The organism is Streptomyces sp. NPDC094032, assembly GCF_040303965.1.
GTDB lineage: Bacteria > Actinomycetota > Actinomycetes > Streptomycetales > Streptomycetaceae > Streptomyces.
This window is the reverse complement of record NZ_JBEOUE010000014.1, coordinates 1-199,011: the sequence shown is the minus strand read 5'-3', so window position 1 is coordinate 199,011 and position 199,011 is coordinate 1. Positions and strand designations below refer to the sequence as shown.

At 72.3% G+C, this 199,011-nt stretch carries 181 protein-coding genes, 3 tRNA genes and 1 riboswitch; of the genes, 75 read left to right on the top strand and 109 right to left on the bottom strand.

The window, feature by feature from the left end; all coding sequences use genetic code 11:
• The coding region (locus ABTZ54_RS21365; protein WP_351665473.1) for an acyl-CoA dehydrogenase family protein at positions 1–536 on the bottom strand (536 nt) is incomplete at its 3' end.
• Positions 537–667: 131 nt separating this feature from the next.
• Between ABTZ54_RS21365 and ABTZ54_RS21360 the strand changes: the two genes are divergently transcribed.
• A complete protein-coding gene (locus ABTZ54_RS21360; RefSeq protein WP_351665471.1) occupies positions 668–2,005 on the top strand; it encodes a UDP-glucose dehydrogenase family protein in 1,338 nt (445 codons plus the stop codon).
• Positions 2,006–2,169: 164 nt separating this feature from the next.
• Here the strand turns inward: ABTZ54_RS21360 and ABTZ54_RS21355 are convergent, their stop codons facing one another.
• The 4 genes from ABTZ54_RS21355 to ABTZ54_RS21340 all read right to left on the bottom strand — a co-directional run bounded on the left by ABTZ54_RS21355 (position 2,170) and on the right by ABTZ54_RS21340 (position 6,097).
• Positions 2,170–3,096, bottom strand: coding sequence for a membrane dipeptidase (locus ABTZ54_RS21355; protein ID WP_351665469.1), 927 nt, complete (start codon positions 3,094–3,096; stop codon positions 2,170–2,172).
• 154 nt (positions 3,097–3,250) lie between these two features.
• Positions 3,251–4,444 (bottom strand): dipeptidase, encoded by a 1,194-nt coding sequence (locus ABTZ54_RS21350; protein WP_351665467.1) that lies wholly within the window; start codon positions 4,442–4,444, stop codon positions 3,251–3,253.
• Positions 4,441–4,938 carry a 5-(carboxyamino)imidazole ribonucleotide mutase gene (gene purE / locus ABTZ54_RS21345; RefSeq protein WP_351665501.1) on the bottom strand — a complete coding sequence of 166 codons (498 nt, stop codon included), beginning with the start codon at positions 4,936–4,938 and terminating at the stop codon, positions 4,441–4,443. The genes ABTZ54_RS21350 and purE overlap by 4 nt, the downstream gene beginning before the upstream one ends.
• A gap of 19 nt (positions 4,939–4,957) precedes the next feature.
• Positions 4,958–6,097 (bottom strand): 5-(carboxyamino)imidazole ribonucleotide synthase, encoded by a 1,140-nt coding sequence (locus ABTZ54_RS21340; RefSeq protein ID WP_351665465.1) that lies wholly within the window; start codon positions 6,095–6,097, stop codon positions 4,958–4,960.
• Positions 6,098–6,285: 188 nt separating this feature from the next.
• Between ABTZ54_RS21340 and ABTZ54_RS21335 the strand changes: the two genes are divergently transcribed.
• Positions 6,286–6,801 carry a GtrA family protein gene (locus ABTZ54_RS21335; RefSeq protein ID WP_351665463.1) on the top strand — a complete coding sequence of 172 codons (516 nt, stop codon included), beginning with the start codon at positions 6,286–6,288 and terminating at the stop codon, positions 6,799–6,801.
• A 38-nt stretch (positions 6,802–6,839) separates the two neighbouring features.
• Here ABTZ54_RS21335 and ABTZ54_RS21330 read toward each other — a convergent pair whose 3' ends face one another.
• Positions 6,840–8,111, bottom strand: coding sequence for a sensor histidine kinase (locus ABTZ54_RS21330; RefSeq protein WP_351665461.1), 1,272 nt, complete (start codon positions 8,109–8,111; stop codon positions 6,840–6,842).
• Between the two features lie 38 nt (positions 8,112–8,149).
• A complete protein-coding gene (locus tag ABTZ54_RS21325) occupies positions 8,150–8,827 on the bottom strand; it encodes a response regulator transcription factor (RefSeq protein ID WP_046910107.1) in 678 nt (225 codons plus the stop codon).
• A gap of 425 nt (positions 8,828–9,252) precedes the next feature.
• Between ABTZ54_RS21325 and ABTZ54_RS21320 the strand changes: the two genes are divergently transcribed.
• A complete protein-coding gene (locus ABTZ54_RS21320; RefSeq protein ID WP_351665459.1) occupies positions 9,253–10,773 on the top strand; it encodes a peptide MFS transporter in 1,521 nt (506 codons plus the stop codon).
• 73 nt (positions 10,774–10,846) lie between these two features.
• On the opposite strand, the gene ABTZ54_RS21315 is transcribed toward ABTZ54_RS21320, so the two are convergent.
• From ABTZ54_RS21315 to ABTZ54_RS21290, 6 genes are all read right to left on the bottom strand, one after another.
• Entirely contained in the window at positions 10,847–12,184 is a 1,338-nt protein-coding gene (locus tag ABTZ54_RS21315; protein ID WP_351665499.1) for a hypothetical protein, read from the bottom strand.
• 47 nt (positions 12,185–12,231) lie between these two features.
• Positions 12,232–13,296, bottom strand: coding sequence for a hypothetical protein (locus ABTZ54_RS21310; protein ID WP_351665457.1), 1,065 nt, complete (start codon positions 13,294–13,296; stop codon positions 12,232–12,234).
• Complete coding sequence (locus ABTZ54_RS21305; RefSeq protein WP_351665455.1) at positions 13,293–14,069, bottom strand: COG1470 family protein; 777 nt, start codon at positions 14,067–14,069, stop codon at positions 13,293–13,295. Before ABTZ54_RS21305 ends, ABTZ54_RS21310 begins: the two co-directional genes overlap by 4 nt.
• Positions 14,069–14,764 carry a peptidase gene (locus ABTZ54_RS21300; RefSeq protein ID WP_351665453.1) on the bottom strand — a complete coding sequence of 232 codons (696 nt, stop codon included), beginning with the start codon at positions 14,762–14,764 and terminating at the stop codon, positions 14,069–14,071. The genes ABTZ54_RS21305 and ABTZ54_RS21300 overlap by 1 nt, the downstream gene beginning before the upstream one ends.
• Positions 14,765–14,861: 97 nt before the next feature.
• A complete protein-coding gene (locus ABTZ54_RS21295) occupies positions 14,862–15,293 on the bottom strand; it encodes an ATP-binding protein (protein ID WP_351665451.1) in 432 nt (143 codons plus the stop codon).
• Between the two features lie 65 nt (positions 15,294–15,358).
• Complete coding sequence (locus tag ABTZ54_RS21290) at positions 15,359–15,724, bottom strand: STAS domain-containing protein (protein WP_351665449.1); 366 nt, start codon at positions 15,722–15,724, stop codon at positions 15,359–15,361.
• Positions 15,725–15,894: 170 nt separating this feature from the next.
• On the opposite strand from ABTZ54_RS21290, the gene ABTZ54_RS21285 reads away from it, so the two are divergent.
• Both ABTZ54_RS21285 and ABTZ54_RS21280 read left to right on the top strand, forming a co-directional pair.
• A complete protein-coding gene (locus tag ABTZ54_RS21285) occupies positions 15,895–16,734 on the top strand; it encodes an RNA polymerase sigma factor SigF (protein WP_502997288.1) in 840 nt (279 codons plus the stop codon).
• A gap of 146 nt (positions 16,735–16,880) precedes the next feature.
• Positions 16,881–17,081: a hypothetical protein gene (locus tag ABTZ54_RS21280; RefSeq protein WP_351665445.1), complete on the top strand. Its 201-nt coding sequence runs from the start codon at positions 16,881–16,883 to the stop codon at positions 17,079–17,081.
• An 11-nt stretch (positions 17,082–17,092) separates the two neighbouring features.
• On the opposite strand, the gene hutI is transcribed toward ABTZ54_RS21280, so the two are convergent.
• From hutI to hutU, 4 genes are all read right to left on the bottom strand, one after another.
• Complete coding sequence (hutI, locus tag ABTZ54_RS21275) at positions 17,093–18,265, bottom strand: imidazolonepropionase (RefSeq protein WP_351665443.1); 1,173 nt, start codon at positions 18,263–18,265, stop codon at positions 17,093–17,095.
• Positions 18,266–18,400: 135 nt separating this feature from the next.
• Positions 18,401–19,741 carry a formimidoylglutamate deiminase gene (locus tag ABTZ54_RS21270; RefSeq protein ID WP_351665441.1) on the bottom strand — a complete coding sequence of 447 codons (1,341 nt, stop codon included), beginning with the start codon at positions 19,739–19,741 and terminating at the stop codon, positions 18,401–18,403.
• Positions 19,732–20,934, bottom strand: coding sequence for an allantoate amidohydrolase (locus tag ABTZ54_RS21265; RefSeq protein ID WP_351665497.1), 1,203 nt, complete (start codon positions 20,932–20,934; stop codon positions 19,732–19,734). Before ABTZ54_RS21265 ends, ABTZ54_RS21270 begins: the two co-directional genes overlap by 10 nt.
• Before the next feature lie 77 nt (positions 20,935–21,011).
• Complete coding sequence (hutU, locus tag ABTZ54_RS21260) at positions 21,012–22,676, bottom strand: urocanate hydratase (RefSeq protein ID WP_351665439.1); 1,665 nt, start codon at positions 22,674–22,676, stop codon at positions 21,012–21,014.
• 103 nt (positions 22,677–22,779) lie between these two features.
• On the opposite strand from hutU, the gene ABTZ54_RS21255 reads away from it, so the two are divergent.
• From ABTZ54_RS21255 to ABTZ54_RS21230, 6 genes are all read left to right on the top strand, one after another.
• Positions 22,780–24,126 (top strand): type III PLP-dependent enzyme domain-containing protein, encoded by a 1,347-nt coding sequence (locus tag ABTZ54_RS21255; RefSeq protein ID WP_351665437.1) that lies wholly within the window; start codon positions 22,780–22,782, stop codon positions 24,124–24,126.
• A complete protein-coding gene (locus tag ABTZ54_RS21250) occupies positions 24,123–24,602 on the top strand; it encodes an SRPBCC family protein (protein WP_351665435.1) in 480 nt (159 codons plus the stop codon). Before ABTZ54_RS21255 ends, ABTZ54_RS21250 begins: the two co-directional genes overlap by 4 nt.
• 150 nt (positions 24,603–24,752) lie before the next feature.
• On the top strand, positions 24,753–25,139 hold the full coding sequence (locus tag ABTZ54_RS21245; protein ID WP_351665434.1) for a hypothetical protein: 387 nt from the start codon (positions 24,753–24,755) through the stop codon (positions 25,137–25,139).
• Positions 25,136–25,894: a transcriptional regulator gene (locus ABTZ54_RS21240; RefSeq protein ID WP_351665433.1), complete on the top strand. Its 759-nt coding sequence runs from the start codon at positions 25,136–25,138 to the stop codon at positions 25,892–25,894. The genes ABTZ54_RS21245 and ABTZ54_RS21240 overlap by 4 nt, the downstream gene beginning before the upstream one ends.
• Positions 25,894–26,328: a roadblock/LC7 domain-containing protein gene (locus ABTZ54_RS21235; protein WP_502997287.1), complete on the top strand. Its 435-nt coding sequence runs from the start codon at positions 25,894–25,896 to the stop codon at positions 26,326–26,328. Before ABTZ54_RS21240 ends, ABTZ54_RS21235 begins: the two co-directional genes overlap by 1 nt.
• Before the next feature lie 58 nt (positions 26,329–26,386).
• Positions 26,387–26,758: a hypothetical protein gene (locus ABTZ54_RS21230; protein WP_351665431.1), complete on the top strand. Its 372-nt coding sequence runs from the start codon at positions 26,387–26,389 to the stop codon at positions 26,756–26,758.
• Between the two features lie 13 nt (positions 26,759–26,771).
• Here the strand turns inward: ABTZ54_RS21230 and ABTZ54_RS21225 are convergent, their stop codons facing one another.
• Positions 26,772–27,617 (bottom strand): MurR/RpiR family transcriptional regulator, encoded by an 846-nt coding sequence (locus ABTZ54_RS21225; protein WP_351665429.1) that lies wholly within the window; start codon positions 27,615–27,617, stop codon positions 26,772–26,774.
• Between the two features lie 328 nt (positions 27,618–27,945).
• Positions 27,946–29,340 (bottom strand): cystathionine beta-synthase, encoded by a 1,395-nt coding sequence (locus ABTZ54_RS21220; protein ID WP_351665427.1) that lies wholly within the window; start codon positions 29,338–29,340, stop codon positions 27,946–27,948.
• Between the two features lie 117 nt (positions 29,341–29,457).
• Between ABTZ54_RS21220 and ABTZ54_RS21215 the strand changes: the two genes are divergently transcribed.
• The 3 genes from ABTZ54_RS21215 to ABTZ54_RS21205 all read left to right on the top strand — a co-directional run bounded on the left by ABTZ54_RS21215 (position 29,458) and on the right by ABTZ54_RS21205 (position 32,968).
• A complete protein-coding gene (locus ABTZ54_RS21215; protein WP_351665425.1) occupies positions 29,458–30,525 on the top strand; it encodes an SGNH/GDSL hydrolase family protein in 1,068 nt (355 codons plus the stop codon).
• Positions 30,526–30,662: 137 nt separating this feature from the next.
• Complete coding sequence (locus ABTZ54_RS21210; RefSeq protein WP_351665423.1) at positions 30,663–31,883, top strand: acetyl-CoA C-acetyltransferase; 1,221 nt, start codon at positions 30,663–30,665, stop codon at positions 31,881–31,883.
• A 212-nt stretch (positions 31,884–32,095) separates the two neighbouring features.
• Positions 32,096–32,968: a hypothetical protein gene (locus ABTZ54_RS21205; RefSeq protein WP_351665421.1), complete on the top strand. Its 873-nt coding sequence runs from the start codon at positions 32,096–32,098 to the stop codon at positions 32,966–32,968.
• A gap of 61 nt (positions 32,969–33,029) precedes the next feature.
• On the opposite strand, the gene ABTZ54_RS21200 is transcribed toward ABTZ54_RS21205, so the two are convergent.
• Positions 33,030–33,359, bottom strand: a complete 330-nt coding sequence (locus tag ABTZ54_RS21200) for a hypothetical protein (protein ID WP_351665419.1) — start codon at positions 33,357–33,359, stop codon at positions 33,030–33,032.
• A 103-nt stretch (positions 33,360–33,462) separates the two neighbouring features.
• Between ABTZ54_RS21200 and ABTZ54_RS21195 the strand changes: the two genes are divergently transcribed.
• On the top strand, positions 33,463–33,693 hold the full coding sequence (locus ABTZ54_RS21195; RefSeq protein WP_351665417.1) for a DUF4287 domain-containing protein: 231 nt from the start codon (positions 33,463–33,465) through the stop codon (positions 33,691–33,693).
• An 18-nt stretch (positions 33,694–33,711) separates the two neighbouring features.
• Here ABTZ54_RS21195 and ABTZ54_RS21190 read toward each other — a convergent pair whose 3' ends face one another.
• Positions 33,712–34,587, bottom strand: coding sequence for an alpha/beta fold hydrolase (locus tag ABTZ54_RS21190; protein ID WP_351665415.1), 876 nt, complete (start codon positions 34,585–34,587; stop codon positions 33,712–33,714).
• 115 nt (positions 34,588–34,702) lie between these two features.
• Here ABTZ54_RS21190 and ABTZ54_RS21185 point away from each other — a divergent pair, with 115 nt between their 5' ends.
• Positions 34,703–35,263, top strand: a complete 561-nt coding sequence (locus ABTZ54_RS21185) for a TetR/AcrR family transcriptional regulator (protein ID WP_351665413.1) — start codon at positions 34,703–34,705, stop codon at positions 35,261–35,263.
• Between the two features lie 72 nt (positions 35,264–35,335).
• On the opposite strand, the gene ABTZ54_RS21180 is transcribed toward ABTZ54_RS21185, so the two are convergent.
• Positions 35,336–36,238 (bottom strand): Bax inhibitor-1/YccA family protein, encoded by a 903-nt coding sequence (locus ABTZ54_RS21180; RefSeq protein WP_351665411.1) that lies wholly within the window; start codon positions 36,236–36,238, stop codon positions 35,336–35,338.
• A 109-nt stretch (positions 36,239–36,347) separates the two neighbouring features.
• Positions 36,348–36,429 (bottom strand) — tRNA-Leu (locus tag ABTZ54_RS21175).
• A 368-nt stretch (positions 36,430–36,797) separates the two neighbouring features.
• On the opposite strand from ABTZ54_RS21175, the gene ABTZ54_RS21170 reads away from it, so the two are divergent.
• Both ABTZ54_RS21170 and ABTZ54_RS21165 read left to right on the top strand, forming a co-directional pair.
• Positions 36,798–37,568 carry an ABC transporter ATP-binding protein gene (locus ABTZ54_RS21170; RefSeq protein WP_351665409.1) on the top strand — a complete coding sequence of 257 codons (771 nt, stop codon included), beginning with the start codon at positions 36,798–36,800 and terminating at the stop codon, positions 37,566–37,568.
• Between the two features lie 86 nt (positions 37,569–37,654).
• Positions 37,655–40,183, top strand: coding sequence for an ABC transporter permease (locus ABTZ54_RS21165; protein ID WP_351665407.1), 2,529 nt, complete (start codon positions 37,655–37,657; stop codon positions 40,181–40,183).
• Positions 40,184–40,246: 63 nt separating this feature from the next.
• On the opposite strand, the gene ABTZ54_RS21160 is transcribed toward ABTZ54_RS21165, so the two are convergent.
• The 11 genes from ABTZ54_RS21160 to ABTZ54_RS21110 form a co-directional block, all read right to left on the bottom strand.
• A complete protein-coding gene (locus ABTZ54_RS21160) occupies positions 40,247–41,461 on the bottom strand; it encodes a phospholipase D-like domain-containing protein (protein ID WP_351665405.1) in 1,215 nt (404 codons plus the stop codon).
• Positions 41,462–41,572: 111 nt separating this feature from the next.
• Positions 41,573–42,916, bottom strand: a complete 1,344-nt coding sequence (locus ABTZ54_RS21155; protein ID WP_351665403.1) for a class I SAM-dependent methyltransferase — start codon at positions 42,914–42,916, stop codon at positions 41,573–41,575.
• Positions 42,917–43,099: 183 nt separating this feature from the next.
• The gene (locus tag ABTZ54_RS21150) at positions 43,100–44,485 is read right to left on the bottom strand and encodes an NAD(P)/FAD-dependent oxidoreductase (RefSeq protein ID WP_351665401.1); all 1,386 of its coding nucleotides are present in this window, start codon (positions 44,483–44,485) and stop codon (positions 43,100–43,102) included.
• Positions 44,486–44,865: 380 nt separating this feature from the next.
• Positions 44,866–45,786, bottom strand: a complete 921-nt coding sequence (locus ABTZ54_RS21145; RefSeq protein ID WP_351665399.1) for a Ppx/GppA phosphatase family protein — start codon at positions 45,784–45,786, stop codon at positions 44,866–44,868.
• The gene (locus tag ABTZ54_RS21140; protein WP_351665397.1) at positions 45,783–46,322 is read right to left on the bottom strand and encodes a DUF501 domain-containing protein; all 540 of its coding nucleotides are present in this window, start codon (positions 46,320–46,322) and stop codon (positions 45,783–45,785) included. The genes ABTZ54_RS21145 and ABTZ54_RS21140 overlap by 4 nt, the downstream gene beginning before the upstream one ends.
• Before the next feature lie 18 nt (positions 46,323–46,340).
• Positions 46,341–46,811 (bottom strand): FtsB family cell division protein, encoded by a 471-nt coding sequence (locus ABTZ54_RS21135; RefSeq protein WP_351665395.1) that lies wholly within the window; start codon positions 46,809–46,811, stop codon positions 46,341–46,343.
• Positions 46,812–46,908: 97 nt separating this feature from the next.
• Complete coding sequence (eno, locus tag ABTZ54_RS21130; RefSeq protein WP_351665393.1) at positions 46,909–48,195, bottom strand: phosphopyruvate hydratase; 1,287 nt, start codon at positions 48,193–48,195, stop codon at positions 46,909–46,911.
• Positions 48,196–48,456: 261 nt separating this feature from the next.
• Positions 48,457–49,185 (bottom strand): transglycosylase family protein, encoded by a 729-nt coding sequence (locus ABTZ54_RS21125; protein WP_351665392.1) that lies wholly within the window; start codon positions 49,183–49,185, stop codon positions 48,457–48,459.
• 3 nt (positions 49,186–49,188) lie between these two features.
• A riboswitch (cyclic di-AMP (ydaO/yuaA leader) is annotated at positions 49,189–49,363 on the bottom strand.
• A 258-nt stretch (positions 49,364–49,621) separates the two neighbouring features.
• On the bottom strand, positions 49,622–50,665 hold the full coding sequence (locus tag ABTZ54_RS21120; protein WP_351665390.1) for a transglycosylase family protein: 1,044 nt from the start codon (positions 50,663–50,665) through the stop codon (positions 49,622–49,624).
• 114 nt (positions 50,666–50,779) lie between these two features.
• Entirely contained in the window at positions 50,780–52,057 is a 1,278-nt protein-coding gene (locus tag ABTZ54_RS21115; protein WP_351665388.1) for a cytochrome P450 family protein, read from the bottom strand.
• 58 nt (positions 52,058–52,115) lie between these two features.
• Complete coding sequence (locus ABTZ54_RS21110; RefSeq protein WP_351665386.1) at positions 52,116–55,631, bottom strand: LamG-like jellyroll fold domain-containing protein; 3,516 nt, start codon at positions 55,629–55,631, stop codon at positions 52,116–52,118.
• A 215-nt stretch (positions 55,632–55,846) separates the two neighbouring features.
• Here ABTZ54_RS21110 and ABTZ54_RS21105 point away from each other — a divergent pair, with 215 nt between their 5' ends.
• Positions 55,847–57,058, top strand: a complete 1,212-nt coding sequence (locus ABTZ54_RS21105; RefSeq protein ID WP_351665384.1) for a globin domain-containing protein — start codon at positions 55,847–55,849, stop codon at positions 57,056–57,058.
• 184 nt (positions 57,059–57,242) lie between these two features.
• Here the strand turns inward: ABTZ54_RS21105 and ABTZ54_RS21100 are convergent, their stop codons facing one another.
• From ABTZ54_RS21100 to ABTZ54_RS21085, 4 genes are all read right to left on the bottom strand, one after another.
• Entirely contained in the window at positions 57,243–58,229 is a 987-nt protein-coding gene (locus tag ABTZ54_RS21100; protein WP_351665382.1) for a nucleoside triphosphate pyrophosphohydrolase, read from the bottom strand.
• 26 nt (positions 58,230–58,255) lie between these two features.
• On the bottom strand, positions 58,256–58,894 hold the full coding sequence (locus ABTZ54_RS21095) for a SurA N-terminal domain-containing protein (RefSeq protein ID WP_351665380.1): 639 nt from the start codon (positions 58,892–58,894) through the stop codon (positions 58,256–58,258).
• Between the two features lie 81 nt (positions 58,895–58,975).
• A complete protein-coding gene (locus tag ABTZ54_RS21090) occupies positions 58,976–59,392 on the bottom strand; it encodes a GtrA family protein (RefSeq protein ID WP_351665378.1) in 417 nt (138 codons plus the stop codon).
• Positions 59,389–60,357 (bottom strand): glycosyltransferase family 2 protein, encoded by a 969-nt coding sequence (locus tag ABTZ54_RS21085; protein ID WP_351665376.1) that lies wholly within the window; start codon positions 60,355–60,357, stop codon positions 59,389–59,391. The genes ABTZ54_RS21090 and ABTZ54_RS21085 overlap by 4 nt, the downstream gene beginning before the upstream one ends.
• A gap of 136 nt (positions 60,358–60,493) precedes the next feature.
• On the opposite strand from ABTZ54_RS21085, the gene ABTZ54_RS21080 reads away from it, so the two are divergent.
• A complete protein-coding gene (locus ABTZ54_RS21080) occupies positions 60,494–62,842 on the top strand; it encodes a YfhO family protein (protein WP_351665374.1) in 2,349 nt (782 codons plus the stop codon).
• Here ABTZ54_RS21080 and ABTZ54_RS21075 read toward each other — a convergent pair.
• Positions 62,754–63,026, bottom strand: coding sequence for a glutaredoxin domain-containing protein (locus ABTZ54_RS21075; protein ID WP_351665372.1), 273 nt, complete (start codon positions 63,024–63,026; stop codon positions 62,754–62,756). The genes ABTZ54_RS21080 and ABTZ54_RS21075 overlap by 89 nt on opposite strands.
• A 39-nt stretch (positions 63,027–63,065) precedes the next feature.
• On the bottom strand, positions 63,066–64,046 hold the full coding sequence (locus ABTZ54_RS21070; protein WP_351665370.1) for a Ppx/GppA phosphatase family protein: 981 nt from the start codon (positions 64,044–64,046) through the stop codon (positions 63,066–63,068).
• A 244-nt stretch (positions 64,047–64,290) separates the two neighbouring features.
• Between ABTZ54_RS21070 and ABTZ54_RS21065 the strand changes: the two genes are divergently transcribed.
• Together ABTZ54_RS21065 and ABTZ54_RS21060 are read left to right on the top strand one after the other, a co-directional pair.
• A complete protein-coding gene (locus ABTZ54_RS21065; protein WP_351665368.1) occupies positions 64,291–64,947 on the top strand; it encodes a DUF6232 family protein in 657 nt (218 codons plus the stop codon).
• Positions 64,944–65,294 carry a hypothetical protein gene (locus ABTZ54_RS21060; RefSeq protein ID WP_351665366.1) on the top strand — a complete coding sequence of 117 codons (351 nt, stop codon included), beginning with the start codon at positions 64,944–64,946 and terminating at the stop codon, positions 65,292–65,294. Before ABTZ54_RS21065 ends, ABTZ54_RS21060 begins: the two co-directional genes overlap by 4 nt.
• Positions 65,295–65,309: 15 nt before the next feature.
• On the opposite strand, the gene ABTZ54_RS21055 is transcribed toward ABTZ54_RS21060, so the two are convergent.
• Positions 65,310–65,942 (bottom strand): hypothetical protein, encoded by a 633-nt coding sequence (locus tag ABTZ54_RS21055; RefSeq protein ID WP_351665364.1) that lies wholly within the window; start codon positions 65,940–65,942, stop codon positions 65,310–65,312.
• Between the two features lie 278 nt (positions 65,943–66,220).
• Between ABTZ54_RS21055 and ABTZ54_RS21050 the strand changes: the two genes are divergently transcribed.
• From ABTZ54_RS21050 to ABTZ54_RS21040, 3 genes are all read left to right on the top strand, one after another.
• Positions 66,221–66,871 carry a dihydrofolate reductase family protein gene (locus ABTZ54_RS21050; protein WP_351665362.1) on the top strand — a complete coding sequence of 217 codons (651 nt, stop codon included), beginning with the start codon at positions 66,221–66,223 and terminating at the stop codon, positions 66,869–66,871.
• 97 nt (positions 66,872–66,968) lie between these two features.
• Positions 66,969–67,460, top strand: a complete 492-nt coding sequence (locus ABTZ54_RS21045; RefSeq protein ID WP_351665360.1) for a MarR family winged helix-turn-helix transcriptional regulator — start codon at positions 66,969–66,971, stop codon at positions 67,458–67,460.
• A complete protein-coding gene (locus tag ABTZ54_RS21040; protein ID WP_351665358.1) occupies positions 67,457–67,903 on the top strand; it encodes a winged helix DNA-binding protein in 447 nt (148 codons plus the stop codon). Before ABTZ54_RS21045 ends, ABTZ54_RS21040 begins: the two co-directional genes overlap by 4 nt.
• A gap of 15 nt (positions 67,904–67,918) precedes the next feature.
• Here ABTZ54_RS21040 and ABTZ54_RS21035 read toward each other — a convergent pair whose 3' ends face one another.
• Entirely contained in the window at positions 67,919–68,359 is a 441-nt protein-coding gene (locus tag ABTZ54_RS21035; RefSeq protein WP_351665356.1) for a hypothetical protein, read from the bottom strand.
• A 565-nt stretch (positions 68,360–68,924) separates the two neighbouring features.
• Here ABTZ54_RS21035 and ABTZ54_RS21025 point away from each other — a divergent pair.
• From ABTZ54_RS21025 to gcvH, 3 genes are all read left to right on the top strand, one after another.
• Positions 68,925–69,767, top strand: coding sequence for a helix-turn-helix domain-containing protein (locus ABTZ54_RS21025; RefSeq protein WP_351665495.1), 843 nt, complete (start codon positions 68,925–68,927; stop codon positions 69,765–69,767).
• Complete coding sequence (locus ABTZ54_RS21020) at positions 69,749–69,949, top strand: DUF397 domain-containing protein (RefSeq protein WP_351665354.1); 201 nt, start codon at positions 69,749–69,751, stop codon at positions 69,947–69,949. Before ABTZ54_RS21025 ends, ABTZ54_RS21020 begins: the two co-directional genes overlap by 19 nt.
• A 103-nt stretch (positions 69,950–70,052) precedes the next feature.
• Entirely contained in the window at positions 70,053–70,433 is a 381-nt protein-coding gene (gene gcvH, locus ABTZ54_RS21015) for a glycine cleavage system protein GcvH (RefSeq protein ID WP_351665352.1), read from the top strand.
• A gap of 51 nt (positions 70,434–70,484) precedes the next feature.
• On the opposite strand, the gene ABTZ54_RS21010 is transcribed toward gcvH, so the two are convergent.
• From ABTZ54_RS21010 to ABTZ54_RS20995, 4 genes are all read right to left on the bottom strand, one after another.
• Complete coding sequence (locus ABTZ54_RS21010; protein WP_351665350.1) at positions 70,485–70,784, bottom strand: DUF6342 family protein; 300 nt, start codon at positions 70,782–70,784, stop codon at positions 70,485–70,487.
• Positions 70,785–71,008: 224 nt separating this feature from the next.
• Entirely contained in the window at positions 71,009–71,938 is a 930-nt protein-coding gene (locus tag ABTZ54_RS21005) for a hypothetical protein (protein ID WP_351665348.1), read from the bottom strand.
• 871 nt (positions 71,939–72,809) lie between these two features.
• On the bottom strand, positions 72,810–73,454 hold the full coding sequence (locus ABTZ54_RS21000) for a TetR/AcrR family transcriptional regulator (RefSeq protein WP_351665346.1): 645 nt from the start codon (positions 73,452–73,454) through the stop codon (positions 72,810–72,812).
• Positions 73,351–74,829 (bottom strand): MFS transporter, encoded by a 1,479-nt coding sequence (locus ABTZ54_RS20995; protein ID WP_351665344.1) that lies wholly within the window; start codon positions 74,827–74,829, stop codon positions 73,351–73,353. Before ABTZ54_RS20995 ends, ABTZ54_RS21000 begins: the two co-directional genes overlap by 104 nt.
• Before the next feature lie 173 nt (positions 74,830–75,002).
• Here ABTZ54_RS20995 and ABTZ54_RS20990 point away from each other — a divergent pair, with 173 nt between their 5' ends.
• On the top strand, positions 75,003–76,733 hold the full coding sequence (locus ABTZ54_RS20990; protein WP_351665342.1) for an RICIN domain-containing protein: 1,731 nt from the start codon (positions 75,003–75,005) through the stop codon (positions 76,731–76,733).
• Positions 76,734–76,805: 72 nt separating this feature from the next.
• Here ABTZ54_RS20990 and ABTZ54_RS20985 read toward each other — a convergent pair whose 3' ends face one another.
• The 4 genes from ABTZ54_RS20985 to ABTZ54_RS20970 form a co-directional block, all read right to left on the bottom strand.
• Positions 76,806–77,201 (bottom strand): LppU/SCO3897 family protein, encoded by a 396-nt coding sequence (locus ABTZ54_RS20985; RefSeq protein ID WP_351665340.1) that lies wholly within the window; start codon positions 77,199–77,201, stop codon positions 76,806–76,808.
• A 128-nt stretch (positions 77,202–77,329) separates the two neighbouring features.
• Complete coding sequence (locus tag ABTZ54_RS20980) at positions 77,330–78,631, bottom strand: serine/threonine-protein kinase (RefSeq protein ID WP_502997286.1); 1,302 nt, start codon at positions 78,629–78,631, stop codon at positions 77,330–77,332.
• The gene (locus tag ABTZ54_RS20975) at positions 78,628–79,266 is read right to left on the bottom strand and encodes a hypothetical protein (protein ID WP_351665338.1); all 639 of its coding nucleotides are present in this window, start codon (positions 79,264–79,266) and stop codon (positions 78,628–78,630) included. Before ABTZ54_RS20975 ends, ABTZ54_RS20980 begins: the two co-directional genes overlap by 4 nt.
• Before the next feature lie 67 nt (positions 79,267–79,333).
• A complete protein-coding gene (locus ABTZ54_RS20970; RefSeq protein WP_351665336.1) occupies positions 79,334–81,460 on the bottom strand; it encodes an N-6 DNA methylase in 2,127 nt (708 codons plus the stop codon).
• Positions 81,461–81,638: 178 nt separating this feature from the next.
• On the opposite strand from ABTZ54_RS20970, the gene ABTZ54_RS20965 reads away from it, so the two are divergent.
• A complete protein-coding gene (locus ABTZ54_RS20965) occupies positions 81,639–82,445 on the top strand; it encodes a DUF4190 domain-containing protein (protein ID WP_351665334.1) in 807 nt (268 codons plus the stop codon).
• Positions 82,446–82,504: 59 nt separating this feature from the next.
• Positions 82,505–83,311: a hypothetical protein gene (locus tag ABTZ54_RS20960; RefSeq protein ID WP_351665332.1), complete on the top strand. Its 807-nt coding sequence runs from the start codon at positions 82,505–82,507 to the stop codon at positions 83,309–83,311.
• A 115-nt stretch (positions 83,312–83,426) separates the two neighbouring features.
• On the opposite strand, the gene ABTZ54_RS20955 is transcribed toward ABTZ54_RS20960, so the two are convergent.
• Genes ABTZ54_RS20955 through ABTZ54_RS20945 form a run of 3 tightly spaced genes read right to left on the bottom strand, consistent with a single transcriptional unit; the run spans position 83,427 to position 85,788 of the window.
• On the bottom strand, positions 83,427–84,170 hold the full coding sequence (locus ABTZ54_RS20955) for an N-acetyltransferase (RefSeq protein ID WP_351665330.1): 744 nt from the start codon (positions 84,168–84,170) through the stop codon (positions 83,427–83,429).
• 50 nt (positions 84,171–84,220) lie between these two features.
• Positions 84,221–84,910 carry an HNH endonuclease family protein gene (locus ABTZ54_RS20950; protein WP_351665328.1) on the bottom strand — a complete coding sequence of 230 codons (690 nt, stop codon included), beginning with the start codon at positions 84,908–84,910 and terminating at the stop codon, positions 84,221–84,223.
• Between the two features lie 38 nt (positions 84,911–84,948).
• Complete coding sequence (locus ABTZ54_RS20945) at positions 84,949–85,788, bottom strand: SCO6745 family protein (RefSeq protein ID WP_351665493.1); 840 nt, start codon at positions 85,786–85,788, stop codon at positions 84,949–84,951.
• A gap of 376 nt (positions 85,789–86,164) precedes the next feature.
• On the opposite strand from ABTZ54_RS20945, the gene ABTZ54_RS20940 reads away from it, so the two are divergent.
• Both ABTZ54_RS20940 and ABTZ54_RS20935 read left to right on the top strand, forming a co-directional pair.
• The gene (locus ABTZ54_RS20940) at positions 86,165–86,737 is read left to right on the top strand and encodes a TetR/AcrR family transcriptional regulator (RefSeq protein ID WP_351665326.1); all 573 of its coding nucleotides are present in this window, start codon (positions 86,165–86,167) and stop codon (positions 86,735–86,737) included.
• 82 nt (positions 86,738–86,819) lie between these two features.
• Positions 86,820–88,091, top strand: a complete 1,272-nt coding sequence (locus ABTZ54_RS20935; RefSeq protein ID WP_351665324.1) for an SGNH/GDSL hydrolase family protein — start codon at positions 86,820–86,822, stop codon at positions 88,089–88,091.
• A 24-nt stretch (positions 88,092–88,115) separates the two neighbouring features.
• Here ABTZ54_RS20935 and ABTZ54_RS20930 read toward each other — a convergent pair whose 3' ends face one another.
• A complete protein-coding gene (locus ABTZ54_RS20930) occupies positions 88,116–90,050 on the bottom strand; it encodes an NACHT domain-containing protein (RefSeq protein WP_351665322.1) in 1,935 nt (644 codons plus the stop codon).
• A gap of 61 nt (positions 90,051–90,111) precedes the next feature.
• A complete protein-coding gene (gene mfd / locus ABTZ54_RS20925; RefSeq protein ID WP_351665320.1) occupies positions 90,112–93,666 on the bottom strand; it encodes a transcription-repair coupling factor in 3,555 nt (1,184 codons plus the stop codon).
• 142 nt (positions 93,667–93,808) lie between these two features.
• Here mfd and ABTZ54_RS20920 point away from each other — a divergent pair, with 142 nt between their 5' ends.
• Together ABTZ54_RS20920 and ABTZ54_RS20915 are read left to right on the top strand one after the other, a co-directional pair.
• On the top strand, positions 93,809–94,084 hold the full coding sequence (locus tag ABTZ54_RS20920; protein WP_351665318.1) for a type II toxin-antitoxin system prevent-host-death family antitoxin: 276 nt from the start codon (positions 93,809–93,811) through the stop codon (positions 94,082–94,084).
• Positions 94,081–94,332 (top strand): type II toxin-antitoxin system RelE family toxin, encoded by a 252-nt coding sequence (locus ABTZ54_RS20915; RefSeq protein ID WP_351665316.1) that lies wholly within the window; start codon positions 94,081–94,083, stop codon positions 94,330–94,332. Before ABTZ54_RS20920 ends, ABTZ54_RS20915 begins: the two co-directional genes overlap by 4 nt.
• 118 nt (positions 94,333–94,450) lie before the next feature.
• Here the strand turns inward: ABTZ54_RS20915 and ABTZ54_RS20910 are convergent, their stop codons facing one another.
• Together ABTZ54_RS20910 and ABTZ54_RS20905 are read right to left on the bottom strand one after the other, a co-directional pair.
• Complete coding sequence (locus ABTZ54_RS20910) at positions 94,451–97,024, bottom strand: ABC transporter permease (protein WP_351665314.1); 2,574 nt, start codon at positions 97,022–97,024, stop codon at positions 94,451–94,453.
• Positions 97,021–97,839, bottom strand: a complete 819-nt coding sequence (locus ABTZ54_RS20905) for an ABC transporter ATP-binding protein (protein WP_351665312.1) — start codon at positions 97,837–97,839, stop codon at positions 97,021–97,023. The genes ABTZ54_RS20910 and ABTZ54_RS20905 overlap by 4 nt, the downstream gene beginning before the upstream one ends.
• A gap of 217 nt (positions 97,840–98,056) precedes the next feature.
• Here ABTZ54_RS20905 and ABTZ54_RS20900 point away from each other — a divergent pair, with 217 nt between their 5' ends.
• On the top strand, positions 98,057–99,778 hold the full coding sequence (locus ABTZ54_RS20900; RefSeq protein ID WP_502997285.1) for an MFS transporter: 1,722 nt from the start codon (positions 98,057–98,059) through the stop codon (positions 99,776–99,778).
• A 40-nt stretch (positions 99,779–99,818) separates the two neighbouring features.
• A complete protein-coding gene (locus ABTZ54_RS20895) occupies positions 99,819–100,700 on the top strand; it encodes a 2-phosphosulfolactate phosphatase (RefSeq protein WP_351665310.1) in 882 nt (293 codons plus the stop codon).
• Here the strand turns inward: ABTZ54_RS20895 and ABTZ54_RS20890 are convergent.
• From ABTZ54_RS20890 to ABTZ54_RS20880, 3 genes are all read right to left on the bottom strand, one after another.
• Positions 100,697–101,599: a cellulose-binding protein gene (locus tag ABTZ54_RS20890; protein ID WP_351665308.1), complete on the bottom strand. Its 903-nt coding sequence runs from the start codon at positions 101,597–101,599 to the stop codon at positions 100,697–100,699. The two genes, ABTZ54_RS20895 and ABTZ54_RS20890, sit on opposite strands and share 4 nt — an antisense overlap.
• 134 nt (positions 101,600–101,733) lie before the next feature.
• Positions 101,734–104,832: an SUKH-4 family immunity protein gene (locus ABTZ54_RS20885; RefSeq protein ID WP_351665306.1), complete on the bottom strand. Its 3,099-nt coding sequence runs from the start codon at positions 104,830–104,832 to the stop codon at positions 101,734–101,736.
• Positions 104,833–104,839: 7 nt separating this feature from the next.
• Entirely contained in the window at positions 104,840–105,838 is a 999-nt protein-coding gene (locus ABTZ54_RS20880) for an SMI1/KNR4 family protein (protein ID WP_351665289.1), read from the bottom strand.
• 262 nt (positions 105,839–106,100) lie between these two features.
• Between ABTZ54_RS20880 and ABTZ54_RS20875 the strand changes: the two genes are divergently transcribed.
• Both ABTZ54_RS20875 and ABTZ54_RS20870 read left to right on the top strand, forming a co-directional pair.
• Complete coding sequence (locus ABTZ54_RS20875; protein ID WP_351665287.1) at positions 106,101–106,613, top strand: YwqJ-related putative deaminase; 513 nt, start codon at positions 106,101–106,103, stop codon at positions 106,611–106,613.
• 46 nt (positions 106,614–106,659) lie between these two features.
• A complete protein-coding gene (locus tag ABTZ54_RS20870; RefSeq protein ID WP_351665285.1) occupies positions 106,660–107,151 on the top strand; it encodes an SUKH-3 domain-containing protein in 492 nt (163 codons plus the stop codon).
• A 41-nt stretch (positions 107,152–107,192) separates the two neighbouring features.
• Here ABTZ54_RS20870 and ABTZ54_RS20865 read toward each other — a convergent pair whose 3' ends face one another.
• Entirely contained in the window at positions 107,193–108,542 is a 1,350-nt protein-coding gene (locus ABTZ54_RS20865) for a sensor histidine kinase (protein WP_351665283.1), read from the bottom strand.
• A gap of 157 nt (positions 108,543–108,699) precedes the next feature.
• Between ABTZ54_RS20865 and ABTZ54_RS20860 the strand changes: the two genes are divergently transcribed.
• From ABTZ54_RS20860 to ABTZ54_RS20830, 7 genes are all read left to right on the top strand, one after another.
• Positions 108,700–108,771 (top strand) — tRNA-Gln (locus ABTZ54_RS20860).
• A gap of 111 nt (positions 108,772–108,882) precedes the next feature.
• Positions 108,883–110,343, top strand: coding sequence for a bifunctional UDP-N-acetylglucosamine diphosphorylase/glucosamine-1-phosphate N-acetyltransferase GlmU (gene glmU, locus ABTZ54_RS20855; protein ID WP_351665282.1), 1,461 nt, complete (start codon positions 108,883–108,885; stop codon positions 110,341–110,343).
• A 118-nt stretch (positions 110,344–110,461) separates the two neighbouring features.
• On the top strand, positions 110,462–111,436 hold the full coding sequence (locus tag ABTZ54_RS20850; RefSeq protein WP_351665269.1) for a ribose-phosphate diphosphokinase: 975 nt from the start codon (positions 110,462–110,464) through the stop codon (positions 111,434–111,436).
• Between the two features lie 257 nt (positions 111,437–111,693).
• Complete coding sequence (locus ABTZ54_RS20845; RefSeq protein WP_351665267.1) at positions 111,694–112,287, top strand: 50S ribosomal protein L25/general stress protein Ctc; 594 nt, start codon at positions 111,694–111,696, stop codon at positions 112,285–112,287.
• Positions 112,288–112,384: 97 nt separating this feature from the next.
• Positions 112,385–112,981 (top strand): aminoacyl-tRNA hydrolase, encoded by a 597-nt coding sequence (pth, locus tag ABTZ54_RS20840; RefSeq protein WP_351665489.1) that lies wholly within the window; start codon positions 112,385–112,387, stop codon positions 112,979–112,981.
• 64 nt (positions 112,982–113,045) lie between these two features.
• A complete protein-coding gene (locus ABTZ54_RS20835; protein ID WP_351665265.1) occupies positions 113,046–113,489 on the top strand; it encodes a hypothetical protein in 444 nt (147 codons plus the stop codon).
• A gap of 136 nt (positions 113,490–113,625) precedes the next feature.
• Positions 113,626–114,459, top strand: coding sequence for an LAVTG motif-containing sortase-dependent surface protein (locus tag ABTZ54_RS20830; RefSeq protein WP_351665263.1), 834 nt, complete (start codon positions 113,626–113,628; stop codon positions 114,457–114,459).
• Between the two features lie 82 nt (positions 114,460–114,541).
• On the opposite strand, the gene ppc is transcribed toward ABTZ54_RS20830, so the two are convergent.
• Positions 114,542–117,271 carry a phosphoenolpyruvate carboxylase gene (gene ppc, locus ABTZ54_RS20825; protein WP_351665261.1) on the bottom strand — a complete coding sequence of 910 codons (2,730 nt, stop codon included), beginning with the start codon at positions 117,269–117,271 and terminating at the stop codon, positions 114,542–114,544.
• A gap of 235 nt (positions 117,272–117,506) precedes the next feature.
• Between ppc and ABTZ54_RS20820 the strand changes: the two genes are divergently transcribed.
• Both ABTZ54_RS20820 and ABTZ54_RS20815 read left to right on the top strand, forming a co-directional pair.
• Positions 117,507–118,496, top strand: a complete 990-nt coding sequence (locus ABTZ54_RS20820; protein WP_351665259.1) for an acyl-CoA desaturase — start codon at positions 117,507–117,509, stop codon at positions 118,494–118,496.
• Positions 118,496–119,200, top strand: a complete 705-nt coding sequence (locus ABTZ54_RS20815; RefSeq protein ID WP_502997289.1) for a TetR family transcriptional regulator — start codon at positions 118,496–118,498, stop codon at positions 119,198–119,200. The genes ABTZ54_RS20820 and ABTZ54_RS20815 overlap by 1 nt, the downstream gene beginning before the upstream one ends.
• Positions 119,201–119,257: 57 nt before the next feature.
• Here the strand turns inward: ABTZ54_RS20815 and ABTZ54_RS20810 are convergent, their stop codons facing one another.
• Positions 119,258–120,091: a trans-aconitate 2-methyltransferase gene (locus tag ABTZ54_RS20810; RefSeq protein ID WP_351665255.1), complete on the bottom strand. Its 834-nt coding sequence runs from the start codon at positions 120,089–120,091 to the stop codon at positions 119,258–119,260.
• Between the two features lie 178 nt (positions 120,092–120,269).
• Between ABTZ54_RS20810 and ABTZ54_RS20805 the strand changes: the two genes are divergently transcribed.
• Positions 120,270–120,767: a MarR family winged helix-turn-helix transcriptional regulator gene (locus ABTZ54_RS20805; protein ID WP_046906954.1), complete on the top strand. Its 498-nt coding sequence runs from the start codon at positions 120,270–120,272 to the stop codon at positions 120,765–120,767.
• Here ABTZ54_RS20805 and ABTZ54_RS20800 read toward each other — a convergent pair.
• The 8 genes from ABTZ54_RS20800 to ABTZ54_RS20765 all read right to left on the bottom strand — a co-directional run bounded on the left by ABTZ54_RS20800 (position 120,726) and on the right by ABTZ54_RS20765 (position 131,491).
• Positions 120,726–121,448 (bottom strand): LuxR C-terminal-related transcriptional regulator, encoded by a 723-nt coding sequence (locus tag ABTZ54_RS20800; RefSeq protein WP_351665253.1) that lies wholly within the window; start codon positions 121,446–121,448, stop codon positions 120,726–120,728. The two genes, ABTZ54_RS20805 and ABTZ54_RS20800, sit on opposite strands and share 42 nt — an antisense overlap.
• Positions 121,449–121,746: 298 nt before the next feature.
• Positions 121,747–122,913 carry a galactokinase gene (gene galK, locus ABTZ54_RS20795; protein ID WP_351665251.1) on the bottom strand — a complete coding sequence of 389 codons (1,167 nt, stop codon included), beginning with the start codon at positions 122,911–122,913 and terminating at the stop codon, positions 121,747–121,749.
• Positions 122,910–123,893 carry a UDP-glucose 4-epimerase GalE gene (gene galE, locus ABTZ54_RS20790; RefSeq protein ID WP_351665249.1) on the bottom strand — a complete coding sequence of 328 codons (984 nt, stop codon included), beginning with the start codon at positions 123,891–123,893 and terminating at the stop codon, positions 122,910–122,912. Before galE ends, galK begins: the two co-directional genes overlap by 4 nt.
• Complete coding sequence (gene galT, locus ABTZ54_RS20785; RefSeq protein WP_351665487.1) at positions 123,890–124,930, bottom strand: galactose-1-phosphate uridylyltransferase; 1,041 nt, start codon at positions 124,928–124,930, stop codon at positions 123,890–123,892. The genes galE and galT overlap by 4 nt, the downstream gene beginning before the upstream one ends.
• A gap of 144 nt (positions 124,931–125,074) precedes the next feature.
• The gene (locus ABTZ54_RS20780; protein ID WP_351665247.1) at positions 125,075–125,752 is read right to left on the bottom strand and encodes a response regulator transcription factor; all 678 of its coding nucleotides are present in this window, start codon (positions 125,750–125,752) and stop codon (positions 125,075–125,077) included.
• 127 nt (positions 125,753–125,879) lie between these two features.
• Positions 125,880–127,703 carry an outer membrane protein assembly factor BamB family protein gene (locus ABTZ54_RS20775; protein WP_351665245.1) on the bottom strand — a complete coding sequence of 608 codons (1,824 nt, stop codon included), beginning with the start codon at positions 127,701–127,703 and terminating at the stop codon, positions 125,880–125,882.
• 52 nt (positions 127,704–127,755) lie between these two features.
• Positions 127,756–129,552: an outer membrane protein assembly factor BamB family protein gene (locus ABTZ54_RS20770; RefSeq protein ID WP_351665243.1), complete on the bottom strand. Its 1,797-nt coding sequence runs from the start codon at positions 129,550–129,552 to the stop codon at positions 127,756–127,758.
• 133 nt (positions 129,553–129,685) lie between these two features.
• Positions 129,686–131,491 carry an ABC-F family ATP-binding cassette domain-containing protein gene (locus ABTZ54_RS20765; protein WP_351665241.1) on the bottom strand — a complete coding sequence of 602 codons (1,806 nt, stop codon included), beginning with the start codon at positions 131,489–131,491 and terminating at the stop codon, positions 129,686–129,688.
• 108 nt (positions 131,492–131,599) lie between these two features.
• On the opposite strand from ABTZ54_RS20765, the gene ABTZ54_RS20760 reads away from it, so the two are divergent.
• From ABTZ54_RS20760 to ABTZ54_RS20745, 4 genes are all read left to right on the top strand, one after another.
• Positions 131,600–132,688 carry a hypothetical protein gene (locus ABTZ54_RS20760; RefSeq protein ID WP_351665239.1) on the top strand — a complete coding sequence of 363 codons (1,089 nt, stop codon included), beginning with the start codon at positions 131,600–131,602 and terminating at the stop codon, positions 132,686–132,688.
• Positions 132,685–133,794, top strand: coding sequence for a hypothetical protein (locus ABTZ54_RS20755; protein WP_351665237.1), 1,110 nt, complete (start codon positions 132,685–132,687; stop codon positions 133,792–133,794). The genes ABTZ54_RS20760 and ABTZ54_RS20755 overlap by 4 nt, the downstream gene beginning before the upstream one ends.
• Positions 133,795–133,887: 93 nt before the next feature.
• Positions 133,888–134,478 carry a Uma2 family endonuclease gene (locus ABTZ54_RS20750; protein ID WP_351665235.1) on the top strand — a complete coding sequence of 197 codons (591 nt, stop codon included), beginning with the start codon at positions 133,888–133,890 and terminating at the stop codon, positions 134,476–134,478.
• Positions 134,479–134,632: 154 nt separating this feature from the next.
• The gene (locus ABTZ54_RS20745; RefSeq protein WP_351665233.1) at positions 134,633–135,604 is read left to right on the top strand and encodes an SMP-30/gluconolactonase/LRE family protein; all 972 of its coding nucleotides are present in this window, start codon (positions 134,633–134,635) and stop codon (positions 135,602–135,604) included.
• 16 nt (positions 135,605–135,620) lie between these two features.
• Here the strand turns inward: ABTZ54_RS20745 and ABTZ54_RS20740 are convergent, their stop codons facing one another.
• From ABTZ54_RS20740 to rsmI, 6 genes are all read right to left on the bottom strand, one after another.
• Entirely contained in the window at positions 135,621–136,523 is a 903-nt protein-coding gene (locus tag ABTZ54_RS20740; protein WP_351665231.1) for a 4-(cytidine 5'-diphospho)-2-C-methyl-D-erythritol kinase, read from the bottom strand.
• Positions 136,520–137,401, bottom strand: a complete 882-nt coding sequence (gene rsmA / locus ABTZ54_RS20735) for a 16S rRNA (adenine(1518)-N(6)/adenine(1519)-N(6))-dimethyltransferase RsmA (RefSeq protein ID WP_351665229.1) — start codon at positions 137,399–137,401, stop codon at positions 136,520–136,522. Before rsmA ends, ABTZ54_RS20740 begins: the two co-directional genes overlap by 4 nt.
• Complete coding sequence (locus ABTZ54_RS20730) at positions 137,398–138,558, bottom strand: resuscitation-promoting factor (protein WP_351665227.1); 1,161 nt, start codon at positions 138,556–138,558, stop codon at positions 137,398–137,400. The genes rsmA and ABTZ54_RS20730 overlap by 4 nt, the downstream gene beginning before the upstream one ends.
• Positions 138,559–138,630: 72 nt before the next feature.
• Positions 138,631–139,500 (bottom strand): TatD family hydrolase, encoded by an 870-nt coding sequence (locus tag ABTZ54_RS20725; protein WP_351665225.1) that lies wholly within the window; start codon positions 139,498–139,500, stop codon positions 138,631–138,633.
• A gap of 51 nt (positions 139,501–139,551) precedes the next feature.
• Entirely contained in the window at positions 139,552–139,980 is a 429-nt protein-coding gene (locus ABTZ54_RS20720; protein ID WP_351665223.1) for a hypothetical protein, read from the bottom strand.
• A gap of 139 nt (positions 139,981–140,119) precedes the next feature.
• A complete protein-coding gene (gene rsmI / locus ABTZ54_RS20715; protein ID WP_351665221.1) occupies positions 140,120–141,007 on the bottom strand; it encodes a 16S rRNA (cytidine(1402)-2'-O)-methyltransferase in 888 nt (295 codons plus the stop codon).
• A 52-nt stretch (positions 141,008–141,059) separates the two neighbouring features.
• Here rsmI and ABTZ54_RS20710 point away from each other — a divergent pair, with 52 nt between their 5' ends.
• The 4 genes from ABTZ54_RS20710 to ABTZ54_RS20695 all read left to right on the top strand — a co-directional run bounded on the left by ABTZ54_RS20710 (position 141,060) and on the right by ABTZ54_RS20695 (position 146,107).
• Positions 141,060–142,817, top strand: coding sequence for a dolichyl-phosphate-mannose--protein mannosyltransferase (locus ABTZ54_RS20710; protein WP_351665219.1), 1,758 nt, complete (start codon positions 141,060–141,062; stop codon positions 142,815–142,817).
• 115 nt (positions 142,818–142,932) lie between these two features.
• Entirely contained in the window at positions 142,933–144,588 is a 1,656-nt protein-coding gene (locus ABTZ54_RS20705; protein ID WP_351665217.1) for a penicillin-binding transpeptidase domain-containing protein, read from the top strand.
• Between the two features lie 182 nt (positions 144,589–144,770).
• On the top strand, positions 144,771–145,259 hold the full coding sequence (locus tag ABTZ54_RS20700) for a YbaK/EbsC family protein (RefSeq protein ID WP_351665215.1): 489 nt from the start codon (positions 144,771–144,773) through the stop codon (positions 145,257–145,259).
• Complete coding sequence (locus tag ABTZ54_RS20695; protein WP_351665213.1) at positions 145,256–146,107, top strand: EamA family transporter; 852 nt, start codon at positions 145,256–145,258, stop codon at positions 146,105–146,107. The genes ABTZ54_RS20700 and ABTZ54_RS20695 overlap by 4 nt, the downstream gene beginning before the upstream one ends.
• A gap of 13 nt (positions 146,108–146,120) precedes the next feature.
• Here ABTZ54_RS20695 and ABTZ54_RS20690 read toward each other — a convergent pair whose 3' ends face one another.
• Positions 146,121–146,582, bottom strand: coding sequence for an ATP-binding protein (locus tag ABTZ54_RS20690; protein ID WP_351665211.1), 462 nt, complete (start codon positions 146,580–146,582; stop codon positions 146,121–146,123).
• A gap of 141 nt (positions 146,583–146,723) precedes the next feature.
• Here ABTZ54_RS20690 and ABTZ54_RS20685 point away from each other — a divergent pair, with 141 nt between their 5' ends.
• Both ABTZ54_RS20685 and ABTZ54_RS20680 read left to right on the top strand, forming a co-directional pair.
• Positions 146,724–147,419, top strand: coding sequence for a GntR family transcriptional regulator (locus ABTZ54_RS20685; RefSeq protein ID WP_351665209.1), 696 nt, complete (start codon positions 146,724–146,726; stop codon positions 147,417–147,419).
• Positions 147,416–148,066 (top strand): YdcF family protein, encoded by a 651-nt coding sequence (locus tag ABTZ54_RS20680; RefSeq protein WP_351665207.1) that lies wholly within the window; start codon positions 147,416–147,418, stop codon positions 148,064–148,066. The genes ABTZ54_RS20685 and ABTZ54_RS20680 overlap by 4 nt, the downstream gene beginning before the upstream one ends.
• Here ABTZ54_RS20680 and ABTZ54_RS20675 read toward each other — a convergent pair.
• Complete coding sequence (locus tag ABTZ54_RS20675) at positions 148,063–148,392, bottom strand: hypothetical protein (protein WP_351665205.1); 330 nt, start codon at positions 148,390–148,392, stop codon at positions 148,063–148,065. The genes ABTZ54_RS20680 and ABTZ54_RS20675 overlap by 4 nt on opposite strands.
• Positions 148,393–148,580: 188 nt before the next feature.
• Here ABTZ54_RS20675 and ABTZ54_RS20670 point away from each other — a divergent pair, with 188 nt between their 5' ends.
• A complete protein-coding gene (locus ABTZ54_RS20670) occupies positions 148,581–149,096 on the top strand; it encodes an RICIN domain-containing protein (RefSeq protein WP_351665203.1) in 516 nt (171 codons plus the stop codon).
• 4 nt (positions 149,097–149,100) lie between these two features.
• On the opposite strand, the gene ABTZ54_RS20665 is transcribed toward ABTZ54_RS20670, so the two are convergent.
• From ABTZ54_RS20665 to ABTZ54_RS20650, 4 genes are read right to left on the bottom strand one after another with little or no spacing between them, the layout of a single operon-like run.
• Positions 149,101–150,297, bottom strand: coding sequence for a serine hydrolase domain-containing protein (locus ABTZ54_RS20665; RefSeq protein ID WP_351665201.1), 1,197 nt, complete (start codon positions 150,295–150,297; stop codon positions 149,101–149,103).
• A gap of 36 nt (positions 150,298–150,333) precedes the next feature.
• A complete protein-coding gene (locus ABTZ54_RS20660; protein WP_351665199.1) occupies positions 150,334–151,080 on the bottom strand; it encodes an energy-coupling factor ABC transporter ATP-binding protein in 747 nt (248 codons plus the stop codon).
• Complete coding sequence (gene cbiQ / locus ABTZ54_RS20655) at positions 151,077–151,838, bottom strand: cobalt ECF transporter T component CbiQ (RefSeq protein ID WP_351665197.1); 762 nt, start codon at positions 151,836–151,838, stop codon at positions 151,077–151,079. Before cbiQ ends, ABTZ54_RS20660 begins: the two co-directional genes overlap by 4 nt.
• Entirely contained in the window at positions 151,838–152,893 is a 1,056-nt protein-coding gene (locus tag ABTZ54_RS20650) for an energy-coupling factor ABC transporter permease (RefSeq protein ID WP_351665195.1), read from the bottom strand. Before ABTZ54_RS20650 ends, cbiQ begins: the two co-directional genes overlap by 1 nt.
• Positions 152,894–153,037: 144 nt before the next feature.
• On the opposite strand from ABTZ54_RS20650, the gene ABTZ54_RS20645 reads away from it, so the two are divergent.
• Complete coding sequence (locus ABTZ54_RS20645; protein WP_351665193.1) at positions 153,038–153,400, top strand: SsgA family sporulation/cell division regulator; 363 nt, start codon at positions 153,038–153,040, stop codon at positions 153,398–153,400.
• A gap of 127 nt (positions 153,401–153,527) precedes the next feature.
• Here ABTZ54_RS20645 and ABTZ54_RS20640 read toward each other — a convergent pair whose 3' ends face one another.
• Both ABTZ54_RS20640 and ABTZ54_RS20635 read right to left on the bottom strand, forming a co-directional pair.
• Positions 153,528–155,732, bottom strand: a complete 2,205-nt coding sequence (locus ABTZ54_RS20640; protein WP_351665191.1) for an MMPL family transporter — start codon at positions 155,730–155,732, stop codon at positions 153,528–153,530.
• 116 nt (positions 155,733–155,848) lie between these two features.
• Positions 155,849–156,418, bottom strand: a complete 570-nt coding sequence (locus ABTZ54_RS20635) for a TetR/AcrR family transcriptional regulator (RefSeq protein ID WP_351665189.1) — start codon at positions 156,416–156,418, stop codon at positions 155,849–155,851.
• A 199-nt stretch (positions 156,419–156,617) separates the two neighbouring features.
• Between ABTZ54_RS20635 and ABTZ54_RS20630 the strand changes: the two genes are divergently transcribed.
• Positions 156,618–160,046, top strand: coding sequence for a S41 family peptidase (locus tag ABTZ54_RS20630; protein WP_351665187.1), 3,429 nt, complete (start codon positions 156,618–156,620; stop codon positions 160,044–160,046).
• Here the strand turns inward: ABTZ54_RS20630 and ABTZ54_RS20625 are convergent.
• The 5 genes from ABTZ54_RS20625 to ABTZ54_RS20605 all read right to left on the bottom strand — a co-directional run bounded on the left by ABTZ54_RS20625 (position 159,989) and on the right by ABTZ54_RS20605 (position 164,324).
• Positions 159,989–160,534 carry a GNAT family N-acetyltransferase gene (locus ABTZ54_RS20625; protein ID WP_351665185.1) on the bottom strand — a complete coding sequence of 182 codons (546 nt, stop codon included), beginning with the start codon at positions 160,532–160,534 and terminating at the stop codon, positions 159,989–159,991. The two genes, ABTZ54_RS20630 and ABTZ54_RS20625, sit on opposite strands and share 58 nt — an antisense overlap.
• A 124-nt stretch (positions 160,535–160,658) precedes the next feature.
• A complete protein-coding gene (locus ABTZ54_RS20620; protein WP_351665183.1) occupies positions 160,659–160,844 on the bottom strand; it encodes a hypothetical protein in 186 nt (61 codons plus the stop codon).
• A gap of 110 nt (positions 160,845–160,954) precedes the next feature.
• Complete coding sequence (locus ABTZ54_RS20615; protein ID WP_351665181.1) at positions 160,955–161,842, bottom strand: SDR family oxidoreductase; 888 nt, start codon at positions 161,840–161,842, stop codon at positions 160,955–160,957.
• Entirely contained in the window at positions 161,839–162,804 is a 966-nt protein-coding gene (locus ABTZ54_RS20610; protein ID WP_351665179.1) for an alpha/beta fold hydrolase, read from the bottom strand. The genes ABTZ54_RS20615 and ABTZ54_RS20610 overlap by 4 nt, the downstream gene beginning before the upstream one ends.
• Positions 162,801–164,324 (bottom strand): flavin-containing monooxygenase, encoded by a 1,524-nt coding sequence (locus ABTZ54_RS20605; protein WP_351665177.1) that lies wholly within the window; start codon positions 164,322–164,324, stop codon positions 162,801–162,803. Before ABTZ54_RS20605 ends, ABTZ54_RS20610 begins: the two co-directional genes overlap by 4 nt.
• A gap of 298 nt (positions 164,325–164,622) precedes the next feature.
• Between ABTZ54_RS20605 and ABTZ54_RS20600 the strand changes: the two genes are divergently transcribed.
• Complete coding sequence (locus ABTZ54_RS20600; protein WP_351665485.1) at positions 164,623–165,237, top strand: MerR family transcriptional regulator; 615 nt, start codon at positions 164,623–164,625, stop codon at positions 165,235–165,237.
• A gap of 58 nt (positions 165,238–165,295) precedes the next feature.
• On the opposite strand, the gene ABTZ54_RS20595 is transcribed toward ABTZ54_RS20600, so the two are convergent.
• Entirely contained in the window at positions 165,296–166,099 is an 804-nt protein-coding gene (locus ABTZ54_RS20595; RefSeq protein WP_351665175.1) for an exodeoxyribonuclease III, read from the bottom strand.
• 50 nt (positions 166,100–166,149) lie between these two features.
• Here ABTZ54_RS20595 and ABTZ54_RS20590 point away from each other — a divergent pair, with 50 nt between their 5' ends.
• From ABTZ54_RS20590 to ABTZ54_RS20575, 4 genes are all read left to right on the top strand, one after another.
• Entirely contained in the window at positions 166,150–166,641 is a 492-nt protein-coding gene (locus ABTZ54_RS20590) for a GNAT family N-acetyltransferase (RefSeq protein ID WP_351665173.1), read from the top strand.
• A 183-nt stretch (positions 166,642–166,824) separates the two neighbouring features.
• Positions 166,825–167,565 carry a class I SAM-dependent methyltransferase gene (locus tag ABTZ54_RS20585; protein WP_351665171.1) on the top strand — a complete coding sequence of 247 codons (741 nt, stop codon included), beginning with the start codon at positions 166,825–166,827 and terminating at the stop codon, positions 167,563–167,565.
• An 88-nt stretch (positions 167,566–167,653) separates the two neighbouring features.
• Positions 167,654–168,331: a hypothetical protein gene (locus tag ABTZ54_RS20580; protein WP_351665169.1), complete on the top strand. Its 678-nt coding sequence runs from the start codon at positions 167,654–167,656 to the stop codon at positions 168,329–168,331.
• Positions 168,328–168,984: a Fic family protein gene (locus tag ABTZ54_RS20575; protein ID WP_351665134.1), complete on the top strand. Its 657-nt coding sequence runs from the start codon at positions 168,328–168,330 to the stop codon at positions 168,982–168,984. The genes ABTZ54_RS20580 and ABTZ54_RS20575 overlap by 4 nt, the downstream gene beginning before the upstream one ends.
• Positions 168,985–169,087: 103 nt before the next feature.
• Here the strand turns inward: ABTZ54_RS20575 and ABTZ54_RS20570 are convergent.
• From ABTZ54_RS20570 to galU, 7 genes are all read right to left on the bottom strand, one after another.
• A tRNA-Ala gene (locus ABTZ54_RS20570) sits at positions 169,088–169,161 on the bottom strand.
• Between the two features lie 97 nt (positions 169,162–169,258).
• Positions 169,259–170,323 (bottom strand): divisome protein SepX/GlpR, encoded by a 1,065-nt coding sequence (sepX, locus tag ABTZ54_RS20565; protein WP_351665132.1) that lies wholly within the window; start codon positions 170,321–170,323, stop codon positions 169,259–169,261.
• Positions 170,324–170,492: 169 nt separating this feature from the next.
• Complete coding sequence (locus ABTZ54_RS20560) at positions 170,493–171,110, bottom strand: GNAT family N-acetyltransferase (protein ID WP_351665130.1); 618 nt, start codon at positions 171,108–171,110, stop codon at positions 170,493–170,495.
• Positions 171,107–171,631 carry a MogA/MoaB family molybdenum cofactor biosynthesis protein gene (locus ABTZ54_RS20555; protein ID WP_351665483.1) on the bottom strand — a complete coding sequence of 175 codons (525 nt, stop codon included), beginning with the start codon at positions 171,629–171,631 and terminating at the stop codon, positions 171,107–171,109. Before ABTZ54_RS20555 ends, ABTZ54_RS20560 begins: the two co-directional genes overlap by 4 nt.
• An 86-nt stretch (positions 171,632–171,717) precedes the next feature.
• Positions 171,718–172,203 carry a cyclic pyranopterin monophosphate synthase MoaC gene (gene moaC, locus ABTZ54_RS20550; protein WP_351665128.1) on the bottom strand — a complete coding sequence of 162 codons (486 nt, stop codon included), beginning with the start codon at positions 172,201–172,203 and terminating at the stop codon, positions 171,718–171,720.
• A 57-nt stretch (positions 172,204–172,260) separates the two neighbouring features.
• Complete coding sequence (gene glp / locus ABTZ54_RS20545; RefSeq protein ID WP_502997284.1) at positions 172,261–173,604, bottom strand: molybdotransferase-like divisome protein Glp; 1,344 nt, start codon at positions 173,602–173,604, stop codon at positions 172,261–172,263.
• A 4-nt stretch (positions 173,605–173,608) separates the two neighbouring features.
• Entirely contained in the window at positions 173,609–174,508 is a 900-nt protein-coding gene (gene galU / locus ABTZ54_RS20540; RefSeq protein ID WP_351665126.1) for a UTP--glucose-1-phosphate uridylyltransferase GalU, read from the bottom strand.
• A gap of 136 nt (positions 174,509–174,644) precedes the next feature.
• Between galU and ABTZ54_RS20535 the strand changes: the two genes are divergently transcribed.
• On the top strand, positions 174,645–175,226 hold the full coding sequence (locus ABTZ54_RS20535) for a 5-formyltetrahydrofolate cyclo-ligase (RefSeq protein ID WP_351665479.1): 582 nt from the start codon (positions 174,645–174,647) through the stop codon (positions 175,224–175,226).
• A 19-nt stretch (positions 175,227–175,245) separates the two neighbouring features.
• On the opposite strand, the gene ABTZ54_RS20530 is transcribed toward ABTZ54_RS20535, so the two are convergent.
• Positions 175,246–177,966, bottom strand: a complete 2,721-nt coding sequence (locus tag ABTZ54_RS20530; RefSeq protein WP_351665124.1) for a penicillin acylase family protein — start codon at positions 177,964–177,966, stop codon at positions 175,246–175,248.
• 223 nt (positions 177,967–178,189) lie between these two features.
• Here ABTZ54_RS20530 and ABTZ54_RS20525 point away from each other — a divergent pair, with 223 nt between their 5' ends.
• The 6 genes from ABTZ54_RS20525 to mscL all read left to right on the top strand — a co-directional run bounded on the left by ABTZ54_RS20525 (position 178,190) and on the right by mscL (position 183,958).
• Complete coding sequence (locus tag ABTZ54_RS20525) at positions 178,190–179,749, top strand: potassium/proton antiporter (protein ID WP_351665477.1); 1,560 nt, start codon at positions 178,190–178,192, stop codon at positions 179,747–179,749.
• A gap of 246 nt (positions 179,750–179,995) precedes the next feature.
• Entirely contained in the window at positions 179,996–181,273 is a 1,278-nt protein-coding gene (locus ABTZ54_RS20520) for an MFS transporter (RefSeq protein ID WP_351665122.1), read from the top strand.
• Between the two features lie 68 nt (positions 181,274–181,341).
• On the top strand, positions 181,342–181,671 hold the full coding sequence (locus tag ABTZ54_RS20515) for an FmdB family zinc ribbon protein (RefSeq protein WP_351665120.1): 330 nt from the start codon (positions 181,342–181,344) through the stop codon (positions 181,669–181,671).
• 77 nt (positions 181,672–181,748) lie between these two features.
• Positions 181,749–182,591: an S-methyl-5'-thioadenosine phosphorylase gene (locus ABTZ54_RS20510; protein ID WP_351665118.1), complete on the top strand. Its 843-nt coding sequence runs from the start codon at positions 181,749–181,751 to the stop codon at positions 182,589–182,591.
• Positions 182,592–182,809: 218 nt separating this feature from the next.
• Entirely contained in the window at positions 182,810–183,358 is a 549-nt protein-coding gene (locus ABTZ54_RS20505; RefSeq protein WP_351665116.1) for a CpaB family protein, read from the top strand.
• A 111-nt stretch (positions 183,359–183,469) separates the two neighbouring features.
• Positions 183,470–183,958 (top strand): large conductance mechanosensitive channel protein MscL, encoded by a 489-nt coding sequence (gene mscL, locus ABTZ54_RS20500; protein WP_351665114.1) that lies wholly within the window; start codon positions 183,470–183,472, stop codon positions 183,956–183,958.
• Between the two features lie 19 nt (positions 183,959–183,977).
• On the opposite strand, the gene ABTZ54_RS20495 is transcribed toward mscL, so the two are convergent.
• The 10 genes from ABTZ54_RS20495 to nirB all read right to left on the bottom strand — a co-directional run bounded on the left by ABTZ54_RS20495 (position 183,978) and on the right by nirB (position 197,368).
• Complete coding sequence (locus tag ABTZ54_RS20495) at positions 183,978–184,193, bottom strand: hypothetical protein (RefSeq protein WP_351665112.1); 216 nt, start codon at positions 184,191–184,193, stop codon at positions 183,978–183,980.
• 75 nt (positions 184,194–184,268) lie between these two features.
• Positions 184,269–184,688 carry a hypothetical protein gene (locus ABTZ54_RS20490; RefSeq protein ID WP_351665110.1) on the bottom strand — a complete coding sequence of 140 codons (420 nt, stop codon included), beginning with the start codon at positions 184,686–184,688 and terminating at the stop codon, positions 184,269–184,271.
• On the bottom strand, positions 184,685–185,371 hold the full coding sequence (locus tag ABTZ54_RS20485) for a QcrA and Rieske domain-containing protein (RefSeq protein ID WP_351665108.1): 687 nt from the start codon (positions 185,369–185,371) through the stop codon (positions 184,685–184,687). The genes ABTZ54_RS20490 and ABTZ54_RS20485 overlap by 4 nt, the downstream gene beginning before the upstream one ends.
• Positions 185,368–185,967, bottom strand: coding sequence for a 4Fe-4S dicluster domain-containing protein (locus ABTZ54_RS20480; protein ID WP_351665106.1), 600 nt, complete (start codon positions 185,965–185,967; stop codon positions 185,368–185,370). Before ABTZ54_RS20480 ends, ABTZ54_RS20485 begins: the two co-directional genes overlap by 4 nt.
• 8 nt (positions 185,968–185,975) lie before the next feature.
• Positions 185,976–188,288 carry a molybdopterin oxidoreductase family protein gene (locus tag ABTZ54_RS20475; protein WP_351665104.1) on the bottom strand — a complete coding sequence of 771 codons (2,313 nt, stop codon included), beginning with the start codon at positions 188,286–188,288 and terminating at the stop codon, positions 185,976–185,978.
• The gene (locus tag ABTZ54_RS20470; protein WP_502997283.1) at positions 188,285–189,502 is read right to left on the bottom strand and encodes an MFS transporter; all 1,218 of its coding nucleotides are present in this window, start codon (positions 189,500–189,502) and stop codon (positions 188,285–188,287) included. The genes ABTZ54_RS20475 and ABTZ54_RS20470 overlap by 4 nt, the downstream gene beginning before the upstream one ends.
• 109 nt (positions 189,503–189,611) lie before the next feature.
• On the bottom strand, positions 189,612–190,412 hold the full coding sequence (gene pflA, locus ABTZ54_RS20465) for a pyruvate formate-lyase-activating protein (RefSeq protein WP_351665102.1): 801 nt from the start codon (positions 190,410–190,412) through the stop codon (positions 189,612–189,614).
• Positions 190,413–190,579: 167 nt separating this feature from the next.
• On the bottom strand, positions 190,580–192,850 hold the full coding sequence (gene pflB / locus ABTZ54_RS20460; protein ID WP_351665100.1) for a formate C-acetyltransferase: 2,271 nt from the start codon (positions 192,848–192,850) through the stop codon (positions 190,580–190,582).
• A gap of 177 nt (positions 192,851–193,027) precedes the next feature.
• Positions 193,028–194,452: an MFS transporter gene (locus ABTZ54_RS20455; RefSeq protein WP_351665098.1), complete on the bottom strand. Its 1,425-nt coding sequence runs from the start codon at positions 194,450–194,452 to the stop codon at positions 193,028–193,030.
• A 105-nt stretch (positions 194,453–194,557) separates the two neighbouring features.
• A complete protein-coding gene (gene nirB, locus ABTZ54_RS20450) occupies positions 194,558–197,368 on the bottom strand; it encodes a nitrite reductase large subunit NirB (protein WP_351665096.1) in 2,811 nt (936 codons plus the stop codon).
• A 709-nt stretch (positions 197,369–198,077) separates the two neighbouring features.
• Between nirB and ABTZ54_RS20445 the strand changes: the two genes are divergently transcribed.
• Positions 198,078–198,812: a sirohydrochlorin chelatase gene (locus tag ABTZ54_RS20445; protein ID WP_351665094.1), complete on the top strand. Its 735-nt coding sequence runs from the start codon at positions 198,078–198,080 to the stop codon at positions 198,810–198,812.
• The last annotated feature ends 199 nt before the right edge of the window (positions 198,813–199,011 follow it).

Sequence of the window (199,011 nt, the reverse complement as noted above, 5' to 3'; positions counted from 1 at the left end):
TCGGTGACGGCCATGACGGTGTAGTACTCGGAGACGCCGGCGTTGGTGATCCAGCGCTTGACGCCGTTGAGGATCCAGAAGTCGCCGTCGCGTACAGCGCGGGTCTTCATGCCGGCGGCGTCGGAGCCCGCGTCCGGCTCCGAGAGTGCGTAGGAGAACATGGCGTCGCCCTTGGCCAGGGGGGCGAGGTACTTGGCCTTGAGCTCCTCGGAGCCGGAGAGGATGACCGGCAGCGAGCCCAGCTTGTTGACCGCCGGGATCAGCGAGGAGGAGCCGCAGGCGCGGGCGACCTCCTCGATCACGATGACCGTGGCGAGGGCGTCGGCGCCGGCGCCGCCGTAGCTCTCGGGGACGTGGACGGCGTGCAGGTCGGCCGCGACCAGCGCGTCCAGGGCCTCCTGCGGGAAGCGGCCCTCCTCGTCCACCGCCGCGGCGAACGGCGCGATCTTCGCCTCCGCCAGCGCACGGACCGACTCACGGAGCATGTCGTGCTCCTCCGCCGGGCGATACAGATCGAAGTCCTTGGAACCCGACATGCCCACTCACTTCCCTGCCGCTTGCTAACTACCGTTAAGTAACCCAAAGGGTAGGGCGTGACCGGGCCTCGATCCAGGCCCCGACTATGCTCGGGCAGGCATTTCCCGCCCGTACGCACAGGGAGTCCCGCATGGCCCTCAAGATCACCGTGATCGGCACCGGATACCTCGGCGCCACGCACGCCGCGGCCATGGCTGAGCTCGGCTTCGAGGTCCTCGGGCTCGATGTCGTGCCCGAGAAGATCGAGCTGCTCGCCTCCGGCCGGGTGCCGATGTACGAACCGGGGCTCGAAGAGCTGCTCGCGCGCCACGTGGAGGGGATCGAGGGGTCCAGCGGGCGGCTGCGGTTCACCACCTCCTGGGAGGAGGTCGGCGCGTTCGGCGACGTCCACTTCGTCTGCGTGAACACGCCGCAGAAGCACGGCGAGTACGCCTGCGACATGTCGTACGTCGACGCCGCCTTCTCCTCGCTGGCCGGCGTGGTGCGTGAGGGCGCGCTCGTCGTCGGCAAGTCGACCGTGCCGGTCGGCTCGGCGCAGCGGCTCGCCGGGCTGCTGCCCGAGGGCGTCGAGCTGGCCTGGAACCCGGAGTTCCTCCGCGAGGGCTTCGCCGTGCAGGACACCCTGCACCCGGACCGGGTCGTGGTCGGTGTCGCCGAGGGCGCGCGGGGCGAGCTCGCCGAGAAGCTGCTGCGCACGGTGTACGCGGTGCCGGTGGCGGAGGGGTCGCCGTTCGTGGTGACCGACTATCCGACCGCCGAGCTGGTGAAGACCTCCGCCAACTCCTTCCTCGCCACGAAGATCTCCTTCATCAACGCGATGGCCGAGGTCTGCGAGGCGGCCGGCGGCGATGTCGCCAAGCTGGCGGAGGCGATCGGGCACGACGAGCGGATCGGCGCGAAGTTCCTGCGGGCCGGGATCGGTTTCGGCGGCGGGTGCCTGCCCAAGGACATCCGGGCCTTCATGGCGCGGGCCGGGGAGCTGGGGGCGGACCAGGCGCTGACCTTCCTGCGCGAGATCGACTCCATCAACATGCGGCGGCGGGCGTCCATGGTGGAGATGGCGCGGGAGGCGCTGGGCGGGGGCTTCCTCGGCAAGCGGGTCGCCGTTCTCGGTGCGGCCTTCAAGCCGGACTCGGACGATGTGCGGGACTCGCCCGCGCTGAATGTGGCGGGGCAGATCCATCTTCAGGGCGGTCAGGTGACCGTCTACGACCCCAAGGGGATGGACAACGCTCGGCGGCTGTTTCCCACGCTGGGGTATGCGGAGTCGGTGGTCGAGGCGGTGCGGGGGGCGGATGTGGTGCTGCATCTGACCGAGTGGCGGGAGTTTCGGGATGGGGTGGATCCGGTGGAGTTGGCCGGTGTGGTCGCCTCCCCCGTGATCCTGGATGGGCGTAACGCGTTGGATCCTGAGCGGTGGCGCGAGGCCGGGTGGACGTATCGGGCGATGGGGCGGCCTCGGGCCTGAGGGGGTGCGGGTCTAGGCGCGGGGAGCGGAGGCGCCGCTAAGCGCGCCGTCCCGTGTGCCCACCCGTCCCGCCCCAGCGGGACGATTGCCCACACGGGCGGGGCGGCGCGGCCTACGGAACGGCGGGGCCCGGCCGCGGGTGCGGTCGGGCCCCTTGCCGTCGGTCACGCGGCCTTCAGTCGCGTAGTTCTCGCGTGGAACTCCGTCTCTCTCAGGGTGCGGGTGGTGTTGGCGTGGGAGAGGGCTATCAGGTCCTGGATGGGCCAGGCTCTGCGGAGGAGTTCCGCGAAGAGGGGGGTGTAGCCCTGGGTCGGGTCGGTGGTGTGGGAGAGGCCGGTCGCGCCGGGGCCCGCCAGGGTTCGCAGGCGGTCGAGGGTGTCGGCCGTGGCCGACGCGTCCGGTGTGACCGGCACCATGCAGACGCCGCCGTTCTCGCCCAGCAGGCGCAGCACGTCGTCCGGCATGCCGTCGGGTTCCGCGCGGGTGAGCAGGACCGGGGCCCGGCCCACCCTGAGGGTCTGACGGACGGTGTCGGGGTCGGCCCCCGCGAGGTCCACGGTGAGACCGAGGCGGTTCATCTCCCGTATCGCCTCACGGGCGAAGCGGTCGAAGCGGGTGAGGCCGACGGCCCGTACGCCGAGCGCGTGGTACGCCCGGAGCGCGGCGACCGAACCGCCGACCGCCTCCCAGCTCACCGGCCCGAGCAGCGCGGCCACCCGGCCGCAGTTGCGGGCGTGGGCCATCTCGGAGGTCGTGTACGCCAGGCGCAGCTCCTCGGGGAAGGCGGCCACCAGCGCGCGGATCGCGTCGATCCGGCGCAGGGTGCCGAGCACGCCCTCGTCCGCGCCCACGCGCAGCGACCAGAGCTGGGCTCCCGCCTCCGGCGCCCGGACCGGCGACAGGTCGTCCGGGTCGAGCACGCGGGGCGGTTCCGTGTGCCCCTCGACGACCGGCTGCGCCGCGAGCAGGGCGCGCGCACGGGTCGACTCGTCGAGGGGCCGGGGATGTTCGGGGGGATCCTGGTCGCCCGCGGACGCGGCGTGGGCGACGGTGAACGTCGTGGTGGTGGGATCGTCGAGCAGATCTGCCATGGGTGACTCAACTCCGTACTACTAGGCAGTACGGTCAACCGTGCCATCGGGCCGGGGGGCGGGCGCGCCGGGCTGAGCCGTTCGGGGGATGGGGACGGGGACGCCGAAGGGGCCCCGCCGTGGCGGGGCCCCTTCTGACGATCAGCCAGTTTTCTTACGCGTCCAGCGTCGCGATCGTCGCCACCGACGGGCCCCGCAGCGCGCGCCGCTCGCGGGCCACCGCCTCCGCGTCGCGCAGCACCCGGACCGCGTTGGACCAGGTCAGCTTGGCCAGGTCCTGGTGGGACCAGCCGCGGGTGAGGAGCTCCGCGACCAGGTTCGGGTAGCCCGCGACGTCGTCGAGGCCGGCCGGGGTGAAGGCGGTGCCGTCGTAGTCGCCGCCGATGCCGATGTGGTCGATGCCCGCGACCTGGCGCATGTGGTCGAGGTGGTCGGCGACCGTGGCGGCCGTCGCGACCGGGCGCGGGTGCTCCGCCTCGAAGGCGCGGTGCAGCTTCATCGCCTCGGCGGTCGTGTCGAGGTGGTCGAAGCCGTGCGCGCGCAGATTGGCGTCGGCGCGGGCCGTCCACTCCACCGCCGCGGGGAGGATGAACTTCGGCACGAAGGTCGCCATCGCGACACCGCCGTTGGCGGGCAGCCGCTCCAGGACGTCGTCCGGGATGTTGCGCGGGTGGTCGCAGACGGCGCGGGAGGACGAGTGCGAGAAGATCACCGGCGCGACGCTGGTGTCCAGCGCGTCGCGCATGGTGGTGGCGGCGACGTGCGAAAGGTCGACCAGCATGCCGGTCCGGTTCATCTCGCGGACGACCTCGCGGCCGAAGGCGGTCAGACCGCCGTGCCGGGGCGCGTCGGTGGCCGAGTCCGCCCAGTCGTTGTTGTCGTTGTGCGTGAGCGTCATGTACCGCACGCCCAGGGTGTGCAGGGCGCGCAGGGTGGCGAGGGAGTTGTTGATCGAGTGGCCGCCCTCGGCGCCCTTGAGGGAGGCGATCCGGCCGTCCTCGCGGGCCGCCTCCATGTCGTCCGCGGTGAGCGCGGGCGCGAGATCCGCCGCGTACCGCTCCAGGAGCTGGTCGACGACGTCGATCTGCTCCAGGGTGGCGCTGACCGCGTTGTCGCCGGTGAGCCGGCAGGGCACGTAGACCGACCAGAACTGGGCGCCGACGCCGCCGGCCCGCATCCGGGCCAGGTCGGTGTGGAGCGAGCCGCTCTGGTCGGTGGCGATGTCCAGCTTGTCGAGGTCGTAGCCGCAGTGCTCGCGCAGCGCCCAGGGCAGGTCGTTGTGCCCGTCGACGACCGGGGCGGAGGCGAGGAGTTCCCGCGCCTCCGCGAGGCGATCGGCCGCGCTCATCGGGCGAACCCGAAGGACTCCGCGCCCTCGACCTTGGCCCGCAGCCGCTTGCCCTTCTCGGTCGCCTGGTCGTTCAGCTCCTGCTGGAAGTCCCGCATGCGGGCGAGGAGTTCGGGGTCGTGCGTGGCGAGGATCCGGGCGGCGAGGAGGCCCGCGTTGCGGGCGCCGCCGACCGAGACGGTGGCGACCGGGACCCCGGCCGGCATCTGCACGATGGAGAGGAGCGAGTCCATGCCGTCGAGGTACTTCAGCGGCACGGGGACGCCGATCACGGGCAGCGGGGTGACCGAGGCCAGCATGCCCGGCAGGTGCGCCGCGCCGCCGGCGCCCGCGACGATCGCCTTCAGACCGCGCTCGGCGGCCTGCTCGCCGTACGCGATCATCTCGCGCGGCATGCGGTGCGCGGAGACGACGTCGACCTCGTACGCGATCTCGAACTCGTCGAGGGCCTGCGCGGCGGCCTCCATGACGGGCCAGTCCGAGTCGGACCCCATGACGATGCCAATGAGCGGATTACTCAACGATCGTTCCTCGCAGGTAGTCGGCGGCGTGGCGGGCGCGCTCCAGCACGTCGTCCAGGTCGTCGCCGTAGGTGTTGACGTGGCCCACCTTGCGGCCGGGCTTCACGTCCTTGCCGTACATGTGGATCTTCAGCTGCGGGTCCCTGGCCATGCAGTGCAGGTACGCGGAGTACATGTCCGGGAAGTCGCCACCGAGAACATTGCACATCACGGTCCACTTCGCGCGGGGGCGCGGGTCGCCCAGCGGAAGGTCGAGGACGGCCCGGACGTGGTTGGCGAACTGCGAGGTGACCGCGCCGTCCTGGGTCCAGTGGCCGGAGTTGTGCGGGCGCATGGCGAGCTCGTTGACGAGGATGCGGCCGTCGCGGGTCTCGAAGAGCTCGACCGCGAGGTGGCCGACGACGTCCAGCTCCTTGGCGATGCGGAGGGCCAGCTCCTGGGCCTGTCCCGCAAGCTCGGCGGAGAGGTCGGGGGCGGGCGCGATGACGGTGTCGCAGACGCCGTCGACCTGCCGCGACTCCACGACCGGGTAGGCGACGGCCTGCCCGTGCGGGGAGCGGACGATGTTCGCGGCGAGCTCGCGCGCGAAGTCGACCTTCTCCTCCGCGAGGACCGCCACGCCCGCCTTGAAGGCGTCGTGTGCGTCCGCCTCCGAGCGCACGAACCAGACGCCCTTGCCGTCGTAGCCGCCGCGCACGGTCTTCAGGATGATCGGGAAGCCCTCGCCCTCGGCGGCGAAGGCCGCCGCGTCGGCCGGGTCCGCGACCAGGCGGTGCCGCGGGCCGGGCGCGCCGATCGCGTCGAGCCTCGCCCGCATCACCCCCTTGTCCTGGGCGTGCGCGAGGGCCGCACGGCCGGGGCGGACGACGACGCCGTCCGCCTCCAGGGCCGCCAGGTGCTCCGCGGGCACGTGCTCGTGATCGAAAGTGATCACGTCGCAGCCGCGCGCGAAGTCACGCAGCGTGTCCAGGTCGCGATAGTCGCCGAGCACGACCTCGCTCACCACCTGGGCCGCCGAGTCCTGCGGGGTGTCACTGAGCAGCTTGAACTTGATGCCGAGGGGGATACCCGCCTCGTGGGTCATACGGGCGAGCTGACCGCCACCGACCATGCCGACTACCGGGAACGTCACCCTCTTAGGGTATCCGCACAAGTTCCGGACACTCGTCCGGCTGTGTTTTGTCACAGCCGGGAGTGGGTTCGCCCACGGATCGCGAGCAACACAGGCGGGTGACAGGAGCGCTGGTTAGCATGGTTTGGTTGACGCCGTCCGGGCGTCGGCCGGAACACCTCCGAAACGGACGGGACAGAGCCATCACGATGAGTGAACCCGGCGCCCTGCGCATGCGACTGGACCGCCTCGTCCGCGAGGTCGCCAAGTTCGGCGTGGTCGGCGGCCTTGGCGTGCTGGTGAACCTGGCCGTCTTCAACCTGGTCCGCCACCTCACCGACCTCCCCGTGGTCCGGGCGAGCATCATCGCCACGGCGGTGGCCATCGCCTTCAACTACGTGGGGTTCCGCTACTTCACGTACCGCGACCGCGACAAGTCCGGCCGGACCAAGGAACTGACCCTGTTCCTGCTGTTCAGCGCCGTCGGCATGGTGATCGAGAACGGCGTGCTCTACGCGGCGACGTACGGCTTCGGCTGGGACACCCCGCTGGCGAGCAACTTCTTCAAGTTCTTCGGCATCGGCGTCGCCACGCTGTTCCGCTTCTGGTCCTACCGGACCTGGGTCTTCAAGGCGCTGCCCGCGAAGGAGGCGGTGCAGACCGCCGAATCGTTCCTGGAGCAGGCGCCCCGCCAGAGCGGGCGCAAGCAGCCCGACCGGGTCTGATCCCGGCCGCACCGACAGACCGAGAACGCCCGGTCCGCTCAGCGGACCGGGCGTTCGCGTTCCGACTCCGTGCGGCTGCGGACCTCGCGGCCGAGGAAGAGGGCGAACACCGGCGGCTGCTGCTGGAGCAGCTCCAGACGCCCGCCGTCGGCCTCCGCGAGGTCCCGGGCGACCGCGAGGCCGATGCCCGTGGAGCTGCGCCCGCTGACCGCCCGCTCGAAGATCCGCGCCCCGAGGTCGGCGGGGACGCCGGGGCCCTCGTCGGTGACCTCGATCACGGACTGGTTGCCGGTGACCCGGGTGCGCAGCGCGACCGTGCCGCCGCCGTGCATGAGCGAGTTCTCGATGAGCGCCGCCAGGACCTGGGCGACCGCGCCCGGGGTGCCGACGGCCCGCATGCCCTGCTTGCCGGAGTGCACGATGGCCCGGCCCGCGCTGCGGTAGGCGGGGCGCCACTCCTCGATCTGCTGCTTGATGACCTCGTCCAGGTCGAAGGCGACGGCGGAGCCCGTACGGGGGTCGCGCGAGTTGGTGAGCAGCCGCTCGACCACGTCGGTCAGCCGCTCGACCTGGGTGAGCGCGATCGTCGCCTCCTCCCGGACCGTGTCGAGGTCGTCGGACATGGCGACCTCCTCCAGGCGCATGGAGAGGGCGGTGAGGGGCGTACGGAGCTGGTGGGAGGCGTCGGCGGCGAGCCGGCGCTCGGCGGTGAGCATCCGGGCGATCCGCTCGGCCGAGTTGTCCAGGACGTCCGCGACCCGGTCCAGCTCGGGCACCCCGTACCGCTTGTGCCGGGGGCGCGGGTCGCCGGAGCCGAGCCGCTCGGCGGTCTCGGCGAGGTCGGTGAGCGGCGAGGCCAGCTTGTTCGCCTGCCGTACGGCGAGGAGCACGGCCGCCACCACGCACAGCAGCGCCACGCCCGCGATGATCATCAGGGTGCGGGCGACCTCGTCGGTGACGACCGAGCGGGCCTCCTCGACGGTCACCGTCTCGCCGCGCTCGCCCTCGGCGAGGCCCCGGATGACCTGGCCGCTGGGGCGGGCGCCGATCTCGATGGCGTCGCGGCCGGGGATGGTGATCCGGGCGTACCGCTTGGCGCCGCTCTGCTCGGCCAGGATGTCGGGGTTGACCGGCTCCCCGCCGATGAGCCGGCTGTCGACGATGGAGACGATCCGCAGCGCCTCGGAGTCCACGCTCTCCTGGGCGCTGTTGGAGATGGTGCGGGACTCGACGATCACCAGGGAGACCCCGAAGACGGCGATGACGACGAGCACCACGGCGAGCGTGGAGTTGATCAGGCGGCGGCGCATGGCGGGGCGGACTCAGCTCTCTTCGGGCGGAGGGAGCGTCAGCTCTTCTCGAAGCGGAAGCCGACGCCCCGGACCGTGGCGATGTAGCGGGGGTTGGCCGCGTCGTCGCCCAGCTTCTTGCGCAGCCAGGAGATGTGCATGTCGAGGGTCTTGGTGGAGGACCACCAGGTGGTGTCCCAGACCTCGCGCATCAGCTGGTCGCGGGTGACCACCCGGCCCGCGTCGCGGACCAGCACCCGGAGCAGGTCGAACTCCTTGGCGGTGAGCTGGAGCTCCTCGTCGCCCATCCAGGCGCGGTGCGACTCGACGTCGATCCGTACGCCGTGGGTGGTGGGGGCGACGGCCGGCTCGGTGGCGCCGCGCCGGAGCAGGGCCCGGACGCGGGCCAGCAGCTCGGCGAGGCGGAAGGGCTTGGTGACGTAGTCGTCGGCGCCGGCGTCGAGTCCGACCACCGTGTCGACCTCGTCGGCGCGGGCGGTGAGGACCAGGATCGGCACGGTGTGGCCCTCGGCGCGCAGCCGGCGGGCGACCTCCAGGCCGTCCATGCCGGGCAGGCCGAGGTCGAGCACGACCAGGTCGACCCCGCCCTGGAGTCCGGCGTCGAGGGCGGTCGGACCGTCCTCCCGCACCTCGACCTCGTATCCCTCCCGCCGCAGGGCGCGGGCCAGCGGTTCCGAGATGGAGGCGTCGTCCTCGGCGAGCAGTACACGGGTCATGGGGTGATGGTAGTCCGCACGGCGGCGCTGCCGGGGCGTGATCCTTCGGCCGTGCGCAACGCCTCTGGATCTTGGCGCGTAACCTGCTGATGACCTTCGATTGAAGGAAGTTGGTTCCGTCGCTACCTGTGATCCATCTCTCAAGTCCTTCCATATCCGGCACTGTCGTGTCGTATGGTGTCGAGAGTTCTGTAGCGGTAATCGGGGACCTTTGGCCGTGTTCACACGCCAAGGGTCTCTTTTCTGCACAAGACGTGCCTCGGCAGTCTTGGGAACAGTGAATGACCTGTGGGCCGGGTCCCGAACGCGATGAAGCGTCGGGGCGTGGATCCCGGGGAGGTGCGACCGCGCTCCCCCGGTGCCGGCCTCCCCCACCGGGCGCACCCCGCTCACGAAGCGCGCGTCCCGACAGAGCAAGGATCGACATGGCGTCCAGCCTGACGAAGGCTTCCGACGGAACCTCCGGTTCCGAGAAGACCTTCCTCGGCCACCCCCGTGGTCTGGCCACCCTCTTCTTCACCGAGATGTGGGAGCGTTTCTCCTACTACGGCATGAGGGCCCTTCTCGTCCTGTACCTGGTCTCCGGCGGCACGGACGCGGCCACGGGCAGCCAGGGCGGCGGTCTCGCCATGACGGCGGCCACGGCCACGGCGATCTACTCCGTGTACGTGTCGATGGTCTACCTGATGGCCATGCCCGGTGGCTGGTTCGGCGACCGTGTCTGGGGTGCCCGCAAGACGGTCGCCATCGCCGGTTTCGTGATCATGGCGGGCCACGCCTCGCTGGCGATCCCCGGCCAAGCGGCGTTCTTCGCCGGTCTGGCGCTGGTCGCCGTCGGCTCCGGTCTGCTCAAGGCCAACATCTCGACGATGGTCGGCCACCTCTACAACGGCCCGGACGACCCGCGCCGTGACGGTGGCTTCACGCTCTTCTACATCGGCATCAACCTGGGCGCCTTCATCGCCCCGTTCGCCGTCGGCACGCTGGGCGAGAAGGTCAACTGGCACCTCGGCTTCGCGCTGGCCGCGGTCGGCATGGGTGTCGGCCTCGCCTGCTTCCTGGCCTTCACCAAGAGCCTGAGCCCGAAGAGCAACATCGTCCCGAACCCGCTCTCCCCGGCGGAGCGCAAGGGCATCCTGGTCAAGGTCGCCGTCGTCGTCGCCCTCGCCGCCGTCTTCTACGGCGCCATCGTCGCGCTCGGCATCTACACCCTGAACTGGGCGCTCGTCCCGATCACGCTCGCCGGCCTGATCATCCCGGTCGCCGTCCTGACGCGCATCAAGCGCGACAAGGACCTCGACAAGAGCGAGCAGTCGCGGATGACCGGCTACATCTGGTTCTTCGTCGCCGCCGCCGTCTTCTGGATGATCTACGACCAGGGCGGTTCGACGCTGGCCCTGTTCGCCGACGGCAAGACCGCGGACACCGTCTTCGGCTTCGGCTTCCCGGCCACCTGGTACCAGTCGCTGAACCCGCTCTTCGTCATGGCGCTGGCCCCGGTCTTCGCCTGGCTGTGGCTGTGGCTCTCCCGCAAGAACCAGGAGCCCAACACCGTCGTGAAGTTCGCGATGGGCCTGGTCCTGGTCGGCGCGTCCTTCTTCGTCTTCATCGTCCCGATGAACATGGCGGGCGACGGCACCAAGGTCTCCCCGATGTGGCTCGTCTCGATCTACATGATCCAGACCATCGGTGAGCTGTGCCTCTCCCCCGTCGGCCTCTCCGTCACCACGAAGATGGCCCCGCAGAAGTACGCCTCCCAGATGATGGGTGTCTGGTTCCTCGCCGTCACCGCCGGTGACTGCACCACGGGTCTGCTCTCGCTGGCCGGTGTGGACCTGAACGGCACAGGGATCATCGCGCTCCAGGCGACAGGCGCCGTCCTGGCCGGCTTCGCGGTCTTCATGTACCGCAAGAAGGTCCAGGCGCTCATGGGCAGCGTCCACTGACCGAGCCCGGTCCCGCAGTACGCACGGAGGGCCGCCGCACCGATTCGGTGCGGCGGCCCTCCGCCGTTTCCGCCTAGCGCCGCAGACGGGCCCACGGGGTGAAGGTGAACACGGCCCCGCCGAGCAGGATCACCGTGCCCGCCACCAGGGCGAGGGCGCGCAGGGCGCCGGTGTCGTCGGCGCCGGTGTGGGCGAGGTCGTCGCCCCCGCCGGAGCCCCCGTTGGCCCCGGAGTTCCCGGAGCCTCCGGCCGCGCCGCCGGCCTGCTTGGTGGTGTCGAGCTCCAGGGAGACCGGGGAGGCGCCCTGGACCTTGCAGGGGATGACGATCTTCGCGCCGCCGAGCGTGACGTTGATGGTCAGGTCACCGGGGCTGAGCGTGGCCTTGCCGGTCGCGCCCGGCTTGTACGTGCCGGTCATGTCGGTGAGGTCGACCGGCTTTCCGGCCTCCAGGGGGGCCGGGTTCGGGGTGCCGGTGACGGTCACGGTGCCGCTGTCGGCGCCACCGATCTTGATCACCATGGACGGTGTGAGGCCTCCCTTGGGGAGCGGGGCCGGGCTGTTCATGACGCCCTTCCCGGTCTTGACGGTGAGGGCGTAGGAGCCGCCGCTCTTCTTGGCGTCGATGGTCACCTTGGAGGCGATCGAGGCGGGGCCGGGCGACGTGCAGGCCATGTTCACCGAGACCTGCTTGCCGGGGAAGTCGGTCTGACCACCGCCCCCACCGGAAGTGCCGCCGCCGGAGGTGGTCGTGGACCCACCCGACGTGGTGGTGGTGCCGCCGCCGGACGTCGTCGTGGAGCCTCCCGACGTGGTCGTGGAGCCTCCCGACGTCGTCGTGGACCCGCCGGAGGTGGTCGTCGACCCGCCCGACGTCGTCGTCGACCCGCCGGAGCTCGTCGTGCCCCCGCCGTCCGTCACCTTGATCGTGGCCGCGGCCCCGACCGACTCCTTCGGCGAGCACTTCGTGTCCGTCGAGATCGGCTTGGACACGTTGATCGTGTACTTGTCGGGCGTCAGCGTGATGTCGCCCGCCTTGTCCAGCTTCAGCTTGCCCTTCATCTCCGGCAGGATCATCGGGCTGTTCTTCTTGATCGGCGGATTCTGCCGCGGCCCCTCCATGGACAGGGTCCCGCTCCCCGCGCCGCCCACCTTGATCGTGCCGGTCGGCTTGACGGTGTCCTTGTCCAGGTCGAGGACGTCGGGGTTCTTGGAGGCGGCCACGACCGTCTTCCAGACCACCTCGACCTCGTCGCCCACCTTGGCCTGCGCCGGTGCCGTGATCTGCACCGTGGTGGTGCCCTGCACCGGCGGGAGGCCGGAGATCGAGGGCGGGATGCACTCGGTCTTGTAGGAGACCTCGGCGGCCAGCGCGGGGCTCGCGGTCAGCAGGATTCCCGCGCCGCCGAGCATCAGCGCGACGCCCGCCGCGAGCGTCCTCCGGGTCGTGCGTGTCGTGCTCACGACTGTCCCTTCGTCGTCGGACTGTTCTCTGACGGTGCGGAATGGGGGGTGAACCACGGCAGGACCGCGGTCGGCTGTTCGTCACCGGCGGTCGCCGGCGGTACGGGCACGGGGGCGCGGTCCGGCACCCGGTGGGGGTGCGGCCGCTGCCGCTGCCGTCGGCGGCCCTGCGGGCGGGTCCGGTCGACGACCGCCATGCCGATCCGGAAGAGGGCCGCCGGGACGACCACCGCGAGCAGCAGCCAGAAGAGCGTGACGCCCCACGGGCGCCCGACGCCCCACGGCTGCTCGACCAGCACCTTGCCGCCGTACCGTACGGACACCTGGTAGTCGCCGTGGGCGCCCGCCGACAGCTCGACGGGCAGCCGGATCAGGGCCTTGCGGCCGGGCGCGAGGGTGCCGCGCCACTGCCGCTCCTCGTACTGCGGCGAGAAGACGCCGTGGCTGGAGCCGACCTCGAAGACCGGGTCCTTGACCGGGGTCTGGCCGAGGTTGCCGACGGTGAAGACCACCTCGCGGCGGGGCGGGGCGCCGAACCAGACGAGGACGCCGCTGGAGCCTTCGAGCCGTACGGTGGCGAGCACGGCGAGCCGGCCGCCGCCGGTCGGCTCGGGCAGCGGCGCCGTGGGGTGCCCGGCGACGGTGAACGCGACGTCCACGACGTCCTGCTGGCCGGTGACCCCGGCCACGTGCACCACGCAGGGGCAGGGCTTGGGCGGTTCGGCGACCGGCAGCTTCTGGCTGAAGGCGCCCTTGGCGTCGACGGTGGCGGCCCGGCCGTCGGCGTTGGCGCAGGAGTTGGTGCCGCCGATGACGCCCTTGCCGGGGGCGCCCTGGCCGCAGATCAGCAGCATGAGCAGGGCGCCCGGCTTCCAGCCTGAGCCGCTGACGGTGAGCTCGCCGCCCTTGCCGCCCTCGCTCTGCGAGAGCGCGACCTTGGGAGCCGCCTCGGCCGCCGCGGGGGCGGCGGGCAGCAGGGCGAACAGCAGCGCGGCGAGCAGGGCGGCGGCCGTGCCGGTACGCAGCGGCCTCGGCGGCCTGGTCGGCCTCGTGGAGCTCATCGGGTCCTCCGTATCGCGTACGCGGTCGCGCCGGACAGCCCGAGCAGGGCGGCGGCCGCGGCGCCGACGCCCGCCACGGAGGCGAAGACGGTGTCCGCGGCGGCCGTCGCGGGGGCCGCGCCGGGGGCGGTGGCCGTCACCCGGACGGTGACCGAGTCCAGGGCGGGCGGGTCGGGCCAGGCTTCGGTGCGGGCGGCCCGCTCGCCGGGGCGCAGGGTCAGCGGCAGCGGGCGTTCGGGCCGGTCGACGAGCCGGCGGCCGAGGACGCCGTCGGCGCGGACGGCCAGGCGCGGGGCGAGCAGGGTGTTGCCGCGGTTGACGAGCGTGTAGTGCAGGGTGCCGGCCCGGTCGACGCGGACGTCCTCGACGGTGAGCGCGGCGAGCCGGGGTCCGCTGACCCGCAGCAGGAGCGGGACGAGCGTTTCGCGTCCGTCGGCGCCGGCGCGGACGGTGCCGCGCAGGTCGCCGGGCGGGGTGTCGGCGGTGACGGTCACCGCGAAGGGCACGTCCGCGCGGGTCCTGGCGGGCACGGTGACGGTCCGGGCGGCGAAGGCGACGCGGGCGCCCTGGCCGGTGAGCCGGACGGTGAGCGGGCGGGCGCCCGGGTTGGTGACGGACAGGGTGTCCTGGAGCACGCTGCCGGCGGCGCCCTCCAGGTAGACGTACGGGCGTCCCGCGGCGGGCGCCGCCGTCCAGCCGGGTGCGGGGGCCGCGCCGACCGCCCCGAGGAGGGCGAGCGCGGCGGCCCCGGTGCCGGCCCACGCCGTCCGCATCAGTGTGCCGTGCGCCGGGTGAGCCAGAGCACCCCGGCCGCGCCGGTCAGCAGCACGGTGCCGCCGAGGGTGCCGAGGGCGACGGCCGAGTCGAGCGGGCCGGTCTTGGGCAGGGTGCCCGTGCCGCCGGAGCCGCCCGAGTCGCCGGAGCCGCCGGAGTCGCCTCCGCCTGAGCCGCCGGCCGCCGTGACGTCCAGTTCCAGGGCGGGCTTGGGGTTGTTCTTGGGGGTGCAGACGGCGGCGTCCATGCCGAGCGCGTGGACGGTGAGGACCCCGGCGGTGAAGGTGACCTTGCCGCTCTTCTTCGGGGTGTACGTGCCCGTCAACCGCCCGATGCTGATGGGGGTGTTCGGCGGGATGGCGGCCGTGTTGGGGACGCCCTTCACCTGGACCTTGCCGCTGTCCGCGCCGCCGACGACGATGTCGGCGCGCGGGGTCATGACGCCCTTCGGGAGTTCGATGGGGCTGTCGGAGACGCCCTTCTGGAAGGACATGGTGATCGTGTACGAACCGCCGCTCTTGACGGCGGTGATGTCGACGGGCGAGACCGCACCCTTGGGGCCGATCTTCGTCTCGCAGGCGTAGTTGACGTCGACGACCGCCGCGTGGGCGGCGGGGGCGGTGAGCAGGACCGTCGCGCCCGCCACCGTCATCGCCGCCGTCAGCGCACCGGCCGTTCTTTTCCGGTTCGGCACCTTGAGCACCCCTCACCGCGTAACTGACGATCTATCAGATTGGCCGTCAAGGTACGCCGGGGGTCTTGCGGAGGGAAGAGAGAGGGAAGTGAAAGTCCTATGCGGGCGCGGCGAGTTCGGCCCAGACCGTCTTGCCGGGGGCGCCCGGGGTGCGGTCGATGCCCCAGGCGCGGCAGAGCCGCTGCACGATGAACATGCCGTGTCCGCCGGGGCGTCCGGCGCGGTGCGGGGTGCGCGGGGCGGGCTGGCCGGCGCCCCGGTCGGCGACTTCGAGGCGCAGCACCTCGGCGAGCCGCAGCACGCGCAGGCTCTCCGGGCCCTCGGCGTGCAGGCAGGCGTTGGTGACGAGTTCGGAGACCACGAGCAGGACGTCCTCGGCGGCGGCCCTGCGGTCGGCGGTGGCGGCCGGGAGCCAGCCCCAGTCGAGGAGCGCCTGCCGGGTGAAGTCGCGGGCCAGCGGGACGGTGCCACTGGCCGCCCCGAGGGCGAGGGTGCGGACCTCGGGGTCGCCGGAGGCGGTCTCCTTCAACGCTTCACCTCACCGATTCAACCGATTGCGAGTTCAGGACAGGGAGTCGGGCCGGCCGGGCGGCCTCAGTCGGGAAGCGCGGCTTCGAGCGACTCGTGCACGGTGAAGACGGCGTCCGCCCCGGTGATCTCGAAGACCCGGGCCACCGCGGGCGGCATGCCCGCGAGATGGACCCCGCCGCCCGCGGCGTCCGCCCTCAGGCGGGCGCCGAGCAGCACGTTGAGCCCGGTGGAGTCGCAGAAGTCGAGCCGCGAGCAGTCGAGTACGAGGCGGGAGCGTCCCTCGTCGAGGGCCCGGTCGAGTGGCGCGCGCAACAGTGCGGCGGTGTGGTGATCGAGCTCACCCACCGGGGTGAGCACCTCGCTCGCCCCCACGGTGCGGACCTCGACCCGGAACCGCCCGGGTGCGCTGCCGATGTGCTGGCGGTACATGCCCCGAACCATACAAGCGCGCCCCGCCCCACCGCACCCAACCCCCTCCCATTCCCTACCAAATCAGACAATTGCCACTTGCAACCATCGGGTCGGAGCGGGTAGGGCTAGAAGGACACGTTCCACATGGCCGGCTTGGAGGCGCCGCACACCGCAGCGAGAGAACAACGATGGAGGAGACCATGCCACCCCGGCTGGACGTCCCGGAGCTCGCGGACCTCCCGCGGATCCCGCCCCTGGACGAGATCGCGCCGCACGACGCGCGCGCCCTGTCCAAGGACCTCTTCGCCCGCCTCGGCGAGCTGGAGGAGGGCACCCACGAGTACGCGTACGTCCGCAACACCCTGATCGAACTCAACCTGGCCCTGGTGAAGTTCGCCGCCTCACGGTTCCGCACCCGCAGCGAGCCGATGGAGGACATCGTCCAGGTCGGCACCATCGGCCTCATCAAGGCGATCGACCGCTTCGAACTGGCCCGGGGCGTCGAGTTCCCCACCTTCGCGATGCCGACCATCATCGGCGAGATCAAGCGCTTCTTCCGCGACACCTCGTGGTCGGTGCACGTCCCGCGCCGCCTCCAGGAACTCCGCATCGCCCTCGCCAGGACCGGCGACGAGCTGGCCCAGCGCCTCGACCGCTCCCCCACCGTCGACGAACTCGCCCGCGCCCTGGACATCACCCCCGACGAGGTCGTCGAGGGCATGGCCGCCGCCAACGCGTACACGGCGAGCTCCCTGGACGCCCCACCCGAGGAATCCGACACCGTCCCCCTCACCGACCGGCTCGGCTACGAGGACCACGCCATCGAGGGCATCGAATACATCGAGTCCCTCAAACCGATGATCGCCTCCCTCCCCCACCGCGACCGCCGCATCCTCTCCCTCCGCTTCACCGCGGGCCTCACCCAGTCCGAGATCGGCGAGGAACTCGGCATCTCCCAGATGCACGTGTCCCGGCTCCTCTCCCGGACCTTGGCGCGGCTGCGGAGGGGGTTGACGGCGGAGGAGTGAACGCGGCGATCCTTACCGACGGAGTCGCCATGTCGCGTACCGCCCATCACGTTCCGCCCTCGCACGGCCGGATCGCCGGGAAGCGTCGTCCCGGCGATCCTTGGCATGCCGTGGTGCTGTACGACCGCCGCCACGGGAGAAGAACCGTGGCCGTGTACTCCTTCCCCCGGCACAGCCGGGACCGCTCCGTCGCGCGCATGGCGGCGGTGGAGGAGCGCCGGGCCCGGCAGCGGCTCCGGGCGCGGCTGGGGGTCGTCGTGCGGCTGGCCAACTCCCCTGCCGGGGAGGTCGACGCCGTGGACGTGCCCCCGGCCCGGCACCGGCGCGCGGCGCTCTGGCTGGCCTGAGCCGCCCGCCGTCAGGCCACCCGCGCCCCCGCGCGCCAGACCTCCGACACCAGCGGGACGCCCGGGCGGTAGGCCAGGTGGACGTGGGACGGGGCGGACAGGAAGGTGAGGTCGGCTCGGGTGCCGGGGGTGAGGCGGCCGACGTCGGTGCGGCGGAGGGCGGCCGCGCCGCCGGCCGTGGCGGACCAGAGGGCCTCGTCGGGGGTCATGCGCATGTCGCGGACCGCGAGGGCGATGCAGAACGGGACCGAGGACGTGAAGGACGAGCCCGGGTTGCAGTCGGTGGACAGGGCGACCGTCACGCCCGCGTCCAGGAGGCGGCGGGCATCCGGCCACTGCGCCCTCGTCGAGAACTCCGCGCCGGGGAGCAGGGTCGCGACCGTGTTGCCGGAGGCGAGGGCGTCCACGTCCGCGTCCGTCAGGTGCGTGCAGTGGTCCGCGCTCGCCGCGTCCAGTTCGACCGCGAGCTGGACGCCGGGGCCGTACGACAGCTGGTTGGCGTGCACGCGCGGGAGGAGGCCCTTCGCCTTGCCCGCCGTCAGGATCGCCCGCGCCTGGTCGCCGTCGAAGGCGCCCTTCTCGCAGAAGACATCGACCCAACGGGCGTACGGGGCACAGGCGTCCAGCATCTCGCCCGTCACCAGGTCCACGTAGGCCGCCGGGTCGTCGGCGTAGTCCGGGGAGACGATGTGGGCGCCCAGGTAGGTGACCTCGTCCGTGTGCTCCGCCGCGATGCGGAGTGCGCGGGCCTCGTCCTCGACCGTCAGGCCGTAGCCGGACTTCGTCTCGAAAGTGGTCGTGCCCTGCTGGAGGGCCTCCCTCATGTAGCGGGCCACGTTCGCCGAGAGGTCCGCGTCCGTGGCGGCGCGGGTCGCCGCCACCGTCGTACGGATGCCGCCCGCCTTGTAGGGCTGGCCCGACATGCGCGCGTTGAACTCGGCGGTGCGGTCGCCCGCGAAGACGAGGTGCGAGTGGGAGTCGACGAAGCCGGGGATCACGGCGCGGCCGGTCGCGTCGACCTGGCGGTCGGCTGCGGGGGCCTGGGAGGCGGGGCCTGCCCAGGCCACCTGGGTGCCGTCCAGGACCAGGGCCGCGTCCGTCAGCAGGCCGAGGGGCGAACCGTCGCCCAGGGTCGGGTCGTTGGTGACCAGGCTGGCGATGTTCGTGATGAGCGTGGTGGTCATGAGTGCTCTCCGTGGGTGGGGCGGGTGCGGCCGGGTGGGTGGTTGTGCCCACCCTCCCCCAGACTTCGTCCGGGGGGACCCCCAGCCCTGCGGAACGATTGCCCACAACCGGGGGCGGCGTGGGCGGGCGGGCCGTCAGTCTCTGAGGGCCGCGATCGACTCCGCGAGGGCTCGGCCCGCGTCGGGGACGGACGCGTGTACCCCGTCGCGTACGACGTGGCGGCCGCCCACGACCGTGTGCCGGACGTCCGCTGCCGACGCTGCGAATACCGCCGTCTCGGCTGCCAGGCGCGGTACCGGGCCGGCCGTCCTGACCGAGTCCAGGGCGATCGTCGCGAAGTCGGCCAGGGAGCCCGTCTCCAGGGTGCCCGCGTCCGGCAGGCCCAGGGCCGCGTGGCCGTCGGCCGTCGCCGCGCGGAGGAGGGCGGCGGCCGTCCAGTGGCCTCGGGTGCGGGTGCGCAGGCGCTCGTTCAGTTCCATCGCGCGCGCCTCCTCCAGGAGGTCGACGACCGCGTGGCTGTCGCTGCCCAGGGAGAGGGGCGAGCCGGCGCGCTGGAGGGCGGCCGCCGGGCCGATGCCGTCGGCCAGGTCGCGTTCGGTGGTGGGGCACATGCAGGTGCCGGTCGAGGTCGAGCCGATCAACGACACGTCCCCGTCGGTGAGGTGCGTGTTGTGGACGCCCGTCGTGCGCGTGCCCAGGACGCCGTGCTCCGCCAGGAGCTGGGTGGGGGTCATGCCGTGGGCCGCCAGGCAGGCGTCGTTCTCCGCCGTCTGCTCGGAGAGGTGGACGTGCAGCGGGGCCCGGCGTCCCCGGGCCCAGTCGGCGACCGTCGCCAGCTGGTCGGCCGGGACGGCCCGTACGGAGTGGATCGCCGCGCCGATACGGACGCCCTCCCGCTCCTTCAGCGCCGAGACCCGCTCCGCCCACGCGTCCGCCGTGCCGTCGGTGAAGCGGAGCTGGTGCTGCTCGGGGGCCGCGCCGAAGCCCGAGGAGAGGTAGGCCGTGTCGAGGAGGGTGATGCGGATGCCCGCCTCGCCCGCCGCCGCGATCAGCGCCTCGCCCATCGCGTTGGGGTCGGCGTACGGGGTGCCGCCGGGCGCGTGGTGGAGGTAGTGGAACTCGCCGACGTTCGTGATGCCGGCCAGCGCCATCTCCGCGTACACCGCGCGGGCGAGCGCGAAGTAGCTGTCGGGGGTGAGGCGTTGGGCGACGGTGTACATCACCTCGCGCCAGGTCCAGAAGGTGCCGGAGCCCACCTGGACGGTGCCGCGCAGCGCGCGGTGGAAGGCGTGCGAGTGGGCGTTGGCCAGGCCGGGGATCGTCAGGCCGCGGAGGGCCACCGCGCCTGGGGGCGGGGTGGCGACGTCGGTGCGGACCGCGGCGATGCGGCCGTCCGGCGACACGTCCAGGGCCACGCCCGGCTCGACGTTCGTGTCGAGCCAGGCGTGCTCCAGCCAGTAGGTGGTCACCTGCACGCCAGGTCCTCCAGTACATCGGCGAGTGCGAGGACGCCCGCCACGCAGTCGTCCTCGGCCGCGAACTCGGCCGGGGAGTGCGAGACGCCCGTGGGGTTCCGTACGAACAGCATGGCGGTCGGGATCGACGCGGAGAGGATTCCGGCGTCGTGTCCCGCGCCCGTTCCGAGGACGGGGACCTTGTCGCCGGTCCGGTCCAGCAGGATCCGGCTCAGCTCGTCGCGCAGCGCGTGCGAGAAGTCCACGACCGGGGTGAAGGACTCGCGGACCACGGTGAGGTCGATGCCGGCCCGCTCGGCGTGCTCGCGCGCGGCCGTCTCGACGCCCGCGATGAGCGCGTCCAGGGAGCCCTGGTCGGCGGCGCGCGCGTCGAGCCAGCCGCGCACGAGGGACGGGATCGCGTTGACGCCGTTCGGCTCGACGGCGATCTTGCCGAAGGTGGCGACGGCGCCCGCGAGTTCGGCCTCGCGGCGGGCGGCCAGGACCGTCTCGGCGTACGTGAGCATCGGGTCGCGCCGGTCCACGAGCCGGGTGGTGCCCGCGTGGTTGGCCTCGCCCGCGAAGTCGTACCGCCAGCGGCCGTGCGGCCAGATGGCGGAGGCGATGCCCACGGCGTCGCCGGACAGGTCCAGGGCCCGGCCCTGCTCCACGTGGAGCTCGACGAAGGCGCCGATGCGGGCGAGCCGCTCCGGGTCCGCGCCGATGGCCTCGGGGTCGTATCCGGCGGCCTCCATCGCCTGCGGGAGGCTGATCCCGTCGGCGTCGCGCAGCTCGAAGGCCTTCTCCTTCGTCAGCTGCCCGGAGGTGAGCCGGGAGCCGACGCAGGCGAGCCCGAAGCGGGCGCCCTCCTCGTCGCCGAAGTTGACGATGGCGAGGGGCCGCCGGAACGAGACGCCGCGCCTGCGGAGTTCGTCGAGGGCGGCGAAGGAGGACACCACGCCGAGCGGGCCGTCGAAGGCGCCGCCGTCGGGGACGGAGTCCAGGTGCGAGCCGGTGACGACGGCGTCACCGGCGGCGGGGTCGCCGAGCCAGGCCCACTGGTTGCCGTTGCGGTCGGTCTCGACGTCGAGGCGGCGGGCCTCCGCCTGCATCCGGAACCAGAGCCGGCAGTCGGCGTCGGCCGCGGTCCAGGCGTGCCGGCGGTAGCCGCCGGAGGCCGCGTCGCGGCCGATCGGCGCGAGGCTGTTCCACATGGCGTGGAAGGTCGGGGAGGTGCCCGCCGAGGCACCCCGGGAGCCCCGGGGTGCCTCGGCGGCGCCGGAAGGCGAGGTCACGCGGAGTCACCCTCGCGCATCGGCACCCGTACGCCCTTCTCGTCCGCGACGCGCTCCGCGATGTCGTAGCCCGCGTCGACGTGGCGGATGACGCCCATGCCGGGGTCGTTGGTGAGCACGCGGCGGATCTTCTCGCCCGCCAGCTTGGTGCCGTCGGCGACCGAAACCTGGCCCGCGTGGATGGAGCGGCCCATGCCGACGCCGCCGCCGTGGTGGATGGAGACCCAGGACGCGCCGGAGGCGACGTTCACCATGGCGTTCAGGAGCGGCCAGTCCGCGATGGCGTCGGAGCCGTCGAGCATGGCCTCGGTCTCGCGGTACGGGGAGGCCACCGAGCCGCAGTCCAGGTGGTCGCGGCCGATGGCGAGGGGCGCGGCGAGGGTGCCGTTGCCGACCATGTCGTTGAACATGTCGCCGGCCTTGTCGCGCTCGCCCTGGCCGAGCCAGCAGATGCGGGCGGGCAGGCCCTGGAAGTGGACGCGCTCGCCGGCCATCTTGATCCAGCGGTGCAGCGACTCGTTCTCCGGGAAGAGGTCGAGGATCGCCTTGTCCGTCTTGTGGATGTCCGAGGCCTCGCCGGACAGGGCGGCCCAGCGGAACGGGCCCTTGCCCTCGCAGAACAGCGGGCGGATGTAGGCGGGGACGAAGCCGGGGAAGGCGAAGGCGCGGTCGTAGCCGGCCAGCTGGGCCTCGCCGCGGATGGAGTTGCCGTAGTCGAAGACCTCGGCGCCCGCGTCCATGAAGCCGACCATGGCCTCGACGTGCCGGGCCATCGACTCGCGGGCGCGGGTGGTGAAGCCGGCCGGGTCCTTGGCGGCGGCGTCGGCCATGTCGTCGAAGGCGACGCCGACCGGGAGGTAGGACAGCGGGTCGTGGGCCGAGGTCTGGTCGGTCACGATGTCGATCGGGGCGCCCTCGGCGAGCATCTGCGGGAGCAGTTCGGCGGCGTTGCCGAGCAGGCCGATGGAGAGCGGGCGACGGGCGTCGCGGGCCTCGGTCGCCAGCTGGAGCGCGTGGGCGAGGTTGTCGGCCTTGACGTCCAGGTAGCGGTGCTCGATGCGGCGCTCGATGGCGCGCGGGTCGACGTCGATACAGATGGCGACGCCGTCGTTCATCGTCACGGCGAGCGGCTGGGCGCCGCCCATGCCGCCGAGGCCGGCGGTGAGGGTGATGGTCCCGGCCAGGGTGCCGTTGAACTTCTTCGCGGCGACGGCGGCGAAGGTCTCGTAGGTGCCCTGGAGGATGCCCTGGGTGCCGATGTAGATCCAGGACCCGGCGGTCATCTGGCCGTACATGGTGAGGCCGAGGGCCTCCAGGCGGCGGAACTCCTCCCAGTTGGCCCAGTCGCCGACCAGGTTGGAGTTGGCGATGAGGACGCGCGGGGCCCACTCGTGGGTCTGCATGACGCCGACCGGGCGGCCGGACTGGACCAGCATGGTCTCGTCCTGCTTGAGGGTGCGCAGGGTGCGGACCATGGCGTCGAAGGAGCGCCAGTCGCGGGCGGCCTTGCCGGTGCCGCCGTAGACGACCAGCTTGTCGGGGTGCTCGGCGACCTCGGGGTCGAGGTTGTTCTGGAGCATCCGGAGGGCGGCTTCCTGCTGCCATCCCAGGGCGCTCAGTTCCGTACCGCGCGGGGCCCGTACGGGGCGGGGTCCTGACATGGCGGTGCCTCCTCGAATGTGGTTCAGATATTCACATCCTGACCGGCTGAATAGAAGTAGTCAACAGCTGCGCCGTCACCCCACCCGGTGGTGGGATGGGGAGATGGCTTCCTCACGTCGCGACCAGGCCGTCCGCGCCGCCGTAGAACAAGGACTCCTCACTCCCTCCGAACCCGTCGTCGCGCTCCTCGACACCGACGGCATCCGCGCCTCCGCCGCCGCCCTGACCAGCGCCTTCGCCGCCGTCACCGACGCCCCCGTGCTGCACGCCTTCGCCGTGAAGGCCGCCCCGCTCGTACCCGTGCTGCGCCTGCTGTACGAGGCGGGGCTCGGCGTCGAGGTGGCCAGCCCCGGCGAGCTCGCGCTGGCCCGCGCGGCCGGCGTGCCACCCGCCCGTACCGTCCTGGACTCCCCCGCCAAGACCCCCGCCGAACTGCGCCAGGCCCTCGCCCTGGGCATCGCCGTCAACGCCGACAACCTCCAGGAGCTGGCCAGGCTCGACGCGCTGGTCGCCTCCGCGCCCACCGCCTCGCCGCTCGGCCTGCGGGTGAACCCGCAGATCGGCGCCGGGTCCATCGGCGCCCTGTCGACCGCCACCGCCACCTCCAAGTTCGGCGTGGCGCTGCGCGACGACGGCGCCCGCGAGGCCGTCGTCCAGGCGTACCTCGACCGCCCCTGGCTCACCCGGCTGCACACCCACACCGGCTCCCAGGGCATCCCGCTCGCCCTGATGGCCGAGGGCGTCGGCACCGCCTACGCGCTCGCCGAGGAGATCAACGCCAAGGCCGGCCGGCAGCAGATCGACACCCTCGACATCGGCGGCGGGCTCCCGGTGAACTTCGCCTCCGACGAGGAGACCCCCAGCTACGCCGAGTACGCCGCCCTGCTCGCCGCCACCGTCCCCGGCCTGCTCGACGGGCGCTACGCCCTGGTCACCGAGTTCGGGCGCTCGCTGCTCGCCAAGCACGGCACGGTGCTGGCCCGCGTCGAGTACACCAAGGTCTCCGGCGGGCGCCCGATCGCCGTCACCCACGCCGGCGTCCAGGTCGCCACCCGCACGGTGTACGCGCCCGAGTCCTGGCCGCTGCGCGTCCTCGCGTACGACTCCCAGGGCCGCCCCCGGGTCGGCGAGGAGACCGTCCAGGACGTGGCGGGACCCGCCTGCTTCGCCGGGGACCTGCTGGCCACCGGGCGGTCGCTGCCGCTGCTGCGGCCGGACGACGTGGTGGCCGTGCCGGACACCGGCGCGTACTACTTCGCCCACCACTACGCGTACAACAGCCTGCCCCGGCCCGCCGTCCACGGATTCACCCCGACGGACGACGGCGGCATCGCCTTCAGCACCGTCCGCAGGGCCCAGAGCCTCGACGAGATCGTGGCCGAGGCGGGCGGCGACCGGCCCGGCGCGCTCCTGCGGGAAGGGCCCGGCGGTGGTCCCATGAAGCCATGACAGGAACCACCTCCGTGGTCGTCGAGCGCCGGGTCGCCGCCTCCCCCGGGCGGGTCTGGGAGTCGATCACCGACCTGCGGGACATGCCCCGGGTGCTCAGCGGCGTCGAGAAGGTCGAGGTGCTCACCCAGGGCGGTTTCGGGGTGGGCACCCGCTGGCGCGAGACCCGGCGGATGATGGGCAAGGCGGCCACGGAGGAGATGACCGTGACCGCCTGCGAGCCGCCCGAGCGCTATGTCACCGTCGCCGACTCGCACGGCATGCACTACGTCAACGAGATCGCCCTGCTCCCCGAGGGCCCGGCCGTCTCGGCCGAGGCGACCACCCTGCGCATGACCTTCAGCGCCCGCCCGGCCCACGACCGCAAGCCCGGCCTGGCCACCCGGCTGCTCAGCCGCTTCGGCGCGCGGGCGGTCGCCCGCGCCCTCGCCAAGGACCTCGCGGAGCTCGCGGCGGCGGTCGAGAGCCGGGCGTAGGGCGGGCCCGGGGGCGTCTTCCGGACGGACCTAGCACGCCTCTGACAAATTCCTCTGGAAAATGCCAGAACCCCTCCCCCGGGCCGCGACGTTGAGTAGCGTCACGATCACTGCCGTACGCCCGCACGCCGCATCGGGAGGGGATCTCGCGTGCCCGGAATCGACGAGTGCCTACTGGAGGCCATGGGCCTGCCGGGGGCGCGCGGCGCCTGGCTGGTCGACTGGACCAGTGGGCTGGCCCTCGGCTCGGCGGGCGAGTCCCCGGTCGGCGACCACGAGACGACGGCGGCCGAGACCGCCGAACTGGCCCGCGCGGCGGCCGAGTTCGAGTCGCCACCCGGCGGGACGGTGCCCGAGGCCGCCCCCGTCGAGGACCTGATCCTCACCACCCGCACCGGCTACCACCTGCTCCGCTTCGTCGAGACCGCCTTCGACAGCAGCGTCTTCCTGCACCTCTGGCTCGACCGCGACGCGGGGAACCTGGCCCTGGCCCGCATCCGGCTCGGCGACCTCGCCGAGAGGCTGGTCCTCGGATGACCGTCTCCCCGATGCTCACCCGCCTCGCCGCCGAGAAGGCGACCGGCGCCCTGCTCCGCGACCACGGCACGCTCTACCTCGTCGACGGCCGGGTCGTGCACGCCGAGAGCCCCTCCGCGCCCGGCCTCGACGTGCTGCTCACGACCGGCGGACGGCTGCCCCGCGAGCGCTGGGACGAGGCCGTGGACCGGGCCGGGGCGCACCGCGCCGTCGGCCGCTTCCTGGTCGACAGCGGCCGGCTGCACGACGGCGAGCTGGAGATCTGCCACCTCGGCGCCGTCTTCGACGCCGCCTTCTTCGCGCTCGCGCCCACCAGCCGCCCGAGCCGCTTCCGGTACGGGGTGGGGCACTGGTTCGGCGCGGTGCGGCCGGTCGACGCCGAGGCCGTCGAGCGTGAGACCGTCCGCCGCCGCGAGCTCCTCGACAGCGTCTGGCCCTACCCGGCCGTCGACACCGCGCCCGTCGTGCCCCGCCCGGCCGCCCCCGGTCAGCCGGTGGGCGCCCGGCAGCGGGCGCTGCTCGCGGCGGCCGACGGGGCGCGGACCCCGGCGGAGATCGCGCGGGCGCTCGGCAGGCCCGCCTTCCACACGCTGCTCGACGTGCGACGGCTCGCGGCGGCCGGGCTCGTCGAGACCCCGAGCGAACCGCCGCCGCCCGACCCGCCCGCCGTGCCCGCCTGGGTCGGCGAGGTCGCCACCGACCCGGACATCGCCCTGCTCCGCCGGCTCCGCGACGCCCTGGAGGCAGCACTGTGATGAGGCGTGCCCTGCGCCTGCGCGCCGAGAGGAGACAACTGATGACCGCAGAAGCCGAGGTCCTCGGCGAGCTGAGACGGCTGCGGGCCCGCCTGCCGCAGCTCACCGGGGCACTCGCGGCCAGCGCCGACGGTCTGGTGCTGGCCCGGGACACCGTGGACGGCGAGGCGGAGAGCGTGGCCGCGCTGACCGCGGCGGCCCTCGGCGTCGGCCGGCGGCTCACCGAGACGACCGGGCAGGGCGGCTTCCGCGAGCTCCTGGTCCGGGGCGAGCACGGCTATGTGGCGACGTACGCGGCGGGCGGCTCGGCCGTCCTGACCCTGCTCGCCGAGCCCCGGATCAACGTGGGGCGGCTCCATCTGGAGGCCCGCCGGTCGAGCGCCCGGATAGGGGAGCTCGTGGACGGCGCGCTGGAACGCAGAGAACTGAACTGAGACCTGAACCGACCGCACACCCCTCTGTCCCGAACTCACCCGAAGGAAGTACGTCAGCATGGCGAACACCGAGACCTCCCTCAAGGAAGCACTCCAGATCGACGGCGCGCTGGGCGCGGCCCTCGTCGACTACACGAGCGGCATGGCGCTGGGCACCATCGGCGGCGGCAAGGAGCTCGACCTGGGCATGGCCGCGGCGGGCAACACCGATGTGGTCCGGGCCAAGCTGCGCGCGATCGAGATGCTGGGCCTCCAGGAGGAGATCGAGGACATCCTGATCACGCTCGGCACGCAGTACCACCTGATCCGGCTGCTCAAGGCCCGTGGCAACACCGGCCTGTTCCTGTACCTCGCGCTCGACAAGGGCCGGGCCAACCTGGCGATGGCCCGCCACCAGCTGAAGAAGATCGAGTCGGAGCTGGAGGTCTGACGCCCCGGAGGACCTACTCCACGAACAGCCCGCGCGCGGCCGCCTTGGTGTCGAACTCCTCCAGGCGGGCCTGCGCGTCCGGCAGCCCGTCCGCCATCGCCTCCAGGAGCACCCGGCCGAGCAGCATCGGCGCGCAGGCGGTGTCGAAGGCGAGGCCGGTGCCGACGGCCGCCGGGATGAGCAGGTCGCTGTGGGCGGCGACGGGCGCGAACGCGGACTCGGCGACGGTCACCACGGTGAGCCCGGCCGAGCGCGCGTACTCCAGGGCCTCGACGACCTCGCGCGGATGCCGGGGCAGCGCGAAGCAGAGCAGCGCCGTGGCCCCGGCGCGTACGGCGGCGTCGACGCGGTCGGTGAGCATGGTGCCGCCCTCGTCGAGCAGCCGGACGTCCGGGTGCACCTTGGCGGCGAAGTAGGCGAAGCCCCGCGCCTGCGAGGACGCGGCCCGCAGACCGAGCACGAGCAGCGGCCGGGAGCCGGCGAGCAGCCGCCCGGCCCGCTCGACGGGCGCGGGGTCGGCGAGCAGGTCGGCGAGGTGCCGCAGATTCTCGATCTCGGCGAGGACGGCCTGCTGGTACTCGTTGTACCCGGCCTCCTCCCGCTCCTCCTTCACCGCCGCCGCGGGCACGCTCTCCCGCAGGTGCCTGCGCAGCGCGGGGTAGCCGTCGAAGCCGAGGGCGACGGCGAAGCGGGTGACGGAGGGCTGGCTGACCCCGGCCAGCTCGGCCAGCTCCACGCTGGACAGGAAGGGCACGTCGGCGGCGCGCCGGACCATGCAGTGCGCGATCCGTCGCTGGGTCGGTGTCAGCCGCTGCCCCTCGAAGAGCGTCTGCAGCCGTCCGGCCGGGCTGTCGCTCATGCCGTCCCCCTTCCGCCTATTCAGTCACCTGGAACTCTGCATGAGGATATGCAGGCAGGCAAGGGAGGCGGTGACGGGGACCGGGCGGAAGGCTTGCGCGGGGACCGCCGCACCCCCGTTTCCGGGGGGCGGGACGACGGCGGTCCCCGCGAGGGACACGGGCCCGGGTCAGGGCCGGTCCGCGTCCATGGCGTCGATGGAGGCCCGGGAGCCGCTCCGGAGGTCCGTGACGCCGACGAGTCCAATCTGCCGGACGCGTGTTAAGCGGGTGCTGCGGGTACGTGTCGCGCTCGTACCAGTTGCGCGAACGCACCCGCGGCCGGGTGGATCAGTGCTGCTTCGCGGTCCCGTTGGCGGCGAGGAAGGCGAGCAGGTCCTGGCGGCTGACCACGTCGGTCGGCTTGCCCTCGACCAGCACGATCGCCGCGTCCGCCTCACCGAGGACGGACATCAGGTCGGCGACCGGCTCGCCCGAGCCGACCTGCGGCAGCGGGGCGCACATGTGGTGCTCCAGCGGGTCCTCCAGGGCGGCCTTCTGGTTGAAGAGGGCGCTCAGGAGCTCGCGCTCGACGACCGAGCCGACGACCTCGGCGGCCATGACGTCGGGGTGACCGGCGCCGGGCTTGACGATCGGCATCTGGGAGACGCCGTACTCGCGCAGCACCTCGATGGCCTGGCCGACCGTCTCGTCCGGGTGCATGTGGACGAGCGAGGGCAGGCCGTGCGACTTGTGGCGCAGCACGTCGGCGACGGTGGCGGAGGTGGTGTCCTCCAGGAAGCCGTAGTCGGCCATCCACTCGTCGTTGAAGATCTTGGAGAGGTAGCCGCGGCCGGAGTCGGGCAGGATCACCACGACGACGTCGTCCGGGCCGAGCTCCTTGGCGACCTCCAGGGCGGCGACGACCGCCATGCCGCAGGAGCCGCCCACGAGCAGGCCCTCCTCCTTGGCGAGGCGGCGGGTCATCTGGAACGAGTCCTTGTCGGACACGGCGACGATGCGGTCGGTGCCGGTCCGGTCGTAGGCGGTCGGCCAGAAGTCCTCGCCGACACCCTCGACCAGGTACGGGCGGCCGGAGCCGCCGGAGTAGACCGAGCCCTCGGGGTCGGCGCCGACGATCTGGACCTTGCCGCCGCTGACCTCCTTCAGGTACTTGCCGGTGCCGGAGATGGTGCCGCCGGTGCCGATGCCGGCGACGAAGTGGGTGATCTTCCCGTCGGTCTGCTCCCAGAGCTCCGGGCCGGTGCTCTCGTAGTGGGAGCGCGGGTTGTTCGGGTTCGAGTACTGGTCCGGCTTCCAGGCGCCCGGGGTCTCACGGACGAGGCGGTCCGACACGTTGTAGTACGAGTCGGGGTGCTCGGGGTCGACGGCCGTGGGGCAGACGACGACCTCGGCGCCGTACGCCCGGAGGACGTTGATCTTGTCCGTGGACACCTTGTCGGGGCAGACGAAGATGCACTTGTAGCCCTTCTGCTGGGCCACGATCGCGAGGCCGACGCCGGTGTTGCCGGACGTGGGCTCGACGATGGTGCCGCCGGGCTTGAGCGCCCCGCTCTCCTCGGCCGCCTCGATCATGCGCAGCGCGATGCGGTCCTTGACCGACCCGCCGGGGTTGAAGTACTCCACCTTGGCCAGGACGGTGGCCTGGATGCCCGCAGTGACGTTGTTGAGCTTCACCAGCGGGGTGTTGCCGACGAGGCTGATCATCGAGTCGTGGTATTGCACCGTAATCTCCGGGGTCTCCGTAATGGTGTGGCCAGCGTATTGCGTGCGATGCGTAGACGGAGGCGCTTACGGGGCAGTGAGTAGTCACGAGGTGGCTCGAAGGAGGTGACGGCCCTGATGTCCAGCGCGAGGGTGGCACGGCGGATCGCGGCGGGTGCGGCGTACGGCGGCGGGAGCATCGGCCTGCTCGGGGTGGCGGCCGTCGGGGTGCTGCTCGCCGAGGTGCAGCTGGCCAAGCGGTCGGTGGGGGGCGGGGTGGCCCCGCTGCCGCCGGGCGCGGACGGCCGGTACGGACACGCGTACGGCACGGAGACCCCGCTCAGGCTGGCCCTTCTGGGTGATTCCACGGCGGCCGGACAGGGCGTGCGCCGCACGGGGCAGACCCCGGGGGCGCTGCTGGCCTCCGGGCTCGCGGCGGTGGCCGAGCGCCCGGTGGACCTCAGGAACGTGGCCCTGCCCGGGGCCCGCTCGGACGATCTGGAGCGGCAGGTCTCGCTGCTGCTCGCCGGGCCCGCCGGGGCGCCCGACGTGTGCGTGATCATGATTGGCGCGAATGACGTCACCCACCGGATGCCGGCGACCCAGTCGGTGCGCGCCATGGCGTCGGCGGTGCGCCGGCTGCGGACGGCGGGCGCGGAGGTGGTGGTCGGGACCTGCCCGGATCTGGGCACGATCGAGCCGGTCTACCAGCCGCTGCGCTGGCTGGCCCGGCGGGCCTCGCGGCAGCTGGCGGCGGCGCAGACGATCGTGGTGGTGGAGCAGGGCGGCCGGACGGTGTCGCTGGGCGACCTGCTGGGGCCCGAGTTCGCGGCGAACCCGCGCGAGATGTTCGGCGTGGACAACTTCCACCCGTCGGCGGAGGGGTACGCGACGGCGGCGATGGCCCTGCTCCCGACGGTCTGCGCGGCGCTGACCCTGTGGCCGGAGGCGGACCGGATCGACGTGGACCGGCACGAGGACATGCTGCCGGTGGCGAAGGCGGCGGCCGAGGCAGCGAAGGAGGCCGGCACGGAGGTCAGCGGCGCCCGCGCGCCATGGGCCCTGCTGAAGCACCGCAGGCGCCGGCGGCTGCCGGTGCCGGGGGCGCCCGCCGCGGAACCCGAGGGCGCGGACGGGTCACGGAAGGGCGGGGAGGCCGGGGAGGGCGGTCCGGGCTCCCGGAGCACCCCCGTACGACAGGACTGAGCGGAGGCCCGGAAAACAGGACTGAGCGTACGCTTAGAAAAGAGGTCCGCATCACATGCCGCGGCCGGTGACCCCATGCGGTACGTACGGGTAACTTCCCTTTCAGTCCGCCCACCCAGCACCCTCCTGGAGCCGTGATGCCCGAAGCCGTCATCGTCTCGACCGCCCGCTCCCCGATCGGCCGGGCCTTCAAGGGCTCCCTCAAGGACCTGCGGCCCGACGACCTCACCGCCACGATCATCCAGGCCGCCCTCGCCAAGGTCCCCGAGCTCGACCCGCGCGACATCGACGACCTGATGCTCGGCTGCGGTCTGCCCGGCGGCGAGCAGGGCAACAACCTGGGCCGGATCGTGGCCGTGCAGATGGGGATGGACCACCTCCCCGGCTGCACGATCACCCGCTACTGCTCCTCCTCGCTCCAGACCTCCCGTATGGCCATGCACGCGATCAAGGCGGGCGAGGGCGACGTCTTCATCTCGGCCGGCGTCGAGATGGTCTCGCGCTTCGCCAAGGGCAACTCGGACTCCTGGCCCGACACCCACAACCCGTTCTTCGCCGAGGCCGAGGCCCGCACCAAGGCCGTCGCCGAGTCCGAGGGCTCGACCTGGCACGACCCGCGCGAGGACGGCATCGTCCCCGACGCGTACATCGCCATGGGCCAGACCGCCGAGAACCTGGCCCGCTGGAAGGGCATCACCCGCCAGGAGATGGACGAGTTCGGCGTACGGTCGCAGAACCTCGCCGAGCAGGCCATCAAGAACGGCTTCTGGGAGCGCGAGATCACCCCGGTGACGACGCCGGACGGCACCGTCGTCGCCACCGACGACGGCCCGCGCGCGGGCGTCACCCTGGAGGGCGTCTCCGGCCTCAAGCCGGTCTTCCGCCCCGACGGCCTGGTCACCGCCGGCAACTGCTGCCCGCTGAACGACGGCGCCGCCGCGCTCGTGATCATGTCCGACACCAAGGCGCGCGAGCTGGGCCTGACCCCGCTGGCCCGGATCGTCTCCACCGGCGTCTCCGGCCTCTCCCCCGAGATCATGGGCCTCGGCCCGGTCGAGGCCTCGAAGCAGGCGATCCGCCGCGCCGGCCTGACCACGTCCGACATCGACCTGGTCGAGATCAACGAGGCCTTCGCCGCGCAGGTCATCCCGTCCTACCGCGAGCTGGGCTTCGACCTGGACAAGGTGAACGTCAACGGCGGCGCCATCGCCGTCGGCCACCCCTTCGGCATGACGGGCGCCCGCATCACCGGCACCCTGATCAACAGCCTCCAGTTCCACGACAAGCAGTTCGGTCTGGAGACCATGTGCGTGGGCGGCGGCCAGGGCATGGCCATGGTCATCGAGCGCCTCAGCTAACCGCCCCGCGTCCAAGCCGTGACCGAATCTCCCCCAGGATGTGACCTACGTCCCGGGGGAGCCTCGTTTCCGCAGGTCACAGGCGTTTCGGGACTAAACGCCTGGTAGAAATACCTGTCCAATTCGTGACGTAATGCACTGACAGGGAGCACCACCCCGGTCCAAGCTGATGTAGGAAGTCGGGGGATCGACTCGGAATCGGGAGTACGTCAGTGAGCGCACTGTCTCTTGCCCTGCTGGTGACCACGGCGGCTGCCACCGTCGTGGGCGTCGCCGCTCTGCACTCCGCCCACGCTCTCCGTAAGCAGGTCACCGCGCTGCGTGGCGAACTCGCCGCCGCCCACGGCCTGTCCGTCCCGCACGCCCGCCCGACGCCGGTCGCCGAGATACGGGCCGCGGTCGTCGAGGCGCTGGCCGAGGAGCGCGAGCGCGAGCTGGCCGAGGCGCGTGCCTTCTGGGCCGCGCAGGAGGCGCGGGACGCCGCCGACGCCCCGTCGCTGCTCGGTGGCGCGGGCGCCCCGACGGATGACGGCGGTCCCTACTTCGTGCCCCGCCAGGCCGACTTCGTGGGCCTGGAGGCGATGGCCCTGGAGGCGATGGAGGCGGAGGCCGCCGCGCTCGACGGCCCCGACCCGCTGGACGCCTTCGACACCTTCGACGAGTTCCCTGAGCTGACCGGGGCCTCCGAGTACCCGGAGGACTCCCCCGAGCTGGCCGCGGCCCGCCGCCGGCACCCCTCGCACCCCGACTTCGTGCCGGTCCAGACCCCCGTGGTCACCGACCACGAGCGCACGGTGGCCCGCCTGGAGGAGCTCGCGGACACCCGCACGGCGCTGACCGACGTCCGCCCCGGCCCGCTGGGCACCCTTGACGTGTACGTCTTCGCCGACGGCACCACGCTCTGCATGACCCCCGGCCACCGGGAGACCGCGGAGCGCCTCGCCGAGGCCCTGCGCTCGGGCCACACCCCGGTCCTGCTCGGCGGCTCGGGCGTCTCCGGCGCCTACGCGCTGACCTTCTCCTGCGGCGACGCGGCGGAGGACAACGTGTACATCCTGGCGGACCGCGTGATCGCGAGCCTCTGACCGACGCCTCCGTTCCCCAGGGGCGTCCATCCGACCGGCGCCCTCCGTTCTTCAGGGGCGTCTAGAGGCCCGAGCGCGCCTCCGCCTCACGTACCAGCCTCACGGCCTCGTCCAGGTCCCCCTCGGGGGTGCCGGCCGGGGCCGTCCGCAGTGCTTCGGCCAGATCCTCGGCGGCGACCGCCAGTTGGTCGGCGACCACGAAGACCCCGGCGTCCGGCAGCTCCAGCGGCTCGCGGTCCGGGAACTCGACACGCTGCGCCCGGGTCGCCAACTCCCTGGCCAGCGCCAGGCCTTCGGCGGCGGCACCGCGCTGGAGGCGGCTCTGCGGGGCGGCCCGCAGCCGGTCGGCGAACCGCTCTGCGGCGACGGTCAGTCCACTCGTATCACGCACGGTACGAGCCTATGCGCCGCCCGGGCACCATTGCCAACGGGCGAACGCTCGGGCACGGTGACGTGAAGGAGCAGCACACGGCACAACGCGTCCGGAGGCGCCGATGTCCCACACCTTCTCCGAAGAGACCCACCGCAACCTCCTCGCCCGCATCCCGCAGCGCACCGGCCGCGAGATCTCCGAGTGGCTGAAGACCGTGGAGGACGGGCCCTCGCTCCTCCGCTTCGAGGACAAGGTCACGTGGCTGCGCGGGGCGCACGGCCTCGCGTACGGCCACGCCAAGGCGATCATCCGCGAGTACGACCTGCGCCGGGCGGCCCGCCGGATGCTCTGACGGCGGACCGCGCGCGGCTCACTCCTTCACCCACCGGCCGAGGAAGTCGCGGACCAGCTCCGCGATCTCCTCGCCGTGCGTCTCCAGGGCGAAGTGCCCGGCGTCCAGGAGGTGGATCTCCGCGTCCGGCAGGTCGCGGGCGAAGGCCTCGGCACCGGCCGGGCCGAAGATCTCGTCGCCGCGTCCCCAGGCGGCGAGCAGCGGGGGCCGGTGGGTGCGGAAGTACTCCTGGAAGGCCGGGTAGCCGTCCAGGTTGAACTGGTAGTCCCAGAAGAGCTGGAGCTGGATCTCCTTGTTGCCGGGCCGGTCGAGGCCGGCCTGGTCGAGGGTCCAGGTCTCGGGCCCGACGCGGTCGAGCCGGTCGGCCGGGACGCCGTGGGTGTACTGCCAGCGGGTGGCCTCGGCGGTCAGCAGCTCGCGTACGGCGGGCTCGTGCGTCGCGCGGTCCCCGGCGTGCGCGAAGAGGACGTCCCAGAAGGGCGTGAAGCCCTCCAGGTAGGCGTTGCCGCTCTGGGTGACGATCGCGGTGATCCGCTCGGGGTGGCGGGAGGCGATGCGCAGGCCGATGGGGGCGCCGTAGTCCTGGATGTAGAGGGCGAAGCGGTCGACGCCGAGCCGGTCGAGCAGCTTCAGGGTGATCTCGGTGAGCCGCTCGAAGCCGTACGCGAAGTCGGTCACGGCGGGGGCGGCGGAGGCGCCGAAGCCGATGTGGTCGGGGGCGATCAGGTGGTACGAGTCGGCGAGCTCGGCCATCAGTCCGCGGTACATGTGCGAGCTGGCCGGGAAGCCGTGCAGCAGCACGAGGGTGGGGCGGGCCGGGTCGCCGGCCTCGCGGTAGAAGACCTCCAGGCCGTCGATGTTCTCGGTGCGGCCGCGCAGCGCGAATACGGACATGGGGTGCCCCTTCCTCCAGAGGAGAACGATCGTTCTCCCTCTGCCCTGTAGAGTAGGAGAACGATGGTTCTCGGCGCAAGCGCAGACGCTCGCGCATGACGGAGGAGTGATCGGGATGGACCCGGAGACCGCCGAGCTGAAGCTCCTGGAGACGGCCGAGACGCTGTTCGACGAGCGGGGGGTGCAGGCCGTCGGCATGGACGCCATCCGCGGCGCGTCGGGCGTCTCGCTCAAGCGCCTCTACCAGCTCTTCCCGTCCAAGGACCATCTGGTCTGGGCGGTCCTCAAGCGCCGCGACGGCGCCGTCCGCGAGGCCATCGCCGCCCATGGCGCCACCCACGCCACCACCCCGTACGGGCGCAGCCTCGCGGTCTTCGACTACCTCGGCGACTGGTTCGCCGACCCCGGCTTCCGGGGCTGCGCCTTCATCAACACCTTCGGCGAGATGGGCGGCATCTCCCCCGACATCGCCGACATCGCCCGCGGCCACAAGCAGGCCCTGCGGGACTACTTCGCGGAGCAGACCACCGCCATGAACGCCCCGCCCGCCCTCGCCGACCAGCTGGCCCTGCTGGCCAACGGCGCCATGGCCGTGGCGGGCATCACGGGCACGTCGGAGCCCGCGGCGCAGGCGAAGGACGCGGCGAGGATCCTCCTGGACGCGGCGGTCTCCTGACGGCCCCGGAACGCGGAAGGGCCCGCCCGGCAGAAGCCGGACGGGCCCTTCGCTCACTCAAGATCCGACGGATCAGTCATCACCCTGGAGGATCGACAGCAGTCGCAGCGCCTCCAGGTAGATCCACACCAGGGTCATGGTGAGGCCGAAGGCCGCCAGCCAGGACTCCTCGCGCGGAGCGCCGTAGGTGATGCCGTCCTCGACCTGCTTGAAGTCCAGGGCGAGGAAGCAGGCACCGAGGACGATGCCGATGACACCGAACAGGATGCCGAGGCCACCGCTGCGGAAGCCGAGGCCGTCACCGCCGGCGAAGACGGCGAACAGCAGGTTGACCACCATGAGCAGCATGAAGCCCATCGCGGCGGCCATCACGAAGCCGTAGAAGCGGCGGGTGACCCGGATCCAGCGCATCTTGTACGCGATCAGCACACCGGCGAAGACCGCCATGGTGCCGAGCACGGCCTGGATGACGACACCGTCCGCGATGTACGTGGAGACCGCGGCGGAGAGCACACCGAGGAACACGCCCTCGAAGGCCGCGTAGCCCAGGATCAGCGCGGGCACGGGCTTGCGCTTGAACGACTGGACCAGCGACAGGACCAGCGCCACCAGGGCGGCGCCGATGGCGATGCCGTAGGACTTGCCCAGGTTCGCCGGGTCGACCGGCAGCAGCAGCCAGGACAGGACGGCGGTGACCACGACCGTACCGAGCGTGATGGCCGTGCGGCTCACCACGTCGTCGATCGTCATCACATTGCCGCGCACCTGCTGCGGCGCACCGAGGGCGGTGTCCTGCGGCGCGTACGGGTTGGTCGCGTACGGGTTGGTCGCACCCTCGACGTACGGATTGCCGGTGGCGTACGGGTTGGTTCCGACGGCGGGGCCCCCGGCCTGCGGCTGCTGCGCGTTGAAGCCGGCGTAGCCGTTGTCGCGGCTGAACCCCCGTCGCGAGAAGACCGGGTTGCTGCTCCTCATCTCACTCCTCCATGGCCGCACTGCGCGGCGTCCCCTCAAGAGTAATAGGCAAGCAAAAGAAACTCCCTAGTGCTCGGGGAGGATCTTTGGGCGGGGAGGGGAGGAGCTGTGCCCGGAACCGGATTCGAACCGGTACGGCCCGAAGGCCAGCGAGGTTTAAGCTCGCCGTGTCTGCATTCCACCATCCGGGCGGGTCGCGAAGCTCCGCGTTGGCACATGAGCCTATCGGGGCGGGTCGCTCGTTCAGCGGAACGGTCTTCCGATGTTGTCTTATTTTATTGACACCTGAGGGTGTGTCAGTGCAGGTGGGGGGCCTTACCCGAAGGGTGGTGGGGGTCGCGGCAGCAAAGAGTGGGGCGTCGGATTGACGGAAACTCGCCGACAGGTCGCCGGTAGTCCGTCAAGATCAGGGTCGCCGTCATACCTCAGGAGGAGAGCCGGGGCCCTCGGTCCGACTCCAGGCTGCCCCAGGAACGGGCACGTGGACGGACGCCCGGCGCCATAACGCTCGACACGATGGAGTGGTTCCCGAACAGTCGCAGTGACAGGAGTCGCCGTCGTGACCACCACCCCCACCGTGCCCCGCTCGACCGCGGTGGCCGCCCGCGCCACCGACCTCTCCAAGGTCTACGGACACGGCGAGACCCAGGTGGTCGCCCTCGACCGCGTCACCGTGGACTTCCGTCAGGGCGAGTTCACCGCGATCATGGGCCCCTCCGGCTCGGGCAAGTCGACCCTGATGCACTGCGTCGCCGGGCTCGACTCCTTCAGCTCCGGCTCCGTGCGAATCGGCGAGACCGAGCTCGGCTCCCTCAAGGACAAGCAGCTCACCCAGCTCCGCCGGGACAAGATCGGCTTCATCTTCCAGGCGTTCAACCTGCTGCCGACGCTGACCGCCCTGGAGAACATCACGCTGCCGATGGACATCGCGGGCCGCAAGCCCGACAAGCAGTGGGTGCAGACGGTCATCGACATGATCGGTCTGTCCGGCCGGCTCAGCCACCGCCCGGCGCAGCTCTCCGGCGGTCAGCAGCAGCGCGTGGCCGTGGCCCGCGCGCTGGCCTCCAAGCCCGAGATCATCTTCGGTGACGAGCCCACCGGAAACCTGGACTCGCGCTCCGGCGCCGAGGTGCTGGGCTTCCTGCGCAACTCCGTGCGCGAGCTCGGCCAGACCGTGGTGATGGTCACCCACGACCCGGTCGCCGCCTCCTACGCGGACCGCGTGATCTTCCTCGCCGACGGCCGGATCGTCGACGAGATGCTCCACCCCACGGCGGACGGCGTGCTCGACCGCATGAAGGCCTTCGACGCCAAGGGCCGCACGAGCTGACGCGGCCCCGCCGCACCAGCCGCACGAGCTGACGCGGCCCCGCCGCACCCCGCCCTCCGCCCCTGCTTCCGTTCAGGACCCCACCCATGTTCCGTACCGCCCTGCGCAATGTGCTCGCGCACAAGGCCAGGCTGCTGATGACCGTCCTCGCCGTCATGCTCGGCGTGGCCTTCGTCTCCGGCACCCTCGTCTTCACCGACACCCTCTCCAGCGCCTTCCGCGGCCAGTCCGCCAAGAGCTACGACGACGTCGCCGTCGCCGTCACGGCCGCCCCCAACCAGCAGGACCCGAACAGCACGCCGGGTCTCTCCGAGCAGACCCGGCAGAAGATCGCCGGGCTCGACGGTGTCGCCGGGGCGACCGGTCGGGTCAGCGGCTTCGCCGGTGTGCCGGACAAGGACGGCAAACTGATCGGCGTCGGCTGGTCCAACAAGGGCACCAACTTCGCCCCCGGCCAGAACGGCAAGGACCCGGCGTACGCCTTCACCAGCGGCGAGGGCCCGCTCAAGGACGACCAGATCGCGCTCGACAAGGAGAGCGCCGACAAGGGCGGCTACAAGGTCGGCGACCAGGTCCGGGTGGCCACCAACGGCCCGGTCGAGACGTACACCCTCTCCGGTGTGTTCACGACCGAGGACGGCGCCGTGAACGCGGGCGGCAGCCTCGTCGTCTTCGACACCGCCACCGCGCAGAAGCTGTACCTGAAGCCCGGCCACTTCCTGGAGATCAGCGTCGCCGGCAAGCCCGGCGCGGACTCCGCGAAGATCCTCTCCGAGGTGCAGAAGGTCGTCGGCGACACCGCCGAGGCCCAGACCGGCCAGGCCCTCGCCGACAAGCAGGCCAAGGACATCGAGACCGGCCTCTCCGCGCTCAACCAGATGCTGCTCGCCTTCGCCGGCATCGCGCTCTTCGTCGGCGTCTTCCTGATCTCCAACACCTTCACGATGCTGGTCGCCCAGCGCACGAAGGAACTCGCGCTGATGCGCGCCGTCGGCGCCTCGCGCAAGCAGATCACCCGCTCCGTGCTCGCGGAGGCCGGTGTGGTCGGCCTGGTCGCCTCCGTGGTCGGCTTCGGCCTCGGCATCGGGCTCGCCGCCGCCCTGCGCTCCGCGATGACCGCCTTCGGTCTGAAGGTCCCCGCCGGTGACCTCGTGATCGGCTCGACCCCGCTGATCTCGGCGCTCGCCGTCGGCATCCTGATCACCATGCTGGCCGCCTGGCTGCCCGGCCGCCGCGCCGCGAAGATCCCGCCGGTCGCCGCCATGAGCAGCGTCCACGCGGTGGCCACCACCAAGTCCCTGGTCGTGCGCAACACCATCGGCGCGATCGTCACCGCCCTGGGCGCGGTCGCCATCATCGGCGGCGCCGGCTCGGGCGGCGACAACGGCCGGATGCTGATCGCGGGCGGCGCGTTCCTCACCCTCATCGGCGTGATCGTCCTGATCCCGCTGCTGTCCCGCCCGGTGATCGCGCTGGCCCGTCCGCTCCTGAAGCCCTTCGGCGTGGCCGGTTCGCTGGCCGGCCAGAACGCGGTCCGCAACCCGCGCCGCACCGGCGCCACGGCCTCCGCGCTCGCCATCGGTCTCACCCTGGTCACCGGTCTCTCGGTGCTCGGCGCCACGGTCGGCTCGGCCGTGGACCGGATGACGACCGACCAGGTCAAGGCCGACTACATGATCTCCATGGCGAGCGGCGACGGTCTCAACCAGGCCGCGCTGGACGCCGTGCGCACCACCCCGGGCCTGGCGGCCGTCTCGCCTCAGCAGGCCGGATACGTCCAGGTGAAGGGCGACTTCAAGTCCGTCTCCGGTGTCGCCCCGGGCGACATCGAGAAGCTCCTCAACCTGAAGGTCGTCGACGGCTCGCTGGGCTCGCTCGCCCAGGGCAAGGTCGCCGTCGAGGACAAGGCCGCCGAGAAGAAGGGCTGGAAGGTCGGCACGACCCTGCCGGTCGAGTTCTCGGACAAGAAGAAGGGCTCGCTGACGGTCGGCGCGGTCTACGAGGGCAGCGAGTTCGTCTCGCAGATGGTCCTGGACGCGAAGATCCTCAACGCGCACGACCCCAAGCCGTACATCCCGCAGATCCTCGTGAAGATGGACGGCGGCGCCTCCGCCTCGGCCGAGAAGTCCCTGATGAAGGCGCTGGGCGACAACCCGGCCATGACCGTCATGGACCAGAAGGACATCAAGGACTCCTTCGGCGGCGTCATCAACATGATGCTGAACATCATGTACGGCCTGCTCGCGATGGCCCTGATCATCGCGGTGCTCGGCGTCGTCAACACCCTGGCCATGTCGGTCTTCGAGCGCCAGCAGGAGATCGGCATGCTGCGGGCGATCGGTCTCGACCGGCGCCGGGTGAAGCGGATGGTGCGCCTGGAGGCCGTGGTCATCTCGCTGTTCGGCGCGGTGGTCGGCATCGGCCTCGGCTCGTTCCTCGGCTGGGCGATCGGCGAGACGCTGAAGAGCAGCCTGCCGGACTACGCGCTGGTGCTGCCGTGGGGCCGGATCGGGATCTTCCTACTGCTCGCCGGACTGGTCGGCGTGCTGGCCTCCCTGTGGCCGGCCCGCAGCGCGGCGAAGCTGAACATGCTCTCCGCGATCAAGGCGGAGTAGCCGTCCCGTAGTGCGCGAAGGGCCGGACCCCCAGGGGGTCCGGCCCTTCGGCGTACGGACGGGTCAGCTGCCCGCGCAGTACGTCATCAGGTACTGGTGGTTGGCCTTGAACTGGTCGTAGAGCGCCGGGTTGTCGATCTTCAGCAGCGTCTCGTCGTTGGCCCGCAGCGCCGGGTACGTGTAGTTGTGGCTGCCGGTCCACACCAGCTTCCGGCCGGCCACGCCGTCGTACGTACCTTCGACCAGCAGGTACTTGGAGTGCAGCCCCGCCTTGGCGACGCCGGTGCCCCGGTCCTCGTAGCACTGGACGCGCTGGGTGAGCTTGCCCGAGACGATCGACTCGACCGTGGCGCCCATCGAGCCGGGGGCGCCGTCGTGGGCCAGGATCACCGAGCAGCCCGCGTTCTTGAGGGCGACCAGCTTGGTGGCGACCTCCTTGCGGGTGAAGAGGTTGGCCGCCATCCGGATCTGGGTGCCGCCGGTGCAGCCGACGTTGTCCAGGATCAGCTTGACGGTGTCGGTCGAGGCGTCGTTGTCGTACGTGGTCCCGGCGGCCTCCTTGCGCGGGAAGAAGTACGCCTTGTACGCGCCGCTCGCCGGGGTCTTGTAGTAGTGGCTGAGCCCGGTCGCGGAGGTGCCGTAGGCGAGCAGGTCCGCGAAGTAGTCCTGGTAGATGCCGTAGAGGCCGGTGTCGACGATGGTGACGGCGTTGTTGAAGAGGTCGGTGCGCTGGACGCCGGTCATGTTGGCGGAGGTCTGCACGACGACGTCGTTCGCGCCGCCGGTGTTCGAGAACAGCCAGAACTTGTTGTGGTTGATGGCGCCGTCGGGGTCGCCGGGCAGCTGCCGGGTGCCGATGCAGCCGCGTCCCGCCGGGCAGGCGAAGACCCAGGAGCCCTGGGCGCGGTCGGTGCCGAGGCGGGTGACGAGCCGGGGGTACTCGCCGCCGGTCATGGTGGCGGAGGTGTTGTCGACGACGACCCGGACGTTCACCCCGCGGTCCTTGGCGGCGCCGAGGGCGTCGGTGACGGTGTCGTCGGTGAAGGTGTAGAGCCCGGCGGTGATGGTGGCGCCCGCCGGGGTGCCGCCGATCAGGCCGATGATGTGGTCACGGACCCGGTCCTGGGCGGCGGCGTCGCCGGACGGGTCGTTGAAGGTGGCGGTGGTGGTGACCGCGGCGGTGTCGGCGGCGGTGTCGGCGCCGGCCGGGGCCGGGGCGGCCGCGAGCAGACCCGCTGCGACGGCCAGGGCGAGTGCCAGACGGGTGGGACGGCGCAAGGTTCCCCCAAGAGCACAGGACGACAGATACATGACAATCCGGACAGGAAAGGGACGGGGTGCCGGTCCGTACCGGCACCCCGCCTTCCGGATCCCGAAGGTCCGAACGTATCAGCGCCCTTCGGCCTCCGGGGCCCCCTCGGAGCCACCCGGCCCGCTCCCCGGCTCGTTCCACACCCTCGGCCGCAGCGCCACGCCCGAGACGCCCGAGCCCGGCGTGCGCACCGCGAGGAACTGGTTCACCCCGATGCGGTTGCGCTCGAAGGAGACCGCGCAGGCCGCCATGTACAGACGCCAGATCCGCGCCCGCCCCGGCGAGGTCAGCCGCACCGCCCGGTCCCAGTCCGCCTCCAGGTTCGCCACCCAGCGGCGCAGCGTCAGCGCGTAGTGCTCGCGGATGGCCTCCACGTCCCGCACCTCGAAGCCCGCGTCCTCAAGGGTCGTCAGGGTGCGCCCCATCGGCGCCAGTTCGCCGTCCGGGAAGACGTACGCGTCGATGAACTCGTCCACCTCGTAGGCCGACTCGTCCGGCTCCGGGCGGCGCGAGATCTGGTGGTTCAGCAGCCGCCCGCCGGGCTTCAGGAGCGCGTACAGCGCGTCCGCGTACTCCCGGTACTTCACCGTGCCCACGTGCTCGGCCATGCCGATCGACGAGATCGCGTCGAACGGGCCGTCCGCCACGTCCCGGTAGTCCTGCACCCGGATCTCGATCCGGTCGGTCAGGCCCTCCTCCGCGATCCGCTTGCGCGCGAACGCGGCCTGCTCGCGGGAGAGGGTCACGCCGACGACCCGGGCGCCGTACTCGCGGGCCGCGTGGATCGCCATCGAGCCCCAGCCGCAGCCGACGTCGAGCAGCCGGTCGCCCTCCTTCAGGCCCAGCTTGCGCGCGATCAGGTCCAGCTTGTCCCGCTGGGCGTCCTCAAGGGAGCCCTGCTCGGTCCAGTACGCGCACGAGTAGACCATCGACGGGCCCAGCACTATCCCGTAGAACTCGTTGCCCACGTCGTAGTGGTGACTGATCGCCTGCTTGTCCCGGCGGCGGGTGTGCCGCACGCCGCTGCGGCCGCGCATCTCCTCCACGGGCGGCTTCGGCGGCGGGAAGGGGCCGGCCAGCTTCAGCAGGGTCGCGGCGGCGGCCCGCACCTTCGGGTCGCGCGCGGTCTCCAGGAGCCCGCGCGACTCCTCGCCCCGCTCCCACAGGAATCCGGCGAGCCGGTCGAGGACCGTGTAGAGGTCCCCCTCGACGTCGATCTCCCCCGCCACCCATGCCCGGGCGAGCCCGAGCTCCCCCGGCTTCCACAGCAGCCGGCGCAGGGCACGGCGGTCGCGGATGATCAGTACGGGGCCGTCCGCGGGACCGGACTGGCTGCCGTCCCAGGCCTGGATCCGTACGGGGAGCGGGGCTCCCAGCACGTCCTCGGCGAGGGCGGTCAGCCGCGACGCGGCGTCGGCCATGATGAAACACCTCCGTGATCTCGTGCCCCAGAAATGCTTGTCACCAAGGGAACACCGTCGGTGGCCGTTCCACTCCCGTTCGAAGGCAACGCGTCCGGAAAAACACGCGAAAGGGCCGTCCGCACCACGGATGGCGGACGGCCCTTTTCGGGTCTTGCTGGGTCTTGCTGAGTCCTGCCGGAGTTACGAGGCCTTGGCCTTCTCCTGCACCGGGGCGGCCGGCGCCGGGGCGGGCTTGGCCGCCTCGTAGAACTCCTCGCGCGGGGTCTCCATGGCACCCAGGGAGACGACCTCGCGCTTCAGGAACATCGCGAGGGTCCAGTCGGCGAAGACGCGGATCTTGCGGTTCCAGGTCGGCATCGCCATGCCGTGGTAGCCACGGTGCATGTACCAGGCGAGACGGCCCTTGACCTTGATCTTCATCTTGCCCATGACGATCATGGCGACGCCCTTGTGCAGGCCGAGACCCGCGACGGCGCCCTTGTTGGCATGCGCGTACTCCTTCTGCGGGAAGCCACGCATCCCCGACACCACGTTGTCGCCGAGGACCTTGGCCTGACGCAGCGCGTGCTGGGCGTTCGGCGGGCACCAGGCGCGCTCGGCCGGGACGCCGGCCTTCATCGCGGCCAGGTCCGGGACCTGGGCGTTGTCGCCCGCGGCCCACACGTAGTCGAGGCCGTTGACCTGGAGCTTCTCGTTGCAGTCCACGTGGCCGCGGGGGCCGAGCGGCAGACCGAAGCGGGCGAGCGCCGGGTTCGGCTTCACACCGGCGGTCCACACGATCGTGTTGGAGTCGACCTCAAGGCCGTTCTTCAGCACGACGTGGCCGTCGACGCAGGAGTCCATCGAGGTCTGGAGGTAGATCTCGATGCCGCGGCCTTCAAGGTGCTCCTTGCCGTACTGGCCCAGCTTCGGGCCGACCTCGGGAAGGATCTTGTCGGCGGCGTCGACCAGGATGAAGCGCATGTCCTCGCGCTTCACGTTCTGGTAGTACTTCGCCGCGTCGCGGGCCATGTCCTCGACCTCGCCGATGGTCTCCGCGCCGGCGAAGCCGCCGCCCACGAAGACGAAGGTCAGCGCCTTGCGGCGGACCTCCTCGTCGGTCGTCGAGTCGGCCTTGTCGAGCTGCTCGAGGACGTGGTTGCGCAGGCCGATGGCCTCCTCGATGCCCTTCATGCCGATGCCCTGCTCGGCGAGGCCGGGGATCGGGAAGGTACGGGAGACGGCGCCCATCGCGATGACCAGGTAGTCGAACGGCAGCTCGTACGCCTCGCCGACGAGCGGCGAGATCGTGGCGACCTTGCGGTCCTGGTCGATGGTGGTGACCCGGCCGGTGAGCACCTCGGCTCCGCGCACGACGCGTCGCAGCGGGACGACGACGTGGCGCGGCGAGATGCTGCCGGCGGCGGCTTCGGGGAGGAAGGGCTGGTAGGTCATGTACGACCGCGGGTCGACGACCGTGACGGTCGCCTCCGCGTAGCGCATCTTCTTGAGGATGCGCCGAGCTGCGTACAGGCCTACGTACCCGCCGCCTACTACGAGGATCCTGGGACGCTCCGTGGTGCTCATGCATCCGAGTATCCACCCCTGCCTGGGGGGTTGCTCGTGCGCCCCTTCACAAGGTTGTCGGGGTCCTCTGCTACACTCCGCCGCCCACGTGACCCAGGTCATGGTCCTGCAAAGGAACCAGGGGGTGCCCGTGGACGTTGTTCACCCCCTGTGAACTGGCCCGGAGAGCCTTACGCAACGCAGAACCATGGGGTGCGTTCACACGAAGGAAACATCGAGCGAAGTGGCCCCCGGACCTACGAAAGGGCCCTGAGAACCCCCTCGAAGGGACCAAAGGCCCTCCTCGGGCGCCATCAGGGCCCTTTCTCTTGTGAAGAACTTCACGAACTTTTCCGACGGGACGTCCTCCAGGGGGCCCTGTCAGGCCTCATAGGCACCCGCTATGCGACGGATAGCGCGATCCCATCGAGGATGTCGTGCTCGCTGACGACCACCTCGGCGGCGCCGACACGCTCCATGATCTCGGCGAGGACCAGCGCACCCGCGATGATCACGTCGACCCGGCCGGGGTGGATCACCGGGATCGCGGCCCGCTCGTCGTGGGTGGAGGAGAGCAGCCGGGCCACCACCTCGTCGACCTGGCCACGGGAGATCCGGGCGTGGTGGATCTTCGTGGAGTCGTACTCCTGGAGCCCGAGCGCGATGGCGGCGACCGTGGTCACCGAGCCGGCCAGGCCCACCAGCGTCTCGGCCTCGCCGATCGGCACGGCCTCGGCGGCCAGGTCGAGCGCGGCCCGCACGTCGGCGCGGATCGCGGCGATCTCCTCGGCGGCCGGCGGGTCGTGCCGCACATGCCGTTCGGTCAGGCGTACGCAGCCGATGTCGACCGAGCGGGCGGCCTCGACGTGCCGGTTGCCGACGACGAACTCGGTCGAGCCGCCGCCGATGTCCACCACGAGCCGCCGGTCGTCGCCGTGCAGCTCGCCGGTGGCGCCGGTGAAGGAGAACTCGGCCTCCTGGTCGCCGGTGATGACCTCGGGCTCGACGCCCAGGATCCCGACGACCCCGTTCACGAAGTCGGCGCGGTTCTCGGCGTCGCGGGAGGCGGAGGTGGCGACGAAGCGCAGCCGGTCGGCCCCGACCCCGTACTCCTCGATGACGGCCGCGTACGCGCGGCAGGCGGCGAAGGTGCGCTCCAGCGCCTCGGGCGCGAGCCGGCCGGTCCGGTCGACGCCCTGGCCGAGCCGGACGATCGTCATCCGGCGGTCGAGCTCGATCAGCTCGCCCGTCTCCGGGTGCACGTCGGCGACGAGGAGGCGGATGGAGTTGGTGCCGCAGTCGATTCCGGCGACCCGGGTCACTCGGCGGACCCCTTCTCGTCACCGCACGGCGACACGCACGGCCCCTTCGCCCACCACTCGGGCAGCATCGCGAGGGCCTCGTCGCCGAACGGGTTCACGCCCGGGCCGGCGGCCAGCGAGTGCCCGACGAGGACGTGCAGGCACTTGACCCGGTCCGGCATGCCGCCGGCGCTCGGGAAGCCCTCCAGGACCTCGATGGCGTCGCGGCGCGCAATGTAGTCCTCGTGCGCGGCCCGGTAGGCGGCGGCGAGCTCCGGGTCGGTGGCGAGCCGGGCCTGCATCTCCTTCATGACCCCGTTGGCCTCCAGGGTGCCGATGGCCGAGGCCGCCCGGGGGCAGGTCAGGTAGTACGTGGTCGGGAACGGCGTGCCGTCGGGGAGCCGGGGCGCGGTCTCGACGACGTCCGGGTTGCCGCACGGGCAGCGGTGCGCGATGGCACGCAGGCCACGGGGCGGGCGGCCGAGCTGTGCCTCGAACGCCGCGATGTCCGCGTCGGTCGGCTCGGTGCGTTCGGTCTGCGGAGGAGGCGTTTCCATGGTGGATCCTGGGGTTGGTCAGTGGCGGTCGGCGCTGTCCACGCCGTCCCACAGGTTGTCGTACCAGGGGCGGTCCGTCGCGCCCTGGTCGGTGCGGGGCCGGTGCTCCGCGTCCGGGTCGTTCACGGTGAAGCCGGTCTCGCCGGGCATCAGGTAGTGCAGGTGCTCGCGGGCAAGCCGGCGCACATAGGCGGGGTCCTGGAGGCGGGCCTTCTCGTCCTTCAGCTGCTCGACCCGCTGGGCGGCCTCGGCCGACTTGCGCTGCTGGTCGGCGATCTCGCCCTGCTGGGAGACGTACTGCCGCATCGGGTAGGCGAGCGCCACCACGAGCGAGCAGACGACGAGGGCGAGGAAGGCCGCGCGGCCGGTGAGCCGGGAGCGGCGGGCCTGACGGCGGGTCTGGGAGCGGTAGACACGGGCGGCGGTCTGCTCGCCGAGCAGCCTGATCCGGGTCGCGGTCGAGAACCGGTCCCGGTCCTTCACGGCCATGTCGTACGCCTCCCCTTTTGCTGCCGACCCTCTTCACACGCACGTCCCCGCACACGGTACGGGACCGGGTGCGGGGACGTGCGGATCAGTGCGGGTGTCAGCCCTTGAAGCGCGGGAAGGCGCTGCGGCCGGCGTAGACCGCGGCGTCGTCGAGGATCTCCTCGATGCGCAGCAGCTGGTTGTACTTGGCGACGCGCTCGGAGCGGGCCGGGGCGCCGGTCTTGATCTGGCCGCAGTTGGTGGCGACGGCCAGGTCGGCGATGGTGACGTCCTCGGTCTCGCCGGAGCGGTGCGACATCATGCACTTGAAGCCGCTGCGCTGGGCCAGCTCGACGGCGTCCAGGGTCTCGGTCAGCGAGCCGATCTGGTTGACCTTGACCAGGAGGGCGTTCGCGGAGCCCTCCTCGATGCCGCGGGCGAGGCGCTCGGGGTTGGTGACGAACAGGTCGTCGCCGACCAGCTGCACCTTGGCGCCCAGCTTGTCGGTGATGACCTTCCAGCCGGCCCAGTCGTCCTCGAACAGCGGGTCCTCGATGGAGACCAGCGGGTACGCGGCGACGAGCTCCTCGTAGTACTCGGTCATCTCGGCGGCCGAGCGGGACTTGCCCTCGAACTCGTACTTGCCGTCCTTGTAGAACTCGGAGGCGGCGCAGTCGAGCGCGAGCGCGATGTCCTTGCCCGGGACGTAGCCGGCCTGCTTGATGGCCTCGACGATGAGGTCGAGCGCGGCGCGGTTGGAGTCCAGGTTCGGGGCGAAGCCGCCCTCGTCACCGAGGCCGGTGGACAGGCCCTTGGTCTTCAGGACGGACTTGAGGGTGTGGTAGACCTCGGTGCCCCAGCGCAGCGCCTCGGAGAAGGACTCCGCGCCGATCGGCGCGATCATGAACTCCTGGATGTCCACGTTGGAGTCGGCGTGCGAGCCGCCGTTCAGGATGTTCATCATCGGAACGGGCAGCAGGTGCGCGTTCGGGCCGCCGAGGTAGCGGAAGAGCGGCAGGTCGGACGCCTCGGAGGCGGCGTGCGCGACGGCGAGGGAGACACCGAGGATGGCGTTGGCGCCGAGCGAGGACTTGTCCGGGGTCGCGTCCAGGTCGAACATGGCCTGGTCGATCAGGCGCTGCTCGGTGGCGTCGTAGCCGACGAGCTCCGGGCCGATCTGCTCGATGACCGCGAGGACGGCCTTCTCGACACCCTTGCCCTGGTAACGGTTGGGGTCACCGTCGCGGAGCTCAAGGGCCTCGAACGCACCGGTGGAGGCACCGGACGGCACGGCAGCACGGCCGGTGCTGCCGTCGTCGAGGCCGACCTCGACCTCGACCGTGGGGTTGCCTCGGGAGTCCAGGATTTCCCGGGCTACGACGACGTCGATGGACGGCACGAGCATCTCCTTCTGGGATGTGACGCTGGTTGTGACGCATGCGGCAAGGTCTCGTTTCGCCTTGCGACAAGAGCCTAACCGGCTCCGGGGCTCCGGCCAGCCGGACGCCCGCCCCCTGGGACGAAAAAGGACCCAAGGGCATGCATCTGAGGACGAAAGACCCCTTACTACCGATGGGTAAGGGCCCGAACGGGGAAACCCCGGCCCGGAGCGCACGGGGGAAGGGCGCTCCGGGCCGGGGTGGTCACCGCGGGAGGGTCGTCAAGCTCACTTGAGGTGGAGCTGCTGGCCCGGGTAGATCAGGTCGGCGTTGGTGACGACGTCCTTGTTGAGCTCGAAGAGCTTGGCCCAGCCGCCCTTGACGCCGTGCGCCTGGGCGATCTTGCTGAGGGTGTCGCCGGCGACGACCTTGTACTCGCCGTCACCCTTCTTGACCTTCTGGCCGGTGGGGGTGGTGACGGTCTTCTTGGAGACGGTCTTCTTCTGCGTGGCCTTCGGCGCCTGGCGCTGCTCGCTGCGGGTCGTCGGCTGCTCGGTGGAGCGCTTCGACGAGGAGGAGCTGGAGGACGAGGAAGAGGACGAGCTGGAGGGGCTCGACGAGGCGGAGCCGCCGTTGTAGGTGGCGCTGGAGAGACCCACGCCACAGCTCGGCCACGCGCCCTTGCCCTGGCCGGCCAGGACCTTCTCGGCGATGGCGATCTGCTGGGACTTCGACGCCTGGTTGGCGGTCGGGGCGTAGGCGGTGCCGCCGTACGCGGCCCAGGTGGAGGCCGAGAACTGCAGGCCGCCGTAGTAACCGTTGCCGGTGTTGATGGACCAGTTGCCGCCGGACTCGCACGCGGCGACGGCGTCCCACTCGGAGGCGGTGGCGGCCGAGGCGGTGCCCGCGGTCATCAGCGGGGCGGCGACGGCGACACCGGCGACACCGGCGAGCGTGATGGCTCGGGTGGCCTTGGAGGGACGACGGTGTTTGCCCTTGTTGCCGGAAAACAGCATGGGAATTCTCCTCACCGACGCCTACGAGGTGAGCTGTCGGGTTCGGGCGTAGTGAGTTGCCCGGCCGCGTGTCCTTGCACGCGGCTTCACCCCAAGCCGATCGTCGGCCGTCTGTCTCAACGGCCGGGGCCGGCACTTACCTTGGGTCCCCCGCTCCTGCCTTCGGCGCTGACGCGACGACTGTTCCCATCGGTCGGCGGCAGGATTCGGCGTTACCGGTCGACGGGGCCCGCGGTGGCGAGCGGTCACGACCGTAGACATAGACCCGGCGGAAGTTCAAAGACCATCAACCCGGAAAAATCGCCCCTACTTGCTCCCCGGGGAGGGGTGTTTACGCAGGTGAGGGGCGACGCGAGCAAACTTTGCGGACGTGACACGCCAGTTCGGCAAGAGAGACCCATGTCTCACTTACTCATAACGGACATTCAGCTACGAACTACTCCGCCGCCGGGGCGGGCGCAGGCGTCAACTCAAGGCTCTGACCAGGGAGGATGAGGTCCGGGTCGACGCCGACCGTCTTCTTGTTGGCGTCATAGAGGGCGGTCCAGCCGCCGGGCAGCGCGTTCTCCTGCGCAATGTCCGACAGACTGTCACCCGGCTTGACGGTGTATTCGCCAGCCTTGCCCGAGTTGTCCGACTTCTGCCCGATGACCGTGCCTTCGGCCGTCGCGTTACCGCCGGTCACGCCATCCGCCGACCCGTCAGCCGGTGCGGCGTGACGTCCGGATTCGGGCGTGGCGTCCGAATTGCCCGGCTGCTCTGGCGCGGCGTCACCACGGTGCTTGCCGGAGCCGGGGGTGGCCGGATCCGTCGTACCGGGAGTAGCGGGGGTACCCGGGGTACCCGGGGTACCGGGAGCGCTCGGCGTACCGGACGCGTCCGGCGTACCCGGCGTCGTCGGCGTGCCGGGCGTCGCGGAGCCGCCGGGGGTGGCCGGGGTCGCGGGCGCGGTCGTGGCGCCGCCCGACGGGGTCGCGGGGGTGGCCGGGGTCGTCGTGCTCGCCCCGGAGCCGGCCGGGGTGCCGTCGGTCCGGTTGGACTCGGCGACCGGACCGGTGGACGCCTTGGGCTTGACGGCGGCGCCGGGCGCGACGGCGGGCTTCCTGCCGTCGTTCTTCAGGCCCGCGATCGGCGCGCAGGTGGCCCACTGGGTGTCACCCGCGGCGAGCGCCTTGTCGGCGATGGCGATCTGCTGCGCCCGGCTGGCGAGGTCCGCGCTCGGCGCGTACGCGAGGCCGCCGTGGCGCTCCCAGCTCTCCTGGGTGAACTGGAGACCGCCGTAGAGCCCGTTGCCGAAGTTGGCGCTCCACGCGCCTCCCGACTCGCACTCGGCGACCCGGTCCCAGGTCGGGGCGTCCGCCGCGGAGGCGGAGCCGGTGGCGAGCAGCGGCAGGGCCATGGCCGAGCCGGTGACGCCCGCCGCGACGACGAGCGCGGGGGCCTGGCGGGGTCTGCGGTGTCGTCCGTTCCCGGAGCGCATACGGACTGCCTTTCGCGTGACTGCTGAGACTGCGGGTGAACGTAGCGGCATTCGAACGTGAGTCACAAGTCGATGCAGCGGAGATCACGCGAAGATCACAGTCTTGACGGTCCGTCAGCTGGTTGGACCTTTGTGGGAAGCGCTGAACTCCACCGGAAGCGTGCGCAGGCCACGCATGATCAGCCCACCGCGCCACCGCAGTTCCTCGGGATCGGCCCCAAGTCGCAGGTCCGGCAGGCGAGTCAGGAGCGTCGCCAGCGCCGTCTGTCCCTCAAGGCGCGCCAGCGGGGCCCCCAGGCAGTAGTGGATGCCGTGCCCGTACCCGAGATGCTGGTTGTCGCGGCGCGCCAGATCCAGGGTGTCCGGCTCGTCGAACCGCGCGGGGTCGCGGTCCGCGGCGGCCAGCACCACCAGGACCGGGTCGCCGGCCGGGATCTCCTGGCCGCCGATCGTCACCGCCTCGGTGGCGTACCGCCAGGTCGCGAGCTCCACCGGCCCGTCGTACCGCAGCAGCTCCTCGACGCCCGTCTCAAGCAGCCCGGTCTCCCCCGCCGCGATCGACTCCTGGAGCCTGGCCCGCTGCTCCGGGTTGCGCAGCAGCGCGTACACGCCGTTGCCGATCAGGTTCACCGTGGTCTCGAAGCCCGCGAAGAGAAGGATGAAGGCCATCGCGGCGGCCTCGTTCTCGGTGAGGTGCTCGCCGTGGTCGGAGGCCTTGATGAGCCCGGAGATCAGGTCGTCGCCCGGGGCCTCGCGCTTCTTGTGGATGAGTTCCAGCAGATAGCCGCGCATCTTCTTCACCGAGCGCGCCACCCCGCCGCGCGGCCCGCCGCCGTGCCGGATCATCATCCCGGCCCAGTCCCGGAAGTCGTCCTGGTCCTCGGCGGGCACGCCCAGCAGGTCGCAGATCGCGTAGATGGGGAGGGGGAAGGCGAACTCGTGGATGAGGTCCGCGCTCCCCTTCTCCACGAAGTCGTCGATGAGCCGGTCGGTCAGCTCCTGCACCCGGGGCGCGAACTCCGCGACCCGGCGCGGTGTGAACGCCTTCGACACCAGCCGCCGCAGCCGGGTGTGGTCCGGCGGGTCGATGTTGAGCAGGTGGGTGGTCAGCTCGGCCTTGCGCTCGCCGGGGATGCCCGTCTTGCCCTTGGCGTGCGCCGGCTCGTCGTGGTGCGCCGGGTTCTTCGACAGACGCTGGTCGGCGAGCGCCTGCCGGGCGTCCGCGTACCGGGTCACCAGCCAGGCCTCCACCCCGCTGGGCAGCTTCGCCCGGTGCACCGGCGCGTGCTCGCGCAGCCAGGCGTACGCGGGGTAGGGATCGGTGGCGAACTCCCAGGTGAAGAGCTCGGGGGCGGGCGGTGGAACGGAGGCGGCGGCGGGCTGGTCGGACATGGTCCCGACACTAACCCGCCGCCGCCGGGGCGCCCGTCACAGCCGGGCGTACCCCTCTTTACAGCCGGGCGTACACCCCCTTCGCCGTCAGCTGGTCGAAGGCCAGCCGGACGACGGTGGCGCTGTCGACCGGGAGCGGCCCGGTCACCGTGGTGATCTCCGCGTCCGACAGGGCGCGCCGTACCAGCGTGAACTCGTCCAGCGAGCCCGTCAGCCGGTCCTTGTCCGCGCCCGCGCTGTCGGGGCGCGCCCCGAGCCGGAAGCCGCGTACGTCGAAGCCGTCCTCCACGGTCAGGGCGCCGGAGACGGTGCCGGTCGCGACCGCCTGGAGGGCGGTCCCGTCGCCGACCGACAGGGTCAGCGTCCCACCCTGGCGGCGCAGCACGACATGCCGCCAGGCGCCGTCGCCGAAGACGGTCCCGGCCGGGGCCGCGGCCTCCAGGGCGGTGATGCCCCGGTCGGTCTGGACGTGGGCGACGACCTTGTTCTCCGGGGACAGCGCGCGGATCCACAGCTGGCGTTCCGAGGTGCCGACGCCGTACGCCCAGACGAGCACCGGGCTGGTGTTGTCGGCCTGCCGGAAGCGCACCCAGGTCGCCAGGGTGAAGTCGCCCGAGCCGAGCGCCCGGTCCTCCCCGTACGGGAGCTCGACGGCGCCCGTCTTCCCGTCGAGGTCGAGGCTCCGGCCGAACCTGGCGCCGGTGTCGGTGACGGTGGCGCCGGGGCGGACGATGCCGTGGCCGCAGTGGCGGGAGGCGTCGGGGGTGGCGCGGGCGGCCGGGTCGTCGGCGGGCCGGGCGACCAGGTGCTGCTCGGTGTTACCGCCCTCCATGGTCCACCAGACGTACGGGTCGCGCGGGGCGCTCGATCCGCCGACGGCCGTGGCGTACAGGCCGGTCTCCTCGGCCGCCGTCAGGGCCCGCTTGTAGTAGCGGAAGTCGTCGAGCTCGCCGGTGAGGACGTCGGTGCCGGTGGACTTGGAGCCGACGCGGAAGCCCTCGGGGGCGGCGATGCCGTCCGTGAAGGAGCCGGTCAGGCCCTCGGCGGTGGTGGGGGTGCCGTTGTCGACGCGCAGGCTGACGGTGGTCGCCTCGGCGTCCCCGGCCGTCTTCTTCCTGCGGGTCAGGGTCAGCAGGTGCCAGGCGTTGTCGCCGAACGCGGCCCGGTCGGCCTTGGTGTCGATCACGTCGAGCGGGATGGAGGCCCCGGCGGTCTCCAGGCGGGCGGTCAGCCGGTCGGCGGAGGGCTTGGCCCGCACCCACAGCGAGGGCTTGCCCGAGGTCGATCCGTACGCCCAGAGCAGCGCCGCGTCCTGCGGGTTCGCCGTGGAGTCGTAGCGGAACCAGAGGGCGAAGGTGAACTCGCCGGTGCCGTTGTCGACGGCGGGGACGTAGGGCACCTCCACGCCGGGGAGGTTCGGGCCGACGGCGAGGGCGCCGCCGCCGATGCGGCCCTTGACGACGGCGGCCTCGGTGCTGGTGGTGCCGAGCACGGTGCCGTCGGCGCAGTGTCCTGAGACGTCGTCCTGGATCCGGGTGGTCACCAGGGGCACGGGGTCGGCGGTGTCGATCACCTCGAAGGGGAGGTGGGCGCGCAGCGCGGCCGGGGCCACGTCCTCGGGCCGCGTCCCGCGCAGGGCGTCCCGCTCCTGGTCGGTCAGGACCGTGCCGTACATCCGGAACTCGTCGAGGGTGCCGGTGAAGCCGTCGTTGGGGTCGGTGCCGGGCTTGTCGCCGAGCCGGATGCCGGCCGGGTCGGCGGTACGCGCCGGGGCGAGCCGTCCGACGTCGGTGCGGGTGTCCTGGGCGGAGAGGTCGTCGACCCGGAGGGTGACGGCGGCGCCCTGGCGGGTGAGGACCAGATGGTGCCAGGCGCCGTCGCCGAAGGCCTTGGCGGTCGGGTGCGCGGGCGCCTTGAGGGTCAGCGTCACATGCTGCCCGCTGTCGCCCTCGACCCGGGCCATGACCTGGTTGTCCTTCGGCTGCACCCGGACCCACACCTGCGGCCGGGGGTCGCCGACCCCGTACGCCCACATCAGGGTCTGCTGCGGGGTGGTGTCGATGGCGTCGTACCGGAAGAAGAGGGAGTACGTGACGTCTCCGGCGCCCGGGTCGAGCGCGGGCGCGTACGGCAGGTCGGCGGAGCCCGCGGTGCCGCCGTCCAGCTTGAGGCCCTGGCCGAAGCTCCGGGCGCCGAACTGGGCGCCGGGGGCGAGCGTGGCGCCGCTGCCGAGGGAGGCGTCGGCGGCCTCGGCGGTCGTGTCGGGGCTGGTGCGGCCGGCCGCCGGGGAGGTCTGCGGCAGCGCGGAGCCCTGGGCGGCGAAGGTGCCGGGGATGCCGAGCTCGGCCATCGCGAAGCGGGTGAAGTAGATGTGCTCGGCGGAGAAGGACTGGCCACCCTCGTGGACCATGCCGATCTCGCCGGCGGACAGCTCGGCCAGGTCGGAGTAGCCGGCCCGGTCCCCGAGCACCTTGGCGACCTGCCCGCCGGGGGCGTCCCGCCAGGTCTCGCCGCGGTCGTCGGAGTACCGGATCCGCATGCCCTGGCGCAGTGTCATGTGCGAGGGCGTCGACATGAGGAGCAGGTCGCCGGGGCGGCTGCGGTAGGTCTGGCGGGGGGCCAGGATCCCCGCCTGCACGTCCGGCGCCTTGAAGCCGTTCGTCAGCTTGAACCTCGGCACCCTGAGGGCGCCGTCGGGGTCGTCGACGCCGACGGAGTGGGTGCGGTGCCCCTCCACCTGGGTGGCGTCGGTCGCGCTGACCCGTACGTCGTAGGGGCTGCGGGCGCTGACGTAGAGCTGGCCGCCGGGCAGCTCGGCCACCACCGGCTCGCCGGGCTTGGCGACGGGGGTGTCGGCGGTGGTGCCGGGCGGCAGGGCGGGCAGGTCCCTGGCGCGCAGGAAGGAGTTCTCGGTGACGCTCGCGGTCCAGGTCGCGCCCTTGTCGTCGCTGTAGAGGACGCCGGCCCGCTGGTCCTCGGCCCCGGCGGTGTCGCTCGCGGTCTCGTAGGCGCCGACGACCAGACGCCCGGCGTGCGGGCCCTCCTGGAGCTGGACGCCGTGCGAGGGGCCGGTGCCGAACCACTTCTTGCCGCTCGTGGTCAGGCGCGGGATCGCCCGCGGGGCGCCGAAACTGAGACCGTCGTCGTCACTCCGCTGCACCCACGACATACGGGTGCTGACCGGGGTCGCGGTCTCGGAGTTGGAGAGCAGGAAGACGGCGCCGTCCTTCTCGGCCACCGGCGAGGGGTTGCCGCGCACGTGCGGCGCGTCCGGGTCGCTCTCGCCGCCGGACAGGACGACCCGGACCGGGGACCAGGTGCGCCCGTCGTTGGTGGAGCGGCGCATCACGATGTCGATGGGGCCGCGGTCCGCGCACGAGGGGGAGGTACGGCCCTCGGCGAAGGCGAGCAGGGTGCCCCGGGCCGTCTTGACCAGGGTCGGGATGCGGAAGCAGCCGTATCCGGCGGTCCCGGAGCGGAAGAGGACCTGCTGGGTGCCGAGGGCGCCGTCGGTGGATATGCGGGTGCCGCTCGCGGCGGCGGGCGGGGCGGCGGCGAGGCCGAGCGCGGGCACCGCCGGGAGCAGGACGGCGAGAGCGGCGAGGGAGACCGGCCAGGCCCCCGGGCGACGCCCGCCGCTATGTCGTCGGGCCTCTCGTTTGCCATGTCCATTACGGAATAGGTTCATGATCGAGAACCTAGGCGCGGCGCGGTCCGGGAAGCAGGGATTCCGCCCCCGGCCCCGAGGTTGTGATCCTCACGTGACGCCCCGTGGCCTAGATTCACCCCGTGGATGCCCAGTTGCTACGAAGTACGTTCGCGGTCGTCGAGAGACGGGCGGAACACGCCGTCACCTTCTTCTACTCGCACCTCTTCTGGAACAACCCGGGCGTGCGCGAGCTGTTTCCGCAGGACCTGGGCCCCCAGCGCGACCGCCTCTTCGCCGCCCTCACCCACGTGGTGACCCACCTGGAGGAGCCGCGGCTCGCCCACTATCTGCGGGAACTGGGCCGCGACCACCGCAAGTTCCTGGCCACCCCCGCGCTCTACTCCGCCGTCGGCACCAGCCTGCTCGCCGCCTTCGCGCACGCCGCCGGACCCGCCTGGACGATCGAGGCGGAGAAGGCGTGGACCGAGGCGTACGGGCGGGTCGCCGAGCTGATGACGGCCGGTGCCGAGTCCTCCGAGAAGGAGGGGCAGCCGGCCTGGTGGGACGCCGACGTCGTCGGCCACGACCGCTACGGCGACGACCTGACGCTGCTGACCCTGCGGCCCCGCCGCCCCTACCCGTACCTGCCCGGCCAGTACGCCAGCGTCAGCACCCTGCACATCCCCCGCGTCTGGCGCACCTACTCCTTCGCCAACGCGCCCCGCCCCGACGGCACCCTCGAACTCCACGTCAGCCGGGTCGCCAACGGCCTGATGAGCACCGCGCTCACCGAGGACCTCCGGGTCGGCGAGACACTGCGGCTCAGCACCCCCGGCGGCGCGCTCACCGCCCGCACCCCGCCCGGCAAGCCCCGCACCTACATAGCCGCCGGCACCGGCTGGGCACCCGTAAGGGCCCTCCTGGAGGAGGCCGCCGAGGACGAACCCGAGCTGGAGGGCCGCCTGTTCGTCGTCGCCCGCGCCAAGGAGTACCTGTACGGGAGACCGGACGCGGAGCGCTTCCGCGAGCTCATACCCGGCCTGCACGTCACGTACATCACCGCCGCGCCCCGCCGCCCCCGCGACCAGGCCACCGAACGCCTGGTCCAGGCCCTCCGGGCAGCCGTCCACTGGCCCGCCCACGACGTCTACCTCGCGGGCCCGCCCGGCTTCCTGACCGAGGTCGCCGAGGAACTGGAGGAGCTGGGCACCGACCCGGCCCGCGTCTTCCACGACACACTCCCGGCCGCGGGCCGCTTCACCACCCGCCCGAACACCCACGCGGAGTGGCTGCTGGAACCGCCACCGCTGCGCTGGCACAACCCGGAGGCGCGAGCGCCGCGGGAGGCTTGAGCGGTACTCGGTACCCCGCCCCCCTCACCCGGCCTTCGCCGACGCCGCACGAGGGCTGCCGCCTACTCCGTACCGCCGCCCCCGCCGACGCCCTCCGCCGCACGGGGGCTGACCGCGACTCCGTACCGCCGCCCCGCCGACTGCCGCCGCCGCACGAGGGCTGACGCCTACTCCGTACCGACCCCTACTCCGTACCGCCGCCCCCGCCGACGCCCTCCGCCTCGCGGATCGCGTCCCGGTAGAGCCGGCCCGCCGCCCGCAGTGCCGCTTCCGGGTCGACCCCGGCGGCCTCCGCCCGTACGGCGAGAGCGAGCAGTTCGTACCCGATGCCGTCGCCCGTGGGCGGGGCCACGTCGAGCCCGGCCGTGCGGACCCGGCCCGCCAGCTTCGCGGCGAGCGCGAGCCCGGGCTGCCCGAGCGGGACCCCGTCGGTGACGGACTCACGCCGCTTCTCGTCGGCCTTGGTCCGCAGCCAGTGCTCCTTGACCTCCTCCGGCGTCTCGGCGGTCGCGTCGCCGAAGACATGGGGATGGCGGTGGATCAGCTTCTCGACGATCGTCCCGGCCACGTCGTCGACGGAGAACGGCTCCTCGGCGTCCTCCTCCGCGATCCGGGCGTGGAAGACCACCTGGAGCAGCACGTCGCCGAGCTCCTCGCGCAGCGACTCCCGGTCGCCGTCCTCGATGGCCTCGACGAGCTCGTACGCCTCCTCGATGCCGTACTTGGCGAGCCCCTCGTGCGTCTGCCGCGAGGACCAGGGACACTCGCGCCGGATCCGGTCCATGACCTGGACCAGGTCGAGGAGCCGGGCCCCGGGGAGGTCGTACGAGCCGGGCAGCAGTTCCAGGTCGGGCATGGCGACGCGCCCGGACCCGGCGAGCCGGGCGAGGCCGTCGGTCAGCGCCGCGTCGCCCTCGCCCGAGGGCAGCACCAGCACGGTCCGGCCGCCGGCGCACGCCTCGACCAGCTCCTGGGCGGAGGGCCGCAGGAGCTCGACGGCCACGCCGGCCTCGCGCAGATAGGGCAGCTGGGGGTGGCCGGCGTCGGGGCACAGCACCCGGTCGGCCTCCCGCAGCGCCTGCCAGGCGGGCCAGGACAGGAGTCCGGGCGCGACGCGATGGCTGGCGGTGAGCAGGACGACGCGGCCGGGGTCAGAGTTCTGGGCGTTCACCCTTCGAACCTACCCCGGCCCGCCGCTCACAGGCTCTGCTCGGGCGCCTTGCTGATCTGCCGCACCCAGGGCGCGGTGTAGGTGCCGAGCTGGATCTTCTGGTCGTCCCAGGTGCCGAAGCGCGGGTTGACGTCGATCTTGAGCGCCTTGGAGGCCTGCCCGAAGGCGTCGCTGATCTTCTTCTGCCCCTCGGGGGTGTTGGTGACCCCCAGCTTGTCGGCGATCTTGTTCATGAGGACCGCGCGCCGGGCGACGTCGTCGATCTGGTCGGGGGCGACGCCCTGCTGCTGGAGCAGGGTGGCCGCCATCTGCTGCTCCCCGCCGCTCTGCCGGGCGAAGTCGGCGCGGGTCTGCTGGATCTCCGCGCGGCTGGCGGTGACCCCGTTGTCGGCCGCGACCTTGTCGACGACCCGGTCGAAGATCATGCCGTTCAGCTTGCGCCGGCTGAGGTCGCCGGTCTCCTTGATCAGCTGCGCGGACTGCCCCGAGGCCTGCTGGGCGGCCCGCACGTCCTCGACCTGCGCCTGCAGGCTGGACACCTCGATCCGCTGCCCGCCCACGACGGCCGCCGCCCCGGGATGGGCGTCACTGCCGCAGGCGGTGAGCAGGGGGGCCGCGGCGAGCAGGGCGACGGCGGAGACGGAGAGCGCGGTGCGGCGGTGCAAAGGAGCCTCCCGGCGTGGGTCGTGCGTCAGTGGGACGACCGTGCGGTGATCGATGTTAGGCAGTCGCCGTGGCCCGGGCCACTACTTGGAAGCGACTGTTTCGGTCAACGACTCACGTGTTCGGGTGGTGTCGGGTCCCAGCATGATCGTCCGGGAGAGGAGGAAGGTGATCGGGATCGCGGAGGCGGCGGCGATCAGGGGGGCGTAGGTGGGGTTGATGGAGAGGAGGTCCACCAGGATGTAGACGCCGGCGGTCGTGATGGTGAAGTTGGCGGCGTTGGTGAGGGGGAAGAGGAGGAACTTTCGCCAGGTGGGGCGGGTGCGGTAGGTGAAGTAGGTGGTGAGGAAGAAGGAGCCGATCATCGAGAGCGCGAACGCCAGGACGTGGGCCGCCAGGTAGGGGAGGCGCAGGCCCAGGAGGATGTAGAGGGCGTAGTACGTGCCGGTGTTGACCGCGCCCACCAGGGTGAAGCGCAGGATCTGCCAGGTGACCGTCATCGGCGGAGGAGCTGCCTCTCGTGGGCCGCCGCGCGCGGGGACGGGACCGGCGTGTTCGTGGCCTTCACCAGGTAGTGCGGGCGGCGCTTCACCTCGTAGTAGATGCGCCCGACGTACTCGCCGACAAGCCCCAGCATCACCATCTGGACGCCCGCGAGCGCCGTCACCGTGACGAGCAGGGTGACATAGCCGGGCGTGTCCACGCCGTTCACCAGGGCGACACCGACGATCCAGGCCGCGTACGCGAAAGCCACCGCGACCAGTGCGAGGCCGAGATAGACGGCGGCCCGCAGTGGCTTGTTGTTGAACGAGAGAAGGCCGTCAAGACCGTAGTTGAGCAGCTTTCCGAAGGTCCATTTCGAACGGCCCTCCTCCCGTACCGCATTCTCGTACTCGAACGTCGTCGTCCGGAATCCGACCCAGGCGAAGAGGCCCTTCGAGAAACGGTTGTATTCGGTCAGTTCGAGAATCGAGTCGACCGTACGCCGGGAAAGCAGCCGGAAATCGCCCACACCGTCGACCAGCTCGACGTCCACCAGCCGGTTGATCGCCCAGTAGTAGGCGCGGGCCGTCACCGTGCGGGTGACCCGGTCGCCGGTCCGGGTGCGCCGGGCGATGACCTGGTCGTACCCCTCGCCGTGCAGCGCCACCATACGGTGCACGAGCTCCGGCGGGTGCTGGAGGTCGGCGTCCATGATCACGACGGCGTCGCCGCGCGCGTGCTGGAGACCGGCCAGCATCGCCGCCTCCTTGCCGAAGTTGCGGCTGAAGGAGACATAGCGCGCCCGGGGGTCGCCTGCGGCGATCTCCTCCAGGAGCGGCAGCGTACGGTCATGGCTTCCGTCGTCCACGTAGACGATCTCGAATTCTCCGTCGAAACGCGAGAGTTCCTTCGTCACATGGTCGTGGAAGCGACCGATGATCTCTTCTTCGTTGAAGCACGGGACCACGATCGAGAGCAGCACGCACGCCACGACAACGGGTGCGGATGTCGGCGCCGGATTCGACCGGTGACCGGGAGGCGACCATTGAATGAACTGACCTTCCCGGCCGCCGATTTCACACCATCACACCTCTTCTCGCTGCCATATTCGGTCCACGATGAAGATCCGGATTCCGCGTGCCGCCGGGCTCGCCGCGCTGCTCACCGTGCTCTCCGTGGTCGCGGGCGACGTCGTCGCGAGCACCTTCCCGTTCGGCCGGCACCGGCGCGCCGTCAACGACCTGGCCAACCAGTTCCTGCCGTTCCACGCGCACCTGTGGGACCTGCTGCACGGCCGGGCCGACGGCGGGCTGCTCCTGAACTGGCAGTCCGGCTGGGGCAGCAGCTTCCTCCCCGACCTCGGTACGTATCTGACGAGCCCCTTCGCCCCGCTCGTCGCCCTCTTCCCGCGCGCCGACCTCGCGTACGCCCTCTACGGGATCACCCTCATGAAGATGGCGGCCGCCTCGGCGGCGATGGCCTGGACGCTGCTGCGGATCCGGCCCGGCGTGTGGTGGGCCGCGGGCCTGCTCGGCGCCGCGTACGGGCTGTGCGGCTGGGCGCTCCTGGAGGCCGTCTACAACCCCATGTGGATGGACGGCCTGATCGCCTTCCCCCTCCTGTGCCTGGTGGGGGTGTGGGTACGGGAGGGGCGGCGCCCGCTGCTCGGGACACTGGTCGTGGCGGTCTGCTGGACCGCGAACTTCTACACCGCCTACATGGCGACGATCGGCGCCGCCCTCGTCCTGCTCGTCACGGCGCCGCGCTGGCGCGTGCTGCTGCGCGGCGCGGTCACCGTCCTGCTCGGCGTGGCCCTCAGCGCGCCCCTCCTGCTGCCCATCTTCCTCGGCACCCGGTACGCCTACCCCGGCGTCGTACGGGACTTCGCGGCGGCGGACGGGAGCGACCTCGCCGCCCGTCTGATGCCCGCCACCTACGGCTTCGCCACCCCCGCCCTCTTCGTCTTCACCGCGGTCCCGGTCCTGGCCGCCGCCCTGCTCTTCGCGCCGGGCCGCCGTCCGGAGTGGCGCTGGCCCGCCCTGGCGACCGCCGTCCTCCTCTCCTTCCAATGGGCCCCCACCCACCTGGTGTGGCACGCCTTCGCCACCCCCAACGGCAGCCCCTACCGCCAGACCTTCGTCCTGACCGGCGTCCTGGTGCTCGCCGCGTGGCACGCCGTCGCCGACGGGCTGCCCGAGCGGCGGGCGCTGCTCGGCGGCGCCGGTCTCGTCGCCGTGCTCGCCCTGGCGGCGCTCGGCAGCGAGCAGGCCACCGGCTGGGGCTGGGCCCTGTTCGCGGCGGGCCTCGCGGCGCCCTTCGCCGTACGGCGCGGGCGGCCCGCCGCCGCCGTCGCCGTCCTGGCCGCCGTCCTCGTCGCCCAGGCCGCCGCCACCACGGCCAACGGCGACCAGGAGCGGCTCGCCCGCCTCGACGACTACCCGGCCTGGAACGCCGCCGACACCCGCCGGGCCGCCGCGCTCGCCGAGGCCGACGGCTGGCCCGCGTACCGCACCGACTCCGGCCGCCCCCAGGTCACCGGCAACGAGCCGATGTACCTCGGCGGCCAGGGCGCCGCCTACTACAGCAGCCTCACCCCCGACGTGCTGACCCACACCCTTCAGGCCCTCGGCGGCGGCTGGACCTCCCGGGGGCGCAACCTCCAGAGCCTCGACAACCCGGTGACCGACGCCCTGTTCGCCGTCGGCGCGCGCTGGCGGGACGGCGCAGTCGTCCGTACGGGCCCGACGGCACCGCTCGTGACGGTGCGGCCCCCAGGCCCGCCGCCCGCCTACGGCCGCTCGCCCTTCCGCAACCAGGAACTCCTCCTGGGCGCCCGCGTCTACGAACCCCCGGCCCCCGGCGGCGCCTGCCGCCCCGGCACCGAGACCTTCCTCTGGGCGCCCGACTTCACCGGCACGGCCCGCCTGGGCGACCGTACGGTGAAGCTGCGCGGGCAGCTCCAGAAGTGGCGGGCCACATTGACCTCCCTGGGCGTCCAGACCGTCCCCGGCGCCCGCCCGGTCCTCACCGGCCACGGCCACCACGGCGAACTCGCCTGCCTGGACCGCACCCGCCTGGCCATCGCCGTCGCCGCCCTCCGGGCCACCGCCCCCACCACGATCACCGTCACCTCCACCGGCTTCCGCGCCACCCTGCGCCCCGGCACCCGCGGCACCGTCGTCCTCGCGGCCCCGCGCATCGCGGGCTGGCGGTGCGAGGGGCGCCCGGCGGACGCGTACGGGGGCCTGGTCGCGGTGCCCGCGGCGGGACGGGCCGAGGTGAGCTGCGCCTTCCGTCCGCCGGGCCTGCGCGCGGGACTGGCGGCGGGCGGGGCGGCGGCGCTGCTGCTCGCGCTGTGGGTGACCTGGACGGCGACCGTCAGCGCAAGAGCTGCGGCGCGTACGTCTCGACCGCTGCCATCAGCTCCTTCTTCGACGGATTCACCATCGCCCGCCCTGCGACCGTGACGGTGGGCACGGTCTCGTTCCCGTCCGCGACAAGCCGCACGAAGGCGGCGGCTTCGGGGTTCTCCCAGATGTTCACCGTGGTGTACGGCAGCCGCGTGAAGCGCAGTTGCACGAACAGCTTCATGCAGAACGTGCACATGGGCCGCCAGTAGACGACGACCCCGTCCGGATCTCCGTAGGGCATGGCCCCGTCCTCCCCCGTACAAAGTGATGACGCCGATGATCACTGTGGGGGGTCGAGGGCGACGCCGTCCAGGATGTCGTGCTCGCTGACCACGATCCGGTCGGCGTCCGTCCGTTCCATCACGGTACGGACCACGAGCGCGCTCGCGGCGAGGACGTCGAGCATGCCGGGGTGGATCCCGGCCAGCGCCCGGCGGCCCGCCGCGGGGAGGGCCAGGACCTTTTCCGTCACCCTGGTGACGTCCTTGCGATCGAGCACCGCGCGGTGCACGATTCCGTCGCCGCCGAGGACCAGGGCGGCGACCGAGCCCACGGCCTCGGAGAGCCCGACGAGCGTCGCGCTCCGGACGGACGGCAGCACGGCCAGGGCCCGGTCGAGACCGGCGGCGACCGCGTCCCGGGCCTCCGCGACCTCGGCGGCGGTCGGCGGGTCGGCCCGCAGATACCGTTCGGCGACCCGTACGCACCCCACCTCGGCCGAGACGACGTGCCGGGCGATGCCGGCGCCGTACGCGAACCGGGTGGACCCGCCGCCGATGTCCGCGACCAGGAACGGGGGCCGCACGCTCGCCGCGAGGCCGCGCACCGCCCCGGCGAAGGCCAGCCGGGCCTCCTCCTCGCCGCTCACGGTCCTCGGCGCGACCCCCAGCACCTCCCGCGCGAGACCGTCGAGCGCCCCGCCGCCGCCCGCCGCCCGCCGCGTGGACCAGGTGCGGCACATCCGCACGTCCTCGGGGGCGACCCCGAGCCCGCGCAGCTCCGTCGCGTACGCCGTGAGGACGGTACGGGCCCGCTCCAGCGCCGCCGGGGCGAACCGCCCGTGGGCGTCCAGCCCCTCCCCCAGGCGCACGATCTCGAAGCGCCGGGTGAGCTCGCGCACGTCGTCGCCGTGGTGCTCGACGACGAGGAGCCGTACGGAGTTGGGGCCGCAGTCGATGGCCGCGACGCGGCGGGGCGGGATGCGGGGGAGGGGGACGAAGGGGTTGCCCACCTTCGGCGCGCTCGCTTCCAGGTTGCTCATGCCAGGGGAACGAGCGTGACCGGATCCACGTACCGCACGCCGATCTTCGTCATCCGGTCGTCCTCCGGCAGGGCGTTCAGCATGATCACCGGTTTGCACGCGTACAAGGCTGCGCGACGGAACAGGTCACCTGCCAGTAGGCCTCGGCAGGTTGGCCGCTTCTCGCCTGTCGCGCGGCACGCGTCCGGCGCTTAATGGGGCTCCCGCGCGACGCGGGGTGAGTGACGAGTGCACGGGGGAGCACATGGACACCACGGGGAACACCGCCGGCTCCGAGCCGCCGCCGCCGAGACCGCCGACGCCGCCCACACTGCCGCCCACACCTCCGCCCGTACCGCCGTCCTCGCCGCCGCCCGAGCCCCCGGACGAGCAGCCGGCGCCGTTCCCGCCGCTGCCGCGCCGGGGGGAGATCCTGGAGATCTCGGTCAGGCGCCGGACGCTCTGGGTGGGAGCGGCGGCCTTCCCGCTGCACAACCTCACGCGGGTCGAGGCCTTCAAGCCCAAGCCCGACCGGGGCGCGGCTGTCATGCGCTTCTTGAAGTGGCTGGCCGTCACCGTCGTCGCCTTCGCCGTGATCCACGCGGTGACCAAGGGCGAGGTGGGCGTCGGGGCGGACGGCAGTCCGCTGTTCCTCGCCGTCCTGATCGGCCTGGTCGTCGTCCTCTTCAAGGAGTTGTTCGAACCGCGGAAGCCGATCCTGGCCGTGGAGACGGCCGGCGGCTCCTGGGCGGTGGCGACCCTGCCGAACGTGGACGAGCTGCGGGCCATCGCCGGGCGGATCGTCCACGCGATCGACCACCCGGAGGCCGAGTTCGTGGCGTACGTGCACCAGCTGAACAACCACTACAACGGCCCGGTCATCAACCAGACCGGCAGCGGGAACACGGGGATCAGGCTGTGAACGAGCCCACGCACCACTCGACGTACAACGGCTCCGTCATCCACCAGACCGGCGACGGCAACGTCGGCATCAACTACGGCTCCGTCGGCGCCGCCGAGGACCCGGCACTCCGCGCCGCCGTCGAGGAGCTGACCGCCGAGCTCCGCCGCGTCCTCGCCCACCTCACCCCCGACCAGACCCGCGCCGTCGAGGAGGCCCTGCCCGTCCTCGCCCTGGACCGCGCCGAGATGGCCCGGCGCGGAGGCCTCACCCTGGCCCGGCTCGGCCAGATCGCGGCCGCCGTCGGCCCGGTGGCGCAGCCCGTAGGGGACGCGCTGGGACGACTGCTCGCGCTGCTGCCGCAGTAGAGGCACTGGAGGTGCTCAGTACAGCTTCTTCACCGCGGTGTTCAGGGTGTTCTTCCACGGGATCACGGGCGGATCGCCCCAGTAGCTCTGCCACAGGACCAGCGTCACCGTGTCGCCGTCGCGGCCCACGCCCCACAGGTAGTTGTAGTCGGGACGCTCGGTGGCGTTGGAGTCGAAGGTGTGCAACCCCTGAAGGGTGGCGCCCTCCTCGACGTTGATCACCCCGTAATCGCGGTAGGTCGCGGTCACGCCCGGCCGCTGCGGGGCGTGCGCGCAGGCGAAGTAGTCCTGCCGGGCCTTGTCCGCGAAGGCGATGGCCTCGGCCTCCGTGCCGAAGACCGCCACCTTCTGCTGGGCGAACGCGGTCTCCGCCGTGGTGAACTCCCGGTTCCACACGTTGACTTCGGCCGGCTCGGCGGGCCAGCCCGCCGGACAGTCGAAATCGTTGCCCCACCCCCGGATGGTCGGGTTGGCGCGCCACGACTCGGTCCTCGGCAAGTCGGAGATGTACAGGGTCCCCGGCTGCGGCCGCCACTGGTCGGCAGCCACCGCCTGCCCCGGAGCCACCCCGACCCCCAGCGCCCCGACCGCCAGCACAGCGGCTCCCACCGAGACCGCGCCCCCGCGCAGCCGTGCACGTACCCCCATGGCTTCCCTTCCTCCGTGCGCTTCGATCACCCCGTTCCGCCCCGCATTGGGGCGGACTCCCTGCCATGGTCGGGTGCCCGCGCCCGCGCGGCAGGGCCTTTCGATCGGAATGACCGAAAAATCCGCGACTGTTGACCGAGAACGTGGCCAGTGCGGCGGCCGCAGGCGGTCCAAAAAGCCCGGCCCCCGCTGTCGATTCCGCGACGCCCCGATCGACGTCCTGGTGTGAGGCGTTTCGCCGCACGAGGATGCGACAGGACCCTACGGAGGAGACAGTCATGGATCAGCTGCTGAGAGTCATGAACTTCAACGTGTCGAGCGACGGGATCGGTGCGGGACCCGACGAGCTCCAGAGCCTGGAGAGTCCGTTCGGCCTCCCCCACGCGGAGCGCCTGTTCTCGTGGGCCGGGGCGACCGCGAGCTGGCCGATGCGGACGGACGCCGGTGGCAGCCGGGGGCTCGACGACTACTTCACGCGGGACTTCGCGCGGAACATCGGCGCCGAGATCATGGGCCGCAACAAGTTCGGCCCGCAGCGCGGGCCGTGGCAGGACCACGAGTGGCAGGGGTGGTGGGGCGAGGAGCCCCCGTTCCACACGCCCGTGTTCGTCATGACCCACCACGAGCGTCCGTCGATCACGCTCTCCGACACGACGTTCCACTTCGTCGGCGGCGACCCGGCCGACGTCCTCGCGCAGGCGCGGGAAGCCGCCCAGGGCCAGGACGTGCGGCTCGGCGGCGGGGTCAGCACCGTCCGGCAGTTCCTCGACGCGGACCTCGTCGACACGCTGCACATCGTGGTCTCGCCGGTGGAGTTCGGCTCCGGCATCAGGCTCTGGAAGTCGCCGGAGGAGCTGCTGGACCGCTTCCACCTGGAGGTCGTGCCGAGCGCGAGCGGGGTGGTGCACCACCTGTTCTGGCGGCGGTGAGGGGCGGGCCGGCGGGCGGCACGGAAGCGTTCCGCGCCGCCGTTCCCGGCCCGAGAAATAGTAGCCATGTAGACAGTAGCCATGTACGGTATCCGTCATGAGCTCAGCAGCAGCCGAAGGCGCCACCGCCGGATTCCTGGTCTGGCGCCTGTCGATGAAGTGGCGGGTGGCCGTCGACCGGGCGGTCGCGCCGCTGGGGATGACCCACGCGCAGTACGCGGTGATGGCCTCGCTCTACGGCCTCGGCCGCGCCGGGCAGCGCCCCAGCCAGCGCGAACTCGCCGACCACACGGGCCTCGAAGCGCTGTACGTGTCCAAGCTGGTCCGCGCCCTGGAGACCTCCGGGCTCGTCTCCCGCACCCGCGACCCCGCCGACCCGCGCGCGATCCGGCTTGAGCTCACGGAGCGGGGGCGGGACGTGACCCGCCGCGCGATCACCGTCATCCAGGGCCTGCTGGACCAGCTCCTGGAGCCGCTGGGCGGCCAACACGGCGAGCGCGCGGCCCAGTTCACCCACGAGCTGGCCGCGCTGCTCGACGTACCTCTTGATCCGACGCACGCCGACGAGAACGAGAAGGAGCAGTCATGACCACCACCGCCCCCACCACCAACGGGCGTGTCATCGCCCTCGCCCACTACGCGGCCCGCGCCGTCCTGGAGAGCGTCCTGACCCGGCACGGCGTCACGTTCCACCAGAGCGTGACGCTCCGGGCCGTCACCCTCGCGGGCGGCTCCGTCACCCCCGAGCGGCTGATCGCCGACGTCATCAACTCGTTGAAGATCGAGGAGTCGGCCGTACGGGAGGTCGTCGCCGAGTTGACGGCGGCGGAACTGCTGGAGCCGGACCCGGCGGACGCAGGGCGGCTCCAGCTCACCGCCGCCGGGCAGGAGTTGCTCGACACCACGACCACCGAAACGGCCGAGGTCAGCGCCCGCCTCTACGCCGACATCCCGGCCGACGACCTGACGGTCGCCGGCCGGGTCCTGACCCTGGTCACCGAGCGCGCGAACGCGGAGCTGGGGCGGGCCTGAGGTGCGGCGTGGACGTCAGAGGAGACCCACGAGCAGCGTCGAGGTGTAGAGCGCGCCGTTCTTGTAGATCTTGATGGATCCCAGGGTGACCAGGCCGAGCGTGGTGTTGGGGTAGTCGGCGGTGAAGGGGGCCGTCGCAGGCGGATTGACCATGAGCGGAAGGCGCGGCTTGCTCCCCCACTGGACTTCCCAGTTGGCGGTGTGGTCGTCGAACCCGGTGTCGAACTGACCTATGAGTCTCACCGTATTCCCCGGCATCTCGGTGAGCGTCACCCGGCCGGAGACACCCCGGTTGAGGAGCGAATTGAAGTCCGCGAACGCGACGCTGCCGGGGGAACTCACGGCGGATGGCAAGGCGGCGGGAGTCGCGGCGGGTGCGGCCGCGTAGGCGGCGGGGGCAGTGACCGCGAGGCAGAGCGTGGTGACGGAGACGACGGCGGTTCGACGCAGGTTCATGACGGCCCTTCGTGTCATCGCTGGGGACGGTGCCGATATCCGCACAAAGCGGAACGACTACGTCCCATAGTGGGCGCCGTCCGGCGGCCTCGCATCCCCGGGGCGCACAACACCCGCCGTCACTCCGCGTGCTCGTCCTCCGTCAGGTGACGGCGGAGGAGCACGTTCGCGTCCGTCTCCGCACTGGCGTCGTAGCGCAGCCGCGCGTCCCGCCGCCGGTCCGCGAGCCCCTCGCAGACCGCGCATCCCGGCGCCGGTACGGGCGCTCGCGCTGCGTGGCGGGCCGCACGTGCGCCGGATCGGCCTGCCACTCGCGCCCGCCGCCGAGCGGCCGAATCATCGCGTACGGCCCGGCACGGCCCCGGAACTCGCCTACCACACACGCCACTTCGTCGTACACGAAACTGCCGCATTCCATGACAACCACTCCTGTCCGTGGACTACCCTCCGTAGTGGGGCATGTCGAGGATGGACCCGGGGTGGGGTGGGGAGGCCGGTTGCACGGTCGTAGTTCCCGTCCCCGAACCGTTAATTCCACACCTTCCACGAAGGAGTGCGTGATGCGATGCCGCCGAGACGGGTGATCACGGGCCGCAGCCAGGAGCCGCGCAAACGGTTCGCCGAGGAGCTGCGCAAACTGCGCCAGGAGCGCCGGATTAGCCTGCGGAAGCTGGGTGATGTGGTGGGGTGGGATGCGTCGCTGTTCTCCAAGATGGAGCAGGGAGAGACAATCGGCGGCCCGGAGGTCGTCCAGGCGCTGGACACCTTCTACGGGACTCAGTCGATGCTGCTGGTGCTGTGGGAACTTGCGGCTGGGGACCAGACACAGTTCCGGGCGAAGTACCGCAAGTACTTCGCCTTGGAGGCGGAGGCCGTCAGCATCTGGCACCACACGGCCGGCGTGGTCCCGGGCCTGCTCCAGACGAAGGCCTACGCCTCCACTCTTATGGAGTCGGGCATTCACCAGGGCGACGAACTGACACGTCAGGTCAAGCTGCGCCTGGGACGACAAGAGCGACTGACGGGTGCCGACACGCTGGGCTTCCGCTCGATCCTGTCAGAGAGCGTACTGCGCAGGCCGCTGATGGATCCGGCTCAGTGGCGGGAGCAGTTGGAGCATCTACTCACGATGGCAGACCGCCGGAATGTCACCATCCAGGTAGTGCCGCACTCTGGTGGGATGTACGCGTTGAGCAGCACAGATGTGATGTTCCTCAGGCTTACGGACGGCCGCGTGGTGGCCTGGGTGGAAACCAGCTACTCAGGCACGCTGGTCGAAGATACGGCCGATGTCGACCGGCTACAGCTCCGATACGATCGAGCTCGTGATCTGGCCCTTTCCCCGGCGGATTCAAGGAAGTTCATCATGAGCACGTTGGAGGAAGCGCAGTGCGAGACGTCGACCTGAGCACCGCCGTCTGGCGCAAGAGCTCGCACAGCAACGACGAAGCCGGTGCCTGCCTGGAAGTCGTCGACGGCCTCCCCCTCGTTCCCGTCCGCGACAGCAAGAACCCCGCCGGTCCCGCCCTCGTCTTCGAGGTCTCCGTCTGGTCCGTGTTCGTCGACGGGGTGAAGGTCGCCACCCGTTGAGGTGACGTGAGGGCGCCGAGATGTCGGAAAGTGACCCCGCCCTGACTGTGGGTGGAGATGATGGCCCCGCTGATCATCCACCCCCAGTCGAGCTGGAGTCCCCATGTCGAACGTGCCCTCCGACCTGTCCTACACCGACGAGCACGAGTGGATCCTCAAGGAAGCTGACGGCACGTACACCGTGGGGATCACCGACCACGCGCAGAAGAACCTCGGCGACCTCGTCTTCCTCGAACTTCCCGCCGTCGGGAAGAAGGTGGAGGCCGGCTACTCCATCGGCGTCGTCGAGTCGGTCAAGGCCGCGTCGGACATCTACTCGCCGCTGACCGGCGAGGTCGTCGCGGTGAACGAAGAGGCGACGGAGTCGCCCGAGGACGTCAACAGCGACGCGTTCGGAACCTGGCTGTTCAAGATCAAGCTGGCGGCCGGCGCGACGACCGACCACCTGCTCTCCGCCGCCGACTACAAGAAGCTGATCGACTGAGACCCCGTCGGGGGTACGGCCGCTCGCGGCGGCCGTACCCCTCGGGCGGACCTAGTAGCCGAGGTCCTTCTGGTCGGTGGTCAGACGGCCGGCGATACGCAAGTTCCCGTCGGAGTCGAGCACCGCGATGATCTTCTTCGTGGAGCCGTGGTGGGTCGTGAAGTAGATCTTGTCCGCCTCCTGGGAGGAGGAGTAGTTCGTGTTCACGGACAGCTCGATGCTCACGGGGGAGCTGATGACCACGTCCTTCTTCGGGGTGCCCGGGTAGACCTGGTTGTCGCGCAGCTTCACGCGGCCGTGCGTGTCACCCTCGTTCCAGTCCGACGCCACGCCGAGGTCGATGTCAGCCATGTGATTTCCCTCCGGTTGCAGTGGAAGAGCCCTGCGGCCCGAGCGTCACAAGACATCCCGAACCGAGCGCAGAACCTACGCAGTTCCTTCACGCGACGGCACCAACTCGGCGGACAGTGACCGGATTTCACTCACGTTCGTCGCGAATTGACGCCAAGGTGTCGAGGCGCGCCAAAACGCCCGAAAGGTGCCGTGACAGGAGCAGGGGTGACGACTAGCCGCCGTCACGCGGCGCGACGCTCCGACTCCGGACGGCAGTCCCGGCACAGCCCCGGTTCCGGCGCCCTGAACGCCCGCTCACAGCCGTCGCAGGTCTGGAACGGGTGCGGGGCCGAGGGCGCCGGGGCCGCTACGGAGGGTGTGGCCGGCAGCGGCGGCGGGAGCAGGTGGGTGAGGCGGTAGTCGATGATTCCGGCCGGATGTTTGAGGTCGTCCGGCAGGCATGTGGTGAGGGCACGGCGCACGGCCTCGGGGGCGTTGCCCTGCGCGAACCAGGAGGCCACGACGGGGGCCAGGCGGTGCACGTCGCGAGAGGACAGGGCCAGACGCGGGTCATGGACCCGCAGCCCGATGAGAAATTCGGCCGCCGGTCCTTCGGGCGGCGCCACGGGGGCCGTCGTCTTCCACGCGGGCGCGGGCGCGGGCGCGGACTTGGGCGAGCGGGGAGCCGCTTGCCGTACGGGAGCGGGCCTGGGCGGCGGCGGGGCGACGGCGGCGCCGTCGCCCGAGGGAGGGGCGGGGTCAGGGTCGGGGTCGGGATCCGGGTCCGGGTCGGGATCCGGGGCCGGGTCAAGGGCCAGGGCCGGGACCAGGGCAGGGGCCGGGGCCGAATCGAGGGCCGGGGCCGGGTCGGTGCCCGGGGCCGGGCCGGGGTCCGGAGCCGGGTTGGGGTCCGGGGCCGGGTCGGGGTCCGGCTGCGAGGCCCACGCCTGGCCCAACTCCGGGTCCAGCTCCGGGGACCACTGCGAGGCCAGGCTCAGGCCCGGGCCCAGGCCGGGGCCTGGGTCCCGCCCCAGCTCCAAGTCCCGGTCCAGGCCTGGCTCCAGGCCTGGCTCCAGGGCCAGACCCGCGCCCGGATCCCGACCCAGCTCCAAGTCCCGGCCCAGGCCCGGGCCCAGCCCCGGCTCCCATTCCAGCTCCGGGCCCGGGCTCAAGCCGGGGTCCGGGTCCGGGTCCGGGCCCAAGCCCAGCTCCGGGGCCAGGCCCACGTCCGGGCCCGGCCCCGAGTCCAACCCCAACCCCCCGTCCGGCTGCCCGCCCGCCCCCGCCCCCGGCTCCCCCGCCCCCGGCGGCTTCCGCTTCGGCGCTTGTGGGCGGGGCGGCCCCGTCCGCTGCTGCGGGGGCGGGTTCGGGATTGTGTAGGACATCGTTCGGGTGATCACGTGGCCGTTGGGGAGGCGCGTTCTCGCGCGGGTCAGGTAGCCGTGGCGTTCCAGTTCGCGGAGGGCGGCGGCCAGGCGGACTTCGCCTTCTGGGAAGCGCTGGGCCAGGGTGCGGATCGTGACGCTGGCGCCTTCCGGCAGGGACTGGATGTGGGCCGACAGGCCGATCGCGGTGACGCTCAGCTCCCCGTGCTGGAGCAGGTCGTTGGCGAGGATCGTGAAGCCGCTCGTGAGGCTCGTCCTGACGTGGCTTACACCGGATCGGGTGGCAGTCTGGAGAGTCGGGGGCAACGCGCGCCTGGGCGCGCTAGGGTTCTTCTCATCCATCGGGAAGCTCTACTTCCTCGGTGGTCAGGCCCTCGATCGGGATCGTTACTCCCGGCCGGGGGCCGAACTGTTTTCCAGTGCGGTCGGCGTGAGCATATGCCAGGCAACCCGCCTCAAATCCAGTCCAGTTGGTGCAGTTCGCTCGTGTGGGTGACGGGCTTGCGTGAGGTGGACGGGGAGGGGGGAGGGGTGGGTTGGTTGGTACTTTCCCCCGGTACTTTTCTTTGATCCCGCGCCCCGCCCGCTCGCGGGCCACCGCCTCGCGGTCGGCCACGATCCGGCGCCCGGCAGTGCGGGTCAGCGGGCCCTCCCCCTCTCAGGCCTCGCCGGAGAGCAGGGGTTGTAGGAGCGGGACGTACAAGTCGGCTACCTCTTCCGGGTCGAGCCGGGTCAGCCGGTCGGCCTGGACGGTCGCGTAGAGGGCGCCTAGGCCGAGCATCACCCCGATGGCCATCTCCGCCCGCAGCGGGGCGCCCTCGCCGGGGAGGCGGGCGGCCAGCGCGTCGATCACCTGCGTACGGAAGTTGGCCCGCGCCTGCCCGCCGAGCTCCAGATGGTGGCGGGAGAAGGCGATCCGCAGGATCGGGTCGCGGGTCTGGCCGCGCTGGGTGGCGATCAGGTGCAGGACCATGTGCCGGGCGAGACGCTCCAGAGGGGCGTCGAAGAGCGCGGTGGCGTCCGCGTCGAAGGTGAAGACCTGGGTGAACAGGTGCTCCTTGGAGCCGTAGTACTTCATCACGAGCGCCGGGCTCACCCCCGCGTCGGCGGCGATGGCGGCGATGGTGGTGTCGGCGTAGGCGTGGCGCGCGAAGGCGCGCCTCGCCGCGGCGAGGATGTCCGCGCGCCGGGCGTCCGCGTCACGGGGCCGGCCGGGCCGGGCCGGGGCCGGGCCGGGCGTCGGCGGGGTCGGCGGCGGCGTCGGCGGCGGCGTCGGGGGCGAGGTCGGCTTCGGGTCGGGCATCTTGTTCAGTCTCCTGGAGGGGGAGCGGGCGGCGCGGGACGAGGCAGGCGGCCGCGCAGGCCAGCAGCGCCACCGCGCCCGCCGCTGCGAAGGCCACCCGGTACCCGTCCAGCGTCGGCGCCGCCACCGTGTCGGTGAACAGGCGCGTGTGCTGGGCCAGCACCGTGGCGACCACCGCGCTGCACAGCGCCTGCCCGATGGTGCGCATGAGGACGTTGAGGCCGTTCGCCGCCGCCGTCTGCTCCAACGGCACCGCCCGCATGATCAGCATGGGCAGGGCGGAGTACGCGAGCGCCGTGCCGACCGAGACCACGGCCGCGCCCACGACGACCGCCCACAGCTCCCGGCTGTCGGCGAAGCGCAGCACATAGCCGGCCGCCATGACCGCCGTACCCACGGTGAGAGTGGCCTTGGCCCCTCGGGCGGCGGACAGGCGGGCGGACAGGGAAGCGCACAGCATCATGATCACACCGCTGGGCAGCAGACACGCACCCGCCGCCGCCACCGAGAGCCCCAGACCGTACCCGGTGGCCCGGGGCGCCTGGACCAGCTGCGCGGTGACGAGCGAGTTGGCGTAGAAAGCGAACCCGGCCAGCAGCGCGGCCACGTGCGGCAGCAGCACCGCGGGCCGCGTCGCGAGCCGCACGTCCACCAGCGGCCGTGCCGCGCGGCGCTGGTGGACCGTCCAGCCCGCCAGGATCAGCAGCGCCGCCACCGAAAGACCCAGGAACCGCCCGCTCCCCCAGCCCCACTCCCCCGCCTTGGACAGCGCCAGCAGCAGAAGCACGAGACCCGCGCTCAGCCCGCACGCCCCGAGCAGATCGAAACGCCCCGGCGACCGGACCGGCTCCTCCCGCAGCAGCCACCACGCCAGGGCGAGCACGCCCGCCGAGAGCGCGGCCATGGCCCAGAACATCGCGTGCCAGTCCGCGTACTGCACCAGCAGCGCCGCCAGCGGCAGGCCGAGGGCCGCGCCGACGCCCACCGTCGAACTCATCAGCGCCACCGCGGAACCCGTCCGCTCCGGCGGCAGCACAGCCCGCAGGAAGCTGATCGACAACGGCACCACCGCCGAACCCACTCCCTGGAGCGCCCGCCCCGCCAACAGCCACGGGAGGGTGGCGGCGAAGGCGCACACCAGCGATCCGACGGCGAGCGCCCCGAGCGTGAGCAGCAGCATCCGCCGCTTGCCGTACATGTCCCCGGCGCGCCCCAGGAGCGGCGTGGCGACCGCGCCGGTCAGGAGCGTGAGCGTGACCACCCAGCCGACGTCGACCGGCGACGCGCCGGTCAGCCGGGGCAGTTGCGGCAGCAGCGGCACGACCGCGGTCTGCACCAGCGTGGTCACGATGCCGCCGGCCGCCAGAACGGCCATGACGGCCCGGCCTGCGGTCGGAGACGGCGACGGCGACGACTTCGACGACTTCGACGACGGACGCGCATCAGTGGGCACGACGGAACCCCCTCCGAGGTGAATGGCGTTCACCAAGATAGGTGAACGCCATTCACCTCACAAGGGCGGATAGCGGGGCTCTCTAAGCTGCCCGGATGAGACTGACCAGACTCGTAGTTGGGGCCGCCCTTGCCGCCTCCGTCCTCCTGCCGACCGGCCCGGCGGCCCAGGCCACGCAAGCCACCCAAGCCGCCCAGGCCGCCCAAGCCACCATCGAGCCCTTCGACGCGCGCTTCACCCTCACCCGCGTCGACGGAGTCAAGACCGATCTGATCTCCGCCGTGGAAGCCGCGGGGGTTTCCACGGCACCCGTCACAGAAGTGCTCGGCTCGCGCACCGGGCGGCCGGGGCTGTGCCACGCCACCGGGCTCAACGGGGCCCTGCGGCCCGACGGGTTCTGCTGGGACGACCAGGACGACAGGACCGGATACACCGACACCGGCGGCGGCTGGATGCCTCAGGGCTTCGCCGGGGCGCACGCGTCCGGTTCGGCCGACGGGCTGTACCAGGGGCGGGCCCTGTTCGCCGCGTCCTGGTACTTCGGCGTGCTGAACCAGCCCGAGGAGTACACCCGCGTCTCGATCGCCGAGTCCGCCGGCGGCGGCGCCCCCGTCTCGTACGGGCACATGGCCCTGGTGGAGCCGGTCGCGGGCGGCGACTTCAAGAAGCCCACGTTCCAGTCCCACGCGGACGGCGTCGCCTGGTACAAGGACCGTCTCTTCGTCGCCAACGGCGCCGAGCTCCAGGTCTACGACCTGAACCACCTGTGGCGGATGACGGACACCGCCTCCTCCGCGACCGGCCTGACGGCCGGCCGGAGCTCGGCCCGCTACCACCGCTGGGCGCTGCCGCTCGTCGCCCGCTACAGCACCATCAGCACGGCGACGCTCGACGACCCCTCGACGGCCTTCCTGAGGGGCACCCCGCGCGCCTGCGGGCCCGCCGCCGAGAACCTCGGCGAGCTCTGCATGAGCAGCCTGAGCGTCGACCTCTCCGACCCGGCGGGCCCCGCCCTGATGTCGACCGAGCACCGCTCCGAGGGCGGCGCCCGGATCGTCCGCTGGCCGCTCGACTCCCTGGAGGCGGGGACGCCCGAGCAGGTCGTCTCGTACGGCACGGCGTACACGAGCCCGGCGACCGGTATCCAGGGCATCGCCAAGGGCGGCGACACCTTCTACATGAGCGGGAGCTGCCCGACGGGCTACCCGGCCGGTTACGCGTGCCTCCACGCGGCCCGCGCGGGCGAGGCGCCCCGCGTGCTCACCCAGGCGCCGTACCTGACGCAGGGACTCTCGTACGACCCCCGCGCGGGGCGCCTTTGGGGCTACAACGAGGCGCTTGAGAACGCGAGCGGCGGGCGGCGGGTGGTGTTCTCCGTCGACCCGGCGGCGGGCGCGGTGAAGGACGGCTGGGGGTGGCTGACCAACCACCACCGGCCGGGCGCGATCTGCGCGACGCCCCTCGGCAACGCGACGGCCAACGGGACGACCGTCACCGTCTGGCCGTGCACGGGCTCCGACCTCCAGCGCTGGAGGTACGACGAGACGAACCGGTTCCTCGTCCACCAGGCGAGCGGCCGCTGCCTGACCCCCAAGGCCAACGCGTCGAACACCGACGGCGCCGTCCTCACCCTGTGGACCTGCAACCCGTCAAGCGACGTCCAGCGCTTCACCCCCGACCCGGCGACCGGACTCCTCGTCAACCCGTACGGCAAGGCCCTCACCCCGAAGGCCAACTCCCTGGCGGACGGGACCGTCCTCACCCTGTGGACGAAGTCCACGGGGGCCGCCGGTGACGTACAGGACTGGTCCGTGAAGGGCTTCTGAGCCGCCGACAGGAGAAGAGGGGCCGGTCCCGCCAGGACCGGCCCCTCTTCTCTTGCGTCGCGCAGTGCGCGGTTACTTCTTGACGGGGTCCAGGCAGAGGACGAACTCCTCCGCGTCCCACTCCTGCACGAGGCGCGACTCGCCGAGCTCGCCGCACTTCTCGGGGTCCGTGGTGTCGTCGATGGCCTTGACGACCTTGTACAGGCCGGCCTTGCCGGAGGAGCAGTCCTCGGTGGACACGTCCGGGTTGTCGTTGGCACCGGTTACGGTCACGCACTCGCCCGCCTTCGCGTGCACGGGCGCGTCACCGGTGACGTACGGGAGACCCAGCTTCACGGCGAGAAGGACCACCAGGAGCACGACAGCGCTACCGATCTTCTTCAGCGCGCCGCCCTTCTTCTCGGGAGCGGGGGCGGGCGCCTGCGCGGGAGCGGCGGCGAACGGGTCGGACGGCTGAGGCGTGGTCATGGGGGGATCCTTGAACGGCGTGGACATGATCAAACGCGCACGTTACAGACCGCGAAAAGCCCAAAACGGATCCATTCCCTCCGGTTTTCCAATCGGATACGGAGTCGTGATCCTGTCGGCCCGTCAGGTCACAGGCGGGGGTCGACCGGCCCGTACTCGCCGAGCTGTTGCAGACACTGGGCCGCGTCATCAAGGAATTGAAGAGTCTGCGGGTCCTCCGGGCCTGCCTCCGCCGCGCGGTCCGCCGCGAGGCGGCGCAGCTCCGGCAGGGCACGGCGGTACTGGCCCGCGTCCATCAGCGTCGACGCGTACTGCTTGCGCAGGATGCGGACGACCGGCGAGTGCTCGCCGTGCTCGGCGGCAGCCGCCGGGAGGATGCTGCCGAGCAGGTCCACGGCCTGGGTCAGCGCGCCCTCGCCGAGGAGGCGCTTCACCTCGTCCACGGCGGCGGCCACGTCCGGCTTGGCGGGCGCGGGCGGTACGGGCGGTACAGGCGGCGGGGCGGCCTGCGGCGCCCGGTCGGGCCAGGGGGCGTGCGGGCGGCGGAAGGGGCGCGACGGGTCGAGCGGGCCCGCGCCACCGGGCGCACCGCGCGGCGGCAGGAGCGGCATCAGGTGCTCGTACACCTCCTGCGCGCCCGAGGGGCGGGCCAGCGGGTCCTTCGCGAGCAGCCGCAGCACGAGCGCCTCCAGGGGCTCGGGCACCTCGGGCCGGATCCGGCGGACCGGGACGGGGGCCTCGTACAGGTGCCGGTGCAGCACGCCGAGGGCGGTGGAGCCGGCGAAGGGCACGTTGCCGCTGAGGAGTTCGTGGAGCAGCACCCCGAGCGCGTACAGGTCGGTGTACGGGCCGACGGCACCGCCCATCGCCTGCTCGGGCGCCATGTAAGCGGGGCTGCCGATGGGCGAGCCGGTGTGGGTGAGGCGGGTGGTGTCGGTGTCGAGGACGGAGGCGACGCCCAGGTCCAGGACGATGACCGTGCCGTCGGGGCGGACCATCACGTTCCGCGGCTTGAGGTCGCGGTGCACGATCGGCACCGCGTGCACGGCGGCGAGCACCGCGCACAACTGCGCGGCCACGGAGACCGCCCACGGCCAGGGGTACGGGTCCTGCTCGGCGAGGTGGTCGGCGAGGTCGGCGCCCTCCACGTACTGCATCACCAGGTACAGGTCGTCGCCGTCGCTGCCCGCGTCGTGGACGGTGACGAGCCCGGGGTGGCCGACCTGGGCGGTGACCCGGCACTCGCGCACGAAGCGGCGGCGCAGCTCCTCGGCGGCCGTCGCCGGGCCGCTGATGGCGGCGGGGTTGAGCAGCTTCACCGCGACCCGGCGGTCGAGACGGCCGTCGTACGCCGTCCAGACCTGGCCCATGCCGCCCTGGCCGATCAGGGTGGACAGCTCGTAGCGCCCGCCGATGACCCGCCCGTTCACCGCCCGCCTTCCCGGGGGGCCCGGTCCTTGCGGAGGAGGTCGCTGAGCTCGTCGAGCTCGGCGCGGACCTGGTCGATGCGGGGGCTCGCCACGGGGGGCGCCGGGGGCGTCGGGGGTGCCACGGGCTGGGGCTGGGGCTGGGGCTGGAGATGGGGCTGCGGCTGGTGGTACGCGTGCGGCTGCGGGTAGCCGTAGGACGGCGGCGGCTGCTGGTACGGGAGCTGCTGGGGCTGGGGCTGGTGCTGGTGCTGCGGGACCGTCGCCGCGTACGGGTTGTACGGCGGCGCCGGGACCGCCGCGCGGGCGGTGTGGTCGTGGCGGATGTCCACGACCAGGAAGTACGCCGTGAACGCGACCGCGTTGAGCAGGATCACTCCCACGAGCCAGTCGGCCCGGCTCGCGTTCTCGTCCTCCGGCATCAGCACGATCCCGGCGATGACGACGGCCACCGAGACCCCGAGCAGGATCCAGTCGACGACCCGGCGGGTCAGCAGCGCGATCCGCAGGGCCGTCGCCCAGACCAGCATGCCGATGCTGAGCAGCGGGAGCGCCGCGAAGAGCACCCGCAGCACGATGACCGACGCCGGAACACCGCGCTGCGGCGGCACGGGCTGCGGGTGGCCGTGGCCGTACATTCCTGCTCCTGGTCACCTGAATGGCTCTGTTTGTCGAGGAGAGCGTATCCAAGTGCGGCCCGGGGCGTCAGGGAGCTACGGTGCCGTCCGCGAGCCCGTCGTACATCCCCTGCACCAGCTGCTCGCCGAGCCGTCCCGCCTGCCGCAGCGCCTCCTCGAACTCCGCCAGGGCGCGGAACCGCTCCCCGTAGCGCCGCTGCTCCGCGAGCGGCAGGCGGGGCAGCTGGAGGCGGCGGACGTCGAGCCGGGTGGCGGTCGAGGCGTACGAGCTGGCCTGCCGGTTGTTGGCGGTGGCGCGCAGGAGGCCGGCCAGGAACCAGGGGTCCAGGGCGGCGGGGTCGGGGCGCAGCAGGTGCACGTTGCGGCCGAGGGCGGCGCCCGCGGTCGCCTGGTCGACGACCCGGGTGACGGAGCCGCCGCCGAGCACGGGGACGACGACGTCACCGGCGACGAGGAGCACCGGCTCCTCCCCCGGGCCCTCGGGCGGGGCCTCGGGCAGCACCCCGGAGGGGGCCTGGCCCGCGAGGACGTCGGTGTCGGTGAGGACGGCCACGGGGGCGCCCGGCACGGCCGTTCCGGCGCCTCCCGCGCGGAGCACGACCGCGCCCGCGCGGGCGAGCTCTCCGACCGTCGTCGCGGGCCGGCGCAGACCGCCGGGGGTGGGTCCCGCGGCGGGCGGCGGGGTCAGTTCACGGGTGCGGCGCAGGGTCTCGGTCAGCCGCTCGCGGACTCCGGACAGCTGCGCGGCGCCCTCGGCGGCGGCGGGCGGCGGGAGATGGCGGGCGGGGGTCAGGTCGACGTCGTCGTCGAGGAGCTCGACGACCGGGACGCCACGGCTCTCGCCGGGGGTCTCGGCGAGCGCGCCGTCCCGGTCGAAGGGGCGCCAGGCGTCGAGGACGGCGCTCTCCACGGCGGGCCAGTCGAGCCGGTCGCGGCCCGTGGCGGCGCCCCCGGTGTGGTCCGACGCGGTGTCGACGAGCAGCAGTTCGGCGGGGGGCCGCTCGCCGGGGGCGGGCCTGCGCAGCACCCACAGGTGGAGCGGGATGCCGTACGGGGGTGCCGCGCCGGCCGGGAGGGCGACGACGGCCCGCAGGGCGCCCCGGCGCAGCAGGTCGGCGCGGACCCGGCGGCCGGAGCGGCGGGAGGCGGCGGCGGGCGGCATGAGCAGGACGGCGGTGCCGCCGGGGCGCAGGCGGGCGAGGGCGTGCTGGACCCAGGCCAGTTCGGACTCCGTACGGGCCGGGAAGCCGTACTCCCAGCGGGGGTCGTAGGCCAGCTCGTCGTGGCCCCAGTTGCGCTCGTTGAACGGCGGGTGGCACAGCACGGCGTCGGCGGTGAGCGCCGGGAAGGCGTCGGCGCGCAGGGTGTCCCCCGCGTGGACGCGCACGTCGGCGTCGCCGGAGAGCGCCAGGCGCAGGGCGGTCAGCGCGGCCAGGTCGGGGTCGGCGTCCTGGCCGTGCAGCGCGCGGGGCGCGGGCCGCCCGGCGGCGGGGTCGGCGGCGGCCGCGAGCAGGGCGCCGGTGCCGCAGGCGGGGTCGAGGACGGTGTCCGCGGGCCCGGCGAGCGCCGCCATGAGGGCGGCGGGGCCGGGCGGGGTGAGCGTGTACTGGCGCGGATTGGCGTCCAGGTGGCGGCCGAGCAGGAACTCGAAGGCGTCGCGGGCGCCTTGGGCGGCGGCGCCCGTGGTGGCGGGCCGTCCCGCCGTCGTGGCGTCGGCGGCGGCGAGTTCGACGACTCCGCGCAGGAGGGGGACGGACGGGGCCAGTTCGGTGACGGAGGGCGTGCGGACGGCGCGCTCGTCGCCGAGGCGCTCGGTCAGCGTCTCCTCCAGGGGGACGGGGAGCACCTCCGCGAGCCGCTCGTCCGGCACGGCGGCCAGCGCGGGCCAGGCCGCCCGCCTGTCCCGTACGAGGAGGAGCGCGCAGCCCGCGTGGACGAGGGCGGTGACGGCTCCCGCGGGGTGCCCGGCGACCAGCTGCCAGACGCGCTCGCGCAGCGGGACCTCGGCCAGCTTGCCCTGGGCGCGCAGCCACTCCTCGACGTCGGCGAGGGCGAAGGACGGGCTGGTCTCCGTACCGCCGACGGGCTTGGGGAAGTCGGGGTGGCGGCGCCGCCAGTTGCTCACGGCCGCCCGGCCGACCCCCGCGAGACGGGCGATGCCCGCGGCGGTCACCTCTGCTGCGCTGTCGGGCACCTGCCTCAACTCCCCTCATTGGCGTGTGTGTGACGCCGATCTTACTGACGAACACCGTCGACACCACTTCACGACGTGAGCCGATCTGTTTTTCGTGAACGGTGTTGACTCGGTTCACAGACTCTGTTGTGATTGATCCATCGCGCCAGACAAACTCACTGTCCGGGAGGACACACCCATGTCGCACGACACGCAGCTCCCGCACTCCCCCGCCCCCGTGGCCCTGCGCAACGGGCTGGGCACCGCCGCCCTGATCCTCGGCATCATCGGCACGCTCTCCGGCCTCATCCCGCTGTTCTTCTGGCTGGCCGGCATCCTCGGCCTGATCGCTCTGATCCTCGGCCTGGTCGGCAAGGGCCGCGTGAAGCGCGGCGAGGCGAACAACAAGGGTGTGGCCCTGACCGGCGCGATCCTCGGCCTCGCGGCCCTGATCCTCTCGGTGGTCGGCGCGGTCATCACCTTCACCGCCGTCAGCGACGCGGTGGACGAGATCGACAAGGCGATCAAGGACTCCGCCCCGAAGGACCCGGCGTCCAAGGCCCCGGCGGGCAAGGGCGACGCGGCCGGGAAGGGCGGCGCGGCGAGCAAGGACAAGCCCCTCGCGGCCGGTGACACCGTCATCTACGACGACGAGCTGAAGGTCACCGTGACGGAGGCGAAGGCGTACAAGCCCAGCGAGTTCGCGGCCGGTCACACCGAGGGCAACAAGGCGTACCAGGTCACCGTCACCATCGAGAACGGCACCAAGAAGAAGTTCGACACCACCCTGGCGACCCTCCAGGCCCGCGCGGGCAAGGACGGGGCCACGGCCGAGCAGATCTTCGACGAGAAGGTCGGCAGCGGCTTCAGCGGCTCGGTCCTGCCGGGCAAGAAGGCCACCGCCACCTTCGCCTTCGACGCCCCCGCCGCCGCCAAGGACCTCACGGTCGAGGTCGGCCCGGGCCTGGACTACAACGCCTCGCAGTGGGACCTGAAGATCGGCTGACCCGAGCCACCCCGCACAATCAGCACCACGTACACCCCGATCCCCCTCGGAGAACCACCATGCCTGCCACCGTCCGCCCCCTCCGGCGCGCCACCCTCACCGCGGCCCTCTGCGCCGCCGTCGCGCTCGGCGCGACCGCCTGCGGCCCCTTCTCCGGCAGCTCCGGCGGCACGAAGGACGGCGCCGACTCCGCCAAGTCCACGGCCCCCGCCAAGCCCGCCGGACCCTTCGAGGGCCTGAGCGGACCCCAGATCGTCGACAAGGCGATAGGCGCGACGAAGACGGCGGACTCGCTCACCCTCGACGTCGCCCTGAAGACCACCGACGGCCCCATCAAGGCCAAGCTGGCGACCGACGTGCGGGGCCACTGCGCCGGCACGATGGCGCTCGGCGCGACCGGCACCGCCGAGCTGATCAAGCCGGACGCCACCTCCGTCTACATGCGCTTCGACGAGGCGTTCCTGAAGGAGCAGGCGAAGGGCGAGTCCGCCGCGGTGCAGGCGGAGGTGATGAAGCAGCTCAAGGGCCGCTGGATGAAGAGCGACGCGAAGGACCCCGACGCGAAGGACAGCCTCGCCCTCTGCGACCTGAAGTCCCTGCTCTCGGACTTCGAGCAGGGCGCCAACACGGCGGTCAAGGGCAAGGAGACCACGGTCGACGGGGAGAAGGCGCTGATGCTGACCCAGGCCTCCGCCTCCGAGCGGACCACGGTCTACGTGGCCACGGAGGGCAAGCCGTATCTGCTGAAGATCGTGTCGGCGGGCGGCAAGGAGCCCGGCACGATCTCCTTCAGGGACTACGACAAGCCGGTCGAGGCGAAGGCGCCGCCGAAGAAGGACGTGGTGGACGAGAAGCAGTTCGGCTGACGGACCGGGGCCCCGGAGGGGGAGAACGAAGGGGCCCCCAGGGGACGGGAAAAGGCGTGAAGGCCGCCGCAGGGGAGCGGCCTTCACGCCTTTCGTCGTCCCACGGAGACACGGCTCAGATCCGGTGCCGCACCCACACGTTGGGCTCGACGTACACCGCGTAGCCACGGGAGGCCTCGCAGTGCACCGGCACCAGGGCGCCCTCGACCTCGACGGGGCCGTCGGTGTCGAAGGGCAGGCCCGTCCACTGCCGCCACTGCTCCACGGCGGCGCCGATCGTCATCGAGGCCGGGGCGACCTTCTCCACCGTGGCGCCCGCGCGGGCGTGGACGCGCAGCCACGGGTCGACCGGCAGCCCGTCCTCGCGGGTGCGGAAGGCGTACTCGTGCATGCCCGACTCCGCCTCCTTGTGCTTGCCGTTCGGGCGCACGGGGGCCACCAGTTCGGCGAAGCCGAGGCGGCGGGCGTTGTCGCGCATGGCGTCCAGCATGCGGTGCGAGACACCGTTGCCGAGCGCGCTCGTGTCCACGGTCACCTCGATCGCGCTGACCGTGTCGGGCGTGCGCCCGTGCTTGAGGTCGGAGAACGCCCACAGCAGGACCTGGTCCCAGCCGGTGCCGGGCAGTTCGCCACGGTCCTCGGCCTGGAGCTGGAAGGGCACGCTGAACGCCCGGGCCACGAACCTGCCCTCGGAGTCGGTGGCGACGAGGACGTACTCGGGGAACGCGGTGACGATCTGCCCCATGTACGCCCAGCCGACCGGGTCGTACATCATGAACTCCGGCCAGAGGTGCTTCATCTGCCACATGGCCCCTTCGAGTTCGGGGCGTTCGGCGAGGGTGGTGATGTGCAGGTCCATGGCGGTGACATTAACGACCGTTACCGCCAAGGAAGAAACGATTTTCCTGGTCAGGGCAGCCGCTGCTCCGGGCACGTCGCCAGCACCCGCTTCATCGCGTCCCGTTCCCCGGACGTCACCCACACCCCGTACTTCTTCTTCACGGCGATCTGCCGGGCGACGTACGTGCAGCGGTACGCCTTGTTCGGCGGCAGCCAGGTCGCCGCGTCGCCGTCCGACTTGCGGCGGTTGGTGGCCGAGTCGACCGCGAGCAGGTTGAGCGGATCGTTCGCGAAGCGCAGCCGGGTGCCGGAGTCCCACTTCTGCGCGCCCTTCTGCCAGGCGTCCGAGAGAGCCACGACATGGTCGATGTCGACCTTGCTGCGCCCGCGCACGTAGTCGATGGAACCTCCCGTGTACGGGTCGTCCTTGAGCGTCCCGGAGGCGACCTTGCAGCGGCCGTCGATGAAGCGGACTCCGGTCAGGTCGCGCTGGAGTATGTCGTCGCGGGTGCCGCAGCCGTTGCGGTCGACGTCGGTCCAGGCGCGCCCGAACTTCTCCCGCTCGTAGCCGGTCTTTGGCGCGCGCCCCTTCACGGGGAGCGCGTCCACGGCGGCGAGCGCGGTGCCGCCGGCGGCCGGCTTCACGGGCGCCCCGCCGCCGGACGCGTCGCCGCCGGTGAGGGGCGCGCAGGCGGCGTTGGTGAACAGGGCGAGGACGGCGAGGGCCGAGGCGATGAGGGTCTTTTGGTACGTCAGCACCCGAAGATCGTATTTGATACGGGATGTCCGAGGCGGGCTCAGATCTTCCCGATGCCCAGCGTGTTCTCCGCGGGCAGCAGCCCCGAGCCGATGACGGCGAGCCACGGTCCGCCGAGCAGTTCGGAGAGCCGGGCCGTGGCGTCCTGGCCGAGGGCGGCCCAGGGGGCGGCGGCCAGTTCGTCCGTGCGGAGCTCGACCTCGGCGCGCAGAGCGCGGCCGGCCTCGGTGGCGGTGCCGTCGGGGCCGACGAGGCCGCGGGCGGCGAGGCGTTCGCGGGCGGCGGCCCACTCCGCGTCGCTCCAGCCCCGGCTCGCGAAGGTGGCCTCGGTGGCGGCGCCGACGGCGGCGAAGGAGACCAGCGCCTCGGCCGGGTCCAGGCCGGCGGCCAGGAGGGCCGCGAGGTGCCCGTCGCCGCGGTGCTCGCGCAGGATCGTGGCGGCCTGCCACAGGACCAGATGCGGGGCGTCGGGCCAGGGCAGCCCGGCGACGGCGGCGGCGAGCGGGCGCCCGGCCGTCCCGGCGGCCTCGGCGGCGCGCCGGGCGAGCGCAGCGGCCTCGGCGAGCTCGGGGCCCTCCACCACGTCGTCGCCGAGGACGGCCCGGTAGGTCAGGTCGACGGCGCGGAGCCGGGCGGCGAGGACGTCGCCGGGGCCGGCGACGTCCCAGGCGGCGGGGACGTACCGGGCGACCATGCCGGGCGCGAAGCTGTAGAAGGCCGAGGTGACGCGGGCGCTCCCGGCGGCCCCGAGGGGCGCGGCGCGCCAGGCGAAGTAGGAGGGCCACCGCTCGTCCACGTCATAGCCGAGGGCGGCGGCCTCGGCGAAGGCCTCGGGGGCGTAGTAGAGCACGGCGTGGAGCGGTTCGAGCAGGTGCCACATCTGGCGGACGCGGCCCGGCGCCACGGGCTGGGGCTGGGGGGCCTGGGGGGCCTGGGCCTGCCCGATCCGAGCCTGCCCGATCCGAGCCTGCCCGGCCTGGGCCTGCCCCGTCTGAGCCTGCCCGGCCTGGATCTGCCCGGCCTGAGCCTGCCCCGTCTGAGCCTGCCTGGCCTGAGCCTGCCCGGCCTGGATCTGGCCAGCCTGGGCCTCGACCTCCGTCTGCGTCTCCGTCTGCGTCTCGGGCTTGGTCTGCGCGGTCATGGCGTGTCCCCGTCCATCCTGCGTCCGTCTTGCCACTGTCTAGATTCTTGTCACTGACTAGATTCCTCCCGCCTCCCAAACTTGTCAATGCCTAGATCCCGCGTACGCTGCTGCCATGACCACCCGGCGCACCTACCACCACGGCGACCTGCGGCAGGCCGTCCTCGCCGCCGCTCTCGACGTGATCGGCACCGACGGCCCCGCCGCGCTCAGCCTGCGGGACCTCGCCCGTCGCGCGGGCGTCTCGCACGCGGCGCCCGCCCACCACTTCAAGGACCGGACGGGCCTGCTCACCGCGATCGCCGCCCAGGGCTACGACCTGCTCGCCGAGGCGCTGGCCGGCTCCCCCGACCTGCGGGACCGGGGGGTGCGCTACGTCCGGTTCGCCGCCGCGCACCCGGCGCACTTCCAGGTGATGTTCCAGCCCGGCCTGCACCGCGCGGACGACCCGGAGCTGCTCGCCGCCAAGGAGCGGGCCGCCGCCGAGCTCCGGGCGGGTGTGCCCGCCTCCACCGACGCCGCCCGCGACACCGGTGTCGCCGCCTGGTCGCTGGCCCACGGCTTCGCGACCCTGCTCCTCACCCACAACCTGGACGCCCCGCTGGGCGGACGGGACCCGGGCGAGGTGTTCCGCTCACTGACCGGACTCCTCGATTCCGCTCAACTCGGGGGAGGGAACGGGGAGTAGGGGGAATAGCCGGAGTCGATCAAGACTTGTTCCTCCTCGTGCGCACAGGAAGCACCACGGCACACGACAACGGGCGGAACACATGAAGACCACCGGCACCACCCTCCGGCGCGCGGGCACGGCCCTGCTCGCCGCGACCATCCTCACCGCGCTCCCCGCGACCTCCGCGACGGCCGACCCGTCCCGAGGCGGCGACACCGGCTGGCACGGCGCCTGGGCCGCCTCGCCGCAGGCCGCCGCCGCGCCCTTCGCCCCCAACTGGTCGACGGGCGGCTTCGACGACCAGACCGTCCGCCAGACGGTGCGCGTCACCGGCGGCGGCACCCGGGCCCGTATCGAGCTGACCAACCGTTACGGCGGCACCCCGCTGCGGATCACCGGCGCGACCGTCGCCCGTACCGCCGAGGGCGGCGCCGTGCGCCCCGGTTCGGTCCGCGCGCTCACCTTCGGCGGGCGCGGCTCCGTCACGATCCCGGCCGGTGGCACGCTGGTCAGCGACGGCGCCCCGTTCAAGACCTCGGCGTTCGAGACGCTCACCGTCACGCTCTACCTGGCGGGCCCGACCGGCCCCGCCACCTTCCACCACTTCGCGGGCACCACCAGCTACCGGGCGGCGGGCGACCACCGCGCGGACGTGTCCGGCACGGCGTTCACCGAGACCGACTCGTCCTGGTACTACCTCTCCGGCGTCGAGGTCTCCGGCGGCGCCCACACCGCCCGCCGGGACGGCATCGTCACGTTCGGCGACTCCATAACCGACGGCGTCGGCGCCACCCCGGGCGCGGACAGCCGCTACCCCGACGAGCTCGCCGAGCGCCTCGCGGCGGCCGGCTCCCCGCGCGCCGTCCTCAACCACGGCATCGGCGGCAACCAGGTCGTCAACGACACCACCTGGGCGGGCGAGAAGGGAATCGCGCGCTTCAAGAAGGACGTGCTCACCGAGAAGGGCGTCGGCACGGTCGTCCTCCTCGAAGGCATCAACGACATCGGCGGCAGCGGCCCGGCCTTCCCCGGCGGCCCGACCCCCGAGGTCTCCGTCAACCGCCTGATCGAGGGCCACCGCACCCTGATCCGCCAGGCGCACGCCCGGGGCATCAAGGTGATCGGCGCGACCCTGACCCCGATCAAGGGCTCGTACTACTTCACGCCCGAGAACGAGGCGAAGCGCGAGGCGTTCAACGCGTGGGTCCGCACGTCCGGCGCGTACGACGGCGTCGTCGACTTCGACCGCGCGGTCGCCGACCCGGCCGACCCGGACCGCATCCTCCCGGCGTACGACTCGGGCGACCACCTCCACCCGGGCGACGCGGGCTACCGCGCGATGGCCGACGCCCTGGACCTCGACGAGCTGTGAGCCCCCCGCGGCACCCCGTACACCTCACGGCGCGGGGTGCCGCACCAGCCACTCCTGGAACTCGCGGTGGCGGAACTGGTAGGCGGCGCCGGAGGTCCGCATGAGTCCCGCCGCCACGGACCATTCGAGGAAGCGGGCGAAGCGGAGGGGGAGGCGGCGGGCGTTCACCAGGAGGAACAGGCCGTACGTGAGGAAGCCCGCCACCATGGCGGGGGACATGACCAGCAACAGCACGGTCGGCGCGGCCTCGGAGAGCGGGATCGCCCGCCAGGTCTCGACGGCGACCGCGACACCCGCCAGGACCAGGCCGGTCAAGGCCAGCTGGCCCCGGAGCGGGCCCACGGGTCCGACCGCCGTCGCGTCGAGCTCGTCCGAGACCTGGAACGTCAGCACGAAGCCCAGCCCCACCAGCATGAACGCCAGGAGAACCAGGCTCCCCCGGGCACCGAAGCCGAGCCGCGCGCTCTGCCACAGGGTCAACAGCAGCAGACTGGTCAGCAGGAGGCCGGGCCAGCTCCGTAATGGCCTGGCCAGAATCCGCCGCAGTCCCACGCCCCACAAGGGGCTCCCGAGCCGGGGAGTCGGCAGCGTCACCAACGAACGCCCCGGTCCCCGACGGACCACATGCCAGGCCAGGAAGGCCGTGAACAGCAGGCTGAGCAGCGTGACCGTGGAGTACGCGGTCGACCACCACCCCGACCACAGGACCAGGCCCTGGGCCGCGGCCCCCGCCACCCCCACGACCCCCATGAACCCGCCGATCAGCCACCTCGGCGCATACCGCCCCAGCTCCAGCGGCGCCACATCCGTTCCCGGCCCCAGGAGTACGGCCAGCGTGTGCAGCGCCCTGTGGACCCGCTCCGGCGCGTAGCGGCCCGTGCCCGACGCCCCGATGAACCGGGCGAGCAGCAGATCCGCCGCCTCCCCCTCCGTCCGTGCCCGCAGCAACTCCCCGGGGTCGCCGTCCCGTTCGTACGCCACCGCCGCCAGGGTCAGGCGCCAGGGCGTGGACAGGGCGCGGGCCGGCACCCCGGTCGGGCGGTCCCGCAGCTCGTCGAGGAGCGGGGCCCAGCGGTCGGGGCGGCGGGCGCCGCGCAGGGTGAGGAAGTCGCGGGCCCGGTCCGGGGTCACCGGGTCGATCTCGATGCGGGCCGCGTCGAGGATGTGGACGCCGTCGGCCTCAAGCGCGTCGTACTCCCGGGAGCGGCAGGTCAGGACGAGCGGCGCCGGTTCGGTGCCGTCCTGGTGGCGGGACAGGGCCTCCAGGGCGAGGCCCGCGCGGGAGCCGGCGGCGGGGGTGCCCGCCGGGTCCATCTCGTCGAGGCCGTCGAGGACGGGCAGCACCATGCGGGCGGCGACGACCCGGCGGGCGGAGGCGGCGGGCAGGCCGTAGTCGCGTTCCAGGTGGCGGGTGAGCCAGGCGCGGAAGGGCTCCCCGGTGTCCCAGTCGGCGAGGGCGACGAGGACCGGGACGGGTTCGTCGGCGGCGCGGACCCGGTTGAGCTCCATGACGAACTTGCGGGCCAGCAGGGTCTTCCCGGCGCCCGGTTCGCCGGTGATGACCAGGCGGCGGGGCCGCAGCCCCCGGTAGTCCTCGACGACCTTCTCCAGGCGCCCCGCGGGCGACGCCGGAAGGGCGGCGGCCCGGGCTCCCGCGTACGGCCGGAAGGCGAAGGTGACGTCGATGGCCTTCAGGTCGCCGCCGAGCGAGCTCATCCACTGCGGCTCGCCGATCGCCTTCACCTCGCGCGCGAGCCGGGCGACCGCGGCCGCCTCGTCCTCGTCCGCCCGCCGCCAGAACGTGGCGACCAGCCCGACCACGCCCAACGCGCCGCACGCGAAGGCCATCAGGTCGGTCCGCTGGGACAGGTCGAGCGCGCCGGAGCGCCCCGCGAGCGCCCACAGCACCCCGCCCACGACCAGAACGGACCCCCCGAGGCCGATGACCCCTCTGCGCACCGCGCCCCCTCTCCCCGCTCCGGGTCATCCTGCCGGAACGGGGACGGGGAGGAGCGCCGTATCAGGAACCCAGGATCTCCGCGAGGAACTCCCCGGTCCACGCGAGCAGTTCGCGGCCGACCACCGGCTTTCCGCCGATCTTCCCGGCGGTCGGGCGCGGCACCAGGATCTGGTGGACGGCCGGCTTGATGACCGTGCGCGGGTAGAGCCGCTTCAGGCGCAGCTCCTGGGACTCGCGCAACTCCACCGGGGCGAAGCGGATGTTGGGGCCCTGGAGGACGATCTCGCCGACCCCGCAGGCACGGGCCAGCATGCGCAGGCCGGCCACCAGGAGGAGGTTCTCGACCGGCTCGGGCAGCTTGCCGTAGCGGTCGGTGAGCTCCTCGCGTACCGCCTTGATGTCCTCCTCCGAGTTGGCGGAGGCGATGGAGCGGTACGCCTGGAGGCGCAGCCGCTCGCCGGGGGCGTAGTCGTGCGGCATGTGGGCGTCGACCGGGAGCTCGATCTTGACCTCCAGCGGGGCCTCCTCCTCCGCGCCGCCCTCCATCTGCGCCCGGTAGTCGGCGACGGCCTCGCCGACCATCCGTACGTACAGGTCGAAGCCGACGCCCGCGATGTGCCCTGACTGCTCTCCGCCGAGCAGGTTGCCCGCGCCGCGGATCTCCAGGTCCTTCATCGCCACGTACATGCCCGCGCCCATCTCGGTGTGCTGGGCGATGGTCGCGAGGCGCTCGTGGGCGGTCTCCGTGAGGGGCTTCTCCGGCGGGTAGAGGAAGTAGGCGTAGCCGCGCTCGCGGCCCCGGCCGACGCGGCCGCGCAGCTGGTGCAGCTGGCTGAGGCCGAAGTTGTCGCCGCGCTCGACGATCAGGGTGTTGGCGTTGGAGATGTCGATGCCGGACTCGACGATCGTCGTCGAGACGAGGACGTCGAACTTCTTCTCCCAGAAGTCCACCACGACCTGTTCCAGGGCCTGTTCGGACATCTGGCCGTGGGCCGTGGCGATGCGCGCCTCGGGGACGATCTCGCGCAGCCGGGCCGCCGCGCGGTCGATGGACTCGACACGGTTGTGGATGTAGAAGACCTGGCCCTCGCGCAGCAGTTCGCGGCGGACGGCCGCGCCGATCTGCTTCTCCTCGTACGGGCCGACGAAAGTGAGGACCGGGTGCCGCTCCTCGGGGGGTGTCGTGATCGTCGACATCTCGCGGATGCCCGTGACCGCCATCTCCAGGGTCCTGGGGATGGGGGTGGCGGACATGGTGAGCACGTCGACGTTGGCGCGCAGCTTCTTCAGCTGCTCCTTGTGCTCGACGCCGAAGCGCTGCTCCTCGTCGACGATGACCAGGCCCAGGTCCTTGAACTTGGTCTCGGAGGAGAACAGGCGGTGGGTGCCGATGACGACGTCGACCGAGCCGTCCTTGAGGCCCTCCATCGTCGCCTTCGACTCGGTGTCGGTCTGGAAGCGGGACAGGGCGCGGACCTTGACGGGGAACTGCGAGTAGCGCTCCGAGAAGGTGCCGAAGTGCTGCTGCACGAGCAGCGTGGTCGGGACGAGGACGGCGACCTGCTTGCCGTCCTGGACGGCCTTGAAGGCGGCGCGGACGGCGATCTCCGTCTTGCCGTAGCCGACGTCGCCGCAGATCAGACGGTCCATGGGGACGGTCTTCTCCATGTCCTCCTTCACCTCGGCGATGGTGGACAGCTGGTCGGGCGTCTCCGCGTACGGGAAGGCGTCCTCCAGCTCGCGCTGCCAGGGGGTGTCGGGGGCGAAGGCGTGGCCGGGGGCGGCCATCCGGGCGGAGTACAGCTTGATGAGGTCGGCGGCGATCTCCTTGACGGCCTTCTTCGCGCGCGCCTTGGTCTTGGTCCAGTCGGCGCCGCCGAGGCGGTGCAGGGTCGGGGCCTCGCCGCCCACGTACTTGGTGACCTGCTCCAGCTGGTCGGTGGGGATGTAGAGGCGGTCGCCGGGCTGGCCGCGCTTGGCGGGGGCGTACTCGACGAGGAGGTACTCGCGGGTGGCGCCCTGGACGGTGCGCTGGACCATCTCGACGTAGCGGCCGACGCCGTGCTGCTCGTGCACGATGTAGTCGCCGACCTCCAGGGTCAGCGGGTCGATCGTCTTGCGCCGCTTGGCGGGCATCCGCTGCCCGTCCTTGCCGGCGGCCTTCTGGCCGGACAGGTCGGTCTCGGTGAGGACGGCCAGCCGGAGGGCGGGGTCGACGAAGCCGTAGTCGATGGAGCCGCAGGCCACGTGGACGACGGACGGGGAGATCTCGGCGAGGTCGCCCGTCTTCGAGTCGGACGCGGCGAGGCGGGCGGGGATGCCCTCGCCGCCGAGGACCTCGACGGTGCGGGAGGCCGGGCCGTACGCCTCGGTGACGTACACCGTGCGCCAGCCCTCGGCCAGCCAGCCCTTGGTGTCGGCGAGGGCGCGGGCGGTGTCGCCGCGGTAGGTCTCGGGGGCGTGCATGCCCAGCTTGAGGGTGTCGCGGTCGAGGGCGGCGGTGTCGTCGGCGGCGAACGGGGAGACCGACCACCACATCATGTCCAGCTCGCGGGCCCGGTCGCGGACGTCCGCGATCCCCCACAGGGAGGCGGCGCCGACGTCGATCGGGGCCTCGCCGCCGCCGGCGGTGGCCGCCCAGGAGGCCTGGAGGAACTCCTGGCTGGTCGCCACCAGGTCGGCGGCCCTGGTGCGGACCCGCTCGGGGTCGCAGACGACGGTCATGGCGCCCTGGGGGAGGACGTCGATCAGGAGCTCCATGTCGTCGACGAGGACGGGGGCGAGGGACTCCATGCCCTCCACCGCGATGCCCTCGGCGATCTTGTTGAGCAGTTCGCCCAGCTCGGGGTGGGCCTCGGCGAGGGCCGCCGCCCGCTCCCGTACCTGGTCGGTGAGGAGCAGCTCGCGGCAGGGCGGCGCCCACAGGCCGTGCTCGGCGACTTCGAGGGAGCGCTGGTCGGCGACCTTGAAGTAGCGGATCTCCTCGACGTCGTCGCCCCAGAACTCGATGCGGAGCGGGTGCTCCTCGGTGGGCGGGAAGACGTCCAGGATGCCGCCGCGCACGGCGAACTCGCCGCGCTTCTCGACGAGCTCCACGCGGGAGTACGCGGCGGCCGCCAGCCCCTCGACGATCTCGCCCAGGTCGGCGGTCTGCCCGCTCCTCAGCGCCACCGGCTCCAGGTCTCCGAGGCCCTTGACCTGCGGCTGGAGCACCGAGCGGATGGGGGCGACGACGACGCTGACGGGTCCGGCGGCGGGGTCGTCGTCGCGCGGGTGGGCGAGCCGGCGGAGCACCGCGAGGCGGCGTCCCACGGTGTCGGAGCGGGGGCTCAGCCGCTCGTGCGGCAGCGTCTCCCAGGACGGGTAGTCGACGACCGTGTCGGGGTCGAGGAGGGAGCGCAGGGCGGCGGCCAGGTCCTCGGCCTCGCGCCCGGTGGCGGTGACCGCGAGCACCGTGCGGCGGGTCTCGCGGGCGAGGGCGGCGATGGCGAAGGGGCGGGCGGCGGGCGGGCCGACCAGGTCGACGTGGTGGCGGTTGCCGTCACGGGCGGCCTTGACCGCCTCGGTGAGTGCGGCGTCCTTGACGACGGCGTCCAGCAGACCGTGCAGGCTCATGGAGGGTCCATCCCGGCGGAGGTGGGCAACGCGAACGGCCCGACACGTCTCACGGGCCGGGGCCTCCAGCCTACGACGACGCGGTGACAGTCACCCGATCGTGGGATCGCGGGGCTACACGCACCTCTGTACAGTCGAGTACATGAGTGCCACGTTCCCCATCACCGAGGCCCGCGCTCAGTTCGGCACCCTCATCCGCCGGACGGCGCACGCCCGCGAACGCATCACGATCACGGACCACGGCCAGGCCGCGGCCGTCTTCATAAACCCCACGGAGCTGGACGAGCTGGAAGAACGCGTCCTGGAGCTGGAAGAGGAGCTGGCCGTGGCACGCTACCGCGCGGAGAAGGCCAACGGCACCTTCGTCGGCATCCCGCAGGACGAGGTCCGCGCCATGCTCGGCCTGGAGCGCGAGTGACCTTCCAGATCATCTGGGCGGAGCGGGCGACCCACGCCGCCGTCCGCTTCCTGAAGGACGATCCCGAGGGTCTGCGGCAGGTCTTCGCCGCTGTGGACCTCCTCGCGGAGGAGCCCCGCCCGCTCGGGACGGTCGCCTACGGCTCGCCGGAGCTCCGCCGTATGCAGGTGGGGTTCTACCGCCTGCTCTACGAGATCGACCACGGGACCATCACCATCACGGTCCTGCACATCGGGCGCACGCCCTAGCCACGCGCCGCGGGCCGGGCCCGGCGGGGTGTCCCGCCGGGCCCGGCCCGTGTCCGTTCCCGCTGGTCAGTCCGTCTGATCAGTCCGTCTGATCAGTCCGTCTGATCAGTCCGTCTGGTCAGTCCGTCGCGATCGCGTTCAACACGTTCATCCGTCCCGCCCGGAACGCCGGGACCAGCGCCGCGAAGAGGCCCACGAAGGCTGAGCCCACGAAGACGGTGGCGATGGTCGGCCAGGGGATCTGGAGGACGCCCAGGCCCTCCAGGGCCAGGAGCTTCTGGGCGGCGGTGCCCCAGGCGAGGCCGAGGGCCAGGCCCAGGAGGGCGCCGAAGAGGGCGATGACGACCGACTCCAGGCGGATCATGCGGCGCAGCTGGCGGCGGGAGAGGCCGATGGCGCGCATGAGGCCGATCTCGCGGGTGCGTTCGACGACCGAGAGGGCGAGGGTGTTCACCACGCCGAGGACGGCGACGATGATCGCGAGGGCGAGCAGTCCGTAGACCATGTTGAGGAGCTGGCCCACCTGGTCCTGGAGCTGCTTCTTGTAGTCGGCCTGGTCCGCGACCTGGTACTGCGGGTAGGGAGCCAGGGCCTTCTTCAGCCCCTCGTACGCGGCGTCCTCCTGCCCGTCCTTCGCCGTGGCGAAGACGATCATGCTCTTGGGCATCCGCTCGGCCGGCAGGAAGCGGGCCGCGGTCGTGATGTTCGTGTACATCACGCCCTTGTCGATGTTGGCGTCGTCGGAGGTGACCGCCGCGACCCGCAGCCGCGCCTTCTCGCCGCCCTTGAAGGCGACGGTGAGCGTGTCGCCGACCTTCACGCCGTGCTCGGCGGCGTACGTGCTGCCGACGGACATCGCGCCGGGCCCGTACGCGGCGGACAGCTCACCCGCCGTGGTCTCGCGCCGCACGTCCTTCGCGTACGTCGGGTCGGCGGCGACCAGCCCCATCTCGGCGGCCTTGCCGCGCGGGTCGGTGACGACGGCCTCGACCCACTTGTACTCGGTGACGTGGTCGAGCCCGGGCGCCTTCTCCACGGCGGCCAGCGCCTGCGGCACGACGGGCTGCCGGTTGGTGGACTGCACGATGAAGTCGGCGCCCACGGACCGGTCGAGCTCCTCCGTGGCGGAGGCCACCATCGACGAGCCGACGACCGAGAGGCAGGCGACGAGCGCGAGGCCGATCATCAGGGCCGCCCCCGTGGCGCCGGTGCGACGCGGGTTGCGCAGCGCGTTGCGCTCGGCCATCCGGCCGACCGGGCCGAAGACCCGCAGGACGACGACGCCGAGGCCGCGCACGACGGCGCCGGACAGCAGCGGGCCGATCACGACGAAGCCGAGCAGGGACAGGACGACGCCGAGGCCCAGCCAGAGCGAGCCCGCGGCGGACTTCTCGGCCTGGGTGGCGGCCCAGAGCGCGGCGCCGCCCGCGGCGGTGAGGAGCAGGCCGAGGACGGCCCGTACCGCACCCGCCTTGCCGTCGGCGGGGGTGCCCGCGTCGCGCAGGGCGGCCATCGGGGAGACCTTCGAGGCCCGGCGGGCGGGGACGAAGGCGGCGAGGACGGTGACGACGACGCCGAGGACGATCCCGACGACGGGGGTGGTCCAGCGGACGGTGAGGTCCTGCGTGGACAGCTCCATGCCCATGGACGACATGAGCTGCATCAGGCCGACGGCGAGACCCACACCGGCCGCGACCCCCGCGGCCGAGCCGACGACGCCGAGGAGCAGCGCCTCGACGAGGACGGAGCGGTTGATCTGGCGGCGGCTGGAGCCGATGGCCCGCATGAGGCCGATCTCGCGGGTGCGCTGGGCGACCAGCATGGAGAAGGTGTTGACGATGAGGAAGATGCCGACGAGGAAGGCGATCCCGGCGAAGCCGAGCATCGCGTACTTCATGACGTCGAGGAAGCCCGCGACGTCCTCGCGGCCCGCGTCGGCGGCCTCGGCGGCGGTCCGCAGCTGGTAGCCGGAGCCGATCGCGGCGGCGACGTCCGCCTTCAGGGTGTCATCGCTGACACCGGGCGCCGCGTCGACCGTGATCTGGGTGAACAGACCGGCCTTGCCGAGGAGTTCGCGCTGGGCGGTGGCGGTGTCGAAGTAGACGAGGGTGGCACCGGGGTTGGTGACCTTGAAGTCGACGATGCCGGTGATCCGCGCGGTGAAGTCGCCGGTGACGGCGATGGTGCGCAGCTCGTCGCCGATCTTCAGGTGGTGCTTCTCGGCGGTGCCACCGTCGACCATGACCTCGGTGGGGCCGCGCGGCTCGTGGCCGGAGGCGATCTCCATCGAACGCAGCTCGTTGGAGGACCAGTTGGCGGCGATGGTCGGGGCGCCGGAGGTGGGCCCGACGTTGCGGTCGCGGGAGTCGACGACGGTGACGCTGGTGGAGAGCACCTGGCCCTGCGCGGCCTTGACGCCCTCGGCGCCCCGGACCCGCTCGACGAGCGCGGCGGGCAGCGTCTCAGGGCGCCCGTTCTGCGGGATCTCGTCGTTCTTCGCCGCGTTCGACGGGCTGACGGTGACGTCGGAGGCGGTGGAGGCGAACAGCTTGTCGAAGGTGGTGTTCATGGTGTCGCTGAACACCAGGGTGCCGCAGACGAAGGCGACGGAGAGCAGGACGGCGACGGCGGAGAGCGCCATGCGGCCCTTGTGCGCGAGGAAGCTGCGCAGGGAGGTCTTGAGCACGGTCATGACGTCCGCCCGCGCGCGTCGAAGTCGGGGGTCTGGGGGTGTCCCCCAGAAAAGAGGAGCATCCGGTCGAGGACGGCCTCGGCGGTGGGCCGGTGCATCTCGTCGACGATGCGGCCGTCGGCGAGGTAGAGCACCCGGTCCGCGTAGGAGGCGGCGACCGGGTCGTGGGTGACCATGACGATGGTCTGGCCCAGCTCGTCGACCGACTGCCGCAGGAAGCCGAGGACTTCGGCGCCGGCCCGCGAGTCGAGGTTTCCGGTCGGCTCGTCACCGAAGATGATCTCGGGCCGGGCGGCGAGCGCGCGGGCCACGGCGACGCGCTGCTGCTGGCCGCCGGAGAGCTGGGCGGGCCGGTGCTTCAGCCGCTCGCCGAGCCCGACGGTCTCGACGACCCGGCGCAGCCACTCCTGGTCGGGCTTGCGGCCGGCGATGTCCATCGGCAGCGTGATGTTCTCCAGCGCGTTGAGCGTGGGGAGCAGGTTGAACGCCTGGAAGATGAACCCGATGCGGTCGCGCCGCAGTTGGGTGAGCTTCTTGTCCTTGAGGCCGGTGATCTCGGTCTCGTCGAGGTAGATCTCGCCGCCGGTGACGGTGTCGAGTCCGGCGAGGCAGTGCATGAGCGTGGACTTGCCGGAGCCCGAGGGCCCCATGATCGCGGTGAACTGCCCGCGGGCGATGTCCACGTCGACGTGGTCGAGCGCGACGACCCGGGTCTCCCCCGCGCCGTACGCCTTGACGACCTGTCGCGCCCGAGCGGCGACGGCCGTACGCCCTCCAGTACCCCCGTGCCTGGGGATGGTCACAGCCGAAGTCACGGTATGTCTCCTATGTGCGCTCTGTGTTCGAACGGGATTCCGTAAATCCAAGGTAAGGACGGCGGGGGCCTCGTTCCTCCTCCGCCGGGACGAACGGCCCCTGGGCTGCATGGGGGAGGAGCCCCTAGGGGTTCTCCATCGAAGGATCGAGTGAGAGGCTGACCCGGGCGCACTTAGATGTACGAGGCATCCGTATGGGTGGGGAGAGGGGCCGGCGGTGTCCGAGGCGACCACGAGACGGACCGCGCCGCCGACGGCGCACACCACCCGGCGCGGACCGGTCGTCGCCGCGCTGATGCTCGGCATGGCGCTCGCCGCGCTCGACGGCACCATCGTCTCCACCGCCGTCCCGCAGATCGTCGGCGACCTCGGCGGACTCTCCGTCTTCTCCTGGCTGTTCTCCGGCTATCTGCTCGCCGTGACGGTCACCCTGCCGGTGTACGGGAAGCTCAGCGACACCTTCGGCCGCAAACCCGTCCTGATCTCGGGCATCGTCCTCTTCCTGATCGGCTCCGTGCTCTGCGCGGCGGCCTGGGACATGTACTCGCTCATCGCCTTCCGCGTCGTCCAGGGCCTCGGCGGCGGCGCCCTCCAGGGCACGGTCCAGACGATCGCCGCCGACCTCTACCCGCTGAAGGAACGTCCCCGCATCCAGGCCCGGCTCTCCTCCGTGTGGGCCACCGCCGCCGTGGCGGGCCCGACGGCGGGCGGACTGCTCGCCGGATACGCGGACTGGCGCTGGATCTTCCTGGTCAACCTGCCGGTCGGGGCGGCGGCGTTGTGGCTGATCGGGCGTTATCTGGTGGAGCCGGGGCGGCCCGTGGGGGGCGGGGGTCCCCTGGGGAGCGGGGGTCCCCTGGGGAGCGGGGGTCCCCTGGGGGGCGGGGGTCCCCTGGGGGCCGGGGGTCCCCTAGGGGACGGGGATGCCCTAGGGAACGGGGATCCCCTAGGGGGCGGAGCCGGAAGCGGCGCCTCCGACGGATCCCGGCCCCGTACGCGTAACCGCCCCCGGCTCTCCGTCGACTGGGCCGGTGCGCTCGCCATCTTCGCCACCGGAACCCTGCTCCTGACGGCGCTCGTCCAGGGCGGGGTCGCCTGGCCCTGGCTCTCCGCCCCGTCGCTCGGCCTGTTCGGCGGCGCGGCGGCGCTCGGCGTGCTCACCGTGCTCATCGAACGCCGGGCCGCAGAACCGATCATCCCCGGCTGGGTCTGGCGCCGCCGCACCATAGCCGCCGTCAACCTGGCGCTCGGCGCCCTCGGTCTCCTGATGGTCGCCCCGACCGTCTTCCTGCCCACGTACGCGCAGGCCGTCCTCGGCCTAGGCCCGATAGCCGCCGGCTTCGTCCTGTCCGCGATGACCCTGAGCTGGCCGGTCACGGCCGCCCTCTCCAACCGCGTCTACACCCGCATCGGCTTCCGCCTGACCGCCGTCCTCGGGATGACGGGCGCCCTCCTGGTCCTGCTCGCCTTCCCGTTGCTGCCCTTCCCCGGCGAACCCTGGCAGCCCGCCCTGCTGATGCTGCTGCTCGGCGCGGCGCTCGGCTTCTTCCAGCTGCCGCTGATCGTCGGCGTGCAGTCGACCGTCCCGTACGAGGAGCGCGGCACGACCACCGCCTCCGTCCTCTTCGTCCGCCAGGTCGGACAGAGCGTCGGCGCCGCCCTGTTCGGTGCCGTGGCCAACGGGGTGCTCGCCGCGCGCCTCGGCGACGCGAGCGGTGACCTGGACGGTCTGGTCCGCGCCCTGGAGACCCCCGGCTCGCTCACCGGGCAGGCCGCCGACCACCTGCGCCGGGCGGTCGACGCGGCCGTCGACTACGTCTACCTGGGCGCGGCGGCCGCGGCCGCGCTCGCCCTCGTCGTCCTGCTCACCCTCGCGCCGCGCCGCTTCCCGGTCCTTGAGGAGCAGCGGGAGGGAGGGAGCGGGGAGAGCGCCGGGTAATTCCCCGCCCCCGGAGGCCCGCCGCCGCCAGAATGGCGCGATGGATCACCACTTCGTCGGCATACCGGAGTTGACCGGCGTCCCCCGCGTCGCGGTCGTCATCGACGTCATGCGCGCCTTCACCGTGGCCGCCTGGGCCTTCTCGCGCGGCGCCGAGCGGATCGTCCTGGCCGGGACGGAAGACGAGGCCCTCGCCCTCAAGGAGCGCCACCCGGGCTGGCTGGCCCTGAAGGACGGGGCCCCGGCGCCCGGCTTCGACGCGGTGAACTCCCCCGCCCTGCTCAGCTCCCACGACTTCACCGGCCGCACCCTGGTGCAGAAGACGACAGCGGGCACGGTAGGCGCCCTGGCCGTCGCGAACGCCCCACTGATCCTGTGCGCGAGCTTCGTGGTGGCCGGCCCGACCGCGCGGTTCTTGTGCGGGGTGGGTGGGGGTGCGGGTGCGGGCCCAGGCGCAGGCGCAGGCTCGGGCTCGGCCCCAGGCGTGAGCGCCGGCTCGGGCCCAGGCGCCGGCTCGGGCCCAGGCTCGGGCACAGGCCCGGGCCCGAACGCGGTCCCGGTCCCGCGCGGGGCGTCGGCGCAAGCGTTCCGACCGCCGCCGCCCGCTCCATACACGGCCCAGACCGCGGGCCCTGGCCCAGGCCCGGTCACGTTCGTCGTCACCGGTGAGGGCGGTCGGGCCGGCGAGGATCTGGCCTGTGCCGAGTACATCGCACGTCGGCTCGCCGACGACAGCGCCGACCCGGCGCCGTACGTCCAGCGCGCCAGGAACTCCCGCGCGGCGGCGGAGCTCGCCGCCGGGCTGCGTGAGGGCTTCCACCCGGACGATGTCGAACTGTGCCTGGAGCTCGACCGCTTCCCCTTCGCGATGGCGGCGCGCCGGGAGGAGTCCCTGATGGTGCTGCGGCCGGTCGATCCCTAAGCGCCGGCCTCGTCCTCGGGCTCTCCCCCGGCCTCCTTCGGCGGCTCCACCCGGCCCGTCAGGGCCGCCAGTGACGAGCGGATGTGCTCCATGTGGGAGTGGATCTCCTCCCGGGCCTCGTCGTGCTCGCGCCGGACCCGGTCCGTCTCGCGCTCGATCCGCTCCTGCTTGAGCCGCGCCTCGGCGAGGATCTCCGCGCCCTTCGCCTCCGCGTCCTCCTGGCCGTGCCGGGCCGCCTCCTTCGTCTCCGCGAGCCCGCGCCGGGCCTCCTCCAGCTTGCCCTCCGCGTACGCGACGAGCTCGGCGTGCCGGGCGTCGAGCTCGGCCACCCGGCGTGCCGCCGCCCGGTCGGCCTCCTCCCGTACCGTCTGGTGCTCCTCGCGCTGCGCGGAACGGACCGCCTCGGCCTCGCGGCGGGTCGCGTCGAAGGCGGCCCGCGCCTCGGTCCGCGCCTTCTCCGCGTCGCGCTGCGCCTCGGTCCGTATCGCGTCGGCCTGGAGACCGGTCTCCTTGCCGGTCGCCCGGGCCGCCGAATCGGCCGCCGCGCGAACCCCCTCCGCGTACGCCTTCGCCGCCGCCTCCGCCTCCGCGGCCGCCGCCTCCGCCGCCTCGGCGAGCTCCTGCGCCTCGGCCTCCGCGGCCCGTACCAGCGTCTCGTCCTCCGACTCGGCGAGCTCCAGGATGCGGCGGGCCCGCTCGCTCAGGGAGTCGTAGCGCTGCGGGGCGAGCGTGGCGACGGCCTCGCGCAGCCGGGCCGCCTCCGCCTCCATCTCCTTCGCGAGGACGGTCAGGCGCGCCGCGCGCTCCCACGCGCCGTCGCGCTCCTCGGACAGCGCTGCCAGGTAGCGGTCGACCTGCTCGGGGCGGTAACCGCGTCCCCGTCCGACGGCGAAACTCATCCCTGACGCCCCTTCGTCTGCCTGATGCCCAACAAACATCAAGAATGCGGCATGAGAACGGACAAAAGACGCCCGACGTGAATACACGTCGAGCGCCTTTCGTCACATTGTGCGCATGGGCGGAGCGGTACGGGCTACAGCAGGCCGTCCCACATCTGCTCAAGGAGCACCGACCACCAGTTCTCCGGCGAGGAGAGCGCCGCCGGGTCCAGCATCGCGAGCTGCGCCTGGAAATCGGTCGTCCAGCGGCCCGCCTGCTCCGGGTTGAGCCCGAACCGCAGCCGCCACATGCGCCCGAGCAGTGCCAGGCAGCGGACGAACTCCGGCAGCCCGGTGTTCACGAACTGCGGCGGCACCGGCTGCCCGCCGGGACCCGCCTCCACCGGTACGGCGACGATGTGCGCCGTCCCGTACTGGACGCAGATCGCCCGGCCGAAGTCCGAACCGAGCACCAGGTACGAACCGGCGTCCGCCGCCGGCTGCACCTGCCGCTGCGCCGCGAGCTCCGCGAGCGTCGGCACCACCGGCATGGCCGGCTGCGCCCAGAAGAACGGCCCGAAGTCGGCCGGCAGACCCGCCCATACGAGCGTGACCGCCACCAGCTCCGGTACGCCCTGCCGGGACACCGCGCGCTGGTCGAAGCGCAGGATCCCCGGACCGAACGCCCCGGCCAGCTCCTGCGCCACGCCGTCCGGCGGCAGCGGCGGCGCGGGCTGCACCTGCGGCAGCGGCGCCCGCACCGGCGCGGGCCGCGCCGGGCCGTCGGCGACCTGGTGCAACTCGCCCTGGTGGGTGATGAGCTGCCGCATGCCCTGCTGACGGCCGGCGTGATCGCGCCCGTACGGGGCGATGTTGGTGATCCGGGCCTGCGGCCAGGTCTCCCGGATCATCCGCGCGCAGTAGCCGCCCGGGAGCTCACAGGACTCCAACTCCGTGTGCAGTTCCAGCACTTGCTGCGGCGGTACGTTCATCGCGCGCAGCTCGTGCAGGATCTGCCACTCCGGGTGCGGGGTGCCCGGCGCGGAACGCCGGATGATCTGCTGCTCCGAGCCGTCGGGCGCGCGGTAGCGCAGCACGGCCTGGTAGCCGGGACCCACGGTCGGCAGCCCGGCGGGCGGCTGCTGCGGGTACCCGTACGCGGGCGGCGGCGCGGGCGCGTTGAGCGGCGCGGGCACCGGCCCGGGCGGCGGGGGCGGCCCGGCGGGCCCACCAGGACCGGGCTGCGCCAGCATCGTCGCGGCGTGCGCGATCCCACCCGGCGGCGTCCCGGGCACACCGGGCGCCCCCGGCGGCGGAGGCGGAGGCGGCGGAGCCCCCGGCCCCCCTTGATTCGGATGCGCCAGCATCGTGGCGGCGTGCGCCACCCCACCCGGCGGAGTGCCGGGCGCGCCCGGCGGCGGGGGCGGGGGCGGCGGGGCCGCCGGACCGCCCTGGTTCGGGTGCGCCAGCATCGTCGCGGCGTGGTGCACGGCGGGCGGCGGCGTGGCGCTCGGCGGCGCGGGCGGACCGGGCGGCGTGGGCGGGCCGGGCGGCGTGGGCGGCTGCGGGCCCTCGGGCCCGAGCTGCGAGACCAACTGGGTCCGCACGTACCCGCCGGGCGGCGGCGTCGGCGCCTTGCTGGTCGCCGCGTCGGCGATGTCGGCGGCGCCGGGCGCGGAGGGCGGCGTGCCCGGCTGGGCGGGCGGGCCGGACGGGTTCAGTCGCGGCGCGATGGCCGTCGCGGGCAGCGCGCTGCCGCCCTTCATGAGCGCGGTGGGAGCATCGGCCCCCACGACCGGCGGCGGCGTGTCGTCGTCGTCCGCCCCCGAGAGCGGCGGCGCGAACACCGTCGCAGGCAGCGGCACGGCCCCGTCGGCACCACCCGAACTCGCGTTGGCATCCGCCCACGGGCTCGGCGGGGTAACGCCGTCGACGGCGGAGCCCGGGGCCTCGGCGGCGGGGGCGCCGACCGGCGCCGGGGCGGGCGCGGGCACCGTGACGGGCACGGGCCCGGCCTCGGGCGCGGGCACCGCGAAGGGCACGGGTCCGACCTCGGGCGCAGGCACCGCGAAGGGCACGGGTCCGGCCTCGGGCGCAGGCACCGCGAAGGGTACGGGCCCGGCCTCGGGTACGGGCAGGGGCGCGGGCGCCGAAACGGCCTCGGGCGCGGGCACCGCGAAGGGCACGGGTCCGGCCTCGGGCGCGGGCGCAGGCACCGCCACGGGCGCAGACCCGGCCTCAGGCTCAGGCATCGCGAAGGGCGCGGGCCCGGCCTCGGGCAGAGGCGCAGGGACAGCCTCGGGTACGGGCGCAGCCACGGGACCGGGTACAGGCGCCGGAACGGCCCCGGACGCAGGCGCGGGCACCGTGACGGGCGCAGGCCCGGCCTCAGGCGCGTGCCCAGGCGCCGCGACAGGCGCGGGCCCGGCCGCAGGCGCGGACAGCGGCGCAGGCACAGCCCCGGCCGCAGGCTCGGATGCCGGCACCGACGCCGGCGGGAACACCGGCGCGGAGGCCCCCGCACCCGCCCCCGGCACGGAAGCCCCGGCCCCAGCCACGGGCTCGGGTGCCGACGCAGGCACAGCCTCGGACGCGGCACCGGCCGCAGCCACAGGCGCGGGCGCGGACACCGGAGCAGGCCCGGCATCCGGCGCGGACAGCGGCGCAGGCACAGCCCCGGCCCCGGCCCCGGCTCCGGCTCCGGCTCCGGCTCCGGCTCCGGCTCCGGCCGCAGGCTCAAATGCCGACGCCGGCGGGAACACCGGCGCCCCCGCCCCCGGCCCGGAGGCCCCGGCCCCAGCCCCCACCGCCCCCACCGACCCGTCCTCCACCGACGCCCCCGCGCTCGCCTGCGACGCGTTCGACGCCACCGACGGCAGGCCGATCTTGTCCGCGGCCTCCTGGAGCCACTCCGGTGGGCTCAGCAGGAACGACGTCTGGTTCAGGTCGATGCGGGCCGGCGCGCGGTCCGGGGTCGGTGCCGCGGGCTCGGCGACGGCGCCGTACTCCTCCTCGTAGCGGCGGATGACCTCGCCCACCGGGAGGCCCGGCCACAGGGTCACCTCGCCGGTGTCGCGGGCGATGACCAGTCTGTGCCGGCCGCCGTCCGGGGTCGGCGCCGCCTCGCGGTCCTCGGCCCACACCACGAAGCCGAGGCCGAACTCCCGTACCCGCACCTCCCTGTGCAGATACGCCGGCACATCGCCGTTGATCCACTCCTCGGCGCGCTCCTGCGCCTGCGCGAACGTCACCACAGCCAGCTCACTCCCCCACCGGAACCACGGGCACGGCGCGCGCGAAGCCGCCGTCCACCATCAGGTTCGCCACCGTCTCCAGCTCCGGCGGATTGCCCGCGAGCCGCTGGAGGAACACGTCGAAGTCCGCGCCGCAGGGCAGCAGCAGCCGCGCCGCCCGCTCGTTCACCGACCAGCCGGCCGCGGTCTCACCGGAGTCCCGGGCGTCGTCATAGGCGCAGAACCACACCGAACCGACCGCGTCGCCCTTCACCTTCACCGCGAGCAGACCGCCCTGCACGAAGGCCACGCCCAGGTAGTCCTTCGACAGATGGTCGCGGAGGCACTTGTTCACGTACACCAGGTCGTTGACCCCGGCCTCCTCGCGCACCGCGAAGAACGGCTGGTCCACGAGCAGGCCCAGCTCCGCGTCGAGCGCGGTGCCCACCGGCGCGCAGCCGCCCGCCGCCTTCAAGAAGGAGCGGTACGCGCCCGGCAGCCGGTACCCGAGATCCTCCTCGACCCCCTGCACCTGCTGCTCCGACACCGGCATCGCCCGCTTCGGCAGCCCGAAGTGCGCCGGCCGCGTCTCCTGGAGCGGGCGCGTCCCGCGCTTCCCGTGGTCCACCGCCGCCGTCGTCACGCCACCGTGGTGCCGCAGCAGCGCCTTCACCTCGACCGGCACCAGTTCGAGCCGGCGCGAGTGCGCCACGTGGTGCCAGGTCCAGCCGTGCGGCGTCGCCACCGCCGGAATCCCGTCCCACAGCTCGTGCCCCGTCGCGGCCAGCGCCGCGTTCGCCGACACGTAGTCCGTCAGGCGCAGTTCGTCGACACCGAAACCCTCCGGCGGATCGGCGATCTCCGCCGCCGCCCGCGCGTACACCGAGAAATCCGGGTAGCCGCGCTCGTCCACCCGCACCCCACGGGGATGCCGGGAGGCCCGGACCGGGTCCGGGAAGTGCACGACCTGTCCGGCGTACGCCGAGTTCGGCGGCGCGGTGTGCCGGCCGAGCCGACCTGTCGTCATGGCGGTTGCCCCCTGTGACTGCTGCCGGCGCCGCCGGCCGCTGCTGGTTGGTCCGCACAGCCTAAGCGGTGCCACCCGCCCCCGACCCGGCCCGATGCGCCCACCCCTCCCATGGTGACCACGTGTCACGACGGCATGACAGCACCGCCATGATTCCGACACACCGAAAGCACGTTTCCGCGCCCCCGCTTCCACATCCGGCACCGCGTTTGGCAGGCTGTTCCAGCAACTCGGGGGATTGCAGGAGGGGAAGAACAGCACCATGCACGCAAGCACCACACCGGCACCATCGCCCACACAGGGTGACCCACGCCTCAGTTGGGGCAGCGACGCCGACCACCAGCGCGCCCCTTCGCTGCGTCACCGCCGCGACGGAATCCTGCCCGCCGTCGGAGCGGCCCTGTCCGTCCGCGGCGAGACCCTCACCTGCACCGCCGCCCGCGGCGACCAGGCACCCGCACTCCATCCGCTCGTCCAGGACTTCCTCGACACCCTCACGAGCGGCCAGCGCGAACGCTTCACCGGACGCTGCCCGGAGGCGATCCTGCTCTCCCGGCACCTCACCGCCGCCGAGGGCACCCGCTCCAAGCGCGCCCAGCGCAAACCGCTCACCCAGAGCGAAGCGCGCCGCTCCCTCAAGCACGCCAAACTCACCGCGCGGCGGATCCGCGAGGACGGCGACCCCCTGCACGGCAGCTACGCCACACCCTGCCGCTCCTGTACGGCGATGCTGGCGCACTTCGGCGTCCGCCCCGTCGACCCGGCCCACGGCTGAACCCGTCCCCACCCGCCCCGCGGCGAGAACGGCTGAACCACACCCCATGCCCGACCTGAACAGCACCCGATTCCCGGTCAACGTCGACGCCGCCCTGCGCGAGGCCGGCTGGCAGCCCGGCCGCTGGGACATCAAGCTGGCCGAAGAATGGGCCGACACCCTGCGCGCCCACGCCACACCCGCCGGACACCGGCACAGCGTCTTCCCCGCCGCCGTCGAGGCCTGGGCCGAATTCGGCGGCCTGCACATCACCGCGCCGGGCCACGGGCGCCAGATAGCCCCCGCCGCCGTACGCTTCGACCCCCTCGCCGGCATCCACCTCGCCCGCACCCTCGGCGACCTCGGCCGCGCCCTCGACACCGAGCTCGCCCCGCTCGGCGAGGAGAGCGAGCACCGGGCGGTCCTCGCGATGGACGTCGAAGGACGCGTCTACAGCATCGACCACACCGGCGACTGGTACCTGGGCCGGGACATCGACGCGGCCCTGTCCACCCTCATCACGGGGACGCAGCCCACGCGGCTGGTGGCGGAGGGCTGAGGGCCGAGGGGCACGGACACCTCTTTAGAGAGCCCCGCTCTCTAAAGAGCCTCCCCCGCAGCCCCCGCCGCACCCGCCGCCACCGGCAGCACCGCGCTCACCCGGAAACCGCCCGCGTCCGTCGGACCCGACACGAACACCCCGCCCAGACCCGACACCCGCTCCCGCATCCCGACGAGCCCGTTCCCACCGCTCGGCAGATGCGCGTCGGCGGCCGTCGCGTCCGACGGGCCGTTCTCCACCTGCATCGCGACCTCGGCCGCGCGGTGCGCCAGACGCACCACGACCTCGGCGCCCGCCGCGTGCTTGTGCACGTTGGTCAGCGCCTCCTGGACCACCCGGTACGCCGTCTGCTCCACCTGCGCCCCGTACGCCCGGGGCTCGCCCATCACCACGAACTCGACGACGGCGCCCGCCTGCCGCGACTGCTCGACCAGCGTCTCCAGGGCGTCCAGGCACGGGCCGCCGTCCGCCGCGGCGGCCTCGGCGGCGGCAGCGGCGGCGCGGCCGACGGCCGCGAGCGGCAGCGCCGGGGAGGCCGTCGGGACCTCCTCGCGGAGCACCCCCAGCATCTCCCGCAGCTCCGTCAGCGCCTGCCGGCCCATGTCACCCACGAGCGCCGCGTTCCGTACGGCCTTCTGCGGGTCCTTCAAGGCCACCGCCTGCAACGCCGCCGCGTGCACCACCATCAGCGACACCCGGTGCGCCACCACGTCGTGCATCTCGCGCGCGATGCGCGTCCGCTCCTCCTGGCGCGCCCACTGGGCACGCTGCTCGGCCCGGTCAGCGAGCAGCGACAGCTCCTGCTCCAGGCTGTCGGCGCGCTCGCGCAGCGACTCCATGAGGCGGCGCCGGGCGCCTATGTAGAGGCCGAAGAGCACCGGCGGGGCGTTCAGGCCCAGGGTCATGAAGAGGGAGACGACCGGCACGTACCAGCCGCTGGGGTCGAAGTCCTGCTGGCTCACCTCGGCCTGGGCGACGTCCTGGCGGAGCCTGACCATCGTCACGATGTAGACGGCGACCGTGGACATGCCGGCGAGCGCGGCGGTGAAACGGCGGGGCACCTCGGAGGCGGCCAGCGAGTAGAGGCCGACGATGCCCATCAGGTAGCCCATCTCGGCGGGCGTGACGGCGATCGACACGAGCACGACGGTGATCGGCCAGCGGCGCCGCACGAGCAGCACGGACCCCACGATCAGGCCGAACAGCACCCCGACGGGCACCGGCAGCGACGCCTTCCCGGCGAAGCCGATCCCTTCGAGCCCGCACTCCAGCGCGGACACGACGGCCAGCGTCACATCCAGCACCACACTGCGCCGTCTCCCCCACCACCACCAGGTACGCACGGCGCGCGCGCCCACAGCGTCCCGGTCTGCCCCCGTTGTGGTCATGCCTCCCACCCTACGGGCGAGCACCAGCGAATTACCCACCCCCGCCGACGGCCGGAGCGGCGCGCTTTACCGTCGCATCGAGGGCTGGTGGTGCGGCATAGTAGGTGCCGTCGACTCGATCAGCACCACACGATGTCCGATTTGGTCGACTTAGCTATCCCCTGTGGTGTAATCGGCAGCACTGGGACCTTTGGAGTCCTATGTCCGGGTTCGAGTCCTGGCAGGGGAGCCGACGGAACGAGGGTCCCGACCGGTCAGGTCGGGACCCTTACTCATACCCCGCCCAGTACCCCCCGGTATCCTTCGGAAGTCCACCCACCCGAAGCCGAAGGGCATTCCCGTGAGCGCCAACCTCCCCCAAGCGATGGCCTCCGCCGTCGTCGTCCTCGCGGCGGGTGAGGGCACCCGCATGAAGTCGAAGACGCCCAAGGTCCTGCACGAGATCGCCGGGCGTTCGCTCGTCGGGCATGTCGTCTCCGCCGCCCGTGAGCTGGAGCCCGAGGATCTGATCGTGGTCGTCGGGCACGCCCGGGAGCGGGTCAAGGGGCATCTGGACGAGCGGTACGCGGGGACGCGGACCGCCGTGCAGGAGGAGCAGAACGGGACCGGGCACGCGGTGCGGACCGCGCTCGCGGAGCTCGGGCGGGCGCCCGAGGGGACCGTCGTCGTGGTCTGCGGCGACACCCCGCTGCTGTCCGGCGAGACGCTGCGCGCGCTCGCCGCGACGCACGCCTCGGACGGCAACGCCGTGACCGTGCTGACCGCCGAGGTCCCGGACGCGACCGGCTACGGGCGGATCGTGCGGGACGAGGCCACCGGCGCCGTGACCGCGATCGTGGAGCACAAGGACGCCTCCGACGCGCAGCGCGCGATCCGGGAGATCAACTCCGGGGTCTTCGCCTTCGACGGGACGCTGCTCGCGGACGCGCTGGGCAAGGTGCGGACGGACAACAGCCAGGGCGAGGAGTACCTGACCGATGTGCTGTCCATCCTGCGTGAGGCCGGGCACCGGGTGGGCGCTTCGGTCGCCGCCGACCACCGGGAGATCCTGGGGATCAACAACCGGGTGCAGCTGTCGGAGGCGCGCACGCTGCTGAACCGGCGGCTGCTTGAGCGGGCCATGCTCGCCGGCGTGACCGTGGTGGACCCGGGTTCGACGTTCGTGGACGTCACGGTGACGTTCGAGCCGGACGCGGTGGTGCTGCCGAACACGCTGCTGCTGGGCGCGACGCACGTCGGCGAGGACGCCGTGGTGGGTCCGAACACGCGCCTGACGGACACGACCGTGGCGAGCGGCGCGCGGGTGGACAACACCGTCGCCGACTCCGCCGTCGTCGGCGAGGGCGCGTCGGTGGGCCCCTTCGCGTACCTCCGTCCGGGGACGAAGCTGGGCGCGAAGGCGAAGGCCGGCACGTACGTCGAGATGAAGAACGCGGTGGTGGGCGAGGGCACGAAGGTCCCCCATCTGTCGTACGTGGGTGACGCGACCATCGGCGAGTACACGAACATCGGCGCGGCGAGCGTCTTCGTGAACTACGACGGCGAGGCGAAGCACCACACGACGATCGGTTCCCACTGCCGTACGGGTTCGGACAACATGTTTGTGGCACCCATCACGATCGGGGACGGGGCGTACACCGCCGCCGGGTCCGTGATCACGAAGGACGTGCCGCCGGGTTCGCTGGCCGTCGCCCGTGGCCAGCAGCGGAATATCGAGGGCTGGGTGGCCCGGAAGCGGCCCGGCAGCGCGGCCGCGCAGGCGGCTCAGGCCGCGTCGGAGAACTCTGTCGGCGAAAGCTGACCGGAAACGAGTACGCCGAACTCGGCGTACCGTGATACGTGCACACAAATTCGGCTGGTTCGCACACGCGCACGGGAGCGCGGGTCGCGGCCAGAGAAACCGTCGAGGAGACAGTGCTGTGACCGGGATCAAGACGACCGGCGAGAAGAAGCTGATGCTCTTCTCCGGCCGCGCCCACCCCGAGCTGGCCGAGGAGGTCGCACACCAGCTGGGTGTCGGCATCGTGCCGACCAAGGCTTTCGACTTCGCCAACGGTGAGATCTACGTCCGCTTCCAGGAGTCGGCCCGTGGCGCGGACTGCTTCCTGATCCAGAGCCACACGGCTCCGATCAACAAGTGGATCATGGAGCAGCTGATCATGATCGATGCTCTGAAGCGGGCCTCGGCCCGGAGCATCACCGTGATCGTGCCGTCCTACGGCTACGCCCGTCAGGACAAGAAGCACCGCGGCCGTGAGCCGATCTCGGCCCGTCTGGTCGCCGATCTGCTGAAGACCGCGGGTGCGGACCGGATCCTCACGGTCGACCTGCACACGGACCAGATCCAGGGCTTCTTCGACGGCCCGGTGGACCACCTGTCGGCGCTGCCGGTCCTCGCGGACTACGTGGGCGCGAAGGTCGACCGCTCGAAGCTGACGATCGTGTCCCCGGACGCCGGCCGCGTGCGCGTGGCGGACCGCTGGTGCGACCGCCTGGACGCGCCGCTGGCGATCGTCCACAAGCGGCGTGACAAGGACGTCGCCAACCAGGTGACCGTCCACGAGGTCGTCGGTGACGTCAAGGGCCGCGTGTGCGTCCTGGTGGACGACATGGTCGACACCGCGGGCACGATCTGCGCGGCCGCGGACGCCCTGTTCGCGCACGGCGCGGAGGACGTCATCGTGACGGCCACGCACGGCATCCTGTCGGGCCCGGCCGCCGATCGCCTGAAGAACTCCAAGGTCAGCGAGTTCGTCTTCACGGACACCCTGCCGGACCCGGGTTCGCTGGAGCTCGACAAGATCACGGTGCTGTCGATCGCGCCGACGATCGCGCGCGCGGTGCGTGAGGTGTTCGAGGACGGTTCGGTGACGAGCCTCTTCGAGGAGCACTGAGCCGTATAGCTCATAGGTTCGCGTAAGGGCCGTCTCCCTGGGGAGGCGGCCCTTACGCGTACCCCGCCGGAGAGCGGCCGGGGGTGATCCATTTGGGTGCCGGGTGCCCTGCCGTTAGACTGTCGTGGTTGCTCGGCGAGGGAGGCCGGATCCTGTGGATCCCGGCGGTCCGTTATCGACGCGCTCTTCGTAGCAGGCCATCGCCAGTCGTGGCCGGGTGACAGTCGCAACCGTCACCACCCATACGAGGAGTGCACATGTCCGAGGTCAAGATCGCCGCTACGCTCCGCTCGGAGTTCGGCAAGGGCGCCGCCCGCAAGATCCGTCGTGACGCCAAGGTTCCCGGTGTCCTCTACGGCCACGGCTCGGACCCGGTCCACGTGACCCTCCCGGCCCACGAGCTCCAGATGGCGCTGCGTACCCCGAACGTCCTGCTGTCCCTGGACATCGAGGGCCGCAACGAGCTGGCGATCCCGAAGGCCGCCCAGCGCGACCCGCTGAAGGGCTTCCTGGAGCACGTCGACCTGCTCCTCGTGAAGCGCGGCGAGAAGGTCACCGTCGAGGTTCCGGTCACCGCCGAGGGCGAGCTGGCCGCCGGTGGCAACCTGCTGGAGCACGTCCTGGGCACCCTCTCCGTCGAGGCCGAGGCCACCCGCCTCCCCGAGGCCGTCACGGTCTCCGTCGAGGGCCTGGAGGCCGGTGCCTCCGTCCTGGCGCAGGACATCGCCCTGCCCGCCGGCGTGACCCTGGTGACCGAGGGCGACGCCGTCGTCCTGCAGGTCCTGGCCGCGCAGGCCGAGGAGCCGGCCGCCGAGGGCGAGACCGAGGCCGCCGAGGGCGCCGAGGCCTGAGCCGTAGGCTCTGCTTGACGTGACGGGGTGACGGGCCGGGAACGGCCCGCCACCCCGTTTCTTTCTGTCTGTACGCATTCGAGGAGACGTGACGCAGATGACGGACGACGCGAACGCCCCCTGGCTGATCGTCGGCCTCGGCAATCCGGGCCCTGAGTACGAGCGCAACCGGCACAACGTGGGCTTCATGGTGGCCGACCTGCTGGCCGAGCGGATCGGCGGCAAGTTCAAGCGGGCGCAGAAGGCGCAGGCGCAGGTCGTGGAGGGCCGGATGGGCCCGCCCGGACCGGCCAACCGGCGGGTCGTGCTGGCGAAGCCGATGTCGTTCATGAACCTGTCGGGGGGTCCTGTGACGGCCCTGCGGGACTTCTACAAGGTGCCGACGGCGCACATCGTGGCGGTCCACGACGAGCTGGACATCGACTACGGGGTGCTGCGGCTGAAGATCGGCGGCGGCGACAACGGGCACAACGGCCTGAAGTCGATGACGAAGTCGATGGGCGCGGAGTACCACCGGCTGCGCTTCGGCATCGGGCGGCCGCCGGGCCGTATGCAGGTCGCGGACTTCGTCCTGAAGGACTTCTCGTCGACCGAGCGCAAGGAGCTGGACTACTTCGTGGACCGGGCGGCGGACGCGGTGGAGTGTCTGGTGACGGAGGGCCTGGAGCGGGCGCAGTCCGCGTACAACTCGTAGGACGGGTACGGCCCGTAGGCCGCCGGCGGCTCACCGTACGGGTACGACTGTACGATCGCGGGTCATGACGCTCGCCCGTAACGCCGCCATGGCCCTCGCCGTCCTGCTCCTGCTCGTCGCGGGCGCCTGGTCCTCCTGGGACACGGCCCAGCACGTACTGCTCGCGAAGGGGCGGGAGCACGGCACGCTGACGGTGACGGGGTGCACCGACGAGACGTGCAGCGGCCGTTACGTGCCGGACGACCCGGCCTCGGAGCTGCGGGCGGTGACGATCGCGCACTCGGTGGCCGCCGAGAAGGGCGACACCCTGCCGGTGGTGGTGAAGCCGGGGACGCGGGAGGCGGTCCGTACGGGCTGGGGCGGCGGGTTGCACGCGTGGCTGCCGCTGGGCGGGGCGCTGCTGCTGGCGGCGCCGCTGATCGGCGGCGGGATGCGGCTGCCGAGGACGGCGTGGTCGGTGGCGGGGGCGGGGGCGGCGCTGTTGCTGGCCGCATTCTTCGCGCTCTGACGATTTCGGACATGGTGGCGTGATCTCGCCGGGATCGTTATGAACCCTTGGGTTAAGGGTGACTTAAAGCTACGGATAGGCTGCCTCCGCCATCCCCCACGGCACATCCCTCATTCCCATAGATGGACGACTGCCCATGCGACGATCCCTCATACCCGCCGGCGCGCTTGTCGCCGCCATGGCAGGCTCCCTGGTCCTGGCGCCGAGCGCCTTCGCCAGCGGCAACCCGCACGGTGACAACGGCACCGTGAAGATCCACGACTCGAAGACCGGCGAGGAGCTCCGGAAGAACGAGCCGAAGGTCTGCTCGTTCTACCTGGACGCCTTCGGCTTCGACGCCGACCAGAAGGTCCAGTGGCACATCGAGGCCTGGGCCAACAACGAGCAGGACAAGGGCGTCACCGTCAAGGAGGGCACCATCGTCCTCGACGGTGACGGCCACGAGCGCACCGCGGACATGACCCTCCCGAACGGCCAGTACAAGCTGTTCTGGAACTTCGAGGGCGAGAACGGCCGCGCCAAGCAGAAGGTCTTCAAGACCGACTGCGAGCCCGGCGAGGAGAAGCCCGTCACCCCGGTCGTGCCCGGCCAGCCCACCCCGGACCAGCCCACCCCGGACCAGCCCGGCACCCCCGGCACCCCCGGCACGGGCACGGAGACCCCGGGCGTCGCCCCGTCCGGCACCCCGAGCACGGGCACCCCGTCCGGCACCCCGTCCGGCACGCCCTCCGGCACCCCGTCCACCGGCACCGAGACCCCGGGCTCCTCCGCGTCCCCGTCCGCCTCCGCCTCCACCCCCGGCGCCACCGCGGGCACCAACGGCACCGAGGGCACCGGCGGTTCCGGCGAGGGCAACCTGGCCACGACCGGCTCCAGCGCCCCGATCGGCATCCTCGCCGCCGTCGCCGCCGCCCTCGCGGGTGCCGGCGCCCTCCTGGTGATGCGCCGCCGCAAGGCCCAGCAGCACTGACACACCACGCCGTCATGACAGTGCCCCCGCGGGAATCCCGCGGGGGCACTGTCGTGTCCGGCTAGAGCAGGATCAGGGCGCGTCAGCCGGTGTTGCGCAGACCCGCCGCCACGCCGTTCACCGTGAGCAGGAGCGCGCGGGAGAGCAGCGGGTCCGGGTCCTCGCCGGCCGCGGCCGCGGCCCGCTGACGGGCCAGCAGGGCGACCTGGAGGTAGGAGATCGGGTCCAGGTAGGCGTCGCGGATGGCGAAGGTCTGCTGGAGCACCGGGTTGGAGTCGAGCAGCTTCTGGCCGCCCGTCACCTTGAGGACCTCGGCGACGGTGAGCGCGTGCTCGGCCTCGATGGTGTCGAAGACGTGCTTGAGCTCGTCCGGGACGAGGGTGTCGACGTAGTGGCGGGCGATCCGCAGGTCGGTCTTCGCCAGCGTCATCTCGACGTTGGAGAGGAAGTTGCGGAAGAAGTGCCAGCGCTCGTGCATCTCGCCGAGGACCGCTTCGAGGCCGGCCTCGCGCAGCGCCTTGAGGCCGGAGCCGACGCCGAACCAGCCCGGGACGATCTGGCGGGACTGGGTCCAGCCGAACACCCACGGGATGGCGCGGAGTCCGTCGAGCGAGACGCCGGAGCCGGGGCGACGGGCGGGCCGCGAGCCCAGGTGCAGGTCGGCGAGCTGGTCGACCGGGGTGGAGGCGAGGAAGTACGCCGGCAGACCGGGGTCCTCGACCAGCTTGCGGTACGCGGTGTGGGCGGCGTCCGAGACGGTGTCCATGGCCGCGTCCCAGCGGGCCAGCGACTCGTCGGACTGGCGCGGCGCGGTGTGCAGGGCGGAGGCCTGGAGCGTGGCGGCGACCGTGAGCTCCAGGTTCTCCCTGGCCAGCGACGGGATCAGGTACTTGTCGGAGATGACCTCGCCCTGCTCGGTCACCTTGATCTCGCCCTCCAGGGTGCCCCAGGGCTGGGCGAGGATCGCGTCGTGCGAGGGGCCGCCGCCGCGGCCGACGGTGCCGCCGCGGCCGTGGAAGAGGCGCAGCCGTACGCCGTAGCGGTGGGCGACGTCGCGCAGCCGGCGCTGGGCGCGGTGGATCTCCCACTGGGAGGTGGTGATGCCGCCGAACTTGGAGGAGTCCGAGTAGCCGAGCATGACCTCCTGGACGTCGCCGCGCAGCGAGACGAGGCGCCTGTAGGAGGGGTCGGCCAGCATGTCGTTGAGGATGACGTCGGCGGCCTTGAGCTCGTCGGTGGTCTCCAGGAGCGGCACGATGCCGATCTCGGCCCAGCCGGCGTGCAGGTCGATCAGGCCGGCCTCGCGGGCGAGGACGGTGGCGGCGAAGACGTCGTCGGCGCCCTGGCACATCGAGATGATGTAGGACTCGATGACCTCCGGGCCGAAGCGCTCGAAGGCCTCCTTGACGGTGTGGAAGACGCCGAGGGTCTTCTGTCCCGCCGCGTCGAGCGGGGCGGGCGTGGGCGCCAGCGGGCGGCGCGACCTGAGCTCCTTGGCGAGCAGCTTCTGCCGGTACTCGCGCGGCATGTCGGAGTAGCGCCAGGACTCCTCGCCGAGCCGGTCGAAGAGCTGGCCGAGGGCGTGGTGGTGGGCGTCGGCGTGCTCGCGTACGTCCATGGTGGCGAGCTGGAGGCCGAACGCGGACAGGGTGCGGATGGTGCGGTCCATCCGGCCGTCGGCGAACAGCCCGCCGCGGTGCTCGCGCAGCGAGGTCTGGATCAGGGTGAGGTCGCGCAGCAGCTCGGCGGTGCCGAGGTAGTCGCGGCCCTCGACGTGCGGGGTGCCGGTGGCGAGCCGCTCGCGGGTGTTGACCAGCTTCTGGCGGACGCAGGTGGCCTTGAGCCGGTAGGGCTCCTCGGCGTTGAGCCGCTTGTAGCGGGGGCTGATCTCCGGCAGGCGCTCCAGGTCGGCCTGGAGCGAGTCCAGGAGCTCCTGGGTGGCGCCGGTGTAGCGGATGGAGTTGGAGAGCAGTCCGCGCAGGTAGTCGACGAGTTCGAGGGCGTCTGTGATGCCGTGCTCGTGCTGGAGGATCAGCACGTCCCAGGTGACCTGCGGGGTCACGTTGGGGTTGCCGTCGCGGTCGCCGCCGATCCAGGTGCCGAAGGTGAGCGGGCGGGTGCCGGCGGGCAGTTCGAAGCCGACCCGGTCCAGCTCGGCGGCGAGGTCCTCCAGGACGTCGCCGACGGCGTTGGCGTGCAGCTCGTCGAGGTAGTAGATGGCGTTACGGGCCTCGTCGGCGGGCTCGGGCCGGACCACCCGGAGCTCGTCGGTCTGCCAGATGAGGTCGATGTTCTCGGCGAGCCGCAGGTCGTGGCGGCGCCGGTCGGCCTCGATGACCGGGGTCTCCAGGAGCACGGCGATGCGCCGCAGCTTGTTGAGGACCGAGCGGCGGGCGGCCTCGGTGGGGTGGGCGGTGAAGACCGGCCGTACGTTGAGGTTCTTGATCGTCTCGCGTACGTGGGCGGGGTCGCCGTCCTTGAGCATGTCGGCCGTACGGGCGAGCAGCCCGCCCTCGGCGGCACGCTTCTCGCGCATCTCGCGGCCGCGGTGCACCTGCTCGGTGACGTTGGCCAGGTGGAAGTAGGTGGAGAAGGCGCGCACCAGGCGGGCGGCGGTCTCCAGCTCGACGCCGCGCAGCAGCTCGGCGGCGGCCTCGCCGTCCTCGCGGGTGAGGCGGCGGACCTTCTCGACGAGGTCCAGGAGCTCCGGGCCCTCCTGGCGGACGAGCGTCTCGCCCAGCAGGTCGCCCAGTCGGCGGATGTCGGAGCGCAGCTCGGCGCTGGCTGTGGAGGTCTGGTCGGCACTGCTCACAGGTGCGGCTCCTTGCAGTGTTTGAGCACGTCTGGAGGGGTACTGGAGGCTTGCGGACCGCGCTGTCCGACGCACCCAGGATAGGTGTCCGTTCCGGCGGCACGGGCAACGCCCCGGCTTAGGCACTCTTGCCGCGCGCCGACGCGCTGCCATACTTACGTCGCCGTAGGTTACGGGACCGTAGCCTCGGCTTCTTCTCGTACCCGCTCTCCCTCTCAGCCCCCAGGGGACACCCATGACCATCAGCCCCGAGGTGACCTCGGAATCCGCTGCCGAGGTGCGCGGAACCGCCCCGGACCTGCCGTCCGCCACGCTGGGCGGTGACAGCAAGCGTTCGATCGAGCAGATCACGCTGCTGCTGTTCATCACGGTGCCGTTCCTGGCCGTGCTCGCGGCGGTCCCGCTGGCCTGGGGCTGGGGGGTGAGCTGGCTGGATCTGGGGCTCATGACGGCGATGTACTTCATCGGCTGCCACGGCATCACGATCGGCTTCCACCGCTACTTCACGCACGGCTCGTTCAAGGCGAAGCGCCCGCTGCGGATCGCGCTGGCGATCATGGGTTCGCTGGCGGTCGAGGGGCCGCTGGTGCGCTGGGTGGCGGACCACCGCAAGCACCACAAGTTCTCGGACGCGGAGGGCGACCCGCACTCGCCGTGGCGCTTCGGGGAGACCGTACCGGCCCTGATGAAGGGGCTGTGGTGGGCGCACATCGGCTGGATGTTCGACGAGGAGCAGACGCCGCAGCACACGTACGCGCCCGATCTGATCAAGGACCGGGTGATCCGGGGCATCTCCCGCCAGTTCGTGTTCTGGACCGTCGTGTCGCTGGCGATCCCGCCGCTGGTGGGCGGTCTGGTGACGATGTCGTGGTGGGGCGCGTTCACGGCGTTCTTCTGGGGCTCCCTGGTCCGGGTGGCGCTGCTGCACCACGTCACCTGGTCGATCAACTCGATCTGCCACGCGGTGGGCAAGCGCCCCTTCAAGTCGCGGGACCGCTCGGGCAACGTGTGGTGGCTCGCGGTGCTGTCCTGCGGCGAGTCCTGGCACAACCTGCACCACGCCGACCCGACCTCGGCCCGGCACGGCGTCCTCAAGGGCCAGGTGGACTCCAGCGCGCGGCTGATCCGCTGGTTCGAGCAGCTGGGCTGGGCGCACGACGTGCGCTGGCCGGCGGCGGCCCGCATCGAAGCCCGGCGCCAGAGCGCGCCCGCCGACGCGGCATGATGGAAGACGTGGCGATCCCCAGCAATACAGGCAGTACAGGCAGCACAGGCAGGACCGGCAGTACGGGTGAACCGAAGCCCCGGCGCGGCCGCCGGGTGCGGATGACGGGTGCGGAGCGCCGGGAGCAGCTCCTCGACATCGGGCGCACGCTGTTCGCGGAGAAGGGCTTCGAGGGCACGTCGGTGGAGGAGATCGCGGCGAAGGCCGGGGTCTCCAAGCCGGTGGTGTACGAGCACTTCGGCGGCAAGGAGGGCCTGTACGCGGTCGTGGTGGACCGGGAGATGCGTCAGCTCCTGGACATGGTGACCGGGGCGCTGACCGCGGGCCACCCGCGCGAGCTGCTCGAACAGGCGGCGTTCGCCCTGCTGGACTACATCGAGCGCTACACGGACGGCTTCCGGATCCTGGTCCGCGACTCGCCGGTGGCCCAGTCGACGGGCACCTTCGCCTCGCTGATCAGCGACATCGCCACGCAGGTGGAGGACATCCTGGGTCTGGAGTTCAAGACCCGCGGCTTCGACCCGAAGCTGGCCCCGCTGTACGCGCAGGCGCTGGTGGGCATGGTGGCGCTGACCGGCCAGTGGTGGCTGGACGTCCGCAAGCCGAAGAAGGCGGAGGTCGCGGCGCATCTGGTGAACCTGGCCTGGCACGGCCTGGACGGCATGGAGCAGAAGCCGCGCCTGATCGGGCACCGCAAGAACTGACGGCCGCGGAGGCCGGGGACGGGGGCGTCGCGCGCGAGCGGCGCCCCCGTCCCCGTATCAGGCCTTCGTGGCGATGGCGAAGATTCTCCGGAACGGGAACGCGGTGCCGTGCGGTCCCGGCGGGTAGGCCTCGCGGAGCCGTTCGCGGTACTGGGCGAGGAAGGCCTCGGTGGCGGCGCGGTCGCCCCTGAGGGCGGTGAGGACGGGGCGCAGCGCGGTGCCCTTCACCCAGTCGAGGACGGGGTCCTCGCCGGTGAGCAGCTGGTAGTACGTGGTCTCCCAGACGTCCGTCGCGCAGCCGAGGTCGGCGAGCCGCTGGAGGTAGTCGGCCGGTTCGAGGATGTGGACGTAGCGCCGCCCCTGGTCGCCGACCCGGCCGCGCCACTCGGGGGTCTCGCAGAGCTCGCCGAGCAGGGCGTGGCTGGGCGCGGTGAAGTTGCCGGGGACCTGGAAGGCGAAGGTGCCGCCGGGGCGCAGTCCCGCGATCCAGGGGGCGAAGGACTCGGGGTGGTTCGGCACCCACTGGAGGGCCGCGTTGGACACGATCAGGTCGTACGGCTCCTCCGGCGTCCAGTGGGCCGCGTCGGCCGCCCGGAAGTCGAGCCAGCCGCCGCCCGCCGTGGTGCCCGCCCAGTCCTTCTCGGCCCGCTCCAGCATCTCGGGCGACAGGTCGAGGCCGGTGATGTGGGCCTCGGGCCAGCGGTCGGCGAGGAGCGCGGTGACGTTGCCCGGGCCGCAGCCGAGGTCGGCGATCCGGGCCGGCCGGCCGCCGGTGTCGGGCAACTGCTGTATTCGGGCGAGCAGATCGAGGAACGGACGGGTGCGGTGTCCGGCGTGGCGCAGGTACTGCTGCGGGTCCCATGTCGGTGCGGCGGATTCCACGGAATGCATGTTCGAAGCCCCCTTGCTGGAACGAGTTGCCGAAGCGGAACGGAGTTCCGGCCCGGTCCCTTCCCCATAGTCAAGGAGACTATATCTCCACGTCAAGATTGTCGTGATCAAGATACTTGAGAACGAGAGACTTAATACCAAGAGACTTTATGTCAACAGACCCTCTACACTGATCGTCATGGAGGACGAGGTCGACCGGCTGGTCGCTGCATGGCGCCGAGAGCGCCCGGACCTCGACGTGGAACCGCTCGAGGTGCTCAGCCGTGTCTCACGCCTGGCCCGGCACCTCGACCGCGCCCGTCGGCTCGCCTTCTCCGAGCACCAGCTGGAGCCCTGGGAGTTCGACGTCCTGACCTCGCTCCGCCGGGCCGGCGCGCCCTACCAGCTCTCCCCCGGCCAGCTGCTCACCCAGACCCTGGTCACCTCGGGCACCATGACCAACCGCATCGACCGGCTCACCAAGAAGGGCCTGGTCGAGCGGCTGCCCGACCCCAGCGACCGGCGCGGCGTGCTGGTCCGCCTCACCCCCGAGGGCCGCGACCGCGCCGACCAGGCGCTCGCCGGGCTGCTCGCCCAGGAGCGGGCCATCCTGGCCCGCCTCTCCCGCACCGAACGCGGCGAACTGGCCGCGCTGCTACGCCAGCTGACCGCCCCGTTCGACAACATCCCCGGCTAGGGCCCCCGGCTCCTCCGCCGGGCCGACCCCCGCACGGCGGGCCAGCGCCACGGCGGCCAGCGTCGAGTGGACGCCCAGCTTGCCCAGCACGTTCTGCATATGGGTGCGGACCGTGTGCGGCGACAGGAACAGGCGCTCCGCGACCGCCTTGCGGCCGAGCCCCGCCACCATGCAGCGCAGCACCTCCCGCTCGCGCGGGGTCAGCGACTCCACCAGCCGCTCGCTCTCCGTCCGGTGCTTGCGGGCCTCCGTCAGCTCCCGCAGCACCCCCGTGAGCAGCGCCGGCGGCAGATGCGTCTCGTCCCGCAGCACCCCGCGCACCACGGCGAGCAGCCGTTGCAGCGAGCAGTCCTTGGCCACCCACCCCCAGGCACCCGCCTGGAGCGCGAGCGCCGCCCGGTGGGCGTCGTCCTTCTCCGCGAGGACCACGCTGCGCAGCGTCGGCCGCCCCTCGCGCACCCCCGCCACCAGCGCGATCCCGTCGCCGCCGCCCAGATCGGCGTCGACCAGCATCACGTCGAAGCGCCGCCCCTCCCCCGCGCCCCGGTCCAGGCAGCGCAGCGCGGCCGGGCCGCTGCCCGCGGCGGTGACGTCGACGTCGGGCTCCGCCGCGAGTGCGGCTGCGAGCGACTCGGCGAAGATACGGTGATCGTCCACCACCAGAACCCGGATACGGGCCACGGACACCCCCAAGTGTCGAGGAACGGCCCGGCGCGGGCACGACGCCGGGGGCGGGTCCGCCGATCGCACGGCCGCCGCCGTGCCCTGACAGTTACCCCGCCCCGGGCGCCGTACCCGGCGGGTCTCGATACCCCTGATCAGCACCGGCCCCCACCGGCGCTGCGCACCAGGGTAAGGGTGCGGCGCGCCGGTGGAGGCCGAATCGCGGAACTGTGCGTCCGTATGGGGGAGTCGGGGCCGGTCGGACCGCCTGTCGAGCGCCCGGTGGGCCGCCCGGCGAGTGCCCGGCGGGCGCTCGTCAGGCCACTCGGCGGGCGCCCGCCGAGGGGACCGCGGGGAAGATGCCGGGGGCCGTGTGGCCCGCCTCGGCGAAGGCCTTCACGACCGCCGCGGCGACCGCGTCCGCCGTGTCCGCCGCCACCAGGACGACCGCCGAGCCGCCGAAGCCGCCGCCGGTCATCCGGGCGCCGAGGGCGCCCGCCGCGTTCGCCGCCTCGACCGCGAGGTCCAGTTCGGGGCAGGAGACCCGCAGGTCGTCGCGGAGCGAGACGTGGCCCTCGGTGAGCAGGGCGCCCACCGCGTGGGGGTCCCCGGCGTCCAGGAGGGCGATCACCCGCTCGACCCGGGCGTCGTCGGAGACGACGTGCCGGACATAGCGACGAATCGTTTCATCGCCCAAACGGGCGAGGGAATCGGACAGATGCGCGGCGGAGACATCACGCAGCGCGCGCACGCCGAGCGCCCGCGCACCTGCCTCGCACCCGGCGCGCCGCTCCGCGTACGCGCCGTCCCCGAGGGCGTGCTTCACCCGGGTGTCGACGACCAGCAGGCACAGCCCCCGGGCGGCGAGGTCGAACGGCACCTGCCGGTACGACAGGTCGCGGGTGTCCAGGTACAGGGCGTGGCCCTCGGTGGCGCACGCGGAGGCCATCTGGTCCATCACCCCGCACGGCACGCCGACGAACGCGTTCTCCGCCCGCTGGGCGAGCAGCGCGAGCTCGGGGCGGGAGAGCCCGAGCCCGAACAGGTCGTTCAGGGCGAGGGCGGTGACGACCTCCAGGGCGGCGGAGGAGGAGAGCCCGGCGCCCGACGGCACCGTGGACGCGAGGTGGATGTCCGCGCCGGTGACCGGGTGCCCGGCCGCCCGCAGCGCCCATACGACCCCGGCGGGGTACGCGGCCCAGCCGTGTCCGGAGGCCCCGGAAGCAGCCGCTGCCGGCGGCTCCAGGGTGGCGACGTCGAGCTGGACGACGCCGCCGTCCACGTCGGCGGAGTGCAGCCGCAGCACGCCGTCGTCCCGGCGGGAGACGGCGGCCACGGCCGTGTGCGGCAGAGCCAGCGGGAGGACCAGACCCTCGTTGAAGTCGGTGTACTCGCCGATCAGGTTGACCCGCCCGGGAGCGGCCCAGACCCCGTCGGGAGCCGCTCCGTACAGCGCGCCGAACTCCGCCGCGACCGTGCTCATGCCTGGCCCTGCTCCTTCTTCCGGGTGAACGCCCACGCGTCCTCGACGATGGCCGCCAGGTCCGGGCGGGACGGGTTCCAGCCGAGGCGCTCGCGCGCCGTGTCGGCCGAGGCGACGAGCACGGCCGGGTCCCCGGCGCGGCGCTCGGCCATGACCTCGGGCACCGGGTGGCCGGTGACCTTGCGGACGGTCTCGACGACCTCCCGCACGGAGAAGCCGTTGCCGTTGCCGAGGTTGCAGATCAGGTGCTCGCCCGCGGTCATCGCGTCCAGGGCCAGCAGGTGGGCCTCGGCGAGGTCGGCGACGTGGATGTAGTCGCGGACGCAGGTGCCGTCGGGCGTCGGGTAGTCGTCGCCGTAGACGTTGATCGCGGCGCGCTGCCCGAGGGCGACCTGGAGGACCAGCGGGATGAGGTGCGACTCGGGGTCGTGCCGCTCGCCGCACTCCTTGTAGGCGCCGGCCACGTTGAAGTAGCGCAGCGAGACGGCGGCCAGGCCGTGCGCGGCGCACTCGCCGGTGATCATGTGGTCGACGGCCAGCTTGGTCGCGCCGTACGGGTTGGTCGGCGCGGTCGGCGCGGCCTCCGTGATCGGCACGGTCTCCGGCTCGCCGTAGGTGGCGGCGGTCGAGGAGAACACCAGGCGGCGCACGCCGGCCTCGCGCATGGCGGCGATCAGCGCCATGGTGCCGCCGACGTTGTTCTCCCAGTACTTCCCGGGGTTGGCGACGGACTCGCCGACCTGGGAGAAGGCGGCGAAGTGCAGCACGCCGTCGTAGCTGGAGTCGAGCCACTTGGCGGCGTCCTGGATGCGGCCCTCGATGAACTCCGCCCCGGCGGGGACGCCCTCCCGGAAGCCGGTGGAGAGGTCGTCGAGGACGGTGACCTGGTGCCCCGCCTCCAGGAGGTGGGCGGCGACCGTGCTGCCCACATAGCCCGCCCCACCGGTCACCAGGTACTTCGACGTCGCTGCCTTGCTCAACTGCTTGCCACCTCTCGGAGTCTGTCGGCCGCGGACTCCGGCGACACGTCGTTCATGAACGCGCCCATGCCGGACTCGGTGCCCGCGAGGTACTTCAGCTTGCCAGAGGCCCGGCGGACGGTGAAAAGCTCCAGGTGCAGGGCGAACTCCTCGCGGCCCGCGCCGGTCACCGGCGCCTGGTGCCAGGCGGCGATGTAGGGCGTCGGCGGCTCGTCCGTACCGAAGATCCGGTCGAAGCGGCGCAGCAGTTCCAGATAGATCCCCGGGAGCTCCGCGCGGGCGTCCTCGTCGAGCTCCGTGAGGTCGCCGGTCCGCCGGTTCGGGTAGAGGTGGACCTCGTACGGCCAGCGGGCGGCGTACGGCACGAAGGCGGTCCAGTGCTCCCCCGCGAGCACCACCCGCTCCCCGGCCCGCTCCCGGGCCAGGACGTCGTCGAAGAGGTTGCGCCCGGTGGCGGCGCGGTGCGCGACGGCGTTGCGGAGCATGGTGGCGGTGCGGGGCGTCACGTACGAGAGGGCGTAGATCTGGCCGTGCGGGTGGGCCAGGGTGACGCCGATCTCGGCGCCCCGGTTCTCGAAGCAGTAGACCTGCTGGACGCCGGGGCGGGCGGACAGCTCGGCGGTGCGGTCGGTCCAGGCGGCGAGGACGAGGGCGGCCCGCTCCTCGGTGAGCTCGGCGAAGGAGGCCCGGTGGTCGGAGGTGAAGCAGACGACCTCGCAGCGGCCCGCGGCCCCGGAGAGGGACGGGAAGCGGTTCTCGAAGACCGCCACCTCGTAGGCGTCGGCCGGGATCTCGCTGTGCCACGCCTCGGTGGAGGGGCAGAGCGGGCACGTGTCGGCGGGCGGGTGGTAGATCCGGCCCTGCCGGTGCGAGGCGATGGCGACGGACTCGCCGAGGAGGGGGTCGTGGCGGACCTCGGAGGCGGAGACGACGGGATCGAGGGACCGGCGGTCGACGGCGTCGCGGGCGGCGCCTCCGTGCGCGTCGAAGTAGATGAGCTGACGCCCGTCGGCGAGCTGGGTGACGGTCTTCTTCACGGCGACCTTCTTCACGGCGGTGCTCTTCACGGCGGACGGCCTCCCACAGCCTCCATCCAACATAACCACCCATAAAAAACCACAATCAAACATCGAAGGTCAACACTCCCCCGCGATCGACCACTCGGAAGAGCGTGAAGAGAGTCAGCCGCGCCGCTGCACCGGCACCCGGTCGAGCAGCCCCGTGCGCGCCGCCAGCGCCGCCGCCTCCAGGCGCGAGCCGACGCCCAGCTTCATCAGCACCCGCTGCACATGCGTCCGCGCCGTGCTCGGCGCGATGGCCATCCCCGCCGCGATGACCCGGGTGTCCTCCCCCTCGGCCACCCGGACCAGGACCTCCGCCTCGCGCGGGGTGAGCAGCCGCAGCAGCCGCTGCCCCTCGTCGTCGGGCTGCGCCGCCGGGTTGAGCAGCTCCGCGAAGGCGCTCTGGAGCAGCTGCGGCGCCACCGCCGCCTCCCCCGCGCGGGCCTTCACCAGCGCCCGCTCGACGCCCTCGATGCGCTCGTCGTGCCGGACATAACCCGAGGCCCCGGCCGCGAAGGCCGCCGCGATGCCGCGCGGCGAGGGCACCGGGCCCAGCACCACCACGGCCACCTGCGGGCGCTCCCGCTTGATCCGTACGACCGGGTCGAAGGCCCCCGGTTCGGCCGGCGCCGAGGTGCCCAGCAGACAGACCTCCGGCGCACGGCTCACCACCAGCTCCGCCGCGCCCGCCACCGGCGCCGCCGACGCGAGCACCCGGTGCCCGCGCAGCTTCAGCGCCGAGGCCAGCGCCTCCGCGTGCAGTCGGTGGTCGTCGACCACCACGAGCCGAACGCCCATCGACGCGGCCCCCCTTCTCTCCCTGATCCCCGCCGGACTGTCGCATTCTTCGCCAAGCGGCGGCGTATGCAAACAGCCCGGCGCACCGATGTGGATCGGTGCGCCGGGCCGGGACGGTGACGGAGCGTCAGCGGGTGCTGTACCCCACCACGAGGTACTCCTTGCTGGAGGACGCCGAACGCTGCTTGTCGATCATGACCTCGGACAGGAAGAGCCGCCCGTCCGCGTAGTCGATCTCCGCGTAGTCCGAGGAGAAGGACCGCTCGGGGCTGTTGGAGCCCTTCTCCACCGGGTTCTCCAGGAGGGTCGTCTCCTTCATGGAGCCGCCGTCGATGGAGACGATCCGCCCGCCCTTGTCGTAGGGCGGCAGCTTGTACGCGATGATGTTGCCGCCGTCCATGCGCAGCGGCACCAGCGTGTAGCGGTCGCCCGCGTCCGCCTTCTGCGGGACCGGCTTCCCGCTGGCCAGGTCGAACGCGACGATCTCGTTGGTCTCGTCGCCGTACTCCCCGGTGCTGCCCTCGTGCTCCTCGGTCGGCAGGTACAGCCGCCCGTTGCCGACCACGACCTTGCTGCAGTTCTCCACCTCGGTGGAGCGGCAGCGGGCCGCGTAGCGCTCGGAGTCCGCCGTGATCTTCGCCTTCAGCTTGCCGGTCTTCTCGTCGATGGAGAAGAAGTCCGAGATGCCGGAGCCGTCGGTCGCGGCGTCGCCGACGTCGGCGGCGACCACCAGCGGCTTGGTGGAGACGACCGAGGCGTAGTCGACGCCCGCGGGCATCTTGAACTGCGCGATCGGGGCGCCCGTGGTCGGGTTGAGGTTCTGGATCAGCACGTACTGGCTGCCGTACGGACCGCACTTGCGGGCCGCGACCAGGCCCTCGCCGCCGCCGTACCCCATGTCGTAGCAGTTGTCGGCGTTGGCCTGCGGCTTCCAGCGCGGGTTGCCGTTGGCGACGTCGAAGGCCGCGCCGCCGTCGGTGCCGCCGGCCGCGACGGTCGCGCCGCTCAGCGTGACCTCGCTGAACTTCGCCTTGCTGTCGCCCGCGGAGCCGCCGGTGACGGAGGTCGACCAGACCAGCTTGCCGGTGTTCAGGTCGACCAGGCCGACCTCGGTGCACGGCTGGTAGTTCTTCGGGGGCAGCCGCTTGCTCGCCTCGAACAGGATCGGGGTCTTCCCGTCCGCGGTGACGTGCGCGGAGGCGCCGCAGACCTGGCCGGTCAGCGGCAGCGTCCACAGCACGGTGCCCTTGTCGAGGTCGTACGCCACGACCGAGTTGACCCCGGTCTTGACGAAGGCCTTGTCGGTGATCCAGGAGCCGGAGACGTCGGTGACGTCCTCCACCTTGGGCTGCGGCAGCTGGACGGTCATCTTGGCCGCCGTGCTCGCCGGGACCTTCTCCTTGCCGCCGCCGCCCGTACCACCGGCCGAACCGCCGTCGGCGCCGCCCGTGGTGGTCCCGCCGGAGGTGCCCTTGGCGTCCTTGCCCTTCTCGTCACCCCCGCCGGAGTTCGCGTACCAGAGTCCGCCGCCGACGATCAGCACGACGGCGACGACCGCCGCGATGACGATCTGCATCTGCGTCGACAGCTTCTTGCCACCGCCGCCGGAGCCCGGCGGGGGCGCCTGCTGGTACTGGGGGTACTGCGGCTGGGTCGGGTAGCCGTAGGGCGGCTGCTGCGGCTGGCCGTACGGGGGCTGCGCGGGCGGCTGGCCGTACGGGGGCTGCGGCTGCTGCTGCGGGTAGCCGTACGGGGGCTGGCCCTGCGGCGGCATGGGCGGCTGGCCCGGCTGCTGCGGGTAGCCGTACGGCGGCTGCGCGGGCGGGGGCGTGGGTGCGCCGAAGCCGCCCGGCGGGGGGTCCTGCGGTGCGCCGAAGCCGCCCGGCGGCGGATCCTGCGGCGCGCCGAAGCCGCCCGGGGGCTGGTTCGGCGGTGGCGGTGGCTGCGTCATGACGTGGGTACCTCGGAGTGGGGAAGGGGACGGGGACGGGACGGGCGGGGCGTCACTTGCCGTACGCCATCATCGTCTTGGCCTCCTTCTCCTCCTTGTCGTTGGAGGCGGAGACCCGGCCCGCGGCGATCACGAAGGTGCCGTTCCCGTAGGCGTAGCCGGCGCTGTAGAAGGAGCTCTCGACCGTCGAGACCGCCGCCTGGAACTGGAGCAGCGTCTTCGGCGCGCCACCCGTCGGGGCGAGGGTCGCGACCGAGCCGCCCGTGTCGTAGCGCGGCTCGACGTACAGCAGCACCTCGGAGCCCTCCATCCGCAGCGGGGTCATCTGCTGCTCGCCGGGCGCCTTGGAGCGCCACTTGGGCTTGCCCGTGTTCAGGTCGAAGGCGATGACCTCGTTGGGGGTGCCGTACGCGGTCTCGGTCGCCATGTAGAAGGTGTTCGGGTCGGCGGCGACGCCGGTGCAGCCCTGGAGGTTCTTGCCGAAGACGACGAACGCGCCGCCGCACCTGGGGGCGAACTTGTCGTTGCCGCCCTGGATCTGCGAGCGCTCGGTGCCGTTGGCCCTGAGCGAGAAGACCGCCCACTTCTTCTGCTCGCGCTGGGTGGCGGAGACGACCAGCGGGTCGACCGAGTACACCCGGTCCACCTCCCAGTTGGCCTCCAGCTTGAAGGTCCACTTGGGCTTGCCCGTGGCCGGGTCGACCTCGCTGACCGCCTGCGACTGCTTGTTCACGTCGCCGGAGGGGCACTTGGAGGCGGCGATCAGCTTGCTGCCGCCCGCGTACGCGAAGGGCTTGCAGCCGCTGGTCGGCGAGGCGAACAGCTGCCTGCCGTCGGCCAGCGAGAAGCCGTACGCGGAGCTGGAGCCGGCCGCGGTGACCGTACCGCCGCTGATGGCGAGGGTGTTGTCGGAGAAGGCGAAGAGGCCGGTGGCCTTCGGGACGGCTTTCTTCCAGCCCGCCTTGCCGGTCTTGAGGTCGACCTGCTGCATCTGCGTGCACTTGGCGCGGTCGCCCGCGCTGTCGTTGTACGCGAAGACCATGACGCCGTCGGCGGAGGGCTGCGGCGGCGCGGCGCACAGCTCGAAGGGCGTGTCGATGTGCCACTTCGCGGAGCCGTCGGACAGGCTGTAGCCGTCGATGCCCTTGTACATGGCCTTGACGACGGTGTCGCCGACGATCCACGGGCCGAAGACGTCGGCGCCGTTGCGCGGCAGGTCGACGTTGTTCTTCAGCAGCCAGTCGATCTTCGCCTCGCCGTCCTTGCGGCCGGCGTTCAGGCTCTGGTCGCCGTTCTGGCCGTCGCCGCTGCCGTCGCCCTGGTCGACGGAGCCCGTCGGCTTCGGGGCGGTGGTGGCGGTGGACTTGTCCGGCTTGGCGACCGGGTCCTTCCCGTCGTCGCCGCTGAGCGCGAACCAGCTGACGCCGCCGATGACGAGCAGCGCGGCGGCGGCCGCGGCCACGATGACGCCGGGCTTGCCCTTGAAGGGGTTCCCGCCGCCGCCACCGGGGGGCGGGGTCTGCTGCATCGGGGCGCTCGGGTAACCCCCGTAGGGGTTCGGCTGCTGACCGTAGGGGCCGGGCTGCTGCCCGTAGGGGCCCGGCTGCTGGGCGTACGGGCCGGGCTGCTGCGGATAGCCGTACGGTCCGGGCTGCTGACCGTACGGTCCGGGCTGTCCGGGCGGCGGCGTCTGCGGGGCCCCCTGCGGGTACCCGTACGGGCCCGGCTGGGCCTGCGGGGCCTGCGGCGGGACCGGCGGGACCTGCGGAGGCATCGGCGGGACCGGCGGGACGTTCGGGTCCGGAGCGCCGAAACCCCCCGGCGGCTGGTTGCTTGGCGGCTGGGTCATCAGCGCTTCCCCCTTTTGTGAGCGGGTTTTCTTTCTACCACTCACCGGATGGCGCAAAAGAGACCGGTCCGCCCCTTGTTCCCAAGGGAGGACCGGCCCGTAATGGCGTCGTTACGCGTCCTCTACGACATCTCTACGCGTCTTCGGCCAGTTCCAGCCAGCGCATCTCCAGCTCCTCGCGCTCACCTGCGAGTTCGCGCAGCTCGGCGTCCAGCTTCGCGACCTTCTCGAAGTCGGTGGCGTTGTCCGCGATCTGGGCGTGCAGCTTCGCCTCCTTGTCGGACAGCTTGTCGAGCTGCCGCTCGACCTTCTGCAGCTCCTTCTTCGCGGCGCGCGCGTCCGCCGCCGACACGCCCTGCTTCGGCGCGGCGGCCTGGGCGGGGGCGGCCGGGACGGCGGCCTCGATCATCTTCCGGCGGCGCTCCAGGTACTCGTCGATCCCGCGCGGCAGCATCCGCAGCGTCTGGTCGCCGAGCAGCGCGAAGGTCCGGTCGGTGGTGCGCTCCAGGAAGAAGCGGTCGTGGGAGATGACCACCATCGAGCCCGGCCAGCCGTCGAGCAGGTCCTCCAGCTGCGTCAGGGTCTCGATGTCGAGGTCGTTGGTCGGCTCGTCGAGGAAGAGCACGTTGGGCTCGTCCATCAGCAGCCGCAGCAGCTGGAGACGGCGCCGCTCGCCACCGGAGAGGTCGCCGACCGGCGTCCACTGCTTGTCCTTGCCGAAGCCGAACTGCTCGCAGAGCTGCCCGGCCGTCATCTCCCGGCCCTTGCCGAGGTCGACCCGGTCACGGATCTGCTGCACGGCCTCCAGGACCCTGAGGGTGCCGGGGAGTTCGGTGACGTCCTGCGAGAGGTAGGCGAGCCGCACGGTCTTGCCGACCACGACCTTGCCGGCCGGCGGCTGCGCCTCGCCGGCGGTGCGGGAGGCCTCGGCGAGGGCGCGGAGCAGCGAGGTCTTGCCGGCGCCGTTGACGCCGACCAGGCCGATGCGGTCGCCGGGGCCGAGCTGCCAGGTGAGGTGCTTGAGGAGCGTCTTCGGACCGGCGGTGACGGTCACGTCCTCCAGGTCGAAGACGGTCTTGCCGAGCCGGGCGTTGGCGAACTTCATCAGCTCGGAGGCGTCGCGGGGCTCCGGGACGTCCGCGATGAGCGCGTTGGCGGCCTCGATCCGGAAGCGCGGCTTGGAGGTACGGGCGGGGGCGCCGCGGCGCAGCCAGGCGAGCTCCTTGCGGACCAGGTTCTGCCGCTTGACCTCCTCCGTGGCGGCGATCCGCTCGCGCTCGGCGCGGGCGAAGACGTAGTCGGAGTAGCCGCCCTCGTACTCGTAGACCGCGCCGCGCTGCACGTCCCACATGCGGGTGCAGACCTGGTCGAGGAACCAGCGGTCGTGGGTCACGCAGACGAGCGCGGAGCGCCGCTCGCGCAGGTGCCCGGCGAGCCAGGCGATGCCCTCGACGTCGAGGTGGTTGGTGGGCTCGTCGAGGACGAGCAGGTCCTGGTCCTCGATGAGCAGCTTGGCGAGCGCGATGCGCCGCCGCTCGCCGCCGGAGAGCGGCCCGATGACGGTGTCGAGCCCCTTCTCGAAGCCGGGCAGGTCGAGCCCGCCGAAGAGGCCGGTGAGCACATCGCGGATCTTGGCGCTGCCCGCCCACTCGTGGTCGGCCATGACGCCGATGACCTCGTGGCGGATGGTCGCCGCCGGGTCGAGCGAGTCGTGCTGGGTGAGCACGCCCTGCCGCAGCCCGCCGCTCTGGGTGACCCGGCCTGTGTCGGGCTCCTCCAGCTTGGCGAGCATCCGGATCAGGGTGGTCTTCCCGTCTCCGTTGCGCCCCACGACACCGATCCGGTCCCCTTCGGAGACGCCGAGCGAGACCCCGTCGAGCAGCGCACGGGTGCCGTACACCTTGCTGACGGACTCGACATTGACCAGGTTGACGGCCATTTCACTCCTGTACCGGGGGATCGATCGACGTCCAGGGTAGACGGGTGGGGCGGGTGGGATAGCGTGCGGTGATTCGAACGAGGCTGTGCACGGGGGCGGGGGCCTGGAATGGACGACACGGCATGGGCGCGCTTCCGGCGCCACCGGTGGCTGCCGCAGGCCTCGCTGGTCCTGCTGGTGGCGGCGCTGGTCACGGCCTTCGTGGTGGTCCGCGAGGAGCGCCGGGAGAGCCGTGACGAGGAGCTTCTGGCCGCTGCCTGCGGCGGGGCGCTGCCCCGGGAGGCGGTCCGGGCCCTGCTGCCCGAGGACGGCGCCTGGTCCGAGCGGACCGGGCCGGGGCCGCGCGGTCTGGTCTCCTGCGGCATCGGCCTCGCGGACGCCGAGGGCGGCTGGCTCCAGGTGACGGCGACGCCGGACATGGAGACGCCGCTGAAGGGCGTACGCGTCGAGCACGTCGTGGGCGACCCGTACGAGGACGCGCCGCGCTGGGCCGACGCGTACCTCCGGGCCGACAGCCAGGCCCTGGTGTCCTGCCCGAACGGTCTGCCCGGCTACACGCGCCCGGTACGGAGCTTCCGCGTGTACGGCAGCCTGTCCACGGTCGGCGACGCGGCCCCGGAGGGCTGGAACGCCCGGCTCGCCGAGACGGTCGCCGCCGTCGCGGAGGACCTCCGCACGGACCACCACTGCGGCGGCTCGCCCGTGCGCCCGGCCGATGTGAAGCCGGTCCCCAGGGTCACCCCCGACTCGGACGCCGACGCGAAGGCCGCCCGGGAGGCCTGCGGCTGGTTCCGCCCCGCGTACCTCGGCCCCGGCTGGAAGCCGACCGGGCAGCCCGGCCGCGGCGCCGTCCACACCTCGGCCCGTGGCTGCGACACCGGTGGCCTGAAGGGCCGGCAGGGGCTCGGCGTGACCTCGGCGAGCTGGTGGGGCGAGCTGCTCCCGGAGGTACGCACCGAGTACGGACGCGAGCTCGCCGCCGCGGGCCGGGACACCCCGCCCCGCGCGGGCGGCGGCTCCGCCACGGTCGCCGCCTGGGCCGAGGCCCGCTGCGACGGGGCCCCGGGCCTGCACCGGGTGAGCGTGACGGCGAAGGAGCGGGACGGACTCGCGGACCGGGCGGAGGCGCTGCTCGGCCGCTATCTGGAGGCGGCGCGGTGCCGCGACACGAAGAGCCTGGGGACGGTGTGGCAGTGAGTACGGAGACCCGGCGCCGCCGCCGGAGCCTGAAGCCGGTGGCGGGACTCGCCGCCGGGGCGGTACTCGTCACGGGCGGCCTCTTCTGGCTGTCGGGCGGCTGGGACACCTGGCGGCACGACCGGGCCCTGGACTCGGCGTGCGACGGGACGCTGGCGGCGGGCGCGGTGCGGGAGCTGGTGGGCGGCGCGGAGGTGACCGCCGGGATCCGGCGCGACCGGGCCGGTTCCTGGTGGCAGTGCCGGGTGACCGAGGTCGACGAGGACGACGAGGACGACGACGGCCGGATCGACCTGCGGGTGACGGTGAGCGACACGCGGAACCGCCGCGTCGACATCGACGCGTCCCGCACCGACGCGCCCTTCGGGAACGGCTGGACCGGCGGCTTCGCCTACGACCCCGACCGGGCCAACGGCGACGAGGGGGACGCCACGGCGACCCTGCTGCTCGACTGCGGCGGGAAGCGGGGCGCGGGGTTCGCCGCCGAGGCGCGGGCGAGGACCGACCGCCTCGACTTCGGCCGCCCCGAGACCCGCGCACGCCTCACGGCCGTGCTGACCGGGACGGCGACGGCGTACGCCCGGAGCACCGGCTGCGAGGTCACGGCGGGCACGCCGGTGCCGGACGTCGGCGTCTCGACGACCCCCCTGGACCACGAGCCGTTCGCGACGGTGTCGGGCAGCTGCGCCGGAATCCTGGACGCGCCGACGGCGGCCCGCTGGGGCGTCCGCACGGCCGTCGAGACCGCACCGGGCCCGAAGCCCGTCGAGGGCTGCGTCCTGGGCGGCCTGCGGGGCGCGCCGCTGTACACGTTCACGGCCTCGTACGGCGCGGGCCTGACCTGGGAGAAGAAGGAGGACCTGGAGTACCTGGACCGCACGAAGGGCGACGCCCCCGACGGCCGCTACGTCCTGTGGGCGGCATGCCCCGGCAGCACGAAACGAGCCGCGTACACGGTCACGACCCCCACCTCCCCCCGAGGCCCCAGCGAACTGACCCTGGACCACCCCGCCCTCCGCACCGCCCTCCAAGCCTTCGCCGACCGCTCGGCGAAGACCCACGGCTGCGGGGCGCCGGGGACGGAGCGGGTGCACGACGGCGACTGACGGCTGACTCGACCGGGCGTTTCATCACTCTTTGTGATGACGTGCTCCGGAACCCGCCGCTTCCCGTCCAGATCGTGCCGAAAAATCGTGCCCATGCGAGAAGAGCACGAGTGCGTCGAGCGTTGGCCGAGGCCGCCGGTGGAGGGCTGGACGGTCGACCACCTGTTCACTCTGCCCGGCCTCCCTCCGCACACCGAGTTGATCGACGGGAGCCTGGTTCTCGTCAGCCCCCAGCGCCGATTCCACAGTGTCGTCATCGACCTGCTGGCGGCGGGGCTCCGCAACACCGTGCCGCCGGACCTCAGAGTCAGTCGTGAGATGACCGTGGTTCTCGACCATCGCAACGGCCCGGAGCCGGATATCTCAGTCGTCCGCAGAGAAGCCCTGAAGAGTCGCACCCAGGCCTCGTACCCGGTCGCCGACGTCCTGCTCGCCGTCGAGGTCGTCTCACCCGAATCCGAAGCCCGGGACCGCGACACCAAGCCGCACAAGTACGCCGCCGCCGGCATCGCGCACTACTGGCTCGTCGAGCTGGAAGGCGAGGGCGAGCACGTCGTCGTCCGGGTCTACGAGCGTGACCCGGTCACCAAGACCTACACCTGCGCCGGCATCCACCGCGACCGGCTGAAGCTCTCGATTCCCTACGCCATCGACATCGATCTGACCGCCGTCGACGACCTCTAGCCCACCCACCCGCGCACGCGTGCGAACGGAGTGCTGTCCTCCGCCGCGTGGGCGACTCCCCGGCCCCGGCTGCCGGGGCGGTGAGCCGGGGATCCGCCATGTTCGTGGGGTCCCGGCCGGTCATGCGGCCGCAGTCCCCCTCTGGGAGAGAACCATGGGCCGTATCCCCCGCCTGGCCGCCGCCGTCGCGACCGGCTCCGCGCTCGCCGTGCTCGTCGCCGGGCCCGCTTCCGCCGCCGACCCGACCGTGACGGACCCGCGCGTCCTCACGCACTTCGACTTCGCCGCCGGGCAGACCCCGGAGAACATCGCCCTCGAACCCGACGGGGCCGCCGACGTCACCCTCGCCTTCGCCCGACAGGTCGCCCGGGTCGACCGGCACGGCGGCGTCCGGATCCTCGGGACGCTGCCCGAAGTGCAGAATCCGCAGACCCCGAACGTCGGTGCCGCGATCGTCTCCGGGATCGCCCGTGCCGAGGACGGCACGCTGTACGTCAACTACGTCACCGGGACGGCCGAGACCGGCGTCTGGCGGATCGCTCCCGACGGGAGCGCCCCCGAGCAGATCGCGCAGCTCCCCGCCGACGGCTTCCCCAACGGCCTCGCCCTCGACGAGGACTGCGGCACCCTCTACACCGCCGACTCGTCCCTCGGCACCGTGTGGAGCGTCCCCGTGGACGGCGGCGAGCCCACCGCCTGGGCCACCGGCACCGCGCTCGAAGGCACCGCGGCGCTGCCCTTCGGCTCCAACGGGCTCAAGCTGCACGACGGCGCCGTCTGGGTCTCCAACACCGCCCGCGGCACCCTGCTGCGCATCCCCTTCGGGCCCGACCGGACCGCCGGCCCCGTGGAGACCAGGGCGACCGGTCTCACGACCATCGACGACTTCGCCTTCACCGGGCACGGCGACACCGTCCTCGCCGCCCTCAACACCGTGGACGAGCTCGCCCTGGTCCGCCCGGACGGCACCCACAAGACGGTGCTCACGCACGCCGACGGGCTGGAGAACCCGACCTCCGTGGCCGTCCACGCCAAGACCGTCTACGTGAACAGCGCCGCCTTCTACGTCCAGCAGAACCCGGACCCGAACCTGCTGCTCGCCCGGATCTCCAAGAACAAGGACTAGGGGCACTAGGGGGGCGCTAGGCCACGACGGTCGCGCCCCGTGCCGGGGAGTGCGCCACCCGCGCCGTGCAGCAGGTGCCCGAGGTCGTCAGGGCTGCCGCCACCGACTCGGCGGACTCCGCGTCCTTCACCAGGAACGCGGTCGTCGGGCCCGAGCCCGAGACCAGGGCGGCCAGCGCGCCCGCCGCCGTGCCCGCCGACAGGGTCGCCGCCAGCGAGGGCCGCAGCGACAGCGCGGCGGCCTGGAGGTCGTTGGCGAGGGTCGCGGCCAGGGCGGTGGTGTCGCCGGTGCGCAGGGCGTCGAGCAGGGCCTCGGAGGCGACCGGCTCGGGCACCTCGACGCCCTCGTTGAGGCGGTCGAACTCGGCGTACACGGCCGGGGTGGAGAGCCCGCCGTCGGCGACGGCGAAGACCCAGTGGAAGGTGCCGCCGACCGGCAGCTCGGTGAGCCGCTCGCCCCGGCCGACACCGAGCGCGGCGCCGCCGACCAGGCTGAACGGCACGTCGCTGCCCAGCTCGGCGCAGATCTCCAGGAGTTCGGCGCGCGGGGTGTCCAGGCCCCACAGCGCGTCGCAGGCGAGCAGCGCGCCCGCGCCGTCGGCGCTGCCGCCGGCCATGCCGCCCGCGACGGGGATGTCCTTGGCGATGTGCAGGTGCACGTCGGGCGCGATGCCGTGCCGGGCGGCGAGCAGCTCGGCCGCCCGCGCCGCCAGGTTGGTGCGGTCGAGCGGCACCTTGTCGGCGTCGGGGCCCTCGCAGGTGATCGTCAGACCGTCGGCGGGGGTCGCGGTCACCTCGTCGTACAGGGAGACGGCGAGGAAGACGTTGGCCAGGTCGTGGAAGCCGTCGGGCCGGGCGCCGCCGACCGCGAGCCGCACATTGACCTTGGCGGGGACCCGTACGGTGACGCCGCCGGTCACGCCCCGGCCCCCTTGTGCTCGGCGATCCGGGCGAACTCCTCGACCGTCAGCGCCTCGCCGCGCGCCTGCGGCGAGATGCCCGCCGCGACCAGGGCCGCCTCGGCCGCGGCGGGCGAGCCCGCCCAGGTCGCGAGGGCGGCGCGCAGGGTCTTGCGGCGCTGCGCGAAGGCCGCGTCGACGACGGCGAAGACGTCCTTCTTGGAGGCGGTGGTCTTCACCGGCTCGGTGCGCCGCACCAGCGAGACCAGGCCCGAGTCGACGTTGGGCGCCGGCCAGAACACGTTGCGGCCGATGGAGCCGGCCCGCTTGACCTCCGCGTACCAGTTGGCCTTCACCGACGGCACGCCGTACACCTTGTTGCCCGGCTTGGCGGCGAGCCGGTCGGCGACCTCGGCCTGGACCATGACGAGGGTGCGTTCGATGGTCGGGAAGCGGTCCAGCATGTGCAGCAGCACGGGGACGGCGACGTTGTACGGCAGGTTGGCGACGAGCGCGGTGGGCGGCGGGCCCGGCAGCTCCTGGACCAGCATGGCGTCGGAGTGGACCAGCGCGAAGCGGTCCTGCTTCTTCGGCATGCGGGCGGCGATCGTGGCGGGCAGCGCGGCGGCGAGGATGTCGTCGATCTCGACGGCGGTCACCCGGTCCGCGGCCTCCAGGAGCGCGAGCGTGAGGGAGCCGAGCCCCGGCCCCACCTCCACGACCACGTCGTCGGGGCGCACCTCGGCCGTGCGGACGATCCGCCGGACCGTGTTCGCGTCGATGACGAAGTTCTGGCCCTTCTGCTTGGTCGGGCGCACGCCGAGGGCGGCGGCCAGCTCGCGGATGTCTGCGGGGCCGAGGAGGGCGTCGGGACTGTCGGGTCCGGTGGTGGTGCTCACCGGTACAGCCTACGGCCGCAGTGGGGCCACGGAGTCGCCCCCCGGGTCACGTAGAGCTTCTTCGCCCGGAAGGTCTGCTCCGCGGCGGGCGCGTTCTGGGCGACGCCGCTGCCGCCCAGGGAGCGCCAGGTGCCGGGGTCGAACTGGTAGAGCCCGCCGTAGGTGCCGGACGGGTCGACCGCGCCGGGGCGCCCGCCGGACTCGCAGGCGGCGAGCGCGCCCCAGTTCAGTCCGTCGGCCCCGGCGACGGAGGTGGGCAGCGGCCGTGTGCCGATCCGGACCTTCTGCGCGACGGGCTCGCGGACGGTCTCCTCGCCCGTGCGGCGGGGCTTCTGCCGGACGCCGTTGACCGTGCGCAGGCTGTACGTGACGCGGCGGACGCCCGGGACGCCCTGCCGTTCGACGAGCTCGGTCCCGGCGAACAGCTCGTCGTCGCGGACCCGCTCGACGGCGTACGGCACGGCCTCCTCGCGGATCTCCTGGCTGCCGGTGATCCGCAGCACGGTGACGGTCTGCCCGTCGCGCGGGAAGGAGCCGGGCGGCACGGAGGTGGTGTCCTGGCCCGCGAGGGTGATCCCGGCCTCCTCGACGGCCTCCCGGACGGTGGCCGCGTTGGTGCGGACGGTCCGCTCGCGCCCGTCGGCGAGGAAGGTGACGGTCCGCTCGGTCCGCACGTCGAGGGCGAGGCCCTGGCGGGAGATGGGCGCCGAGCGGGAGGCGGAGAGGTAGGCGCCCTCGGCGCGCACCCCGAGCTGCCGCAGGGCGCCGTCGACGGTCCGCGCGGTGGTCCACACCTGGCGGCGCTGCCCGTCGAGGGTGAGGGCGACGGGCCGCCCGTAACGGACGACGATCTCGTCGCCGCTGGCCAGGCCCGCGCCGGGGGCGGGGGCGACGATGTCGTGGTCCCCGACCGCCAGGCCCTCGTCGGCGAGCAGCTCCTCGACGTCGTCGGCGAAGGTGTGCAGGGTGCGCGGGACGCCGTCGACGGAGAGCCGGACGGCCTTGTCCTGGGCGACGAAGGCGGTGGTGCCGCCCGCGAGGAAGGCGACGACCAGGGCCTGCGGGACGATCCGCCGCAGGCCCTCGACGGCGGGCGGGCTCGCCTTGCGGCGCCGGGCGGCCCGCCGGGCGCCGGATCTGTGCGACGAAGTGCTCACGAAGCCGGGACCCTAGCCCTGGATATCGTCACTCTCCAAAACGACCCGACTACCTGACGTAACCGTTATGGATCAGTAATCGAAGGCGCGGGCCGTGTTCACGGCGAGGGCCTCGCACAGCTCCTCCTCGCCGATGCCGCGCACGGCCGCCATGGCCCGGACGGTGACCGGGATCAGGTACGGGGCGTTGGGACGGCCCCGGTAGGGCGCGGGGGTGAGGAAGGGGGCGTCGGTCTCGACGAGGACGAGCTCCAGCGGGGCGATGGCGAGGGCGTCGCGCAGCGGCTGGGCGTTCTTGAAGGTGACGTTGCCGGCGAAGGACATGTAGTAGCCCTTGGCGGCGCAGATCTCGGCCATCTCGGCGTCGCCGGAGTAGCAGTGGAAGACGGTCCGCTCGGGGGCGCCCTCCTCGTCGAGCACCCGCAGGACGTCGGCGTGGGCCTCCCGGTCGTGGATGACGAGGGCCTTGCCGTGGCGCTTGGCGATCTCGATGTGGGCGCGGAAGGAACGCTCCTGCGCGGCCATGCCCTCGGGGCCGGTGCGGAAGTAGTCGAGGCCGGTCTCGCCGACGGCGCGGACGTACGGCAGGGAGGCGAGCCGGTCGATCTCGGCCAGCGCCTCGTCGAGGGCCGCGTCGCCGCCCGGCGTGCGCGCCCCCTGGCGGGACCAGCCGTCCGGGTCGCCCAGGACGATCCTCGGCGCCTCGTTGGGGTGCAGGGCGACGGCCGCGTGCACGTGCTCGTACCGCTCGGCCGTCTCGGCGGCCCACTGCGAGCCCTTCAGGTCGCAGCCGACCTGGACGACCGTGGTCACGCCGACGGCGGCGGCCTTGGTCAGGGCCTCCTCGACGGTGCCGGACTGCATGTCGAGATGGGTGTGCGAGTCCGCGACCGGGACCGGCAGGGGCTCGGGCAGCGGCGGCGGGGCGTCCTTGGAACTCATGGCCCGATCGTACGAGGGCCATGAGTCCCCCCGCCAAGGCTTACCGCCGCGCTACCGCCGGGACCGGAAGGGATGCAGCAGGTCGGAGAGGTGCCAGTGGTGCTCGGGCTTCTCCCGCCCGGGGCCCTCCGGGGTGTCCTCGGTCAGCTCCTGCCCGATCGGTCCCGCGATGGACACCGGCTTGGTCGCCTTCGCCCCGTGGCCGTGCCGTTCGGCGGCGGCCATCAGGTCGAGCACCGAGGACACCTGGCCGGAGCGCATGATCCTCACGACGTGACCGCCGCAGTTCATGCAGGTCGGACTGGACAGCGGGGACGGCACGCGTTCCCCGTCGGCCTTGTAGACGACGAATTCATGACCCTTGGCGTCGATGTGGTGCTCTATCTCGTACGCCTGCTCCCAGCCGTACCCGCAACTCATGCAGGCGAAAGCGTACGCCTCGTGCACGACGGGCGTTCCGGTGCCGGTGATCTCAGTCATTCCAGCTCCTCTCCACTGGTCCAGTGGACGCCTTTTCCGGCCGGAGCGCATCAGCGGCGGAAAAACCATGGAAGCTCTTTGGCGTTTCCTTGCCCGAAGGGGCTGTGAGCGGGCCCGACGCCGGGTTCCGCTTTGCCTTTCAGATTAGTCCTTTACCGTTTCCGGGGCCTGGCGCCGCCGCGTTCTTTGCCGCGACCACGGCATCGAACACCTCGCGCTTGGGAACCCCCGCGTCGGCCGCGACGGCGGCGATGGCCTCCTTGCGCCGCTCCCCCGCCTCCTCGCGCACCCGCACCCTGCGCACCAGTTCCTCGGCGTCCAGTTCGGCCGGCGCGGCCTCCGGGGCGCCCTCGACGACGACGGTGATCTCGCCCCGTACGCCTTCGGCCGCCCAGGCGGCGAGCTCGGCGAGCGGGCCGCGCTTGACCTCCTCGTACGTCTTGGTCAGCTCGCGGCAGACGGCGGCCCGGCGCTCGGCGCCGAAGACCTCGGCCATCGCGGCGAGGGTGTCGTCGAGCCGGTGCGGGGCCTCGAAGTAGACGAGGGTCCGGCGCTCGTCCGCGACCTCGCGCAGCCGCCCGAGGCGCTCGCCGGCCTTGCGCGGCAGGAAGCCCTCGAAGCAGAAGCGGTCCACCGGCAGCCCGGACAGCGCGAGCGCGGTGAGCACGGCGGACGGGCCCGGCACGGCCGTGACCTTGATGTCCTGCTCGACGGCGGCCGCGACCAGGCGGTAGCCGGGGTCGGAGACCGACGGCATCCCGGCGTCGGTGACGAGCAGCACCCGCGCCCCGCCGACGAGCGCCTCGACCAGTTCGGGCGTACGGGCCGACTCGTTGCCCTCGAAGTAGGAGACCACCCGGCCCGTGGTGTGGATCCCGAGCGCGCGGGTCAGCCCGCGCAGCCTGCGGGTGTCCTCCGCGGCCACGATGTCCGCGTTCTCCAGTTCGGTGGCGAGCCGTGGCGGTGCGTCCGCGATGTCGCCGATGGGGGTCCCTGCGAGTACCAGCGTTCCTGTCACACGGCCCATCCTCCCAGCCCGGACAGGCGACGCGCACAGGCGCGTTCCCTACGATGGCGCGGTGACCAGTACCGCACCCGAGGCCCTGGAGGGTCAGCACCCCGTGGCACCCACCGTGGCAGAGCCCCCTTCGTGGCAGCGGCGGCTGCGGCAGTTCGGCTACCGGCCGGACACCTCGGGCGCCCTCTCCGTCGGCCTGCGGGAGCGGCTCGTGCCGCCGTACGCCCGCCCCTCGGAGCGGCTGTGGTCGCTGTTCCTGATCGGTCCGGCCGCCGCCGACCGGATCTGGCGGATCGCCGCCTGGGCCGGGCCGCTGCTCGTCGCGCTGGTCGCGGGCGTGCTGCGGTTCTGGAACCTGGGCAAGCCGCACGCGGTGATATTCGACGAGACGTACTACGCCAAGGACTCCTGGGCCCTGATCAACCAGGGGTACGAGGGGGCGTGGCCGAAGGACATCGACAAGACGATCCTGAACGACCCGGGCGCGGTCCTCGTGCCGACCGATCCCGGGTACGTCGTGCACCCGCCGGTCGGCAAATGGGTCATCGGCATCGGCGAGAAGCTGTTCGGCTTCGAGCCCTTCGGCTGGCGCTTCATGGTCGCGCTGCTCGGCACCCTTTCGGTGCTGATGCTGTGCCGGATCGGACGGCGCCTGTTCCGCTCCACGTTCCTGGGCTGCCTGGCCGGTCTGCTGCTCACCGTGGACGGCCTGCACTTCGTGATGAGCCGCACGGCGCTGCTCGACCAGGTCCTGATGTTCTTCGTGCTGGCCGCCTTCGGCTGCCTGGTCGTCGACCGGGACAAGGCGCGGGCCCGGCTCGCGGCGGGGCTGCCCGAGGACGCCGAGGAGGGGATCCTGCGGCCGGACGCCTCGGTCGCGGAGACCCTGCGGCTCGGCTGGCGACCCTGGCGGCTCGCGGCCGGCGTGATGCTGGGCCTGGCGGCCGGCACCAAGTGGAACGGTCTCTACATCATGGCCGCGTTCGGCCTGATGACCGTCCTGTGGGACATCGGCGCCCGCCGCACGGCCGGTGCGATCCGCCCGTACACGGCGGTCCTCAAGCGCGATCTGGTGCCGGCCTTCGTCTCCGTCGTCCCGGTCGCGATCGGCACCTACCTGCTCTCCTGGACCGGCTGGATCGTCACCGACAAGGGCTACTTCCGCAACTGGGCCGCCGAGCAGGACAAGCTGAACGGCGGCGGCACCTGGGGCTGGCTGCCCGACTGGCTGCGCAGCCTGTGGCACTACGAGACCGAGGTCTACAAGTTCCACGTGGGGCTGAGCTCGCCGCACACCTACGAGTCCAACCCGTGGAGCTGGATCGTCCTCGGCCGCCCGGTCTCCTACTTCTACGAGTCCCCCGCCCCCGGCCAGAACGGCTGCCCGGCGGACGCGAGCGACAAGTGCGCCCAGGAGGTCCTGGCCCTCGGCACACCGCTGCTGTGGTGGGCGGCCTGCTTCGCGATCCTGTACGTGCTGTGGCGCTGGGCCTTCCGCCGCGACTGGCGCGCGGGCGCCATCGCCTGCGGCATCGCGGCCGGCTGGGCGCCCTGGTTCCTCTACCAGGAACGCACCATTTTCTTTTTCTACGCGGTGGTCTTCGTCCCGTTCCTGTGCCTCGCGGTGGCGATGATGATCGGGGCGATCGTGGGACCTGCGGGTTCCTCGGAAAGACGGCGCACTTTCGGCGCGGTGGCGGCGGGCGTCCTTGTCCTGCTCATCGTCTGGAATTTCATCTATTTCTGGCCGCTGTACACGGGTGAGGCCATTCCCATCCAAGGCTGGCGGAACCGGATGTGGCTCGACACCTGGGTGTAGCGCCGCGCCGGTATCGGGAAACAGACGCTCCGGTCGCTTTCCGGTAACGACCGTCCCCGCTGTCACTCCTGCCCCCTAGGCTGCTGGGGCCAACCTGGGGGAGGGAGTCGCAGTCATGCGCAGTGGTGTGAAGGTCGCGGTCGTCGGCGGGGTGTTCGTCGTCGTGGCGAGCGGGGTCGGGTACGGGGGCTACAACCTCTGGAACGGGATCACCGGAGGATCCAGCGGTACGGGTTCGGGGACGCGGTCCGACTCCGCGCCGAAGTCGGGCCCGGTCACCCCGGAGGAGATAGCCGCGACCTCGAAGGACTTCCTCGCGGCCTGGGCGGCTGGGGAGTCCGACCGGGCCGCCCAGCTGACCGACGACCCCGTCGAGTCGGGCCCCGCCCTGCTGGGCTTCCGCGAGCAGGCCCTGGCCGTCGACGCGACGATCACGCCGGGGGCGGCGACGGGTGCGACGGTGCCGTTCACGGTGAAGGCCACGGTCAAGCACGGGGCGCTCACCAAGCCCTGGCAGTACACCTCGCAGCTCACCGTGGTCCGCGGGGCGACCACCGGACGCCCGCTGGTCGCCTGGAAGCCCACGGTGCTGCACCCGGCCCTGACCTCGAAGTCGGCGTCGATCCGTACCGGCGTGGCGAAGACGGGCGAGGTCGAGGCGGTCGACCGCGCGGGCCGGCCGCTCACGGCGGCGACGTACCCGTCACTCGGCCCGGTCCTTGACCAGCTGCGCGAGCGGTACGGCGCGACGGCGGGCGGCAAGCCGGGCGTCGAGACGTACATCGACCCGGGCGTGGAGGGCGTGCCCGCCAGGACCCTCCTCACCCTCGCCAAGGGCGAGAAGGGCAAGCTGCGGACGACGATCGACGCCGACGTCCAGGCGGCGGCGGAGAAGGCCGTCCAGCGCTACGGCTCGGCCTCGGTCGTGGCGATACAGCCGTCGACGGGGGCGGTACGGGCGGTCGCCAACAGCCCGGCGAAGGGCTTCAACGCGGCCTTCGAGGGCAAGAAGATGCCCGGCTCCACGATGAAGATCGTCACGGCGGCGCTGCTCCTGGAGAAGGGCCTGGTCAACGCCGACCGGCCCTCCGAATGCCCGCCGACCGCGATGTACAACGGCCGCACCATCGGGAACCTGAACGGCTTCTCGCTGAACGGCGCGACCTTCGGGGAGAGCTTCGCGCGCTCCTGCAACACCGCCTTCATCAAGAAGATCGACGACGTGGAGAAGACCGAGGGCGACGACTTCGGGCTCGCCCGCGAGGCCCGGCAGGTCTTCGGCATCGGCCTGGAGTGGAAGACCGGCATCCGCTCCTTCGACGGCTCGGTGCCCGAGGAGACGGGCGGGGCGGCGGCGGAGCAGTACATCGGGCAGGGCACGGTCCAGATGAACCCGCTGAACATGGCGTCGATCACGGCCACCGCGAAGTCCGGCGCCTTCAAGCAGCCGTACCTGGTAGCCCAGTCCGCGGACGACCGCACCTTCGCCCGCGCCGAACGGACGCTGTCCCCCGGGGTGGCCCGCCAGCTCCGCGACATGATGCGCCGCACGGCGACGGCGGGCTACGGCACGGCGACGGGCGCGATGGCCTCGGTCGGCGGCGACAAGGGCGCGAAGACCGGCTCGGCGGAGGTCGGCGGCCAGGAGACCTCGGACTCGTGGTTCACGGCGTTCGCGGACGACCTGGCGGCGGCGGCCTTCGTGGAGGGCGCGGGGCACGGGGCGACGGCGGCGGGGCCGATCGTGGCGGGGGTGCTGAATGCGGGCTAGGGGCCGTGGGCGTCGGGGCGGGCCGGACCCGCGCGGCGCGGCGCGCGGCGCGGCGCGGGACCCGACCCGGCGCGGCACCCGGCCGCCCCACCCGGCCGCCCGGCCCGGCACGGGACCCGGCCGCCCGGCCCGGCCGTAACCCGGTCGCCTGCCCCGTACACGTACCGCTAGCGTGACGGCCCATGACGACGTCACACGCTGATGCCCACCCCCAGTTCGCCGCCGCTCTGAAGGAGTTGGAGCTCGACGTCGAGATCCGGCGCTTCCCGGACGAGACGCGGACCGCGCAGCAGGCCGCCGAGGCCATCGGCTGCGCGGTCTCGGAGATCGTGAAGTCGCTGATCTTCGCGGCGGACGGGGTGCCCGTGCTGGTCCTCATGGACGGGGCGTCGCGGGTGGACGTGGCGCGGGTGCGGGAGGAGCTGGGCGCGGCGGAGGTCACGCGCGCCGACGCGCGGCTGGTCCGCGACACGACCGGCTACGCGATCGGCGGAGTGCCGCCGTTCGGGCACCGCACCCGGACCCGGGTGCTCGCGGACCGAGGGCTGCTGGACCACGCCGTGGTGTGGGCGGCGGCCGGCACCCCGCACTCCGTCTTCGCCCTGGACCCGGCGACGCTGATCGCGCACGCGGGCGGCACTCTGGTGGACGTCCGCGAGCGCACGGCGTGACCCCGCTGGTCGTCGCGGCCGTCCTCGTGGCGGCGGTGACGCACGCGAGCTGGAACGCGATGGCCGCCCGCATCACGGACCAGCTCCTGTCGTTCACCCTGATATCCGGCGGCGGCGCCCTGATAGGCGCCGTGACCGCCTGCTTCGTCCCGCTCCCGGCGCCCGGGGCGTGGCCGTACCTGATCGCCTCGGCGGTCCTGCACGTGGCGTACTACGCCCTCCTGATGAAGTCCTTCTCGCTCGGCGACTTCGGCCAGATGTACCCGATCGCCCGGGGCACGGCGCCGCTCGTGGTGACCCTGCTCGCCGCGGTGTTCGTCGCCGAGATCCCGTCCGCCGAACAGCTGGCGGGCGTAGCGGTCGCCTGCGCGGGCCTGACCGGCCTGGCCCTGTGGGGCATACGGGGCAAGGGCGCCCGCCCGCACTGGCCGGCCCTGCTGGCGGCGGGAGCGACGGGCCTGTCCATCGCCGCGTACACGGTCGTAGACGGCGTCGGCGTCCGCGCCTCGGACACCCCCCTCGGCTACATCGCCTGGCTGATGCTCCTGGAGGGCCTGGTGATCCCGACCTACGCCCTGTCCCGCCGCCGCACCACCCTGACCACCGAACTCCGCCCGTACGCGGCCCGCGGCCTCCTCGCCGCAGCCCTCTCGGTAGCCGCCTACGCCCTCGTCCTCTGGGCCCAGACCAAGGCCCCTCTCGCCCCGATCGCGGCCCTGCGCGAGTCCTCCATCATCGTGGGCGCGGCGATCGGCGCGATCCTGTTCAAGGAGCGCTTCGGGGGGCCGAGGATCGCGGCGGCGGGGCTGATGGTGGTGGGGATCGGGTTGATGCTGTACGCGAGTTGAGGGGGCCCGGCGGTCAAACGGCCTCCGGCTCCACGGCGGCCCGAAGCTGGGCCCACACCAGGTTGCCCGGCCCCTGCCGGTCAGAGACTCCCCACCGCTCGGCCAGCACGTCCACCAGGGGACGCCCCCAGCCTCCCTCTGCACCCTCCTCCGGAAGGCCCATCATCGGCCGCTCCTCCGAGGCGTCGTGCACTTCGATGCGGACCGCGTCCGGCAGCAAGGCAAAGCGGGTCTCGATCTGCCGACACCTGACGCGTCCGTGCCGGACGGCGTTGGCGAGGAGCCCGGACAGCACGAGCGCGGCGGAATCCGCGACCGCTCCCAGCCCCCAGTCGTCCAACGTACCGAGCAGGCATCGCCGGGCCATGGGGACGCTTCTGGGCCCCTGGGCCCAGCGCACGACGACGGTCGTCTCTCTGTTGGTGCTCCTCGAAGCGTTGACCATGCCATGCCCCCGGATCGGTCGTTCGGTCACTGGGGGTCCATTTCGTTCTCCAACCCACCTTCATCGCTGTCCTGGGACTGCGAGTCAGGCAAGATTGGGAGTGACGCACAGTCCCAAAACTGCCAACGGTCCTGGGACTGCGGCTGACTGCAGGCGCCGAGAGGAGCAGGTGTGGCACCCAAGTGGCTGCAGGGCTCCAAGTCCACCGTCCACGCCGCCTACAACGCCCTGGAGGCCGAAGGGCTCGTGAGCTCGTCGCGCGGGCACGGCACCGTCGTGCGGCAGCGGCCACCGCTCAAGCGGCTCGGTATCGCCCGCTACGACAAGGCGAAGTGGCGTGACGCGGACGAGGTCGCGTTCGTCGCCGACCGGGTCGCCTCGGGCCGCGCGTACCAGCGCGGCGAGCAGACCCAGACGGTCGACCGTGTGGCCGCAACCACGGTCGTCGCCGCCGCACTCGACCTGCCCGAAGGTGCCGAGGTCTACGCCCGGGCCCGACTGGTCAAGGAGGGCAACCAGCCGACCCACACCCTGACCAGCTACTACAGGCCCGAACACGTCGAGGGCACCCGGCTGGTCGACCCGAGCCCCGGACCCGCCGGGCGCGGGGGCGGGTTCCGTGTGCTCCTCGACGCCGGATACGAGATCGACCACATGCGCGAGGAGCTGCGCGCCCGGGCGGCCACATCCGAGGAGGCCGCGCGGCTTCGGCTGGCGCCCGGCGAGTGGGTCGTGGAGCTGCACCGGACCACGTACACGGCGGACGGTACGGTCGTCGAGTTCGCGGTCGGTGTCCACGCCGCCACACGGTTCGCCTGGACGTACGACTTCAAGGTCCCCGACAGCACGGACGGAGAGTCGGGGTGATCTCCGCACAGGACTGGACCGATGCCCAAGTGCTCTGGGACTTCCAGCGGATGGGCCATGAGCCGCGCCCCTGCTCGGTCGCGGTCGGGCTCGGCAGTCACGATCTCGGCGTGGCCGATGTGACCGTCGGGCTGTACCGGCGCGGCATGATGCCGCTCATCGTCTTCACCGGCGCCACCAGCCGCACCACGCGCGACCGGATGCCCCGGGGCGAGGCCGAGCACTACCGGGAGCGGGCGGTTGAGTTGGGAGTGCCGGGATCGGTCGTTCTCGTCGAGCCCCGGGCTCGCAACACCGGTGAGAACATCCGCTTCTCGCGGGAGCTGCTCGCCGAGCGGGGCGTCGGCGTCGCGTCCGTACTCCTCGTCAGCAAGCCGTACGAGGAGCGCCGGGCCTACGCGACGGCGCGGAAGCTGTGGCCGGAGGTCGAGTTCGTCAGCGCGTCCTCGGCGATGGGGCTCGCGGAGTACGTGGAATCGGTCGGGGACGCGCGGCTCGTCCTCGACATGCTCGTGGGAGCCGTGCAGCGGCTGATGGTCTATCCGGCGCGGGGGTTCATGGTCGAGGTGGAGGTGCCCGGTCCCGTGGTCGCGGCCTACGGGCGGCTTCGGGGGCGGGGGTTCGTCGGTCGGGTCGTCGGTGGCTAGAGCCAGTTCGCCCAGCCGAAGGTGAAGAGGTAGGACCTGCGCCACGCGTCCCGGACGTGGACGCCTCGGGCGGTCAGCACCGTGAGTACGGCGATGAGCAGTGCCGCGAAGAGTCCGGCGACGGCGATGCCCGCTACGGGGGACGTCAGCCAGGCCACGACGAGACTGGCCACGGCCACGATCCCCAGGCGCAGATGCGCGGCGGGCAGGTCGGCGCGGACCGACTCCCGCAGTGCCTCGCGGGTCGCCCTCATGTCGGAGGCGTACCGCTGCCGTGCCGCGTCCTGATCGGCCGCGGGGCCCTCCGGCCACTGCTCCACCGTCATCCCCCCGTTCCGTCCCGACGCGCAGCCTAGCGGCGTGGCCCGGCGGGCGTTCAGGGTCCCGAACCGGGCGGGCAAGCGGAAGCCGCACTCCATATCCCAAACTCGACGACAAGAGCCTTATCGGCCACCTATCTTCCTGATCGAGATCGCGTACGCCGCCAAGTGCGTACGCCTACGAGGGAGATCGTATGAACAGGTCCCGCAGCCTGGGCGCCGTCCTGGCCACCGTCGCGCTGACGGCCGGCGCGCTCGTCGGGTCCGCCTCCACCGCGTCCGCGGTGTACGTGGAGCCGCAGCCCAGTTTCCATCTCAAGAGCGCCTACGGCGGCAAATGCGTCGCCCTTCAGGGTGTCCAGAACGGCACCAACCCCTTCGGCTGGGACTGTCTCGACTTCGCCGATCAGTTCTGGACACTCGACGACACCAACGCGCTCACCCCTGGCGTGTTCCAGCTCAAGAACGTCAACAGCGGCAAGTGCCTCATCGTGCGCGGGTTCGAGAACGCCAAGCTGCCCGAGCAGTACGAGTGCCTGAACTTCGCCGACCAGTTCTGGCAGAAGGTGTCGACCGAGAACCCGGACGTCTTCAAGCTGAAGAACTTCAACAGCGGCAAGTGCCTCGCCATGCAGGGCTTCGACGTGGGCCGGCACCCCTTCCAGTACGACTGCGAGGACTACGCCGACCAGGGCTGGTACATCCGCTAGAGCGTCACAGCGCCGCGCCCACCGCTCTCACCAGGGCCTGGGCGCGCGGGTCCGCCGTCACCGTCTTGCGCATGCCGTTGGTGACGTAACCGAAGGCGATCCCGGACTCCGGGTCGGCGAAGCCCAGGGAGCCGCCCCGGCCCGGGTGGCCGAAAGAGCTCGGGCCGAGCAGCGGCGAGGCGGGGCCGTGCAGCATGTGGCCGAGGCCGAAGCGGGTGCCGACCAGGAGGACGCGGTCGGCGCCCGCCGACTCCTCCGTGCGGGCCAGCGTCAGCGTCGCCGGGGCGAACAGGCGCGCGGCCCCGTCGACCGGGCCCAGCGTCGCCGCGTAGAAGCCGGCCAGCGCGCGGGCGGTCGCGACGCCCGCCGAACCGGGCAGCTCGGCCGCCCGGTACACCGGGTCGTTCTCGTCGGGCGCGGGCTCGATCACCCCGAAGGCCCGCCGGGTGAGGGAGGCCGGGTCGCGGTAGGCCTCGGAGACCGCGCGCTTGGGGCGCAGCTTGAGCGCCCCGCTGTCGGCCGGCTCCCGCTCCTCGACCGGGCCCAGGCGGCCGACCCGGTGGGCCTCGGCGTCGGGCAGGCCGATCCACAGGTCCAGGCCGAGCGGCGCGGCTATCTCCTCCGCCACCCAGCGGCCGATCGTACGGCCGGTGACCCGGTGGACCAGGCCGCCGAGCAGCCAGCTGAAGGTGTGGGCGTGGTAGCCGTGGGCCGTGCCCGGCTCCCAGACGGGGGCCTGGGCGGCGATGGCACGCATCGACGTCTCCAGGTCGACCGCCTCGGCCAGCGTCAGCGGGCGGTCCAGGACCGGCACCCCCGCGCGGTGCGCGAGCAGCTGCCGTACGGTCACCCGGTCCTTGCCGGCCTTGAACTCGGGCCAGTACGTGGCGACCGGCGCGTCCAGGTCGAGCAGGCCGCGCTGGTGGAGGAGGAGGGGGACCGCGGCGGAGACACCCTTGGTGGCCGAGCGGACGACCTGGGCCGTGTCCGCCGTCCAGGGCGCCTCCCCGTCCACGTCCCGCGTACCCGCCCACAGGTCCACGACCTTCGCGCCGTCCCGGTAGACCGCGACCGCCGCGCCCCGCTCCCCCCGCTGCTCGAAGTTGCGCAGGAACGCGTCCCTGACCGGCTCGAAGCCCTCCGCCACCGTGCCCCGGACGTCCACCTGATCCCGCTTCCTCTCGTACGTACGACCCCCCATGGTGCAACGTGGGGGGCGCCCGGCCGATTCCGGGGTTCAGGCCACCGAGCTCGGCACGAAGCCGTACGGGAGTTCCAGGCGGTGCCGGGCCATGAGCTCCTCGTCGGCGAGGATGTCGGCGGTCCGCCCGTCGGCGGCGATCACTCCCTCGCTGAGGATCACCGCGCGCGGGCAGAGCTCCAGCGCGTACGGCAGGTCGTGGGTGACCATCAGGACGGTGACGTCCAGGGCCCGCAGGATGTCGGCGAGCTCGCGGCGCGAGGCCGGGTCCAGGTTGGAGGAGGGCTCGTCGAGGACGAGGATCTCCGGCTCCATCGCGAGGACGGTCGCGACGGCGACCCGCCGCCGCTGCCCGAAGGAGAGGTGGTGCGGCGGCCGGTCGGCGAACTCCGCCATCCCGACCCGCTCAAGCGCCCGGTGGACCACCGCCTCCAGCTCCGCGCCCCGCACGCCCGCCGCCGCCGGGCCGAAGGCCACGTCCTCGCGGACGGTCGGCATGAAGAGCTGGTCGTCGGGGTCCTGGAAGACGATGCCGACCCGGCGCCTGATCTCGGCGAGGTTCTTCTTCGCGACCGGCAGCCCGGCGACGGTCACACCGCCCGCGCCGCCGGTGAGGATGCCGTTGAGGTGCAGGACGAGGGTGGTCTTGCCCGCGCCGTTGGGGCCGAGCAGGGCGACCCGCTCGCCGCGCCCGACGGTCAGGTCCACGCCGAACAGGGCCTGGTGGCCGTCGGGGTAGGCGTACGCGAGGCCGTGGACGTCGAGGGAGGGAGGTGTCGTCATAGCGTCCATCCGAGAAGGCAGATCAGGAGTGCGGCGAGCGGGAGCGCGGCGGCGTACCGCCACTGGGCGCGGGTGGCGGTGACCTCGTCGATGACCGGCATCGACCCGGTGTAGCCGCGGCTGACCATCGCGAGGTGGACGCGCTCGCCCCGCTCGTAGGAGCGGATGAAGAGGGCGCCCGCCGACTTGGCGAGGACACCCCAGTGCCGTACGCCCCGGGCCTCGAAACCGCGCGAGCGGCGGGCGATCGACATCCGGCGCATCTCGTCGGTGATGACGTCCCCGTACCGGATCATGAAGGTGGCGATCTGGACGAGCAGCGGGGGCAGCTTCAGCCGCTGGAGGCCGAGGAGCAGGCCGCGCAGCTCGGTGGTGGCGGCGAGCAGCACGGAGGCGGCGACGCCGAGGGTGCCCTTGGCCAGCACGTTCCAGGCGCCCCACAGGCCGGGGACGGAGAGCGACACGCCGAGGACGGTGGTCTGCTCGCCGGGGACCACGAAGGGCATGAGCACCGCGAAGGCCACGAACGGGACCTCGATGAGCAGCCGCTTCAGCAGGAAGCCGGCCGGGACGCGGGCCCGGGAGGCGACCACGCCGAGCAGCACGGCGTACGCGCCGAAGGCCCAGACCGCCTCGCGCGGGGTGGAGACGACCACCACCACGAAGGCGAAGACGGCCGCCAGCTTGGTGTGCGGGGGCAGCGCGTGGACCGGCGAGTCCGCCCGCCGGTACAGCTTGTGGGCATGCCCCGCGCCCATCAGGCGTCCGCGTTCGCCGGAGCGGTGGCGGTGGCCGCGCCCTTGCGGCGGCGCACGACCCAGAAGGCCCCGCTGCCGACGGCGAGGGTGGCGGCCACGCCGATGACACCGGCGAGACCGCCGGACAGGCGCGCGTTCGTGACGTCCTTGACGCCGTAGTCGGCGAGCGGGGAGTCGGCGGCGCCGTGCGGCTGGACCTTGCTGTCGATGCCCTTGTCGGCGGCGACCTTCTCCAGGCCGTCCGGGCTCGCGGAGGCGTAGAAGGAGACGAATCCGGCGAGGACGAGGGCGGTGACGACACCGCCGATCCACAGCTTCTTCGGAGAGCCGGAAGCGGCAGGGGCGGGGGCGGCACCGACGGGCGTGGCGTCGATCAGCTCGCCGCCCACCCGCAGCTTGAGCGGCGCGGTCAGGCCGCGCGCGCCGTGCACGAGGTCGGGCCGGACGGCGATGACCGCGCCGACGGTGAGCATGGTGATGACGGCCTCGCCGATGCCGATGAGGACGTGGACGCCGACCATCGCGGTGAGGACCTTGCTGATCGGTACGTCGGTGGTGCCGCCGATCGCGTAGATCGCGGTGAAGGCGGTGGCCGCGGCCGGTACGGAGACCAGCGCGGCGACGAAGGAGGCGATCGTCACCGAGCGGCGGGTGCGCGGCAGCACGAGGACCAGGCCGCGGAAGAGCGCGTAGGACACGACGACGGTGACCACGCCCATGACGGTGATGTTCACGCCGAGCGCGGTGAGGCCGCCGTCGGCGAAGAGGACGCCCTGCATGAGCAGGACGACGGCTATGCAGAGCACACCGGTGTACGGACCGACGAGGATCGCGGCCAGCGCACCGCCGAGGAGGTGCCCGCTCGTACCCGCCGCGACGGGGAAGTTGAGCATCTGCACGGCGAAGATGAAGGCCGCGACGAGGCCGGCCAGCGGGGCCGTCCGCTCGTCCAGCTCCTTGCGGGCTCCGCGCAGGCTGACGGCGACGGCGCCGGCGGCGACGACACCGGCGGCGGCCGATACGGGGGCGTTGATGAATCCGTCAGGTACATGCACGTCCCGCATCATAGAGCGCTGCTGCGAAGAGCTTGCAAGAGCGTGGAGGACACAAAAGAGGTGGACTCGCTCAGCACATGCGCCGGTAAATATGGGACATTAGATGGCAAATAAGACGAGTGTGAGAGCGTGAGGAGCCGTTCGATGACGCGCACCACGGATGACCACGTCGTCGAGGACAGCGCCCGGGGACGGATCGTCACCGACGCCCCCCTCTCCCGGCCCGTACCGGTCGCCCTCCGCTACGACGCCGACTTCACCCCCGCGACCGTCCGCTTCGTCTTCCCCGGCGGCATCGAGTGGTCCTTCCCCCGCGCGCTCCTGGAGACCGGCCTGCACGGCCCCGCCCGGCGCGGGGACATCGGGGTCTGGCCCTGCGGCCGGGTCCAGACGGTCGTCGAGTTCCACGGCGTCGACGGAGTGGCCGTCGTCCAGTTCGACACGACGGCCCTGATGCGCTTCCTCGGACACACCTACGCCGCCACCGCGTCGCGTACGACACGGTGACGGCGCGGGGTCGCGTCGGCTCCCCGTCCCCACAGGTTCCGGCGCGGTCCGGGGCCCGCCGCCCGCTCATGCGGCGGCCCCGGGGTCCGTGGGGTCAGGCGGCGCACAAGGCCGCGGGACCCTGAGGTCAGGCGGAGACCAGCTCCTTCTCCTTGCCGTCGGTGCCGTCGGCGTCGTCGGCGTCCTTGGCCGCCAGCGCCTCGCCCTCGACGTCCACGTTGGGCAGCACGCGGCCGAGCCACTTCGGCAGCCACCAGGCCTTGTGGCCGAGGAGCGCCAGCACCGCCGGGACGATCGCCATGCGGACCACGAACGCGTCGAAGAGGACGGCGACGGCCAGACCGAAGCCGATCATCTTGATCATCTGGTCGTCCATGCCGATGAAGCCGGAGAAGACCGCGATCATGATCACCGCGGCGGCGGTGACCACCCGGGCGCTGTGCCGGAAGCCGGTCACGATCGCCTCGCCGGGGCGCGCCCCGTGGACGTACGCCTCACGCATCCGGGTGACCAGGAAGACCTCGTAGTCCATCGCGAGACCGAAGACCACGCCCACCATGAAGATCGGCATCATCGACATGATCGGGCCGGTCTGCTCGACCCCGAACAGGCCGCCGAGCCAGCCCCACTGGAAGACCGCGACGACCGCGCCGAGGGCGGCGACCACGGAGAGCAGGAAGCCGAGGGCCGCCTTCAGCGGGACCAGGATCGAGCGGAAGACCACCATCAGGAGCAGGAAGGCGAGACCGACGACCAGCGCCAGGTAGGGCAGCAGCGCGTCGTTCATCTTCTGCGAGAAGTCGATGTTCATCGCGGTGGCGCCGGTGACCAGGACATCGTCGCCGGTCGCGCCCCGGATGTCGTGCACCAGGCCCTCGGTGTCGACGGAGGACGGACGGTCCTTCGGGATCACCGTGATCATCGCGGCGTCGCCGGCCTTGTTCGGGGTCGGCGGGGTGACCGCCACGACGCCGTCCAGGCCCTTGATCGTGTCCACGGTCTTGTCGGCGACCGCCTTGTCACCGTCGACCACGACGAGCAGCGGGCCGTTGAAGCCGGGCCCGAAGCCCTCCGAGAGCAGGTCGTAGGCGCGCCGCTCGGTCGTGGAGACCGGCTTGACGCCGTCGTCCGGCAGACCCATCTCCAGGGAGGCGGCCGGTACGGCGACGGCGCCGAGGCCGAGGACGCCGACGAGCAGGACGAGCACGGGGCGACGGATGACGAAGCGGGCCCAGCGGGTGCCGCCGTTCGGCTTGCCGCCTTCGGAGTCGTCGGAGGATCCGGTGGCGGCGACGGCCGCCTTCGCGCCCTTACGCGCCTTGCGGCCCACGACCTTGTCGCCCGCGAAGCCCAGCAGCGCCGGGATCAGGGTGAGCGCGATCAGTACGGCGATCACGACCGTACCGGCGGCGGCGAAGCCCATCTTCGTCAGCATCGGGATGTTGACGACGGCCAGGCCGACCAGGGCGATGACCACGGTGAGACCGGCGAAGACCACGGCGGATCCCGCGGTGCCGACGGCGCGCCCCGCGGCCTCCTCCTTCTCGCGGCCCTCGGCGAGCTCCGCGCGGTAGCGGGAGACGATGAACAGGGCGTAGTCGATGCCGACCGCGAGGCCGATCATCATCGCGAGGGTCGAGGTGGTGGAGCCGAGGTCCAGGACGTTGGCGAGCGCGGTGATCGTCGAGACACCGATGCCGACGCCGATGATCGCGGTGAGCAGCGGCAGTCCGGCGGCCACGAGCGAGCCGAAGGTGATGACGAGCACGATGCCCGCGATGACCACGCCGACGATCTCGCCCGCGCCGGTCTCCGGCATGGACTGGAGCGCGTCGCCGCCGATCTCGACGGTCAGGCCCTGGCCCTGCGCGGAGTGGCCGGCCTCCTTGAGGGCCTCACGGGTCTCGTCGGTCAGCTCCATCCCGTTGACCTTGTAGGAGACCGAGATGTAGGCGATCCGGCCGTCCTGCGAGAGGGCCTGGGCGGTGTACGGGTCGGTGACCCGGGCGACCTGGTCGGAGCTCGACTTCAGGGCGGCGACGGTCTCCTCGACCTTCGCCTTGTTGGCCGGGGTCTTCATGGTCTGGCCGGCCGGGGCCTCGAAGACCACCCGGGCGGTGGCGCCGTCGGCGCTGCCACCGGGGAAGCGCTCTTCGAGCAGGTCGAAGGCGCGCTGGGCCTCGGTGCCGGGGATCGAGAAGGAGCTGGAGGTCGCGGCGGGCGCGGTGGCGGCGCCGACGCCGGCGAGGGCGAGGAGCGCCACCCAGAGGAGGGCGACGAGCCGTCGTCGCCGGAAGGCGGAACGGCCGAGCTTGTAGAGGAACGTGGCCACGGGGGCGTACTCCCGGTGTTGAGTGGGACAGGGCATGGGGAGCCGGCCCGACGGCGTGAGCGGTTCGACGTCAGGTGGTGCGTACTGCGGGGATGCGGTGCGTACTGCGGGAAGAGTCAGACGCCGAGTGAGGGGAGCACGACGGCGTTGACGTAGGTGGTGAGGAAGGCGGCGTCGACCGGCCGGTCGTCGATGAGCGGCCGGGCGATGAACGCGCCGATCAGCATGTGGGGAAGGAGCTTCAGCGCCGGGTTGTCGGCGGCGACCTCTCCCCTCCGTACGGCCCGCTGGAGCAGTTCGTCGAGGTTGTTCATCTCGGGTTCGACGAGCAGCTCGCGCATGGCCTGGAGCAGTTCGGGGTTGGTGTGGACGGCGTGGGCCAGGCCCCGCATCAGGGCGGCGTCCTGTTCCAGCCGGCAGTCGTCGGTCCGTTCCAGCACCACCGCGAAGTCACCGCGCAGGGTGCCGGTGTCGATCTCGCCGAGCTTGACCGGCTTGTCGTTGCGCAGCGCCATGGCGACGAGTTGCGGCTTGCTCCCCCACTGGCGGTAGAGGGTGGCCTTGCTGGACCGGGTGCGGGCGGCGACGGCGTCCATGGTGAGGGCGTCGTAACCGACCTCGCGCAGCAGGTCGAGCACGGCCGTGTACAGCTCGGTCTCCCTTTCGGGGGTGAGCCTGCTGGCCATGACCGGACCTCCAGTCCGAGGAACGAAACGGTTTCGTACAGCAGGAGCCTACCCAGCCCACCTTGCGAAACGAAACCGTTTCGTACGTGTCCTGGACCACACGTCGGCCACACCTTGGCCCCACCTCGGCCCCACCCTGGCGACACCTCGACCGCATGTACGAGTTGCCGCACCCCCCTCGCGCGGAAAGCATGAGGAGGTGAGTGACGACCTCGCGTATCTCCGCTTCCCGCACATCCACGACGAGCTGCTGTGCTTCGTCACCGAGGACGACCTCTGGGTCTCCCCCCTCGTCCCCGAGGGCCATCGCCCCGGCCGGGCCTGGCGGATCACCGTCGACCGGACGCGGATCGGCCACCCGCGCTTCTCCCCCGACGGGCGCCACCTCGCGTACACGAGCTGGCGCAGCCTCGACCCCGAGATCCATCTCGCCCCGGTCGACGGCGGCCCCGCCCGGCGGCTGACCTACTGGGGGTCGAGCGACACCCGGGTCTGCGGCTGGTCGCCCCCCGACAAGGACGGCCGGTCCGACATCCTCGCCGTCTCCTCGCACGGGCAGCCCTTCTCGTACTACTCCTGGGCCTACACCGTCCCCACCGACGGCACCCCCGGAGGCAGGATGCCCTGGGGCCCGGTCTCCGACATCGCCGTCGCCGAACTGGACGAACAGCGCCGCACCCTGCTCCTCACCGGCCGCCCGCCGCACGAACCGGCCGCCTGGAAGCGCTACCGGGGCGGCGCCATGGGGCGGCTCTGGCTGCACGGCGAACGGCTCCTCGAAGAGCTCGGCGGGCAGCTCGACTCGCCCCTGTTCGTCGCCGCGCCCGAGGCGGAGGGCGGCCACCGGATCGCCTTCCTCTCCGACCACGAGGGCATCGGCAACCTCTACTCCTGCCTGCCCGACGGCACCGGTCTGCGCCGCCACACCGACCACGACGAGTTCTACGCCCGGCACGCCTCCAGCGACGGGCGCCGGATCGTCTACCAGTGCGCCGGCGAACTGTGGATCGTCGAGGACCTGAGCGCCGACGCCCGACCCCGCCGCCTGGAGGTCCGGCTCGGCGGGCCCCGCACCGGCCGCCGCCGCTACCAGGTGCCCGCCGCCCACCACGTCGACGCGCTCTCGGTCGACGAGACCGGGCGGGCCAGCGCCGTCTCGGTGCGCGGCAGCCTCTACTGGCTGACCCACCGCGACGGCCCGGCCCGCACCATCGCGGACACCCCCGGCGTACGGGTCAGACAGCCCGAGATGCTCGGCAGCGGCGGCCAGGTCGCGTACGTCACCGACGCGGAGGGCGAGGACGCCATCGAGGTCGCCTACCTCCCGCGCGCCAGCGGCGACCGCGAGCCCCGGCGGCTCGCCGCAGGCCTCCTCGGCCGCGTCGAGGAACTGGTCTCCGACCCGGACGGCGAACGCCTCGCCGTCGCCTCCAACGACGGCCGCCTACTGCTGATCGACACGAGCGAAGCCGAGGAGGGGGAGGACGGGGAGGACGCCATCGCGTCCGCCGCTCCCACTCCCACTCCCGGCGAGGGGGGGACCCCCTCCCCCTCCCCCCCACCCACCCCCGTCCCCACCCTCACCCCCACCCCACCCCCCAGCGAAGTCACCGAACTGATCCGCTCCCTCAACGGCCCCGTCCGTGACCTCGCGTTCTCCCCCGACGGGGCCTGGCTCACCTGGTCGCACCCGGGGATCGGGCGCTCGCTGCGCTCCATCAAGATGGCCCGGATCTCCGGCCCCGGCGCCCCGATGGTCGTCGACGTCACCAACGGGCGCTTCGAGGACGAGAACCCGGTCTTCACCAGCGACGGGCGCTATCTCGCCTTCCTCTCCTGGCGGGGCTTCGACCCCGTGTACGACGTCCACACCGGCGACCTGTCCTTCCCGCTGGGCTGCCGCCCCTACCTCGTACCGCTCAACTCGGCGACCCCCTCCCCGTTCGCGCTGCTTCCTGATGGGCGGCCCGCGGCCGGTGGCATGGACCCGGCCGACGAGGAGGCCGGTACCGGGGACGGCACGGTGACCGTCGAGATCGAGGGGCTCGCCGACCGGGTCACGCCCTTCCCGGTCAGCGCCTCCAAGTACTCCGCGCTGTACCCGGTGGCCGGCGGCGGTCTGGTGTGGCTGCGGTGGCCGATCTCCGGCGCGCTCGGCGAGACCTTCGCCAACCCGTCGGACCCCTCGCCCCGGCCGACCCTGGAGCACTACAACATCACCAAGGCCCGCAAGACCGAACTCGTCACCCACCTCGACTGGTTCGCGGTCAGCGGCGACGCCTCCCGGCTCGTCGTCGTCGACGAGGGCGAGCTGCGCGCCGTCCCCGCCAACGAGCCAGGCGACTCCGACTCCACCGTCTACCTCGACCTGCGCCGCATCGTGCACGAGGTGGACCCGGCGGCCGAGTGGCGGCAGGCCTTCGACGAGGCCGGCCGGATCGTCCGCGCCTACTTCTGGGAGCCCGGCCTGGGCGGGGTCGACTGGACGGCGGTGCTCGACCAGTACCGGCCGCTCGTCGAACGGTGCGCCTCCCCCGACGAGTTCGCCGACCTGGTGCGCGAGGTCTTCGGCGAACTCGGCACCTCCCACGCGTACGTCACCCCCGCCCGCCGCAACGAGGGCCCGCCGCACTACCAGCGCGCCCAGGGCCTGCTGGGCGCCAACTTCGTGCCCCGGGACGAGGGCTGGCTGGTCAAGCGGATCCTGCCCGGCGACTCCTCCGATTCCAAGGCCCGCTCCCCGCTCGCCGGCACCGGCATCCGCGAGGGCGCGGTCCTCACCCATGTCGACGGACGCCCCGTCGACCCCGTCACCGGCCCCTACCCCCTCCTTTCCGGCACCGGTGGCACCACTGTCGAACTCACCTTCAGACCCGCGGACGGCAAGGGCCGCTCCCGCCGGGTGGCCGTCGTCCCGCTCGTCGACGAACGCCCGCTGCGCTACCAGGACTGGGTGGCGAAACGGCGTGCGGTCGTACGGGAGCTCAGCGGCGGCCGCTGCGGCTATCTGCACATCCCCGACATGGGCGGCTCCGGCTGGGCGCAGTTCAACCGCGACCTGCGCATGGAGGTCTCCCGACCGGCGCTCATCGTGGACGTCCGGGGCAACGCCGGCGGCAACATCAGCGAGCTGGTGATAGAGAAGCTGACCCGCCGCATCCTGGGCTGGGACCTCACCCGCGACGCCCAGCCCGTCTCGTACACCTCCAATGCTCCGCGCGGGCCGATCGTCGCCCTCGCCGACGAGGCCACCTCCTCCGACGGCGACATGATCACCGCCGCGTTCAAACTGCTCGGGCTCGGCCCCGTGGTGGGCCAGCGCACCTGGGGCGGCGTCGTCGGCATGACCGGCCGGCACCGGCTCGGCGACGGCACCCAGATCACCGTGCCGATGAACGCGGCCTGGTTCCCCGAGTACGGCTGGTCCGTCGAGAACCACGGCGTCGAACCGGACCTCGCGGTCCTGCGCACCCCGCTCGACTGGGCCGAGGGCCGCTACGCCCAGCTCGACGACGCCGTGCACATCGCGCTCGCCCTGCTCGACGAGACCCCCGCCGCGAGCCCCCCTGGCTACGAGGGGCTGCCGGACCACTCCCGCCCGAAACTGCCGCCGAGGTCCAGCTCGTAGGCGATCCCCGGCTCCCCGTCGTCGAGCCTGACACCCCCCACGGCGCCGAAACCGACCCGGGCGAGCACCGCCCGGGAGGCCGCGTTGCGCACGGTGGTGACGGCGGCGAGCCGGCTCAGCCCGTACTCCTCCACCGCCCGGCGGCACACCTCCCGTATCCCACGGGTGGCCAGCCCCCGGCCGGTGGCCTTCTCGGCGAGCCGGTAGCCCAGTTCGGCGCTGCCGGCCGCCGGGTCGACGTCGACGAGGTTGACCCGCCCGACTATCTCGCCGCCCGGCGCGACCAGGACGTGGAAATGGATCTCCCCCGCCTCCTGTGCCGCGATCAGCTCGCGGTGCCGCTCGTCGAAGTCGCGGAAGTAGGCGTCTCCCCGGTCGGGCACGGACGCGGTGAAGAAGGCCCTGTTCTCCTGCTCGAAGACGAGCAGAGCGGGCGCGTGGTCGGAACGGATGCGCTCAAGTACGGGCTCAAGTACAGGCTCACTCACGGACATGAGGATCACGGTACGTAACTTCCCGATTCCGTGCAGGAAGTTATCCACAGGCGGAAGCGGTCCACAACGCGCGAAGGCGCACCCGGCGTCCCGGGTGCGCCTTCCTCGCAGGACGGCGTCAGGCGTCGTAGTCCTGGTCGAAGCGGTCCTGTGCCTCCTGCTGGGCACGGTCCGACTCCTGCTGAGCGCGGTCCCTGCCCTGCGCGGCACGCTCGGACGCCTCGTCCTTCTTCGAACCTGCGGCCTGCCTGGCCTTGTCCGCGAGGTCCTGCGCCTTGTCCTGGAACTGGTCCTTGATGCCCATGAAGGTTCACTCCTAGACGGGTGTGAGGGGTACGGGGCGGATCCGCCCCTTGGGCCTCGACCAGCGTGGCACGCCGGGTCACCCGGCGCATGTCGATCGGACACGCAGCGTCACACCCGGTCGGCGCCCCCGCGCTCCCGCTCGTCGGCCACTCCGCCCGCGCCCACCAGACCCTTGGAGACCGTGCCGAGGCGCGGCTCGAAGCGGCGCATCTCGCGCTGCCCGACGGAGGCGATGATCCCCGGCAGATAGCCGCGGGTCGACTGCATCCCGCGCAGCCACCACTGGGCGTAGACATGGGCCGAGCGGCGTTCGACGCCCGCGACGATCCGGTCGACGGCCGGGCCGAGCGGGTACGTGCGGTTCGACGGCCACGGCAGCCGCTGCCGCAGCTCCTTCATCACGTCGTCCTGGTCCGCGCCGCGCACCATGTCCGTGTCGGTCCAGGAGAGATAGCCGACGCCGACCCGTACTCCCTTGTACGCGACCTCGGCGCGCAGGCTGTGCGCGAAGGCCTCCACGCCGGACTTGGAGGCGCAGTACGCGGTCATCATCGGGGCGGGCGTCATCGCGGCGAGCGAGGCGATCTGGAGGAAGTAGCCGCGGGACTCCATCAGGACCGGCAGGAACGCGCGGGCCGTGACGGCGCCGCCGATCAGGTTGACCTCGATCACCCGGCGCCAGGCGACGGGGTCGGAGTCCACGAAGGGGCCGCCCGCGGCGACGCCCGCGTTGGCGACGACGATGTCGACCTTGCCGAACCGCTCCTTCACCTCGGCCGCGACCTGCGCCATGGCCTCGTGGTCGGTGACGTCCGCGTGCCACCAGTCGGCCTCGGTGTGCAGCCGGCCCGCGACCTCCTTCAGGAGCTCGGGTTCCAGGCCGACCAGGGCGATCTTCGCGCCGCGCGCGGACAGCTTGCGGGCGAGGAGTTCGCCGACCCCGCGGGCCCCGCCGGTGACGACGGCGACCTGCCCCTCCAGACTGACCCTGCTCATGCCCCTGCCTCCTCGTTCTGCTCGTTCTGCTCGTTCTGATTGCGCTGCTCGTTCGGCTCGTTCGGCTCGTTCGGCTCGTTCCGCTTCGCGCCCAGGTAGGTGAGCGTCAGTTCGCGGATCTGCGCGGTGACGGCCTCCGGGGCCTCCACCGGCGTCATGTGGCCCATCCCGGTCAGCTCGACCAGGCCCGTGCAGTGCGGCAGGGCGGCCGCCATCGCCCGGGCGTGGACGGGCGGGGTGAGCCGGTCGGCGGTGCCGACGAGCACGGCCACGGGCAGCCGCAGCTCCCGCACCGCCGCCTCCAGGTCGAGCCCGGCCAGGACGTGCGACCAGCCGACCCGGGCGGCGCGCGGGCAGGCGTGCACGATCCGGGCGCAGGCCTCGACGCGGTCGGGTGCCGAGCCGGGTCCCATCGTCGCGTACTTGAGGATCTTCTTCGAGACGGCGGTGACCGGCCCGAGCGGCGCCTTCGCGCCAAGGACGGAGGTGGTCAGCCGGGTGCGCAGCCGGCCCGGCGGCAGCGGCAGGACCAGCGACTCGGCGGCGAGGCGGGAGGGCCCGGTCGAGCAGAGCAGCACGGCGGCGGCGCGGGTGCGCAGCTCGGGGCGGCCGGCCGCGGCCATGACCGTCATGCCGCCCATGGAGTGCCCGGCGACGACGGCGCGTTCGCCGGGCCCGAGGGTGGCGGCGAGCACGGCCTCCAGGTCGTCGGCGAGGGCGTCCGTCGCGTAGCCCTTGCCGCCGGGCGCGGGGGCCGGGCTGCGGCCGTGGCCGCGCTGGTCGTAGGCGATGACCCGGTGGTCGGTGGAGAGCGCCGCTATCTGCGCGTCCCAGAAGCGGGTCGAGCAGGTCCAGCCGTGGGCGAGGACGACGGCGGGGGCGCCCTCGGGGCCGTACACCTCGACGTGGAGGGTGGAGCCGTCGGCGGAGAGCGCGGTCAGTTCGCGCGCGGCGGGGCTCACTTGGCGGTCTCCTTGCGGCGCGGGGCGCGGCGGGCGGCGGCGGGCTTGTCGGCGGCGCGCAGCACCTCGTACTCGGAGAGGTCGACGCTGCGCGTCTCGCGCCGGAACTCGCCGGTGGTGCCGGGCCACAGGGTGGTGTTGCGGCCGTTGGCGTCGAGGTACCAGCTCTCGCAGCCGCCGGACTTCCACACGGTCCGCTCCATCCGGGCCTGCACCCGCCGGTTCCAGGTGTTGACGGCGGAGGGGCGGGCGGCGAGGGCGGTGCGGCCGCCGAGCACGTCGAGCTGCCGCAGGTAGTCGGCCATGTAGTTCAGCTGGGACTCGATCATGAGGATCATGGAGGAGTTCCCGAGCCCGGTGTTGGGCCCGATGATCGTCATCCAGTTGGGGAAGCCGGCGACGGTCGCGCCGCGCAGCGACTGCATGCCGCCCTTCCAGACCTCGGCGAGCGAGCGGCCCTCCGCGCCGACCACGCGCGGGGCGATCGGCATGTCGGTGACGTGGAAGCCCGTACCGAAGACGATCACGTCGGCCTCGGTCTCGCTTCCGTCGGTGGCGACGAGGGTGTTCCCCCGCACCTCCTTGAGCCCGGCGGCGACGACGTCGACGTTGGGCTCGGCGAGCGCCGGGTAGTAGGTGTTCGAGAGCAGGATCCGCTTGCACCCGATGCGGTACGAGGGGGTCAGCTTGGCCCGCAGCGCGGGGTCCTTGACCGCCTTGGCGATGTTGGCCTTGGCGAGCCGTTCGATCAGGCCCAGCTCGTTGGGGCGCTTGGTGAAGGCGCTGACCTGGAGCTCGCGGATGCCCCAGAGCAGCCCGCGGCGGGCGGCCGTGGTGAACGGCAGCTGCCGGTGCAGCCAGCGCTCGGGGGCGCTGATGGCGCGGTCCGCGCGGGGCATGACCCACGGGGGCGTGCGCTGGAAGAGGGTGAGCCGCCCGACCTTGGGCTGGATCGCCGGGACGATCTGGATGGCGGAGGCGCCGGTGCCGACCACGGCGACCCGCTTGCCGGTGAGGTCGTGGTCGTGGTCCCACTGCGCGGAGTGGAAGACCTTGCCGGTGAAGTCGGCGAGGCCGGGGATGTCGGGGATCTTGGGGTCGGAGAGCGGTCCGGTGGCGGAGACGACGACGTCGGCGGTGAAGGACCCGCGGCTGGTCTCGATCTCCCACCGCAGCGCGGTCTCGTCCCAGGCCATCCGCAGGACCTCGTGGCCGAGCCGCAGGTGGGGCCGGATCCCGAAGGTGTCGGTGACGTGCTCCAGGTACGCGCGGATGTGGCGCTGTCCGGAGAAGGTGCGGGGCCAGTCGGGGTTGGGCGCGAAGGAGAAGGAGTAGAGGTGGGAGGGGACGTCGCAGGCGCAGCCGGGGTAGCTGTTGTCGCGCCAGGTGCCGCCCACGGAGTCGGCCCGCTCCAGGACGACGAAGTCGGTGACCCCCTCGCGCCGCAGCCGGACGGCGGCCCCGAGTCCGCCGAACCCCGATCCGATCACCGCCACCCGTACGTGCTCGTGCTTCGCCATGCCGCCTCCCGTGCGCCCGGCCAAGATTCTGCCAGCGATCACTGGCACAATCGGGACTGTAGAGCAGCGGCATACCGAGCGGTAGGGGTACGGCCGGGGAAAGTTACCGGCGGTACAACATAGGCTGGCGAGCGTGGCGAAACGATCAGGAGAACGGGTGAGGACGCGGGGGCCCGAGGTGCCGGAGGGGCGCACCGAGGACGGAGCCGCCCTGGTGGGGGGCACGGAGGACCGGGCGGCGGAGGAGGCCGCCGAGGCGGGGACGCGGAGCCCCGCCCCCGCCCCCCACGAGTACCGCATGACCGACCTCGCCGAGGCGGCCGGCATCACCGTGCGCACCCTGCGCTTCTACCGGGAGCGCGGGCTGATACCGCCGCCGCGCCGTGAGGGCCGTATCGCCTGGTACGACGAGCGCCACCTGTCCCGCCTGCGGACGATCGCCGCCCTGCTCGACCGGGGCCACACCCTCACCGGGATCGCCGACCTCACGACCGCGTTCGAGTCGGGGCGCGACGTCGGCGAGGTCCTCGAACTCGGCACCCCCACGGAGGAGGAGCCGGTCCGCCTCACCCCGGAGGAGCTGGCCGACCGCTTCGCTGGGGAGGTCACCCCGGAGAACCTGGCCGCCGCGCTGGACCTCGGCTATCTGGCGACGGACGGCGAGGACATCGTCCACGTCAGCCGCCGCCTCCTCGACGTCTCCGCCACCCTGGTCCGCGAGGGCGTCCCGCTGGCCGCCGTACTGGAGGCGGGCGGACGGGTCCGCGAGCACGCGGAGGCGCTCGCGGAGCTCTTCACGGAGCTGCTGGGGAAGTACGCGGCGGAGGGCGACCTCCAGAGGCTGCGCCCACTGGCCAAGAGCGTGGTGGAGGCGGAGCTGTCCTTGGCACTCGACCGCAGGCTGCAGGCCTGACGGGACCCTGGGCGGGGTCCTGACGGGACCCCGACAGGCTTACGGCCCCCAGGGGTGCCTACAGCTCGTACACCGCGGTGACGGGAGCGTGGTCGCTCCACCGCTCCTCGTGGGTGGCGGCCCGCTCGACGTACGCCTTGACGGCCCGCCCGGCGAGTCCGGGCGTGGCGACCTGGTAGTCGATCCGCCAGCCGCTGTCGTTGTCGAAGGCGCGCCCGCGGTAGGACCACCAGGAGTAGGGCCCGTCCTGGTCGGGGTGGAGCGCCCGTACGACGTCGACGTACCCGCCGTCGCCCTCCTCGAAGACCCGCCCCAGCCACTCCCGCTCCTCGGGGAGGAAGCCGGCGCTCTTCCGGTTGGCCTTCCAGTTCTTGAGGTCGGCCTCGCGGTGGGCGATGTTCCAGTCACCGCAGACGACGACCTCGCGCCCGTCGGCGGCGGCGCGCTCCTTGAGCTCCTTCAGATACGGCAGGAACGCGTCCATGAACCGGACCTTCTCGTCCTGCCGCTCGGTCCCGACCTCACCGGAGGGCAGGTAAAGACTGGCGACGACGACACCGGGCAGGTCCGCCTCGATGTAGCGCCCGCTGCCGTCGAACTCGCTCGACCCGAAGCCGACGCGCACGGCGTCGGGCTCGCGGCGGGTGTAGAGCGAGACACCGGCGCGCCCCTTGGCGGCGGCGGGGGCGTGAGCGGTGAACCACCCCTCGGGCGCACGCACCTCCTCGGGCAACTGGGCCTCCTCGGCGCGCACCTCCTGGAGGCAGACGGCGTCGGCGGAGGTCTGGGCCAGCCACTCGACGAAGCCCTTCTTGGCGGCGGCCCGCAGTCCGTTGACATTCACAGTCGTCACAGTGAGCATCCAGGAAGAGTACCGACCCCACGCGCCCGCATACATGTACGATGCAGCGCATGGATATACGCCCCACGCCGTACGACCACCCCGACGCGATCAAGCTCAACGACGCCGTGCAGCTGGAGTACGCCGAGCGCTACCAGGACGACGACGGCGAGGGCGAGGGCGACCTCACACCGCTCGACGCGACGATGTTCGCCCCGCCGCAGGGCCTCTACCTGATCGCGTACGCGCCCGAGGGCCACCCGGTGGCGACCGGCGGCTGGCGCTCGCAGGAGGCGAACGACGAGGGGTACGCGGACGGGGACGCCGAGCTGAAGCGGATGTACGTGATCCCCGAGGCCCGCGGCCTGGGCCTGGCCCGCCGCATCCTCGGCGCGCTGGAGGCGGACGCCCGCGCGGCCGGCCGCACCCGCATGGTCCTGGAGACGGGCACGGCCCAGCCGGAGGCCATCGCCCTGTACGTGTCGAGCGGCTACGAACCGTGCGCGAAGTTCGGCTACTACCGCGACTACCCGAACAGCCTCTGCTACGCGAAGCCCCTCTGACGGGCCCTGGCGCCCCGTACGATCCCACCAACCCCCCGCCCCCAGCACCGCGAACCACCCACCCCCACACCCCCCGGATCTTCGGACCTTCCGTCAGTTCAGCCTCGCGCCGCCCGGCGGAAGACTCTCCGCCAGAGGTCGCGGCCCGCCCGGCCGACGCCCACGACGGAGGGGAACAGCACGATGAGCGGTCAGCTGTACGACGAGATCGGCGAGGCGTTCGAGGGCTTCAAGAACCTCCCGCTGGCGCGCTACGGGGAGGTGCCGGGCTTCCTCGCCCTGGTGGGCGACGTACGGGGCAGGTCGGTCCTCGACCTGGCCTCCGGAACCGGCTTCTACAGCCGCGAGTTCAAGCGCCGCGGAGCCTCGCGCGTCCTCGGCGTCGACATCTCGGGCGAGATGATCGCCGCCGCGCGCTCCCGGGAGGAGGCGGACCCGCTGGGCATCACCTACGAGGTGGGCGACATCGCCGAACTGCCCGCCTTCGACGATCCCTTCGACGTGGCGGTGGCGGTCCAGGCCTTCAACTACGCGGACGACGTGGCGACGATCGAGCGCATGACCCGCGCCGTCCACCGCAGCCTGGCCCCGGGAGCGGAGTTCTTCCTCTTCATGCAGAACCCCGACTTCCGCCTCGGCGGCGAGTCGCTGGCCAAGTACGGCTTCACGTGCGAGCCGGTCGGCGACGAGAACGAGGTCGGCCCCCACATCCGCCTCACCGCCCTCCTCGACCCCCCGATCTCCTTCACGTCCCACCCGCCCCGCCGCGACGTCTACGAGACCACCCTGCGCTCCGCCGGCTTCACCGACCTGACCTGGGTCCCCCTGGAGATCTCCGAAGCGGGCATCGAGGAGTACGGCGAGGACTACTGGACCGCCTTCACCGAGAACCCCGCCTTGACCATGCTCCGCTGCCGCGCCTGACTGTCGGACGCGTGGGTGGCGTACCGCTTCACCTCCGCTCTCCATATTGCGTTGGAGTTCGTACAGGTGAGCAGGGCAGAGTGAGGTGGTGAGCGATCTGAGGGCAAGCACCCTGACCTGGGCAGAAGTCGATCCGTTGCGGCATCCGTTCGAGCTGGACGAGGATGCGGCGAAGGCGTTGGCCGGTCTTGTCGCACCCTTGCTGCCCAGTCCTGAGGCCATGGAAGAACTCTGGCCGCACTCGCTGGACCCGGTCACCGAGTTCCTGGTGAACCGGTACGGCCGGTGGGCCTCTGGCTGGGACTGGTCGGTGGGCGAGGGCGACAACGACGGCGGGGTCGTCGACGTGTGGTGCTGCGCCAACCATTCCATGACGACGGCGGACGCAACCGCCCCGTTGGCCGTCACGGCCCTGCTCGAGTGGCGCGACTGGATCGAGGATCTGGCGGAGCGCTTCTCCGCCTTGGCGCCGCCGTCGCACTCGGCGGTGCCGCTGTCCTCTGTGGATCCCTGGTACTGGGAGCGTGCGTGCACACGACTGGTGACCGTGGTGGCCGACCGGACACGGGCCCATAGCGGCTGGTACGGACACTGCATGCAGGTCCTCGAATGGTTCCTCGCCTACAGCGGCATCGACGAGGAACGAGCCCGGGAGATCGTGGAAAGCGCGGTCGGCGGCCGGTTCAGCAGCTGGGCCGCACCGGATGTCGTACTGGTCGACACGGTGAGTTCGCGGTTCGCCCGGACGGTGGACGGAAACCTGTGACGTCCGGGCCCAGCCACCATCCGGACGCGCTCGCGGACTGGCTGCGCGTTCGCCCACAGATCTCCTGGCCGCGCTGGAGCGGCACTCGCCCCGACGCGGGAACACCGGCGTACGACGGCTTCCGGAACTTCTTCACCACCACACGCGGCAGCCGCGACGCCGAAGGGACCAAACGCGTCCTGACCGCCCTCGACTTGGCGCTCGCCGACGCGGCACAGGGCAGGCGGCTGAGCTTCGCCCTCCTGGCGGGCTGGCAGCGGACGGTCCTGGACCAGGATTCCGCCCCTTTCCGCACAGTGCCGGCCTTCGCGAAGGCCGGGCGGGAACGCTACGGCCTGACACCCGACACTCCAGCGTGCTTCGAGCGCTGTCTGTCCGAGAGCGCCCACCGGGACCTGCCCCTCCCGTCACGCGCCGCCCGGGCCTACCTCGACGTCCTGTTCTTCCATCCGTTCGAAGACGGCAACGCCCGCGCGGCCATGCTGGCACTGGCCTTCGTCCTCACCCGCGAACGCGTCCCACTCGACCAGGTACACCCACTCCAGGCCACCCGCTGGGCCGACGACGCCGACGGCGCGGCCGACCTGGCGGCGCTGCTCGGAATCCTGGTCACCGCGGCGGAGCGCCGCCGGTCCGACGGAAGGCCGTCATGACCCTCCTCTGAACACACCCCACAAACGCCGAGATCCCGCCCCGCCTTCCGGCGGAACGGGATCTCGTGACGATTCCCGAGAGCTACTCGAGAACTGTCGTCTGTGGACCTGTGGGGATTTGAACCCCAGACCCCCTCGATGCGAACGAGGTGCGCTACCAGACTGCGCCACAGGCCCTTGCGACGTGTGAAACATTAGCATCCCGACCGGGGTAGTTGGAAATCCGCTCCCCCGCAGGTCAGCCGGGGGGTGTCGCGGGCCCCCGGGGGACGGGTCATTCGTTGGCCGCTCGGGGGCGGTCGTCGTCCGCGTACTGGTCGAAGAGTGGGGTGCGGCCGTGGTCGCGGCGGGCTCGGGGCTGGGCCGTGCGCTGGCGGGGGGCCGGGGTGGGGGCGGGGGGCGGGGTCGGGTCCGCCGCCGTGGAGGAGCGGGCCGCGCTCCAGGTCTCCGGGTCCGTGATGTCGACGCCGCTGGAGGCGCGCGGGGCGACCGGGGCGGTGACGTACGTCGGGAGCGGGACCGGGACCGGCTCCCAGCTGTCGCCGCGGGCGGGGCCGCGGTCGCGCTGCTGGTCCACCCACTCGGCGTGGTCCGTCTGCTCCACCAGGGCGCGCCGGCCCGCCTCCTGCGGCGACACCGCCGGGGCGGGCGCCGGGGGCTCGGCGGGTGCGGGCTCGGGCGTCGGGGCGGGGCGGCGGCTCTCGCGCAGGCGGGCGGCGGCGGCCTCGGCGTTGCGGCGGTCCATCACGTAGACGAAGCGCCGGCGCTCCTGGACGCGCAGGTACACGATGTACGCGCTCAGGAGCACGGCCGGGACGGCGGGTGCCCACAGGAAGGCGAGGCCGCCGACGGCCGCGACGACCGCGCCGAGGGTGAAGGCCACGAAGAGGAGCACCGTGGTGCGCCGGCGCCGGGCCAACGCCTTGCCCCTGCGGGCCCGCTCGGCGGCCGCGCTCGGCGCACGCCGGGCGGACGCGGGGGCGGGCACGGGCACGGGCGCGGGGGTCTGGGCCTGGGGCGGGTCCGGGAGCTCCAGGCGGGCTTCCGTCCTGGCCGCGGGCGCGCAGAAGCCCCGGACGTCGACCGAGCTCAGATGCTCCGTCGCCGCGTCCGGGTCCACCTCGGGCGCCACTCCCTCAGCCGCACGATCCCGGCCCTTGAGCTCCTTGGCGTACCGGCGCTCCATTCCCGCCCGTCCGGACAGCAGCCGGATGGCGGTGCTGAAGCGTTCCGTCGGACGGGCTTCGTTCAGCTCGTCCTGCCTGCGGAGCCACATCGGCACCAGGTAGGCGGCCCAGGCCCCGACGATGACTGCGTAGATGAGGCCGCTGCTGCTCACGCCTCACACCGTAGAGGGGTTCGCGTGGAGGCATCGGCCAATTGGGCCGGTGTGTCGCACGATCTGGCTGATATCACTGAATTTTTTTGTGATTGTTCAGACCGATTGAGGCCTTTGGGTGCCAACTGGGGATGAAATTCGAACACTTATATCAATTCAGGGAGTCCGGTCAGTGATGCTGGCGGCGCGCCTGGTGCCAGCGGCGCAGCAGCCCCTCCGGCACCTCCTCCGCCGTCAGCGCGAAGACCAGATGGTCCCGCCAGGCGCCGTCGATGTGCAGGTACCGGGGGCGCAGCCCCTCCTCGCGGAAGCCCAGCTTCTCCACGACCCGCCGCGACGGACCGTTCTCCGGCCGGATGCACACCTCCATCCGGTGCAGCCCCACCGTGCGGAAGCAGTGGTCGACGGCGAGCGCGACCGCCGTCGGCATGACACCCCGGCCGGCCACCTCGCTGTCCACCCAGTAGCCGACGTGCCCCGAGCACATCGAGCCCCAGGTGATCCCGGCGACCGTCAACTGCCCCACCAGGCGTCCCTGGTACTCGATCACGAACGGCAGCATCCGCCCCGCGTTCGCCTCGGCCCGCAGATGGCGCACCATCTGGCGGTACGTGGGGCGCTGCGCGAGCGGCCCGCCGGGCCCGGGCGGCGGGACGGTCGCCTCCCAGGGGCGCAGCCAGTCACGGTTGCGCCGGTTCACCTCGCGCCAGGCCCGCTGGTCGCGCATCTTTATCGGGCGGAGCAGCACATCGCCGTCCACCAGGACCACGGGCCAGGACGGGGTCATGATTCCGGGCCCGCTTCCGGCACGGGTCTCGGGTGGTCGCCGCCGCGGATCTGGTCGACGGCGTGCACGAGCAGCGGCCCCAGGACGTCCATCCCGTCCCGTACCCCGCCCGTCGAACCCGGCAGGTTCACGATCAGCGTCCCGCCGGCCACCCCGGCGAGACCCCGGGACAGCGCCGCGGTCGGCACCTTCTCCCGGCCGTACGCGCGGATCGCCTCCGGGATGCCGGGGATCTCCCGCTCCAGGACGCGGCGGGTGACCTCGGGGGTCTCGTCGGTGGGCGAGATGCCCGTACCGCCCGTGGTGACGATCGCGTCGTACCCGGCGGCGACCCCGGCGCGCAGCACGGCCTCGACGGGCGCCCCGTCCGGGACGACCCGCGGGCCGTCCACGGCGAAGCCGAGCCCGCGCAGCGCCTCGGCGATCAGCGGGCCGCCCTTGTCCTCGTAGACCCCGGCGGCCGCCCGGTTGGAGGCGGTGACGACGAGCGCGGCGTACGGGGCGGTGAGCGCGCCGCCGATCCCGGCGCCGAGCGCGGACGGGGCCGGAGGGTGCGCCTCGTGCTCGTGCTCGTGGTCGTGCGCCCCCGTCACCCGGCCCGCGCGCGTCACGCCTCGCTCCGCGTCCAGTGGCCCGACTTTCCGCCCGTCTTCTCCTCGACCCGTACGTCGGAGATGACCGCGCCCTTGTCGACCGCCTTCACCATGTCGACGACGGTCAGCGCCGCCACCGACACCGCCGTCAGGGCCTCCATCTCGACGCCCGTGCGGTCCGTGGTCTTCACGGTCGCCAGGATCTCGACCGCGTCGTCCGTGACCGCCAGGTCCAGGGTGACGCCCGAGACGGCCAGCGGGTGGCAGAGCGGGATCAGGTCGGGGGTCTTCTTGGCGCCCATGATCCCGGCGATCCGGGCCGTGGCGAGCGCGTCGCCCTTCGGGACCCCCTCGCCGCGCAGCAGCTCGATCACGCGCGGCGAGACGAGGACGCGGCCGCTGGCGCGGGCGGTGCGGGCCGTGACGTCCTTCGCGGAGACGTCGACCATGCGGGCCGCCCCCGCCTCGTCGATGTGGGTGAGTCCTTGCTGCGTGCTCATGGCGGTGACACTCCCGGTCGCTGTGTGGGACGACACGGTACCCCCACCTGGGCCTCCTCAGCCGAGGAGGACCACGTCCAGCTCGGTGCCGGGCTCGACGGCGGTCACCTCCTCCGGTACGACGAGCAGCGCGTCCGCGTGCGCGAGCGCGCCGATCAGGTGCGAGCCGGATCCGCCCACGGGGGTGACGGTGCCCGACCCGGCGTCGTACGTCCCGCGCAGGAACTGGCGCCGCCCCTCCGGCGAGGACAGCGTCCGCTCCCCCGCGAGCGCCGCCCGGACCGTCGGCCGCGCGAGATCGGGCCGGTCGGCGAGGCCCATGAGCGCGCGGATCGCGGGCCGGACGAACAGCTCGAACGACACGTACGAGGAGACCGGGTTCCCCGGCAGCGCGAGCAGCGGGATGTGGTCCGGGCCGATCATGCCGAAGCCCTGCGGCTTGCCCGGCTGCATGGCCAGCTTGCGGAAGTCGACCTCGCCGTCCGCCGTCAGCGCCTCCTTGACGACGTCGTACGCCCCGACGCTGACCCCGCCGGTGGTGACGATCAGGTCGGCCCGGATCAGCTGGTCCTCGATCGCGGACCGCAGCGACTCGGCGTCGTCCGCGACGGCCGGCACGCGGAAGGCGAGCGCTCCGGCGTCGCGCGCGGCGGCGGCCAGCGCGAAGCTGTTGGAGTCGTAGATCTGGCCCTCGGCCAACGGCTCGCCGGGCTGTGCCAGTTCGCTGCCGGTGGAGAGCACGACCACGCGCGGGCGGGGCCGCACCCGCACCGTGCCGCGGCCGATCGCCGCGAGCAGGCCGATCTGCGGCGGCCCGAGGACCGTGCCCGCCGCGAGGGCCAGCTCGCCGGCCGTGACGTCGCTGCCGCGCTCCCGGACGTGGGCGCGGGCCTCGGCCGCGCGGTGGACGCGGACCTCACCGGCCGCGCCCTCCGGGGCGGCGCTCGCGGGGCGCATCGAGCCGGCCGCGCCCCCGCCCGTACCGCCGTCGGTCCATTCGACGGGCACGACGGCCTCGGCGCCCGGGGGCAGCGGGGCGCCGGTCATGATCCGGGCGGCCTGCCCGGGGCCGACCTCGGGCAGCCCGCCCGCGCCCGCGGCGACGTCGCCGATGACGGTCAGGACGGCCGGGAACTCCTCGCTCGCCCCGGCCACGTCGGCGACCCGGACCGCGTACCCGTCCATGGAGCTGTTGTCGAAGGGCGGCAGCGCGACCGGCACCGTGACGTCCTCGACCAGGACACAGCCCTGGGCCTCGGGCAGTTGCAGCTCGATGGGTTCGAGCGGGGCGACCGCCGCCAGGATGTCGCCGAGGTGCTCGTCGACGGACCACAGGCCGCGGGCGGGGCCGGCGCAGGGGTCGGACGGGCCGTGGTCCGACGGTGCCGTACTGCTGCTCAAGGTGCTACATCTCCTCGCTGACGTACCTGCGGAGCCAGGTCCGGAAGTCCGGTCCCAGATCTTCACGTTCGCACGCCAGTCTGACAATGGCCCGCAGATAGTCCCCGCGGTCCCCGGTGTCGTAGCGTCGGCCCTTGAAGACCACGCCGTGCACCGGGCCGCCGGCCCGCTCGTCCTGGACCAGCTTCTGCAGCGCGTCGGTGAGCTGGATCTCGCCCCCGCGGCCCGGCTCGGTCTCCCGCAGTATGGCGAAGACGGCGGGGTCCAGGACGTACCGGCCGATGACCGCGTAGTTGCTGGGCGCCTCCGCCGGGTCCGGCTTCTCCACCAGACCCGTCACCTTCACCACGTCCGATTCGCCGGTCGGGCCGACCGCCGCGCTGCCGTAGAGGTGGATCTGGGAGGGCTCGACCTCCATCAGCGCGACGACGCTGCCGCCGAAGCGCTCGCGCACCTCGATCATCCGCGCGAGGAGCGGGTCGCGCGGATCGATCAGGTCGTCGCCCAGGAGGACGGCGAACGGCTCGTCGCCCACGTGCGGGGCCGCGCACAGCACGGCGTGCCCGAGACCGCGCGGATCGCCCTGGCGCACGTAGTGCATGGTCGCCAGATCGCTGGACTCCTGGACCTTCGCGAGGCGTTCCCCGTCGCCCTTGCGGGTCAGCGCCTCCTCCAGCTCGTAGTTCCGGTCGAAGTGGTCCTCCAGGGGCCGCTTGTTGCGGCCGGTGACCATCAGGACGTCCGAGAGCCCGGCCGCGACGGCCTCCTCGACGACGTACTGGATAGCCGGTTTATCTACGACCGGGAGCATTTCCTTAGGCGTCGCCTTGGTCGCCGGGAGGAACCGGGTGCCGAGACCGGCGGCCGGGATGACAGCCTTGGTGAGGGACGGCGTCTGAGTCATGCGCTGCACCCTAGCCGTTCGGTATGGGAAGGAAATGAGAAAAGTCGCGGCTCCCGTGAGCTTTCTCGACCTCGTACCGCTACCTCCCGATACAAGAGGAATTCGAGCCGCGTTGAGCCAGGAACCGGGTACGGAACTGTCCGAGAAGACCGTCTTGCGCCGTGCACTGCTCGGCGCCCGCGCCGCGTTGACGCCCGACGCCACCGGACGGGCCGCCGAGCTCCTCGCGCGGTCCGCGCTGGAGCTCGCCGAGCTCGCCGGGGCGAGGACGGTCGCCGCCTATGTCTCGGTGGGGCGTGAACCGGGCACGCGCGCGCTCCTCGACGCGCTGCGCGAGCGGGGCGTACGGGTCCTGCTGCCGGTGCTGCTGCCCGACAACGACCTCGACTGGGCCGTCTACGAAGGGCCCGAGCGGCTCGCGAAGGCGGGCCGGGGACTGCTCGAACCGGTCGGCGAACGCCTCGGGCCCGAGGCCGTGTGCGCCGCCGACGCGGTGCTGCTTCCGGGCCTCGCGGTCGACGCGCGGGGCCTGCGGCTCGGGCGGGGCGGCGGTTCGTACGACCGGGTCCTCGCCCGGCTCGTACGGGCCGGGGCGGATCCGGCCCTGGTCGTGCTCCTCTACGCGAACGAGGTGGTCGCGCGGGTCCCGGAGGAACCGCACGACCACCCCGTGCACGCGGTGGTGACCCCGGAGGGGGTCCGGCGCTTCGCGCCCTGAACCCCTCCCTCCCCGGCCCTTAGGGCTGGAGCGTCAAGGTGTCCTTGGCGGCGGTGTCGACCGCCGCCTTCCCGTACGGCCAGTCCAGCAGCTCGCCCTTCACCCACTTGTCGGTCTGGTCCGTGTAGTGGCTGTTGAACGCGTGGCCGGAGGCGCCGGTGAGGTTGATCCACCGGGACTTGTCCCAGTCGCCGACGTTGACGACCATCCGCATCGACGGCACCCAGATCACGTCGTAGCCGCCCGCCGCGTTCCAGCCGGTGGCGTCGACGGCGGCCTCGCCGCCGCCCAGGTTCCACGGGCCGCGGTTGAGCAGCGACTGCACGAAGCCGGGGCCCGCGGTGCCGAGCGTCTGGTTCTCCAGGGTCAGCTGGTGCAGCCGGCCCCAGCTCCAGGTCGAGACGTCCTTGCCCAGCTTGGCGGTCAGCTCCCAGCGGGCGTCCTTCATGGCCTGCGCGAGCAGCTGGTCACGGGTCTCGGTGGGGGCGTTCAGCCGGTCGCCCGGCGTCTTCCACCACTGGTTCTTCTCCTGCTTGAGCAGCGGGCGGACCACCTCGTACCAGCGGTCGCCGCCGTCCGGCTGCGCCGAGTCGGCATCGCGCTCGCCGCACTCGCGGACCAGCTTGTTCTGCTCGTCGACCGGCCCGGTGGCGTCGGTCCGGCGCACGTTGATGCACTCGCCCTCGACACGCAGCTCCTTGGGCAGCTTGTCGCCGAAGGCCAGCTTGAGGACGTTGCGCCACACCGCGTTGAAGTACGCGGCGGCCGCCGAGTCCGGCTCCTGGGTGTAGTCCCAGCCCTCCAGCAGCTTCTGCGCCTCGCGGACCTGCGGGTCGGCGACGTCGATCTTCAGCAGCAGCGGGTTGAGCAGGGTCGCGATCTCGCTGCGGTTGTCCATCTGCATGGACTGCATGTCGTCCGGCGAGATCTTGCCGCCGTCCTTGATCTTCGACTCGATGAGGTCGTTGATCCGCTGGCTGCGCGAGCCGTAGCCCCAGTCCTTGGTGAGGAGGTAGGGGTACTTCTTCTCGTCGATGACGGCCTGGTTGGCGGTCACGATGTAGCCGCGCGCCGGGTCGTACTCGTAGGGCAGCTCCCCGAAGGGGATGTAGCCCTTCCAGTCGTACGAGGAGTCCCAGCCGGGCGCGGGCATGGTGCCGTCGTAGCCCTTGGCACGGACCGGGATCTTGCCGGGCGACTGGTAGCCGATGTGGCCTTCGGTGTCGGCGTAGATCAGGTTCTGCGACGGGACCTCGAAGTCCTTGGCCGCGGCGCGGAAGGTCGTGAAGTCCTTGGCGCGGTTGAGCTCGAAGACGGCGTCCATCGACTTGCCGGGCTGGAGCGCGGTCCAGCGCAGCGCGACGCCGTAGCCGGTGCCGCGGTCGGGGGCGGCGTTGCCGACGGGGGCGTTCTGGCCGACCTTCTCCATCTCGGTGGAGCGGTCGGAGACCAGCGGGCCGTTCTCGGTGGAGCGGACCGTGATGGTGCGGTCGCCGCCGCCGGCGACCTTGATGGTCTCCTCGCGGGTCCGGAACGGCTTGACCTTGCCGTCGACGACATAGCCCTGCTCGCCGACCTTCTCCAGGTAGAGGTCGGTGACGTCGGCGCCCAGGTTGGTGAAGCCCCAGGCGATCGAGTCGTTGTGGCCGATGATCACGCCGGGGGTGCCGGAGAAGGTGTAGCCGGCGACGTCGTAGCGGCAGGTGGCCGAGACGGAGCGGCAGTGCAGGCCCATCTGGTACCAGAGGGACGGCAGCATCGGCGCGAGGTGCGGGTCGTTGGCGAGCAGCGGCTTGCCGGAGGTCGTGTACTTCCCGGAGACGACCCAGGAGTTCGAGCCGATGCCGTTGCCGTTGGGGCCGATCAGCGCGGGGATCTCGTCGAGGGAGTCGGAGAGCGCGGAGAGCTGCGACTGGACGCCGCCGAGCGCGTCGGCACCGCTGTCGCCGCTCGCGCCGCCGTGGGCCTCGGCCTTGGGGTCGAACTTGCCGGTGATCTTGTCGACGGCGCCCTGCGTGACGATCGGCTGGTGGAGCTCGTACGGGTAGGCCGGGTAGAGGTCCTTGATCTGCTGCGCGGTGAGCCGGCCGGCCATCAGCGAACGGTCGATCTCGTCCTGCATGTTGCCGCGCAGGTCCCAGGCCATCGCCTTGAGCCAGGCCACCGAGTCGACCGGGCTCCACGGCTCGATCGTGTAGTCGTTGGTGAAGGCCAGGGCCGCGTACTCGACGGAGATGTCCGACGGGTCCCGGTCCTTGAGATAGGCGTTGACGCCCTCGGCGTACGCCTGGAGATTCTTCTTGGTGTCCGCCGACAGGACCTTGTCGTACTCCTGCTGCGCGACCTGCCGCCAGCCGAGCGTGCGCAGGAAGGCGTCGGTGTCGACCTGGCTCTTGCCGAACATCTCGGAGAGGCGGCCGGCCGTCATGTGGCGGCGGACGTCCATCTCGTAGAAGCGGTCCTGGGCCTGGACGAAGCCCTGGGCGCGGAAGAGATCGGCCTCGTTGTCGGCGTAGATCTGCGGGACGCCGTAGGCGTCGCGCTTCACCTCGACCGGTCCGGAGAGCTTGTCGATCCTGAGGGTGCCCGTGGTCTGCGGGAACGAGCCCCGGACGGTGGTGACCCCCCAGTACGCCCCGTACCCGACGCCCGCGACCAGCGCGAGCACCAGGACGAGGACGATCAGGCGGGCACGCCGCCCCTTCTTCTTGGCGGGGGGCGCGGTCGTGTTGGAGGGCATCGCTGTCCTTCGAGGGGCAGGGTGGTCCTGGAGTACGGGAGCAACCTTAGGCGCAGCGTCCGGAGCGCCCGGACGCGGTGTCAGGAAGAGAACCGTACTTATACGCATGGATGTGCGATGGAACACCAAGGAGGCGTCAAGAAAACGTTAAAGATTAGGTAAGGTAACGAAGTACCGGCGCTGGAGGAACGATCCAGCTGCACGTGAGGGGAAGGATCGGCCACTGACTGTCCACCAGCTCAATGAACTCCTGCTCATCTGCTCGCTCGTACTGCTCATCGCTGTCGCGGCGGTGCGGATCTCCTCCCGGAGCGGGCTCCCCAGCCTCCTGCTCTATCTCGGGATCGGGGTCGCCATGGGGCAGGACGGCATCGGCAACGTCGCCTTCGACAACGCCGAACTGACCCAGGTGATCGGCTATGCCGCACTCGTGGTGATCCTGGCCGAGGGTGGCCTGGGCACCAAGTGGAAGGAGATCAAACCCGCGTTGCCCGCGGCGGTCGTCCTGTCGACCGTCGGCGTCGCGGTGAGCGTGGGCATCACAGCCTCGGCCGCGCACTACCTCGTCGGCCTGGAATGGCAGCAGGCCCTCATCATCGGCGCCGTCGTCTCCTCCACCGACGCCGCCGCCGTCTTCTCCGTCCTCCGCAAGGTGCCGCTGCCCTCCCGGGTCACCGGCGTCCTGGAGGCCGAGTCCGGCTTCAACGACGCCCCCGTCGTCATCCTGGTCGTCGCCTTCTCCACCGCGGGCCCCGTCGACGCCTGGTACCTCCTCGTCGGCGAGATCGCCCTGGAGCTCGCCATCGGCGTCGCCATCGGCCTCGCCGTCGGCTTCCTCGGCGCCTATGGACTGCGCCACATCGCGCTGCCCGCCTCCGGCCTCTACCCGATCGCCGTCATGGCCATCGCCGTCGTCGCCTACGCCGCCGGCGCCATGGCCCACGGCTCCGGCTTCCTCGCCGTCTACCTGGCCTCGATGGTGCTCGGCAACGCCAAGCTGCCGCACGCCCCCGCCAACCGGGGCTTCGCCGAGGGACTCGGCTGGATCGCCCAGATCGGCATGTTCGTCCTGCTCGGCCTGCTCGTCACCCCGCACGAGCTCGGCAACGACTTCTGGCCGGCCGTCGTCATCGGCCTCGTCCTCACCATGGTCGCCCGCCCCATGGAGGTCTTCGTCAGCCTCCTTCCCTTCCGCATCCCCTGGCAGGAGCAGGCCCTGATGTCCTGGGCCGGCCTGCGCGGAGCCGTGCCGATCATCCTCGCCACCATCCCGATGGTCTCCGGGATCGAGGGCAGCGAGCGGATCTTCAACATCGTCTTCGTGCTCGTCGTCGTCTACACCCTGGTCCAGGGCCCGACCCTGCCCTGGCTGGCCAAGGCCCTCAAGCTGGGGGACTCGGCCGAGGCCGCCGACCTCGGCGTCGAGTCCGCCCCCCTGGAGCGGCTGCGCGGACACCTGCTCTCCGTGGCCATCCCGGAGAGCTCCAAGATGCACGGCGTCGAGGTCGCCGAGCTCCGACTGCCCGCCGGGGCGGCCGTCACCCTGGTCGTCCGCGAGGACGCCAGCTTCGTCCCCGGCCCCGCCACCGTGCTGCGACGCGGCGACGAGCTCCTCGTGGTCGCCACCGACCCGGTACGGGACGCCACCGAGCGCCGGCTGCGCGCGGTCGGCCAGGGCGGCAAGCTGGCCGGCTGGCTGGGCACCGGCGGCGCCACAGCCGTCGCCGCCCCCGAACGCCACCGGGGTCCCCGCGCGAACCCCTTCCGGCGAACATCCGGTTAATCCCAGGCATTAATTCAGGACCGAGGGCGTTTTCCCAGGCGGGAAGACGCCCTTCCCTGTACCATGAAGGCACACTTGATCGAACCAACTCTGCCTGACGCAGAGCTGGCGCGACCGTATGGCGGCCGCGGCGCCCTCCAGCCTGGGGCCCGGTATCTACCGCAGTTCCGCGCATGAGGACAGCTCTCGGCGATACCCGCACCACCGTGCACGGGCCCGCTACCAGGCGGCGGAAAGGCATGGACCGTGGCGTCCACGGTCTCGGAGAAGCGGCCCGGCTACGGGCAGCTGCTGCGCACTCCTGGTGCTCTCTCCTTCCTTCTGCCGGGCTTCGCGGCCCGGCAGCCCTTCGCGATGCTGACCATCGGCATCGTGCTGCTCGTCCAGCACACCACCGGCTCCTACGGCAGCGCCGGTGCCGTCGCCGCCGTCACCGGCGTCTCGATGGCACTGTTCGCCCCGCAGACCGGCAAGCTGGCCGACCGCTTCGGCCAGCGGGCCGTCCTCATCCCCGGTGTGCTCATCCACACCGCCTCGGTCTCCCTTCTGGTCGCGCTGGCCCTCGCCGGCGCCCCGATGTGGGCCCTGTTCCTCGCAGCCGTCCCCTCCGGCGCCTCCGTGCCGCAGGTCGGGCCCATGGTCCGGGCCCGCTGGGCCGCCAAGCTGGACGGCACGCCCCTGATGCCGACCGCCGCGGCCTTCGAATCGGTCACCGACGAGTTCACCTTCGTCGTCGGCCCGGTCCTCGCCACCGCCCTGTGCACCGGCGTGCACCCGGCGGCCGGCCTGATCGCCGAGGCCGCCCTCACCCTGGTCGGCGGCCTGTTCTTCGCCGCCCAGCGCAGCACCCAGCCCGCCTTCGGCCTGACCGCCGCCGCCGGCCAGACGGACGGCGAGCCGCACCGCTCGGCCCTGTCCATCCCCGGCGTCCGGGTCCTCGCCATCGCCTTCCTGGGCATCGGCTCCGTCTTCGGCGGCATGCAGGTCTCGCTCACCGCCTTCAGCGAGGAGATCGGCAACCCCGGCGCCAACGGCCTGCTGTACGGCATCTTCGCCGCCGGCAACATGCTCGCCGGTATCGCCATGGGTGCCGTCGCCTGGAAGATCGGCCCGCGTCGTCGGCTGATCCTCGGCTACATCGGTCTCACCATCGCCGCCTCCCTTCTGTGGACCACGCACTCCGTCCTGCTGCTCGGCGCCCTCGGCCTGGTCGTGGGTCTGTGCATCGCCCCGGCGCTGATCACCGGCTACACGATCGTCGAGACCCTGGTCCCGGCCACGTCCCGCACCGAGGCCTTCACCTGGCTCACCGGCGCCGTGGCCCTGGGCCAGGCCGCCGCCGTCACGGTCGCCGGCCGCCTGGCCGACGCCCACGGCGCGAGCACCGGTTTCCTGGTGCCGATGGCGGGCACCGTGCTCGCCCTCGCCACCCTGATCGCCCGTCGCACGCGGCTCCAGCCGCGCGCGACGGGCCGCGTCGCCGCGCGTGGCATCGGTCACCGAGTTCCCGTGACGGTGGACTGAACCGGCGGAATACGTCACTATGGATCGTCGTTAGCACTCGATGAGTGTGAGTGCCAGGAGGAAGACAAGTGCCGACCTACCAGTACCAGTGCACCGAGTGCGGCGAGGGCCTCGAGGCGGTGCAGAAGTTCACGGATGACGCTCTGACCGAGTGCCCGAACTGCAAGGGACGCCTGAAGAAGGTGTTCTCGGCCGTTGGCATCGTGTTCAAGGGCTCCGGCTTCTACCGGAACGACAGCCGCGGCTCGTCGTCCAGCAGCTCGCCGGCCTCGTCGAAGTCCTCTTCGTCGTCGTCCTCCACTGCGTCGTCGTCCTCTGCGTCGACCTCCACGTCCTCGTCTTCGTCCTCCTCGGACTCGAAGCCGGCGGCCTCGTCGAGCTCCACCTCGGCGGCCTGATCCACCCTTCTCGCGTCTGCCCTGCCGATTCCCATCGGCGGGGCATCTCGCGTTTCGGGGCGGCTAGGGTGACCGCCATGACGAGCGACGTGTTCGCGGACATCGGCGTGATCGGCGGCTCCGGGTTCTACTCCTTCCTGGACGATGTGACCGAGGTGTCGGTCGACACCCCGTACGGCAGCCCCAGCGACTCCCTCTTCCTCGGCGAGCTCGCCGGCCGACGGGTCGCCTTCCTCCCCCGGCACGGCCGCGGCCACAGCGTGCCGCCGAACCGGATCAATTACCGCGCCAACCTCTGGGCCCTGCGCTCGGTCGGCGTCCGGCAGGTCCTCGGGCCCTGCGCGGTGGGTGGTCTGCGCGAGGAGCACGGCCCCGGCACCCTCGTCGTGCCCGACCAGCTGGTCGACCGGACGAGGACCCGCGCACAGACCTACTTCGACGGGGAGCCACGCGCGGACGGGGCCGTCCCGAACGTGGTCCACGTCGCCTTCGCCGACCCCTACTGCCCCGACGGGCGCAAGGTCGCCCTGAAGGCCGCCCGGGGGCGGGGCTGGGAACCCGTCGACGGCGGCACGATGGTCGTCGTCGAGGGCCCCCGCTTCTCCACCCGCGCCGAGTCGCGGTGGCACGCGGCCGCGGGCTGGTCGGTGGTCGGCATGACCGGCCACCCCGAGGCCGTACTCGCCCGGGAACTGGGACTCTGCTACACCTCCTTCGCACTGGTGACGGACCTGGACGCCGGCGCGGAGACGGGGGACGGCGTCTCGCACTCCGAGGTACTGCGTGTGTTCGGCGAGAACGTGGGCCGGCTGCGTGATGTGCTCTTCGACGCGGTGGGCGCGCTCCCCGCGACGACCGACCGGGACTGCCTGTGCACCCGGGTCCACGACGGGTGGGACCTGGGGATCGAACTGCCCTGAGCCGCACGGCGGGGTGAGGAACGCGCCGTGTGGTCCGGACTGGCTCAAGCGTCGCGGACATCGCCGCCCGGCGGCAATCGCTCGCGGGGGTGAGGAAGTTGTCCACAGCGGCCCGGCTGTCCACAGGCCGGAGCGGGATCGCCGCGAGGACGGGATGGTGAGTGCGGTTCGCCGGACGGTCCGGCGGACGGCTCGTCCCACGACAGGCGGTATCCGCGATGACCTCAGACTCCTGCCTTCCCCACACCCGCACCTCGGTGCCCACGCCGTGCGGTGTCCCTCAGTTCGATCCGCTGCGCGTACGCGGCGGGAGGCTTCGGCTGCGGCGGGCCCTGCGGCGCAGGCGCCGGGCTCCCGCCGCGGTTCTGGCGCTGGCGGCCGCCACCCTCGCCGCGGCCGGTGTGGCGGGGGCCGACGACCTGGTCGCCCAGCCGCGGCCCCGGCCCGTGGCGCAGGAGCGGCACCGGCCGCCCGCCGTGCCGCTCGTGTCGGCCCCGGTGCGGATCGCCGACGCGGAGACCGTCCGGCTGCTGCGGCCCGGCGACCGGGTGGACGTGATCGCCGCGCCCGCCATGACGACGCTCGGGGCCGGCGGGAGCGGCGAGGCCCGTGTGGTGGCCTCGGGTGTCCGAGTGGCCGAAGTACCCGGCCCGGGTGAGACTCGTTCGGACGGTGGGGCGTTGGTCGTCCTGTCCGTTCCTCGGCCGACGGCGGCGGCGCTCGCCGGTGCGGGCATGACGTCCCAACTGGCGGTGACGCTGTGCTGATTCGCACTGACGGACTGTCAAGTCACCGTCCCGTGTGTACGGATTGGACGCCTCTGCGCCGATCGCGGCGTAATGGCTCCGCACACTGCACACAAGACGAAGGGCACCACGGTGAGCGCGAAGAAGGAAAGCGTGCTGGACGGCTTCAAAGCCTTCCTCATGCGGGGCAATGTCATCGATCTGGCGGTGGCGGTCGTCATCGGTGCCGCGTTCACCAACATCGTGAACTCGGTGGTGAAGGGTCTCATCAACCCGATCGTCGGCGCCTTCGGCACCAAGAACCTGGAGAGCTACAAGTCCTGCATCAAGGACCCGTGCAAGATCGTGAACGGCGAGATGCAGGGCATCCAGCTGGAGTGGGGCCTGGTGCTCAGCGCCATCCTCAGCTTCATCATCACCGCGGCCGTCGTCTACTTCCTGATGGTGCTGCCCATGGCCAAGGTGCTGGCCAAGCGCGCCGCGCACGACAAGGCCAAGGAAGGCGTGCAGGAGACCCTGGAGGTCAGCGAGCTGGAGGTCCTGAAGGAGATCCGCGACACCCTCGTCGCCCAGCGGGGTCCGTCCTCCGGCGCGAGCACCGGGACGCACCCCACCTCCTGACCGACGGCTCGCGTCGGCGTCAGAGGTGGTGCGGCGGCTTCTCGTCGAGGAAGCGCGCGAGGTCGGCGGCGCTGTCGCCGCCGGCCGGAGGCCGCTCGCCCCATCCCCGGTCCGTGTCGTCCGCGGACTGCTGGTCCAGTGGATCGTCGAAGATCAGTGCCGGCCTGGGTTGGGGATCGGGTCGGGAGTCGGACTGCTTCGCTGCTCGCGGTCCGGAGGCGGGGGCGGTGCTCATGTCTTCAGGGTACGCCGGGATCACCGCCCCGTACCGGGCCGACCGGTGGCCCTGGCCGGCGCCGACCGTGGACCGTCAGCGGTCCTTCGGGTCGAGCAGCCACAGGCCCAGGACGACGAGGAAGGACAGGACCAGGAAGCCCGCCCCCCACCAGGCGGTCCCGGTGTCGCCCGCCATCCACTCGTCGACCACGACCGTCAGGCCCCACAGCTGGCCCACGACCACGGTGAGAGCCAGCACCAGGCGGGCGGTGAGCTTGGAGGAGCGTTCGGGCTCCTGCTCGCTCCCGGCGCCCGGGCCGGGACCGGTGTTCCGGATCCGGGGGTCGCCGTAGCCGCTGGTGGGGCGGATCTGGGGGTAGCGCTCGTGGACCGGGCGGTTGAGGCGCGGCTGGGCGCTGCCGGGGGTGTAGGCGGGCCGGGGCGGGAGCTCCCGCGGGGTCTCCGGCGGGTGGCCCGGGGCGGCCGGGTCCTTGGGGAACGGGGTGTCGGTCATGTCCGGCGGCTCCTTTCCAGGGTGCTGCCGAGCGGGCTGCCGGCTCCGGCGCCCGGGCAGCCGAGGCGGCCCGCGAGGTCGGGGCGGCTGTCGCCGAGCTGGCGGCAGAGGCCCTCCTGGACGCTCTCGCCGGAGCGGGTGGTGCCCACGGCCCAGACGCTGCCGTCGGCGCCCTCGACGAGGAGGACCTTGGGCAGCGGCCGGGGCGGCGGGCCCGCGGTCACCTCGCCGGTGCGGGCGTCGAAGACTCCCTCGTGGCAGGGGCAGTACAGCTCGCCCTCGCTCCCCCGGTCCTTGCGCCAGAGCACGGCGCAGGCGAGGTGGGTGCAGACGGCGGAGTAGCCGGCGAGGGTGCCGTCGTCCAGGCGGACGGCGACGGCGCGGTCCTCCTCGTCCGGGTAGCGGAAGGCGACCGACTCGCCGGGCGGGATCGAGTCGGCGATCCTCTTGGGTTCGGGTGCCCCGTCGGTGTCGCCGTGCCGGTGCAGGATGCCGGAGGCGACGCCGATGCCGCCGACGGCCAGGCCGCCGGAGACGGTGGCGACGATCCGCAGGTAGTCACGGCGGGTGGTGAGGGAGTCGGCGGAGACGCGGTCGCGGAGGGCGGCCTGGGCGGCGTCGGGTGCTTCGGATGCCTCGGATGCTTCGGAGCCGTTGTCGGGGGGCTGTTCGGTGAGGCTCATCGGACGTCCACTCCGTTGACTTCGACGATGGGCAGACCGCCGGGGACCGGCCATTGGACCTTGTCGGCCGGGACGACCATCGCCACGCCGGTGGAGACGGTGGTGGAGCCGAAGGTGAAGGAGTCGGCGACCTGGACGCCGGGGCGTTCGGCGCGCAGCTCGTCGAGGGTTCCGTAGAAGAGGGCGCCGGTGGGGCAGACGGTGGCGCACATGGGGGCGAGGCCGTAGGCGGTGCGGTCGTAGCAGAGGTTGCACTTCATCTGCAGCTTCGCCTGGAGGTCGATCTTCGGTACGCCGAAGGGGCAGGCGTTGACGCAGTTGGCGCAGCCGATGCAGCGGCTGGTGTCGGCCTGCTGCACGACACCGTCGGCGGTGACCAGGATGGCGTCGGCGGGGCAGACCTCGGCGCACGGGGCGACGGGGTCCTCGCAGTGCATGCAGACGGTGGGAAGGGAGGCTACGGAGCGCCCCTCTTCGGGGTAGTCCAGGTGGATCATCGACTTGCCGCGGTGCGAGTCGCATTCGCGGCAGGCGGAGACGCAGGCCTGGCAGCCGATGCAGCGGCCCGGGTCGATGAAGATGGTGCGGCCCATCATGTGCGGCGTCAGCTCCTCTCCGAGGTGCCACGGCCCTGCGGGGCCGTGGGGGGCAGGGGGTCGACGCGGGAGAGCTGGGTCTCCGGGTAGGCGACCTGGCCGGGGGCGGTGGGCGGCGCGGGGACCTCGTCGACGCGTTCGGCGAGCTCGACGCGGGCGGCGCAGACCTTGTACTCGGGGATCTTGGAGCGCGGGTCGAGGGCGTCGATGGTCAGCGCGTTGGCGGAGGTCGGCACGGGCCAGTGGTAGGGGATGAAGAGGGTGTCGGGGCGGATGGCCTCGGTGACCAGGGCGGGGAAGACCTCGCTGCCGCGGCGGGTGACGACGCGGACCGGGTCGCCGTTGCGGAAGCCGAGGGAGGGGTGGACCTCGACCCAGGGGCGGGGGGTCTGTTCGACGAGGGCGCCCAGGCGGCGGGTCTGGTTGCCGGAGAGGAAGTGGGCGACGGTGCGTCCGGTGGTGAGGGAGAGGGGGTACTCCTCGCTGTACGGGTCCATGGGCGGGTGCCATTCGACGACCTGCAGATGGATCTTGCCGTCGGGGTGGTAGGTCCGGCCGTCCTCGAAGAGGCGGGGGGTGCCGGGGTGCTCGGTGTCCGGGCAGGGCCAGGCGATGCCGCCGGTCTCGTCGAGCCGTTCGTAGGTGATGCCGTAGTAGTCGTTGACCGTTCCGGCGGAGGCGACGCGCAGCTCCTCGAAGACGGAGCGGGAGTCGGGGAAGTCGAACTTGTCGGCGGCGCCGAGGCGTTTGGCGAGTTCGCAGATGACCCAGGTGTCGGTGCGGACGCCGGCGGGTGGTTCCTGGGCCTTGTTGTGCTTGACGACACGGGCCTCGGCGTTGGCCATGACGCCCTCGTCCTCGGCCCAGACGGTGACGGGGAAGACGACGTGGGCGTTGGCCGCGGTCTCGGAGAGGAAGAAGTCGAACTGGGCGTGGAACTCGGCGGTGTCGTACCCGTCCTTCACCGTGGCGTAGTTCGGGAGGGAGACGAAGGGGTTGTTGCAGATGCCGATGAGGCCGCGGATCTCGCGGCGCTGCATCTGCCAGACCATCTCCATCATGGAGGTGCCGGCAGCCGGCAGTTCGGCCTCGTCGATGCCCCAGATCTCGCAGATCTGGCGGCGGTGTTCGGGGTTGGAGATGGAGCGGCCGCCGGGCAGCAGGTCGGACTTCTGGCCGTGTTCGCGGCCGCCCTGCCCGTTGCCCTGGCCGGTGATGGTGCCGTAGCCGGCGCCGGGGCGGCCGATGTGTCCGGCGGCGACGCACAGGTTGATGATCGACAGGCAGTTCTCGACGCCCTGGGAGTGGTGCTCGACGCCTCGGGCGTGCCAGGCCATGGCCTTGTCGGCGCCGGCGAACATGCGGGCGACCTGGACGATCTGCTCCTCGGGGACGCCGCAGATCTCGGCGGAGCGGGCCGGCGGGTAGTCGGCGACGGTCCGCTTGACCTCCTCCCAGCCGGTGGCGTGGGCGGCGAGGTAGGCCTCGTCGGTGAGGCCCTCGGCGACGACGACATGGAGGACGGCGTTGAAGAAGGCGGAGTCGGTGCCGGGCCGGAGGGCGACGTGCAGGTCTGCGGTGCGGGCGATGGGGGTCTCGCGCGGGTCGACGACGATCAGGGTGGCGCCCCGGTCCCGGGCGCCCCACAGGTACTGGGTCATCACGGGGAAGCACTCGCCGACGTTGGAGCCGGCGATCAGCAGGCAGTCGGTGAGGAGGATGTCGGAGAAGGGGTTGCCGGCCCGGTCGATGCCGAAGGCCAGTTTGTTGGCTCCGGCGGCGGAGACCATGCACAGCCGGCCGTTGTAGTCGACGTGCTTGGTCTTCAGGGCGACCCGGGCGAACTTGCCGACCAGATAGGTCTTCTCGGAGAAGAGGCTGGCTCCGCCGAGCAGGCCGAAGGCGTCGTTGCCGTACTCGCCCTGGATGCGGCGGATCTCGGAGACGGTGAAGTCGAGCGCCTCCTCCCAGCTGGCCTCGCGGAAGGGTTCGTCGCGGTTGCGGCGCATGAGGGGGGAGGTGAGCCGGTCGGGGTGGTTGACCTGCTGGTAGGCGTTGATGCCCTTGGGACAGAGCCGCATCCGGTTGATGTCGTGGTTGCGGGGCTCGACGCCGAAGACCTTCCCCGCGCGGTCGACCCGCAGGTACATGCCGCACTGCACGCCGCAGAAGCAGCAGTGGGTGGGGACGAGGGTCTCGCCGTTCTGGTCGGCGTGCCAGCGGTCGGCGGGGATGCCGCCGGCGTCGCGGAAGTTGCGGGTGCCGGGCGGGGCGACCGAGGGGTCGAGCGGCAGCGGGGGCCCGGCCTGCGCGTGCGTCACTTGAAGCCCTTCTTGACGTGGGTGAGGTAGGCGTTGCCGCGCAGGACGCGCTTGCAGCGGGGGCAGTACTCGGCCCACTCGTCGAATTGGAGCCCGAGGTCGCGCATGGTGCCCTGGAGGTTCTCGACGTAGGGGGCGGCGTCGATGGGCTCGCCGCAGCGACGGCAGGCGAGGAGCCCCTCTCCGTCGACGGCGCCGCTCCCCGTCTCGACCCCAACCCCAGCCCCAGCGGCGCCCCCCACCCCAGCCCCGCCCTCAGCCGCCGCCTTGTCCCGTGCCGTGTACTTGAACAGCTGCATGCCGACGGCCGCCGGGCGCTGGACGATGTGGAAGAACTTTCCGAACGGGATGTAGATGAGAGTGAAGACCACCGACACCATGTGCAGGATCGCCAGGAACTCGTAGCCGCCGCCGTGCAGGAAGATCGAGGAGAAGGTGAGCAGCAGACCGGTCACCGCGATCACGATGAGGGCGATCAGGGGGAGCAGGTCGTAGGCGAAGCGCTGGCCGGTGATGGCTCCGCGGTCCTTCATCCGGCGCCACAGGAAGTAGCAGGCGCCGGGGATGACGAGGACGGCGGCGATGTCCAGGCCGTGGAACATCAGCCAGCCGATGACGCTCAGCGAGTCGAATCCGAGGACCTTGAAGCCCCAGATCCGCATCTCGTAGCCGGGGCCCGAGCCGGTGGACGAGGTGAAGGTGAACCAGCCCCAGGTCAGCGGGAAGGTGATCAGGGCGGCGAGCACGCAGCCCCAGAAGATCAGCTGGTGGGCGGCCCAGCGGGCGTGCGAGCGGGCGCCGAGGAACTTCTGGAAGCCCAGGTAGGTGACGATCATCCGGGGCAGGGCGGTGGGCGCCCTGCGGAAGTTCTCGGCGGAGAAGAAGGCGCGCCAGCCCTGTTTGAAGAGGCGCCGGGCGCCGGGGGCCGAGACCCACACGGTGTAGCGGTAGGCGACGCCGAAGGCGAGGAAGACCGTCGCCACCGCGTAGGGCAGCAGGGCCGAGTCGAAGTCGCGCAGGAGCCGGCTGCCGAGGACGATCGCGAGGATCAGCAGGAGGGAGACGACGACCCCCGCGAGGGTCGCGCGGCGGCGCACCTGGGCGGGGGTCTGCGGCGGCGGGTCGGCGGCGGCGGTCGGCGGCCCGGCGGGAGCCTGGGGCGGCTCGGCGGGAGCCTGGGGCGGCTCGGCGGGGGCCTGCGGGGGCTCGGTCACGCGGTCACCGTAGGGCGACTCGTTAAGATTTGTCCTGTTTTGACGTGCAGGTGGGTGAGTGGGGCGTCGGTCGGCCGACGGGCGCCACGCTCGCCTCCGCTCCCGTCACTCAGACGGCGTACAGGCCGTGGGACCTGAACACCTCGCGCGCCTCGCTGACCTGCTCCGGAGTGGGCGAGGGAGTGTCGTGGAGCGTGAAGGGCTTGGCGAGTGCCTGCCACTTCGCTTCGCCCAGCTTGTGGAAGGGAAGGATGTCCACACGGGAGACGTTGCCGAGACCGGCGGCGAAGGCGGCGACTCCCTCGATGTTGGCGGGGGCGTCGGTCAGCCCCGGGACGAGCACGAAGCGGACGTGGACCTCCTGGCCGAGGTCGGCGAGACGCCGGGCGAAGTCCAGGGTCGGCCGCAGCGGCCGGCCGGTCACCTTCTTGTACGTGTCCGGGTCCCAGGACTTGATGTCGAGAAGGACCAGGTCGGTGTCGCGCAGCAGGGCGTCGGTCGCGCGCACGCCCAGGAAGCCCGAGGTGTCGAGGGCGGTGTGCAGCCCGAGCTCGTGCTTCATCCGGTGCAGCAGCTCGCCGGTGAAGACGGGCTGGAGCAGCGGTTCACCGCCCGAGACGGTCGCTCCGCCGCCGGACGCGGAGATGAAGCGGGTGTACTTGGCCGCTTCCGCGATCACGTCGTCGGCCGAGGTGCGCTTGCCGTTGCGCATCCGCCACGTGTCGGGGTTGTGGCAGTAGAGGCAGGTCAGCGGACAGCCGGAGAGGAAGGTGACGAAGCGGGTGCCGGGGCCGTCGACGCCGGTGGACAGGTCCCAGGAGTGCACGGAGCCCTCGGAGGGCCGCTGGGTCGCCGCGGCGGCCGGGGTGATGGGAGCGGTCGGGATGTCCGAGCCGAGGAGCACGGCCATGGCAGGGCCTCCTGTCCAGGCGGATGGAAGAGGTGGTGCGGGGGGTGCGGAAGGTGGTGCCGGGGTGGAATCGCGCGCGGCTCCGGGGCCCGGGTGAGGGTCGAGGAATCGGGCCCCGGGGCCGCGCGAGTCTGGGGCGGGCCGGCCGGTGAGGGCCGGCCCGGGGGTCACAGGGACCCGTGGAAGGTGCGGTTCAGCACGTCGAGCTGCTGCTCGCGGGTGAGCCGGACGAAGTTGACCGCGTATCCGGAGACCCGGATGGTCAGCTGCGGGTAGTTCTCCGGGTGCTCCATCGCGTCCATCAGCACGTCGCGGTTGAGGACGTTGACGTTCATGTGGAAGCCGTCGCTGGCCATGTAGCCGTCGAGGACACCCGCGAGGTTCTTGATCCGCTCCTCGGGGGTGCGGCCCAGACCGTCCGGGGTGACCGTGTTGGTCAGCGAGATGCCGTCCTCGGCGTCCTCGTAGGGCAGCTTCGCGACCGACAGGGCCGAGGCCACGTAGCCGTGGGTGTCGCGGCCGTTCATCGGGTTGGCGCCCGGGGAGAACGGCTCGCCGGCGCGGCGCCCGTCGGGGGTGTTGCCGGTCTTCTTGCCGTAGACGACGTTGGAGGTGATCGTCAGGACGGACTGGGTGTGCTCGGCGTTGCGGTAGGTCGGGTGCTTGCGCACCTTCCTCATGAACTCCTCGACCAGCCACACGGCGATCTCGTCGACGCGCTCGTCGTTGTTGCCGTACGCCGGGAACTCGCCCTCGATCGTGTAGTCGGTGGCCAGACCGGTCTCGTCGCGCACCGGGGTGACCTTGGCGTACTTGACGGCGGCCAGCGAGTCGGCGGCCACCGAGAGGCCGGCGATGCCGCAGGCCATGGTGCGGCGCACGTCGCGGTCGTGGAGCGCCATCTCGATGCGCTCGTAGGCGTACTTGTCGTGCATGTAGTGGATGACGTTCAGCGCGTGGACGTAGACGTCGGCCAGCCACTCCATCTGCTCGTCGAACTTGCTCATGAGCTCGTCGTAGTCGAGCACGTCCGCGGTGATGGCACCGGTCGCGGGGCCGACCTGGGCGCCGGACTTCTCGTCGCGACCGCCGTTGATCGCGTACAGGAGGGTCTTGGCGAGGTTCACGCGGGCGCCGAAGAACTGCATCTGCTTGCCGACCGGCATCGCCGAGACGCAGCAGGCGATGGCGGTGTCGTCGCCGAAGCGCGGCCGCATCAGCTCGTCCGACTCGTACTGCACGGAGGAGGTGTCGATGGAGACCTTGGCGCAGAACTCCTTGAAGCCCTGGGGGAGCTGCGGCGACCAGAAGACGGTCATGTTCGGCTCGGGAGCCGGGCCGAGGTTGTACAGGGTCTGGAGGTAGCGGAAGGAGGTCTTGCTGACCAGCGGACGCCCGTCCTCGCCCATGCCGGCGATGGACTCGGTGACCCAGGTCGGGTCGCCGGAGAACAGCTCGTCGTACTCGGGGGTGCGCAGGAAGCGGACGATGCGCAGCTTGATGATGAAGTCGTCCACCAGCTCCTGGGCCTGCTCCTCGGTGAGGAGGCCGGCTTCGAGGTCGCGCTGGAGGTAGACGTCGACGAAGGTGGAGGTGCGGCCCAGCGACATCGCGGCGCCGTTCTGCTCCTTCACGGCGGCGAGGTAGGCGAAGTACAGCCACTGGATGGCCTCGCGGCCGGTGGTGGCCGGGCCGGAGATGTCGTAGCCGTAGGAGGCGGCCATCGCCTTCAGCTCGCCGAGGGCGCGCATCTGCTCGGAGAGCTCCTCGCGCAGCCGGATGGTCTCCTCCAGCGAGCGGTGGCCGGCGGGGAGGGCGTTGAGCTCCTCCTTCTCCTCCTTCTTCACCGCGATGAGGCGGTCGACGCCGTAGAGGGCCACGCGGCGGTAGTCGCCGATGATGCGGCCGCGGCCGTAGGCGTCGGGAAGTCCGGTGACGATGCCGGCCTTGCGGGCGGCGCGGATCTCGGGGGTGTACGCGTCGAAGACACCGGCGTTGTGGGTCTTGCGGTACTCGGTGAAGACCTTCTCCAGCTCCTCGGAGACCGGGTAGCCGTAGGTCTCCAGGGCGCCGGCGACCATCCGCCAGCCGCCGTACGGCATGATCGCGCGCTTGAGCGGCGCGTCCGTCTGGAGGCCGACGATCAGGTCCTTGTCGCGGTCGATGTAGCCGGGGGCGTGCGCGGTGATCGAGGCCGGGATGTCGTAGGAGACGTCGTAGACGCCCTTGGCCCGCTCCTCGGGGAACTTGTCCGTGATGGCCTGCCACACGGCGGTGGTCCGCTCGGTGGGGCCGGCGAGGAACGAGTCGTCGCCCTCGTACGGCGTGTAGTTCTGCTGGATGAAGTCGCGGACGTCGATGGCGTCGCGCCAGAGGCCGCCCTTGAAGCCCTTCCAGGCTCCCTCGTTCACCGTCGCTTCAGCAGGGGTCGCAGTCATGGCCCGCACCGCCTTCTCGTCGTTCTACATCTCGCGTCGTTGCTTGCTTCCATTGCACTCCGTTTGATCGATCAAAGGGGGCGGCATTGGTCACCAGTCGATGGCCCTAGGTCCCGTTCCGGGGACGGGAAAAGGCCCCGCCTGGGCGGGGCCTTTTCCGGACGGGGACAGGGCCGGTCAGCTGGGGGCCTCGGCGCCCTTGCGGGCGTAGAACCACCAGGCCACGACGGTGCAGCTGGCGTAGAAGGCGACGAATCCCCACATCGCGCTGGTCACGGCCACCGAGCCGAAGAGGGCCGGGATGAAGAAGAAGCCGTAGGCCGCGACGGCCGAGGTGAAGCCGGTGACCGCGCCGGACTCCATCTCCGCCTGCTTGAGGGCCCTGGCGTACTCCGGGGTGCCCTCCGTCAGCCCCTTCAGGTGGGTGCCGCGGAAGATCACCGGGATCTGGCGGAAGGTCGAGCCGTTGCCGATGCCGGAGAAGAGGAACGCCGCGAGGAAGCAGAAGAAGAAGCCGTAGAAGGAGCCGCCGTCACCGCCCGAGGGGAGGAAGTTGATCACGCCGATGAGGGCGATCGACATGCCCACGAAGGACAGGATCGTGACGCGCGCGCCGCCCCACTTGTCCGCGATCCAGCCGCCCGCCCACCGGGCGAGGGCGCCGACCGCCGGGCCCATCCAGGCGTAGGTGGCGACCGAGTAGTCCGGGAAGGTGGTCTTGATCAGCATCGGGAGCGCGGCGGCGAAGCCGATGAAGGAGCCGAAGGTGCCGACGTAGAGCCAGGTCATCAGCCAGTTGTGCTTGCGCTTGAAGATGACCTTCTGCTTGCTGAAGGGGGTGGAGGCCACCTTCAGGTCGTTCTGCCCGAACCAGGCCACGGCCGCGAGCACCAGCAGCACGGGCACCCAGATGAAGGCGGCGTTCTGCAGGTAGACCGGGGTGCCGTCCGCCTTGTGCTGGGCGGAGCCGATGGCGATCGTCGACCAGGTGATGACGATCGGGGTGAGCAGCTGGACGACCGAGACGCCCAGGTTGCCGAGGCCGCCGTTGATGCCGGTCGCGCTGCCCTTCTTCGCCTTGGGGAAGAAGAAGCCGATGTTGGCCAGGGAGGAGGCGAAGTTGGCGCCGCCGATGCCGCAGAGCGCGGCGATGGCGACCATCACGCCGTACGAGGTCGACGGGTCCTGGATCGCGATGCCCAGCCAGATCAGCGGGACGATCAGCACCACCGTCGACAGGGCGGTGAAGCGTCGCTGGCCGACCATCGGGCCGAGGAAGGTGTAGAAGATCCGGGCCGTGCCGCCGGTCAGACCGGGGATGGCCGTCAGCCAGAACAGCTGGGAGGTGGAGAAGGAGAAACCGACGTCCTTCAGGTTGGTCGCGGTGACCGACCACACCTGCCAGACGACGAACGCCACGAGCAGCGCCGGTACCGCGATCCACAGGTTGCGGTTGGCGACCTTCCTGCCGATCGACTTCCAGAACAGCTCGTTCTCCGGCTCCCAGTCCGTGATGGTGTGGCCGGGACGGTACTGGTCCGTGTCGTACCGGGCGGGTGACGGCCCGCCCTTCGTTCTGCTGTCCTGAGCGATGGAACTCATGGCGATTCCCTGACTTTTCGAGACATTCTTGCCCTTCCAGGCTGCGCCGCCGCGTCAGGGGTACGGGAGGGTCCATCGTCGGCCGGCGGCGTGGCGGAGGTCCCCTCAGTCCCGGGCCCTAGGGACCTCCGGCACCGTCAGCAGCGGCAGCGACACCGACGGGTCGTCCAGGCAGACGCCGGTCCTCAGGTCGAACTCCTGCTTGTGCATCGGCGAGGCCACCACCGGCACGCCCGCCCGGGTGCCCATGATCCCGTTCGCCATGACGTCGGCGCCCGAGAACGGATCCCGGTTGCCCACCGCGTACACCGCGCCCGCGGCGTCCTTGAACAGCGCCGCCTCCGTCCCGTCCGCGAGGACCGCGGCCCGGCCCCGGCCCGGCTCCAGGAACTCCACTCCGTCCACGTGCGGAGCGAAGCGCTCCAGGGCCGCCGGGTCGTCCAGGACCGCCTGCCACTCGTCGCGGTACGCGGCCACGTGCCGCTCCATCTGCGCCTCCAGCTCGGCGCAGATCCCCAGCGAGTCCTCCACCAGGACCTCGCGCAGGTGCTCGATGCCGCCGCCGGTGCCGCCGAGGCGCTCCAGCCAGGCCGAGGTGCGCTCCAGGCGCTCGCCAGTGCGGATGTAGTACATGAGGAAGCGGTCGATCAGCGCGAACAGCTCCGCCGTCGACAGGTCGGAGGCCAGCAGGTCGGCGTGGCGGGGGGTGGTGCCGCCGTTGCCGCAGACGTACAGGTTCCAGCCGCCGGCGGTGGCGATCACCCCGATGTCCTTGCCGCGGGCCTCCGCGCACTCGCGCAGACAGCCCGACACCCCGCCCTTGAACTTGTGCGGGGCGCGCAGGCCCCGGTAGCGCAGCTCCAGGTCGATCGCGAGCTGCACCGAGTCGCCCTGCCCGAAGCGGCAGAACTTCGAGCCGACGCAGGACTTCACCGTCCGCAGCGACTTCCCGTACGCCTGCCCCGACTCGAAGCCCGCGGCGATCAGGCGGCGCCAGATCGCCGGGAGCTCGTCCTTGCGCGCGCCGAACAGGTCGATGCGCTGACCGCCCGTGATCTTGCTGTAGAGGCCGTGGTCGCGGGCCACCTCGCCGATGACGATGAGCTGCTCGGCGGTGATCTCGCCGCCCGGGACGCGCGGCACGACCGAGTAGGTGCCGTCCTTCTGGAGGTTGGCGAGGAAGAGGTCGTTGGAGTCCTGGAGCGTGGCCTGCTCGCCCTCCAGGACGTGCCGCAGTCCCAGTTCGGGGGCGAGGGTGCCGAGGACGTTGGCGACGACGGGCTTGCAGACGGTGCAGCCGGAAACCGCGCCCAGGGGAGCGCCCGCGTCGACCTTCCCGTACCGCTCCATCAATTCGGTGAAGGAGCGGATGTGTTCCGTACGGATCAGCTCGTAGAGCTCGGCGCGGCCCCGGTCCGGGAAGTGCTCGCACAGTCCGCGCGGCTTCTCCACGCCGGCCGCGTCCAGGACCGCCTGGAGGGTGTTCAGGCAGCCGCCGCAGCCCGTGCCCGCCTTGGTGCAGCGCTTGACGCCGCCGACGTCGGTGAGCCCATGCTCGGTGATCGCGTCCCGCACGGCGCCCTTGGTGACGTTGTGGCACGAGCAGACGACGGCGTCGTCCGCGAGGGCCTCCGCGCCCGGCAGCCGCCCGGCGCCGTCCGACGCGGGGAGGAGGAACGCCTCCGGCGGCGCCGGAAGCTGCCGTCCCGCGTGCGGGCGCAGTGAGCCGTACGCCTCCGCGTCACCCACGAGGATGCCGCCGAGGAGCTGCCCGTCCGGGCCGAGCAGCAGCTTCTTGTAGACGCCCTCGCGCCCGTCCGAGAACACGATCTCGGTGGCGCGCGGCTCGTCCGCGAACGGGTCGCCGAAGGACGCCACGTCCGCGCCGAGCAGCTTCAGCTTCGTCGACGTGTCGGCGCCCGTGAACTCCGATCCGCCCGGCCCCGCGAGCCGGTCGGCGACCACCTCCGCCATCTGGTAGCCGGGCGCGACAAGGCCGTAGACCCGCCCGTCGCAGGTCTGGGCGCACTCGCCCACCGCGTACACGTACGGGTCGCTCGTCCGGCAGTGCTCGTCGACCGCCACTCCCCCGCGGTCGCCGACCGCGAGCCCCGCCTCGCGCGCGAGGCGGTCCCGGGGCCGTACGCCCGCCGAGAAGACGACCAGGTCGGCGGGGATCCGCGTACCGTCGGACAGCTTCAGGGAGCGCACCCGGCCGTCGGCGTCGACGTCGACCTCGGCGGCGCCGACGCCCGTGTGCACGGCCACGCCCATCGACTCGATCGTGGCCCGCAGCGCCGCCGCGCCGCCGTCGTCCACCTGGAGCGGCATGAGCCGGGGCGCGAACTCCACGACGTGCGTGGCGGCGCCGAGCGTGCGCAGCGCGCCCGCCGCCTCCAGACCGAGCAGCCCGCCGCCGATGACGACGCCCGTACGGACGCCGTCCTGGGTGCGGACGTACGAGGTGAGGGCGTCGACGTCGTACAGCGTGCGGTACGTGAAGCAGCCGGCCGCGTCGGCGCCGGGGATCGGCGGCACGAACGGGTACGAGCCGGTCGCCATCACCAGCGCGTCGTACGGCACGACGGCGCCGGAGGTCGTGGTGACCGTGCGGGCGGCGGTGTCGATCTGCTCGGCCGGGTCGCCCAGCCGCAGGTCGACGAGGCCGTCGTCGAGCGCGGGGAGGGCGAGGTCCGCGGGCTCCGTGCCCGTGAAGACCGACGAGAGGTGCACCCTGTCGTACGCGGGGACGTCCTCCTCCCCCAGCACGACCGCCCGCCAGCCCGGCCCGCCGTCGGGCCCGGCGAGCGCGCCCCGCTCGGCCAGGGCCTCCAGGAGCCGGTGGCCGACCATGCCGTGGCCGATCAGCACGAGGTTCCGGGTCTGCTGGGCGGGGCCGGCGGGGGCGGCAGCCATGGCGGTCTCCGTGGGGTGGGGGTGCAGGTGGAGCCCGCGGGGGTTCCCGCGCTCCGTCGCCTTCGACGGTAGGGCGGTGCGACCGGCCCGCCGCCCCCGAAAAAGACCCGAGGCACCAGGACTTGCGGCCCTGCGGGACGGGACCTGCGGCGGGGCCGGGCGGCGGGGGCGCGGGCATAGCGTGGGCTACGAGGGGGCCGCGACGCCGAACGACACCGGCGACGCGGCCCCGGACGGACTTTGGGGAGGCCCGGACGAGGCGGGCGGCGATGGCCCGGGCGGGCCTTGGGGACGCTCGGACGAGACCGGCGGTGCTGCCCCGGATGGGACGGGCCTCGCGGAGGGTCGGACGACACGGACGGCGGCCCGGGCGGGCCTCAGGGACGCCTGGACGCGACCGGCGGTGCCGCCCCGGACGGGACGGGCCTCGCGGAGGCTCGGACGACACGGGCGGCAACACCCCGTACGGGCCCTCGGGAGCGCTCGGACGGACCTCAGGAAGGTCCGGACGCGGGCCCTTGGGGAGTGGGGCCGGACGGACCCCAGGGAGCCCGCACGGCCCCCAGGAGGGCCCGGCCGGAAAGCCCGGCCCGAAGCGGAGCCGGCCAGGAGAGCCGGAGAAACGGGGGAACAGGAACAGATCCGCCCTGGAGTGCCGGACCGGTCCCCGGACCCGGCCCCCAGGAGCGGTGTGACAGCGGAGGTAGCCATGCGGGATCTCGTACTCGCCGTGCACGGGAGTGCCGTGCCCGAGGCCGGGGAGACCGTCGCCCGGCTCGCCCGTGCCGTCGAGCGGCTCACCGGCGCGCCCGTCGCCGTCGGGCACCTGGACCATCAGCGGCCGTCGCTTCCTTATGTGCTGGCCGACCGGCCGGGCGCCGTCGTCGTGCCTCTGATGCTCGGGGACGGGTACCACCGGACCGTCGACATCCCCGCCGTCGCCCAGCACTTCGACTGCGTCGTCACCCGGGGCCTCAGCGGCGATCCGGGCGTCGGACTCGCGCTGTACGACCGGCTGCGCGCCGCCGAACGGGCGGCCGGCGGGCCCGCCGACGCGGTCGTCGTCGCCGGGGCCGGTTCGTCCCGGCCGGGCGGCAACGACGGCACGCTGGCCGCCCTGGACCATGTGGCGCACCTGGTCCCGGTCCCGGTGACCGCCGCGTACTGCTCGGCCACCGGTCCGGCCGCCCCGCCGGTCGCGGACGCCGTCGCCTCGCTCCACACCCGGGGCTTCCGCCGGATCACGGTCGCCGCGCACCTCCTGGCCCCCGGCCGCTTCACCCAGGCCCTGGCGGCGCTCCCCGACGTCTGGGCGGTCTCCGAGCCGCTGGCCGACCACGCGCGGATCGCGGGAGTGGTGGCGAAGCGGTACGCCGGGGCTCAGGCCCTCGGGGAGGCCAGGACGGCGACGAAGCCCTCCGCCGGGGCCACGGCGCTCCCGTAGCGCCTCCGCCCGCGGCGCCCCTCCCGACGCACCCCCGAAATCCGCTCCCCCGGCCCCTCGTCTGCTGTCCTGTGGGGCATGACGCAACCGTTCCTGCCGCTCACCCTCGGCTCCGCCGCCCCCACCCCGGGCGGCGTCGGAGCGGTCGAGGGCGCGCTCACCTTCGGCCTGGTCGCGGTGGGCCTCCCCCTGGAGGTCG

Bases quoted from the DNA above. Each gene is read 5' to 3' on its own strand.
- ABTZ54_RS21000 (WP_351665346.1), bottom strand. From the start codon at position 73,454: ATGCCCGACCCGAAGCCGACCTCGCCCCCGACGCCGCCGCCGACGCCG.
- ABTZ54_RS21320 (WP_351665459.1), top strand. From the start codon at position 9,253: ATGGCGTCCAGCCTGACGAAGGCTTCCGACGGAACCTCCGGTTCCGAG.
- ABTZ54_RS21335 (WP_351665463.1), top strand. From the start codon at position 6,286: ATGAGTGAACCCGGCGCCCTGCGCATGCGACTGGACCGCCTCGTCCGC.
- ABTZ54_RS21195 (WP_351665417.1), top strand. From the start codon at position 33,463: ATGTCCCACACCTTCTCCGAAGAGACCCACCGCAACCTCCTCGCCCGC.
- ABTZ54_RS21330 (WP_351665461.1), bottom strand. From the start codon at position 8,111: ATGCGCCGCCGCCTGATCAACTCCACGCTCGCCGTGGTGCTCGTCGTC.
- ABTZ54_RS20770 (WP_351665243.1), bottom strand. From the start codon at position 129,552: ATGACCCAGCCGCCAAGCAACCAGCCGCCGGGGGGTTTCGGCGCTCCG.
- ABTZ54_RS20935 (WP_351665324.1), top strand. From the start codon at position 86,820: ATGAAGACCACCGGCACCACCCTCCGGCGCGCGGGCACGGCCCTGCTC.
- galU (WP_351665126.1), bottom strand. From the start codon at position 174,508: ATGACTCAGACGCCGTCCCTCACCAAGGCTGTCATCCCGGCCGCCGGT.
- hutI (WP_351665443.1), bottom strand. From the start codon at position 18,265: ATGACCACCACGCTCATCACGAACATCGCCAGCCTGGTCACCAACGAC.
- ABTZ54_RS20705 (WP_351665217.1), top strand. From the start codon at position 142,933: ATGCGCAGTGGTGTGAAGGTCGCGGTCGTCGGCGGGGTGTTCGTCGTC.
- ABTZ54_RS21150 (WP_351665401.1), bottom strand. From the start codon at position 44,485: ATGAGCACCACGGAGCGTCCCAGGATCCTCGTAGTAGGCGGCGGGTAC.
- ABTZ54_RS20940 (WP_351665326.1), top strand. From the start codon at position 86,165: ATGACCACCCGGCGCACCTACCACCACGGCGACCTGCGGCAGGCCGTC.
- ABTZ54_RS20965 (WP_351665334.1), top strand. From the start codon at position 81,639: ATGTCGCACGACACGCAGCTCCCGCACTCCCCCGCCCCCGTGGCCCTG.
- pflA (WP_351665102.1), bottom strand. From the start codon at position 190,412: ATGGCCGTGCTCCTCGGCTCGGACATCCCGACCGCTCCCATCACCCCG.
- ABTZ54_RS21040 (WP_351665358.1), top strand. From the start codon at position 67,457: ATGACCACCACCGCCCCCACCACCAACGGGCGTGTCATCGCCCTCGCC.
- hutU (WP_351665439.1), bottom strand. From the start codon at position 22,676: ATGTCAGGACCCCGCCCCGTACGGGCCCCGCGCGGTACGGAACTGAGC.
- ABTZ54_RS20780 (WP_351665247.1), bottom strand. From the start codon at position 125,752: ATGGGCGTTCGGCTCGTGGTGGTCGACGACCACCGACTGCACGCGGAG.
- ABTZ54_RS21035 (WP_351665356.1), bottom strand. From the start codon at position 68,359: ATGAACCTGCGTCGAACCGCCGTCGTCTCCGTCACCACGCTCTGCCTC.
- ABTZ54_RS20765 (WP_351665241.1), bottom strand. From the start codon at position 131,491: ATGGCCGTCAACCTGGTCAATGTCGAGTCCGTCAGCAAGGTGTACGGC.
- ABTZ54_RS20675 (WP_351665205.1), bottom strand. From the start codon at position 148,392: ATGACGGTGGAGCAGTGGCCGGAGGGCCCCGCGGCCGATCAGGACGCG.
- ABTZ54_RS20870 (WP_351665285.1), top strand. From the start codon at position 106,660: ATGCCCGACCTGAACAGCACCCGATTCCCGGTCAACGTCGACGCCGCC.
- ABTZ54_RS20745 (WP_351665233.1), top strand. From the start codon at position 134,633: ATGGGCCGTATCCCCCGCCTGGCCGCCGCCGTCGCGACCGGCTCCGCG.
- moaC (WP_351665128.1), bottom strand. From the start codon at position 172,203: ATGAGCACGCAGCAAGGACTCACCCACATCGACGAGGCGGGGGCGGCC.
- ABTZ54_RS20605 (WP_351665177.1), bottom strand. From the start codon at position 164,324: ATGGCGAAGCACGAGCACGTACGGGTGGCGGTGATCGGATCGGGGTTC.
- ABTZ54_RS20615 (WP_351665181.1), bottom strand. From the start codon at position 161,842: ATGAGCAGGGTCAGTCTGGAGGGGCAGGTCGCCGTCGTCACCGGCGGG.
- ABTZ54_RS21265 (WP_351665497.1), bottom strand. From the start codon at position 20,934: ATGTGGAACAGCCTCGCGCCGATCGGCCGCGACGCGGCCTCCGGCGGC.
- ABTZ54_RS20665 (WP_351665201.1), bottom strand. From the start codon at position 150,297: ATGGGGGGTCGTACGTACGAGAGGAAGCGGGATCAGGTGGACGTCCGG.
- ABTZ54_RS20490 (WP_351665110.1), bottom strand. From the start codon at position 184,688: ATGACCGACACCCCGTTCCCCAAGGACCCGGCCGCCCCGGGCCACCCG.
- ABTZ54_RS21255 (WP_351665437.1), top strand. From the start codon at position 22,780: ATGGCTTCCTCACGTCGCGACCAGGCCGTCCGCGCCGCCGTAGAACAA.
- ABTZ54_RS20960 (WP_351665332.1), top strand. From the start codon at position 82,505: ATGCCTGCCACCGTCCGCCCCCTCCGGCGCGCCACCCTCACCGCGGCC.
- ABTZ54_RS20910 (WP_351665314.1), bottom strand. From the start codon at position 97,024: ATGACCGTGCTCAAGACCTCCCTGCGCAGCTTCCTCGCGCACAAGGGC.
- ABTZ54_RS21120 (WP_351665390.1), bottom strand. From the start codon at position 50,665: ATGCGCTCCGGGAACGGACGACACCGCAGACCCCGCCAGGCCCCCGCG.
- ABTZ54_RS20620 (WP_351665183.1), bottom strand. From the start codon at position 160,844: ATGGGCATCAAGGACCAGTTCCAGGACAAGGCGCAGGACCTCGCGGAC.
- ABTZ54_RS20990 (WP_351665342.1), top strand. From the start codon at position 75,003: ATGAGACTGACCAGACTCGTAGTTGGGGCCGCCCTTGCCGCCTCCGTC.
- ABTZ54_RS20600 (WP_351665485.1), top strand. From the start codon at position 164,623: ATGACCGACCTCGCCGAGGCGGCCGGCATCACCGTGCGCACCCTGCGC.
- ABTZ54_RS21075 (WP_351665372.1), bottom strand. From the start codon at position 63,026: ATGCCCTACGGAGATCCGGACGGGGTCGTCGTCTACTGGCGGCCCATG.
- ABTZ54_RS21325 (WP_046910107.1), bottom strand. From the start codon at position 8,827: ATGACCCGTGTACTGCTCGCCGAGGACGACGCCTCCATCTCGGAACCG.
- ABTZ54_RS20505 (WP_351665116.1), top strand. From the start codon at position 182,810: ATGACCTCAGACTCCTGCCTTCCCCACACCCGCACCTCGGTGCCCACG.
- ABTZ54_RS20595 (WP_351665175.1), bottom strand. From the start codon at position 166,099: ATGCTCACTGTGACGACTGTGAATGTCAACGGACTGCGGGCCGCCGCC.
- ABTZ54_RS20975 (WP_351665338.1), bottom strand. From the start codon at position 79,266: ATGTACGGCCACGGCCACCCGCAGCCCGTGCCGCCGCAGCGCGGTGTT.
- ABTZ54_RS21065 (WP_351665368.1), top strand. From the start codon at position 64,291: ATGGACACCACGGGGAACACCGCCGGCTCCGAGCCGCCGCCGCCGAGA.
- ABTZ54_RS21305 (WP_351665455.1), bottom strand. From the start codon at position 14,069: ATGCGGACGGCGTGGGCCGGCACCGGGGCCGCCGCGCTCGCCCTCCTC.
- ABTZ54_RS20585 (WP_351665171.1), top strand. From the start codon at position 166,825: ATGAGCGGTCAGCTGTACGACGAGATCGGCGAGGCGTTCGAGGGCTTC.
- nirB (WP_351665096.1), bottom strand. From the start codon at position 197,368: ATGGCTGCCGCCCCCGCCGGCCCCGCCCAGCAGACCCGGAACCTCGTG.
- ABTZ54_RS21010 (WP_351665350.1), bottom strand. From the start codon at position 70,784: ATGGCTGACATCGACCTCGGCGTGGCGTCGGACTGGAACGAGGGTGAC.
- ABTZ54_RS20920 (WP_351665318.1), top strand. From the start codon at position 93,809: ATGAGTGCCACGTTCCCCATCACCGAGGCCCGCGCTCAGTTCGGCACC.
- ABTZ54_RS20750 (WP_351665235.1), top strand. From the start codon at position 133,888: ATGCGAGAAGAGCACGAGTGCGTCGAGCGTTGGCCGAGGCCGCCGGTG.
- ABTZ54_RS20995 (WP_351665344.1), bottom strand. From the start codon at position 74,829: ATGGCCGTTCTGGCGGCCGGCGGCATCGTGACCACGCTGGTGCAGACC.
- ABTZ54_RS20865 (WP_351665283.1), bottom strand. From the start codon at position 108,542: ATGACCACAACGGGGGCAGACCGGGACGCTGTGGGCGCGCGCGCCGTG.
- ABTZ54_RS21240 (WP_351665433.1), top strand. From the start codon at position 25,136: ATGACCGTCTCCCCGATGCTCACCCGCCTCGCCGCCGAGAAGGCGACC.
- mfd (WP_351665320.1), bottom strand. From the start codon at position 93,666: ATGAGCCTGCACGGTCTGCTGGACGCCGTCGTCAAGGACGCCGCACTC.
- eno (WP_351665393.1), bottom strand. From the start codon at position 48,195: ATGCTCGTGCCGTCCATCGACGTCGTCGTAGCCCGGGAAATCCTGGAC.
- ABTZ54_RS20660 (WP_351665199.1), bottom strand. From the start codon at position 151,080: ATGACGACACCTCCCTCCCTCGACGTCCACGGCCTCGCGTACGCCTAC.
- ABTZ54_RS20880 (WP_351665289.1), bottom strand. From the start codon at position 105,838: ATGACGACAGGTCGGCTCGGCCGGCACACCGCGCCGCCGAACTCGGCG.
- ABTZ54_RS21210 (WP_351665423.1), top strand. From the start codon at position 30,663: ATGCCCGAAGCCGTCATCGTCTCGACCGCCCGCTCCCCGATCGGCCGG.
- ABTZ54_RS20530 (WP_351665124.1), bottom strand. From the start codon at position 177,966: ATGCCCTCCAACACGACCGCGCCCCCCGCCAAGAAGAAGGGGCGGCGT.
- purE (WP_351665501.1), bottom strand. From the start codon at position 4,938: ATGGGGTCCGACTCGGACTGGCCCGTCATGGAGGCCGCCGCGCAGGCC.
- pflB (WP_351665100.1), bottom strand. From the start codon at position 192,850: ATGACTGCGACCCCTGCTGAAGCGACGGTGAACGAGGGAGCCTGGAAG.
- ABTZ54_RS20810 (WP_351665255.1), bottom strand. From the start codon at position 120,091: ATGCATTCCGTGGAATCCGCCGCACCGACATGGGACCCGCAGCAGTAC.
- ABTZ54_RS21115 (WP_351665388.1), bottom strand. From the start codon at position 52,057: ATGTCCGACCAGCCCGCCGCCGCCTCCGTTCCACCGCCCGCCCCCGAG.
- ABTZ54_RS20945 (WP_351665493.1), bottom strand. From the start codon at position 85,788: ATGTGGCACCTGCTCGAACCGCTCCACGCCGTGCTCTACTACGCCCCC.
- ABTZ54_RS20760 (WP_351665239.1), top strand. From the start codon at position 131,600: ATGGACGACACGGCATGGGCGCGCTTCCGGCGCCACCGGTGGCTGCCG.
- ABTZ54_RS21180 (WP_351665411.1), bottom strand. From the start codon at position 36,238: ATGAGGAGCAGCAACCCGGTCTTCTCGCGACGGGGGTTCAGCCGCGAC.
- ABTZ54_RS20720 (WP_351665223.1), bottom strand. From the start codon at position 139,980: ATGACTGAGATCACCGGCACCGGAACGCCCGTCGTGCACGAGGCGTAC.
- ABTZ54_RS20835 (WP_351665265.1), top strand. From the start codon at position 113,046: ATGACGCTCGCCCGTAACGCCGCCATGGCCCTCGCCGTCCTGCTCCTG.
- ABTZ54_RS21225 (WP_351665429.1), bottom strand. From the start codon at position 27,617: ATGAGCGACAGCCCGGCCGGACGGCTGCAGACGCTCTTCGAGGGGCAG.
- ABTZ54_RS20480 (WP_351665106.1), bottom strand. From the start codon at position 185,967: ATGATGGGCCGCACCATCTTCATCGACCCGGGCCGCTGCATCGGCTGC.
- ABTZ54_RS20455 (WP_351665098.1), bottom strand. From the start codon at position 194,452: ATGAGTTCCATCGCTCAGGACAGCAGAACGAAGGGCGGGCCGTCACCC.
- ABTZ54_RS21355 (WP_351665469.1), bottom strand. From the start codon at position 3,096: ATGGCAGATCTGCTCGACGATCCCACCACCACGACGTTCACCGTCGCC.
- ABTZ54_RS20775 (WP_351665245.1), bottom strand. From the start codon at position 127,703: ATGACGCAGCCACCGCCACCGCCGAACCAGCCCCCGGGCGGCTTCGGC.
- ABTZ54_RS21125 (WP_351665392.1), bottom strand. From the start codon at position 49,185: ATGCTGTTTTCCGGCAACAAGGGCAAACACCGTCGTCCCTCCAAGGCC.
- ABTZ54_RS21080 (WP_351665374.1), top strand. From the start codon at position 60,494: ATGAAGATCCGGATTCCGCGTGCCGCCGGGCTCGCCGCGCTGCTCACC.
- ABTZ54_RS21315 (WP_351665499.1), bottom strand. From the start codon at position 12,184: ATGCTCGGCGGCGCGGGAATCCTGCTGACCGCGAGCCCCGCGCTGGCC.
- ABTZ54_RS20985 (WP_351665340.1), bottom strand. From the start codon at position 77,201: ATGACCACGCCTCAGCCGTCCGACCCGTTCGCCGCCGCTCCCGCGCAG.
- ABTZ54_RS21165 (WP_351665407.1), top strand. From the start codon at position 37,655: ATGTTCCGTACCGCCCTGCGCAATGTGCTCGCGCACAAGGCCAGGCTG.
- ABTZ54_RS21050 (WP_351665362.1), top strand. From the start codon at position 66,221: ATGGATCAGCTGCTGAGAGTCATGAACTTCAACGTGTCGAGCGACGGG.
- ABTZ54_RS20485 (WP_351665108.1), bottom strand. From the start codon at position 185,371: ATGAGCCTCACCGAACAGCCCCCCGACAACGGCTCCGAAGCATCCGAG.
- ABTZ54_RS20590 (WP_351665173.1), top strand. From the start codon at position 166,150: ATGGATATACGCCCCACGCCGTACGACCACCCCGACGCGATCAAGCTC.
- ABTZ54_RS20845 (WP_351665267.1), top strand. From the start codon at position 111,694: ATGTCCGAGGTCAAGATCGCCGCTACGCTCCGCTCGGAGTTCGGCAAG.
- ABTZ54_RS21230 (WP_351665431.1), top strand. From the start codon at position 26,387: ATGGCGAACACCGAGACCTCCCTCAAGGAAGCACTCCAGATCGACGGC.
- ABTZ54_RS20700 (WP_351665215.1), top strand. From the start codon at position 144,771: ATGACGACGTCACACGCTGATGCCCACCCCCAGTTCGCCGCCGCTCTG.
- ABTZ54_RS21185 (WP_351665413.1), top strand. From the start codon at position 34,703: ATGGACCCGGAGACCGCCGAGCTGAAGCTCCTGGAGACGGCCGAGACG.
- ABTZ54_RS21350 (WP_351665467.1), bottom strand. From the start codon at position 4,444: ATGAGCGCGGCCGATCGCCTCGCGGAGGCGCGGGAACTCCTCGCCTCC.
- ABTZ54_RS21360 (WP_351665471.1), top strand. From the start codon at position 668: ATGGCCCTCAAGATCACCGTGATCGGCACCGGATACCTCGGCGCCACG.
- ABTZ54_RS20815 (WP_502997289.1), top strand. From the start codon at position 118,496: ATGGAAGACGTGGCGATCCCCAGCAATACAGGCAGTACAGGCAGCACA.
- ABTZ54_RS20445 (WP_351665094.1), top strand. From the start codon at position 198,078: ATGCGGGATCTCGTACTCGCCGTGCACGGGAGTGCCGTGCCCGAGGCC.
- ABTZ54_RS20890 (WP_351665308.1), bottom strand. From the start codon at position 101,599: ATGAGTTTCGCCGTCGGACGGGGACGCGGTTACCGCCCCGAGCAGGTC.
- pth (WP_351665489.1), top strand. From the start codon at position 112,385: ATGACGGACGACGCGAACGCCCCCTGGCTGATCGTCGGCCTCGGCAAT.
- galK (WP_351665251.1), bottom strand. From the start codon at position 122,913: ATGAGCACGGTCGCGGCGGAGTTCGGCGCGCTGTACGGAGCGGCTCCC.
- ABTZ54_RS21025 (WP_351665495.1), top strand. From the start codon at position 68,925: ATGCCGCCGAGACGGGTGATCACGGGCCGCAGCCAGGAGCCGCGCAAA.
- ABTZ54_RS21310 (WP_351665457.1), bottom strand. From the start codon at position 13,296: ATGAGCTCCACGAGGCCGACCAGGCCGCCGAGGCCGCTGCGTACCGGC.
- rsmI (WP_351665221.1), bottom strand. From the start codon at position 141,007: ATGGGCCGTGTGACAGGAACGCTGGTACTCGCAGGGACCCCCATCGGC.
- ABTZ54_RS21235 (WP_502997287.1), top strand. From the start codon at position 25,894: ATGAGGCGTGCCCTGCGCCTGCGCGCCGAGAGGAGACAACTGATGACC.
- ABTZ54_RS20875 (WP_351665287.1), top strand. From the start codon at position 106,101: ATGCACGCAAGCACCACACCGGCACCATCGCCCACACAGGGTGACCCA.
- ABTZ54_RS21055 (WP_351665364.1), bottom strand. From the start codon at position 65,942: ATGGGGGTACGTGCACGGCTGCGCGGGGGCGCGGTCTCGGTGGGAGCC.
- ABTZ54_RS20895 (WP_351665310.1), top strand. From the start codon at position 99,819: ATGGATCACCACTTCGTCGGCATACCGGAGTTGACCGGCGTCCCCCGC.
- gcvH (WP_351665352.1), top strand. From the start codon at position 70,053: ATGTCGAACGTGCCCTCCGACCTGTCCTACACCGACGAGCACGAGTGG.
- ABTZ54_RS21045 (WP_351665360.1), top strand. From the start codon at position 66,969: ATGAGCTCAGCAGCAGCCGAAGGCGCCACCGCCGGATTCCTGGTCTGG.
- ABTZ54_RS21140 (WP_351665397.1), bottom strand. From the start codon at position 46,322: ATGGAAACGCCTCCTCCGCAGACCGAACGCACCGAGCCGACCGACGCG.
- ABTZ54_RS20725 (WP_351665225.1), bottom strand. From the start codon at position 139,500: ATGAGTTCCAAGGACGCCCCGCCGCCGCTGCCCGAGCCCCTGCCGGTC.
- ABTZ54_RS21215 (WP_351665425.1), top strand. From the start codon at position 29,458: ATGTCCAGCGCGAGGGTGGCACGGCGGATCGCGGCGGGTGCGGCGTAC.
- ABTZ54_RS20830 (WP_351665263.1), top strand. From the start codon at position 113,626: ATGCGACGATCCCTCATACCCGCCGGCGCGCTTGTCGCCGCCATGGCA.
- ABTZ54_RS21135 (WP_351665395.1), bottom strand. From the start codon at position 46,811: ATGGCCGTGAAGGACCGGGACCGGTTCTCGACCGCGACCCGGATCAGG.
- ABTZ54_RS21250 (WP_351665435.1), top strand. From the start codon at position 24,123: ATGACAGGAACCACCTCCGTGGTCGTCGAGCGCCGGGTCGCCGCCTCC.
- ABTZ54_RS20670 (WP_351665203.1), top strand. From the start codon at position 148,581: ATGAACAGGTCCCGCAGCCTGGGCGCCGTCCTGGCCACCGTCGCGCTG.
- ABTZ54_RS21090 (WP_351665378.1), bottom strand. From the start codon at position 59,392: ATGACGGTCACCTGGCAGATCCTGCGCTTCACCCTGGTGGGCGCGGTC.
- ABTZ54_RS20955 (WP_351665330.1), bottom strand. From the start codon at position 84,170: ATGGACCTGCACATCACCACCCTCGCCGAACGCCCCGAACTCGAAGGG.
- ABTZ54_RS20645 (WP_351665193.1), top strand. From the start codon at position 153,038: ATGACGCGCACCACGGATGACCACGTCGTCGAGGACAGCGCCCGGGGA.
- ABTZ54_RS21190 (WP_351665415.1), bottom strand. From the start codon at position 34,587: ATGTCCGTATTCGCGCTGCGCGGCCGCACCGAGAACATCGACGGCCTG.
- ABTZ54_RS20820 (WP_351665259.1), top strand. From the start codon at position 117,507: ATGACCATCAGCCCCGAGGTGACCTCGGAATCCGCTGCCGAGGTGCGC.
- ABTZ54_RS21155 (WP_351665403.1), bottom strand. From the start codon at position 42,916: ATGGCCGACGCCGCGTCGCGGCTGACCGCCCTCGCCGAGGACGTGCTG.
- ABTZ54_RS20635 (WP_351665189.1), bottom strand. From the start codon at position 156,418: ATGGCCAGCAGGCTCACCCCCGAAAGGGAGACCGAGCTGTACACGGCC.
- ABTZ54_RS21285 (WP_502997288.1), top strand. From the start codon at position 15,895: ATGGAGGAGACCATGCCACCCCGGCTGGACGTCCCGGAGCTCGCGGAC.
- ABTZ54_RS20510 (WP_351665118.1), top strand. From the start codon at position 181,749: ATGACGAGCGACGTGTTCGCGGACATCGGCGTGATCGGCGGCTCCGGG.
- ABTZ54_RS20805 (WP_046906954.1), top strand. From the start codon at position 120,270: ATGGAGGACGAGGTCGACCGGCTGGTCGCTGCATGGCGCCGAGAGCGC.
- cbiQ (WP_351665197.1), bottom strand. From the start codon at position 151,838: ATGGGCGCGGGGCATGCCCACAAGCTGTACCGGCGGGCGGACTCGCCG.
- ABTZ54_RS21070 (WP_351665370.1), bottom strand. From the start codon at position 64,046: ATGAGCAACCTGGAAGCGAGCGCGCCGAAGGTGGGCAACCCCTTCGTC.
- ABTZ54_RS20560 (WP_351665130.1), bottom strand. From the start codon at position 171,110: ATGACCCCGTCCTGGCCCGTGGTCCTGGTGGACGGCGATGTGCTGCTC.
- ABTZ54_RS21290 (WP_351665449.1), bottom strand. From the start codon at position 15,724: ATGTACCGCCAGCACATCGGCAGCGCACCCGGGCGGTTCCGGGTCGAG.
- ABTZ54_RS20495 (WP_351665112.1), bottom strand. From the start codon at position 184,193: ATGAGCACCGCCCCCGCCTCCGGACCGCGAGCAGCGAAGCAGTCCGAC.